The 230,686-nt window shown below is 39.9% G+C and carries 206 protein-coding genes, 6 tRNA genes, 2 pseudogenes and 1 riboswitch (1 of these 215 cut by a window edge); of the genes and pseudogenes, 99 read left to right on the top strand and 115 right to left on the bottom strand.

Features of this window, described 5'->3' with window-relative positions; genetic code table 11:
- The 3 genes from AW165_RS06305 to edd all read right to left on the bottom strand — a co-directional run.
- Positions 1-200 carry the start of a gluconate:H+ symporter gene (locus AW165_RS06305; RefSeq protein WP_002115035.1) on the bottom strand. 1,159 nt of this gene lie to the left of the window's left edge, so the window shows 200 of its 1,359 coding nt (coding positions 1-200); it begins with the start codon at positions 198-200; its stop codon lies off the left edge, out of view.
- A gap of 185 nt (positions 201-385) precedes the next feature.
- Positions 386-1,015 carry a bifunctional 4-hydroxy-2-oxoglutarate aldolase/2-dehydro-3-deoxy-phosphogluconate aldolase gene (gene eda, locus AW165_RS06300; RefSeq protein WP_044101251.1) on the bottom strand — a complete coding sequence of 210 codons (630 nt, stop codon included), beginning with the start codon at positions 1,013-1,015 and terminating at the stop codon, positions 386-388.
- A gap of 20 nt (positions 1,016-1,035) precedes the next feature.
- Positions 1,036-2,889, bottom strand: a complete 1,854-nt coding sequence (gene edd, locus AW165_RS06295) for a phosphogluconate dehydratase (protein ID WP_060465260.1) — start codon at positions 2,887-2,889, stop codon at positions 1,036-1,038.
- Between the two features lie 658 nt (positions 2,890-3,547).
- Here edd and AW165_RS19075 point away from each other — a divergent pair.
- The 5 genes and pseudogenes from AW165_RS19075 to AW165_RS06275 all read left to right on the top strand — a co-directional run bounded on the left by AW165_RS19075 (position 3,548) and on the right by AW165_RS06275 (position 9,492).
- A pseudogene (locus AW165_RS19075) lies at positions 3,548-3,667 on the top strand (hypothetical protein).
- Positions 3,649-4,851 carry an acetate/propionate family kinase gene (locus tag AW165_RS06290; protein WP_032005610.1) on the top strand — a complete coding sequence of 401 codons (1,203 nt, stop codon included), beginning with the start codon at positions 3,649-3,651 and terminating at the stop codon, positions 4,849-4,851. Before AW165_RS19075 ends, AW165_RS06290 begins: the two are co-directional and overlap by 19 nt.
- Positions 4,852-4,896: 45 nt before the next feature.
- Positions 4,897-7,041 carry a phosphate acetyltransferase gene (gene pta / locus AW165_RS06285; RefSeq protein WP_039764427.1) on the top strand — a complete coding sequence of 715 codons (2,145 nt, stop codon included), beginning with the start codon at positions 4,897-4,899 and terminating at the stop codon, positions 7,039-7,041.
- A gap of 227 nt (positions 7,042-7,268) precedes the next feature.
- Entirely contained in the window at positions 7,269-8,795 is a 1,527-nt protein-coding gene (locus AW165_RS06280; RefSeq protein ID WP_002115045.1) for a fumarate hydratase, read from the top strand.
- Positions 8,796-8,937: 142 nt separating this feature from the next.
- Positions 8,938-9,492: a DUF2059 domain-containing protein gene (locus AW165_RS06275; RefSeq protein ID WP_060465259.1), complete on the top strand. Its 555-nt coding sequence runs from the start codon at positions 8,938-8,940 to the stop codon at positions 9,490-9,492.
- A 24-nt stretch (positions 9,493-9,516) separates the two neighbouring features.
- Here the strand turns inward: AW165_RS06275 and AW165_RS06270 are convergent, their stop codons facing one another.
- The 4 genes from AW165_RS06270 to tig form a co-directional block, all read right to left on the bottom strand.
- On the bottom strand, positions 9,517-10,233 hold the full coding sequence (locus AW165_RS06270; protein ID WP_060465258.1) for a DUF2846 domain-containing protein: 717 nt from the start codon (positions 10,231-10,233) through the stop codon (positions 9,517-9,519).
- 152 nt (positions 10,234-10,385) lie between these two features.
- Entirely contained in the window at positions 10,386-11,699 is a 1,314-nt protein-coding gene (gene clpX, locus AW165_RS06265) for an ATP-dependent Clp protease ATP-binding subunit ClpX (protein ID WP_002114726.1), read from the bottom strand.
- A gap of 105 nt (positions 11,700-11,804) precedes the next feature.
- A complete protein-coding gene (clpP, locus tag AW165_RS06260) occupies positions 11,805-12,410 on the bottom strand; it encodes an ATP-dependent Clp endopeptidase proteolytic subunit ClpP (protein WP_002114870.1) in 606 nt (201 codons plus the stop codon).
- Between the two features lie 193 nt (positions 12,411-12,603).
- Complete coding sequence (tig, locus tag AW165_RS06255) at positions 12,604-13,938, bottom strand: trigger factor (protein ID WP_060465257.1); 1,335 nt, start codon at positions 13,936-13,938, stop codon at positions 12,604-12,606.
- 414 nt (positions 13,939-14,352) lie between these two features.
- Here tig and AW165_RS06250 point away from each other — a divergent pair, with 414 nt between their 5' ends.
- The 7 genes from AW165_RS06250 to rdgB all read left to right on the top strand — a co-directional run bounded on the left by AW165_RS06250 (position 14,353) and on the right by rdgB (position 22,823).
- The gene (locus AW165_RS06250) at positions 14,353-16,653 is read left to right on the top strand and encodes a TonB-dependent receptor (protein WP_060465256.1); all 2,301 of its coding nucleotides are present in this window, start codon (positions 14,353-14,355) and stop codon (positions 16,651-16,653) included.
- Between the two features lie 106 nt (positions 16,654-16,759).
- The gene (locus AW165_RS06245; RefSeq protein ID WP_032054373.1) at positions 16,760-17,443 is read left to right on the top strand and encodes a Fe2+-dependent dioxygenase; all 684 of its coding nucleotides are present in this window, start codon (positions 16,760-16,762) and stop codon (positions 17,441-17,443) included.
- 460 nt (positions 17,444-17,903) lie between these two features.
- Positions 17,904-19,601, top strand: coding sequence for a 2-isopropylmalate synthase (gene leuA, locus AW165_RS06240; protein WP_005066113.1), 1,698 nt, complete (start codon positions 17,904-17,906; stop codon positions 19,599-19,601).
- 83 nt (positions 19,602-19,684) lie between these two features.
- A complete protein-coding gene (gene metX / locus AW165_RS06235) occupies positions 19,685-20,845 on the top strand; it encodes a homoserine O-succinyltransferase MetX (RefSeq protein ID WP_060465255.1) in 1,161 nt (386 codons plus the stop codon).
- Positions 20,845-21,438, top strand: a complete 594-nt coding sequence (gene metW, locus AW165_RS06230) for a methionine biosynthesis protein MetW (RefSeq protein ID WP_001217230.1) — start codon at positions 20,845-20,847, stop codon at positions 21,436-21,438. The genes metX and metW overlap by 1 nt, the downstream gene beginning before the upstream one ends.
- Positions 21,435-22,022 (top strand): tetratricopeptide repeat protein, encoded by a 588-nt coding sequence (locus tag AW165_RS06225; protein WP_005804213.1) that lies wholly within the window; start codon positions 21,435-21,437, stop codon positions 22,020-22,022. The genes metW and AW165_RS06225 overlap by 4 nt, the downstream gene beginning before the upstream one ends.
- Positions 22,023-22,196: 174 nt before the next feature.
- Complete coding sequence (gene rdgB, locus AW165_RS06220; protein ID WP_060465254.1) at positions 22,197-22,823, top strand: RdgB/HAM1 family non-canonical purine NTP pyrophosphatase; 627 nt, start codon at positions 22,197-22,199, stop codon at positions 22,821-22,823.
- 192 nt (positions 22,824-23,015) lie between these two features.
- Here rdgB and AW165_RS06215 read toward each other — a convergent pair whose 3' ends face one another.
- Positions 23,016-23,891, bottom strand: a complete 876-nt coding sequence (locus AW165_RS06215; RefSeq protein WP_060465253.1) for an AEC family transporter — start codon at positions 23,889-23,891, stop codon at positions 23,016-23,018.
- Positions 23,892-24,143: 252 nt separating this feature from the next.
- On the opposite strand from AW165_RS06215, the gene AW165_RS06210 reads away from it, so the two are divergent.
- From AW165_RS06210 to AW165_RS06190, 5 genes are all read left to right on the top strand, one after another.
- The gene (locus AW165_RS06210; protein ID WP_002114991.1) at positions 24,144-24,362 is read left to right on the top strand and encodes a Sec-independent protein translocase subunit TatA; all 219 of its coding nucleotides are present in this window, start codon (positions 24,144-24,146) and stop codon (positions 24,360-24,362) included.
- 12 nt (positions 24,363-24,374) lie between these two features.
- Positions 24,375-24,812: a Sec-independent protein translocase protein TatB gene (gene tatB / locus AW165_RS06205; RefSeq protein WP_060465252.1), complete on the top strand. Its 438-nt coding sequence runs from the start codon at positions 24,375-24,377 to the stop codon at positions 24,810-24,812.
- Positions 24,809-25,579, top strand: coding sequence for a twin-arginine translocase subunit TatC (gene tatC / locus AW165_RS06200; protein WP_002114673.1), 771 nt, complete (start codon positions 24,809-24,811; stop codon positions 25,577-25,579). The genes tatB and tatC overlap by 4 nt, the downstream gene beginning before the upstream one ends.
- A 175-nt stretch (positions 25,580-25,754) precedes the next feature.
- On the top strand, positions 25,755-27,707 hold the full coding sequence (locus AW165_RS06195; protein ID WP_060465251.1) for a PhoX family protein: 1,953 nt from the start codon (positions 25,755-25,757) through the stop codon (positions 27,705-27,707).
- Positions 27,708-27,912: 205 nt separating this feature from the next.
- On the top strand, positions 27,913-30,105 hold the full coding sequence (locus AW165_RS06190) for a PhoX family protein (RefSeq protein WP_060465250.1): 2,193 nt from the start codon (positions 27,913-27,915) through the stop codon (positions 30,103-30,105).
- Positions 30,106-30,154: 49 nt separating this feature from the next.
- On the opposite strand, the gene AW165_RS06185 is transcribed toward AW165_RS06190, so the two are convergent.
- Positions 30,155-30,934 carry an NRDE family protein gene (locus AW165_RS06185; RefSeq protein ID WP_060465249.1) on the bottom strand — a complete coding sequence of 260 codons (780 nt, stop codon included), beginning with the start codon at positions 30,932-30,934 and terminating at the stop codon, positions 30,155-30,157.
- 93 nt (positions 30,935-31,027) lie between these two features.
- On the opposite strand from AW165_RS06185, the gene lgt reads away from it, so the two are divergent.
- The 7 genes and pseudogenes from lgt (at position 31,028) to msrA (ending at position 35,918) form a co-directional block, all read left to right on the top strand.
- Complete coding sequence (gene lgt, locus AW165_RS06180) at positions 31,028-31,846, top strand: prolipoprotein diacylglyceryl transferase (protein ID WP_005066098.1); 819 nt, start codon at positions 31,028-31,030, stop codon at positions 31,844-31,846.
- Positions 31,847-31,926: 80 nt separating this feature from the next.
- Positions 31,927-32,286, top strand: a complete 360-nt coding sequence (locus tag AW165_RS06175; protein WP_002115133.1) for a hypothetical protein — start codon at positions 31,927-31,929, stop codon at positions 32,284-32,286.
- A 9-nt stretch (positions 32,287-32,295) separates the two neighbouring features.
- Positions 32,296-32,683, top strand: a pseudogene (locus AW165_RS06170) (hypothetical protein); the annotation flags it as partial.
- 143 nt (positions 32,684-32,826) lie between these two features.
- Positions 32,827-33,669, top strand: a complete 843-nt coding sequence (gene thyA / locus AW165_RS06165; protein ID WP_017398793.1) for a thymidylate synthase — start codon at positions 32,827-32,829, stop codon at positions 33,667-33,669.
- Positions 33,670-33,713: 44 nt separating this feature from the next.
- The gene (locus AW165_RS06160; RefSeq protein ID WP_002114723.1) at positions 33,714-34,223 is read left to right on the top strand and encodes a dihydrofolate reductase; all 510 of its coding nucleotides are present in this window, start codon (positions 33,714-33,716) and stop codon (positions 34,221-34,223) included.
- Between the two features lie 14 nt (positions 34,224-34,237).
- Entirely contained in the window at positions 34,238-35,293 is a 1,056-nt protein-coding gene (locus AW165_RS06155; protein WP_060465247.1) for a DUF4105 domain-containing protein, read from the top strand.
- A 100-nt stretch (positions 35,294-35,393) separates the two neighbouring features.
- Positions 35,394-35,918 carry a peptide-methionine (S)-S-oxide reductase MsrA gene (gene msrA, locus AW165_RS06150; protein WP_004794799.1) on the top strand — a complete coding sequence of 175 codons (525 nt, stop codon included), beginning with the start codon at positions 35,394-35,396 and terminating at the stop codon, positions 35,916-35,918.
- A 57-nt stretch (positions 35,919-35,975) separates the two neighbouring features.
- Here msrA and AW165_RS06145 read toward each other — a convergent pair whose 3' ends face one another.
- The 5 genes from AW165_RS06145 to AW165_RS06125 form a co-directional block, all read right to left on the bottom strand.
- Complete coding sequence (locus AW165_RS06145) at positions 35,976-36,380, bottom strand: ExbD/TolR family protein (protein WP_000885432.1); 405 nt, start codon at positions 36,378-36,380, stop codon at positions 35,976-35,978.
- The gene (locus tag AW165_RS06140; protein WP_001011664.1) at positions 36,380-37,000 is read right to left on the bottom strand and encodes a MotA/TolQ/ExbB proton channel family protein; all 621 of its coding nucleotides are present in this window, start codon (positions 36,998-37,000) and stop codon (positions 36,380-36,382) included. Before AW165_RS06140 ends, AW165_RS06145 begins: the two co-directional genes overlap by 1 nt.
- Positions 37,001-37,043: 43 nt before the next feature.
- Positions 37,044-37,793, bottom strand: a complete 750-nt coding sequence (locus AW165_RS06135) for an energy transducer TonB (RefSeq protein ID WP_002114938.1) — start codon at positions 37,791-37,793, stop codon at positions 37,044-37,046.
- A 380-nt stretch (positions 37,794-38,173) separates the two neighbouring features.
- Positions 38,174-39,037, bottom strand: a complete 864-nt coding sequence (gene purU, locus AW165_RS06130) for a formyltetrahydrofolate deformylase (RefSeq protein ID WP_005066088.1) — start codon at positions 39,035-39,037, stop codon at positions 38,174-38,176.
- 74 nt (positions 39,038-39,111) lie between these two features.
- Positions 39,112-39,804 (bottom strand): TetR/AcrR family transcriptional regulator, encoded by a 693-nt coding sequence (locus AW165_RS06125; protein WP_046811436.1) that lies wholly within the window; start codon positions 39,802-39,804, stop codon positions 39,112-39,114.
- Positions 39,805-39,916: 112 nt separating this feature from the next.
- Between AW165_RS06125 and AW165_RS06120 the strand changes: the two genes are divergently transcribed.
- The 4 genes from AW165_RS06120 to AW165_RS06105 all read left to right on the top strand — a co-directional run bounded on the left by AW165_RS06120 (position 39,917) and on the right by AW165_RS06105 (position 43,794).
- Positions 39,917-41,365: a coniferyl aldehyde dehydrogenase gene (locus AW165_RS06120; protein WP_060465246.1), complete on the top strand. Its 1,449-nt coding sequence runs from the start codon at positions 39,917-39,919 to the stop codon at positions 41,363-41,365.
- 167 nt (positions 41,366-41,532) lie between these two features.
- Entirely contained in the window at positions 41,533-41,769 is a 237-nt protein-coding gene (gene rpmB, locus AW165_RS06115) for a 50S ribosomal protein L28 (protein WP_000048256.1), read from the top strand.
- 12 nt (positions 41,770-41,781) lie between these two features.
- The gene (rpmG, locus tag AW165_RS06110) at positions 41,782-41,937 is read left to right on the top strand and encodes a 50S ribosomal protein L33 (protein WP_001205031.1); all 156 of its coding nucleotides are present in this window, start codon (positions 41,782-41,784) and stop codon (positions 41,935-41,937) included.
- A 147-nt stretch (positions 41,938-42,084) separates the two neighbouring features.
- Positions 42,085-43,794 (top strand): cation:proton antiporter, encoded by a 1,710-nt coding sequence (locus AW165_RS06105; protein ID WP_005066082.1) that lies wholly within the window; start codon positions 42,085-42,087, stop codon positions 43,792-43,794.
- A gap of 35 nt (positions 43,795-43,829) precedes the next feature.
- Here the strand turns inward: AW165_RS06105 and AW165_RS06100 are convergent, their stop codons facing one another.
- From AW165_RS06100 to AW165_RS06055, 10 genes are all read right to left on the bottom strand, one after another.
- On the bottom strand, positions 43,830-44,108 hold the full coding sequence (locus AW165_RS06100) for a hypothetical protein (protein ID WP_002114792.1): 279 nt from the start codon (positions 44,106-44,108) through the stop codon (positions 43,830-43,832).
- A gap of 112 nt (positions 44,109-44,220) precedes the next feature.
- Entirely contained in the window at positions 44,221-44,724 is a 504-nt protein-coding gene (locus AW165_RS06095) for a DUF6586 family protein (protein ID WP_060465347.1), read from the bottom strand.
- A gap of 80 nt (positions 44,725-44,804) precedes the next feature.
- Positions 44,805-45,167 (bottom strand): ASCH domain-containing protein, encoded by a 363-nt coding sequence (locus AW165_RS06090; protein WP_060465245.1) that lies wholly within the window; start codon positions 45,165-45,167, stop codon positions 44,805-44,807.
- Positions 45,168-45,176: 9 nt separating this feature from the next.
- Positions 45,177-45,416 (bottom strand): RNA recognition motif domain-containing protein, encoded by a 240-nt coding sequence (locus AW165_RS06085; protein WP_002115113.1) that lies wholly within the window; start codon positions 45,414-45,416, stop codon positions 45,177-45,179.
- A gap of 73 nt (positions 45,417-45,489) precedes the next feature.
- A complete protein-coding gene (locus AW165_RS06080; RefSeq protein ID WP_060465244.1) occupies positions 45,490-47,469 on the bottom strand; it encodes an ATP-dependent helicase in 1,980 nt (659 codons plus the stop codon).
- Between the two features lie 114 nt (positions 47,470-47,583).
- Positions 47,584-48,165: an HdeD family acid-resistance protein gene (locus AW165_RS06075; protein WP_014208303.1), complete on the bottom strand. Its 582-nt coding sequence runs from the start codon at positions 48,163-48,165 to the stop codon at positions 47,584-47,586.
- A gap of 126 nt (positions 48,166-48,291) precedes the next feature.
- Entirely contained in the window at positions 48,292-49,050 is a 759-nt protein-coding gene (locus AW165_RS06070; RefSeq protein WP_057070034.1) for a hypothetical protein, read from the bottom strand.
- Positions 49,051-49,138: 88 nt separating this feature from the next.
- Complete coding sequence (gene topA, locus AW165_RS06065; protein ID WP_002115027.1) at positions 49,139-51,775, bottom strand: type I DNA topoisomerase; 2,637 nt, start codon at positions 51,773-51,775, stop codon at positions 49,139-49,141.
- Positions 51,776-51,810: 35 nt separating this feature from the next.
- Positions 51,811-52,260, bottom strand: coding sequence for a hypothetical protein (locus tag AW165_RS06060; protein ID WP_004842579.1), 450 nt, complete (start codon positions 52,258-52,260; stop codon positions 51,811-51,813).
- A gap of 148 nt (positions 52,261-52,408) precedes the next feature.
- Positions 52,409-52,786 (bottom strand): winged helix-turn-helix transcriptional regulator, encoded by a 378-nt coding sequence (locus AW165_RS06055; protein WP_017482014.1) that lies wholly within the window; start codon positions 52,784-52,786, stop codon positions 52,409-52,411.
- 99 nt (positions 52,787-52,885) lie between these two features.
- Between AW165_RS06055 and AW165_RS06050 the strand changes: the two genes are divergently transcribed.
- Positions 52,886-53,896 (top strand): zinc-binding alcohol dehydrogenase family protein, encoded by a 1,011-nt coding sequence (locus AW165_RS06050; protein WP_060465243.1) that lies wholly within the window; start codon positions 52,886-52,888, stop codon positions 53,894-53,896.
- A gap of 54 nt (positions 53,897-53,950) precedes the next feature.
- Here the strand turns inward: AW165_RS06050 and AW165_RS06045 are convergent, their stop codons facing one another.
- A complete protein-coding gene (locus AW165_RS06045; RefSeq protein ID WP_002115104.1) occupies positions 53,951-54,196 on the bottom strand; it encodes a SlyX family protein in 246 nt (81 codons plus the stop codon).
- 32 nt (positions 54,197-54,228) lie between these two features.
- Between AW165_RS06045 and AW165_RS06040 the strand changes: the two genes are divergently transcribed.
- The 4 genes from AW165_RS06040 (at position 54,229) to AW165_RS06025 (ending at position 59,408) form a co-directional block, all read left to right on the top strand.
- A complete protein-coding gene (locus AW165_RS06040) occupies positions 54,229-56,139 on the top strand; it encodes an ATP-binding cassette domain-containing protein (protein ID WP_060465242.1) in 1,911 nt (636 codons plus the stop codon).
- A 224-nt stretch (positions 56,140-56,363) separates the two neighbouring features.
- Positions 56,364-56,996: a LysE family translocator gene (locus AW165_RS06035; RefSeq protein WP_005079191.1), complete on the top strand. Its 633-nt coding sequence runs from the start codon at positions 56,364-56,366 to the stop codon at positions 56,994-56,996.
- A gap of 110 nt (positions 56,997-57,106) precedes the next feature.
- Entirely contained in the window at positions 57,107-58,042 is a 936-nt protein-coding gene (lpxL, locus tag AW165_RS06030; protein ID WP_060465241.1) for an LpxL/LpxP family Kdo(2)-lipid IV(A) lauroyl/palmitoleoyl acyltransferase, read from the top strand.
- A 265-nt stretch (positions 58,043-58,307) separates the two neighbouring features.
- Complete coding sequence (locus tag AW165_RS06025) at positions 58,308-59,408, top strand: glycosyltransferase family 4 protein (protein WP_014208294.1); 1,101 nt, start codon at positions 58,308-58,310, stop codon at positions 59,406-59,408.
- Positions 59,409-59,463: 55 nt separating this feature from the next.
- Here the strand turns inward: AW165_RS06025 and gltP are convergent, their stop codons facing one another.
- Both gltP and AW165_RS06015 read right to left on the bottom strand, forming a co-directional pair.
- Entirely contained in the window at positions 59,464-60,750 is a 1,287-nt protein-coding gene (gltP, locus tag AW165_RS06020; RefSeq protein WP_060465240.1) for a glutamate/aspartate:proton symporter GltP, read from the bottom strand.
- A gap of 698 nt (positions 60,751-61,448) precedes the next feature.
- A complete protein-coding gene (locus AW165_RS06015) occupies positions 61,449-62,558 on the bottom strand; it encodes an endonuclease/exonuclease/phosphatase family protein (RefSeq protein ID WP_060465239.1) in 1,110 nt (369 codons plus the stop codon).
- A gap of 187 nt (positions 62,559-62,745) precedes the next feature.
- Here AW165_RS06015 and asd point away from each other — a divergent pair, with 187 nt between their 5' ends.
- From asd to truA, 5 genes are all read left to right on the top strand, one after another.
- A complete protein-coding gene (gene asd / locus AW165_RS06010) occupies positions 62,746-63,864 on the top strand; it encodes an aspartate-semialdehyde dehydrogenase (RefSeq protein WP_005066045.1) in 1,119 nt (372 codons plus the stop codon).
- A 148-nt stretch (positions 63,865-64,012) separates the two neighbouring features.
- Positions 64,013-65,362, top strand: a complete 1,350-nt coding sequence (locus AW165_RS06005; RefSeq protein ID WP_060465238.1) for a FimV family protein — start codon at positions 64,013-64,015, stop codon at positions 65,360-65,362.
- A gap of 59 nt (positions 65,363-65,421) precedes the next feature.
- Positions 65,422-66,684 (top strand): hypothetical protein, encoded by a 1,263-nt coding sequence (locus AW165_RS06000; protein ID WP_060465237.1) that lies wholly within the window; start codon positions 65,422-65,424, stop codon positions 66,682-66,684.
- A gap of 58 nt (positions 66,685-66,742) precedes the next feature.
- Positions 66,743-67,714 (top strand): asparaginase, encoded by a 972-nt coding sequence (locus tag AW165_RS05995; RefSeq protein ID WP_060465236.1) that lies wholly within the window; start codon positions 66,743-66,745, stop codon positions 67,712-67,714.
- Between the two features lie 14 nt (positions 67,715-67,728).
- Positions 67,729-68,526 carry a tRNA pseudouridine(38-40) synthase TruA gene (gene truA / locus AW165_RS05990; protein WP_017385691.1) on the top strand — a complete coding sequence of 266 codons (798 nt, stop codon included), beginning with the start codon at positions 67,729-67,731 and terminating at the stop codon, positions 68,524-68,526.
- Between the two features lie 242 nt (positions 68,527-68,768).
- Here truA and AW165_RS05985 read toward each other — a convergent pair whose 3' ends face one another.
- The gene (locus tag AW165_RS05985; RefSeq protein ID WP_005066032.1) at positions 68,769-69,779 is read right to left on the bottom strand and encodes an AraC family transcriptional regulator; all 1,011 of its coding nucleotides are present in this window, start codon (positions 69,777-69,779) and stop codon (positions 68,769-68,771) included.
- 263 nt (positions 69,780-70,042) lie between these two features.
- Here AW165_RS05985 and infA point away from each other — a divergent pair, with 263 nt between their 5' ends.
- Complete coding sequence (gene infA / locus AW165_RS05980) at positions 70,043-70,264, top strand: translation initiation factor IF-1 (protein ID WP_001284370.1); 222 nt, start codon at positions 70,043-70,045, stop codon at positions 70,262-70,264.
- Positions 70,265-70,315: 51 nt separating this feature from the next.
- On the opposite strand, the gene AW165_RS05975 is transcribed toward infA, so the two are convergent.
- Complete coding sequence (locus tag AW165_RS05975; RefSeq protein ID WP_060465235.1) at positions 70,316-70,687, bottom strand: lysozyme inhibitor LprI family protein; 372 nt, start codon at positions 70,685-70,687, stop codon at positions 70,316-70,318.
- A 175-nt stretch (positions 70,688-70,862) separates the two neighbouring features.
- On the opposite strand from AW165_RS05975, the gene AW165_RS05970 reads away from it, so the two are divergent.
- Positions 70,863-71,270 (top strand): hypothetical protein, encoded by a 408-nt coding sequence (locus tag AW165_RS05970; RefSeq protein ID WP_060465234.1) that lies wholly within the window; start codon positions 70,863-70,865, stop codon positions 71,268-71,270.
- A 53-nt stretch (positions 71,271-71,323) separates the two neighbouring features.
- On the opposite strand, the gene leuB is transcribed toward AW165_RS05970, so the two are convergent.
- From leuB to leuC, 4 genes are all read right to left on the bottom strand, one after another.
- The gene (leuB, locus tag AW165_RS05965) at positions 71,324-72,403 is read right to left on the bottom strand and encodes a 3-isopropylmalate dehydrogenase (RefSeq protein WP_002114882.1); all 1,080 of its coding nucleotides are present in this window, start codon (positions 72,401-72,403) and stop codon (positions 71,324-71,326) included.
- A gap of 39 nt (positions 72,404-72,442) precedes the next feature.
- Entirely contained in the window at positions 72,443-73,027 is a 585-nt protein-coding gene (locus AW165_RS05960; RefSeq protein WP_005066026.1) for a hypothetical protein, read from the bottom strand.
- A 112-nt stretch (positions 73,028-73,139) separates the two neighbouring features.
- Positions 73,140-73,787, bottom strand: a complete 648-nt coding sequence (leuD, locus tag AW165_RS05955; protein WP_002114814.1) for a 3-isopropylmalate dehydratase small subunit — start codon at positions 73,785-73,787, stop codon at positions 73,140-73,142.
- 18 nt (positions 73,788-73,805) lie between these two features.
- Positions 73,806-75,224 (bottom strand): 3-isopropylmalate dehydratase large subunit, encoded by a 1,419-nt coding sequence (gene leuC, locus AW165_RS05950; protein WP_002115007.1) that lies wholly within the window; start codon positions 75,222-75,224, stop codon positions 73,806-73,808.
- Positions 75,225-75,461: 237 nt separating this feature from the next.
- On the opposite strand from leuC, the gene AW165_RS05945 reads away from it, so the two are divergent.
- Together AW165_RS05945 and AW165_RS05940 are read left to right on the top strand one after the other, a co-directional pair.
- Positions 75,462-75,716, top strand: a complete 255-nt coding sequence (locus tag AW165_RS05945) for a DUF2061 domain-containing protein (RefSeq protein ID WP_005804193.1) — start codon at positions 75,462-75,464, stop codon at positions 75,714-75,716.
- A 115-nt stretch (positions 75,717-75,831) separates the two neighbouring features.
- The gene (locus AW165_RS05940; RefSeq protein WP_005066023.1) at positions 75,832-76,695 is read left to right on the top strand and encodes a LysR family transcriptional regulator; all 864 of its coding nucleotides are present in this window, start codon (positions 75,832-75,834) and stop codon (positions 76,693-76,695) included.
- A gap of 34 nt (positions 76,696-76,729) precedes the next feature.
- Here the strand turns inward: AW165_RS05940 and AW165_RS05935 are convergent, their stop codons facing one another.
- The 3 genes from AW165_RS05935 to AW165_RS05925 form a co-directional block, all read right to left on the bottom strand.
- On the bottom strand, positions 76,730-77,476 hold the full coding sequence (locus AW165_RS05935; RefSeq protein WP_002115100.1) for a sporulation protein: 747 nt from the start codon (positions 77,474-77,476) through the stop codon (positions 76,730-76,732).
- Between the two features lie 54 nt (positions 77,477-77,530).
- On the bottom strand, positions 77,531-78,970 hold the full coding sequence (locus AW165_RS05930) for a DUF2252 domain-containing protein (RefSeq protein WP_060465233.1): 1,440 nt from the start codon (positions 78,968-78,970) through the stop codon (positions 77,531-77,533).
- Between the two features lie 189 nt (positions 78,971-79,159).
- On the bottom strand, positions 79,160-79,810 hold the full coding sequence (locus AW165_RS05925; protein ID WP_002115098.1) for an HAD family hydrolase: 651 nt from the start codon (positions 79,808-79,810) through the stop codon (positions 79,160-79,162).
- Positions 79,811-79,992: 182 nt separating this feature from the next.
- On the opposite strand from AW165_RS05925, the gene AW165_RS05920 reads away from it, so the two are divergent.
- The 3 genes from AW165_RS05920 (at position 79,993) to katG (ending at position 85,543) form a co-directional block, all read left to right on the top strand.
- On the top strand, positions 79,993-80,478 hold the full coding sequence (locus tag AW165_RS05920) for an RNA pyrophosphohydrolase (protein WP_000567255.1): 486 nt from the start codon (positions 79,993-79,995) through the stop codon (positions 80,476-80,478).
- A gap of 85 nt (positions 80,479-80,563) precedes the next feature.
- Positions 80,564-82,858, top strand: coding sequence for a phosphoenolpyruvate--protein phosphotransferase (ptsP, locus tag AW165_RS05915; RefSeq protein WP_005066019.1), 2,295 nt, complete (start codon positions 80,564-80,566; stop codon positions 82,856-82,858).
- Positions 82,859-83,386: 528 nt separating this feature from the next.
- Positions 83,387-85,543 carry a catalase/peroxidase HPI gene (katG, locus tag AW165_RS05910; protein WP_060465232.1) on the top strand — a complete coding sequence of 719 codons (2,157 nt, stop codon included), beginning with the start codon at positions 83,387-83,389 and terminating at the stop codon, positions 85,541-85,543.
- A gap of 66 nt (positions 85,544-85,609) precedes the next feature.
- Here katG and AW165_RS05905 read toward each other — a convergent pair whose 3' ends face one another.
- Positions 85,610-86,662: an MBL fold metallo-hydrolase gene (locus AW165_RS05905; protein WP_014208279.1), complete on the bottom strand. Its 1,053-nt coding sequence runs from the start codon at positions 86,660-86,662 to the stop codon at positions 85,610-85,612.
- A gap of 653 nt (positions 86,663-87,315) precedes the next feature.
- Here AW165_RS05905 and hcaR point away from each other — a divergent pair.
- Positions 87,316-88,221 carry a DNA-binding transcriptional regulator HcaR gene (hcaR, locus tag AW165_RS05900; protein WP_002115024.1) on the top strand — a complete coding sequence of 302 codons (906 nt, stop codon included), beginning with the start codon at positions 87,316-87,318 and terminating at the stop codon, positions 88,219-88,221.
- 266 nt (positions 88,222-88,487) lie between these two features.
- A complete protein-coding gene (locus tag AW165_RS05895; protein ID WP_005066012.1) occupies positions 88,488-89,165 on the top strand; it encodes a DUF1345 domain-containing protein in 678 nt (225 codons plus the stop codon).
- A gap of 58 nt (positions 89,166-89,223) precedes the next feature.
- Here the strand turns inward: AW165_RS05895 and AW165_RS05890 are convergent, their stop codons facing one another.
- From AW165_RS05890 to AW165_RS05875, 4 genes are all read right to left on the bottom strand, one after another.
- Complete coding sequence (locus tag AW165_RS05890; protein ID WP_005079230.1) at positions 89,224-89,829, bottom strand: glutathione S-transferase family protein; 606 nt, start codon at positions 89,827-89,829, stop codon at positions 89,224-89,226.
- A 49-nt stretch (positions 89,830-89,878) separates the two neighbouring features.
- Positions 89,879-90,571: a helix-turn-helix transcriptional regulator gene (locus AW165_RS05885; RefSeq protein ID WP_060465231.1), complete on the bottom strand. Its 693-nt coding sequence runs from the start codon at positions 90,569-90,571 to the stop codon at positions 89,879-89,881.
- A gap of 74 nt (positions 90,572-90,645) precedes the next feature.
- Positions 90,646-91,320 (bottom strand): HAD-IA family hydrolase, encoded by a 675-nt coding sequence (locus tag AW165_RS05880; protein WP_060465230.1) that lies wholly within the window; start codon positions 91,318-91,320, stop codon positions 90,646-90,648.
- Complete coding sequence (locus tag AW165_RS05875) at positions 91,317-92,249, bottom strand: RluA family pseudouridine synthase (RefSeq protein WP_060465229.1); 933 nt, start codon at positions 92,247-92,249, stop codon at positions 91,317-91,319. The genes AW165_RS05880 and AW165_RS05875 overlap by 4 nt, the downstream gene beginning before the upstream one ends.
- 721 nt (positions 92,250-92,970) lie before the next feature.
- Between AW165_RS05875 and AW165_RS05870 the strand changes: the two genes are divergently transcribed.
- From AW165_RS05870 to AW165_RS05855, 4 genes are all read left to right on the top strand, one after another.
- Positions 92,971-96,294, top strand: coding sequence for an Rne/Rng family ribonuclease (locus AW165_RS05870; protein WP_060465228.1), 3,324 nt, complete (start codon positions 92,971-92,973; stop codon positions 96,292-96,294).
- Between the two features lie 191 nt (positions 96,295-96,485).
- Positions 96,486-98,327, top strand: a complete 1,842-nt coding sequence (locus AW165_RS05865; RefSeq protein ID WP_032056264.1) for a long-chain-acyl-CoA synthetase — start codon at positions 96,486-96,488, stop codon at positions 98,325-98,327.
- A 184-nt stretch (positions 98,328-98,511) separates the two neighbouring features.
- Positions 98,512-98,587: transfer RNA gene (locus tag AW165_RS05860), tRNA-Lys, on the top strand.
- Positions 98,588-98,609: 22 nt separating this feature from the next.
- Positions 98,610-98,685 (top strand) — tRNA-Lys (locus AW165_RS05855).
- Between the two features lie 63 nt (positions 98,686-98,748).
- On the opposite strand, the gene AW165_RS05850 is transcribed toward AW165_RS05855, so the two are convergent.
- Complete coding sequence (locus tag AW165_RS05850) at positions 98,749-99,645, bottom strand: LysR family transcriptional regulator (RefSeq protein ID WP_060465227.1); 897 nt, start codon at positions 99,643-99,645, stop codon at positions 98,749-98,751.
- A 112-nt stretch (positions 99,646-99,757) separates the two neighbouring features.
- On the opposite strand from AW165_RS05850, the gene AW165_RS05845 reads away from it, so the two are divergent.
- Positions 99,758-100,513 carry an SDR family oxidoreductase gene (locus AW165_RS05845; RefSeq protein ID WP_060465226.1) on the top strand — a complete coding sequence of 252 codons (756 nt, stop codon included), beginning with the start codon at positions 99,758-99,760 and terminating at the stop codon, positions 100,511-100,513.
- Positions 100,514-100,558: 45 nt separating this feature from the next.
- On the opposite strand, the gene hemW is transcribed toward AW165_RS05845, so the two are convergent.
- Positions 100,559-101,713, bottom strand: a complete 1,155-nt coding sequence (gene hemW, locus AW165_RS05840) for a radical SAM family heme chaperone HemW (RefSeq protein WP_060465225.1) — start codon at positions 101,711-101,713, stop codon at positions 100,559-100,561.
- Between the two features lie 116 nt (positions 101,714-101,829).
- On the opposite strand from hemW, the gene AW165_RS05835 reads away from it, so the two are divergent.
- Entirely contained in the window at positions 101,830-102,291 is a 462-nt protein-coding gene (locus tag AW165_RS05835) for a DMT family transporter (RefSeq protein WP_060465224.1), read from the top strand.
- Positions 102,292-102,323: 32 nt separating this feature from the next.
- A complete protein-coding gene (gene abeM, locus AW165_RS05830; RefSeq protein ID WP_060465223.1) occupies positions 102,324-103,670 on the top strand; it encodes a multidrug efflux MATE transporter AbeM in 1,347 nt (448 codons plus the stop codon).
- Positions 103,671-103,703: 33 nt separating this feature from the next.
- On the opposite strand, the gene AW165_RS05825 is transcribed toward abeM, so the two are convergent.
- Together AW165_RS05825 and AW165_RS05820 are read right to left on the bottom strand one after the other, a co-directional pair.
- Entirely contained in the window at positions 103,704-104,954 is a 1,251-nt protein-coding gene (locus tag AW165_RS05825) for an acyl-CoA dehydrogenase family protein (protein WP_060465222.1), read from the bottom strand.
- Between the two features lie 32 nt (positions 104,955-104,986).
- Positions 104,987-106,234: an SfnB family sulfur acquisition oxidoreductase gene (locus AW165_RS05820; protein WP_060465221.1), complete on the bottom strand. Its 1,248-nt coding sequence runs from the start codon at positions 106,232-106,234 to the stop codon at positions 104,987-104,989.
- 257 nt (positions 106,235-106,491) lie between these two features.
- Between AW165_RS05820 and AW165_RS05815 the strand changes: the two genes are divergently transcribed.
- The 3 genes from AW165_RS05815 (at position 106,492) to AW165_RS05805 (ending at position 108,732) form a co-directional block, all read left to right on the top strand.
- Positions 106,492-107,790: an ABC1 kinase family protein gene (locus AW165_RS05815; RefSeq protein WP_060465220.1), complete on the top strand. Its 1,299-nt coding sequence runs from the start codon at positions 106,492-106,494 to the stop codon at positions 107,788-107,790.
- Between the two features lie 101 nt (positions 107,791-107,891).
- Positions 107,892-108,146 carry a type B 50S ribosomal protein L31 gene (locus tag AW165_RS05810; protein ID WP_060465219.1) on the top strand — a complete coding sequence of 85 codons (255 nt, stop codon included), beginning with the start codon at positions 107,892-107,894 and terminating at the stop codon, positions 108,144-108,146.
- 250 nt (positions 108,147-108,396) lie between these two features.
- Complete coding sequence (locus AW165_RS05805; RefSeq protein ID WP_060465218.1) at positions 108,397-108,732, top strand: HopJ type III effector protein; 336 nt, start codon at positions 108,397-108,399, stop codon at positions 108,730-108,732.
- A 465-nt stretch (positions 108,733-109,197) separates the two neighbouring features.
- Here AW165_RS05805 and crcB read toward each other — a convergent pair whose 3' ends face one another.
- The 4 genes from crcB to AW165_RS05785 form a co-directional block, all read right to left on the bottom strand.
- Entirely contained in the window at positions 109,198-109,578 is a 381-nt protein-coding gene (gene crcB / locus AW165_RS05800) for a fluoride efflux transporter CrcB (protein WP_060465217.1), read from the bottom strand.
- 124 nt (positions 109,579-109,702) lie between these two features.
- Positions 109,703-109,769, bottom strand: a riboswitch (Fluoride riboswitch).
- Positions 109,770-109,814: 45 nt separating this feature from the next.
- Positions 109,815-110,225, bottom strand: coding sequence for a GFA family protein (locus tag AW165_RS05795; protein ID WP_060465216.1), 411 nt, complete (start codon positions 110,223-110,225; stop codon positions 109,815-109,817).
- A gap of 77 nt (positions 110,226-110,302) precedes the next feature.
- Positions 110,303-111,508, bottom strand: coding sequence for a TIGR03862 family flavoprotein (locus AW165_RS05790; RefSeq protein WP_060465215.1), 1,206 nt, complete (start codon positions 111,506-111,508; stop codon positions 110,303-110,305).
- On the bottom strand, positions 111,498-112,136 hold the full coding sequence (locus AW165_RS05785; protein ID WP_081410558.1) for an SAM-dependent methyltransferase: 639 nt from the start codon (positions 112,134-112,136) through the stop codon (positions 111,498-111,500). Before AW165_RS05785 ends, AW165_RS05790 begins: the two co-directional genes overlap by 11 nt.
- A gap of 87 nt (positions 112,137-112,223) precedes the next feature.
- Here AW165_RS05785 and AW165_RS05780 point away from each other — a divergent pair, with 87 nt between their 5' ends.
- A complete protein-coding gene (locus tag AW165_RS05780) occupies positions 112,224-112,418 on the top strand; it encodes a DNA gyrase inhibitor YacG (protein WP_002114956.1) in 195 nt (64 codons plus the stop codon).
- Here AW165_RS05780 and AW165_RS05775 read toward each other — a convergent pair.
- From AW165_RS05775 to AW165_RS05755, 5 genes are all read right to left on the bottom strand, one after another.
- Positions 112,415-113,059 (bottom strand): MBL fold metallo-hydrolase, encoded by a 645-nt coding sequence (locus AW165_RS05775; RefSeq protein WP_005065967.1) that lies wholly within the window; start codon positions 113,057-113,059, stop codon positions 112,415-112,417. The two genes, AW165_RS05780 and AW165_RS05775, sit on opposite strands and share 4 nt — an antisense overlap.
- A 23-nt stretch (positions 113,060-113,082) precedes the next feature.
- Complete coding sequence (gene hemH, locus AW165_RS05770) at positions 113,083-114,099, bottom strand: ferrochelatase (RefSeq protein ID WP_060465213.1); 1,017 nt, start codon at positions 114,097-114,099, stop codon at positions 113,083-113,085.
- 73 nt (positions 114,100-114,172) lie between these two features.
- Positions 114,173-115,177 carry a DUF4062 domain-containing protein gene (locus AW165_RS05765; protein WP_060465212.1) on the bottom strand — a complete coding sequence of 335 codons (1,005 nt, stop codon included), beginning with the start codon at positions 115,175-115,177 and terminating at the stop codon, positions 114,173-114,175.
- 116 nt (positions 115,178-115,293) lie between these two features.
- The gene (gene murI / locus AW165_RS05760; protein WP_025469760.1) at positions 115,294-116,160 is read right to left on the bottom strand and encodes a glutamate racemase; all 867 of its coding nucleotides are present in this window, start codon (positions 116,158-116,160) and stop codon (positions 115,294-115,296) included.
- A gap of 46 nt (positions 116,161-116,206) precedes the next feature.
- Positions 116,207-116,818 carry a DUF1285 domain-containing protein gene (locus AW165_RS05755; protein ID WP_060465211.1) on the bottom strand — a complete coding sequence of 204 codons (612 nt, stop codon included), beginning with the start codon at positions 116,816-116,818 and terminating at the stop codon, positions 116,207-116,209.
- A 187-nt stretch (positions 116,819-117,005) separates the two neighbouring features.
- On the opposite strand from AW165_RS05755, the gene AW165_RS05750 reads away from it, so the two are divergent.
- Complete coding sequence (locus tag AW165_RS05750; protein ID WP_005804177.1) at positions 117,006-118,718, top strand: electron transfer flavoprotein-ubiquinone oxidoreductase; 1,713 nt, start codon at positions 117,006-117,008, stop codon at positions 118,716-118,718.
- An 86-nt stretch (positions 118,719-118,804) separates the two neighbouring features.
- On the opposite strand, the gene AW165_RS19925 is transcribed toward AW165_RS05750, so the two are convergent.
- Together AW165_RS19925 and tusA are read right to left on the bottom strand one after the other, a co-directional pair.
- A complete protein-coding gene (locus AW165_RS19925) occupies positions 118,805-119,185 on the bottom strand; it encodes a hypothetical protein (protein ID WP_060465210.1) in 381 nt (126 codons plus the stop codon).
- Between the two features lie 135 nt (positions 119,186-119,320).
- A complete protein-coding gene (tusA, locus tag AW165_RS05740; RefSeq protein ID WP_060465209.1) occupies positions 119,321-119,578 on the bottom strand; it encodes a sulfurtransferase TusA in 258 nt (85 codons plus the stop codon).
- 184 nt (positions 119,579-119,762) lie between these two features.
- Between tusA and AW165_RS05735 the strand changes: the two genes are divergently transcribed.
- Together AW165_RS05735 and lnt are read left to right on the top strand one after the other, a co-directional pair.
- Positions 119,763-120,602 carry an HlyC/CorC family transporter gene (locus AW165_RS05735; protein ID WP_002114976.1) on the top strand — a complete coding sequence of 280 codons (840 nt, stop codon included), beginning with the start codon at positions 119,763-119,765 and terminating at the stop codon, positions 120,600-120,602.
- Positions 120,599-122,158 (top strand): apolipoprotein N-acyltransferase, encoded by a 1,560-nt coding sequence (gene lnt, locus AW165_RS05730; protein WP_060465208.1) that lies wholly within the window; start codon positions 120,599-120,601, stop codon positions 122,156-122,158. Before AW165_RS05735 ends, lnt begins: the two co-directional genes overlap by 4 nt.
- A gap of 1 nt (position 122,159) precedes the next feature.
- Here the strand turns inward: lnt and AW165_RS05725 are convergent, their stop codons facing one another.
- The 4 genes from AW165_RS05725 to gspF form a co-directional block, all read right to left on the bottom strand.
- On the bottom strand, positions 122,160-122,498 hold the full coding sequence (locus tag AW165_RS05725; RefSeq protein ID WP_005079284.1) for a tRNA-binding protein: 339 nt from the start codon (positions 122,496-122,498) through the stop codon (positions 122,160-122,162).
- A 145-nt stretch (positions 122,499-122,643) separates the two neighbouring features.
- A complete protein-coding gene (locus tag AW165_RS05720) occupies positions 122,644-122,988 on the bottom strand; it encodes a hypothetical protein (RefSeq protein ID WP_017398750.1) in 345 nt (114 codons plus the stop codon).
- A gap of 267 nt (positions 122,989-123,255) precedes the next feature.
- Entirely contained in the window at positions 123,256-123,771 is a 516-nt protein-coding gene (gspG, locus tag AW165_RS05715; RefSeq protein ID WP_017385392.1) for a type II secretion system major pseudopilin GspG, read from the bottom strand.
- A gap of 23 nt (positions 123,772-123,794) precedes the next feature.
- Positions 123,795-125,000, bottom strand: coding sequence for a type II secretion system inner membrane protein GspF (gspF, locus tag AW165_RS05710; protein WP_060465206.1), 1,206 nt, complete (start codon positions 124,998-125,000; stop codon positions 123,795-123,797).
- 148 nt (positions 125,001-125,148) lie between these two features.
- Here gspF and AW165_RS05705 point away from each other — a divergent pair, with 148 nt between their 5' ends.
- The 6 genes from AW165_RS05705 (at position 125,149) to AW165_RS05680 (ending at position 132,530) form a co-directional block, all read left to right on the top strand.
- On the top strand, positions 125,149-127,377 hold the full coding sequence (locus tag AW165_RS05705; protein WP_060465205.1) for a primosomal protein N': 2,229 nt from the start codon (positions 125,149-125,151) through the stop codon (positions 127,375-127,377).
- A gap of 76 nt (positions 127,378-127,453) precedes the next feature.
- Positions 127,454-129,298, top strand: a complete 1,845-nt coding sequence (locus tag AW165_RS05700; RefSeq protein WP_060465204.1) for a monovalent cation:proton antiporter-2 (CPA2) family protein — start codon at positions 127,454-127,456, stop codon at positions 129,296-129,298.
- 163 nt (positions 129,299-129,461) lie between these two features.
- Positions 129,462-130,337: an Hsp33 family molecular chaperone HslO gene (locus AW165_RS05695; RefSeq protein ID WP_017481969.1), complete on the top strand. Its 876-nt coding sequence runs from the start codon at positions 129,462-129,464 to the stop codon at positions 130,335-130,337.
- A gap of 137 nt (positions 130,338-130,474) precedes the next feature.
- Entirely contained in the window at positions 130,475-131,086 is a 612-nt protein-coding gene (locus AW165_RS05690; protein ID WP_060465203.1) for a LysE family translocator, read from the top strand.
- 146 nt (positions 131,087-131,232) lie between these two features.
- Positions 131,233-132,189, top strand: a complete 957-nt coding sequence (locus AW165_RS05685; protein WP_060465202.1) for a DnaJ C-terminal domain-containing protein — start codon at positions 131,233-131,235, stop codon at positions 132,187-132,189.
- Positions 132,190-132,200: 11 nt separating this feature from the next.
- A complete protein-coding gene (locus AW165_RS05680; RefSeq protein ID WP_060465201.1) occupies positions 132,201-132,530 on the top strand; it encodes a chaperone modulator CbpM in 330 nt (109 codons plus the stop codon).
- A gap of 233 nt (positions 132,531-132,763) precedes the next feature.
- On the opposite strand, the gene AW165_RS05675 is transcribed toward AW165_RS05680, so the two are convergent.
- From AW165_RS05675 to rpsO, 3 genes are all read right to left on the bottom strand, one after another.
- A complete protein-coding gene (locus tag AW165_RS05675; protein ID WP_060465200.1) occupies positions 132,764-133,975 on the bottom strand; it encodes a magnesium transporter CorA family protein in 1,212 nt (403 codons plus the stop codon).
- A gap of 85 nt (positions 133,976-134,060) precedes the next feature.
- A complete protein-coding gene (gene pnp, locus AW165_RS05670) occupies positions 134,061-136,148 on the bottom strand; it encodes a polyribonucleotide nucleotidyltransferase (protein WP_170814194.1) in 2,088 nt (695 codons plus the stop codon).
- 257 nt (positions 136,149-136,405) lie between these two features.
- Entirely contained in the window at positions 136,406-136,675 is a 270-nt protein-coding gene (gene rpsO / locus AW165_RS05665) for a 30S ribosomal protein S15 (RefSeq protein ID WP_002114951.1), read from the bottom strand.
- Positions 136,676-136,885: 210 nt separating this feature from the next.
- Here rpsO and AW165_RS05660 point away from each other — a divergent pair, with 210 nt between their 5' ends.
- Positions 136,886-138,184: a serine hydrolase domain-containing protein gene (locus AW165_RS05660; protein WP_060465199.1), complete on the top strand. Its 1,299-nt coding sequence runs from the start codon at positions 136,886-136,888 to the stop codon at positions 138,182-138,184.
- A gap of 701 nt (positions 138,185-138,885) precedes the next feature.
- Here the strand turns inward: AW165_RS05660 and recD are convergent.
- The 3 genes from recD to AW165_RS05645 all read right to left on the bottom strand — a co-directional run bounded on the left by recD (position 138,886) and on the right by AW165_RS05645 (position 148,083).
- A complete protein-coding gene (gene recD / locus AW165_RS05655) occupies positions 138,886-140,637 on the bottom strand; it encodes an exodeoxyribonuclease V subunit alpha (protein WP_060465346.1) in 1,752 nt (583 codons plus the stop codon).
- A gap of 108 nt (positions 140,638-140,745) precedes the next feature.
- Positions 140,746-144,444 (bottom strand): UvrD-helicase domain-containing protein, encoded by a 3,699-nt coding sequence (locus AW165_RS05650; protein ID WP_060465198.1) that lies wholly within the window; start codon positions 144,442-144,444, stop codon positions 140,746-140,748.
- A 3-nt stretch (positions 144,445-144,447) separates the two neighbouring features.
- Complete coding sequence (locus tag AW165_RS05645; RefSeq protein ID WP_060465197.1) at positions 144,448-148,083, bottom strand: exodeoxyribonuclease V subunit gamma; 3,636 nt, start codon at positions 148,081-148,083, stop codon at positions 144,448-144,450.
- Positions 148,084-148,251: 168 nt separating this feature from the next.
- Here AW165_RS05645 and AW165_RS05640 point away from each other — a divergent pair, with 168 nt between their 5' ends.
- A complete protein-coding gene (locus AW165_RS05640; protein WP_016142355.1) occupies positions 148,252-148,758 on the top strand; it encodes a hypothetical protein in 507 nt (168 codons plus the stop codon).
- A gap of 22 nt (positions 148,759-148,780) precedes the next feature.
- Here AW165_RS05640 and AW165_RS05635 read toward each other — a convergent pair whose 3' ends face one another.
- Positions 148,781-150,199, bottom strand: a complete 1,419-nt coding sequence (locus AW165_RS05635) for a phosphate--AMP phosphotransferase (protein ID WP_060465196.1) — start codon at positions 150,197-150,199, stop codon at positions 148,781-148,783.
- A gap of 209 nt (positions 150,200-150,408) precedes the next feature.
- On the opposite strand from AW165_RS05635, the gene AW165_RS05630 reads away from it, so the two are divergent.
- The 15 genes from AW165_RS05630 to AW165_RS05560 all read left to right on the top strand — a co-directional run bounded on the left by AW165_RS05630 (position 150,409) and on the right by AW165_RS05560 (position 166,786).
- Entirely contained in the window at positions 150,409-151,116 is a 708-nt protein-coding gene (locus AW165_RS05630) for an FFLEELY motif protein (protein ID WP_060465195.1), read from the top strand.
- Positions 151,117-151,263: 147 nt separating this feature from the next.
- Positions 151,264-152,211, top strand: a complete 948-nt coding sequence (gene ubiE, locus AW165_RS05625; RefSeq protein WP_002114829.1) for a bifunctional demethylmenaquinone methyltransferase/2-methoxy-6-polyprenyl-1,4-benzoquinol methylase UbiE — start codon at positions 151,264-151,266, stop codon at positions 152,209-152,211.
- A gap of 11 nt (positions 152,212-152,222) precedes the next feature.
- Positions 152,223-152,891 carry a ubiquinone biosynthesis accessory factor UbiJ gene (locus tag AW165_RS05620; RefSeq protein ID WP_017481961.1) on the top strand — a complete coding sequence of 223 codons (669 nt, stop codon included), beginning with the start codon at positions 152,223-152,225 and terminating at the stop codon, positions 152,889-152,891.
- A gap of 12 nt (positions 152,892-152,903) precedes the next feature.
- Positions 152,904-154,523, top strand: a complete 1,620-nt coding sequence (locus tag AW165_RS05615) for an ABC1 kinase family protein (protein ID WP_060465194.1) — start codon at positions 152,904-152,906, stop codon at positions 154,521-154,523.
- A gap of 124 nt (positions 154,524-154,647) precedes the next feature.
- Positions 154,648-155,961, top strand: coding sequence for an FAD-dependent oxidoreductase (locus AW165_RS05610; protein ID WP_060465193.1), 1,314 nt, complete (start codon positions 154,648-154,650; stop codon positions 155,959-155,961).
- 26 nt (positions 155,962-155,987) lie between these two features.
- Positions 155,988-156,374 (top strand): VOC family protein, encoded by a 387-nt coding sequence (locus AW165_RS05605; protein WP_044101780.1) that lies wholly within the window; start codon positions 155,988-155,990, stop codon positions 156,372-156,374.
- A gap of 173 nt (positions 156,375-156,547) precedes the next feature.
- Positions 156,548-157,321, top strand: a complete 774-nt coding sequence (gene hisIE / locus AW165_RS05600; RefSeq protein WP_060465192.1) for a bifunctional phosphoribosyl-AMP cyclohydrolase/phosphoribosyl-ATP diphosphatase HisIE — start codon at positions 156,548-156,550, stop codon at positions 157,319-157,321.
- 9 nt (positions 157,322-157,330) lie between these two features.
- Entirely contained in the window at positions 157,331-158,833 is a 1,503-nt protein-coding gene (locus AW165_RS05595) for a UvrD-helicase domain-containing protein (protein WP_005065896.1), read from the top strand.
- Between the two features lie 23 nt (positions 158,834-158,856).
- Positions 158,857-160,248: an AAA family ATPase gene (locus AW165_RS05590; RefSeq protein ID WP_060465191.1), complete on the top strand. Its 1,392-nt coding sequence runs from the start codon at positions 158,857-158,859 to the stop codon at positions 160,246-160,248.
- Between the two features lie 294 nt (positions 160,249-160,542).
- Positions 160,543-163,392 (top strand): monovalent cation/H+ antiporter subunit A, encoded by a 2,850-nt coding sequence (locus tag AW165_RS05585; RefSeq protein ID WP_060465190.1) that lies wholly within the window; start codon positions 160,543-160,545, stop codon positions 163,390-163,392.
- Positions 163,389-163,757 carry a Na+/H+ antiporter subunit C gene (locus AW165_RS05580; RefSeq protein ID WP_002115033.1) on the top strand — a complete coding sequence of 123 codons (369 nt, stop codon included), beginning with the start codon at positions 163,389-163,391 and terminating at the stop codon, positions 163,755-163,757. Before AW165_RS05585 ends, AW165_RS05580 begins: the two co-directional genes overlap by 4 nt.
- Positions 163,757-165,568: a monovalent cation/H+ antiporter subunit D gene (locus tag AW165_RS05575; protein WP_060465189.1), complete on the top strand. Its 1,812-nt coding sequence runs from the start codon at positions 163,757-163,759 to the stop codon at positions 165,566-165,568. Before AW165_RS05580 ends, AW165_RS05575 begins: the two co-directional genes overlap by 1 nt.
- 2 nt (positions 165,569-165,570) lie before the next feature.
- Positions 165,571-166,098, top strand: a complete 528-nt coding sequence (locus tag AW165_RS05570; RefSeq protein ID WP_014208230.1) for a Na+/H+ antiporter subunit E — start codon at positions 165,571-165,573, stop codon at positions 166,096-166,098.
- On the top strand, positions 166,095-166,370 hold the full coding sequence (locus tag AW165_RS05565; RefSeq protein WP_005065886.1) for a monovalent cation/H+ antiporter subunit F: 276 nt from the start codon (positions 166,095-166,097) through the stop codon (positions 166,368-166,370). Before AW165_RS05570 ends, AW165_RS05565 begins: the two co-directional genes overlap by 4 nt.
- An 11-nt stretch (positions 166,371-166,381) precedes the next feature.
- Positions 166,382-166,786 carry a Na+/H+ antiporter subunit G gene (locus AW165_RS05560; RefSeq protein WP_060465188.1) on the top strand — a complete coding sequence of 135 codons (405 nt, stop codon included), beginning with the start codon at positions 166,382-166,384 and terminating at the stop codon, positions 166,784-166,786.
- A gap of 56 nt (positions 166,787-166,842) precedes the next feature.
- Here AW165_RS05560 and AW165_RS05555 read toward each other — a convergent pair whose 3' ends face one another.
- The 9 genes from AW165_RS05555 to tpiA form a co-directional block, all read right to left on the bottom strand.
- Positions 166,843-167,244 carry a ribosome-binding factor A gene (locus AW165_RS05555; protein ID WP_002114836.1) on the bottom strand — a complete coding sequence of 134 codons (402 nt, stop codon included), beginning with the start codon at positions 167,242-167,244 and terminating at the stop codon, positions 166,843-166,845.
- Positions 167,244-169,943 carry a translation initiation factor IF-2 gene (gene infB, locus AW165_RS05550; protein ID WP_002114697.1) on the bottom strand — a complete coding sequence of 900 codons (2,700 nt, stop codon included), beginning with the start codon at positions 169,941-169,943 and terminating at the stop codon, positions 167,244-167,246. The genes AW165_RS05555 and infB overlap by 1 nt, the downstream gene beginning before the upstream one ends.
- A 10-nt stretch (positions 169,944-169,953) precedes the next feature.
- The gene (nusA, locus tag AW165_RS05545; protein WP_002115134.1) at positions 169,954-171,438 is read right to left on the bottom strand and encodes a transcription termination factor NusA; all 1,485 of its coding nucleotides are present in this window, start codon (positions 171,436-171,438) and stop codon (positions 169,954-169,956) included.
- Positions 171,439-171,475: 37 nt separating this feature from the next.
- Positions 171,476-172,000 (bottom strand): ribosome maturation factor RimP, encoded by a 525-nt coding sequence (gene rimP / locus AW165_RS05540; RefSeq protein ID WP_002114922.1) that lies wholly within the window; start codon positions 171,998-172,000, stop codon positions 171,476-171,478.
- A gap of 215 nt (positions 172,001-172,215) precedes the next feature.
- A tRNA-Met gene (locus tag AW165_RS05535) sits at positions 172,216-172,292 on the bottom strand.
- A gap of 89 nt (positions 172,293-172,381) precedes the next feature.
- A tRNA-Met gene (locus AW165_RS05530) sits at positions 172,382-172,458 on the bottom strand.
- A gap of 38 nt (positions 172,459-172,496) precedes the next feature.
- Positions 172,497-172,581 (bottom strand) — tRNA-Leu (locus AW165_RS05525).
- A 56-nt stretch (positions 172,582-172,637) separates the two neighbouring features.
- Complete coding sequence (secG, locus tag AW165_RS05520; protein ID WP_002115012.1) at positions 172,638-172,967, bottom strand: preprotein translocase subunit SecG; 330 nt, start codon at positions 172,965-172,967, stop codon at positions 172,638-172,640.
- A 12-nt stretch (positions 172,968-172,979) separates the two neighbouring features.
- Entirely contained in the window at positions 172,980-173,774 is a 795-nt protein-coding gene (gene tpiA, locus AW165_RS05515) for a triose-phosphate isomerase (protein WP_017402589.1), read from the bottom strand.
- Between the two features lie 291 nt (positions 173,775-174,065).
- Between tpiA and pilB the strand changes: the two genes are divergently transcribed.
- The 4 genes from pilB to coaE are packed head-to-tail and all read left to right on the top strand — an operon-like array spanning position 174,066 to position 178,489.
- Entirely contained in the window at positions 174,066-175,778 is a 1,713-nt protein-coding gene (gene pilB / locus AW165_RS05510; protein WP_032038056.1) for a type IV-A pilus assembly ATPase PilB, read from the top strand.
- 26 nt (positions 175,779-175,804) lie between these two features.
- Positions 175,805-177,031, top strand: coding sequence for a type II secretion system F family protein (locus AW165_RS05505; RefSeq protein WP_002114869.1), 1,227 nt, complete (start codon positions 175,805-175,807; stop codon positions 177,029-177,031).
- On the top strand, positions 177,031-177,891 hold the full coding sequence (locus AW165_RS05500) for a prepilin peptidase (RefSeq protein WP_060465187.1): 861 nt from the start codon (positions 177,031-177,033) through the stop codon (positions 177,889-177,891). The genes AW165_RS05505 and AW165_RS05500 overlap by 1 nt, the downstream gene beginning before the upstream one ends.
- 1 nt (position 177,892) lies before the next feature.
- Positions 177,893-178,489 (top strand): dephospho-CoA kinase, encoded by a 597-nt coding sequence (gene coaE / locus AW165_RS05495; protein ID WP_060465186.1) that lies wholly within the window; start codon positions 177,893-177,895, stop codon positions 178,487-178,489.
- On the opposite strand, the gene AW165_RS05490 is transcribed toward coaE, so the two are convergent.
- The 4 genes from AW165_RS05490 to AW165_RS05475 form a co-directional block, all read right to left on the bottom strand.
- Positions 178,486-179,400 carry a DMT family transporter gene (locus AW165_RS05490; RefSeq protein WP_014208224.1) on the bottom strand — a complete coding sequence of 305 codons (915 nt, stop codon included), beginning with the start codon at positions 179,398-179,400 and terminating at the stop codon, positions 178,486-178,488. The genes coaE and AW165_RS05490 overlap by 4 nt on opposite strands.
- 35 nt (positions 179,401-179,435) lie before the next feature.
- Entirely contained in the window at positions 179,436-180,185 is a 750-nt protein-coding gene (gene rlmB / locus AW165_RS05485; RefSeq protein WP_005079348.1) for a 23S rRNA (guanosine(2251)-2'-O)-methyltransferase RlmB, read from the bottom strand.
- Between the two features lie 102 nt (positions 180,186-180,287).
- Positions 180,288-180,614, bottom strand: coding sequence for a pyrimidine/purine nucleoside phosphorylase (locus AW165_RS05480; protein WP_002115102.1), 327 nt, complete (start codon positions 180,612-180,614; stop codon positions 180,288-180,290).
- A gap of 76 nt (positions 180,615-180,690) precedes the next feature.
- Entirely contained in the window at positions 180,691-182,001 is a 1,311-nt protein-coding gene (locus AW165_RS05475) for a tetratricopeptide repeat protein (RefSeq protein WP_060465185.1), read from the bottom strand.
- 114 nt (positions 182,002-182,115) lie between these two features.
- Here AW165_RS05475 and recN point away from each other — a divergent pair, with 114 nt between their 5' ends.
- The 3 genes from recN to ruvX all read left to right on the top strand — a co-directional run bounded on the left by recN (position 182,116) and on the right by ruvX (position 184,901).
- Complete coding sequence (gene recN, locus AW165_RS05470; protein WP_017398724.1) at positions 182,116-183,783, top strand: DNA repair protein RecN; 1,668 nt, start codon at positions 182,116-182,118, stop codon at positions 183,781-183,783.
- Between the two features lie 123 nt (positions 183,784-183,906).
- Positions 183,907-184,461, top strand: a complete 555-nt coding sequence (locus tag AW165_RS05465) for a YqgE/AlgH family protein (RefSeq protein WP_002114753.1) — start codon at positions 183,907-183,909, stop codon at positions 184,459-184,461.
- A complete protein-coding gene (gene ruvX / locus AW165_RS05460) occupies positions 184,461-184,901 on the top strand; it encodes a Holliday junction resolvase RuvX (RefSeq protein ID WP_002115066.1) in 441 nt (146 codons plus the stop codon). The genes AW165_RS05465 and ruvX overlap by 1 nt, the downstream gene beginning before the upstream one ends.
- A 43-nt stretch (positions 184,902-184,944) precedes the next feature.
- Here ruvX and AW165_RS05455 read toward each other — a convergent pair whose 3' ends face one another.
- Genes AW165_RS05455 through AW165_RS19060 form a run of 4 tightly spaced genes read right to left on the bottom strand, consistent with a single transcriptional unit; the run spans position 184,945 to position 188,406 of the window.
- The gene (locus AW165_RS05455) at positions 184,945-185,946 is read right to left on the bottom strand and encodes an HlyD family secretion protein (protein ID WP_002114928.1); all 1,002 of its coding nucleotides are present in this window, start codon (positions 185,944-185,946) and stop codon (positions 184,945-184,947) included.
- Positions 185,947-185,985: 39 nt separating this feature from the next.
- Positions 185,986-186,192, bottom strand: coding sequence for a DUF1656 domain-containing protein (locus AW165_RS05450; RefSeq protein ID WP_032005689.1), 207 nt, complete (start codon positions 186,190-186,192; stop codon positions 185,986-185,988).
- Positions 186,185-188,284, bottom strand: coding sequence for an FUSC family protein (locus AW165_RS05445; protein WP_057089885.1), 2,100 nt, complete (start codon positions 188,282-188,284; stop codon positions 186,185-186,187). Before AW165_RS05445 ends, AW165_RS05450 begins: the two co-directional genes overlap by 8 nt.
- Positions 188,275-188,406 (bottom strand): hypothetical protein, encoded by a 132-nt coding sequence (locus AW165_RS19060; protein WP_014208220.1) that lies wholly within the window; start codon positions 188,404-188,406, stop codon positions 188,275-188,277. Before AW165_RS19060 ends, AW165_RS05445 begins: the two co-directional genes overlap by 10 nt.
- Positions 188,407-188,774: 368 nt before the next feature.
- Here AW165_RS19060 and AW165_RS05440 point away from each other — a divergent pair, with 368 nt between their 5' ends.
- Positions 188,775-189,548 (top strand): IclR family transcriptional regulator, encoded by a 774-nt coding sequence (locus tag AW165_RS05440; RefSeq protein ID WP_002114686.1) that lies wholly within the window; start codon positions 188,775-188,777, stop codon positions 189,546-189,548.
- A 194-nt stretch (positions 189,549-189,742) separates the two neighbouring features.
- Here the strand turns inward: AW165_RS05440 and AW165_RS05435 are convergent, their stop codons facing one another.
- The 10 genes from AW165_RS05435 to AW165_RS05395 all read right to left on the bottom strand — a co-directional run bounded on the left by AW165_RS05435 (position 189,743) and on the right by AW165_RS05395 (position 199,070).
- Positions 189,743-190,354, bottom strand: a complete 612-nt coding sequence (locus AW165_RS05435; protein ID WP_017385363.1) for an alpha-ketoglutarate-dependent dioxygenase AlkB family protein — start codon at positions 190,352-190,354, stop codon at positions 189,743-189,745.
- Positions 190,351-191,205: a methylated-DNA--[protein]-cysteine S-methyltransferase gene (locus tag AW165_RS05430; protein WP_060465184.1), complete on the bottom strand. Its 855-nt coding sequence runs from the start codon at positions 191,203-191,205 to the stop codon at positions 190,351-190,353. The genes AW165_RS05435 and AW165_RS05430 overlap by 4 nt, the downstream gene beginning before the upstream one ends.
- Positions 191,206-191,332: 127 nt before the next feature.
- Positions 191,333-191,920 carry a CDP-diacylglycerol--glycerol-3-phosphate 3-phosphatidyltransferase gene (gene pgsA, locus AW165_RS05425; protein ID WP_002114808.1) on the bottom strand — a complete coding sequence of 196 codons (588 nt, stop codon included), beginning with the start codon at positions 191,918-191,920 and terminating at the stop codon, positions 191,333-191,335.
- A gap of 118 nt (positions 191,921-192,038) precedes the next feature.
- The gene (locus tag AW165_RS05420) at positions 192,039-192,833 is read right to left on the bottom strand and encodes a thioesterase family protein (RefSeq protein ID WP_060465183.1); all 795 of its coding nucleotides are present in this window, start codon (positions 192,831-192,833) and stop codon (positions 192,039-192,041) included.
- Between the two features lie 119 nt (positions 192,834-192,952).
- Positions 192,953-194,752 carry an excinuclease ABC subunit UvrC gene (uvrC, locus tag AW165_RS05415; protein WP_002114749.1) on the bottom strand — a complete coding sequence of 600 codons (1,800 nt, stop codon included), beginning with the start codon at positions 194,750-194,752 and terminating at the stop codon, positions 192,953-192,955.
- Positions 194,753-194,885: 133 nt separating this feature from the next.
- Positions 194,886-195,416 (bottom strand): peptidoglycan hydrolase, encoded by a 531-nt coding sequence (locus tag AW165_RS05410; protein ID WP_060465182.1) that lies wholly within the window; start codon positions 195,414-195,416, stop codon positions 194,886-194,888.
- Between the two features lie 308 nt (positions 195,417-195,724).
- Positions 195,725-196,768 carry a DUF1311 domain-containing protein gene (locus AW165_RS05405; RefSeq protein WP_081410557.1) on the bottom strand — a complete coding sequence of 348 codons (1,044 nt, stop codon included), beginning with the start codon at positions 196,766-196,768 and terminating at the stop codon, positions 195,725-195,727.
- Positions 196,765-196,890 (bottom strand): hypothetical protein, encoded by a 126-nt coding sequence (locus AW165_RS19055; protein WP_014208213.1) that lies wholly within the window; start codon positions 196,888-196,890, stop codon positions 196,765-196,767. The genes AW165_RS05405 and AW165_RS19055 overlap by 4 nt, the downstream gene beginning before the upstream one ends.
- An 83-nt stretch (positions 196,891-196,973) precedes the next feature.
- A complete protein-coding gene (gene lpxO, locus AW165_RS05400; RefSeq protein WP_000598899.1) occupies positions 196,974-197,888 on the bottom strand; it encodes a lipid A hydroxylase LpxO in 915 nt (304 codons plus the stop codon).
- A gap of 174 nt (positions 197,889-198,062) precedes the next feature.
- Positions 198,063-199,070 carry a hypothetical protein gene (locus AW165_RS05395; protein WP_171071985.1) on the bottom strand — a complete coding sequence of 336 codons (1,008 nt, stop codon included), beginning with the start codon at positions 199,068-199,070 and terminating at the stop codon, positions 198,063-198,065.
- Between the two features lie 389 nt (positions 199,071-199,459).
- On the opposite strand from AW165_RS05395, the gene fadB reads away from it, so the two are divergent.
- Positions 199,460-201,613 (top strand): fatty acid oxidation complex subunit alpha FadB, encoded by a 2,154-nt coding sequence (fadB, locus tag AW165_RS05390; protein WP_060465181.1) that lies wholly within the window; start codon positions 199,460-199,462, stop codon positions 201,611-201,613.
- A gap of 12 nt (positions 201,614-201,625) precedes the next feature.
- The gene (fadA, locus tag AW165_RS05385) at positions 201,626-202,798 is read left to right on the top strand and encodes an acetyl-CoA C-acyltransferase FadA (protein WP_005065826.1); all 1,173 of its coding nucleotides are present in this window, start codon (positions 201,626-201,628) and stop codon (positions 202,796-202,798) included.
- A 43-nt stretch (positions 202,799-202,841) separates the two neighbouring features.
- On the opposite strand, the gene AW165_RS05380 is transcribed toward fadA, so the two are convergent.
- From AW165_RS05380 to AW165_RS05365, 4 genes are all read right to left on the bottom strand, one after another.
- Entirely contained in the window at positions 202,842-203,843 is a 1,002-nt protein-coding gene (locus AW165_RS05380; protein WP_265733002.1) for an SIR2 family protein, read from the bottom strand.
- Positions 203,843-204,400, bottom strand: a complete 558-nt coding sequence (locus AW165_RS05375; protein WP_060465179.1) for a hypothetical protein — start codon at positions 204,398-204,400, stop codon at positions 203,843-203,845. The genes AW165_RS05380 and AW165_RS05375 overlap by 1 nt, the downstream gene beginning before the upstream one ends.
- A gap of 176 nt (positions 204,401-204,576) precedes the next feature.
- Positions 204,577-205,068, bottom strand: a complete 492-nt coding sequence (locus AW165_RS05370) for a hypothetical protein (protein WP_060465178.1) — start codon at positions 205,066-205,068, stop codon at positions 204,577-204,579.
- 244 nt (positions 205,069-205,312) lie between these two features.
- Positions 205,313-205,960 (bottom strand): RBBP9/YdeN family alpha/beta hydrolase, encoded by a 648-nt coding sequence (locus AW165_RS05365; RefSeq protein WP_060465177.1) that lies wholly within the window; start codon positions 205,958-205,960, stop codon positions 205,313-205,315.
- Positions 205,961-206,031: 71 nt separating this feature from the next.
- Here AW165_RS05365 and AW165_RS05360 point away from each other — a divergent pair, with 71 nt between their 5' ends.
- Positions 206,032-206,397 carry a MerR family transcriptional regulator gene (locus AW165_RS05360; RefSeq protein ID WP_060465176.1) on the top strand — a complete coding sequence of 122 codons (366 nt, stop codon included), beginning with the start codon at positions 206,032-206,034 and terminating at the stop codon, positions 206,395-206,397.
- A gap of 21 nt (positions 206,398-206,418) precedes the next feature.
- On the opposite strand, the gene AW165_RS05355 is transcribed toward AW165_RS05360, so the two are convergent.
- Positions 206,419-207,177, bottom strand: a complete 759-nt coding sequence (locus AW165_RS05355; protein ID WP_060465175.1) for a hypothetical protein — start codon at positions 207,175-207,177, stop codon at positions 206,419-206,421.
- A 177-nt stretch (positions 207,178-207,354) separates the two neighbouring features.
- Between AW165_RS05355 and AW165_RS05350 the strand changes: the two genes are divergently transcribed.
- From AW165_RS05350 to AW165_RS05340, 3 genes are all read left to right on the top strand, one after another.
- Positions 207,355-208,056, top strand: a complete 702-nt coding sequence (locus AW165_RS05350; protein WP_060465174.1) for a DsbA family oxidoreductase — start codon at positions 207,355-207,357, stop codon at positions 208,054-208,056.
- Between the two features lie 359 nt (positions 208,057-208,415).
- Entirely contained in the window at positions 208,416-209,558 is a 1,143-nt protein-coding gene (locus AW165_RS05345; protein ID WP_060465173.1) for a hypothetical protein, read from the top strand.
- Between the two features lie 124 nt (positions 209,559-209,682).
- The gene (locus AW165_RS05340; RefSeq protein ID WP_060465172.1) at positions 209,683-210,576 is read left to right on the top strand and encodes a hypothetical protein; all 894 of its coding nucleotides are present in this window, start codon (positions 209,683-209,685) and stop codon (positions 210,574-210,576) included.
- An 86-nt stretch (positions 210,577-210,662) separates the two neighbouring features.
- Here AW165_RS05340 and htpG read toward each other — a convergent pair whose 3' ends face one another.
- The 5 genes from htpG to AW165_RS05315 form a co-directional block, all read right to left on the bottom strand.
- Positions 210,663-212,582 carry a molecular chaperone HtpG gene (gene htpG / locus AW165_RS05335; protein ID WP_060465171.1) on the bottom strand — a complete coding sequence of 640 codons (1,920 nt, stop codon included), beginning with the start codon at positions 212,580-212,582 and terminating at the stop codon, positions 210,663-210,665.
- A gap of 101 nt (positions 212,583-212,683) precedes the next feature.
- The gene (locus tag AW165_RS05330; protein WP_060465170.1) at positions 212,684-213,037 is read right to left on the bottom strand and encodes a lysozyme inhibitor LprI family protein; all 354 of its coding nucleotides are present in this window, start codon (positions 213,035-213,037) and stop codon (positions 212,684-212,686) included.
- 186 nt (positions 213,038-213,223) lie between these two features.
- On the bottom strand, positions 213,224-213,808 hold the full coding sequence (locus AW165_RS05325) for an OmpW/AlkL family protein (RefSeq protein WP_060465344.1): 585 nt from the start codon (positions 213,806-213,808) through the stop codon (positions 213,224-213,226).
- Positions 213,809-214,137: 329 nt separating this feature from the next.
- Positions 214,138-215,562 carry a Na+/H+ antiporter family protein gene (locus tag AW165_RS05320; RefSeq protein ID WP_032005724.1) on the bottom strand — a complete coding sequence of 475 codons (1,425 nt, stop codon included), beginning with the start codon at positions 215,560-215,562 and terminating at the stop codon, positions 214,138-214,140.
- Positions 215,563-215,663: 101 nt separating this feature from the next.
- Positions 215,664-216,542, bottom strand: a complete 879-nt coding sequence (locus tag AW165_RS05315; RefSeq protein ID WP_081410554.1) for an alpha/beta fold hydrolase — start codon at positions 216,540-216,542, stop codon at positions 215,664-215,666.
- A 117-nt stretch (positions 216,543-216,659) separates the two neighbouring features.
- Between AW165_RS05315 and AW165_RS05310 the strand changes: the two genes are divergently transcribed.
- A complete protein-coding gene (locus AW165_RS05310) occupies positions 216,660-217,145 on the top strand; it encodes a DUF4442 domain-containing protein (protein WP_005079397.1) in 486 nt (161 codons plus the stop codon).
- A 43-nt stretch (positions 217,146-217,188) separates the two neighbouring features.
- Here AW165_RS05310 and AW165_RS05305 read toward each other — a convergent pair whose 3' ends face one another.
- The 11 genes from AW165_RS05305 to AW165_RS05255 all read right to left on the bottom strand — a co-directional run bounded on the left by AW165_RS05305 (position 217,189) and on the right by AW165_RS05255 (position 230,571).
- Entirely contained in the window at positions 217,189-217,545 is a 357-nt protein-coding gene (locus tag AW165_RS05305) for a hypothetical protein (protein ID WP_002115127.1), read from the bottom strand.
- Positions 217,546-217,751: 206 nt separating this feature from the next.
- Positions 217,752-218,117 carry a hypothetical protein gene (locus AW165_RS05300; protein ID WP_005065793.1) on the bottom strand — a complete coding sequence of 122 codons (366 nt, stop codon included), beginning with the start codon at positions 218,115-218,117 and terminating at the stop codon, positions 217,752-217,754.
- 180 nt (positions 218,118-218,297) lie between these two features.
- Positions 218,298-222,491, bottom strand: coding sequence for a DNA-directed RNA polymerase subunit beta' (gene rpoC / locus AW165_RS05295; protein WP_002114988.1), 4,194 nt, complete (start codon positions 222,489-222,491; stop codon positions 218,298-218,300).
- 86 nt (positions 222,492-222,577) lie between these two features.
- Positions 222,578-226,666 carry a DNA-directed RNA polymerase subunit beta gene (rpoB, locus tag AW165_RS05290; RefSeq protein ID WP_002114857.1) on the bottom strand — a complete coding sequence of 1,363 codons (4,089 nt, stop codon included), beginning with the start codon at positions 226,664-226,666 and terminating at the stop codon, positions 222,578-222,580.
- A 304-nt stretch (positions 226,667-226,970) separates the two neighbouring features.
- Positions 226,971-227,342, bottom strand: a complete 372-nt coding sequence (gene rplL, locus AW165_RS05285) for a 50S ribosomal protein L7/L12 (RefSeq protein ID WP_001229360.1) — start codon at positions 227,340-227,342, stop codon at positions 226,971-226,973.
- 42 nt (positions 227,343-227,384) lie between these two features.
- Positions 227,385-227,891: a 50S ribosomal protein L10 gene (gene rplJ / locus AW165_RS05280; RefSeq protein WP_002115099.1), complete on the bottom strand. Its 507-nt coding sequence runs from the start codon at positions 227,889-227,891 to the stop codon at positions 227,385-227,387.
- Between the two features lie 310 nt (positions 227,892-228,201).
- Complete coding sequence (gene rplA, locus AW165_RS05275) at positions 228,202-228,897, bottom strand: 50S ribosomal protein L1 (protein WP_005065788.1); 696 nt, start codon at positions 228,895-228,897, stop codon at positions 228,202-228,204.
- Positions 228,898-228,900: 3 nt separating this feature from the next.
- The gene (gene rplK / locus AW165_RS05270; protein WP_001074682.1) at positions 228,901-229,329 is read right to left on the bottom strand and encodes a 50S ribosomal protein L11; all 429 of its coding nucleotides are present in this window, start codon (positions 229,327-229,329) and stop codon (positions 228,901-228,903) included.
- A gap of 109 nt (positions 229,330-229,438) precedes the next feature.
- Positions 229,439-229,972 carry a transcription termination/antitermination protein NusG gene (nusG, locus tag AW165_RS05265; RefSeq protein WP_002115092.1) on the bottom strand — a complete coding sequence of 178 codons (534 nt, stop codon included), beginning with the start codon at positions 229,970-229,972 and terminating at the stop codon, positions 229,439-229,441.
- A gap of 7 nt (positions 229,973-229,979) precedes the next feature.
- The gene (gene secE, locus AW165_RS05260; protein ID WP_002114837.1) at positions 229,980-230,420 is read right to left on the bottom strand and encodes a preprotein translocase subunit SecE; all 441 of its coding nucleotides are present in this window, start codon (positions 230,418-230,420) and stop codon (positions 229,980-229,982) included.
- 75 nt (positions 230,421-230,495) lie between these two features.
- Positions 230,496-230,571, bottom strand: a tRNA-Trp gene (locus AW165_RS05255).
- Positions 230,572-230,686: the final 115 nt, after the last annotated feature.

Here is a 230,686-nt window from a genome sequence, read left to right as displayed (position 1 = left end):
TGACCTAAGGTTTTACCTGTACCGGCTTCATAAGACTTAACAATATCACCCATTGGCATGCCAACAGCCAAGGCTAAACCGAGTGAAACAATAATGAGAACTAAAAATGGATAAATTCTAAACTTCGCGATCATGACCACTAAAGCAATAATCGCGATTACAGTGTAGATCAGTAACATGCCACCCTGAACCGTCTCCATGGGACACTTCTCCTTGGAATAATTATTTAGGCACACTGCCTAAACAAGGGTCTTCAACCACAGTAATTCCTACTGTTAAGACATTAAATTTTTATATTTAGGTGTGACCAGCAAAAACTGGTCACATCAATACAGCCTTTAAAGCACATAAAATGCACTTCATTTTTTATAAATATTGTCTACATTTACAAAGCTCTCAACTGACTCGCAATTTGTGCCAAGCGAGTAATTTCAGACCAGTCTTGGGCAGCTACTGTAGCTTTAGGTGTTAACCATGAACCACCTACACAAACCACGTTAGGTTGTTTTAAGAAATCTGGCGCTGACTCTGCCGTAATTCCACCAGTCGGACAAAAGCGCAAGTTTGGAAATGGACCATAAAATGCTTTTAGCATCTCAACACCACCTGCCTGTTGAGCTGGAAAGAACTTCACAATGTCATAACCCAATTCAATCGCTTGAATTAGGTCACTTGGTGTCATCACACCCGGCAATAGAGGTAAGCCAGCATCTTGCGCAGCCAAATGCAGATCTTTAGTCAAACCAGGAGATACCCCAAATTGAGCACCTGCTTTTTTGGCTTGAGCACAGTGTTCTGGTTTGGTAATCGTACCTACACCCACCACAATGTCATCGGCCAACTGGCTAGCACGCTCAATAGCAGCAAGACCAGCAGCGGTACGTAACGTAATCTCAAGAACTTTTACGCCACCTGCATGTAAAGCACGTGATACATCTTCACCTTGCTCAGCAGAATCAAATGCCAATACAGGGATAACTGGACCTAATTTGACGATATCTTCAATTTTAATCATTATTTTTCAGTTCCTTTGATTCAAATCTGCTCTGGTGAATTTTCACCAACCAATGCACCAAATACAGATGCTCCATGTTCAGCTGGCGCAGCAGCAGCACGGAAAACACCAAATAATTCACGGCCAAAGCCAACTTCGTTTTCTGCCTGATGTTCAGGCTGTGCAACAGGGCGTGACTGCCATACATCTTCATCTATTTCAACATCAAGTACGCCAGCCTCAGCATCAATGATTAACATATCGCCTGTTTGCACTTTAGCAATCGGCCCATTTAGTAAGGCCTCTGGAGATAAATGAATCACCGCAGGAACTTTACCTGAAGCACCAGACATACGCCCATCAGTGACTAAAGCAACGTGGAAACCTTGATCTTGTAAAACACCCAACACAGGCGTTAAACGATGCAATTCGGGCATACCATTCGCACGCGCACCTTGGAAACGAACAACTGCAATAAAGTCTCGGTGTAATTCACCACGATCAAATGCAGCTTGCACTGCTTCTTGCGAATCAAACACAATTGCTGGAGCTTTAACTTTACGGTGTTCTGGCGCAACAGCAGAAATCTTGATTACGCCACGGCCAAGGCGACCCTGCATTAAACGCAAGCCACCATCTGGTTGAAACGGCGCATCAATGCTACGTAAAACTTTGTCATCAAGGCTTTGAACCACACCATCAACCCAAGTGAGCTTACCGTCAATCAATTTCGGTTCTTTGGTGTAGTGCTGTAAACCTTTACCAGCCACAGTCGTTACGTCGTTATGCAACAAACCAGCTTCAAGTAGATTACGAATGAGGAAAGCGACCCCACCTGCAGCTTGGAAATGGTTTACATCAGCTTTACCATTTGGATAGATTTTTGCGAGTAATGGAACAACAGCTGACAACTCATCGAAGTCATCCCAGTCAATCAAGATGCCAGCGGCACGAGCAATCGCAATCAAATGCAAAGTATGGTTGGTTGAACCACCAGTCGCGAGTAAAGCCACAATACCGTTTATAATTGCTTTTTCATCGACCACATGACCAATCGGCGTGTAGTTTCCACGCTCAACTGTTAAATCAAGTACACGAATCGCTGCTTCTGCGGTGAGTGCATCACGTAATGGTGTATGAGGATGAACAAATGCGGCACTTGGCAAATGCAAGCCCATGACTTCCATCAGCATCTGATTACTGTTGGCTGTACCATAAAAAGTACAAGTCCCTTGCCCATGATAAGCAGCTGACTCAGCTTCTAACAAAGCATCTCGGCCAACCTGACCCGTTGCAAATTGCTGACGAATTTTGGCTTTCTCATCGTTAGATAGACCACTGGTCATTGGACCAGCTGGCACAAAAATAGTAGGTAAATAGCCAAACTGCAAAGCACCAATGAGCAAGCCCGGCACGATCTTGTCACAAACACCAAGACATAAAGCTGCGTCAAACATGTTATGAGACAATGCAATCGCTGTACTCATCGCAATGGTTTCACGAGAAAACAATGACAGTTCCATGCCAGCATTACCTTGGGTAATACCGTCACACATCGCAGGTACACCACCTGCAAACTGCGCTACCCCCCCATTTTCGCGAGCGGCATTTTTAATTAAATCTGGAAATGTTTTATACGGTGCGTGAGCCGACAGCATTTCGTTATATGAAGATACGATGCCAATATTTGGTTCACGGCCTACTTTAATAATTAATTTTTCATTATCGTCCATACTGGCAAAACCATGAGCCAGATTGGCACATGAAAGTGCTCCACGAGCAGGAAATTTGCCTTGCGCATGTTCAATACGTTGTAAATATGCAGAACGAGTTTTTTGACTACGTGCGATTACACGCTCGGTCACTTTTGCCAATACTGGATTCGGCAAGTCCATGCTGGACGCTCCTGTACAACCGGATAAGCCGGAACATAAAAATAGACCAAATGATATATTTGATAATCATTTGGTAAGGGGGAGGAACAATATTATTAAGGCAAAAAGCGACATGCAAGCCCTAGTCAACTTTACGGGAATACCCAAGCATAGGTATTAAAGACAAATAATGTTTAAGTTATAAACAAGTGAAGGGTTTTATTTTGGACTATATTTACAGGTATATTACACTCTAAAAACTATGAGAAAATTCTCATAATATCAATGCAATGAAATATCTTTATAAATGTACAGATACCGACTTTTTATACTGAGTTTTATATTAAAAATGTTTATGATTTATTCTTTTTAACTTATATATAAGCGATTAAAACTTAATTCTAGTTACGTATATTATTTGTAATATACCCATAGGGTTTGATTAAAATAACAGCAATTCTTTTACTTTAAAAAATTTATACCGAATATTTGAAAATTACATCAATTCAAAATTTACCTTTCATAAATATATACAAAAAACTGTTTAATTCTTCTACAAAAAAACAAGGAATACAGTGGTTAAGCTTTATACTGGACAGATATTAGTTGCAAATAATTTGATGGTCGATAGTTCTTAAGTCTAATGGGCTAAAGTCTATCTTGGACAGAAAAACAACACATGCTAAAACATGACAACCCGTTCAATCTGTATCAAAAAATAATACATCTTGAATAGGAAGTTAGGAAAACTATTTTAAATCAGGACTTGGGTATTTCAACGTGGCTACATCAGTATTAGTTATCAATTGCGGCTCTTCATCTATTAAATACGCACTGGTTTCAGAGCGTCGTGAAGATCGTATTTACGGTTTAGCAGAAAACTTGGGGGCAGCTGATGCTCGTATTAAGGGAATTACAGTAGGTGGTGAACCACTTGAACTTTCAATCCCTTATGCTGACCATGCCAAAGCTTTAGAAACTTTACTTGCACGTCTTGCCAACTACAAACCGCAGGCAATCGGACATCGTGTTGTACACGGTGGCAGTTTAACCAAAGCAGAATTACTCACTCCTGAAATTATTGAACGTATTCGTGCTGCGACACCTTTAGCCCCACTTCATAACCCAGCACATTTAATTGGTATTGATGCAACCGTACGTCTATTCCCTGAATTACCTCAAGTTGCCGTATTCGACACTGCCTTCCACCAAACCATGCCACCACATGCATACCGTTATGCAATTCCTAAGTTTTTATATACTGACCACAACGTCCGCCGTTATGGTTTCCATGGTACAAGCCATGCTTATGTATCTGACAAAGCGAGTGAGCTAGCAGGTAACCTGAAAAAGGGTGGATGGTTAACAGCGCACCTAGGAAACGGCAGTTCAACTTGCGCAGTATGGAATGGACAAAGTGTTGATACTTCTATGGGTCTTACTCCACTTGAAGGTGTAGTGATGGGAACACGTAGTGGTGACGTTGATCCAAGCTTACATAGCTTCCTTGCGAAAAACCTCGGTTGGGATTTAGCAAAAATTGATAAAGTTTTAAATAACGAAAGTGGCTTACTAGGTTTATCTCAACTGTCTAACGACATGCGTACAGTCATTGAAGCTGCTGAAAATGGTAATGAAGATGCTTGCCTTGCAATTGAAGTCTTTAGCTATCGCCTTGCAAAATCACTTGCTGCATTAAGCTGTGGTTTACCAACATTGGACGGCTTAATCTTCACAGGTGGTATTGGCGAGAACTCAGCCTATATTCGTGAAAAAACCTTAGCTTATTTACCTCATTTTGGTTTGCAGCTTGATAAAGATCAAAACAACAACCTAAAACGTGGCACTGAAGGGCGAATCGACAACGGAAATGGTCCACAAATTTGGGTCATTCCTACAGACGAAGAAGGCCGTATTGCCAAAGAAACTCGTCAAGTTGTTGAAGCGGCAGAAAATACAGCATCTGTAGCAAGCCTTGCTTAATTAGAGCTTAGCGAAAACTCGATATTCGTTTATTTATAGGTTTATATGAATACAATTTTATTGATTCCTACAGGCGAAGGGGTTGGCTTAACCTCTGCCTGCTTAGGCATGATTTACGCACTTGATTGTAACGGCATTAAAGCAGGCTTTTTAAAACCATTTTCTCAAGAAGACCAAGAGCATCTTGACCGAACCACTTCATTATTTGGTCATTTATTTCAAAGTAAAACCGTTCAATCTATTTCGCATGAAAAATTAACTCAGCTTATTGCCGCTGGGGAAGTAGATGAATTACTTGAAGAAGCGGTTAGCCTTCATCGTAGTGTTGCAGCAGACCATGATGTCATTATTGTGGAAGGTTTATTACCAAACGGACAAGACCACTTCGCCAGTGAGCTCAACGCAAGTCTTGCACAAGCGCTTGATGCAGAAGTTGTATTAGTTAGTACAGCAGATATTCAAAACCCGAAAAAAGCCGCAGAAAAAGTAGATGCTCATTTACGCCAGTTTGGTGGAGCAACATCAAATCGTACTGCTGGTGTACTGTTTATGCGTACCCGTGGATTAACCGAAGAAACAGCTCAAATTCCTGTTGCGTTTGATCCATCGTTACGACCGACTGAAGAAATCGCAAAATTTACGACTGAACTGCAAAAATATAATCGTTATTTTGGTTCTAGTGATTTACCGATTATTGGGCTGGTTCCATTTAGCAACACGTTAAGCGTACCAAGAACACTTGATATTGCAAATGTCATTGATGGGCAATGGGTACATCAAGGTGAAGCTAAAACACGTCGTATTTTGCATTCGAGTTTAATTGCTTCAAGCATTGAATATGAACTGAATAAATTCATTGCAGGCGAATTAATTATTAGCGCATCTGAGCGTACCGATGTTTTACTTGCAAGTAGTTTGGCAACCAGCAATGGTATTCCTCTGGCGGGTTTAGTTCTTACCGAAAGAGAAGCGCCAGCACCTGAGCTTTTAGAGTTTTGCCAAAGTGCAATTAAACAAGGGTTACCGATTTTACATACCCGTTTAAATACACTTGAAACTGCTCAGCGTTTATCTAATTTTGGCAATGAAATTCCAATTGACGATACTGAACGTGCTGAGCAAGTGACTCGATTTGTTTCAAGTCATATTGATGTTGAATGGCTTAAACAGCATAGCAATAATGCCGCTACTCCTCGCCTGTCGCCATCGGCTTTCCGTCATGAACTGGTGCAAAAATCGATTGCAGCGAAAAAACGGATTGTGCTACCTGAAGGTGATGAACCGCGCACCATTCAAGCTGCGGCAATTTGTCAGGCACGTGGTATTGCTGACTGTATTTTGTTAGCTAAACCAGATGCTGTGCACGATGTTGCAAAAGCACGCGGTATTGAATTACCTGCTGAATTGGCAATTGTTGATCCTGATAGTATTCGTGATCAATACGTTGCACCAATGGTTGAGCTACGTAAAGGCAAACTCAACGAGCTGCAAGCGAAAGAACAGCTTCAAGATACCGTAGTGCTTGGCACCATGATGTTAGCCTTAGATCAAGTCGATGGCTTAGTTTCAGGTGCGGTACACACCACAGCGAATACGGTCCGCCCAGCATTCCAGCTCATCAAGACAGCACCTGAATATTCACTGGTTTCATCAATATTCTTTATGCTTTTGCCAGATGAAGTTTATGTATATGGCGACTGTGCGATTAATCCAGATCCAACCGCAGAACAACTTGCTGAAATTGCAATTCAGTCTGCTGACTCAGCGAAAGCTTTTGGAATTGATCCGCGTATTGCCATGATCAGCTACTCAACTGGTACTTCCGGAACAGGCGCTGATGTTGAAAAAGTACAGCAAGCAACTCAAATTGCTCAGCAACGTCGTCCTGATTTACTAATTGATGGTCCACTTCAATACGACGCAGCTTCAGTTGAAAGTGTAGGGCGTCAAAAGGCCCCTGACTCACGTGTTGCTGGTCGTGCCAATGTATTTATTTTCCCAGACTTAAATACGGGCAATACAACTTATAAGGCAGTACAACGTGCTGCAAATGTTGTAAGTGTAGGTCCAATGCTGCAAGGCCTCAACAAACCAGTCAATGACTTGTCTCGAGGAGCATTGGTAGATGACATCGTCTTTACCATTGCATTAACAGCAATTCAGGCAGAACAGCAAGCCGCTGCCAAATAATTAATAAATTCACCTTTACTACCTCTCGCCATTTGATATCCGCTCAAATGGCTTTTTTTATTTTAGTCATTCAAAAATAAATAATTTTCCGATTTCTCTCTTTTAAATCACATCAATATGTTCTTATGCGACTTTCGGTCAAAAGATCAACCAATCTCCCACAACACTGTCTTTTTGTCATATAATTTAGCCCGCTAGCTAACAGCCCGCTCAAGAGATTTTCTGGTATGACAACGATTATCAAACAAGATGACTTGATTACATCGATCAAGGACGCCCTACAGTTTATTTCGTACTATCACCCGCAAGACTTTATCCAAGCGATGAGCCGTGCTTATGATCGCGAAGAAAACAAAGCCGCAAAGGATGCAATTGCACAGATTCTAATTAACTCTCGCATGTGTGCGGAAGGTCATCGTCCAATTTGCCAAGATACTGGTATTGTTAACGTTTTCCTTGAAGTGGGCTTAGATGTTAAATTTGATTTAACGATGAGCTTAGACGATGCAGTAAATGAAGGTGTTCGCCAAGGTTACCTTGAAAACAGCAACGTTCTTCGTGCATCTGTACTTGCTGACCCTGCATTTGGTCGTAAAAACACAAAAGATAATACCCCTGCTGTAATTCACTACAAACTCGTTCCGGGTAACAAAGTAGATATTACTGTTGCTGCCAAAGGTGGCGGTTCAGAAAACAAATCTAAACTTGCGATGCTTAACCCATCTGACTCGATTGTTGACTGGGTTCTTAAAACTGTTCCAACTATGGGTGCAGGTTGGTGTCCTCCTGGTATGCTCGGTATCGGTATTGGTGGTACTGCTGAAAAAGCCATGATGCTTGCTAAAGAAGCGCTCATGGAAGAAATCAACATGGACGAATTACTTCGCCGTGGACCAGAAAACAAAATCGAAGAACTTCGTATCGAAATCTTTGAAAAAGTAAACGCACTTGGTATTGGTGCACAAGGTCTTGGTGGTTTAACGACTGTTCTTGATATTAAAATTAAAGATTACCCATGTCACGCTGCTGGTAAACCAGTAGGTATGATTCCTAACTGTGCTGCTACTCGTCATGCTCACTTCCAGCTTGATGGTACAGGTGTAGCTCATATTCAAGCACCAAAACTTGAAGACTACCCATCTGTAACTTGGGACTCTTCACAGTCTAAACGTGTAAACCTTGATACCATTACTCAAGAAGAAATGGACTCTTGGAAACCAGGTGACACATTACTTCTTAGCGGAACAATGTACACAGGTCGTGATGCTGCGCACAAACGTATGGTTGAAATGATCGACAATGGTGAAGAATTACCAGTTGATCTTAAAGGTAAATTTATTTACTACGTTGGCCCTGTTGATCCAGTGGGTGATGAAGTCGTTGGTCCTGCTGGCCCTACAACTGCAACACGTATGGATAAATTCACACGTAAAGTATTAGAACATACTGGTCTATTCGGTATGATCGGTAAAGCTGATCGTGGTCCTACAGCAATTGAAGCAATCAAAGACAACAAAGCAACTTACTTAATGGCAGTTGGTGGTGCGGCTTACCTCGTATCTAAAGCTGTTCGTGAAGCTGAAGTTGTTGCATTTGCAGACTTAGGTATGGAAGCCATCTACAAATTCGTAGTTGAAGATATGCCTGTTTCTGTTGCAGTTGATGTAAATGGTACTTCAATTCACGCAGTAGCTCCAAAAATCTGGCAAGCGAAAATTGGAAAAATTCCAGTAGTCGATGCAGCAGCTGGCTAATCAAAAAAAGCACCGAATTCGGTGCTTTTTTTATGCATTCTTTTTTTATTTTAAAATCTGAAAAGAATTGTAACAATTACTTCGTCAATCTGTGCTATTAATGAAAGCACCCTCTCGCCATATATTGAATATAGGTCATTTCATGACTATTCGCCCTATTCTTAAAAATCTCTCAATCAGCCTCTGCCTAAGCTGTATTACCACAAGCTTATTTGCCTCTCCTGCCAAGCTAAGTTCAGTTAAAGAACTCATGCAAATGAGCCAAATTGATTACCTGCTTAAAGAGTCAATTAATGAATTAACACCTTACTATGATCAACAGGCAGAACAGATCGTTAGTAATATCACGGGCATTAAAACTTTAGGCCCAAAAGAAAAAGAGGCCGCGAAGAAGTTAGGTTCACTCTTAAAAGATTCGAGCAATCAGCTCATTAGCAACCCAAAAACAGCTCAAGCCTTACAGGATATTTACCTAAAGACTTATACTGAAGAGGAAATTCAGGCGAATCTGAAATTTTTAAAAACCCCAGAAGGCCAATCAATTACGCGCAAAAACGTACAGATTATGGGGCAAATTTCAGAATATATGATGGAGTTGGGACAGCAAACATTTAATGATCCTAAAGCACGAGATCATATGCAAGAAGAGATGCTTAAAATTATTGCACCGTTGATGAAAGATAAAGAAAAGTCTTAACTTTTCTTTATCTTTTGCAGCTCATTACCAAGTTAAAGGATTCCATAATTTAAATGGCTTAATCAGGTGTACATCTGATTTTTCGTCATATTTGGCTGGCTTTAATTCTTGTGGTTTATGGCGGATCTTTCCTGAAGCATCTTCAGCCACAAAATTATAGCTAGAAGATTTAAGCTCAGTAAACGCTATCTCTCTACGTCCAATATTGTCTTGCATTAACATAAATGGACCAGTATGTTCACTTCGGTCCATTTTATTTTCTTCATCATATTTCAAATAATAAGATGTTCCCGCCTCAACAGTGATATCAATATATTTTGGTTCTTGAAAATGGATACCAAGTAAAGGGCGACTCGCAGAAAGACGATACGTTCCTGCTGGTAACTCAATCCAGTAATAATGATTATGTAATAGACTCGGAATGCGCTTACCATTCACAAAGAGATTAATCGCTGCAATTTCCTGACGATTCCATTTTGTGTCTGGTCGATATAGATAAACTACAGCAGCCTGTCCATTTTGTGGTTTAATTGGAGCAAAAGTCTGACCCAATTTTTGGTTGACCCACCCTCCCACAGTAAAACCGCCTAAATGATATTGATCTAATAAACCAGGTTCTTTTTCAACATCAACTTTAGGTAGAGTCGCGGTCAATTCACTCGGATTTTTTTCTAAATGAGATGAACTTTGACAGCCCACAAATAGTCCGGCACAGCACAAAGATACGATTAAATAACGCATGGCATCCCTCAAAGCGTTTTGTTTTTGATTTATTTTTTACACCGCAAAACTATGCGTATTTTGTATTTTTAAGATTAACACTACCCATATAAATTGAAAACAAAAAAAGCATGAATCACTAACGCGATTCATGCTTTTTAGATGAATGAAATCTATGCAGACTTCGAATCAATAACCTTTAAATCTGCCTTAGCAACACTTTCATGCGTTGCAGCTTCTTTAGGTTGGCGTTCAGCCTGATAAACAGGTTCTGCTTCACCATTAATGACTGCTTCATTAATAATGACTGTTCCAACATCTGTACGACTTGGTAAATCATACATAGTTTCAAGCAGTACGTTTTCCATAATAGAACGTAGACCACGCGCACCCGTATTACGTTCAAGCGCTTTTTTAGCAACAGCACGTAATGCAGAATCTTCAAAGATCAGATCAACATTTTCCATAGTGAAAAGATATTGATACTGGCGTGTTAATGCATTTTTTGGCTCAGTCAAAATTTGCATTAAAGCTTCTTCGTCTAGCTCTTCAAGTGTCGCAATCACTGGTAAACGACCAATGAATTCTGGAATTAAACCAAATTTCACTAAGTCAGTTGGCTCAACCTGACGGAACAATTCAGCAAGCTTTTTGGTTTCATCTTTGTTTTTAACGTCAGCTGTAAAACCAATACCGCCTTTCTCTTGACGCTGTTGTACAATTTTTTCCAAACCAGAAAATGCACCACCACAAATAAATAAGATATTTGAGGTGTCAATTTGGATAAACTCTTGCTGTGGATGCTTACGACCACCTTGAGGTGGAATCGAAGCAACTGTACCTTCAATCATTTTCAATAATGCTTGTTGTACACCTTCACCAGACACATCACGCGTAATTGATGGATTTTCAGATTTACGAGTAATCTTATCAATCTCATCAATATAGATAATGCCCTTCTGAGCCTTCTCTACATCGTAGTCTGCTTTTTGCAAAAGCTTTTGCACAATATTTTCAACATCTTCACCCACATAACCCGCTTCGGTTAATGTTGTTGCATCTGCCATCGCAAATGGAACATCTAAAAGGCGAGCCAATGTTTGTGCAAGTAAAGTTTTACCTGAACCAGTAGGTCCAATCAGTAGAATGTTACTTTTAGCAATTTCTACTTCTTTAGACACATGGCCATTATGACCAACTTTCAAGCGTTTATAATGGTTATAAACTGCAACAGAGAGTGTCTTTTTGGCAAGATCTTGACCAATAACATATTGATCAAGCGCAGCACGTATTTCATGTGGTTTTGGCAATGCCTTGCTCGCCCAGTCACCTGCTTCAACCTGTTGGCTGGTTTGTACAAGGTCTAAGCAGACATCCACACATTCATTACAAATATATGCGTCCTCACCCGCAATCAGTTTCCCGACTTCAGACTGCGTTTTACCGCAAAATGAACAATGTTTTTGTCCTTGAGGATGTTCGGACATATTCACTCCACAAATAGAATCTTAAATATTAGGGCAAGATGCACTGCATAAATAACTAAATGGAGATCTTTTTCAACATCTCAAGTTATTTATATAAGAAGGTCCTTATGGACGCTTACTTAACACCTGATCAACCAGACCATATTCTTTAGCAGCTTGGGCTGTCATAAAGTTATCGCGGTCAGTATCACGAGCAACGGTTTCATAGTCTTGACCACTGTGCTCTGCCATTAAGCGGTTCAAGCGCTCTTTAATAAAGAGAATTTCACGCGCATGGATTTCAATATCCGATGCTTGACCACGGAAACCACCCAATGGTTGATGAATCATGACACGGGCATTTTCTAAACAATAGCGTTTGCCTTTAGCGCCCGCATTTAATAAAAATGCACCCATTGAAGCAGCTTGACCCATACAATATGTCACGACATCAGGCTTAATAAACTGCATCGTGTCATAAATGGCCATGCCCGCTGTCACAGATCCACCTGGAGAGTTGATATAAAGGTGGATATCTTTATCAGGATTTTCAGCTTCTAAAAACAACATTTGGGCAACAATCAGATTTGCCATGTTATCTTCAACTTCACCTGTCAAAAAAATGACGCGCTCACGTAAAAGTCGTGAATAAATATCAAAAGAACGTTCGCCGCGAGAAGATTGTTCAACCACAACAGGAACTAAAGCATTTTCAATTGTTGGAACATACATACGTTATTTATTCCTAAATTTTTTGTGACTTAACCTATGGCAACAATATGCGGGATAATTTCTCAAATTGCAAAAGGTTCGCACTGAAATATTATATTATTTATACCTAAGTACTTAATGCCGCACTCAAATTGACCACATAAAGAAAAACAAAAAAGGCGCCTAAGGCGCCTTTTTCTGACTTCTTAAAAGATTAGCCCATACGGCGAGCTTGTTGTTCTTTCAATAAGTCATCATAAGATACAGCTTTGTCAGTCACTTTAGCACCAGCTAAGATGTGATCAACAACTTGATCTTCTAATACAACTGCTTCGATTTGAGCACGTTGTTGAGCATCATTTTTGAAGTATTCAATCACTTCAGTTGGATCTTCGTAAGAAGAAGCCATGTCGTCAATGTAAGCATCAACGCGAGCTTGGTCAACTTCAAGTTTAGCATCAGCTAAAACTTTGCTTACCAATACGCCAAGCTTAACAGAACGTTCTGCTTGTTCTTTAAACAATTCGTCAGGAAGCATGCTCTTGTCAAAAGATTGCGCGCCTGCACCACCAAATTGTTGAGTGAACTGTTGAACCATTTGTTGACGTTGACGGTCAATTTCTTGAGCAACCATTGCAGTTGGAACTTCAACTTCGTTCGCAGCAACAAGAGCATCAAAAGCAGCTTGTTTAACTTGGTTACGTAAACCATTGCGAACTTCACGTTCCATATTCTTACGAACGTCAGCTTTTAACTTCTCAACGCCCTCTTCTTCAGTTACACCGAAGATTTTTAAGAATTCAGCATCAATTTCTGGAAGTTTAGATTTTTCAACTTGCTTCACAGTGATTTTGAACTGAGCTGGTTTACCAGCCAAGTTTTCAGCTTGGTAATCTTCAGGGAAAGTAACATCAATTACTTTCTCTTCACCAGCTTTCATGCCAATGATGCCATCTTCGAAGCCAGGGATCATACGACCTGAACCTAACACAAGTTTAAAGTCTTCAGCAGAACCGCCTTCAAACTTCTCACCATCGATAGTGCCTTCAAAGTCAAAAGTCACTTGCATGTCTTTTTTCGCCATCCCCTTGGTTACAGCCCAAGTTTGACGTTGTTTTTGCAAGTTTTCGATCATAGCGTCAACGTCAGCGTCTTTGATTTCAGCTGATTTACGTTCAACTTCTAAGCCGTCAAATGCTTTTACTTCAACTTCTGGATAAACTTCTACAGTTGCTTCAAAAACTAAAGCGTCTTCTTTATGTTCAACTTTCTCAATGTTCGGCATACCTACCGCATTGATTTTTTCTTGTTGAATTGCTTCAAAAACGCTATCACGAATGATGTCATTTACAACTTCTTGATAAATGCTTGCACCGTATTCGCGACGAACAACGTTTTCAGGTACTTTACCTGGACGGAAGCCGTTGATCTTCACAGTTTTGGCAGTGCGCTTCAAACGAGCTTCAAATTGCTCGTTAATACGGCTCGTCGGTACAGACACATTTAAACGACGGGCAACGCCCGAAACCGCTTCAGTCGTTACTTGCATGGCTTCCTCGATAAAAATTAGTTAGTAGGAACAGTTTTTAAAAAAGTGCTGTATTATATGACAACTTTCAAGATATACAAAATTAACCGATCACTTCATGTAAGTGAAGAACATTATTCTAGTAAATTTCACAGTAATTTTATGATTCTTTAAATATTTTTCATAAGCACTTAAGTAAAACTAATTTTTTAGTTATTCTTTATAAATCTAAAATTACAATTAAACTTTGAATTTAATCGCTTTAACAAACAATTACCAATAATCAGTAGATTAGCTACATAAAAGCACAATTTTCCATTCAATCATTCACTTTTCCTTCATAATTCGATTGGCAAATCCAATTAACACAAACTGTACATATAAATAAGAATTATTATTATTCGCATAACCTTTTAGTTTTAGAGTCCTGAAGTTATGTCTTTGATTAGAACACGTAAAAAAATTGTTTCTTCTGCAATAGCTTCATCGCTATCAATGATTGTAACAACAGCCATGGCGCAAGAAGCAGTTTCACAATTACCAACAATTCATACTAAAGCGACTCAAGAAGAATCTTTAAAAGTAGATCAGTCTGCAAACTCTAAATTCGTAGCTCCTCTCAAAGACACACCAAAATCAGTCTCTATTCTTTCTCAAAAATTAATTAAAGATACAAACTCTAATACCCTACTCGAAGCGTTACGCTATGAACCTGGTATTACATTAGGTGCTGGTGAAGGCGGCACACCGTTTACAGACATGCCTTACATTCGTGGTTATAGCGGTCAATCTTCTATTTATGTTGATGGTGTTCGCAATACAACTTCACAAAGCCGCGATATGTTTGCTATCGAACAAGTTGAAGTCATTAAAGGCTCTTCTTCTGCTCTTGGTGGTGGCGGTAGCGTGGGTGGAAGTATTAACTTAATCCCTAAAGTAGCTCATGAAGGTGACGTTTACCAAGGTAGCGTTCAAGGTGGTACTGACAACTATCGTCATATCCAACTTGATGCCAACAAAGACTTTGGTAACGGAGTTGCTGGTCGTGTAGTTATCATGGGTCACGAAAATGAAAAAGCTGGCCAAAGTAACGGTGCAGAATATGCCCGTGTCGGTATTGCCTCAAGTCTTGCATTTGGTTTAGATACGGCAACTCGCGGAACACTGAGCTACTACTATTTACGTAGTAATGATGAACCTGATGCAGGTATTCCGTTCAACAATCCAAATATTCCAGATTATGCGCCAGCTGGTGCTGAAAAGGGGGATGGTAAACCTGTTAATGTAAAAGCAGGAACTTACTATGGTTGGAAAGCACGTGATTTTGATAAACGCGAAAACCACATTGGTACATTTAAGTTGGAGCACGACTTTAATGAAAATCTTACCTTGTCGAATGTAGCGACTTACAACAAATCTAAATCTGATTATGTTTATACGAATGCTGATGACTCTAAGGGTAATATTTACAGAGGCACAATCGCTCGCCGTGCGTTAAGCCGTATTTTAGATAGCGATGCTTATAGCGATCAGCTTTCTTTAAGAGGTAAATTCAACACAGGTAGCCTAAAGCATTCTTTTAATGTCGGCACTGAATGGAGCTTCCAGGAAACCGACCAAGGTATGTATACTTTTACTAATGCGGAAGGGAAAACGACTTCTACAATTTTACAAGATAATATTAACAACTGTACTTCAGCTGCTGCTGTGGCAAATGGCTGGTGTACGAGTTTAAATAATCCTGGAAATGGTGCCTTCACAGATAAGCGTGGATCTATCACAGCACAATCGACCACTCGTAGTCACAATGTAAGCATTTATGCTTTAGACAGTATTGAATTTAATCCACAATGGTTACTTAACTTAGGTGTGCGTTGGGATAAATTTGAAACTGAGAAAAAATATAATAAGGATGTTTATGCAACTAACAAAGGTGCTTATGACTATTCAAAAGTTGCTACTCCAGAAGGTACAAAGTATGAAAGTGATTCCGACTATTTTTCATATCAAGCTGGTCTAGTCTATAAACCAACTGAAAATGGCAGTATTTATGCAAGCTTTGCAACTTCTGCTAACCCTGTTGGTGTACTTGCTGAAGGTGATAATAGCGATAATGCTCTCGGTACTACTGATGTTATTAATGCACTTAAACCAGAAAAAGCTCGTACTTTTGAAGTAGGAACAAAATGGGACTTGTTTAATAACCGTGCGAACTTAACAGCGGCAGTTTTCCGTACTGAAAAGCAAAATACACGTATCCAAATCGACCCTACTACGACTGCCAATGCAGGTAAAAGTAAAGTCGATGGATTTGAAGTTAGTTTGAATGGGAAAATTACCGACAAATGGGATGTTTCTACAGGCTATAGCTATTTAGATAGTGAAATTACCGAAGCAGCATATAATTTAGTTGCTCAAGAAGGTAAACCATTACCATTTGTAGCGAAGAACAGCGCCACTCTATGGTCTACTTACCGAGTAATGCCTCAATTGACTCTAGGTGCTGGTGTTGAATATCGCGATCAAGTTTTTGTAAACACAACTGCTCCGAAATACTTGCCAACCTACACTATTTACAATGCTATGGCTAAATACGACGTGAACAAGAACGTAAACTTACAGCTTAACATCAACAATATCTCTGATAAGCGTTATTTCACTAGTGCACATGCAGCTCACTACGCATTTGAAGGCAATGGTCGTAACGCTGTCTTAGCGATTAACTTTAAGTACTAAGGTTAAATTCCATAATTTATTTATGGAATTAGTTGAATTTCATATAAAATAGCCTCGTCATGAGGCTATTTTTACAAATGAAGTATCTATTTAAAAGGTGTTTGCTGTGATTCATCATATTCCCAATGTTTTAAGCAAAGAGCAAGTTGCCGAGTTTCGTAAGCTCATGGAAGACGCCAATTGGGTAGGTGGGAAAGTGACTGCCGGCACCTTGTCTGCTTCGGTGAAAAGAAATCAGCAACTCTCAGAACAAGATCCCCTTACTCATCATTTAAGTGATCTTGTCATCAAAGCAATTTGGCAAAATCCAGTGTTTCAGGCTGCTGCCCTACCCCACAAAATTATTCCACCGCTTTTTAATCGTTATGATGAACATGAAAGCTTTGGTTTCCATGTAGATAACTCAATTCGCCTTATCCGTGGAACTTCTGAACAGCTCCGCACTGATTTATCTTGTACATTATTTTTAAGTGAACCCGATGAATATGAAGGTGGTGACCTAGTGATTGAAGATACTTATGGTTATCACGAAGTTAAATTACCAGCAGGTGATGTCGTGCTCTACCCGTCTACTAGCCTGCACGAAGTCAGTAGCATTACCTCAGGTACTCGTTTTGCTTCTTTTTTCTGGGTACAAAGTTTGGTCCGTGACGATAGTAAACGCCATCTTTTATTTAATCTTGATGAGAGCATTCGAGAACTACGTAAATCACACGGTGATAACTATCCAGAAGTCATGAAGCTGACCAACATTTATCATAATTTAATTCGTATGTGGTCAGAACTGTAACTATATTTATTTTTGCCTTTTTAAGACCAGATAATCTTTTTTACCTTAATAAGGCAAAAATATGAAAATTATTTCCCACAAAAAACAAAACAGCGCAAAATTAGAAAATTATTTTCTAAACAACTTAACTAAAATTATGATAAGAATTTTGCACAAGGTGTAATCATTGTTTAGATGTGATATATCTAAATAACAAGATTACCTGCAAACCACCAAACTTATTATTTCACGGTCTAGAGATGAAAACGAATTACTTGTTTGCCCCGCCTACTCAAGCAAGACATCATCTGCAACTCCTGATGCTGCGCCAAGCGCGCGTATAAAAATTTTGTCTGCTTTTTAAAGCAGCACTTTGAAATTCCCTTTAATTTTTTTGAATTAGATACCATATATATTAAGTAGAGATGTTGCCTTTTAAATATATCCAGAGCAACCGCGCTACGAGACAAGGAGTTTTCTCATGATGTTGGCTGACCCTAGCAAAAAATACCGCCGTATGTACCAGCGTGTGGATTTACCAGATCGCCAATGGCCAAATAACGAAATTACAAAAGCGCCAATCTGGATGAGTACGGATTTACGTGACGGTAACCAAGCAATTTTTGAACCGATGAACATGGAACAAAAATTTAAAATGTTCAAAATGCTTGTGAAAATCGGTTTTAAACATATTGAAATCGGTTTCCCTTCTGCATCTCAAATTGACTTCGATTTTACTCGTATGTTGATCGAAGAAAATCATATTCCTGATGACGTATACATTGAAGTTTTGGTTCAAGCACGTGACCATTTAATTGAACGTACTTTTGAATCTTTGGCAGGTGCTAAACGAGCGATTGTACATATTTATAACTCCAACTCTCCAACCTTCCGTCAAAAGGTGTTGAATGTAGATGTTGATGGCGCAAAACAATTAGCAATTAATGCTGCTCAAAAAGTTAAAGAGTATGCAGCTCAATATCCTCAAACAGACTGGATTTTCCAATACAGCCCAGAATGTTTCTCTGCAACTGAATTGGAAGTGGCTAAAGATGTCTGTGATGCCGTCACAGAAATCTGGGATGCACGTCCAGATCATAAAGTTATTTTAAACTTGCCAGCGACTGTCGAGGTTTCTACACCAAATGTTTATGCAGACCAAATTGAATGGATGCATCGTAATTTGGCACGTCGTGATGGTGTAATTATTTCTGTTCACTGCCACAATGACCGCGGCTGTGGTATTGCTGCATCAGAACTTGCCATTATGGCAGGTGCTGACCGTGTTGAAGGCTGTGTGTTCGGTAATGGTGAACGTACAGGTAACGTTGACGTTGCAGCAATTGCATTGAACATGTATACCCAAGGTGTAGCACCAGAGTTAGATTTTTCTAATATTAATGAAGTGATTGCAACGGTTGAAGAATGTACTGGTTTACCTGTACACCCTCGTCATCCATATGCAGGTGACTTGGTATTTACTGCATTCTCTGGTTCACATCAGGATGCGATTAAAAAAGGCTTCGAGTACCAGAAAAACGAAGAAATCTGGGATATGCCTTACTTACCAATCGACCCGAAAGATTTGGGCCGTGACTACGATGCTGTAATTCGTGTAAATAGTCAGTCTGGTAAAGGTGGTATCGCTTATTTATTAGAATCAAACTACAACGTTGTGTTGCCACGTCGTTTGCAAATCGAATTCAGTCAGGTTGTTCAACAATATGCTGATGAGAACGGTACAGAAATTAACGCTAAAGAAATCTGGACGTTATTTAAAGACGCGTATGTTGATGTGAAGAATCATCACTACACAGTCAAACACTACAAGTTATCTGACATTAATGGCACTCAAATTATCGAACTTGATATTGATGTCGAAGGTGAAACGCAACAACTTCGTGGTGAAGGTAATGGACCAATTTCTGCATTCTTAAATGCTCTTCAATTACCAATTGACGTATTGAACTATGAAGAACGTAGTATTAGTTCAGGTGCAAATGCGAAAGCATTAACCTTAATTGAACTTCAAGTAAAAGGTACAGGTAAAGGTTCGTTTGGTGCCGGTGTCCATGACAATACAGTCACCTCATCAATTGAAGCAATTATTGCGTGTACCAACCGTTTGATTGATCAAGGTGTTTTAAGTACAGATCAGGTTGTTGCCGCCGCTGTTTAATTAAAAAAAAGACTTTGGAAAGGATACCTAGCTTGGTATCCTTTCTTTTTATTCCTGAAAGATTTAAAAGGCGAAATGTTCCCGTGTCTTTTCCAGCTGATTCAGTGGGGTTAGTCACTCCGCAAAAGTTCCAATTTGAAGAACCATTACACCTTGAATGTGATCGTGTTTTGCCACGTTTTGAACTAATGGTCGAAACTTACGGCACTTTAAATGCTGATAAATCAAATGCAATTTTAATCTGTCATGCTCTTTCCGGACATCATCATGCAGCGGGTTATCACCACGAAGATGATAAAAAAGCTGGATGGTGGGATAGTTGTATTGGCCCGGGTAAGGCAATCGATACAAATAAGTTTTTTGTAGTTTCGCTCAATAATATTGGTGGCTGTAATGGCTCAACTGGCCCGACCTCACCAAATCCTGAAAATGACAATCGCCCTTATGGACCTGATTTCCCATTAGTAACGGTACGCGACTGGGTTAAAACTCAGGCCATGCTTTCTGACCGTTTGGGTGTAGATGTCTGGTATGCAGTGGTCGGTGGATCATTAGGAGGCATGCAAGCACTACAATGGTCCGTAGACTACCCTGACCGCCTACAAAAATGTGTGATTATTGCCAGTGCACCAAAGCTTTCAGCACAGAATATCGCATTTAATGAGGTTGCTCGTCAGTCAATCTTGTCTGATCCAGATTTCCATCGTGGCCGTTATTTAGAAAATGATAGTTATCCGAAACGCGGACTAATTTTGGCTCGCATGGTCGGTCATATCACCTATCTTTCAGAAGAAGCCATGAAACAAAAATTTGGCCGTGATTTAAAATCTGGCAAATTTATGTACGGTTTTGATGTCGAGTTTCAAGTCGAAAGCTATTTACGTTATCAAGGTGAACAGTTCAGCCGTAACTTTGATGCCAATACCTATCTCATCATGACTAAAGCTTTAGATTATTTTGATCCATCACGTGAGTATGGTCATTCTTTAACTGAAGCGATGGGTAAAACTAAATGCCAGTTCCTTATTGTCTCGTTCACAACTGACTGGCGTTTTGCACCAAGCCGCTCACAAGAAATTGTAGATGCACTTATTACCAATCATAAGCCAGTAAGTTATCTTGATATTGATGCTGAACAAGGCCATGACTCGTTCTTATTCCCGATTCCACTGTATGTCAAAACCATGCGCGCTTTCTTAGGCGGTGAAGAACACTTAAAATCGACATCACTGGAGGCAAGCTAATGCGTATTGATCAACAACTGGCAGAAAAGTGGATTAAACCCGGCTCAAGCGTACTCGATTTAGGGTGTGGTGACGGTGAATTACTCGCTCATATGAGCCAAAAGCATCAAATTCGTGCTTATGGTTTAGAAATTGATCAAGAAAAGATTGCAATTGCCGTCAGTCGCGGGTTAAATATTATTCAACAAGATTTGAATCTCGGCTTAAGCCGCTTTGCAGACCAGTCCTTTGACTATGTGGTTATGGCACAAGCTTTGCAAGCCGTAGATGCACCCGATGTTTTATTAAGAGACATGGTGCGTGTGGGTAAACAGGCAATTATTACTTTTCCAAACTTTGCACATTGGAAGACTCGCTCTTTTCTTGCATTAAAAGGAATGATGCCTGTATCGGATGCTCTACCATATATGTGGTATAACACTCCCAACATTCATTTATGTACATTTAAAGATTTCGAAGCACTATGTGCTGAAAATCAGATACAAATTATTAATCGACTCGCCGTCAATGGAAATCAGCAGGGAAGCCTGTTAAGCAAACATGTTCCGAATTTGTTTGGTGAAGTCGCTATTTATCGAGTGAGTGCACTATGAAAAAGACATTATTTAGCACACTATTTGCAGGACTGCTAAGTATGCAGGCTCATGCAGATTATATCGCCCAGCCACAATCGGTTGCGAGTCAGGCTGCACGTTTTTCAACAATGGGGATTAACGATCTTCAGAAAGCAGCAAAAGCTGGTCAAGCAGGCGCACAGTTTTATCTTGGTACACACTATCAATATGGTAAAGATGTAGCAAAAGATGACAAACAGGCTTTCGCATGGTTTAAAGCAGCAGCGGATCAAGGTTTATCGCCAGCACAATTAAACGTAGGCCGCATGTATGCCGACGGTATTGGTGTTAAAAAAGATGAGTCTATGGCTCGTAAATACTTTGAAAAAGCAGCAAGCAATGGTGATAACCGTGCAAGCTATAACCTCGCGATGATGGAAGAGCAAAAGAAAAACTACGTTGGTGCTTACCAATGGTATGAGCTTTCAACTCGTGATGGCATGCTCGACAATAAAGTGATTAGCTTATCTGAAGGTAAGAAAACTGCTCTAGCAGCAAACTTAACTCAAGAACAAATCCGTACAGCACGTGACCGTGCGGACAAATGGATTCAAGCACAATAATAACGGTTCATCCGTAAAAAACCTTACTCGACTAAAGCCACCTTGTATGCTCTACAAGGTGGCTTTAGTTTAGGTTGTCCCATTTTATATTCTATTTATTTCCCTCTATATCCCCTCTTAAAAAACACGTAACATAACTCACGTTCGATATTAGCTATAAAGTTTGGTTTTATTATGTCTACCCCACATTGGTTTGATCAGGGCAGTTTAGTTCTTGCCAGCAATAACAAAGGTAAAGTCGCAGAGTTTGAAAAACTTTTTGAACAGCTTAAGTTACCAGTAGAAATTATTCCTCAAGGTCGCCTTAATATTCCTGATGCAATTGAAGATGGTTTAAGCTTTATTGAAAATGCCATTATCAAAGCTCGTCATGCCTCTAAAATTTCAGGTAAACCTGCTATGGCTGACGACTCTGGTATTTGTGTTCCTGTCTTAGGCGGTGCACCTGGCATTTATTCAGCACGCTATGCTGGAGAACATGGTGACGATGCAGCGAACAATGCCAAATTATTAAATGACCTTTTACCCTACCGTAAAAATGGTGAAGTAATTGAAGGTATGTTTGTATGCGTACTTGCTTTAGTGACGCATGCTGAAGATCCTTTACCACAAATTTTCCAAGGAATCTGGCACGGCGAAATTTTAGAAGCTGCACGTGGTGAAAATGGCTTTGGTTATGACCCATTGTTCTGGTTGCCTGAGCTACAAGTGTCTAGCGCTGAATTGTCTAAAGAAGACAAGAATAAGATTAGTCATCGTGGACAAGCGATGCGGTTATTTAAAGAGAGCTTACAGAAGTAAGCTGATCACATGGCCACAATATGCAGCGTTAGAATATATTAAACTTTGTATAGGCAGACCTTACTTTTCAAAGATGAAAAGTAAGCAAAAATCTTTTGTTAGACTGATGGTACGTTCATGTACCACAGTCTAACTGGCGGCATCCATGCCGCCTTCGCACAAGCAGATGTAGGGGAAAAATTTTTAAATTAATTATAGTGGGAAATGCAAAAATACCGCATAAATCGCAATAAAAATACAACTCACAATCGTCCCTGAGGCAATATAAGCCGCTGATCTTCCGGTCCCTTGATAATGTGTTTCTAGCGCTACGATATTGGCTGCTGGCGGCAGACAGAACATTAAAAACATCACTCCAATTTGCTGGTTTATATTTGGAATGGGTAAAAATCTATAAGCTAAGCCACAAAGAATAAACCCGCACACTACTTTAAATGCTTGAGCTTTTGTACTGTAAATTAAGTCTTTTAAATGCACTCGGGTACGGCGTAGCCACATTCCCAGCACACACATACCAGCAAAAGTCATGACAAACTTGGCAACTTCATATACCCAATGTATAGCAGGATGCTCGATATGTTGAGCACCTAACGACCTAAGTAAAAGTGCACAAAATATTGAAATACACGGTGGAGAAGTTAAAACCTTTTTTAATATGTTGAGCTTACTTTGTGGTGCAGTGGTGACTGCCGTAACAGCCCATGCATTTCCAAAAAGAGACATACCAATATATAAAGCCACAATAGGAGCCGTAGCATCAGGGCCAAATAAAGCCATGGCAAAGGGAAAGCCAAGCCACCCCATATTGGTATAACTCACGCATAGCGCTAATAATCTGTCTTTAAATAAAGCTAAATAGGCAAAGAAAATAAGAAATGCTGAACCGAAACTAAACAGCATTAAACTCAAACTACCTGGCTGATAAAATACCATGTTGTAAATAATAACAATTGGTATTAGTAAGCGGGCAAGCCAAGCTGAAAGAATAGGTTTTATGGTTTCTGCAATGGAAGTCTGAGCAAGTAGAAGTCCTGTGATAAATGCCAATATAGGCAGTAGTAGCGCCACGCTCTCTCCTCTTGCTCATCAAAACCAGCTTGCTATGCTACACCTTTTCAAAATGAAATGTACTCTCCATTTCAAGTAATTTAAGTGACTCTTTTCAAACTATGTATAAATAAAAAAAGAAGATATTCAGTTTATAAAATGAACTTTTTAGGTTTTGACAGCCATTCATTGTCTTAAAAATGACATATAAATGTCACATTCCTGTCATGTCAACCTGTTGATATAAAGCAAACTGAAAAGAGGTATAAGATCATGGCCGGTTTATCTATTTGGCATGTCGTTATTTTTGCAATTGTCGTTATTTTATTATTCGGTACGTCGAAATTAAAAAATATCGGTAAAGACGTAGGCGGTGCAGTAAAAGATTTTAAAAAATCAGTTCGTGAAGAAGATGAGACTACTGCTCTTAATACTCCACGTACAATTGATGCCCAAGTCAAAACACCTGACAGCACATCAGTAAAAAGCTAAAGGTTTTCGACTATGCTTGATGTAGGAATGACAGAGCTACTCTGTTTTGCAATTATTGCAATTTTAGTTTTAGGCCCGGATAAACTTCCAGAAGCTGCACGCTTTGCTGGTCGTTGGTATGTTCGTCTAAAACGTTATATTACCAATTTGCAAAATGAGATTGATCAAGAGTTGCGTCTTTCTGAGTTTCGAAAAGAAATGCAAGAAGAACTCAACCGCATTGAAGCACTAGAACGTAAAGTACAACAACAGCTTGAAGAAATTCAAAAGCAGAATATTTCTGAAAATATAGATAAGGCTGAGACAACCAAATCAGTGCCCCAACCTATTCGGATATGTCTTCCTATATCAGGCCATTATAAAGTCCCATACATTAGAAAATTTATGCCTTTAGCATCATCAACTGATATTTCAGAGACATCACCTGTTAAATTGAAGATTGCCGTATGAACCAACTGCCTTCAACCACTGTAAATAATCAGGAAAATTTAGACCAAATGCCAATCATGAGCCATTTGGTCGTTTTACGACGTCATTTATTTAGGATTGTCGGAGTAACCTTATTTTTATTTTTTTGCTTATTACCTTTTAGAAATAATACTTACCAATTACTATCCGAACCTTTGAGGCTGCAACTTCCAACCTCCTCGTCAATGATTGCAACCGATGTCACTGCAACATTCATGGCGCCTTTTAAACTCAATTTATTTGTCGCACTTGTGCTGGCAATGCCATTTATTCTGTATGAAATCTGGTCATTTGTTCGTCCAGCGCTGTATCAAAAAGAACGTCATTTAGCACTACCATTACTCATCGGTAGTATTGTCTTGTTTTATGCGGGTGTTGCTTTTGCATATTACATTACTCTTCCGGCAATTTTACATTTCTTTATTAGTGTATCGCCTGAAACTGTTGCACCGATGACGGATATTAATAGCTACCTAAGCTTCTGCTTAAAGTTATTTTTAGTATTTGGACTGACTTTTGAAATTCCAATCGCGACGCTTCTCCTTATTTTAATCGGTGTGGTAAATACAAAAAGCCTTGCTGAAAAAAGACGTTTTATTATTGTTGGATGTTTTTTTGTAGCGATGTTTATTACACCGCCAGATGCAATTTCAATGGTGATGTTAGCAATTCCAATGTGGTTGCTTTTTGAGCTCGGCCTGCTCTTTGGTAAAATTCTTGAGAAAAGAAAAAACCATTCTGCTGAATAAAATGATTTCTAAGAAAAAGCCTGAGCCTACAAGTTCAGGCTTTTTTATGTAGAGCACTTTTTAATCTACAAAGCGATAAACTGTCTTCAAAGTGACTTAAAAATGTAAGAAAAGTGTCATTTTCAGTCCATAGAATCAACTCAACAAATATACCCACAAAATTTACGGATTTCTTATGACAACTGCTTCTACTCAACCAACGCGTCGCGAAATTTTAAAATGGTTTTCGGGGATTCCTTTTCTACCATTAGGAGCGATGGCTACGGCAGCAACATTAGCAGGTTGTAATGATAGTGATGACAGCTCAGTAGTCACTCCAACACCACAACCAAGCAAATTTAAAAATGCAAAATTCACAGCAATGCCAGCGCCAACAACTGCAGCTGATCGTGCAACAACTGTAGTGAATTCTAAATTAAAAATTGATTGGGAAAATTCAACCAGTACTGAATACCAACTCGCTTATAAACCTTTCTTTAAAACTGGTGATAGCGTACCAAAACTTGGTGGTGGGACGATTATCGCGGGTGGTTATTTTGATGTTAACGGCAATCCAATTATGGATAAGTCAGTTGCTGGTAAAGAGCGTCAGTTCTTTTCAGACTGTCCAGATGGTTCATCTCTAATTCAATTAGAAGGTGCGAAAGTTGAAGGCGTAGCAAACCCAGTGTTCCATGTCGTTCAATTTGAATACAACTCTAAAGACCAAGCAGGTGGTGATACTTACGGTCAATTACCTTCACCAATCGCAATTTTAACTTTAGATCAAGACCAAAAAACAGGTCACCTAGAACTAAAAAAATACTTCAATGTTGATACTGCACCAGTACACGGTTTATGGATTACTTGCGGTGCTAGCTTATCACCTTGGAACACTCACTTATCAAGTGAAGAATACGAGCCAGATGCATTCAATCAAGGTATTGGCGGTACAGATCCAAAATATCTTGGTAAATACTTCTTTGGTGATGAAACCAAAGCAAACCCATATAACTACGGTCATTTGCCAGAAGTAACGGTTAACCTTGATGGTACAGGTAGCATTAAAAAGCACTATTGTTTGGGTCGTATTTCTCACGAACTTATCCATGTTATGCCAGACAACCGTACAGCACTTATGGGAGATGACTACACCAACGGTGGCTTCTTCATGTTCGTTGCAGATAAAGAAAAAGATTTATCTGCAGGGACACTATATGTTGCTAAATACATTAATACCCTAACTGAAATCTCAACTGCTAGCATTCAATGGATCAAACTTGGCCATGCGACTAGTAAAGAAATTGAGGATTTAGTTGCTGGTGGGATTAAGTCAACTGACATCATGGAAAGTTTAACAACCAATCCAAATGATGCCAGCTATACTGAAATCACTTTGGCAAAGAAACAGCTTTGGGTCAAACTTAAACCAGGCATGGAAAAAGCAGCAGCTTTCTTGGAAACACATCGTTATGCAGCACTAAAAGGTGCAAGTATGGCGTTCACCAAGATGGAAGGTACTAACGTAAATATTAAAGATAAAGTTGCTTACTCTGCTTTAGCTAATATTCAAGATTCAATGGTCATTGGCGGTAAAGGTTATGTCGCTGGACATAATGTCGCGTTCTCTAAAAAGATTACTGCTGGTGGCGTGCTTGCACACAAGTTAGGTAATAGCTTTACAGACAACGAAGGTAGCGCAATCAATAGCGAGTGGGTTCCTCTTTACTCATATATGCTACTCATGGGTGAAGATCTTGCTGCGAAAGATAGTTTAGGTAATACAGCGAACCCAGACAAAATTGCTAGCCCAGACAATCTGAAGTTCTCTGAAACTTTACGTACATTATTCATTGGTGAAGACTCAGGTAACCACGTGAACAACTTCTTGTGGGCATACAATGTAGATACCAAAGAGTTAACACGTTTACTTTCTACACCGGCAGGTGCAGAGTCAACAGGTTTACATGCGGTAGATTCAATCAACGGTTGGACTTACATCATGAGCAACTTCCAACATCCAGGCGATAGTAGTAGTGTACCTGAGGATGTTAAGGCATTAATTAACCAAAATTACAACAATGGTTATAGTGCTAACGTCGGCTATATTACAGCAGACCCAATTGCCCCTTCAGTCACAACTAAATAATTTTTCATAACCTCTCTAAATATTAAAGCTGGCTAAGGTCAGCTTTAATATTTTTACATTCAACTTTTACTTTTTATGAAAATTAAATGAAAAATTACAGAACTTTTCATTAACTTATCATCAAAACGTCAACGCCTCGTCACATTCACAAACTAAGCTCATGAAGAATTTTAGAACAATCTCTTTATTTATTTAGGAATTTCCCATGACAGAGCTGACGCCATATCATGAAGACCAAGAATTGAACAACAATACTTCTGACAATATCCACTTTCGTGACATTTTAGAACAACACATCAGTCGCCGTAGTTTAATTACTAAAGCAGCAAGTGGTGCTGTAGCTTTAACCTTAGCCTCTACTTTAACAGGCTGTAATGATAGTAATGATGACTCAGGTTCTAACAACGGTGGAATCCCACCTGTAGATCCAAATAAAAAACCAGAGAAATTAACTTTTACAGCAGTGGCAAAAAACCACAACGATATCGTGACTGTACCAGAAGGCTATGAAGCCAATGTTATTTACGCTTTAGGGGATTCAATCAATCCAAAAGTTGGAGATTGGGATGACAATAAAATTCCACTTGGTCCAAGTTTCCAGTTTCGCTCTGGCGACTGCCATGACGGCATGCATTTCTTTGGCTTAAATACTTCAACAAACCGATTTGACGAGAGTGTTTCAGCGCAAGGTTTGTTAGTCATGAATCACGAATATATCAACCAGACCTTCCTTCACCCAAAAGGTCCAACAAGAGTTGATGGACGCCGCCCTGAAGATGAAGTCATTCGTGAAACCAATGCGCATGGCGTATCTATTGTTCACATTAAAAAAGATCCAACAACTCAACAAGTAACAATTGATAAAAGTTCTGCTTTTAACCGTCGTATTACAGCATCAACAGAGATGGATTTTGAAGGTGCTGCTGCTGGGTCTAGTTTGCTTGCAACTCGTTTCTCACCTGCTGGTCGTCAAACTCGTGGCACCCATAATAACTGCGGTAATGGTTATACGCCTTGGGGCACATACTTAACTACCGAAGAAAACTTTATTGGTTACTTTGCTCGTAGTACGACTGATGACGCGTTACGTACTCCAGAAGAAATTATTGCACTGAAACGCTATGGCTTAAAGGCAGGATCTGGTTCACGCTACGGCTGGGAAACAGCAATTGGTCAAGTTGAATCACAAGACTTGTATGATCGCTGGAATGCCGATGTAAAAGCCGTACAGCCGACACAGGACTACCGTAATGGGCCAAATACATTCGGCTGGATGGTCGAGATTGATCCTTTTGATAACCGCCTAAACCCAGTTAAACGTACCTCATTGGGTCGTTTTGCACATGAAGATAGTGCTTGCCGCGCTGTAGCAGGTCAGCCATTAGCGTTTTATATGGGTGATGACTCTCGCGGTGAATACATCTATAAATTTGTCTCGACCGCTGTGTGGGATACCAAAGATGTAAATGGTGGCTATACAGCTGGCGACAAATATATGAACGCGGGTAAATTGTATGTTGCCAAATTTAATAATGATGGTTCAGGTCAATGGATTGAACTTGCCTACGGCAAAAATGGCTTAAATGAAAGCAACACTACATACCCTTTCAAATCTCAGGCAGACGTTGTCACATTTGCACGTTTGGCAGGTGATGCAGTCGGTGCTACAAAAATGGACCGCCCAGAATGGTGTACGGTTAATCCAGTAAACGGCGAGGTCTATGTCACCCTAACCAACAACTCAAATCGTGGTAAAGATTACGCGACCGATGCTGCAAACCCACGTAACTACACAGACCTCTACAACGGCACTAAAGAGCAAAAGGGTAACGTTAACGGTCATATTATCCGTTTTAAAGAAACTGATGACAAAACCACTGCCGAAACCTTCAAGTGGGATATTTATCTGTTTGGTGCAGAAGCATCGATGGCTTCAAACATCAACTTATCAGGTTTAACAGACAACAATGATTTGTCATCTCCAGACGGGATGTGGTTTGACCCACGTGGCGTACTTTGGATTCAAACAGATGATGGTGCTTATACCGATGTTACTAACTGTATGATGCTTGCAGCGCTACCGGGTCAAATTGGTGATGGTACTACTGCCACTACGTCAAATGGCCAACAAACGCTAGTCGGTGCTAAAGTTACAGACTCAACACTACGCCGTTTCTTGGTTGGACCAAAGCAATGTGAAATTACAGGTATTGCCATGACACCTGATCACAAAGCTATTTTTATTAATGTTCAACACCCTGGTGAAGACTCGAAAAGTTACGCAACACCAGACAGTAACTGGCCAGCAACTCAAAAAGACCCAAGCAATAAAACAGCACGTCCACGTTCAGCAACTGTTGTGATTACGCGTAAAGATGGCGGTGTGATCGCAGGCTAATTCGTTTATGCCAATAAAAATGCCGGTCAATTGATCGGCATTTTTATTGCTATCGATTTAAAGGAATTTGTTGCTGCACAATTTGACCGCTGTGCTCACCTTGTTGGATCTTTTCAAACCAAAGCCATTCATTATTGGTCATTCTTAGAAAATTCGAACAGCGTGTGCCATACACAGGACTTTGAATAAAGGTAGATGACAATAACTCTTCCAGCTCTGCTTGAATGCCAGTATTGGGTAATAAAGCAGTTGTGACTTTGCGCTCATCTTCCAAAATATCCCACGCCGCATGTTGCAAAGTTAACTCTTCTGTCTGATGCTGAAGCATAGGTAAAAACTCTTGCGTAAAACGTGTTCGTAAATGTTTAGTTTTTTCCCAATGTTCAGACATCAAGCCATTCGAAACCACATATACACCGTTAGCCAATACTTGCGGAGCTTCACCACGGTTACTCATATAAACCGCTTGATCAGCATTTCCCATAAATAAGTTAAAGCCAGCAAAATTCTGTTGCTGCTGTTCTAATTGTTGAGCAAATCGAATCGGCAATAAATCAGATTCTAAAAAAGCCTGCACCAAATGCCCCCGAGAAGTCTCATAAGACTTTTGATCCCGTCCATCACGGAAGTTGGTTAAAACAGCCCATCGACCTTGAGGCGTAACGCCCATCCACGTGCCACCCGACTGCAAATCTTGTCCTGCAACAATGGGGGTATGTTCCCACTGATGCAACAAAGCTGTTGGACGATGATAAAACTCATCCCGATTTGACATAAGACACAAGGGCATATCATCCAGAACATGCCATGCTAAAGTCACAATACACATCTTTTCTTATTCCCTATCTTTACACATTGAATGTACAACATTTTTCACATCATTCCGCTACAATCTGTCAAAACGTAAGATCAAGGAGCAGCAATGCTGACCTATCCTAATATCGATCCGGTCGCAATACATCTAGGACCTCTTCAAGTCCATTGGTATGGACTCATGTATTTATTGGCATTTTTATGTGCTTGGGGGCTTGCTTCCTACCGTGCCAAACAGCGTGATGGCTGGACATCAGAAATGGTTTCCGATCTGGTGTTTTACGGTGCTTTAGGTGTCGTTCTGGGCGGTCGTGTCGGCTACGTCCTTTTCTATGAGTTTGATAAATTCCTTGAAAATCCGATTTGGTTATTCCAAGTCTGGACAGGTGGTATGAGTTTCCACGGCGGCTTTTTAGGCGTCATGATTGCGATGTTATTTTGGTGTAAAAAATATCAAAAAACATGGTTCCAAACCCTCGACTTTATTGCCCCATGTGTACCGACTGGCTTAATGTTTGGGCGCTTTGGTAACTTCATTGGTGGAGAGTTATATGGTCGTGCAGTAACTGACCCAAATTATCCATTTGGTATGATCTTCCCAACTGATCCATTACAACTGGTACGCCATCCATCACAAATTTATCAAGCAATTTGTGAAGGCTTAATCCTATTTATTGTCTTGTGGTGGTTTAGTTCAAAACCACGTCCACGTATGGCAGTTTCTGCTCTATTCTTAATGGGTTATGGCGTTGCACGCTTTGTGATGGAATTCTTCCGTCAACCAGATGCCGACCAAGGTTTTATTTTGTTTGGCTGGATGACTAAAGGTCAGATCCTCACCGTTCCAATGCTATTAATTGGCCTTTGGATGATGTGGTATGCCTACCAAAAGAAAATTTATGACTGGGGCCCACAAAAGAACAGTTAATATGATAAATCAGAGGAGTTTCGGCTCCTCTTTTCTTTTTTATGCTACAGTTTTTACTCTCCTAAAAATGAAGATACGACATGCTGGAATTCTGGTTTAACACTCAAGTCCCGACATTTAAAAAATTAGTAATTTTAATTATTACACTGTTGATTTGTATCGGATTATATCAATACCAACCATTGCCTTTAGATACCATTTTAATGTTTACAGGAACTGGGGTTATTTTTTTAATATGTCGCTATTTTAAATTGCATTTTGCTCAAAAAAATCCAACTGGCCTACTTTACCGCCTGCTGACTTGGATCCCTATCGCTCTTTTATTTGCACTTATTTTTGTTAAAACAATGCCGAACTTGCTGATCTGGGGCGTTCAAGGAATCGCTTTTATGGCTCTTGCTGCTTTTATTTTTTCACCTCAATCACTTTTTAATAAATAGGCTCAATATATGTTGGCTTATTGGTACAACGCACCACGTCACATCAAACTTATCTTCATTATTGTTGTTTGTGTTGCAGTTTATGCTGCTAATCAAGTTCAGCCCTTACCTCCTATTTATACAATACTCAGCCTTATTTTTGGGTTTGGTTTACATATTGGGCATTACTTGAATACCAAACTTTCAAACAACACATCAGGCAAATCGAGCTTGGGCGTTTTAATCAAAATCTATCCTATTTTGATCATTATTATTTTGATGTATTTGCTCCCTTTTCAGCATAAATGGATTCATCTCATACAAGCTTTAGGCTTTGTACTGGTTGGCTTTTTCCTTGTCTCGATTTATCAAAATCGCGCTAAAAGATTTAACTAAACACATTCAGCAAAAATATCTTAGAACTAATTTTAGATTTTCATCTTGAGCTACAACAGGTATCATCTTCAGTGGTTCATGATGAAGCAGCTCTATTGAGTAATTATTTATCTTGTGAGCTATCTCCCTTCTATTTTATGGAATTAATCCGAACTCGAGAGTGTTATGCGTGCATATTTAGACCTACTACAACATATCCTTGATAATGGCGGTGACAAAGGCGACCGTACAGGCACAGGAACCCGTTCTGTATTTGGTCATCAAATGCGTTTTGATCTCTCTAAAGGTTTTCCTTTACTCACCACAAAAAAAGTTCATTTCCGCTCGATTGTGATTGAGTTACTTTGGTTTTTAAAAGGCGACACCAACGTCCAATACCTAAAAGACAATAAAGTTTCAATTTGGGATGAATGGGCAACAGCAGAACAAACTGCTCGCTTTGGCCGTCCAGAGCATGAACTTGGACCAGTCTATGGTCATCAATGGCGTAATTTCGGCGCAACTAAAAATGCTGACGGTACTTATAATCAAGATGGTTTTGACCAGATTAAATGGTTAATTAACGAAATTAAGACCAATCCAAACTCGCGCCGTTTAATTATTTCTGGCTGGAACCCAAATGAAGCTGGACAAGTTGCCTTACCGCCTTGCCATACGCTCTTCCAATTTTTCGTACAAGACAACAAATTGTCATGCCAGCTTTATCAACGTAGTGCTGACGTATTCTTAGGCGTGCCTTTTAATATCGCGAGTTATGCTCTACTCACCCATATGATTGCTCAAGTGTGCGGTTTAGGTGTAGGTGATTTTGTCTGGACTGGTGGTGATACACATCTTTATGTAAACCATTTTGAACAAGCTAAACTTCAATTGACACGTGAGCCTTTACCGCTATGCCAATTGAAACTAAATCCAGAAATAACTGATTTGTTTGATTTCAAATTTGAAGATATCGAGATTGTAGGTTACGAGTCACATCCTGCAATTAAAGCACCAGTTGCAGTATAAAGACGGCTTAAATTTCATTAGATTACGGTTTAGAGAATAAGATTATGGCATGGCAAAATGTAGAAGTTGTCCACGTTGTGGCAATGGACAAAAACCACTGTATTGGTAAAGGCAATGCGTTGCCATGGCATATTTCTGCCGACTTAAAACATTTTAAAGAAATCACACAAGGTGGCGTGGTCGTGATGGGTCGTAAAACCCTTGAGTCTATGGGCCGTGCTCTACCAAACCGTGTGAACTGGGTGATTACCCGTGACATTAACTGGCAATTTGATGGCGTTAAAGTTGCGTATTCAATTGAAGATGCCTTAAATGCAGCTTTAGAAGATGTAAAGAATACCGAAAAACAAGCGTTGTTCATTATTGGTGGTGGTGAAATCTTTAAGCAAACCTTATCGATTGCAGACCGTCTTGAGCTCACTCATGTTGACTTAGATGTACAAGGTGATGCACATTATCCAACAATACCGAGTGAGTTTCATAAAACCGCAAGTGAACAGCATGTTGATGAAAAATCAGGAACTTCATTCGAGTTTGCCACTTATAAAAAATAATTTTATGGATGCCTATGCACAATATCGGAACACGTGAATTTATTACTGCTCTACTTTTTGGGCTATTACATAGTTTATTCACGCTGTTTATTGTGTTCTCTAGCATTTGGGTATGCGTAGCGCTTTGGGTTCAACAACCTTTTGGCTGGTTAGGCAGCCGCATACTCATTGGCATCTGGATTGCTTTTGCACTCAGCATGGCTGGCTTATATGTTGAAGGCCATATTGTTAGCAGACGCACCGACATTCTGATCTATCTTCTTGCATTTGCTTGTTCACTAGTCTGGTATTTTTCGATTACTGCACGTCAAGATCGAGACTGGAACCCTGAAGTTGCTAATATACTGAGTTACGAAAAGCACGGCGATGTGATCACTTTGCACAATGTTCGTAACTTCAACTGGCATCCTGACGGAACCTATGATGTACGATGGGAAACCCGAACATTTGATCTTAAGCAATTAAATGGCATAAACATCATTGCCTCTTACTGGATGGGACCACAAATTGCTCATACGCTGGTAAGCTTCGAATTTAAGAATCAGCAACCTTTGGTCTTCTCAATCGAGATTCGTAAAGAAAAGACTGAAGAGTTTTCGGCAATTGGCGGTTTTTTTAGAAAATATGAACTTAGCTTAATTGCTTCTGATGAAAAGGATATTGTCTATACACGTAGCAACATCCGTAAAGAGCAAGTTTATAATTTTCCAGTCAATATGCCGCGTAGCGAGCAAAAAGCGCTATTTTTAGAATATCTTAAGAAATCGGATGAGCTGCGCAACAAGCCTGAGTGGTACAACACACTTACGAGTAACTGTACAACTTTAATTTTTGATATGGTTCAAGCAATTAACCCCTATGAACTTCCTAAAGATTATCGTCTAATCGCTTCCGGTTACTTACCTAATTATTTATATGACCTTAAAGCACTTAATCAAAATATCAGTTTAAAACAGTGGTATCAAATTGCGCATATCAACCCAAGAACTGAAAATTTTGAACAGCTCTCAGATCAGAGTAGTCAACACTTCTCTCAAATCGTTCGACAAGGTTTACCTAAAGCTAAATGAAATAAGTAATGCACTTTTCTTTACTTTTTTATACATGCTTTACTTTGTATTTTAAATACATAAACCCTATTGTAATAGGCAGGAAATAGAGGGAAAAACAATGCAACAGGCATTATTTGGCGGCGGCTGTTTTTGGTGCGTCGAAGCTGTATTTTTACAAATACGCGGTGTAGAAAAAGTAACGAGTGGTTATGCAGGTGGACACACCACTAACCCTACCTACGAGCAAGTATGTCAAGGAGACACCCAGCACGCTGAGGTGATTTTAGTCGACTTTGATGAAGAGCAAGTAACTTACTCCCAGTTACTCGACGTGTTCTTTGCGACTCATGATCCAACGACTTTAAATCGCCAAGGTAATGATATTGGCACGCAATACCGCTCTGTTATTTACTATTATAATGAAGAGCAAAAGCAGGCAGCGGAACACACGATTCAGACTCTAAAAAATGACGATCTTGATATTGTGACTGAGCTGTCTCCTGTTCCGACATTCTATCCGGCAGAAGAATATCATCAGAATTACTATGCAAAGAATCCTTCACAAGGTTATTGCAACTTTGCGATTCCACCAAAGCTGCTCAAGCTATATAGTAAATTCCAGCATCTGATGAAAGATCAATAAATCAGAGCAATAAAAAAGCAACCAAATTGGTTGCTTTTTTATTGAGTAAACTAAATTTTAGTTTTCACTTACAAAGGCAATATCGCTCAGTCCGGCTTCACTGGCGCGAGACATTACCTGAGCAACAGTATCGTACTTCGACTCTTTATCAGCACGAAGTTGAACTGTTGGTTTAACATCGCCTTGACCTGCTTCTTGAAAACGTTTTTGAAGCTCATCTAGGCTAATTACTTGAGTATCCCAAGCCACTTCACCATTTGCATTGATACTAATCGTAATTGCTTTTGGTGGTGGATCAATAATTTCAGCAGTTGTTTTAGGAAGCGTTAATGGAATCGATGGGTTGGCAACTGTTGCTGTGACCAAAAAGATGATCATTAACACCAACATAATGTCGATTAGCGGAATGAGATTCATCTCATTCATGCCACTATCGTGGTCTTCACCCAATTGAAAAGCCATTAAGCTTGACCTCCAACGTAACTTTGCTGTGCAGTTTTAACATCAGACTTTACAGTTGAGTCTTGCTGCAACATTGTGTCAATTAACAAGCTGTGCGCTTGATCTTGTAAGTCATGAGCAAGACCACGGTTTGCACGTACACAAATGTTATAAGCCAATACCGCTGGAATCGCAACTGCAAGACCAAGACCAGTCATAATAAGTGCTTCACCTACTGGTGTAGCCACTTGAGCCAAACCTGCTTGTCCGCTTTTACCTACGGCAACCAGCGCATGGAAAATACCCCAAACAGTACCAAACAAACCTACGAATGGTGCAATTGAAGCAATCGTTCCTAAAACAGAAATACCTTTATCAGCATTGGCCTTTTCAGCAGAAATCTGACGAAGTAATGCCTGCTCTGCAACCGCTTTACGCTGTTCAAAACTCAAAGGTTGTAACTTTGCTTTTAGCGAAGTGATAGCCTGAGAAAGTTGAGCATAAGCTTGTTGTTTTAGCTGGCGAGTCCCCATCAAACGTAAGATGAAAACTGTCCAGGTAGCAATCGACATTGCCAATAAGATGAAATACAGGGTCTTACTCACTGCATCTGCATGTTGCCAATAGATTGAAAAGTTCATATTGAACTCCTGATTAAGGTTAGCCGTTGGGACTCAAATTCATTTAAGGGGTTAAATCAAAGGGTTGCTCTGCTTTAATTGGATAAGCAACACCATTTTCCATATAAGGTTTAAATTTCGCACCGCGAACAGCACGTACAACTTTGTCATCTAGACTTGAAATACCACTACTTCTAGTCACTCGTACATTAATAATTTTGCCTTTTTCATCGGCTTCAATAAGTACCATGACAGAGCGTGCTTCGCCTTGTAAATCTTTTGAAGAAACTGTTAAACGTGGTGAGCGGCTCCACTGTACACCCGAACCACCAATTGAAACGCGTTTCGGTGATGGGTCTGGGGCAGGTTGAGCTTTAGGCGCTTCTTGTACCACTGGTTTTGGTTTTTCAATAACTTTTTCAGTAACAGTTGTCGTTACCACTTTGGTTTCAACTTTAGGTTCTGTCTTTACTGTTTCTTTTGGTGTTTCAGCTTTTTTCACCTGTTGAATTTTTTCCACTTTTTTAGGTGGTGTCACAGGTTTTTCAACAACTTTAACTTCTTTTACCTCTTTTTTAGGTTCCGGCTTTTTAGGCGGTTCCTTTGGCTTAGGAGGTAGGGGTTTTGGTTGCTCTTGAATTTTTACGAAACGTACCTGTAAAGGCTTCTTCTCGATTGGCTTTAATTCAGCAGGCTTAATATGGCTGACCGCCCATAAGACCCCGATATGACCAATTGCAACCGCAATTAGTGCCGTGATGACTTTCTTTTTCATCGGATTGGGAGAGTTTAAGGCTGCGGAAGATTGACTCATAAGAATCTAATTACCTAATGGATGATGATTTCAGATTTCTATTTGTAGAAACGATTTCAAACATCGGATAGAACAATAAAGTGCCACAATAATAAATGAGAAGTGTTTTCATTTGCAACTATTTTTTGAGAAAAACATTTGCTCAATATCACTAATTTGTATCAGTTGAGTGTCTTTGCTTTTGTTTTCTCATAGTTACATGAACGCGTATCTCTTGTTCACAAAGTGTTTAATCTAACTTATATAGTTAGGCTAATTTCACTATGAAGAGATCGAATCCTACCATAAATTCATTCAATATTGTTACGTTATATCATTTCAATAATTTTTTTGATATAAAAAAACACGCATGAAGCGTGCTTTTTTAAAATAAGCGTTATTTAAAAAACAACCGTCTTGTTACCATCAACAATAATACGGTCTTCTAAATGCCATTTTACTGCACGAGCCAATACATTACGCTCAACATCTTCACCTAGCTCACGAAGTTGCTCAACATTATAGTCATGGCTTACACGCTCAACGTCTTGCTCAATAATTGGACCTTGGTCTAGATCAGCCGTCACATAGTGAGCTGTCGCACCAATCAACTTTACACCTTTTTCATAAGCTTGCTTGTATGGGTTAGCACCCACGAAAGCTGGCAAGAAAGAATGGTGGATATTGATGATTTTCATTTCCCATTTCGCAACAAAATCTTCGCTTAAAATCTGCATGTAGCGTGCAAGAACTAATAAGTCATTGCCCTGCATCATTTCATCAATTTGTGCATAAGCTTCAGCTTTATTGTCTTTAGTTACTTTAATTACAGTAAATGGAATACCGAAGTTCTCAACAGATTCACGTAAATCTTCGTGGTTAGAAATCACGTGTGTAATTTCACAAGGTAACGACCCACGTGCATGACGCCACAATAACTCAAGTAAAGCATGGTCGACTTTAGAAACTAAAATACCAACCTTTTTAATTTCGTTTACGAAAGCAAGACGCCATTGCATGCCATAACGCTCAGCAACGTTGGCAGCAAATGTTTGAATTAATGCATCTTTACGTGACTGTAAATGGTCAAGTTCAAACTCAACACGCATGAAATAACGTCCACCCTGAGCTTCCGTCGCATACTGATCAAGCGCGGTAATGTTTGCACCTTGGTGGTACAAAAAGCTCGATACAGCCTGTACGATCCCAGGCTTGTCTTCACAAGTAATCAGTAAACGGGCTGTATTGGCAGTGGTCATATTCATTTGGTTAATATCACTTAATTGAGTCAAATTTTTAATAAGCCGAGTATTCTAGCGCTCTAAATAGGCAAGTACAACTATTCATCTTTTAACGACGACAAGCTGGCGAATAGATCAGAAGGCCCCAGTGAATCAAGCAACTGCTCGTAAGTTGCTCGGCTTTCCCCCATAAGATAAGGACCTTCAAGGAAAACCATTTGACGTAATGCCTGCCAAACCCATTTTTCTTCTAAATGGTTATTGTCACTAATGTGACCAGACATATATAAAAAGTTTGTCCAGTTTGTTAATACAATCCATAAGTTAATAATGAGCGCTTCAATTTCAGATGATGTCATTTTCATAAGGCCGGCATCGACAAAGGCTTGATAAATCTTTTGCCCTTGCTGCATGACCTGCCCCGCAAAACGCGGATAAATCTTTTTAAAGTCTTCATTACTTTCAACTAAATGATAGACATCACGATGGATAAAACGGTAACTCCAGAGTTGACCACTTAATACTTGAAAATAGTTAATTTTATCATTGGTCGTTAGTGGTCTGTCTTCAGGTAAAGAAAGCATTTCCAAAGTCTCAACCTGATATTGGTACATTAATTCTTTAATAATTTCATGCTTATTCCGGAAATGGTAATACAAGTTTCCAGGGCTAATACCTAACTCCGCAGCAATATGATTGGTTGTAACCGACCGTTCACCTCGCTCGTTAAAAAGCTGCAAACTGATTTGTAAAATCCGGTCTTTTGTCTTCAGAGCTTTAGGTAGAGACATTTTAATAACCTTTAATAATTCACATGGTTAAGACTTAAACACATAAACCGACTTGACTATTTAGAGTATTTACTCTAAAAAATAAGTATATCAGTATATTTGGTAAGTACCGATGAACAGTCAAACAAAAACAAATCCAGAGACTCAGCTTCCTTATGATGTTAAGCATTTACATGACTTGCTTGAACAACAAAAGCTCGCTTATTTACGTCATCCGGTACCCACTGCTAAAGAGCGTATTGATCGTTTAGCTCGTCTTAAAAGAGTCTTGGTAAAATATCAAGATCAGATTGCCGAAGCAATTAACCTTGATTATGGCAATCGTGCAGTTATGGAAACAAAAATTGGTGAGTTACTAACTAGTTTGGAACAAATCAAGTATTACAGTAAACATCTGACTGCATGGATGAAACCATCAAAACGCCACATCAGTGTATTACACCAGCCAGCAAAAGGTTGGGTACAATATCAACCTATGGGTGTGATTGGTATTATTACACCATGGAATTACCCATTATTACTCTCAGTTGGACCTCTGATCTGTGCACTCGCCGCGGGCAACCATGCCATGATCAAAATTTCTAGTGCCTCTCCAAATTTTGGACGTGTCCTTGAAAGTGCATTAGCAGAAGCATTCCCACAAGAATTAGTTGCTGTGGTAAATGGTGGTGGCTTTATTTCAGATGCGTTTAGTCATTTGCCTTTCGACAAAATGATTTTCACAGGCTCAACTTCTGTGGGTAAAACAGTGATGGCAGCCGCAGCTCAAAACCTTGTTCCTGTGATTCTTGAGTTAGGCGGAAAGTCTCCTGCCCTTGTGCATGCATCTATGGATATGAAAGATGTGGCTCAACGTATTGCTGTAGGTAAATTGTGGAATGCAGGACAAACTTGTGTTGCACCTGATCATATTTTCTTACCACGCGGCAAAACTGCCGAGTTCATCGAAAACTTTAAATTGATTGTAGCTGGAATGTATCCTCATTTCCGAAATAACCAAGACTACACTTCTATTATTAATGATAAACAGTACAACCGCATTCAGGGTTATCTCGAAAATGCCCGTGATCAAGGCGCACGTATTGTTGAAATTAATCCGCAAAATGAAATTTTAGATGATGTCCGTAAAATTGCACCGACTTTAGTCACTGGCGTGACGACCGCAATGGATATTATGCAAAATGAAATCTTTGGGCCTATTTTACCGATTTTAGAATATGACCAAATAGAAGAAGTCATCGAATTCATTAATAGTCGTCCACGTCCTTTAGCGATGTATTATTTTGACTATGATCAAGCGCGTGCTGACTATATTGCACAGCACACCCATTCAGGGCATTTTGGAATTAACATGGTGATTACTCATGTTGCACAAGATGATTTACCATTTGGCGGAATTGGCGCATCAGGTATGGGTAAATATCACGGACCAGAGGGCTTTTTTAGCCTTTCTCATGAGCGTTCGGTGATGTCAAATCCAAAACTTTATAGCCTTAAATACATTCTTCCACCGTTCAATAAGTCGATTCATCGATTCATTTCGAAAACCTTGTTGCGCTAACTGATCAAGGCATGATCTGTTATACTAAATCATGCCTCGTTTTTACCAATTTCGCTTGTCTTTTAATCGTATTTTTGGTATAAAACGCCCCTTGAATGAATTCATCCGTTTACATTTAGTATGACTGGCCACAGATTTGCTGTTGGCTGAATCAATGGAGTTACACCATGTCTAAGGTTTGCCAAGTTACCGGCAAGCGTCCAGTCGTTGGTAACAACGTCTCACACGCCAACAACAAAACCAAGCGCCGGTTCGAGCCGAACCTGCACCACCACCGTTTCTGGTTAGAAAGCGAAAAACGTTTTGTACGTCTTCGTTTAACCACTAAAGGTATGCGTATTATTGACAAATTGGGTATCGAAAAGGTTGTTGCAGACCTTCGTGCTCAAGGTCAAAAGATCTAAGGAGTCTGAGCAATGCGTGATAAGATTCGCCTCGTTTCTTCAGCTGGTACAGGTTACTTCTATACCACGACTAAAAACAAACGTACTATGCCGGAAAAAATGGAAATCAAAAAATTTGATCCAAAAATCCGTCAACACGTGATTTTCAAAGAAGCTAAAATCAAATAATTTTAGCCTCGAAAAAAACGACTTCTTTATGAAGTCGTTTTTTTTTGCATTTTTTTTATACCTACCTTTTTGTTAAACTTTCTCTACATTCCGCCTTGGCATTTTTTATGCTTGTTTTTAGCCTAACTCACGTAAAAGGAGTTTTTAGTGCCGCATGACGTAGATTTAATTATTTTACTTGCTGTTGGTTTCGGCGTTGCCCTCATTTTTGGCTATATTGCAGCCCGATTACGACTCCCCCCTCTTATCGGCTATTTAATTGCCGGAATTATTATTAGCCCAAATACACCTGGTATAGAAGCAGATATCCACCTCGCCAACCAGCTTGCAGAACTCGGGGTCATGTTCCTGATGTTTGGTGTAGGGATGCACTTTTCATTAAAAGACTTATTACTGGTTCGTCGTATTGCCTTGCCTGGCGCAATTTTACAAATCGCTGTTGCAACCTTACTTGGTATTGGCGTTTCAATGCTATGGGGATGGAGTTTCGGGTCTGCACTCGTTTTTGGCTTAAGTCTATCGTGTGCGAGTACAGTTGTATTATTAAAAGCATTAGGAGACCGAGGTCTTTTAGACTCAGTTAACGGCAAAATTGCTGTGGGTTGGTTGTTAGTCGAAGATTTAGTGATGGTACTGGTTTTAGTACTTCTTCCGGCTACAGCTGTTTTACTCGGTGGAAAAGCACCAGCAGGTGCAGACGGTAATATCTGGTTAACCCTTGGAATCACCTTATTAAAGGTGATTGGCTTTATTGCCTTTATGCTCATTGTAGGCAAACGCGTTGTGCCTATTATTATGCAATTTGTTGCTCGTTTAGGGTCACGAGAGCTATTTACGCTGACTGTCGTCGCTGCTGCAGTTTCGATTGCCTACGGTTCTTATGCCATTTTTGGGGTTTCAATGGCTTTAGGGGCATTCTTTGCGGGTATGGTCGTTAAAGAATCAGACTTTAGCCATCGTGCAGAGGAAGAGACTCTTCCACTACGTGAAATTTTCTCGATTTTATTTTTCGTTTCTGTGGGTATGCTGTTTGATCCACATATTCTTGTTGAGAGTCCGCTCCATATTTTAGCTGTTATCGCGATTATTATGGTGGGTAAGACACTTGCTGCAATGGCATTGGTTTTATTCTTCCGCTATCCAATCAATACAGCTTTAACAGTCGGGGCAAGCCTTGCACAGATTGGTGAGTTTTCATTTATTCTGGCGACACTTGGTGTTTCTTTAGGCCTATTAAGCTTAGAAGCTCAAAATCTAATTCTAGCGGGCGCTTTATTTTCAATTACGCTTAACTCTTTCATCTTCTCAGCGATTGAACCTGTACAACGCTGGATTCGTGAACGTTCTCACTTAGCCCGACTGCTTGAACGTAGCGGTGACCCATTGGCAATGTTACCCGATGAAGTTGATCAAGCTTATTTACGTGATCAGGTCGTGATTGTGGGATATGGCGGTGTAGGACGACGTATTACTGAAAATTTAATTAATGAGAATATTAAGGTCGTTATTGCTGAAGAGAATCGTGAAATCGTAGAAAAACTACGTAATGCAAATATTGCTGCTGTGAGTGGTGTTGCTACTGAACCGAGTGTTTTAATTCAAGCACATATCATGCATGCACGTCTCTTAGTAATCTCACCTATGGATATTTTAGATATCCACCGTATTGTGACCATTGCCAAGCAATTAAATCCTCAGATTCAGGTATTAATTTGTGCAGAAAGTAAAGAAGAAGCAGCGGTTATCCGTGACGAAAATATTGGCGAAGTGTTTTATGCAAAAGAAGAAATGGCAAAGAATATGAGTCACCACATCTTAAATCAGATCGAGCTTGCTCATCAGTCAACAATTCATTAACCCATATAAAAAGCGTACTCAAGAGTACGCTTTTTTTAACTCAAGAATTTAGGCTGTTCGTCTAATACCTCAGCCTGCCACTCGTTTACCTGCTTTTCCAGCAGTCCAAACAATGCAGCCTGAATCATATGCTGAGCAACAACTGGAGTCTGCTCACCCAAGATTGCTTTGACTTCATCGCTAAATTGAATTTTAACCAAGGGTTCATTCTCAGAACCTGCATTACGCAAGGCGAGTTCACCACCTTCGAGTTGAACTAATTCCAACACTGCTTCTTGATTTCCAAATAACTCTTTCAATTGCTGTATAGACATATACTTCCTCCATGTTTCAACATGGTGGCAAAGCACCCTTGCACTTTGCATCTCTTGTCTTATTTATATAGGCACACCTAGTCGAAATTTCAAGCATCTAGGCAGTTTAATTTTAGAACTCGACCATTTCGTTACGAAAACCATCAATTAAATGACTTAATTCTCGGTGCCATTCACGCAAGATTTTAACATCTGGCAACCAAGACTGAGGCCCTTGTGTCACTTTAATAATAAGGTTAGAAGAAGTTTCTTCTTCAGGAGTCGGTTCTTTTGGTTCTGGGGCGTATTGGCACATACGATAAGCTCGTTTTAACTCTGCAACAAAACCATCTTTTGCCAATTGCTGCAAAACGGACACTTCAGGGGAAACCTGTCCTTTTGCCGCCATATGTTCCTCAATAGATTTTAAGGTGGGTTGCAAATCATTTAAACGGTAATAACGTACCAATTCTTGTAAGAACGCTAACATTGCGCCATGTAAATGAAATACAGCTGCTTCACGGTAAGCTTGTACCTGCTGCACATGATCGGTCTGCTCTGCCTGTTGACACGCTAGACGTGTAAAATAGAGCTTCTGATTGGTACGATCGGCATGATAACGAGCAACACGTGACATAACTAAACTTTCCTGTTCTAAAATCGCCATTGCAATAGCTATTCTTAGCTTAACGACTCCATTGATAAAATCAACGTTATTTATGGTAAATCCAGCTCAACTTGATAAATTTTACGTTTAGCTAAAATTTTCACTGGCTGTTTTATAGGACGAACATTACTTAAGACCCAAGCAAAATACCCTTCACTCCAAGCAGATGCACAGGCTAAATTGACCTCGTCATTTCGCCAAGTATGAACTGAGTCGACATCAACTAAAGCGACAGCAACTCCCTCCTCTTCATCAGTATATTTAACCAGAAAGTTCTGGTTTTCGACAATTAATAGATCTTTCACTGGTAACTGTGTAGGCACCCATGAACGTACTTCAAGTGTTTTTATACCTTTAGCAATACGAGTACCATTCGGCGTTACAATCGAGAGAGCTAAAAATTGTCTTTTCATCAGAAAAACTTATTCTTCGGCTGCTTTAACTCGAATTCCATAGCCTTTAACTTTAAGCGTATTTAAGCCTTTAATTGCCTTAATCGCTTCACGGGGATTAGGCATTTCAACAAAACCAAAGCCCTTCGATTTACCTGTATCTTTATCAGTCACCAGAACACATGTATCAACTTTACCATATGCCTTGAATAACTCTAAAACTTCAGCTTCACTTACAGCACGATCTAAATTACGAACTAATATCTTCATTTTCTAACCTTAATTGGCAATAAAAGGGAGGGCCAATATACATTTAAGTAATCACAGCGTCTTATACAGTAGTTTAGTCCAGATCGATACCAAAACCTAAATTTACTGCAGGAGATCTGTTCCATTGTTTTTTAGTAAATTGCTGAGGTACTTGCCTATGAATTTTTGCTTGAACCAAGTGTGCAGGCAGATCATTTAAGAAATAACTCTCGACTTTACGACCTTGCTCGTCATACGTGTCTTGCGACCACGTATTAAGATTTTGCTTCGTCAAGATTAATTCATTTTCAGCACGCGTTAAGGCGACATACAGCACACGGCGCTCTTCCTCAACATCATCAAAATCACCCTGTGCTCTTGCATAAGGATATTGATTTGGCGATACGTGAGGTACATAACAAACTTTCTGTTCGGCACCCTTAGCTGAATGAATCGTAATTAAAGTTACCAAATCTTGATCAGCAGCTTTTTCAATTTCAGAAACTGAAATCGGCTCAAGTACATATTCTTCAAGGAATTCACCTAACGACGCATGTTTGCGTGCAAGTTGCTTAACCAAATCAAAGTCTTTTAAACGGCGTGACCAATCTTTAGTTTTATAATTTTGCTCTAGCTGTTCACCTAAAGCATCGAGGGCCAAGCCAATACTTGCCTCGACATGCTGCTGTAATACATCTAGTTGTTTTAAAATTAAAATCGCTTGTAGAGGTACCTTGCCATGACGTTCAAGTCGCTGACAGCGCTCCTCGACATCAACAATTCCCATCAGCTCTTGGGCTAACTTACTAGCACCAACATCACCAATCCCATCCCACAAAGTTAAAAAGCGCATCCATGCCAAATCATCGTGAGGGTTACTCACAATACGTAAGAGACTGAGCACATCCTTTACATGGGCCGACTCAAGAAGCTTTACCCCACCAATAAAACGATAAGGTATTTCAGCCGCAATAAAAGCCCCTTCTAGGTATCGGGCACTATAGCCAGAACGAACTAACACCATATGGTCATGCCAGTTTGCACCTTGTTGATGGCGCGTTATTAAATCTTGTGCAATCCAGTTTGCTTCTTCAAACTCATTACCAAACAAATGTAGCTGTGGCTTTTGCCCTTGGCCACGATGCGCTTGTAGCTGTTTTTGATAATCGATTGGGCTATGTGCCAACAGCCAGTTCGATAAATCTAAGATTTCTTGGGTCGAGCGATAATTTAAAGCCAGTGTAAGTACTTCTGCATCAGGTATTCGTTCTTTAAAAGAATGAATATTTTCAAAGTCTGCACCACGAAAGCCATAAATGGACTGAGCGTCATCACCCACGCAAAACAACTTCACTTTACCAATTAAGGGCTGCAACAAAGCCCATTGTAAAGGGTTTGTATCTTGCATTTCATCAACTAGCAATGCCTGACAAAAACCTGCAACCCAATTGGTCAACGCTTCTGAGTTTTGTAAATGAACAGCCACAATCGACAAGATATCGTCGTAATCTAAAAAATTACGCTCTCTTTTGCGTTGCTCATAAGTTTTCATCAACTCAGCAATTTGAGTTTTATGCTCATATGCATCTGGAAGCTGTTTGATTAATGCTTCAGAAAGCTTTGTTTGAGTATTTCTTGCATAGGAATATAGATCACACAGCTCTGCCGCTTTAGGTAAAACATTATCTTTGTCTTTACCTCTTAATAAACGGAACATCAGCAACTGATCATCACGATCAATAATACTAAATTGATTTAAGCCAAAAGCTTGTGGATTACGGCGCAGTAAATACATACAAAAAGTATGAAAAGTTGAAGCTCTTAGACCCTTTGCCTGTGCTCCTACATGCTGCTCTACTCTTGCAACAATTTCACTCGCAGCACGTCGAGTAAACGTTAAAATCTGAATTTGGTTTGCTGGTAAGCCTTGATCAATTAAATAGGCAGCACGGGCAACAATCGTCTTAGTCTTGCCACAGCCAGCACCTGCTAAAACTAAACAGTTCTGCGCAGACGTCGTGGCTGCTTTTTTTTGCTGAGCATTTAGTTCATTAATTAATTTTGCAAGACTCATAACACATATCGCTAAAACACCAAGACATAGTTTAACAGACCCAACCCCAGATGCGTCTGCCCGTCCTAAAAACAAAAAGAGCACCTAAAGTGCTCTTTGATTCAACAATATTATTTAAGATACTGTTTTTGAACTAGATGGCAGATGCTTAATCGCAGAAGCCAAACCTAGAAAATTAATTCCTTGGAATAAGATATCTATGGCAAGGAACATGCCTAATACCCAAAAAGGTGAATCTTTAGAAACCAAGATCAAAATACCTGTAGCGAGTGTTAATAATCCTGAAAATAAGGTCCAACCCCACCCAGTAATTGGTTTAAGTAAAATCGCGTTTACTGTACGTATAGCTCCGGCAATAATCAGTGCTATTGATAATAAACTCGTCAAAACTACCGCTGTTGTTACGGGAGTAGAGAAAGCATAGTAGCCCGCCATTAGATAAAGCACGCCAAAGAGTGCCCATAACCAGCGGCTTGCACCTTTAAATACACTAATGGCCGCGACAAGATGTAAAACACCTCCGACCATCATGAGTATTCCAAATAAAAAAACCACAGAAAAGGTCGCAAATGGTAATGAACTAAACAAAATCAGACCGAAGCCAATAAGCACAAAGCCTAATATCAAATACCACTTACGATCAGCATGTAACTGATTACGCACCAAATCATTACCGACAGTTTTCATCATGGCCACTCTTATTATCAGGTATTAGAATTTCATCTACCTAATAATAGTGATCCACTTCACATTTTTTGTCTGTATAAGATCTGCATCGTTTCTTATCAATTAATGTGGATAAAGCAGTATTTATCCACAATTTTATTTCACCCAACCAATTTCTTGAGCTGTAGGTAAACCTATTATTGTTTCATGTAAACCATTCGGCATTTTACTGCTCTGCTCAGATAATGGTGTTTGACCACCCATGATTTCAGCGTCAGTTTGCGGATATAAAGGCACTTTTTCAGGGTGCGCGTAACCTAAAGGATAAAGCGGTTGACCAGTTTTTAAATCATATTTGTCTTGTGCCCCAAAGCCATGTAATAGCTCATGAACAATCACAACCTGATTTTGGGAAGCTTGTGTTTTGGTCGCAAATAAATTCACACTACCAATACGACCTTTTTCCAAAGCAGTCGAATGAATCAAAACTTTTTGATAATTGGGATCATAATAATTTAAATAAAGTTTAAGTGATGCCCCATTGTCTTCAGATTGTTGATGTCGCCATGCATAAAAACGGAACTTTAAACTCCACCACATCACATGAAAGATATTGGCATTTTGAGGAACCTCAGGAGGTCGTTGCTGTAATGGCTGACCTAAACGAATTACAAAGTTTCCTGATTGACCACGATAGTGTTGCGACCATTCTCCCAAATAATTTCTTATTCTCTCAAAATCAGTGTATTTTAACTGATGGATATAGCTCTGCGTTGTCTGCAAACCATCTGCATCAATAGGATGTAAAACGACAACAATAGGTTGATTCCAATCTTGGTTTTGATCTCGCCATGCCTGAACAGCAACAATCAATAAAATAATTAACAAACATAAAACTCGAATGTTTTTCCACATTCTTTTTCCCCATACATTTAAAATTTTCTTTTATTGTTTTAGATATAAAAAATGCTAGCTGAGCTAGCATTTTTTATTGTGGACTTAATTAGCCCTCAACCCATTTACCATTTTGATAAATTAGGCTCCATTTGGTTTGTTTACCTTCTGGAGTTTCCGAGCCTACATATTGTGATTGATTCTTACGACTGAATTTCACAACTGTCGGATTACCTTCAGGGTCCACATCTGGTGCTTGTAAAATAAATTGATATTTAGGATCAAGCTGAGCAGCAACACTACGCAATTCCGCAACTTTTGGCGCACGTGTTTCACGAATTTTCGGGAATTTACTTGCAGCCAAGAATAAACCAGCAGCACCATCACGCAACACGAAATAGTCATCATGCTTTGTTGAGCGCAAATGTTCCATCTTGATCGGTTCTACACGTGGAGGTGCAGGCTGACCACTTTTCAAGACTTTACGAGTATTGTCACAGCTTGTACAAGCGAAATACGGACCAAAACGACCAGTCTTAAGCTGCATTTCACCATCACATTTATCACACGGAATGGTTGGGCCATCGTAGCCTTTAATCTTGAACTCACCTTCTTCAAGCTCAAAACCGTCACAGTCAGGGTTGTTACCACATACGTGCAGTTTACGACCACCATCAATCACGTAGCTATCCATGGCTGTGCCACATTTTGCACAACGATGTTTTGACATCAAATCTGCGGTTTCAGCACCATCATCATCAGAAAGAGCAGCTAAGGACTCAACAGGCGTTAAGTTCAAAGTACCTTTACAACGCTCTTTAGGCGGTAAGTTGTAGCCAGAACAACCTAAGAATACGCCTGTTGTACCTGTACGAATCTGCATTGGACGTGAACATTCAGGACAATGTACCGCTGGCACTTCAACCGGCTGGTTGCGGCGCATGCCGTGCTCGCCTTGAGCATTGGTAAGACGTTTCTTGAAGTCACCATAGAAAGTATCAAGTAACTCTTTCCAGTTACGCTCGCCTGTTGCAACTTTATCGAGCTGCCCTTCAAGGTCTGCTGTAAAGGCATAGTTCATCAAGTTATTGAAACTTTCATCAAGTCGATCTGTCACGATTTCACCCATTTTTTCGGCGAAAAGACGACGGTTTTCCAACTTAACGTAGCCACGTTCTTGAATTGTAGAAATAATCGCTGCATAAGTCGAAGGACGACCAATACTACGTTTTTCGAGTTCTTTAACTAAAGAAGCTTCAGTAAAACGTGCAGGTGGTTTAGTAAAGTGCTGACTTGGGTCTAACTTCTCTAATTTTAAAATTTCACCTACTTTAATTGCAGGCAAAATAATATCGTCATCAGACTTGTTAGCACCACGCACTCGTGTAAAACCATCAAATACAAGCGTACGGCCTTTTGCCTTCAATTCAACATTTGCAGCTTCAACCGTTAAAGTTGAAGATAAATATTCTGCTGGAGTCATTTGACATGCAACAAACTGACGCCAGATCAAATCATATAAACGCTGAGCATCACGCTCTACACCCGCAAGTTGATCACCTGTAAGTGCAACATTTGAAGGACGAATCGCTTCATGGGCTTCTTGAGCACCCGCTTTGTTCCCATAGCGGTTTGGCTTCGCCGGTAAATATTTCTCACCAAATTGGCTTTCAATATGAGCACGTACCATGCTTACTGCATCATCACTCAAGAACGTTGAGTCAGTACGCATATAGGTAATAAAACCTGCTTCATATAGACGCTGTGCCAGCATCATGGTTTTCTTTACAGAAAAACCTAAACGTGTACTTGCAGCTTGTTGCAGCGTTGAAGTGATATACGGTGCACTTGGATTTACCTTAGTCGGTTTATCTTCACGCTGTGCAACTTTATATTCAGCACCTTTTAAAACATCCAATAAAGCATCAGTTTCAGCTTTATTTTTCAGTTTAAGGGTTTTACCAGCTTGCTTAACTGCTTCAAGACGAATGTCATCTTTCTTGGCTTGCGTGTCTGCAAAAACTTGCCAGTATTCTTCCGGAATAAAAGCACGAATTTCTCTTTCACGCTCTACAACCAGCTTCACCGCTACAGACTGTACACGACCTGCCGATAAACCACGGGCAATCTTTTCCCAAAGTAATGGTGAAACCATAAAGCCAACAACACGGTCTAAGAAACGGCGTGCTTGCTGAGCATTAACTCGGTTTAAATCTAGGCGCGTAGGTTGTTTAAATGCTTCTTGAATGGCATTTTTAGTAATTTCGTTAAATACCACGCGATGATAACGACTGTCATCACCACCAATAACTTCTCTTAGGTGCCAAGCAATGGCTTCCCCTTCTCTATCCAAGTCCGTTGCGAGATAGATTGCATCGGCATCTTTGGCGAGTTTTTTTAGTTCAGCAACAACATTTTCCTTACCTGGCAGAACTTCGTAATGAGCTTCCCAACCATGTTCAGGATCAACCCCCATACGATTAACTAAAGCCTGACTGGCTTTTTGTTCTTTTTCTGCTTCAGTGAGTTTCGTCCGGGCAGCCGGCTTTTTCTCAGTTGATTTACTGCCACCTGTTGGCAAATCACGCACGTGACCTACAGAAGACTTTACAATGTATTGCGAACCCAGATATTTATTGATGGTTTTCGCTTTGGCAGGCGACTCCACAATCACTAAGGCACGTTTATGTGCAGCAGGTGCAGTAGATGCTGTGCTTTGAGATGCAGAGCGCGAGGTATTCGCCATATAAAATGTTATTCCTATACCAATAAATTTAAAAATCAGGCTTTAGCCAAGTTCAACAGATAAGCCTTCATCTCATCTAATTGTGTTGCTCTCAGGTCTGATTCCTCATCCCAATAAAGCCCTACACAGTTTGCCTGCATATCAATAGCATAAATCCCTTTTAATGCAATGGGAGAATCATTAAATTTCTCATCACCCTGAACCACTTTTAATTTGCCGTCTATAACGCGAGCACGCATTAAAGATAAACGGGCATCGGGAATCAATACACTATAATAAGCAACCATGCTGGCACGCTTTTCAGTCGCCATTGGGACATGTGTCCATTCAGGTGCAACGATTACACGTGGGTGTAAACCCATTTTACGAGCTTTATCACGCATAATACCAAGTGCCTTTTCACGTGGGCTCACTCTTAAACCAAAAATGGAGCCTAGTACGAAAAGAACAATGATAACGGTAACCCAAATTCCCATATTGTCCATAGCAAAACCTATTAATCTCTTTTATTAGAGTTGCATAAGCTGACCAGAAAACGCAAGTTTCATCATAAAAATAATGCCCGATACAGGGGCAAGCTTCAAAATAGTCAGATTTCACAGTGCAAATTGCGATGAGCTGACACAAATATCATTAAGGATTCGAATGGCCATCAACAAGTGTCAGCTTTCCAAACTGGTCAATATGAGCATCCCCCCACTGTTTTAAAGCAAACAGAATTTTTTCAAGACTTTGCCCCAAATCAGTCAGGCAGTATTCTACTTTAGGTGGTACCTGAGGATAGACTTCCCGATGAATAATTCCATCTTGTTCCAATTCACGTAGCTGATTTGTCAGCATTCTTTGGGTAATACTCGGAACACGCTTTCGAATTTCGTTAAACCTCAAGGTGCCTTCATTAAATAAATGCCAAAGAATGACGCATTTCCATTTCCCATCAATCAAGCTAATCGCTGCCTCCACTGAACAACCCGGAGAGCAATCAAAACTTGAGTGTCTTGCTTTTGCCATTTTACAGTATCCTTTTTGACACTATGAGCGTTATTTGTCTGTAGTCACTTATTTTAAGCTTACGTTATGATCAAACTCTCAACAAGAGGAATGATAATTATGAAAGCTGTGGCATATCAAAAAGCTGGTCCCATTACATCGCCAGAAGCACTCGTTGATATTGAACTCGATGCTCCTATTGCTGAAGGACACGATTTACTTGTTCGTGTACAAGCTGTCTCAGTAAATCCGGTAGATACTAAAATTCGAAAGAATGTAAGCCCTGAGAATAATCAGTGGAAAACGCTTGGCTGGGATGCAGTAGGTGTAGTTGAAGCGATTGGAGATAAAGTTTCACAATTTAAGATTGGCGATATTGTTTGGTATGCGGGTGCTCTTAATCGTCAAGGTAGTAATAGCGAATTACAACTCGTTGATGAACGCATTGTTGGCCATAAACCAAAAACTTTAGAAGCAACTGAGGCTGCAGCTCTCCCTTTAACTGCAATCACGGCTTGGGAGATGTTATTCGATCGCCTGCAAGTTCCAAAGAACGCGCCAGAAAACACAACAATATTAGTGATTGGTGGAGCTGGTGGTGTTGGCTCAATCACCATTCAACTTCTTAAACAGCTGACTAACCTAACAATTATTGCAACAGCTTCACGAGCAGAAACTCAAGACTGGGTTAAGCAACTTGGAGCAGATTATGTGTTAGATCATCGTCAACCTTTAACAGCCCAAATCAAGCAATTAGGTTTAACGGCACCTTTATATGTGTTCTCGACTACTCAAACAGATCAGCATTTAGCAGATATTGTAGAGTTGATTGCACCGCAAGGCCGTTTCGGACTTATTGATGATCCTGAACAGTTAGATATCAAACCGTTTAAATCAAAGTCTGTATCTGTACATTGGGAATTTATGTTTACACGTTCAATGTTCCAGACCGAAGATATGGCAAAACAAAGTGAACTATTAAATGAAGTCAGCAAGCTGGTTGATGAAGGAAAAATCAAAACAACTGTGACAGAAGTTATAAGTCCAATTAATGCTGAAAATTTAAAACGAGTTCATCAGCAAATTGAAAGTGGTACAACAAAAGGTAAGATCGTCTTACAAGGTTTTTAAACAAAATTGAAAATATTCCCAAATAAAAAGGCAAGTATCGAACTTGCCTTTTTATTAATAGTGGGGAGGTTTATTCGTTAGTGGATCAAAAGGTGCAATGCCTTCTGATAAATCCGAAGATTCCACACGTTGATAAAGAAATTGCATTTGTTTTTTCAAATCAGCTATTTCTTGAGTTTGAATAGCGAGTTGTTGATTTAATTGTTCAACTAAATCATCCAAAAATGTAATTCGCACTTGCAAATCTTCAATGGGTGCGGAAAATGACGCTTGATCATCATGATATGGTGGTTTAGTCATTTAAATCCTCATTTGAGATTCTGGAAAACATTATGGCCTATATTACCCTAAGGGATGTCCAACTTGCTTTTGGCGGACCTGCCCTGCTCGATGGCGCGAACTTTAATCTAGAACGTGGCGAACGAGTCTGTTTAATTGGTCGTAATGGTGAAGGTAAGTCTACTTTACTTAAACTGATCGAGGGAAGCCTATTACCGGATTCTGGTGAAGTTTCTATTCAAAATGGTTTAACTGTTTCAATGTTAGCCCAAGACGTTCCAATGGATTCTGGTAAGGTTGCTGACATTGTGGCTGATGGCGCAGGCGAAGCTGCCGAAGTACTCAGAGCTTATCATGAAGCAACTGATGCTTGTATGCTTGGAGATATGGAAGCTTGTGACCGTATGGGTAACCTACAGCATAAGCTCGACCAACTAGACGGCTGGGCACTCGAAAACAAGGTCAATGCTCTGTTAAGTAAAATGGGACTCGACCCAAATGCAGATTTGGCAGACCTTTCAGGTGGACGTAAACGCCGTGTTTTACTCGCTCGTGCTCTTTTAACGCAGCCAGACGTACTACTTCTAGACGAACCAACGAACCATTTAGATGTTGAAAGTATTGAGTGGCTAGAAAAATTTCTACTCGATCAAAATAATTTAACACTTCTATTTATTTCGCATGACCGCTCTTTTGTAGATAGCATTGCGACTCGAATTGTTGAACTTGACCGCGGTATTTTACGTGGCTACGAAGGTAACTATTCACGCTATTTAGAGCTTAAAGCTCAGCAAATGGAAGCAGAAGAGAAACAAAATGCTTTATTTGATAAAAAGTTAGCTGAAGAAGAAGCTTGGATTCGTCAAGGGATTAAAGCACGTCGTACGCGTAATGAAGGTCGTGTTCGCGCCTTAAAAGCTTTACGTGAAGAATCGAAAGCTCGCCGTTCACAACAAGGCAAAGTGAGCATGGCGACTCAAGAAGCAAATCGCTCTGGTAAATTAGTATTTGATATTGAGCACTTAAGCGTATCTTATGACGACAAACCACTGATTAAAGATTTCTCTACACTAGTCATGCGTGGTGACCGTATTGGCCTAGTCGGTGATAACGGTGTCGGTAAAACAACCTTAATTAAAGCTATTTTAGGTGAAATCGAGCACGGTGGTTCTGTTAAGACAGGTACACAGTTAGAAGTTGCTTATTTTGATCAATTACGTAATGCCTTAGACCTTGAAAAAACAGTAATGGCAAACGTTTCAGAAGGCTCTGACTTCGTTGATGTAAATGGCAACCGCCGTCATATCTACAGCTATTTACAAGATTTCTTGTTTTCACCTGAACGCGCACGTACACCTGTAAAAGCCCTTTCTGGCGGTGAGCGTAACCGTATTTTGCTTGCTAAATTACTGCTTAAACCATCGAACCTAATTGTGATGGACGAACCAACCAATGACTTGGATATGGTGACTCTTGAGCTACTTGAAGAGATGCTTTCTGAATACAAAGGTACCCTATTACTCATTTCGCATGACCGTGCATTTATGGACAACGTTGTAACATCGACTTGGGTCTTTGATGGTAAAGGCAATATTGCAGAGTACATTGGTGGCTACCAAGACTATTTGCTGCAGCGTCCAGATGATAAAGTTGTAGACCAAAAGTCTGACGTTAAAAAAGCTCAGGCAAAAGCCGAAGCTGAAAAAGCCGCAGCTCAAAGTAACGTGAAAAAGGTCAAACTAAGCTATAAAGACCAACGTGAACTTGAACAACTGCCTGCCGAAATCGAGAAACTGGAAGTTGAACAAGCAGAGCTTTCTGACAAACTTGCAGATGGTTCATGGTTTGTCAGTAATGCCGATGAAGCAACTAAAGCAAGTCAGCGTCTCGCAGATATTGAAGAGGTATTACTTGAAAAATTAGAACGCTGGGATGAACTTGAACAAATGAGCAAAGGAAATTAATTCACTTTTATTTCCTTTAAAGTAAGTAAAAAAGCCTCCTTAAATTAAGGGGGCTTTTTTCAGAATATCTATAAATTTTTAAAGCAAAAAATCTATAAAAAGTACATGATAAGTGATTAAGTTTAATTAGGCTTAATAGTTTTAAATAACACTCTGATTGAATATAAGACTTATAAAAATAATTATGTTATATCTACCAATATAATAATATTCGAGTATTTTTCATGCTAGATCTTTCTCAAATTTTAGCATTCGGATTAATCTGTTTGGCAATGGTGCTCACCCCTGGCCCAAACATGATTTATCTTATTTCTCGTTCAATTTGCCAAGGAAAAATGGCGGGATTTATTTCACTCGCTGGCGTTGGCGTTGGCTTCGTATTTTATATGCTTTGCGCTTCTTTTGGGATTACAGCCCTTATTGTCGCAGTCCCTTATGCTTACGACACCATACGTATTGCAGGAGCAATTTATTTACTCTGGCTAGCATGGAAAGCGCTACGTCCCAATGCATCCCCAATTTTTGATGTAAAACAATTATCAGTAGACTCTCCAGCTAAACTATTTTTAATGGGTTTTGCTACAAATCTACTTAATCCTAAAATTGCGATTATGTATTTATCGTTATTGCCACAGTTTATTCACCCACAACAAGGCAGTATTTTATGGCAATCCATTCAGCTCGGTACTATTCAAATTTTTGTTAGCGTCTCGGTAAATGCGCTGATTGTGCTTTCTGCGGGTAGCATTGCCCTTTTTCTTCAACAAAAGCCTCTTTGGGCAAATATACAACGTTGGCTTATGGGCACAGTGCTAGCTGGGCTTGCTGTTCGTATTCTTTTAGAAAATCGTCGATAACCACGTTTTACTTCCTTATCCTAACCGCTCAATTCAACAGTGTATTACGACGATAAATTCAGTTCGTGATACACTTTTGCCAGTTTTAATTTCGAATTCTTTATATCGCTATGAGCCAAAAGCAGACTTATACGCCCGGTGAATTTCAATGGTCCTTTTTATTGCCTAAATATTGGGGTATTTGGATTGCCATTGTTTTTTTAATGCTTTTGGCTATTTTGCCATGGGCAATTCAATGGCGTCTGGCTCATGGCTTAGCAAATCTTGCTTGGAGATATTTAAAATCTCGCCGAAAAACGACTATTCGTAATTTAGAAGTCTGCTTTCCCGAATGGTCAGCCGAAAAAGTACAGCAACAAGCTAAACAAGTTTTTGTGGATATGATGCTTGGTATTTTTGAGACATTAAACGCATGGTATAAACCTTACTGGTTTAAAAACCGTGTCACCATTGAAGGCTTAGAACACATTACCAATGCTCAGGCTCAGGGCAAAGGTGTTTTATTACTGGGGACTCACAGCACGCTTCTTGATGCTGGCGGCTATGTTTGTGCTCAGTATTTTGAACCAGATGTTGTCTATCGACCTCAAAATAACCCATTGCTCGATATGCTCATTTATCGTTGCCGTGGCACCATTTATAAAGCACAAATTGACCATGATGATATGCGGGGTTTAATTCGCCACCTTAAAGATGGTGATGCAATTTGGTATAGCCCCGATCAAGACTTCGGACTCAAGCAAGGCGTTATGGCACCATTCTTTGGCGTGCCAGCAGCCACAGTAACTGCTCACCGTCGTTTATTAAAAATCTCAAAAGCAGTTGCCGTTCCTTTATATTTCTATCGCCATGGAGATATTAAGAACCCGAAATATCATGTTCTGATTGAACCTGCGGTCAAAAATATGCCAAGTGAAGATGAAGTCGATGATGCAACTCGAGTTAATAAAATTATTGAAAATCAGCTTCGCATCGCACCAACTCAATATATGTGGTTCCATCGTCGTTTTAAGACACGTCCTGAGGGATATGAAGAGATCTATTAAGATAAAGCTGTGATAATTTTAAATTTATGACAGACACAGCCTTAATTTAAAGTGAAATTCAAATACTATCGAATAGGCAGACCTTACTTTTTAAGGATAAAAAGTAAGCAAAAATCCTTTGTTCCGCTGATGTTACTTCCGTATAACACAGCGAAACAGCGACATCCATGTCGCTAGCACGATAGTAAATTCCGGATAATGATTTAGTTTGAAATGATGTATCTATAGATGGTCCATCTTTTATGAATGTATAAGGCAAAAAACAATGAAAGTGATGCAACTTCTCCCAGAACTTAATAGCGGTGGCGTAGAACGCGGCACACTAGAAATTGCACGTGCACTTGTTGCACAGGGCCATCAATCTCTGGTTGTGTCTAATGGCGGACGATTAGTGTCTCAACTTGAAGCTGAAGGTTCTATTCACTTAACGCTGCCTATTCATAAAAAATCACTTTCAAGCTTGTGGCAAATTCGTCCTTTACGCCGGCTGATTGAACAGCATCAACCTGATATTGTTCATGTGCGCTCTCGTGTACCAGCTTGGCTTACTCACTTTGCCTTAAGAAAAATACCTGCAAACAAACGCCCTCACCTCATTAGCACTGTACATGGTTTCTATTCAGTTAATCGTTATAGTGCGATTATGACTCAAGCTGAAAAAGTGATTGCTGTTTCTGACAGCGTGGTTAAATATATCACTGACCATTATAAAAACTGTCCACCGCAAGATATTGTGCGAATTTATCGGGGCATTGACCCTGCCGCTTTTCCACATAATTACCAGCCCTCAGCACAGTGGTTTAACCAAGTTTTTAATGACTTTCCTGAGCTTGAAAATAAGTTTTTACTTTGCTTACCTGGTCGTATTACACGCTTAAAGGGGCATGAAAGTTTAATTGAACTGATGCAGCAACTTCAGACGCAGTATCCTCAGCTACATGTGGTTGTTGTCGGCGGTGCTGATGCCAAAAAGCAAGCCTACTTAAGTGAATTACAAAGTACCATTCAAAGCAAAGGACTCACAGATAAAATTACCTTCGTAGGACATCGCTCAGATATTCGGGAATGGCTCGCTTTTAGCGATATTGTGCTCTCTCTATCCAATCAAGCAGAAACATTCGGTAGAACAGCCTTAGAAGCGCTTTCAGTGGGTACACCAGTCATTGGCTGGAACCGTGGCGGTGTTGCCGAGATTTTATCGAATGTATACCCCCAAGGTCTTGTTGAAGCAGAAAATGAAAAAGCCTTAATCGAGACTGTAAAAAATCATATTGAACAACCTCAAATCGTTGCTCCTGTCACTATGTTTAGCTTAAAAGATATGTGTGATCAAACACTAGAACTATACCAACGCGTTTTGAAATAACCCAATAAAAAACCCGCAATATTCGCGGGTTTTTTACAACTAAAAGAAAGCCATCTTATTTAAATGTTGCTTCATAAGCGGCAGCTTTTTCAGAGTCGTATTGTTTTTCCCATTTACTGATTACAAGTACAGCAAGTGCGTTACCAACAACGTTCAACGCAGTACGAGCCATATCCATAATACGGTCAACACCAGCAATAAATGCTAAGCCTTCTACAGGAATACCAACACTACCTAATGTCGCTAATAACACAACAAATGATACGCCAGGAACACCAGCAATACCCTTAGAAGTAATCATTAATGTTACAACCAAAATAACTTGTTGGCTGATTGACATTTCAATACCGTAAAGCTGTGCAATAAAGATTGCAGCGATACTTTGGTAAAGCGTAGAACCATCAAGGTTAAATGAATAACCAGTTGGAATCACAAAGCTGGAAATTGCTTTTGGCGCACCGTAAGCTTCCATTTTTTGCATAATACGCGGTAATACTGTTTCCGAGCTTGCCGTTGAAAATGCCAAAATCAATTCATCTTTTAAAATCTTAAATAAGATAAAAATATTGATTCCAAACATTTTTGCAGTCAAACCAAGCACAACAAATGCAAAGAAGAAGATTGCACCGTAAACTAATACAACTAATTTACCTAATGGAATGAGTGAAGCAAAACCGAAGTTTGCAACAGTTACAGCGATTAAACCAAATACACCCACTGGTGCATATTTCATGATGATGTGCGTTACGCGGAACATCGTTTCTGAAACTGCATGAAACACATTTAACAATGGGTCTTTAGTGGTTGCTGGTAAAGAAGATAAACCAATACCAAATAGCACAGCAAAGAAAATCACAGGTAACATTTCGCCATGCGCCATTGAACTAATAATGTTCGTTGGGATAAGCGATAATATTGTTTGAATTAAACCATGTGACTGAGACTGAACTTCTTCAGTTGTATGCTTATATTGAGAAATATCCGACTGCACCAACTGAGACATATCAATGCCTGAGCCTGGGTGGAAAATATTTGCTGCAACCAAGCCAACCAAAATAGCAATAGTCGTAATAATTTCAAAATAGAGAATGGTTTTAAAACCAAGTCGCCCTAAACTTTTCGTACTGCCAACACCTGCAATACCTAAAATCAAGGTAGAGAAAACGATTGGAATAACAATCATTTTAATCAGGCTAATAAAGATCTTACCAAGTGGGGTAAGAACATTATTCACAATACTGTCTCTGATTTCAGGCTGGTTATGTAAAACAGCCCCGACAACTATCCCTAGGATTAAAGCAATTAAAATTTGCCAAGCAAGGCTAAATTTAAAATTCTTCATAAGACAATCCTTATGCACCGCAAAGTATCAAATATGAGAGGGAGAAGAACACTAACTAAGAGTGAAACCTCAACATGTACAGTAATTTCCAAACAGAAATTTAAATGTACAAACAAATCACAACCCGCCGATCCGGCGAAGTAAAAAACAATGCCTGTTGACGATCCAACATGTCAACGATCGGCACATTCTATTGAGATTTATTAATTAAACAACCCCAATTTATCTTTAAATAAATTAAAGCCTATATTTATTCATCAATAATCTATAAAAACAAAAACTTAGATAAAAAAAATTTTGTATCTTTTTTCATTAAAAATTGCGCACATGTACATGAAAATTTATGAAGGCTTAACGCGAATTAAATAGATTTTAAAAATAAGATAATCTTGGAAATATTTATTTGATTTACAATAAATTTAATAAGGTATATAAAAATATCAACCCGAGTTCTGCGTCCTGCAAAACTCGGGTAAATGAGGTTGTGCTTTCAGGTTAATAATTATTTTTATCGTTTCCGTTCCAACATCTGATCCGTGATGCTATTCCATATCAGCTTTATGTATCCTTACGTGGGATTATCCATTCCCGGTTCCGTGTGCCGATGAATGTAGAATAAGGTTTTTAGAACCCTATGCCTATTCGCCCTAGACTCAAATCTTTGTACGATATTGCTTACATCACTTTTTATATTCTTTTTATTTATAAGGCTGTGCAATTTTATCAGTTACTACTTTTTCTTCAGCTTCAGCCTTTGCAATTCCTTCTTGGATAGCTCTTTGTGCCTCTTCTTCATCATCTTGAGTTTGTTCCAATTCCTCTTGAATATGCTCAAATATTCGACCAGTCTGCAAAACCACATAGACAGGAAAATGATCAGATCCGATATGAGGTAAACGCTGCATCTTCACTAAACCGAAATCTGTACTATGGAAAATATGGTCTAAAGACCAGCGCAATAAAGGATAGTCCGCATGAAAAGTATTAATAAAATGTCGCCCAACACGCGGATCCAGTAATCCACTAATTCGTTGAAATAACCGTGTAGTACGTGACCACGCTACATCGTTTAAATCACCCATCACAATACAGCTTTCATCTAGATCTTTAATTTGGTCGCCCACAATTAAAAGTTCAGCATCGCGTAAAGTCGAATCCTTCGCCTCAGTTGGACTAGGTGGCTTCGGATGCAAACAATAGAGTTGAACTGGCATACCAGACCGTAAAGTCACAGTTGTATGAATGGAGGGAATTTCATCACTGAGAATAAATTTAACTTCAGTATTTGATAAAGGTAGACGGCTATATAAATGCATGCCGTAGAGATTATCTAAAGGTACAGGAACACGATAAGGATAGTCACCTTCGATCTCCCTTAAAGCATTTTCCCATGTCGCATCGCTTTCTAATGTAAGTAGTAAATCTGGTTTTAATGTCCTGATCTGTTCAAGCAATAAATGATACTTATCATTAGGAGTAAGGACATTCGATACGATTAATGAAATCTGCTTTTGTGGATCTAATTGAGACTTTTTCACCTGTTTAACCTGTTTTTTCCAAAACAAGGTATAGGGCAAAATCATTTTAAGCTGATAGGCAATGGCAGCAATGAGCGCAGCCAGCACTACTTCACGCCAAAGATTCCATTCGTCGGGCCAAAACAGCATTCCTATAAAAGCTAAAAGACCAACAAATAGAATCTGCAACCGAGGAAAGTCGGCACCACGAAACCACCACTCATCGCGGGGAATAAGTGACCAGAAACTTAACCAAATCACCAGACCAGCTAGAACTTCGATATAAATCATTGAATTTTCTCTTTTAAGATGATTTGTTTTTTAAAGTTTTTGTCATCTTTATCAATTTTGTATGTAACATAAACAAGATATTCTACTCAATAAAGATGGTGTTTTGTTTCTGTAACGCTTGCAGTTGTGGACACTTTTGATACACTCAACTCCCCCTAACAATTTTAACGCACCGAGGCAAAATGACATGAAAGTAGGTCTGGTCGGTTGGCGCGGGATGGTCGGTTCCGTCCTTATGCAACGTATGGTTGAAGAGAATGATTTTGCTCATATTGAGCCATTTTATTTCTCTACCAGTAATGCAGGTGGTGAAGCTCCTTCATTTGGTGGTAAGACTGCCCCAGCACTTATGGAAGCTACAGACATTAATAGTCTGAAGCAAATGGATGTCATTATTACCTGTCAAGGTGGTGACTATACGTCTGAAGTTTTCCCACAGTTAAAAGCGACTGGTTGGGATGGCTACTGGATTGATGCAGCCTCTACTTTACGTATGTCAGATGATGCGATCATCGTTCTTGACCCAGTAAACCTTAACGTTATTAAAGACGGCTTGGTTAACGGCACCAAAACTTTCGTAGGCGGTAACTGTACAGTATCGCTTATGTTAATGGGTGTAGGTTCACTTTTCCAAAACAATTTGGTGGAGTGGATGACTGCTATGACTTATCAAGCAGCATCAGGCGCTGGCGCACAAAACATGCGTGAGCTACTAACTGGTATGGGCTACTTATACAACAATACTAAAACATTGTTAGATGATCCTAAATCTGCAATTTTGGATATTGATCGTCAAGTTGCCGAGTTACAACGTGGTGAAGGTTTCCCATCTGCTAACTTTGGTGTGCCATTAGCTGGTTCATTAATTCCTTATATTGATAAACAGCTCGAAAGCGGTCAGTCAAAAGAAGAGTGGAAAGGTCAGGTTGAAACCAACAAGATCTTGGGTAACTCACAAATTGTTCCTATCGACGGCCACTGTGTCCGTATTGGTGCGATGCGTTGCCACTCTCAGGCGCTTACTATCAAGTTGAAAAAAGATGTGCCGCTTGATGAAATCGAAGATATGATTCGTACTTCAAGCCAATGGGCGAAAGTTGTACCAAACACTCGTGAAGCGTCTATGACTGACCTTACACCTGTTGCTGTAACTGGTACTTTAACTGTGCCTGTAGGTCGTCTACGTAAACTCAACATGGGTAAAGAATATCTGGGTGCATTTACAGTGGGTGATCAGTTACTTTGGGGTGCTGCAGAGCCTTTACGTCGCATGTTACGTATTTTAGTTGAATACAAAAGCTCATAGTTTGATTTGAATTATTCAGTCAAAATAAAAAGCCGATCACATTAGATCGGCTTTTTCGTAACTGGTTTGTGAAAATTTTACAATTTATTTACATTTCATTATTGTATAATTTTGAATGACTTTACGACTTATTAGGTCATGGATTGAGATGACTGTTTATAACAAATTAAAAATTGCCATTTTCACCATTATGTCTTCGCCTTCTATTTATGCGATTACATTAGACCCTATACAAATTCAGTCCGCACCTGGCGATTTGTTATATGCCGAAATGAATTTTCAACAAGCTGACCCCAACGCTACTCTACAAGTAAGTCTAGCGACTCCTGAAGATTTAAGCGCTTTAGGCGTAACTCATCAGCCGCCCGGAAATCTTAATTTTTATACACGCCAAAACGGTCAAGGCTCAGGGGTTATTGTGATTACCTCATCTCGCCCTGTGATTGATCCTGAACTAAATATTGTAGTAAAAATTAGTGAAGGTTCTGCCACACGTTTGCAGCATATCAAAACCGTAATTAAGCCTTCTTCTATAAAAAAGACTGAAAATAACGAAAGTACTTTGTCACCTCAGTTTATTGTCAATGAAAAAGACATTGCTCTAAATCTGCCAGAAAGTACTCGATATGCATCACCAACTTCGGCCTCAACTACAAATAATTCGAATGGTGAACACAGTCTTAATATTAACGTTGGAACAGCTCCAGCAATAAACACAAATTCATCCAATACACTTAGTGCAAATTCTTCTACTCAACTTGCTCAACAAGTTACAGCAGCTACTACCCCAGATCAGACAGAAATTAAACCAACCAGCGCTAAGACACCTACAAATAATTCACCAAAAACTCCGGTCAAAAATTTAACAGCGCAAAAGAAATCTGTACCTCAAAAAGCGCTTAACCAAAATCCTGCGAAGAAACAATCGTTACGTTCCTACAAAGGACCAACATCATCAGGTAAATATGTGGTACAGCGAAATGAGTCTTTATGGAGCATTGCTAATCGTATTGCCGCGAAAACAAAACAACCTGTTGCGAAAGTCATGCATGATATTCAAACACAAAACCGACATGCTTTTATTCAAGGTGATGTAAATCGTTTGCGTCAGGGAATCGCACTTAACCTAGCTCACTCTCCTGCTGCTAAACCTCAGCAAAACAAGTCAAAAACAGATATCGCACATACTGCAAAATCAACTTCTGGCAAAGCAAAATACCGTTTACAACAAGCCGAAATGAGTATTGTGGCTGAAAACAGTCAAAATACTACGCATGGAAGTGCTAAAAAGAGCACACAACAAAGTCAAAACAATACTGAGTTAGCAGTAAAAGTTATGACAACAAGAGAAAAAACCGTTACATTACAAAGGAATGTAACCAAACTAAATCAAACTTTACGTTTAAAAGACCAACGTATTCAACTTCTGAATGCACGTTTGGCAGAGTTACAACAGCAGTTACAAGCACAGCAACAGACTCATAAGCAAAAGCATTAAGTTAAAACCAGAGTCAGCTCGCTTTATATTGCAAATATTTATTTTTTAAGGGGAAAGTAATGTTATATGTGATTCCATTCATCATATTGCTCGTGGTCGCTGTCATTTTAAAAAAACGCGAAAATAGCCAGAAGCAAGAGTCGAATTCCCCTAAAACAATAAATAGAAAAACCAATAAAAAAGCGAACTCTAAACCAAGTAAAAACTCGCGTGAAAAAACTAAAGTAAATGTAGTTGAAGAATCTATTCCCTCTACTCCACAAAGCAGTCCTGTTCCAGACACTGTTCGTCAGAAGATTCAGCTACTTATTCAAGAAAAACAATTCTCAGCCGCTGAAGCTCAAGTCAATCAAGCGCTAAAAAAAGATAATACGCAACACGAACTTTATTTATTGCTACTTGAGATTCATATTGCACAAAAAGATGAGTTTGCAATAACTCAACTGATTAGCCATATTCGTAGCTTAGCGCTCAATGAAATAGCCATTCAAGCAGAAGCCAGACAAAAAGAATATGAGTCATCAAGACAACCAGATGCGATCGATTTCCCTCACGCTCAAACATACCAAGAGCCAAAAAATATATCTGATGCAACAGCTCAGTTTGACCAATTAACAACAAGTTCTTCTGAAACTTCTTTTGATGAATTGCAGCAAGACTATACCCCTGTAAAGCAAGAACCTGCTGTTGAAGTTGAACCTTTAGAGTTTAACTTTTCATTTGAGCAAACCACGACTACCGAAAGTACCAGCCAACCAACACAGAAATCAGAGTTATCGCCATCTCAACAAACAAATGAGCTAACTGACCTAGAGTTTTCTTTTGACTTGGCACCTCTGCATGAATCTGAGGAAAAAAACCAGACAGTAGCGGCACCAGCAGCTCAAGAGAACACCAATGCTTTGGATTTTAATCTTGAATTAACCCATGAAAATCCAGAAGTAAAACCTAATGAACAGATCTCATCATTAGATGAGCTTCAACTCGTAGAACAAGCTCCATTAGAGTCGAATTCAATAGCACCTCTTGAGTTTTCGCTAGACGAGCCTGTATTAGTTACAGCACCAGAGATTGAAACTCAAAACCTTGTAGACCTAGTAGGCGAAGAAACTACCCCAGATCAAACTAAAGATCCCCTTGTAGAAGCTTTTCCAGAATTAAAACAGTTAGATGAAAATGAACTTGATTTAAAACTAGCTGAGCAATACATCAAGTTAGGAGCCTACCCAGCAGCTCAAGCCTTATTGGCAAGCAATGAGCAAAAATTCAACACAGAACAACAACAACGCGCGAAAAACTTACTTAATCGCATAGCTTCTTAGAACTGTTCGATTTACCATAAGCAGTCAGAGATGACTGCTTTTTTATGCCTGCAAAAATATGAAAAAAATAGCCTTATTTTATATGGGTGGTACTTTTGGTTGCATTGGTGAACCTCTAGCTCCTATGCCTTATGAGCAATTCTTGCCTCAACTTGAAAAAGTGATTCCCCCACACTTAACAGTTGACTGCTTTGCTGCACCCAATATTGTTGATAGCAGTGCATGCACGGCACCTGATTGGTTACGCCTGATTCAACGTATACAACAACTACAACTTGAAGGTTATCAGCATTTCGTTGTTATTCATGGTACAGACACGCTCAGTTACGCGGCTGCAACCCTAGCCCGCTTTTTAGGCCAAAGCTGTCATATTGTGATTACCGGTAGTCAATATCCGCTACTCAATATTCAAGGCGATAATACCCGTGAATTTACTGATGCAATTGAGAACTTATATCTTGCACTAGAACAAGTGATTGCTTTACCTGTGGGTGCTTATCTCGCATTCCACCATCAAGTATTCCACGCGCAGACTGCATTAAAAACGCATACGACTGAACTCGATGCATTTTCAGGGTTAAGTAGTGAAGCTGAGTTTACGCCTCAGCAAAATGAATTGATCGTACAAGATGCCCAAATTGAACGAGCTGCTTCCTTCCAGATTTTAAACTGGATGATGCAACCCATTGCAACACAGCACTTAGTACAACAATTACGCCACTTACTTTCAGCCCCACCACACTTTTTAGTGTTACAAGGTTTTGGTACTGGCAATATTGCAGTAAACCAAGAATTACTTGCAACATTAGATGAGCTTTACACACGTGGCTGTGTTCCGATTCTTACCACTCAGGTAACATTCGGTGGTATTGATCAACGTTATGCGATTAGTGCATGGGCCAAAACTGCAAAAATTGTCATCAGTGATGCACATAGCCATGCAGATCTCTATGCAAAAGCACTTCAAATCTATTTAAAATACCCAACCCCAGAACAATGGCTCAGCCATTGGAACGAAAATTTGCATTAAACAGAGGTAAAGCCATGCAACGTTATGCAGTCGGTATTGAATTTAGCGGAGTTCAATACCGAGGTTGGCAAACACAACAGCCAGGCGTTGCCAGCGTTCAGGAAACGATCGAGCGTGTACTGAGTAAAATTGCAGATGAGCCCATTGCACTTCACGGTGCGGGTCGTACTGATGCGGGAGTACATGCAACAAATATGGTGGCGCACTTTGACACGAACGCTATTCGTCCAGAAACGGGGTGGTTAAGAGGGGCAAATAGTCAACTACCTAAAGATATTTCCATTCAGTGGATTAAACTGATGGATGAAAATTTTCATGCCCGCTTTAAAGCGACTGCTCGACGTTACCGCTATATCATCTATAACGCACCGCATCGCCCAGCACTATTACATAAGCAAGTTACGCACATTTACCAAAAGCTAGACGTGCAAAAGATGATTAAAGCTGCTAGTAAGTTCGAAGGAACGCATAACTTTGAAACTTTCCGCGCAGCAGCATGCCAATCAAACCAGCCTGTTCGACATGTAAAACATTGTCGTTTATTTGAACATGGACGCTATTTAGTTTTAGATATTCAAGCAGATGGTTTTTTACATCATATGGTGCGTAATATTGTCGGTTGCTTACTCGAAATTGGTCAAGGTATGTATGAAATTGATCATATCGATGCAATGTTTGCAGCGCAGGATCGTAAGGCAGCTGGGGTAACCGCCCCACCCGATGGCCTTTATTTTATTCAGTGTAATTATCCTGAACAGTTTGATTTGCCGCAGCCACCACTTGGACCACATTGGCTAAACTTACCAGATTAAAATATTTAAAACTCAGTATCAAAATTAAGCATTAAATAAGATACGCGACAAAGTCATACGCAACCTGCCCTAAATATATAATTATATGTTTTTGCGATGCATTAGATATTGATAATTATCTAACAGGTTTTGCGTATGACAATGGTTTTGGTTACTTTTCCCGAAAGAAAAGTAACTCTAGCTGAAAGCCAATCCAATTATTAAAGCCTCAATGGCACGACTCCGTCATGACATAGAATAAATTAACGGTGTTGTTTACGCTTACGGTATTCCACAGGTGTTTCATTCGTCCAACGCTTAAATGCACGATAGAACGTACTTGGTTCAGAGAAACCAGTTAAATATACAATACGCTCAACACTCTCGTTGGTATTTGCCAAAAGCTTTTTAGCCAAACGGCAACGATAGTCAGAAAGTATTTGTTGAAAACTGGTATTTGCCTCACTGAGCTGAGTACGTAAACGACGCGGCGTAATATTCAACTGAGCAGCAACGGTCTCTAAAGTTGTTTCTCCACTTTCAAGTGTCGAACCAATCGCACGACGAACCTCACCCACCAAATCATAACGGGCCAGTTCCTGCAATTTTTCAATTGCGAGCTGCTCATGCAATTGCAATAACTCAGGCTCTGCTTGCCAAAGCTGGAAATCTAAAATAGCTGGGTCAAAATATAAACGTGTCTCTTTCTGACCTAGGCTAACTGGGCAGCCAAATACACGGAAATATTCATCCTCAGAAGCTCCTTCGCTAAAATTAAAATCGATGAAGATAGGATGAAATTGTCCTTCAGTAATGAACTTAAAAAATCTAAGCACGCCCGAAATTGCACATTCAGAGAAATGACGATTGACGAGATTGTCAGCACCAATCTGTTCACCATTGGTTAAATAACAACGCCCTTCTTCAACGACTAGTTTTGCATCAAATGCATCACTAATCAGTCGTTGATAAGCTAAGGCTCGTTTTAATCCTTCACCAAAGGTTTCACTACTAATAAATAGATGTTCAATCACCTGCCCTCGATACAAAGGCAAATGTTCACCTAAATGCAGACCGATGTCTGGATCTTTACTGACTTCCTGAGCGGCAGTCCAAAAGGCATACTGTGCACTTAACGGTGTACGTGCATTGGTATCGACCTGATTTAAAGCAACTCCCGCTTTGGTTAATATTTCTTCTGTTGGCAAACCCGCACGACGAATCGCTTGGTAGCCAAAGCGTAATACAACTGATGCATCTGTTAGCTGACCCACGCAGTGCCCTTCCATGTAGATACTTCATTGATATTTAGGGCTGTTGACCTTTATGCAATTAACAGTCCCTAATAACTATGATTTTAGATTAGCGTTGATTGACCAAACTGACAACAGAATTACACTTCTTTTGTGAAAAAAATTACATCTTTTTTTATTAGTCATACTTTAACCAGATGCTTTAGCAGAAGTGTGTCTATCTTGTTTTTTTTAAAAAAATTGACTATAATTTGCGCCTTTCCAATTTGATCATCAGGTAGGCTATGGCCAATAAAGAGGAACTCATTGAGTTCGAAGGCGTTGTCACCGAAACGCTTCCTAATACGATGTTCCGTGTACGTCTTGAAAACGGTCACGAAGTTATTGCACACATTTCTGGTAAAATGCGTAAACACTATATTCGTATTCTTACTGGCGACAGTGTAAAAGTCGAAATGACTCCATATGACTTAACTAAAGGTCGTATTACGTACCGTGCTCGCTAATTAGTGAATGCAAAAAAGCCACTTTATGATGTGGCTTTTTTATTGCGTTATTTATTCACTTAAGCGACTGGTTTTACATCCTACCGTTTGGCATTCACGCAATCTTTCTTGCAGCCAATGGTTTCTTTCTTGCGTTGTCTGTAAACGACATTGCACGTCTACACTATTCCTATTTGAATCTGTACACTCGGCGTCACGTTGACGTATCCATGCAAGCTGAGACTTCTTAAGAATATTTTTCTGCGCAGTGTTTAACTTTACTCGCAGTGCTTGATAATTCTTATTCAGATCAGCATCAGCACTCGCATAAATTTTATTTGTACAGTAAATATCATCGTAAGTATTGCGGGCACTATCACAGTTATCTGCATAGACCACAGTCATGCCAAAGCTGCATAAAAAAGCAAAAACTATTTTTCCCATACTTTTCTTCCTTAAGTTTTCTATGAAATTATTATTAAAGTGATTCGGATGTAATTGATAAATCGAAAGACAAATTTACCCTCCATTTATCATAATCCTCCTTTTTTGCTTTACAAGCTTGTAAATACAACCTATTGTTCTTTAATAATAAATATAATTTTATATAGTGAGAAAAATGAACATATATACCCAATGCCAAATTGGCTTATTATCTTTCATCATTATTTGTCTTAACGGTTGTGCTAGTCACCCACGTCAATCCATAGATTTACAGGAATATTTAAAAGGCTTTTTAGGTAAATCCTCGGCGGCCATTCAACAAGATATCAATCTACGTAGTCTTGGTTTTCAAGTCGCCAATACACCGCAAAAAACCGCCAATCAACTCATCTATACGATTTTGCGTCCTTTAAGCATTCCTATTCCGATGGTGAGTAATGTTGATATGAGAGGAAGCTCTATTCCTGTCCAATCAGGAAATCTGAGCGGCAATTCTTATGATATTAATTTCAATTGCAAAGTGATTTTCCAGCTTAAAAATGACATTGCCGAGTCAATTCAATATGAAGGTAAAGCCTGTTAAAACATAGGCATAAAAAAACGCAGCTCAACGCTGCGTTTTTTTATAATAAGCTTTTAAGCAAGAGCAGCTACAACAGCCTCACCCATTTCAGCCGTACCTACTTTTGTCATACCTTCAGACATAATATCTGCTGTACGCAAACCTTGATCAAGCACTTGACCTACTGCATCTTCAATTGCTTTTGCAGCAGCTTCTTCACGGAATGTGTAGCGAAGCATCATTGCAACTGAAAGAATAGTTGCTAATGGGTTTGCCACATTTTGACCCGCGATATCAGGTGCAGAACCATGGCAAGGCTCATACATACCTTTGCCATTTTCATCTAACGAAGCCGATGGCAACATGCCGATTGAACCTGTAAGCATTGCTGCTTCATCAGATAAGATGTCGCCAAACAAGTTACCCGTTACGATCACGTCAAACTGTTTCGGTGCACGTACAAGTTGCATTGCAGCGTTATCAACATACATATGTGAAAGCTGAATATTTGAATAATTTGCTTGCTGTAAATCAGTAACTGTTTGCTTCCAAAGCTCTGTAACTTCCAAAACGTTAGCTTTATCTACAGAACAAACCTTTCCACCACGTAAGCCTGCAAGTTCAAAAGCTACTTTTGCAATACGCTTAATTTCGCTTTCAGAGTAAACGTCAGTGTTATACCCTTGCTTTTCACCGTTTTCGAGTTCACGGATACCACGTGGCTGACCGAAATAGATACCGCCAGTCAATTCACGAACAATTAAAATATCTAAGCCAGCAACAATTTCAGGCTTCAAACTAGAAGCATCTGCTAATTGCGGATATAAAATCGCTGGGCGCAAGTTAGCAAACAAGTTAAGTTCACTACGAATTTTTAAAAGACCACGTTCAGGGCGAATAGAGCGCTCAATAGTGTCCCATTTTGGTCCGCCTACCGCACCTAATAAAATTGCATCAGCTTTTTTTGCTTGTTCACTTGTTACTGCTGGGTACGGTTCACCATGCGCATCAATTGCCGCGCCGCCTAATAAGCCATGTTCCCAAGTTAACGATAAATTAAATTTTTCATTTACTGTATTTAATACTTTTTCTGCTGCCCCAACAATTTCAGGACCAATACCATCACCAGCTAAAATTAAAATCTGTTTAGACATGAACTTTTTTCCATTTTCCAAAGACAAGCAGTGCTACAACTACCGCGGTGTTAGTTTTTTCTGCTCAAGGAATTCACCTAGTCCTGTTGTAACATCAAATGGTCGACAAAAACGGCGAATGACATGCCCATCTTGTTCTAAATCGACACATAATGGATCTGGTACAGAAACATTCAGCAAACTACCCGAACGGTTAGATTTGTCTCGGTACATTTTAAATGTATAGCGATGGTTAGCATTAAACTGGTGAATCACATGAAATGTTTCTGCACGATCCGGAGAGATCGGATAGAAACGGATCACCACTTCATATTGTTTAGCAGGTACAGATAAATATAAGCTGTTAGTTTGGCTAAGCACTGAACCTTGTAATCTCACAATCCCTTGATGAATTGCCTGATTACTAATTCTTCGTGTTTGCGCATCCACTACAGTAATATCATTTAGTCGTTCAAATTCACAACTCTTCGCGCCCGAACAATATATTGCTGCATTCTGCCCCAAATTTTCTTGTTCAGCCTGCTTAATGCGGACAGTATCCACTACATTGTAAGTGCTTTGACAAGCACTGAGTGTTATTGCGCACAGGCTCAACAAAAAGCTATGAGTAACGTTCCTCTTCATTGTTCAAGCCCAATCCTCATCTAGTGCATAATTCTAAGGTGTTTTTATGCTTTAGCATGTTAGCAAGAGTTTGAACGCTACGCCATGGCTATGTTTAAAATGTACCGAAAGGTTAATTCAACTCTTGGAATACCCAAGGACGAACTTGTTTAGTTTTTTCTTCATAAGCGCGAATTGCGTCCGCATTTTGAAGCGTTAAACCAATATCATCCAATCCATTTAACAAGCAGTGCTTACGAAATGGATCAACTTCAAATTTAAACGCTTCACCTGTTGGCGTACGTACTTCTTGAGCCGCTAAATCAATTGTTAATTGATATCCTTCATTAGCAGCACATTCTTTAAATAACTGCTCAACTGTTTCTTCAGGCAAAATGACAGGTAACATGCCATTTTTGAAACAGTTATTAAAGAAAATATCAGCAAAGCTTGGTGCAATAACCGTACGGAATCCATATTCATTTAATGCCCAAGGTGCATGCTCACGGCTTGAACCACAACCAAAGTTAGTACGAGCAATTAAAACAGTTGCTCCTTGATAACGAGGCTGGTTTAAAACGAAATCCGGATTTTTTGGACGTACTGAATTGTCTTGTCCTGGATAACCTTCATCTAAATAACGAAGCTCATCAAATAAATTGTCGCCAAAACCAGTGCGCTTAATCGACTTTAAAAACTGTTTTGGAATAATTAAATCTGTATCAACATTGGCACGATCTAATGGTGCAACGATACCTTGTTCAACTGTATAAGCTTTCATGGTTTGCTCCAGACCGAATTAAAATGAACGAACATCAACAAAGTGACCAGCGATTGCAGCCGCTGCCGCCATTGCCGGGCTCACCAAGTGAGTACGACCACCATTGCCTTGACGGCCTTCAAAGTTACGATTAGACGTCGATGCACAGTGTTCACCTGGTTGTAACTTGTCTGCATTCATTGCTAAACACATTGAACAACCCGGCTCACGCCATTCAAAGCCAGCTTCCAAGAAGATTTTATCCAAACCTTCTTTTTCAGCCTGTTGCTTAACTAAACCAGAACCCGGAACAATCATGGCTTGTTTAATGGTAGATGCCACTTTACGACCCTTAACCACCTCAGCAGCAGCACGGATGTCTTCAATACGTGAGTTAGTACAAGAACCAATAAACACACGATCAAGCTGAATATCAGCTAATGCTTGACCTGCATTTAAACCCATATATTGATAAGCACGTGTCCAGTCATTACGTTGAACGTCATCTTTCGCTTGTTCTAAAGTTGGCACAGCTTCAGTAACAGGAATAACCATTTCTGGTGAAGTTCCCCAAGACACTTGTGGTTCGATTTCTGCGCCATTTAACTCAACTACAGCATCAAACACAGCATCTTCATCTGAATGCAAGGTGTTCCAGTAAGCAACTGCTTGTTCCCATTGCTCGCCTTTTGGTGCGTAGCTACGGCCTTTCACGTATTCAATGGTTTTGTCATCAACTGCAACCATACCGACACGAGCACCTGCTTCAATCGCCATGTTACATACCGTCATACGCCCTTCAATCGACATATCACGGAAAACTTGGCCGCCGAATTCGATTGCATAGCCTGTACCACCAGCAGTACCAATTTTACCGATAATCGCCAACACAACATCTTTTGGTGTTACGCCTTTACCCAATACGCCATCTACACGAACTAACATGTTTTTAGATTTTTTCTGGATCAAACATTGTGTTGCTAACACATGTTCAACTTCAGATGTTCCAATACCATGCGCCAAGCAACCGAAAGCACCATGAGTTGCTGTATGTGAATCGCCACATACCACCGTCATGCCCGGCAAAGTTAAGCCCTGTTCAGGTCCAACTACATGCACAATCCCCTGACGAATATCATTAATACTAAATTCAACAATATTAAAGGCTTTACAGTTGTCGTCTAAGGTTTGAACTTGAATACGAGACGTATCATCTTCAATACCAGCGATGCCTTGGTCACGTTCCTTTTTAGACGTTGGAACATTGTGGTCCGGTGTAGCAACGTTTGCACTTAAACGCCATGGTTGACGATCCGCAAGTTGCAACCCTTCAAATGCTTGTGGACTTGTCACTTCATGCAATAAATGACGGTCAATGTATAGTAAACATGAGCCATCATCACGCTGTGAAACAACGTGGTCATCCCACAATTTGTCATATAAAGTTTTGCCTGCCATGTCGTCTTGCTCCATTGGACTGGGTAATTCTGATCTTTCTTCGATTATAGCCAGAGTTTCACATAAATCTAATTTATCATTTTTATAAATTAGAAAACTTTTTGGAATAAATTATAATTTCCATAAGGTACATCAAATTTAATAAATCGTTTTTGTTAATGATTATCATTTGCATAATCAATTTTTAATCTTATACTCTAATGCCTATACTAAAAATATCTAAAGTGGCTAAAGAGAATGATCATGGCTAATATCCAAAAATTCGTTATAAATAATCAACGTACCTTAAAGAAAACCTTAAGCTATTACATTATGCATATTACTGTCGCAATGCTAGTCGCATACTTTGTAACAGGTAATATCTGGATGGCTTTAACATTAAGTATGCTTGAACCAACCGTACAAGCTTTTGCTTTTTTCTTCCATGAAAAAGTTTGGGCTGCTAAAGATCGCCGCATATCAGCCTTAGCTGAAAAAGAAACAACGGCTTAGGCTAAGATTAGTGCGGTAATTCACAACTTTCTCACTCGTTTTGCTGCAAGCATGATACGATTTTGGCTCGGCAACTTTAGCCCCTCGATTTTTCTATTCCAAGTTGAGTTGTATTATGAATCTTGCAGCCTTTGAAGCTTTTGTAAAAGTTATGGAAACAGGGTCTATCTCTGTGGCAGCAGATCAGTTATTTATTACTCAACCTGCTGTTACCAAACGAATTCACAGTTTAGAAGAATATTTTGGCGTAAAACTATTTGAATCTGCAGGCCGAGGTGTTCAGGCAACTCATGCTGCACATTCATTACTACCTAAAGTTAAAAACTGGTTAAATGAGCTGGGTGATATTCACCATACGCTTAGCCATGAACAAACTCAGGTACAAGGCCGCTTAAAAGTCGGTACGAGTCACCATATTGGTTTACATCATTTACCTGCACCACTTAAGCATTTTGTTCAGCAATTTCCGCAGGTTACCTTAGATGTGCATTTTGTTGATTCAGAGCAAGCCCATGAACAAGTATTAGCTGGTGATCTAGAACTAGCATTTTTAACGCTTCCTCCTTCAGGAGATGAGCGTCTTAACTACATTACAATTTGGAATGATCCTTTAGTTTTTGTTGCTGCCCCTTTTCATCCGCTGGCACAAAAGAAGAATCTTACCTTACAAGATTTAATTGAATATCCAAGCTTATTACCCGCTGCACAAACTTATACTGCTCAAATCACTTTGGCTGAGTTTGAAAAACAAGGCCTTAAACCCAAAATTACCATGAGCAATAACCCTCTTGAGTCTATTCGTATGTTGGTGTCGATTGGTTTGGGTTGGTCAGTTTTACCAAAAACTCTGTTGAATCAGGATATGCAGCAGCTTGATTTAAATGTTGAGATGAATCGTCAATTAGGTATGGTTTGGCATCCTGCACGCACTCAATCTAGAGCCATGCAGGAGTTGATTAAAATGATGCAGGATGCATAAAAGACTCCCATCTAAGCATCTACTCGAATTTAATTTATCCAAGCTTTAAGAGGCTTCGAATTTGTTGCACCATTTGGTTTTCATCAAGCATATGATGTGGAATCGTCATCGTTAATAGCTGATCTGATCGAAAATGGCGGTCTACTTCAAGCATAACGTGAGTTTGGTTAGGTTCAGCAACGAAAGAAACTTCAACCTCATTAAATCCGCTAAACATATGTGAAGAGACAAATTCAAGCTCTTGGTAACAACCAATCGTTGATCTAAAATTTCGCGCAGTAAGCTGCCCTTTTTCTACATCTACTGTCGATAAAACAAAGCCACATCGCTGCATAGCCTGTAGAAACATTTGCATGGCTGGAGTTGGCAGAACCTTTAGATAATCACGATCAGTTGCATCTAATCCCCAATCAACATCCATATGGGTTTGAATCCAAACACGTGCACCATTTCTTCGACAAGCAACCTCTGTAATCGGTGTCTCAAATGGTAGTTGAATACTAAAAGGGAAAGAATGTGCTTGATGTGCCGGCAAGAGGAATCGAGAGTTCACTAACCACTCTTGTAAAACTAAAGGTTGGTTAAACTCATGATCACCAGATTCGACTTCTGCCATCGTTACCAATTGCAAATAAAGACCATTAATCTCTTTATCAGATGATCCGCCTTTAAAGCTAATTTCTCCATGCAATGTGCTGCCTGCTTGCAAGCTTGGGTTCTGTAAAACAGTTTCTACCGTCACACCTTGAAGACCCAAACCAGACATAATTTTACTAAACATTTTTTCTCTAACCTTTCGAATTATTTCCTGTCATCTGTAGCAGCATACTTATTATTAAAGTGCATCATCTCCAGCCAGCTGAATCTTACCATCTGCAACTTCATTCATAAATTGGTCATAGTCATTTAGATTACGTTCTGCATATTCTTCTGCATACGTTTGTAATACTTCTACTATCGTATTACCTTCGCCAAGATATCCCATAAGTACATCTGCATTTCCAGATTTAGCGTGGGCATGAGCTAAGGCTAAACCACAACTTTCGGCATACTCATAGAAATACTCATCATCCATGTCACTAAGATCAACCGAGATTTTCATATCACGTAACTGACGTACATGAAAATGTTGATTTGATATTGAAGAGAATCCAAGAAATATATCACTTGCAGCCTGCATAAGCTGCTGACCATGCACTACACGCTCACCTTCGTGATTTACCTTGTCTATAAATAACGGGCTAAGAATTGATGGATTCGCTTCTTTCATTTGTAAAATTAACGGTTCCCGATCTGCATCCTGAAATAATGCAATCGCTGATCGTGTACCAACACTTCCGACACCCACCACTTTCAAAGCTACATCTGTACGTTGATAACGATCAAAAAGCACTTGGCGATCATATTTCAAAGAATTACGGTATTGTTGAAAGAATACATCAACATCTTTACCAAATGGCTCATTTGCACTTGGATGCCATAATAACGGCGCATCATCCACAAAATGACGAAATCCTGTATCTTGATCTTGCTGGGTAAGCTTCGGCAAAACAGAGTACGCCGTTCTTTTCTGTGCTGAATCAAGATGCTTCTCGCGTTTCTTTCTTAGTTTTCGACACTCAGTATTTTCTAATAACGTACTGGCATCAACTTTTTCATACCAAACTTGGAGTGGTGAAAGTTCTGTAATTTCTAATAAGTGCTGACGATAACTACTCAGCATTATTTTAATTGCTTTTAACCCGACTTTCTCTGCAAGATGAATATCACGCGCCGCGATTACAAAACTGGTTGCTAAACGCTTTACATCCCATTCAAACGGGGCAACTAAAGTTTCGTCAAAATCATTAATTCCAAATAACAAATTACGTTCTGGACTTGCAAAACCACCAAAATTACTTAAATGACAATCCCCACAAATCTGTTGAAATAAGCCTGAATTTGCCTGCTCCCACGCTTGGTCAAATAGCATCAAAGAAGGCATGCCACGATAAAATGTAAATGGAGAAACACTCATCCGTTTTGCACGAATCGGCTTGAGCTTTTCTAAACGCCCTTGGTTACTCCAATCATAGACCGTTAAGGCAGTTGTACCTTTTGATCGTTCAGAAAGCTTTGATAGCTGTTCACGTGGAACTTTTTTACGTTGAGCCTTACCTAATTTGAAGCCTTCGCTTTTATTTAGTAATTTCCCCTGATAGCTATGACGTGTTAAATCAATACTTTCATCATACCAAAGTTGTTTTGGTAATTTAATTTGTGCTGTTTTTGACATTATTTCCTCATTTTTAAATTAAATTTTTTTATATTCTGAAATCTTTGCCAAGATAGAATTTATTTTATTAATCATAGCAATATCTTTTTTTAGCTAAGATTTATAAGAAATATTAAAAAATGATTTTAAATATAGTTAAGAGTTGGAAGACCTCAAAACTTTTTAAACTGTTCTTCCAACTCCATAATATTAAATCGACCAGTCCTGAATGTCCCAATTGTGTTCTTGGGCCAGCTTTTCAAGACGATCATCAGGGTTTACTGCAATCGCATGAGTTGCATATTCAAGTAAAAAACGGTCATTAATTGAATCGGAATACGCCCAAGACTCAGACACGTTACGACCTTCTAACCATGCATCTAGACGTGCAAGTTTGCCTTTTTGATAACACGCTAAACCAGCAACTTTACCTGTATATTTTCCATCAGCCACTTCAGCATTGGTTGCTAAAATTTCGGTAATCCCAAATTCACGAAAAATCGGTGCAGTAATAAAATCACTTGTTGCCGTAATACCCACAATGGTATGGCCTAAATCTTGATGTTTTTTGATTGCGTCAAAACCTTTTGGACGCATTTGCGGACGAATGACTTTTTGCATGAACAATTGGTGGAGCTCAGTTAAGTAGTCATTGTCATGCTGCGTTAAAAATCCGAAAACAAATTCATTATAAGCATATGGGTCAAGTTGCCCTGCTTTGTAATCTTCATAAAATTTATCATTCATCTGACGATGATGAACCGGATCAACCAAACCTTCATTGACTAAAAATTCACCCCAAGAATGGTCTGAATCGGTATTTAACAAGGTATGGTCTAAATCAAACAACGCCAGTTTCATGAAAATTCTCGTTTAAACTGAAATTTAAGAAAAAAAATGTAAATCTATCTCCGCTAGTCGATAGAAATTCGTTAAGATCGTAGCAATTTAAACATTTTACTTTGATCTTTTCGAGCTGGACATAAAAAAGTGTTTGTCCCCGCGATTAAAGTCAACGATATAGACAATATTTAGGTAGCCAAATGATCGACTCAGAAGGTTTCCGACCGAATGTCGGGATCATTTTGGCAAACGATGATGGACAGGTTTTATGGGCAAAGCGCATTGGTCACAATGCTTGGCAATTTCCACAAGGAGGCATCCAGTTTGGAGAAACCCCTGAACAGGCACTTTTTCGAGAACTGAGAGAAGAAATCGGCTTATTGCCCGAACATGTCCAGATTATTGCGCAAACCAAAGGATGGCTGCGTTATCGTTTGCCACATCGGTACATTCGGTCAGACTCTGACCCCGTATGTATCGGACAGAAACAAAAATGGTTTTTACTGAAGTTAACTGCGCCTGCAAAAAATATTCAGTTAAACCTTTCCGACCCGCCCGAATTCGATGAATGGCAGTGGGTTAGCTATTGGTATCCTCTTGGACAAGTGGTGAACTTCAAGCGTGATGTTTATCGTAAAGCCATGGTGGAGTTGTGTACACAGTTGCCGATGCAACAATTACCCTAAAAATCATTTATCTAGCAAATGATTTTTATTAAAAGTGCTGTTATAAATACATTCATAGTCTAAAAAAATACTGGAGTATACATCCATGTCAAACATGCAACTCGACACTCTACGGCGCATTGTCCAAGAGGTTAATGCGTCCGTCAGTTTGCATGAATCATTAGACATCATGGTTAATCAGGTTGCTGAGGCCATGAAAGTGGATGTTTGCTCTATTTATTTACTCGATGAACGCAATCAGCGCTATGTATTAATGGCCTCTAAAGGCTTAAATCCAGAATCTGTAGGCCATGTTTCTTTGCAACTCGGTGAAGGCTTGGTTGGTCTGGTCGGGCAACGCGAAGAAATCGTTAACCTTGACAATGCGCCAAAACATGAGCGTTTCTTGTATTTACCTGAAACAGGCGAAGAAATTTATAACTCTTTCCTCGGCGTACCGGTCATGTATCGTCGTAAGGTTATGGGCGTTTTGGTTGTCCAAAATAAACTTCCTCAAGATTTTAGTGAAGCTGCCGAGTCCTTTTTAGTTACGCTGTGTGCTCAGCTTTCTGGCGTTATTGCTCATGCTCATGCAGTAGGTAATATTGACGTATTTCGTAAGCCGAGTAATGGACCTGCCTACAAAACCTTTCAAGGCGCTTCAGGTGCAGGCGGTGTTGCCTTAGGTCGCGCTATTATTTTATATCCACCTGCCGATTTGGGTTCTGTGCCTGATCGTGAAGCAGAAGATATTAGCGATGAACTTCGAATTTTAGATCAAGCCATTTCATCAGTACGTTCAGAGATTCGTTCTCTGGATGAAAAAATGCATGATTCACTCATGGCCGAAGAGCGCGCTTTATTTAGTGTTTTCTTAAGAATGCTAGATGAAAATGCATTGCCAGCAGAAATTAAAGAACTCATTCGTGATGGACATTGGGCACAAGGTGCAGTACGTCGTGTCATTGAAAAACACACTGCCCTTTTTGCACAAATGGAAGACGACTATCTTCGTGAGCGAGTTTCTGATCTTAAAGATTTAGGGCGACGTATTTTAGCTTCTTTGCAAGAAGAAGACTCTAGCCATCGTGACCTGAGTCCAGACAGTATTTTAATTGGTGAAGAAATTAGTACTGCTGCTCTCGTTGAGTTGCCAGTAGACAATATTGCAGCGATTGTGACATCCGAAGGTGCAGCCAACTCACATATGGTGATTGTGGCTCGTGCATTAGGTATTCCCACTGTAGTTGGTGTAACTGAACTGCCAGTTAACACACTTGATGATGCAGAAATGATTGTGGATGCCTATCAAGGCCGTGTTTTTGTAAACCCTCCACGTCGTTTACGTCAACGCTATAAAGAAATCCAAAAAGAAGATGAACAAATCGCAAAAGATCTCAAACAATACGAGACCAAAGAAGCGATTACTCCAGATGGTGTGTCTGTTCAGCTCTATGTGAATACAGGCCTCATGATTGACGTAGTACGCGGAGTACAACGTGGCGCTCAAGGCGTAGGTCTATACCGAAGTGAAATTCCGTTCATGTTACGGGAACGTTTCCCGGGTGAAGAAGAACAACGCGCAATCTACCGTCAACAGTTGAGCCATTTCGCCAACAAACCTGTGGTGATGCGAACTCTGGATATTGGTGCTGATAAAGACTTGCCGTATTTCAGTATTGAAGAAGAAAACTCGGCATTAGGCTGGCGAGGTATTCGTTTCACGCTTGATCATCCCGAGATTTTTTCTTCACAAATTCGCGCCATGCTCAAAGCCAGTATTGGTTTAAATAATTTGCATATTTTATTGCCAATGGTCACTACAGTCAGTGAAGTCGAAGAAGTACTTTATTTACTTGAGCGTGACTGGATTGCAGTGCAAGAAGAAGAGCAAGTTAAAATTACCAAACCAAAAATTGGAATTATGGTTGAGGTGCCGAGCGTACTGCTACAAATTGATGAGTTTGCCGAACTCGTCGATTTCTTCTCGGTCGGTTCAAATGACTTAACCCAGTATTTACTTGCAGTTGACCGTAATAATCCACATGTAGCAAACGTTTACTCACACTTTCACCCATCCATTCTACGTGCGCTAACCCGCTTAGTTAAAGAATGTCATGAATACAAAAAACCTATCAGTATTTGTGGTGAAATGGCAGGTGATCCATTATCAGCAATTCTGCTCATGGCAATGGGCTTTAATACCCTTTCGATGAGTTCGAGTAACATTTTGCGAGTAAGAAAAGCAATTTGTCATGTCCCTATGACAGATGCACAAAAATTGCTGGATGATGTCATGAAAATGAATAATCCACTCATCGTGAAAAGTTGGCTTGAGTACTATTTTAAAACCCACGGTTTAGCTGATATGGTGAAATCGAATCGAATCGTAAACGTTTAATATATAAACAATAAAGGAGAGCAATGCTCTCCTTTATTCCTTTGAGCTCGCTTCTAATACAATTAAATATAAAAATTTCATCTCACCATTGCTCCCCCATCTTAATCTTTTAAATAAACATACAATCGGTTTTTTAAATCAATATTGACAGTTTAATCCATTTGAAAAATAAGACTCCTACTCCTAGTATATTTACAGAGCGTTATTAAAAGATCTTACGTTGTTCCAACAATTGAAGAGGTAATTCTATGCATCGTTATTTACAAGTTTCATCTTATTTTTCCTCTTGTTTTTTAACCTTCATGCAGTAAATTGGAGGAATAACAAGTAAAGGAATCTGATGCATTATTAAATAAAAAAATAATGGGCCGACATCTCAGTGAAAAGACTTTTAAACGGTTTCTCTCACCATTTGTTCTCTCATTTCTTTATTTAATAAACATGAGTTTTTAAACCAGAAGTCCAGGAAAATGAGCCCTAACATTTTTACGAAGAGCTCAATAATTATTACCCAGAGAGAATATAACCATGTCAGACGAATCAAAATGCCCTTTTTCAGGCCATAAATCAAAACCAGAGGTAACGGTCGGTGGTGGCACGCCTAGTTTACACTGGTGGCCAAAACAACTACGCGTCGACCTACTCAACCAACATTCAGAACGCTCTAATCCACTCGGTAAAGAATTTAATTACCGTCAAGAATTTAAAAAACTCGACTACTACACCCTCAAAGCTGATATCAAAAATGTATTAACCGATTCTCAAGATTGGTGGCCAGCCGATTGGGGAAATTATACAGGCTTGTTTATTCGATTAGCATGGCATGCTGCCGGTACGTATCGTATGGGCGATGGCCGTGGCGGTGCTGGTCGTGGTCAGCAACGTTTTGCGCCATTAAATAGTTGGCCTGACAATGCAAGCTTAGATAAAGCACGCCGCTTGCTATGGCCAGTTAAGCAAAAATATGGTCAAAAAATATCATGGGCAGATTTATTTATTCTTGCTGGAAACATCGCACTTGAATCTTCAGGTTTCCGCACATTCGGTTTTGGTGCAGGTCGTGAAGATGTTTGGGAACCAGACAACGATGTAAACTGGGGCGATGAAAAAGAATGGTTAGCTCATCGCAACTCTGAAGCATTGGAAGGCAGCAATCTCGCTGCAACCGAAATGGGTCTAATTTATGTAAACCCTGAAGGCCCACAAGCCAGCGGTGACCCTAAATCAGCTGCACCATTTATTCGCGCGACTTTCGGCAATATGGCAATGGATGATGAAGAAATTGTTGCCTTAATCGCGGGCGGTCATACTTTAGGTAAAACTCACGGCGCTGCCTCTGCTGACCATGTTCAGGCTGATCCTGAGGGAGCATCAATTGAACAAATGGGCTTTGGCTGGTCAAACAGTTTTGGCACTGGTGTTGGTAAAGATGCAATCACTTCAGGTTTAGAAGTAATTTGGTCGCAAACACCAACACAATGGAGCAACTACTTCTTTGAAAACCTATTCAAATACGAGTGGGTACAAGAGCGCTCACCTGCTGGTGCAATTCAATGGGTAGCAGCAGATGCTGAGGCGATCATTCCAGATCCATTCGACCCATCGGTTAAACGTAAGCCAACAATGCTTACTACAGATTTGACCTTACGTTTTGATCCTGAGTTTGAAAAGATCTCTCGTCGTTTCCTTAACGATCCACAAGCCTTTGCCAATACCTTTGCCCGTGCATGGTTCAAATTAACTCACCGTGATATGGGACCAAAAGCACGTTATTTAGGTCCTGAAGTTCCGGCTGAAGATTTAATTTGGCAAGACCCATTACCTGCTGCCAGCGCTATACCGTCTGCTGCTAGCATAGATGATGCAAAAGCAAAAATTGTTGCATTAGGACTATCTGCTGGTGAGCTAGTTTCCCTTGGTTGGGCTTCGGCATCCACGTTCCGTGGTGGAGACAAGCGTGGCGGTGCAAACGGCGCACGTATTGCGTTATCGCCACAACGCGAATGGGACGTAAATAAAAAAGCAGTTGAGACTTTAACTAAAATTGAAGAACTCAAAGCCTCAACTCAACTGTCATTAGCTGACTTAATCGTGCTTGCAGGTAACGTTGGTGTAGAGCAAGCTGCTCAAGCGGCTGGTTTCAATATTAGCGTTCCATTTGCTCCTGGTCGTGTTGATGCATTACAAAGTCAAACTGATGTCGAATCTTTCCAATTACTCCTTGGCCTTGCCGATGGTTTTAGAAACTGGAAAAAAGAGGGTGTCAGCGCAACAACTGAGGCATTATTAATTGATAAAGCACAACAACTGACTTTGACTGCACCAGAGTTAACTGCATTGATTGGTGGCTTACGTGTACTGGGCACCAACTGGGATGGCTCACAACACGGTGTATTTACTCAGCAAGTTGGTGTACTTAGCACAGACTTCTTTACGAACTTACTCGACATGTCTACTGTATGGGCACCTGTTGACTCAACAAGCGAAGTATTTGAAGGTAAAGATCGTAAAACAGGCGCAGTAAAATTTACCGCAACACGTAATGATTTAGTCTTCGGTTCAAACTCAATCTTACGTGCATTAGCCGAAGTTTATGCTCAGGTAGATGGTAAAGAAAAATTTGTTCAAGACTTTGTTGCTGCATGGACTAAAGTCATGAATCTTGACCGTTTTGACTTAGCTTAATTTAAGTCAAAATAGTAAAAAGCCAGTTCAATTTGAACTGGCTTTTTTAATATCAAGCATCGTTTTTTAAACAGTCAGTTTGTGTCCTTCCCGAATGCAATAAAAAGGATTTGCAAGCTTTGAAGAAGCTTTAATTGCCTGCGCTAGAGCATGCTCTGGGTCTTCTCGGTCTTCATCAGTCAACTGGAAAGTTCGATAATGAATCGCAATAGAACGATGAGCCTGTAAATCGAAGTGCGCATGTAGCGCATCTTGCGGGTTCATATGAACATAGCTCATCAGTTCACGTGGCTCATACGCACCTATTGGAAGTAAGGCAACTCGCGGTGCGCCATAACGGGCATGTATTTGCTTAAAATGACCCGCATAACCGGTATCACCCGCAAAGAAACAATGACCTGTTTTAGCCACGACCGAAAAGCCGCCCCAAAGTGCCTTATTCTGGTCGCGTAAACCACGACCTGAACCATGCTGTGCAGGTGTATAGATTATTCTTAATTCGTGATAGGGAATTTCTTGCCACCAATTCATCTCAATGACATGAAACTCTTTAGGTAGATAAAAACCATTCCCGAGTCCAGTGTAAATTGGCATTGCGAATTTTTTATGTAGCCATTCAAGTGTCGCCAAGTCCATATGATCATAATGATTATGGCTGAGCAAAACTCCATGAATCGTCGGTAATTGTTCTAGTGCAAAACCTGCCGGGCATACACGGCGTGGGCCACGCCCTTGTGAAGGACTTGCATAATCACACCACACTGGGTCGGTAATAAAGTTATAAGGGCCAATCTGAACCAATACCGTTGCATGCCCAACGAACCAGACTTGCCAATCATCCAGATCTGCCTGAGGTCGATTTTGCGGCAAAGCTACAGCCGTATTTACACGAGTTTCATATTCATTTTGAATATCCACTTTCCATGTAAAAGACTCACGCGTAACTAACCAACGCAATAACTCTTTTGAGCCACGAGCAGGTGACTTAGGCTGTTGATTATAAAAACGTGTATCCGTTTCATGCCCAGACTCGGGATGACAAAAAGGAGGTTTTATCCATGTATGCGTCCAACAGGACTGAGTCGGCAATTGATATGTTAATGTCGGCTTGTCTTTCATGGGCTTTTCTATGTTTTAGCATCAGCAGAATGGATGTGATCAGGTTTCTATCTTAACGATTAAAACAAATTAAGCTATGGCACTTACACTTATTTATCATATAAATATCCATTTTATCGTGGTCATAGCCAACCTAAGTTAAATTAGAGTGCCATAAAAAGCACTTAGATGTGTTGAGTTTATGCGTCAGTAATTACCATTCTTGCTAAGACTTCTTGTATAACATAACAATTAGAAGATGCCGAAAGCCGCTATAGAACCTATCTATTTCATCTTTGTCGCCTATAATTTTTACGTTAGGATTCTTTTGTGCAATGAAAACAATATATTTAGTAACAATTAGATTTGAGTAGATCTTAGCGACCTATAGGTTATAAATTTATTTTATTATTCTAGTTTTTGCATAATATGAGAATTTCTTAAATGAATATTTAAATCCTTTAGAAAATTCTTTGATTAATTATAAATAATGTATTTATTATTTAATTATTAATATATTTTATGAATTATTTGAGCTTATATTCCCATATTAAATCTTTAATGAAAATTAAAATTCCATTTATTTTATAAATACCTAAATCACCTTCACGCTATATCTATTTATGCTTTATACTTCACTTAAATCATAGTAAGACATTTTTTGGATTAGTCTTATGGAACTACGCCATCTCCGATATTTCATTACCGTTGCTGAAGAATTAAATTTTAGTAAAGCCGCTCTTAAACTTTTTACCGCACAGCCCTCTCTTAGCCAACAAATTAAAGATTTAGAAGAAGACGTTGGTGTACGACTTTTAAACCGCACAAAACGCAAAGTTGAGTTAACAGAAGAAGGCGAAGTATTTTTAGAACATGCTCGACTCACTCTCGCTCAGGCTGAAAAAGCGGTCGCTATGGCACGACAAGTTTCTAAGGCTAAACAGCAATTGTTACGTATCGGTTTCGTTCCCATCGCAGAAATGAAAATTTTCCCTTATGTACTTCCTAATCTGCGACTACAACACCCCGACCTTACTATTGAACTATCTAATTTAAACAATACTGAACAGCTTAAAGCCTTAAAAAAAGGAGAGCTGGACATTACGTTTACTCGTGAAAATACAGATAGTGATGAAATACAAAGCCAATTTGTTTTAACTGAACCCCTGATTTTCTTACTTCCTAAAAATCATCCACTTGCTCAATATGATCGAATCCCAGTCCATGCCTTACAAGGTATTGACTTTATTATCCCGGCAGCCGAGCAATCACAAACCTTACATAACACTATTTTAGATTTCGCTAAAACTCATAACATTGAACTGAATATTGTTCAAAGAGCAGACAGTATATTATTCAATATTAACTCTCTTGGTTCTGGATTAGGCTGTACAATTTTACCTGCCTACGTTGCGCCTTTAGGCATCAAAAACACGATAGTTCGTCCACTTGATGTCGACTTACCAACACTTGATTTATTCGTAAACTATCGTAAAAACTCACAGTCTTTAGGCGTTCAAAAATTCATTGACCAGCTCACTAAAGTATTTCATTTAGATAAAAACTTAAACCACGCTTAATTATTACGAATAATTTTATTATTAAGCGCATGATTAATAAGATCATCTTTATAAAAAAGTATAAATAAATATTCCTTTTATTTATTTTATACTTTTTATAAACAGTTTAATCCGCGGTAATATCCTATTTTATCTAATAGGTAAAATTAAATATCTCATGAATATAAATGAAAAGAATTGAAATAAAATCCATATAAAACCATATATTATTTTCACCATTTAATAAAAAATAATATATTTCCCGTGTAATAAAGGAGACTAGGAAAATGGTTGGCGTATTTCAACATCTAGGACGTAGTGTACAAAACCGCCCGCATTTCTTTATTGCTTTATTCATAGGTATTGTCACAGCTGGTATTTTGACATGGTTAACATCATGGAAGTGGTCAACTATTTTATTAGTCAGCTGGAATGCTTCCGTTAGCATATATTTACTACATGTTTGGCAACTCATGAAAAGTGCCGACCATTCACAAATGCAACAGCAAGCTAAAAAACAAGATGAAAGCAAATGGGTCATTATGCTGATTGTTTTATTAGCATTAATCATGTGTTTGGTTGCTATTCTAATTCAACTGTCACAACTCCCTTCCGACAGTTCTGCAAAGTTAGGTCATGTGGCTTTAGCTTTACTCACCATTGTGTCTGCATGGCTTTTTATGCATACCGTTTTTGCTCTACATTATGCTCATGATTTTTATATAGCTTTATCTAGAAATGAAGAAAATGGAGGGTTAGATTTCCCTGGCACAAAGCAGCCAACTTATCCTGATTTTCTATATTTTAGTTATATTATTGGTACTTCTGCTCAAACTGCGGATGTGTCAATTACCACCAAGCACATGCGTCTTTTAAACTTATTTCACGCTGTGTTGTCTTTTGGATTTAATACCACCATTTTAGCGATCTGCATTAACGTTGCTGCTGGTTTTCTTACCAATTAAAACCTTTATTTGAAAACAAAAAAGCCACCCCTTTGGGTGACTTTTAAGAATATTAGGTTTACAGCAGTTGCCCCATAGTACTTTGTTTTAAGCCTTCACGCTGTTTGATCGTTTCAACATAACGGGTAATAGCAGGATGTGACTCAATCGCATTCATTTTTAACTGCCATAAAAGCATTGCTCCAACACTTACATCTGCTGCGGTAAATTGCTCACCACATACATACGGATTCGCTTCACTCAATCCCTGAACTAAAGCTTGATAAGCATCGTTGTAATCGCCATAGCCAACAAACATTTTTTGCTCAGGTGATACTTCTATTCCTAAAGCTTTATCAACACCCGCAGCTTCCCAAGGGCCCGCCATCACAAATAACCAACGGTAGTACAAACCACGTTTCGGATCATTCAAGGCTGGTGCCAAACCTTTATCACTAAACTTGTCGGCTAGATATGCACAGATTGCACCCAACTCATAAATAACCACATCGCCATCTACCAATACCGGTACTTTTCCAAAAGGATTAAGTTTTAGATATTCAGGCGACTTCATCTCGGTCTTATATGCGACTTCAATTCGTTCACATTCAACACCCAACTCGACCAAAAGCCAGTCAATAACTACACCACGTGACTCTTTGTTAGTATAAAGTTTAAGGCTCATTCTTATTGCTCCTTGTTTATCGTAGTTCCTAGTTTACAAATAACTTTTGTCAGTTTTTGTCAGTAATCTTCGATTCCTGTGCCCACCATTGCTGAAATAGTTGTTGCTTAAATGATGGGTATAATTCTTGAGTTAAACTCAACTGTTGAATGCGATCGATTCTAAAATGTCGAAAGTCTTGTCTTAGCTCACACCATGCAGCCAACACAATTTTGTCATTAAAATATCCCAAGGCAAAAGGCCACAAAGTTCGAACACTACTTCGTTGCTGCTCATCATGATAATGCAACGAAATTTTGACTTGCTGCCGAATCGCTAAGCGCACTTGTTCGACTTGATTTTCATCCACAGGTAGCCATGTGTTAAAAGCTCTTAGAGTCGTTTGCTGTAACAAATATTGGCGATGTTCAGGCAAAACCGAATTCAATTTAGCTAAGATCGATGTAGATGCCGATTGTAAGGATTGATCAGGCACACTCTTTAACCAATACAATGCCAGAAAAATAGCTTCAACTTCATTTTCATTGAGTGTCATTGGCGGCAATACAATGTCTTCTTTAAGCTGAAAACCTAAGCCTGCTGAGGCATCAATTCTTACACCTTGCTCACGTAAGCTATCAATATCTCGATAGACACTTCGAACACTAATATTTAGGCTTTCAGCCAAGACTTGTGCTGTGATTGGGTAACGGGCTTCACGGAGCTGTTGTAAAAGATTTAATAGACGAATTGAACGGCTCATTTTTCTCTTCTTATTGTTTTGTTATTCAGCTTAAAAAAAGAGGGAACGTATTCCCTCTTTAATACTATTTCAATTTAAGCGACATCTACAGTAGGTAACTGAGCATACCCTCTCAAAAAGCTGTGAAGCTCTTGTACATTTTTAGCAATCGTTAAAGGTTGGAACTTTTGTAGAACTTCAACCGAATGTACGCCATAGCCTACTCCGATACGCGGCATCCCTAAACGCTGTGCCATCTCAAGATCATAGCTGCTGTCACCAATCATGACTGCTTGCTCAACATTCACACCAGTGACTGTTAAGATTTCTTGCAGCATGAGCGGATCTGGTTTTGAACGCGTCTCGTTGGCTGCCCGAGTTACATCAAAAAGATGAGTACTCTGTGTTTTTGCGATTACACGGTCTAACCCACGACGGTTTTTACCCGTCGCTACGGCAAGTTTTAAACCTTGGGCTTTTAAATCATGGAGTAGTTCAGAAATACCCTCAAACCATGCATCACTAGTCGAGTTCGCGATATAGTGATCACCATATGCCTTTAAGATCGAGTCATGCAATTCTGGCACTTCTGGAAATAAGGTCTGCATCACCTCAGGCAAGCCTAAACCGATAATACTTTTTGCAGCTTCATCGCTTAGAGGCAGTTCATGTTGCTCTGCTGCATGTTGTAAGCTCGCAACAATCTGGCCAACAGAGTTATATAAAGTTCCATCCCAATCAAAAATTACTAATTCGGTTTTCAGACTCATTTTGCTACTCTCAAAGTCTTTAATAACTGGGTCATGTCTTCTGGTAACGGCGCTTCAATCGGTGGATAACCCGGAATATCTAAACGCATCGCGTGTAAACATAAACGTCGTGCCTGCGGACCTGCGTACTCAGTGGTGTGTCCATATTTATCATCACCCAACAACGGATGTCCAATACTTAAACCATGGACACGAATTTGATGAGTACGGCCTGATAGCGGCGATGCATGCACCAAAGTGGCATTTTTAAAACGCTCTGCAACCACCCATTCGGTTTTACTTGGCTTACCTTCTTTAGATACACGTACACGACGCTCGCCATTGGCTAACTCATAACGAAATAAAGGAGCATCAATGAGTTGTTTATCGAGACTCACCTGACCTTTTACAATTGCCGCATAAGTCTTACGAATTTTGTGCTCACGCAACATATCTTGTAGCAGCTTTAAAGTACTACGTTTCTTGCTAATCATGACCAGCCCAGAGGTATCACGGTCAATGCGGTGAATCAGTTCTAAATATTTTTTACCTGTCGCGGCGCGTAAAGCCTCAATCAAACCATACGCCACACCACTACCACCATGTACAGCAATACCTGATGGTTTATTGATGACTAACAGTCCTTCATCTTCATAGACCACACGGCTGAGTAGGCTCTGTGCTACACTGTCACTTACAGGAGCAGCGGTTTCATCCTTTTGTTCATAGCGAATAGGTGCAACACGAATCTGATCTCCAATCTCTAATTTGGTCTCAGCTTTAATACGTTTTTTGTTTATTCGAACCTGACCTTCACGAATCAAACGATAAATACGACTCTTAGGTACACCCTTTAAACGCGAAAACAGGAAATTATCAATTCGCTGTCCTGCTTGATGTTCATCCACCTCAAACCAAGTGACACTTTGCCATTGCTGTGTAGAATTCATACTAATATTTAAACCTGAAATTTTGCTAAATTTGATTAATAAATGACCGATTAGCTTAGTTTTTTCACAAGAAATCTAAGCTTAGCCCATAGGCAGATGCTGCAAGGTTTGATATAGTCAGCGCACGGATACCGCCGTAAGTGAACATCTAATAGGGAATTTCCCTGATTGAAACCTCAATCAAAATGATGCTTTCATCACCAGCTCGGATTGGTCCTAAAGAATTATGCCGACGCCGAAGGCTTATTATATCGGCAAAATGACAAACTGTTGCGTTTAATTCAGTTTGTTCAAAAAAATATGTTACCAACTCTAGTTGGTTATGGAACGTAAACTGATACACATCAGACAAATCGCTCCTTAATGTTGCCTTCAGGCTAAAGCGTTGATGCATTGGAACTGCCGAAAGCACCGATACGATGAGCATTCCGTATCAAACTTCCAAAAAGAAGTCACTTCGCGCCCAATGACAGTGAAAGTCATTAACCAATGCACCGCTCACCCGCCAGTGAAGCACTAAGGAAGTCCGATTTAAAGGTTGAAGCAGTATTGCCTACATCACAGACGAGAATCGAAGCTAAGGCTAAATGTAGCCGGTAACAGATGACTCAGACCACAAATATTTTGAGATCTGGGAAATGATCCGTCATGTTCGATGTTCGTTCAGAACCTTTAAGTTTGTGCGATATGTTTGTGTGGGTCACTATTAGGTGTCACACCCATGAAACGTATGTTGATTAATGCAACTCACGCAGAAGAAGTCCGCGTTGCACTTATCACTGGTAATCGTCTTTACGATTTTGATTTAGAGAATCGTACCCGAGAACAGAAAAAATCCAATATCTATAAAGGCCATGTAACCCGCGTAGAACCCTCTTTAGAAGCTGTTTTTGTTGAATACGGCGCAGGCCGTCAAGGCTTCTTGTCTATGCGCGAAATTGCTAACAGTTATTTCCAAGCAGACCCACGACAAACTTCAAATATTCGTGAACTTATCACTGAAGGTACCGAATTACTTGTTCAAGTCGAAAAAGAAGAACGTGGCAATAAAGGTGCAGCCCTTTCTACATTTATTTCACTTGCAGGACGTTATTTGGTTCTTATGCCAAACAACCCGAAAGGTGGCGGTATTAGTCGTCAAATTTCAGGTTCTGTACGTGAAGAGTTAAAAGAAATTCTAGCTTCTTTAAATTTACCGCGTGGTATGAGCGTTATTGTACGTACCGCTGGTATTGGCCGTACCCAAGAAGAATTACAGTTAGACTTACAGCATTTGCTTGACCTTTGGGCACAAATCCAAGGCACAGCGAGCTCTGGTCCTTCTCCAATGCTGGTTCATCAAGAAGCTGGTGTTGTTACTCGTGCTATCCGTGATTATTTACGTGATGATGTTGCAGAAATTTTAATTGATAGCGAACAGGCTTATAACGAAGCTTATAACTTTGTTAAAGCAGTGATGCCTCGTCAATTAGACAAACTTAAAACTTATACTTTAAACGAGCCATTGTTTGCTCATTTTGGTATTGAAAGTCAAATTCAAACTGCTTATGAACGTGAAGTAAAACTTCCTTCTGGCGGTTCAATTGTGATTGACCAGACTGAAGCTTTAGTTTCAATCGATATTAACTCTGCGAAATCGACTCGTGGACATGACGTTGAAGAAACTGCGCTGAATACTAACTTAGAAGCAGCAGAAGAAATTGCTCGCCAACTTCGTCTTCGTGACATTGGTGGTTTAGTTGTAATCGACTTCATCGATATGACTAAAGAGCGCAACCAACGCATGGTTGAGGCAAAACTTCGTGAAGCAACTCAAAGCGATCGCGCACGTATTCAGTTTGGCCAACTTTCTCGTTTTGGCTTAATGGAAATGAGCCGTCAACGCTTACGTCCATCTCTTGAAGAAGCAACAGGTTATGTGTGCCCACGCTGTCATGGTACAGGCATGGTTCGTGACTTACGCTCACTTTCGCTTTCTATTATGCGTAAAGTAGAAGAGATCGCGCTTCGTGAACGTCATGGTGAAGTACAAGTAGAAGTACCTGTTGAAATTGCAGCATTCTTGCTCAATGAAAAACGTCATAGTCTTGTTTATTTAGAACAAACTTCTAGTGTTCGTGTGACTGTTTTACCTCACCCGCACTTAGAAACCCCTCACTATGAAATTCAGTACAATCCAGATGGATTTGCACCATCTAGCTACGAACGTACTGAAGCAACTCGTTCAAGTGAAAAAGAGTTAGGTTATGAATCTTCTGAATGGCATTTAGAAGAAGCCGATCATGGCCATACTCATGCTGCTCCTGCTGCCAATAACGCAGCTAATCAAAAGAAAGCAAATCAAGCGGCTCAACCTGCTGCTCAGGCAAGCGCTCAAAAAGCAGCAAGCCCATGTGCATGGTTAGAAAACCTTTTTGTGCAAAAACAAGCTCAAACGGTTGATCAATCTCGCTCAGCACAAAATGCTGCTGCCGCAATTGAACAAATGGTGAATACTGGCGCTGTTAGCCGTGGGCAGTTTGGACAAGTTGTAGCACCAGCAGTTGCTGAAGTTACTTCAGCTCCATCTAACAATGCTTATATTTCTCAATCTCCTGTTAAGCAGGAAGCACGTGAGAATGTTGAAAAAGACGATAAAGTACAACAGCAACGTCCAAACAACAAAAAACGTAAGCACAAAGAGCAACGTGAACAACATCAACATCACCACAATCAAGAACCACAGCAACAACAGGTTCATGAAGAGGTTGTACAGTTATCACGCCAAGAGCAACGTGAATTAAAACGTCAACAAAAGCGTCAACAACAAGATCAGCCGCATGCGCAACATCAAAATGATGGGCAACAAGCTGAACATGCTGTACCACGTCGTGACCGTAATAATCAACAACGTCCAAACCGCCCGAATCGCCACCGCGATCCAAGCGTATTAAATGAAAATCAAAATACGCCGGCACCAGCAGTTGTTGATGAAAAACAAGTTAAGGTTGATTTGATTGATGCTCCACAGCATGAAGTCATGAATACAGCCTTAGTCATCAATGTTGATCAAGCACAAAGCGAAATTATTGCTTTAACGCCTGAGCAACCTGTTGAACGCACTGAAAAAGCACCTGTTGTTGAAGCTACTCAAGAATCAGTTCCAGCACCAGTTGTGGCAGTGGAAGAGACGGTAACTGCTGAAGCAGAAGCTCCTCAACCAAAAGCTGAGAAAACTCAACCGCAAGTTCAACGTGCAAGTAATGATCCTCGTATGCGTCGCCGTGAACAACGCAATGCAAAACGTGCTAAAGCTGCTGCACCATCAATTGCCCCATCGCAAATTCCAACGTTGGCGCAATATACAATTGGTAGCTTGATCCGTCATGTTTACGGTGAAGACTGCACAGTACTGATTGAACAGTTTGGTTTAGTCCCAACATTCAATCGTGCATTGCAAAAATTTGCAGAGCAATACGCAAGTACTCTAGTGACTGAAGTCGCAACTGAAGCTGAAGACAAAAAGCCTGTTACTCGTGATGCCGAGCTTCCAAGCAATAAGCCTTCACAAGAAGCAGATCCTGCGCCAGTACTTCCGTTGACGCCACCAAAAGAAGCGACACCACGTGTTGCTAATGATCCGCGTGAACGCCGTCGTTTAGCGAAACTTGCAGCTGAACAAGCTTTTGAGCAAGTTAAACAACAACATTCTGCACCAGAAGAAGCTGCCCCTGTAGCTGAGACTGTGGAAGAAGCCGTTGTTGCTCCTACTACTGAAACACAAGCACCTGTTGAATCAAAACAACAACCGCTTGAGCTTGATCAGCAAGTTGAAGTAGCAGCTAATGTAGAAGAGACACCAGCTGAACCTGCAGTAGAAGCTCCGGTTGCAAAACAGCCAAAAGCAGCTGCAAAAGCCAAAGCAGCTACAGAACAAGCTGTAGAGCCAACTGAAGCCCCTGCCGAGAGTGAATCAGAAGATTCTAAAGCGGATAAGGACAAACCAAGTCGTCCTCGTCGCCCTCGCGGTCGTCCACCAAAGAAAGCAAATCCTGTAGCTGAGTAAATCATTTGCTCAATTGCAGCTAATTTAAACAAACCTAGTCATTTCGATGACTAGGTTTTTTTTGTTATTTTTAGCCAATTAGGTTGATTGCACTAGAAGAAAAGTTTTAAAAGCATGGTGAACCATGAAAAATACTGTACTTTTGCCAACGCAACCTTTTTTGGATTGATCGAAAAATAAATAGGATTGATATGAGCCAGACAACACAGACCGATATCATTACGCTTGGGGATGTTGCCACCAGACTTCCTAGCTTCATTCCCAAAGTACCCCATATCCTGAATGGTCTTAAACAGGCTTATTTAAGAACAGCAAATACACCAACTGGATTAGGTGTAGCTTTTGAGAAAGCTGTTAAGCGGAATCCGAAAGGTATTGCTTTATTATTTGAAGATCAAAGTTACTCATACGAAGCTTTAAATGAATGGGCTAACCAGATTTCTCACTATTATTTATCTCTCGGCGCACGTAAAGGCGATGTGATTGCCGTAATGGTTGAGAACCGTTCTGAGCTTATTGCCACTATTGTGGGCTTAGCTAAAATTGGGGTAACTATTGCGCTTGTAAATACATCTCAAGTCGGTAAAGTTCTCGCTCATAGCATCAATCTTGTAAAACCAATTGCAGTCATTGCAGGTGAAGAAGTTCGTGCTGCAATTGATGAAATTCGTCAAGACTTAAACGTTCCTAAAGACCGTTTCCACTGGTTTGCAGATCAGGCTACTCGTCAAGATGCAGGAACAGCACCTCAAGGTTATGCCAATCTTGCAATAGAAATTGATCAATTCCCGAAATTCAATCCATCGACCACACATTCCGTTCATGGTAATGATGGTCTGTTTTATATTTATACTTCGGGTACAACGGGCTTACCAAAAGCAGTTATTTTTAAACATAGCCGCTGGACACTTGCCTACGGCACTTACGGCCACATTTTAAATCTTGGTCCAGATGATGTGATGTATGTCACTTTGCCGCTATACCATGCAACAGGTGTGGTGGTTTGCTGGTGTGGTGTGATTGCAGGAAGCTCTACCCTTGCTATTCGACGTAAATATTCAACCAGTGCATTCTGGAAAGATGTTCAGAAGTTTAATGCGTCTGCAATCGGTTATGTAGGCGAACTTTGCCGTTACTTGATGGATGCTCCAACTACAGAGCTTGACCGTGCTCACCGTGTAACCAAAATGATTGGTAACGGCATGCGTCCAAACATCTGGGATAAATTCAAACAGCGTTTTGGTGTTGAAGAAGTTCTAGAGCTTTATGCTTCAAGTGAAGGCAATGTCGGCTTTAGTAATATTTTCAACTTTGACAACACCGTAGGCTTCTCCCCTATGCCGTATGCAGTCATTCAATTTGATAAAGAAAAGAATGAGCCTGTACGCGATAAAAATGGCTGGTGCAAAAAAGTTAAAGCAGGCGAAGTCGGTTTATTGGTAGGTAAAATTACCAGTCGCTCTCCATTTGATGGCTATACTGACCCAGAAAAGAACAAATCTGTGATTATGCAAGATGTCTTTAAAAAAGGTGACTCATATTTCAACACAGGTGATCTTGTTCGTAATATTGGTTTCCGTCACGCTCAGTTTGTTGACCGCTTAGGTGATACCTTCCGCTGGAAAGGCGAAAATGTATCTACCACCGAAGTTGAAAACATGGTGTGTGAATATGACAAGATCGCTGAAGCTGTGGTTTATGGTGTAGAAATTCCAAATACTAATGGTCGTGCAGGTATGGCAGCAATCACGCTTGCTGATGGTGCTGAATTAAATGACACTGACTTAACAGAAATGGTGACTGTATTTAAAAAATGCTTACCTGCTTATGCGGTACCAGTGTTTTTACGTATACAAGCTAAAGTTGAAACTACAGGTACTTTTAAGTACCAAAAGAATAAATTGAAGGAAGATGCGTTTAATCCAAGCAAAACTTCTGAACGTTTACTCGCTTTATTGCCTGGTGCAAGCAGTTACTGTGACATCACAACTGAAATTTTTGACAACATTCAGGCATATAAATACCGTTTTTAGTTCATTTTTTAGCTAAACAAGAGGAAATCGTGCTTTTTATAGGCAATCATGCAAATGTTTTTAAATTTCCTCTTGTGTTAGTTGAATAACTTGCTAAAATACGCGACATCAAAACAAAGGTGGTGTTAGAAAACTTTTAGTTATCTTGCACTTCACATTCAAATGATATTTGAATGTTTGTTCAGGGTCGTTAGCTCAGTTGGTAGAGCAGCGGACTTTTAATCCGTTGGTCCCGCGTTCGAGTCGCGGACGACCCACCACTTATCTGTTTTGAACCTATTTGGGTCGTTAGCTCAGTTGGTAGAGCAGCGGACTTTTAATCCGTTGGTCCCGCGTTCGAGTCGCGGACGACCCACCAAATTCTAAAAAGCCTCTCAGTTCGAGAGGCTTTTTTTATTGTTAATGTATTTTAGTTTTATGACTAAAAGATGACGATGCACTTCTTATATAGAACATCCCTAGCCCATTCCATAAAGATTTCCAAACGTTTAGGAATATAACTTCTATTCGGATATAAAATATTAAGTGGAAGTGATTGAGCGGTATAGGCACTTAGTACTTCAACTAAAGTTCCCTGCTCGATTTTATCCTGAACATCGTAGTATGGAAGTTGAATAATTCCCAAACCTGCAATAGCCGCTGCAATATAGGCTTCCGTATTATTTACGCTTAAAGCACTATCCATCATCACAGCTCCATCTTGATATAAAAATACGCCCTGTTTTTCTCCTACGGCTCCCGCATAGTTAATGAGTTTGTGTTGAGATAGATCTTCTAATTGTTCAGGAATACCGTACTGTTCTAAATAGTCAGCACTTGCACAGTTCACCATAATCAAGTTACCAACGAACTTCGCAATTAAACTACTATTATCTAGCTGCCCCACCCGAACAACACAATCGATTCCTTTCTCGATTAAGTCAGTGATGTCATCAGAGCTATGAAGTTGTAAATGGATATCTGGATAGCGACTATAAAAATCGGGAAGTTCAGGAATAATCACTTGGTGTACGATTCGGCTGGGCATTGAAATTTTTAGCGTGCCACGGTAATGCTGTTTTTGTGCCTGTATAAGCTGTTCGAGCTGTTCATAATCAAATAATAGATTTTGACATTCAGGTAATATTCGTTGTCCATCTTGGGTAAGACTGACTTTACGCGTAGTACGATGAAATAAGCGTACCCCATAGTGAGTTTCTAGCTGTTGAATTGCGCTCGTTACTGTCGAGCGAGGTAAATCAAGCTGATTTGCCACTTCACTAAAGCTTTGTCGCTTAGCGACTTCTGTAAAAATAAAAAATTGCTGAAACCGATCCATTTAATTGTTCGTATTTTTTGAATAGTTAAACCAAACTAGCATAATTGATCAAAAATTACCGCCAATCTAGACTAAAAACACATTAAAACAAGTCATCATAGGAACAACCATCATGGCAGCTCATACTCTTAAAGATAAAGTTGTATTGATTACAGGCGGCGCAAAAAACTTAGGTGGACTGATTAGCCGTAAATTTGCAGAACAAGGCGCAAAAATCGCGATTCACTACAATAGCGCTGAAACTCAAGCAGATGCTGAACAGACGCTCGCAGATGTAAGAGCATTCGGTGTAGATGCCGTTTTAATTCAGGCAGACCTAACGGATATTGATAATATCGAAAAGCTGTTCTTAGATACTAAACAGCATTTTGGCGGAATTGATATTGCGATCAATACAGTTGGAAAGGTTTTAAAGAAATCTTTTTTAGAGACCACAGAGCAAGAGTTTGATAGCATGAGCGATATCAACTCAAAAATTGCCTATTTCTTTATTCAATCGGCGGGTCGTCATTTAAATGATAGTGGAAAGATTTGTTCAATCGTGACTTCTCTTCTTGCAGCCTATACTGGACTCTATTCAACCTATGAAGGTTTAAAAGCACCTGTTGAACATTACACTCGCGCTGCATCAAAAGAATTTGGTAATCGGCAGATTTCTGTGACTGCTGTTGCACCTGGCCCAATGGATACACCTTTCTTTTATGGTCAGGAATCTGCCGAAGCAGTCGCTTACCATAAATCAGCTTCAGCTTTAGGTGGACTCACCAAAATTGAAGATATTGAGCCATTAGTTCGCTTTTTGGTGACCGATGGTTGGTGGATTACTGGTCAAACTATTTTTGCAAATGGCGGCTATACCACTCGCTAAAATAAAAAAAGCCGCATCTGATGACGCGGCTTTTAGTTTGTTTAATTATAAAAACTCTTCAAGCACTGAGTTTAAGAAAATATGGCCTTGCTCCGTACAGGCTAAACGGGAAACATCATCTACCAGTAGTTTTCTAGCTCGTAGAGAAGTGAGTGCTTCATTTAAGTGATCCAGGCTTAAACCTGTACGCTGCTCATATAACTCAGCTTTTACACCATCATTTAGACGTAAAGTATTCATCATAAACTCAAAAGGTAACTCTTCTGCCTCAATCTTTTTCATTTGCAAATGTTCGGCTGGAACCTTAGCCAAATAGTCTTTCGGTAAGCGAGTTTTTTGGAAACGGTACACACCATCTGGTTGTGTAACTTTGCCATGTGCCCCTGCACCAATCGCAAGGTAATCACCAAATTCCCAATAATTTAAATTATGCGCTGAAGGCTGCTCTTTACGCCAAGCCGACACTTCATAATTTATAAAACCATTGGCTTTTAGATAAGCCTCTCCCTGCTCTTGAATATCTTCTAGCACTTCATCTTGAGGTAAAACGGGTTGAGTACGGAAGAATACGGTGTTTGGCTCAATAGTAAGTTGATACCAACTGATATGTGTCGCGCCATGCTCTACAGCAACCTTTAAATCATAAAGCGCTTGTTCTAGCGTTTGCTCAGGTAGACCATGCATTAAATCGACATTAACTCGCTTAAAGCCTGCTTGTCGTGCCTGCTCAATTGCATCCATAGCATTGTTGGCTGAATGAATACGCCCAAGCTTTTGCAAGTGCTCTGTATTAAAAGTCTGCACACCAATCGATAAACGGTTAATACCTGCGTCTAAATAGCCTGCAAACGGATCATGTTCTAGTGTTCCGGGATTTGCCTCTAGGGTGATTTCACAGCCATCTTCAAATTTGAGTAATGACTTAAGCTGTTCAAACAGCCACGCATAGCCTTTGGCAGAAATAAGTGAAGGCGTTCCACCACCAATAAATACGCTGTGAATTGAACGTCCCTGAGCCATCTCAACTTGAGTTTCAAAGTCGGCCACCAATGCTTTTAAATAGGTTTGCTCGAGTTCTGCCGAAAGCGCTCCATCTGGTACAGCATGCGAGTTAAAGTCACAATATGGACATTTACGTACGCACCAAGGCATATGGATATATAAAGATAAAGGAACAGAAGCAGGATTTAATACGGCCAAGGAGCAGGTCCAATTTACACAATATTTCTATTTTAACATGACTGCATCAATGGGCTTATGAAAACATACCTTAATTGCTTTAGACTGTTTTTAAACATACTTAAATATTGATAAAAATGATGAAATTCTCTAGTCAACTTTTCCTGATCTTACCTCTAGCTATGGGAATCGGTGTTGCCATGGCTTTTCAGACTGCAATCAATGCTCAACTGCGCGAGCAACTACACTCACCCTTGCAGGCAGCTTTATTATCATTTTTCATAGGTACTATTGTTTTAGCCGTTATGGTTTTCTTTCAAAGTGCCGAGAAGCCCACTTTAAGTGAAATATCAAATATTCCATGGCTTCTTTGGACAGGAGGATTTCTTGGGGTTTATGCAATTAGCATGAGCATTTATACTGCACCTAAACTTGGTTTTTTAACCTTTACAGGGCTAGTCGTTTTTGGGCAATTGGTCATTTCAATGTTGCTTGATCATTTTGGTTGGTTGGGTACAGAAAAGACACCTGTTACATGGCAACGGTTTCTTGGTGGCGTGATCATCTTTGTCGGTGTGTTACTCACTTTGCAACGTTAGCTTCATTTTTATATTTAAAAAGAGTACCTTTTGTGTCGAATGTCACATCTTTTCGGTCTGAATTAAAACAACTCTTCCACTTAATGCTACCGATTTTAATTACCCAGTTTGCTCAAGCGGGATTTGGATTAATTGACACTATTATGGCTGGACATTTATCTGCAACCGATTTAGCAGCAATTGCGGTAGGTGTGGGCTTATGGATCCCAGTCATGCTCCTGTTCAGTGGCATTATGATCGCAACTACACCTTTGGTCGCTGAAGCAAAGGGCGCAAGAAATACAGAACAAATTCCTGTCATTGTTCGTCAATCCTTATGGGTCGCCATCATTTTAGGCGTAATGGCTATGCTCATTTTGCAGCTTATGCCGTTTTTCTTGCATGTGTTTGGCGTACCAGAGAGCTTACAGCCTAAAGCAAGTTTGTTCTTACATGCGATTGGTTTAGGTATGCCAGCTGTGACCATGTACGCAGCCCTACGCGGTTATTCTGAGGCTTTAGGCCACCCACGTCCTGTAACGGTCATTAGCTTACTGGCCTTAGTGGTTTTAATCCCTCTAAACATGATCTTTATGTATGGCTTAGGACCAATTCCTGCCTTGGGTAGCGCAGGCTGTGGCTTTGCAACCTCCATTTTACAGTGGCTCATGCTAATTACATTAGCTGGCTATATTTATAAAGCTTCGGCTTATCGAAACACGTCTATTTTTAGCAGATTCGATAAAATTAACCTGACTTGGGTAAAAAGAATTTTACAGCTTGGCCTACCAATCGGTTTAGCCGTGTTCTTTGAGGTGAGTATTTTCAGTACAGGTGCCTTGGTCCTTAGCCCACTAGGTGAAGTCTTTATTGCCGCGCATCAAGTTGCAATTTCAGTCACCTCTGTGCTGTTTATGATTCCGCTTTCACTTGCGATTGCCTTAACCATTCGTGTGGGAACGTATTATGGTGAAAAGAATTGGGCTTCAATGTACCAAGTCCAAAAGATTGGTCTGAGCACAGCAATATTTTTTGCCTTATTGACCATGTCTTTTATTGCTCTAGGTCGTGAACAAATTGTTTCAGTTTATACTCAAGATATAGATGTAGTTCCTGTTGCCATGTATTTACTCTGGTTTGCAATGGGTTATCAGTTGATGGATGCATTGCAAGTGAGTGCCGCAGGCTGTTTAAGAGGTATGCAAGATACTCAAGCACCGATGTGGATTACACTCATGGCGTATTGGGTGATTGCGTTCCCTATCGGACTTTATTTAGCACGTTATACCCATTGGGGTGTAGCTGGCGTGTGGTTAGGCTTAATTATTGGTTTAAGCATTGCTTGTGTTTTATTACTTTCAAGGCTTTATTTAAATACCAAACGTTTAAGTCAAACCTAATAAAAAAGCCGATGAAACATCGGCTTTTTTATTTTATGCAGACTTTGCCCGCGGGCTTGCTCCAATTTGCCAGACAAAAGGTAAATCTGTACGGTTAACTTCCCAATCTCCAATCACCTTTTCTTTATAGATGAGCGGATTATGTGAAGACACCGTTCGTGCATTACGCCAGAAACGGTCGAGTTGTTTGACCTGACTACTTGCCGATGCGCCTAAAGCATTAAATAATTGACTGGTTAAATCGAGTACCAAATTAGAAATCACCACCTGCCCTTGCGCCGACTCAAGCTCTGCATCTACGTTAAACTGATGTTCTTTCACCTCTAACTCACTAAAGTGACTTTCATAAGCCTTTTGTAATGCTTCAGCTGTTTTAATCGTAATTGCTAGACTTGCATAGGCTTGAGCAGAGGCTTTACCCACCACCTGTAAAACTTGTGGATCGTGACGAACAAGATCGCCATTACCATGACTAAAAATACGTTTTCGCTCACGTATCTCCTGACTAAAAGTTTCTACTGCCGCATGTGCAATACCCGTTAAAGTTGCAAGGTGGACAACCTGATAAAAAGCAGTTTGATATTTAAAACGCTGGTCAAATGGAATAAGGTGCGAGGCTGGCAAATGCACCTGATGTACTTTTAAAGTACCACTGCCCGTTGTCTTTTGACCAAAGCCATCCCAATCATCAATCACACTTACCCCAGCTTCATGGCGATAAATAGCAGCGATCACATGACGGTCATTCACTTCATCGTAAGCAAATAAATCGATCCAGTCTGCAAAGATACTTCCCGTTGAATAGTATTTTTCACCATTCACTACCAAGTTACCCGAAGCATCTTTGGTTACTCGTGTAACGACATCACCGATTTGCACATTTCCAACTTCGGTCCATGCATTCCCAACTAAATCACCCTGTACAAAACGCTGAAACCAGACCTCTTGTGAGTGCTCTTTATGGGCAACTAAGCGGTCTTCGACAAAAGCGAAGTGTCCACGCAAAGCTTGCACAATATTCGAGTCTGCTTGTGCCAATTCTGCTAAAAGCTGGAAAAGTTGCGGTAATGACACCCCATCTCCACCATATTTAACCGGAACACGTACCGCACCTAACTTGAGTTCTTTTAACCACTGAATCGGTTCAAAAGGCAAGATTCGTTCTTTTTCTCGCTGAATTGCACCTTGGGCAATTTTTTCAAAAACTGGGCGAAATCTACTTGCGACCTTTTCATAATCGGCGCCTACAGACAGTTCTTCTAATTCAATTTGGGTAATCGTCATCTTTTTTCTCCTAATCTTATTTTTTATTCACTTTAGCTCCATGCATGACGAGGTGGATGGATGCCATTGAGGTAGTAATTACCGACAATGTGATATTTCCAACGCACTGGATCATGCAAAGTGTGAGTGCGAGCATTACGCCAATGACGGTCCAAATTAAGCTCAGACAAGGTCGATCGTGTTCCCGACAATTCAAAAAGCTTATTCGCTGCTAAAATTGCAACTTCTGTAGTGAGTACTTTTGCTTCAGCAACCAGTAATGTCGCTTGGTTTACATGCTCTTCTGTCGTGTCAGCAATTGCTTGATCGATCGCATCTCCTGCTAAATCTAATACCGCTTCTGCTGCACGCAGCTTAATTTTTAAATCACCAATATTTGCAATCGTATATGGATCATCACTCGCTTTTTCCAAACCTGAGTCGACCCATGCGCGGCTATAATTTTTGACATAGTGAATTGTTTCTTCAATTGCACCACGTGCAATACCAGCATCGACAGCAGCTTGAATAAATTGTGAAATTGCACCTGCTGGAGTAGGACGTTCGAAAGCCTGATAAATCGGAATTAGATATTCTTCACGTACTGGAACCTGATTAAGTTCAACGGTACCACTGGCTGTGGTTCTTTGTCCGAAACCAGACCAGTCATTAATAATATTAACCCCTGAAGTTTCCCGAGGAACTAGCGCCGCATAAGGCTGCCCCTGTTCATTTACAGCGACAATTGGAACCCAATGTGCCAGTAATGCGCCAGTTGCAAAAAACTTCTTCCCATTAATTTCATAACCATGCTCGGTCTTTTTTAATGTGGTAGTGAGGTCAGCCACCGTTTTGCTATGTTTTTCCGAAAAAGCATTGCCAAAACGAATTCCTCTCAACACTAAATTAAAGAAGAACTGTTGTTGTTCTGGGCCTGCATCAAGACGTAAATGTTCAATAAAAGCCAAGTGATTTTGAGGAAGCTGTGCAAGAGATGGGTCAACACTCGCAATTGTTTTGATGACCTCAGCTAAGGTTCGATATTTAACTTGGGCACCACCAAATTGCTTGGGAACCGTAATAGCCCATAAGCCACTTTGTGAGAACTGTTGAATTTCGTTTAGAGGTAAACGGCGCTCTTTGTCTCGCTCAGATGCTTCTTGTGCAAACTCTTGAGCAAGTTGTTTGGCAAGCTCAATTGCCTCTTCATCAGAACGAATAATATGCGCATCTTTTGACTGCTCAAACACAGATAAAGGAACCGCCTGAGACCGCCCATGGGCTGAACTTAAACTTGTCATAACTTTTATTGTCTCTATTTCTTATTTAACCTGCCATTCACATTACCACCAAAAAAACAGGCACTTTATAGATATTAAAGCTTTGTTTATGAAATGGATTTTCACAAGCTTTTCATATTTTTTACTATAAAAATAACATTTTGTTTTTCGAAAATTTTCTTACATGAGATAAACAATTTCATATAGGCTTTTTAAGCTTTGTCACCTATGATCAAAACTAGGCAATATTATGTTGTAGTCAATGAGGTATCGAAGATATGGCAAAGAATGCAAGTTCACCCGGCAAACGATTTATGAAACTTGCAGGAATGACCGCGAGCATTGCAACGAAAACCGTTTCTAACTCGATTCGAAACTTGACCGCAGACGAAGAGCAAAAGCTGGCTTCAAAAACCAAGTTATTTCAGGATATTGGTTTGCAAATTGCCGATACCTTAGGTGAAATGAAAGGTGCCGTCATGAAAGTCGGCCAAATTGCTTCGCAATATAAAGATATTTTTCCACCCGAGGTCGCTAAAGCAATTTCTAAGTTACAGCGCCAAGCTCCACCTATGCCCTTTGCTGCTATTCAACAACAAGTTGAACGTGAGCTTGGAAAGCCGCTGAATGTTGCCTTTAAATCTTTTGATCAAGAACCTTTTGCAGCTGCTTCAATTGGTCAAGTTCACAAAGCTGTCTTGCCAAGTGGTGAACAAGTCGTGGTTAAGGTGCAATATCCGGGTGTTGATGAAGCCTGTGAAAGTGACTTAAAACAAGTACGTTTGGCACTTCGTTTAATGGGCGTACTTAAAATTGATAAAAAGCTACAAGATCAGCTTTTTGCAGAGATTCAAGATAGTCTGTCAGCAGAGCTTAACTATGAAATCGAAGCTCAAAACCTTGAAGTTTTCAAAACATTCCATAGTCAGTTAGATGACAAAATTATCATCCCGACCGTTTATAAAGATTACTCTTCAAGACGTATTTTAACCTTGAGTCTCGAACAAGGTGACAGCATTGAAACTGCTAGCGCTTGGCCTATTGAAATTCGAAATACGATTGGACGCCGCTTGATTCGTGCTTTAGGTCAGGAAATGTTCTTTTTAAAACGTTTTCACTGTGACCCTCATCCGGGTAACTTTGCTTTTCGCCAAGATGGCAGTGTCATTATTTATGACTATGGCAGTGTTAAAACGCTCTCAAATGAAATCGTGCAGCACTTTAAACGCTTAGTAAATGCAGCTCGCCATGAAAATATTGAGCTAATCGAAACAGAATTATTTGAACTACATTCACTTGCTGAAAAAGGCAAATTCCCGAGTGATCTATATAAACTCTGGATTGAAGTATTATTACGTCCGCTTACCACCACTTGTAATTTTGCAGAGAACTCATCACATCATGATGGCATGTTACTTGTGAAAAAATCTTTGAAGTATTGGGATGTTTTCAAACCATCACCAGATACTTTAATGGTCAACAGAACCATTTCAGGACATTACTGGAACCTGATTCACTTAAAAGTTCATGACAATCTAAACGATCTATTTGAAGAGCTTGTTCCACCTTCTAACTAACTTAATTTACTGATCAGTGTAGCCTTTTATGGGTTACATTGACTTTTTAATTGTTATGTTATAACATTTCTTTAATCAAAAATAATTTAGGACAATCTCTCATGCGTAAAGATATTCATCCTGCTTATCAACAAGTGTTATTTCATGACACCAATGCAGACGTATACTTCTTAATTGGTAGTACTGTTCAGTCTAAACAAACCAAAGAATATCAAGGGAAAGTCTACCCTTATGTCACTCTTGATATTTCAAGTGCATCACACCCTTTCTACACAGGTGAAGTACGTCAAGCAAGTAACGAAGGCCGTGTAGCGAGCTTCAATAAACGCTTCGCTCGCTTTAATCGTAAGAGTTAATCTTGCGTTAAGATTTGACCAATACACTTAAATCATTGGAAGCCTAAGACTATCTCCTCCACTTAGGCTTCTTTTTTTATGTGTATTTTTTCATCATTTTTAAACTGTGTATAAAAGAAAACTTATCCACAAGTTGTCTAAAAACTCTTCTGATTTTTTTCAATAACTCCTCAATTTTTATAATTGCCAAGCTTTCAAAGCATGTATTCAATGCTATGCTTAAGCCCCATTTGATAGGAAGTTTAAAATTATGGCACAAGAGTTACTTGCCCAATTACAAGCAGGCACAGCAAAATTTTCAGACGTTTTAGCTCATATTGAGGCACGTTACCAACATACTCCAACGGCTTTTCAAAATGGTGCACAGCATAACGCTGCTACTGAAAATCAAGGCAGTGCAAAAGTTTTCTCTTTTGCCAAGCTACAAGGTTTAGACCAAGCACAAACTTTGAGTTTATTTGCAGAACACTACGCATCTGTATTAGCTACCCCAGAAGGAACTGATCATCAAAATATTCGTCAGTTTATGCAAAATGGTTGGGATGGTGTGAAGTTTGAAGGTCAGGCTTTAACTAAAAAAGCTTAATCATTTTTTTAGCACAGCCTCAAATTATGAGATTTTCTAAAGCCTATTAATAGGCAATGCCTCACTTTTGAGGGCAAAAGTGACAAAACCCTTTGTTACGCTGATGCTACATCCATGTAGCACAGCGAAACGACGGCATCCATGCCGTCTGTCACGATAGTAAATGCCTTATTTTTCTTAATTAGTTTATTAGCCTCTTACATTCGATACGCGATAACGTCATTCGCAGCCTGCGTGGTGTCAATAAAAGATCGTTTTTGCAAAGCATAAGATAAATGGATTCAGTGAACAGGTTCTGCGAATGACAGATGCCTTTGGTTACTTTGGGCAAAACCAAAGTAACTTAATTAGCTGCTTCCATTAGATAACTCAACGATAAGACTCCGTCGTGAAACTCCTACCCAACACTCAACTTCGATGAGCTCTCACAACTTGAAATCATGGTCAATTCTTAAATATAAAAAATCAATGTCCTGCCACCCAATGATAAGTCGCCAAACCCAAACACGTAAAAATTAACGACCCAATTAAATGGATGGAAATCCCCAACATGGCCATTCCCAACTTACCGCTTTGTAATAAAGTGACGATCTCAATCGAGAACGTTGAAAAGGTAGTTAAAGCTCCACAAAAACCAGTAATCATAAAAAGCTTATAGTTCGGACTTAAATCACTTTGAGCAAAATAGGCAATTGCAAAACCAATAATAAAGCCGCCCACTAAATTAACAGTCACTGTACCCAGTGGAATTTGCGGGTAAATCGGGTTGAGTTTTAAACCTAAAAACCAACGCAACCATGCCCCTAGAACTGAGCCTAAAGCAATTGAAAGTAGAGAGTAATACATAGGACCACCCCTTTAGATAGACGCTAAAAGAGCAAAAAATAATGAAGGGAAATATGACACAGCGTACTCCAAAAATAAGCAGAGTACGCAATAACCTACGTACCCAGCGATATAAATACATGAGGGTAACGTAGGCATCATTAGCCAATATGGCGGTTTTTCAAGGGAGGAATGCCATCTCCCTGTTTTAAGTATATTAGATCATCTTGAATTTGATTTAAACATACTTTTTAAAATCATGGACGTTCAGCAAATTGTGGTAAATCATCCTGAATACATTCCCATTCCGCCTTAGAAGCAGCAAAAATATGCATTGTCGGCTTTTGGTCTAGTGGTGTATCAAGTGTCCCAATTCTTAAGCGATATAATTCAGGCTGCGCATCACGAGAACTAATAAGCGGTGAACCACATTCGCTACAGAACCAACGATATACACCGTTCACAGCAAATTTTTTGACAAGGTTTTCACCTTGGGTAATTTTAAAATCTGCACTGTTGATAGGAGCATTCGTTGCAAATGCTGTTCCATTGGCTTTTCGGCATCTTTGACAGTGACACTGAATAATATCTCCGATATCGCCCTTAATTTCATAGCGAATCTCCTGACATAAACAACTTCCCTGATAGACTGGTGATGCTTGAGACATGTTATTCCGGCTCCTATTATTATTGATCGCTCAAAAATAGCACTTTTCACATATCAAACATAGCACCCAATAAGCTGTTATTTCTTTAAAAATGAATGCACACCTTCGCCAGCTGCTCGCCCTGTAGCAAAGCATGCCGTAAGCAAATAACCGCCTGTAGGCGCATCCCAATCCAGCATTTCACCGCAGCAAAATACACCTGACATTTGTTTGAGATTTAAACTTTCGGATAGCGCTTCTTGCTTAATGCCTCCCGCACAACTAATCGCTTCTTCGATGGGTCTAAAGCCATCTAACTTAATTTGAAGTGCTTTAATTTGCTGAGCCATAGCCTCTGGTTGGTTCCATAGTGCTTTATCGACCACTTCTCGAATTAAGTTAATCTTGGCTGTGTCTAAGCCTGCTTTACGCCAGATATTGGTGAGCGATTGTTTTTTGCTAACTTGTAATTTTTTAACTAACTGTGACAACTCTACATCAGGCAATAAATCTAAAAATAAATTTAAGCTTTGCCCTTGTTTTTGCTGCTCTCGTAAAGCACGTCCGAGTTTATAAATAACACCACTTTCTAAACCATAGTGAGTAATCACAATATCGCCATGAGTAATCTGGCTAGGATCAACCCATGCATTGATACGTTTTAAAGGTTCACCAAAACAGCTTTCCATAAAAGCTGACCAAGTGTGAAGTACACCTGCATTACTTGGCTGGAAAGGTTCAATATTGGATTGATCCATCCATTGCTGCCATGCACCATCACTACCTAATTGTGACCAAGACACAGCCCCACAAGCCAACACGACCGCATCGTATTGCTGAGTAAAGGTTTCAGTGCTTTGATTATTTTGGTTTTCTAAAGTTACCGTTGTGCCTTGTAAATTAATACAACGATGACGATAAAAGAATTTAACCTGCTGTTCTGCCAAGCGTTTTAGCCAAGCACGGAGTAAAGGAGCCGCTTTCATTTCGACAGGAAAAATACGACCTGAGGTCCCCACATAAGATTCAATTCCAAGACTTTTCATCCAGCTTTGAATCCAGACTGCATCCCATTTTTCCACCCACGGTTTGAGCCATTCTGCATGGTCATAGCGCTCAATAAACTGCACTAAAGGTTCAGCATGCGAGATATTTAACCCTGTTTTACCTGCCATCAGAAACTTACGCGCAGCTGAAGGTTTCTGCTCGTATACATCAATATCATAAGCATACTGGCTCAACACCTCAGCTGCCATTAAACCAGCCGGACCCGCGCCAATAATGGCAACCCGCTTATTCGCCATGCACTTGACCTTGTAATGGGGCAAACTCATCAAAACGTGTGCTGTAACCTTCAGGTTTAGTGATCACAAACTGTTGGCAAAGTTCTCCGCGTTCTAAATACTTAATTTCAAAATGAGTACGCGCAGATGTTTGAGCAATTTTTTCTTTTTGGTAAGGCAGCTTCCAGACATTAATTAATTGTTGTTCAGCTTCTTCAATATATTCAGGAATATTACTTGCCAAAGTAATGGTTCCACCTGTTTGCAGGCGAGAGATTAAGAACTCAAAAAATGGCATATTCAACCAGCGCTGTGCTGGATTATGGGGTTCTGGGTTTGGATAGAGAATAAAGAAATGTTCAACTTGAGCAGGATGTAGTGCATGTACCACCCACGGTAAAGCATCTGCATGTACAGGAATTAAATTATCTCTTGGTTCCAGACCGTGCTGTTTTTGCATTGCCAAGAATTTTTCTCGGGTTCGTTCAATTGCATACAATGTGTGCTGCGGCTGTTGCCCGCTAAAAAGCAAAGCATGTTTACCCTTGCCCGCTCCAATTTCTACACAAATTGGGGTATTTTCAATTGGGGTAAAATCGCGAGGCGCTTGCATACGTTGTGCTTGAAATTGACGAATCGACATAATCACATCAAACTAAATAAAAATCGGCATAAGTCTAACAAGTCACCTGACTTTTGCCTAATCTATTTCTCTTCACTTTGAGGATATCGCTTTATGCCACGTACATTTCCCTGCCCACGTTGTGGTGAACCAAGTGTTTGGGAAGGTAACGAATTTCGTCCATTTTGCTCTGAACGCTGTAAATTAATTGATTTAGGTGCGTGGGCAAATGATGAATATAGACTGCCTACCCAAGATGCGCCTCAGCATAACAAGGGTAGTCAAAATGAAGATGATTACGAAGATTAACCTGCTTTACCCGCGACAAAAGGGTTAAATTGTTTTTCATAGCCAATGGTACTCATCGGACCATGTCCAGAAATAAACTGAGTATCATCTGGCAGACTAAAACATTCACGTTTAATCGATTCAATCAACTGATCGTGATTACCACGCGGGAAATCTGTTCTGCCAATTGAGCCTTTAAACAAGACATCACCTGTCCACAGCAATCCATGATTTTTATTATAGAAAATAACATGCCCTGGTGTATGACCCGGCGCAAAACGTACCTCAAACTCATCTTCACCCAGTTTTAGCACTTCACCGCCTTCAAGCCATTGATCGACTTTAACAGGCTGTGGAATTGGAAAGCCATAACGTGCTGAAACTTCCTGAATCATATCTAGCCAAAACTGATCTTCTTTATGTGGCCCAATAACTGGAACGTTCCATTCTTTGGCAAGCTCACCCACCGCTCCTGCATGATCTAAATGCCCATGAGTGAGCCAAAGAGCCTTCACTTTTAAACCTAAGGCTTCTACTTCTTTTTTCAAAACCGAAGCGTCACCACCCGCATCAATCAAAACTGCTTCTTTGGTTTCACTGTCCCAAACAAGAGAACAATTTTGGGCAAATGCAGTAACTGGAACAATTTTGACTTGCAGCATAAGAACCTCTGGCTAAAACGCAATTAACGGTGGGCTAAGGTATAGGTAAGGGCATCAAGATTAGCCTGAACTAACCCTGCAAGCAAATCAATATGAGCTTGATCGCTATTTAAAGCAGGAATATAAGCATAGCTACCACCACCCGCCTCTTGAAACAACTCAGCATTTTGTATGGCCAACTCTTCAAGTGTTTCCAAGCAATCAGCAGAAAAAGCTGGGCTTAATACCTGTACTGACTTAACGCCTTGCTTCGCCCAATCTTGTAAAAGTTGGTCTGTATAAGGCTTAACCCACTCTTGTTTCCCAAAACGTGACTGGAAGCTAATTGCCCATTCATCATCTTTTAAATGCAAAGCTTCAGCGACTAACTTTGCAGTAATGCGACAACGGTCTGCATACGGATCGCCTTTGTCTGCATACGGCTGTGGAATACCGTGAAATGACATCAACAGTTTTTCAGGTTTCCCATGCTGCTCTTGGTAGGCTAAAACACTTTCTGCTAATGCCTGAATAAACATTGGATGTTGATAATAATCTTTAATAATTGTTAGACCCGGCAAGTTTCGCTGGGCTGGAATCCACTTGGCAAATGCATCGTATAATGGTGCTGTAGAAGTGGCTGAATATTGAGGAAATAAAGGCAATAGAATGACATGCTCTTGCGGGTTAGCTGCCAGTTTTTCTAAAACTGCATCAATGCCTGGATTACCATAGGTCATCGCCGGTATCACGGTTAAATCAAACTGATTATTTTCTCGCTGCAAATAAGCCTGAATACGTTGAGTTTGCTCAAACACAATTTCACGCATGGGCGAATCTTTTGACCATACCGAAGCATAGGCATGTGCTACCCTTTTTGGGCGAAAAGGTAAAACAAACAGATTTAAAATAATCCACCAAATGAATTTCGGTATTTCAATTACACGTGAATCAGATAAAAACTGCTTTAGAAAACGGCGAACCGCCGAAACAGTGGCCTCATCCGGTGTACCTAAATTCGCTAAAATGACTGTGACTTTCGGTTTTTGTTCAAACGACATGTGTAAATGCCTTTCAATTCATCTTATGTCACTAATGTAACAGCTTTTATTGTCATATATAAATTGAATCGCTCTAAGCTTTTAATCGAATGCCCCGATGATTCCATTTATAGCTAAGTAATAACTTTTGAGCTTTAGCTGTGACTTTCCATAAGCTATAGGATTGTTCAGTATGAGTTGGAACAATCCAGCCCTGTGACTGCATTTGCTTTTTTATCCGAAACAATGCCTTATGGTTAATCTGAGCGCAGGCAACAGCATGAGCACGAGGTAACTCCTGACGAGCATCTTCTAAGCCAGCCTGATTCAAATATTCATTTAAACATGTCCCAAAATTCTCTTCTGGTGTCGCTGTTTCAAACTGCTTTGCCAATATGCTTAACAACTGCGACCAAGTCATTTGTCGTTGTCGTTTAAGCTCTTTAAAATTCCCATCCTGAAATGCTTGAATTTGATATTCAAATGCAAAAACGTCTTGGGGAGCAACTTCGTTTACTTGAGCTGATGATTCTGCTAATTGTTGTTCTAACTGTAAAATTTTACTTTTTAATAACTTAATTTCATCTTCTAAGTAATGAGCCTGATGAGCAGGAACCCAACCTTGTCCTATATGCTGTTCAACCATTAAAGGCATATTTAAACGGACAGCCAGCTCTAGTTCACGTGGAGTTTTAAAGTAAAAAATATGATTTACATCAAGTAGTAACTTTTTTCTAAATGCGAGAAATTTATCTTTAAGCTGTGGATGTGTTTCTTGTAAACGTATTTCACGACTTTCGGGCTGCTCATGCATGAACACAATAATAGGTTTAGCCTGACTTAACGCATATTCATACTCTAAAGATAAATAACTCACACCAGAAATCGACTGCTCTCCATACTGGCTGCCTAAAAGTAGGATTACATAATCACATTCATCAATTTGTCGACGTGCAAGCGTAGTGGTTAGGGGTGTTCGTTGTTCTAATCCCCAAGCGAAGAAACCCATCCCTACCAAGGTTTGAGACAGAACCATCCGCTCTGGCTGCATATCGCGGCCGGATGTTGAAATAAAAATCTGATAGCGTGTATCGAGCATAACAATACCCTTTCGCCCCATGATCTGTCCGTGACTTAATATCAGCCAAGATCATGAACCGCCCCAAATAAAATAATAAATCTAAAAAACACTAGTTTCTAAATGATGCTAAAAGATCAGTTCAGATTATGAAGTGTCCAAGTTAACTCTTGTGGAATCAAATGTTGTAAAACAGGTTGCAGTGCCTCAGCATTATTACCGCTGACATAACATTCAATACGTGCAACATTCTGACCTATTTGGTCACATAATAACTCATTTTTTATTAAAATACGGGCTGTTTGTCGGGCAACTGCCAATCCAGAATCAACCAGTGTGAATTGGTTATCAAAAAGATGATGAATTGCTTGATTTAAGAAAGGATAATGCGTGCAACCGAGCACTAAATAGTCGGCACCTTGCTCAGCAGCGGGCTGTAAAACTTCTTTTAATGCCTTTAAACATGCCTCACCCATTTGCTGACCGGCCTCTACACAAGGAACGAGTTCAAGGCTAGTTAAAGTCATCACCTTAACGCCTGCTGGAACAGCAAACTTCTCGACTACATCTTTAATAAGCTGGCCGCGAAAAGTAGCAGGCGTTGCCAAGACGGCAACTACTTTAGAACGTGTCTGTAATACGGCAGGTTTTAATGCTGGAACCAATCCAACAATTGGAAAGTGTTCACCATAATGCTCACGCAAATGATCAAGGCTAAATGCAGAAGCCGTATTACAGGCTACGACTGCAATTTTACAACCTTGACGATATAGCCAATCAACAGCACGCGCAGTCAGTTCCCTAATTTCTTCATCAGAACGTGGACCATAAGGCACGTAGGCAGTATCGGCATAATACACAATACGTTCATTTGGTAAATATTTGGCAATTTCTGCTGCAACTGACATCCCTCCAATTCCCGAATCAAAAATACCAATTGGGGCATCTGCTGATGCTTTAGGCATAGGTTCTAACTCGGAAAATAAAGGTTGTATGGCGGTCATAGCTGTACTGAAGTGTCAGAAAATTTCACTTCCTAAAGCTTAAACCTCAAGTGCCTAATTGCAAGAGCAAATTACCACTTTTTAGCTCTAAAATGGTTTCACCTTTATCGTTTTCAATCAGTGTTCCATAGTTCACCAAATGATAGAAAGCCTGACGTTGAATCAGCGCATTAATCCCAAAACGGACATGCACATAAGGACGCAACTCTCCTGCATATTCACGCATAAAAATAGGATGTTCTGCATCAACCAAAATTACATCTTGATTGGTGGTGGTCAGTTGTAAAAACTGCTCACCTGAAATTTCGACCTGATCTGCCTGATTGACTAATAAAGGTTCATCTTCAACTTCGATTTCAATTTGTTCTACAGGGGTTTTCAGGTAGAATTTGCCTTCTTCTTTCCATAGGACTTTGGTAAACAGATCTAATAGAGCTTGGCGCCTGATTAATTGACCTTCGTGCCACCATTCTCCATTGGATTTCACTGTCAAATCCATTTTGCCGCAATGCTTTGGATGCCACTGCTCTAAAGGTGGAATTGACCTTTTGTGACTTTGCTGTACACCTTTTAAGTATTGTGCAATGTTCATTAAGTTTTTATCATCAGATAACGGTATTTTTCCCATATCCGATGGTGAATTATTTTGATTTACCATAGTTTATGCCTTGCTGACGAAAAAATGTTACGACTCAGCCAATTGGCTAGATCATGGTTTAAAACTATACTAGCCCAAACGATAAAAGGCACAATAGCATATTTGCGCCTATGGATTAAAACACTCACGGCAGCACCGAATTATCTGAATATGACGGTTGCCACCTTTAAGTATTGAGGAGTCCTACATGGAACACATCGAACGTGAATCGATGGAGTTTGACGTTGTCATCGTAGGTGCAGGACCTGCAGGTCTATCTGCTGCGATTAAGATCCGTCAATTAGCGATTGAAAAAAACTTACCCGATCTTTCTGTTTGTGTAGTTGAAAAAGGCTCTGAAGTAGGTGCGCATATCTTGTCTGGTGCTGTGCTTGAGCCACGTGCCATCAATGAACTTTTCCCGAACTGGAAAGATGAAGGCGCGCCTCTTAATGTCCCTGTAACTGAAGACAAAACATTCTTCTTACTTTCAGACACCACTTCTAAAGAAGTACCTCACTGGATGGTTCCTAAAACCATGCATAACGATGGTAACTATGTTATTTCGTTAGGTAACGTTGTTCGCTGGTTAGGTCAAAAAGCTGAAGAGCTAGAAGTTTCTATCTTCCCTGGCTTTGCTGCATCTGAAGTGCTTTATCATGAAGACGGTACTGTAAAAGGGATTCAAACTGGTGACATGGGTATTGGTAAAGACGGCGAACCAACGCATAACTTTACTCCAGGCTATGAGCTTCACGCTAAATATACCCTCTTTGCTGAAGGTTGCCGTGGTCACTTAGGTAAACGCCTAATTGCGAAATACAACCTCGATAAAGATGCTGATCCACAGCACTACGGTATCGGGATTAAAGAGCTTTGGGAAATTGACCCAGCAAAACATAAACCGGGCTTAGTTATGCACGGTGCAGGTTGGCCTTTAGCTGAAACAGCTTCTTCAGGTGGCTGGTGGTTATACCACGCTGAAAACAACCAAGTGACTTTGGGCATGATCGTGGACTTGTCTTATGAAAATCCACACATGTATCCATTTATGGAAATGCAGCGCTGGAAAACTCACCCACTGATTAAACAGTATTTAGAAGGTGGTAAGCGTATTTCTTACGGCGCACGTGCTGTAGTGAAAGGCGGCTTCAACTCATTGCCTAAATTGACTTTCCCAGGTGGTTGCTTAATTGGTGATGATGCAGGTTTCTTAAACTTTGCAAAAATCAAAGGCTCACACACTGCCATGAAATCAGGCATGTTATGTGGTGAAGCTGTATTTGAAGCGATTGCTGCGGGTGTAGAAAAAGGCGGTGATCTTGCGATTGCACGTGTTACTGAAGGCGAAGATTTATTCGTTAAAGAATTGACTTCATACACTGACAAATTTAACAACAGCTGGTTAAAAGAAGAGCTTTATAACTCTCGTAACTTTGGTCCAGCAATGCATAAATTTGGTCAATGGATGGGTGGTGCATTTAACTTTATCGACCAGAATGTCTTTAAAGTGCCATTCACTTTACATGACTTGAAGCAAGACTTTGCTGCATTGAAAACTGTTGATGCAACAAGCTTTAAACCAAACTATCCAAAACCAGATGGCAAGCTTACATTTGACCGTCTGTCTTCTGTGTTTATCTCAAACACTGTACATGAAGAAAACCAGCCAGCTCACTTGAAGCTTACTGACCCTTCAATTCCAGTGAATGTGAACTTACCAAAATGGGATGAGCCTGCACAGCGCTACTGCCCAGCTGGTGTTTACGAAATCATGGAAAATGATGATGGTTCTAAACGCTTCCAGATTAACGCAGCGAACTGTGTTCACTGTAAGACCTGTGATATTAAAGACCCATCTCAAAATATCACATGGGTAACGCCTGAAGGCGGCGGTGGTCCGAATTACCCTAACATGTAATTCCTTGCGCCGCTTTAGCCGCGGCTCATATCCTAATATGTAATAAAAAAGCCCCGATTATTCGGGGCTTTTTTATTAGTATCCACTTATTGAAAAGGCGGTATTTTTGCTACGTTTAAATTAAAATTCTTTTTATAGAAAATAAATGTACCTAATAAAAATAAGCCAAGAAAACCAAAGTTTCGTGCTAAATCGAAGTACCAAACTGACTTCCCAAACAATAAATCAACAACTAACATAAGCCCCATAAAACCTGTATGTAAAATCAGACTCATCTTTATCTTTGGTTCAGGAGCAAAAGATGTATTTCTATAACCGAGGAGAATAGAACCTAAAATAATAAGAATAGATATAATAATGATAGCGACAGTTTCAGATAACCAAGAGATCTCTAAATGTAATAACCCAGCAATTGAGAAAAACCAAAGAAAAATAAATAAACTTCGTTTCACAAAATAATCATTCATTTTCATACGTCATTTATATACTTAATTTTATAAATTATATAACGATTCTTATTTGTAAAAAATTATCATTTCAAATTAAAATTGAATTATTCATGGCTTCTAATCGTCGTTATTAGAAGCCTTATTATTATTCTATTAACCTTTCTTCACTAAGTAATGAAATTCTTTATGACCATTTTCATCTAAGCATTCTTCTTGCAACAACAACTCATGCCCTAAATGCATACAAAATTTAGGAATATCCCAAGAAGTTGACGGATCGGTTGCCAATACCTCAACAACATCTCCTGATTTTGCCTTACGAATCGCTTTATGTAGCATCATGATAGGTTCAGGACAGCGTAAACCACGTGTATTAAGTTGCACAGTAGGTGATATAGATTGTTCTGACATGACAAACTCGAACAAATAGAATTTTCACATTTTAGCATAAACAAATTACTGAGCTGTTAACTGTAACTGGCTTTTACATAACAATATACGTTTTGTCTTTTAGCTTGTTTTATAGATGCATAAGCATCTTTTCTTCGGTATGATCTGTGTATTCATTTGATACATTGAGTCTTTAGGAAAGATCATGCAAGAGGAACCAAGTCCGTCGTGGGGAATGCGAGGCTTACGAAAATGGTTAGGTACAGCGCCAGAAACCCGTGATGAATTATTAAAATTAGTCCAAAATTCACGCCGCTTTTTAGAACCAGATACCGTTGCTATGCTTGAAGGCGTTCTTGACCTTCCGGCTACAAAAATTCGTGAAGTCATGACGCCACGAACAGCAATGATCAGTTTGCAAGAAGATGATCAATTACTTGATATTCTTGATGTACTGGTTGAGTCTGCTCACTCACGCTTTCCAGTCTTCTCTGCCGATCAGCCTGACAATGTTGTCGGGATTTTGCTCGCAAAAGATTTGTTGCCGTTTCTAACTGAACCGAATACCAAAGTTGATATTCGAGTTCTTATGCGCCAACCTTTATTTGTTCCTGAAAGTGCACGTTCCGATCAGGTCCTACGTATGTTGAAACATACTCAGACTCACATTGCGATTGTGATTGATGAATATGGTTCAACAGCAGGTCTTGTTACACTTGAAGATATTCTTGAAGAGATCGTTGGCGAAATTGAAGATGAGCACGACACGGTTGATGAAGATGCTCAGTACATTGTTCCTGACAATGACCATACGGTAGCAAATGCATGGATGGTGCAAGCACTTACACCAATCGAACATTTCAATACTGTTTTAGATGCTGATTTTTCTGACGATGAAGTAGAAACTGTCGGCGGTTTATTGCTTCAAGAGATTGGTCTGGTAAGTGATTTACAAGGTCAAACTGTTGAGCTTGGAAATTGGTTATTTACAATCGTTGAAGCAGATGCCCGCACTATCCATCTGATTCGAGCTGTACGTCAATGAGAGCATACTTTGAAAAGCTGTTAGATTCTTCGCAACAACAAAAACAGCTTCCTTTAATTTTTCCTTTACTCATTGCTTTATTTTCAGGTGCCGTATTCAGTTTTTCACTGGCACCTTATTATTGGTGGTGGTTGGCAATTTTATCTCCGGCCCTACTCTATGCAACACTACATAAGCGCTCAGCTAAACAAGCCTTTGCTATTGGTTGGAGCTATGGCTTTGGCTTATGGTTTGTAGGCGCTTTCTGGCTCTATACTTCGATCCATGTATATGGCGATACCAACGCTTTTCTAAGCGTGTGTATGATTGCTGTTATGGCCCTTGTGATGGGCTTATTTACGGCATTTCAGACCTGGATTTACCGACGATTCTTCCCTGAAACACCACTGACTTTTGCCCCACTCTGGATTGTTTTCGAGTGGGCAAAAACTTGGGTGTTTACAGGTTTCCCATGGCTGTTTGTAGGTTATGCTTTTACCGAGCGTTTACTCGATGGTTATGCACCGCTATTTGGTATTTATGCAATTTCCTTCGTGGTCATTGTATTAGCATGTGCTTTAGTTGAAGTTCTACGCAAGCGTGTTTTCTGGATTATCCCTTCTGCCCTATTGGTTTTGGGTGCTTGGGGAGCATCGTATATTCAGTTTGTAAAACCTAAAGCTGCTAAACCACTTAGCGTTTCGCTCATTCAAGGTAACATTCCACAAGATTTAAAATGGCTAACCGAATATCAAGTTAGAACATTAGAAATTTATGCTGGTTTGACACAATCTGAATGGGGCCGTGATCTGATTGTATGGCCTGAGTCTTCAATTCCGCTTTTCCAAACTGATATTGAACCGTTTTTGGATGCAATGGATGCACAAGCTAAAAAGAACCATACTGCATGGGTAACCGGAATTCCCTACTGGGATGTTGCAAAATCACATCAAGTTGGTAGCCCGCTGTATTACAACAGTATTATGGCTTCTGGCAGTGATTCAAGTGGACTCTATAAAAAGCAGCGTCTTGTTCCATTTGGTGAATACATCCCTCTTTCAGGTTTACTCTCTTGGGTGTTACCAGCCATGCAAAATGATATTAGCATGAGCGGTTTTACACGTGGTGAGAGTGACCAGAAACCCCTCTTAATTAAAGGGCATGCACTTGCTGCTGCAATTTGTTATGAAGTGGCTTACCCGAACCTGACAAGGCGTAATGCAGAAGACAGCGACTTTTTGGTGACTGTATCGAATGATGCTTGGTTTACGGGCACTGCTGGGCCTTGGCAACATTTACAAATGGTGCAGATGCGCGCGAAAGAAAATGGCCGCTGGTTTATTCGTGCAACCAACACAGGTGTAACAGCGTTTATTGATCAAAATGGTCATATCACTGAACAAGCACCAATCGATAAAGAGTTTGTCTTGAGAGGCGATTTACCTGCTATGCAAGGCCAAACTCTTTATAACCGTTTAGGTGATTATCCAATTTTAGGATTCGCGGTCTTACTGCTGATTTTAGGTTGGGTTTATCGTCCGCGTAAAGTTGACGTTTCTTTTAAATCCCGCCGCTAAATCACAATAACTTTGTACCCAGAGGTACTTCAAACTCTGGGATACAAAGTGCAACGTCACCATCTGCATTATGAAATCCTGTCACTAAACATTCCGACTGGATAGGCCCTATTTGTTTTTTAGGGAAATTCACTACGGCAACGACTAATTTACCCACCAAATCTTGTGGCTGATAAAGCTTGGTAATTTGTGCACTTGATTTACGCACACCCAATTCTTCACCAAAATCTACATGCAAAATATAAGCAGGTTTACGCGCCTTTTCAAAAACCTCGGCTTGAATAATTTTACCAACACGCAGCTCTACTTTTAAAAAATCATTCCAATCGATTTGTTCCATTTCATATTTCTCATTTTCTTAAATTGCTGATTTGAAGCATATAATATGTACAAATGAAGAAACATCCTGTTTTTAAGTCCAGTTAAAAAATAAAACGTAGATGTTGAGTCTACGTTTTATCTAAAAATTTGTTTTTAAAATATTATTAAAAAGTGATCGATAATTGCAAAGATAAATAAGCAACTAAACTCGATAAAAAAACCATGGGTACATAACGGTAAGCTTTAAAAAGAAATTGCTCATATTGAGTAGAGATTTGTTTAGCTTGCCAGACGCTCGCTTTTAATGCAGTAAAGAAGCTCACCATTAACCATGCGCTCACAATACTTAATGCGAAGAAACCAATCATGATTTGGCTACTTCCCTCTGTACTCAGCCATAACTTTAATGAAACCTCAGCAATCGGCAATAAACCCAAAATCAATAGGACAGACTTGAGCATTACCCAATGAAACTGAGTCAGTTCATCTAATATGAGAAATGCTTTCATTTAATCTCTCCTTTTAATTGAATAAAGTGCTTTTTAGTTATTATGCAAAGCTTTCATTTAAATATATAGCTTATTTTTCTCTACATTTTAACTTTCTTGTAACTATTAAATATGGGAATAATTCTTATTATAAATCTCAAATATTTATATTAACTTTAATTTATATTTTTCAGTTAGTTATTATATTTTTCTGATTGAGAGAGATTATCAATTCGTATTTAACATTTTAACTGTTTAACTGAATTGATAATCTCCATTACATTTTAATTAAGGTTGATAATAAATATCTGCATCATTACCTTCACCGCCTTCTTTGCCATCTGCTCCAAATGAGTACAAATCAAAAGCTCGCCCATCTGCCCCAGGAATGACATATTGAATATCATTTTTCCAGCTGTCTTTAGGATAACCACCTTTTACATAACCACCTGGCATCCAGTTTTTCGCTGTAGCTGGCTGGTTAACCAAAGCATCTAGCCCACCTTCTTGCATGGTTGGGAAATGGCCATTATCGAGCTTGTACTGATCTAAAGCACCCGCCACACCCTTTAATGCAATTTGAGTCGTATCAATTTTAGCTTTTTCACTACGCCCCATGACATTTGGTACGATTAAAGCTGCTAACACACCTAAAATTACAATCACGACCATGACTTCAATGAGGGTAAAGCCTGAGGCACGCTTCATTCGAGCACCGCTCGAACGTGCCGCAAGTCCGAAAGCTACGCTTGAGGTTTTTTGAGCATCCTTAACGTGCTCTTTTTGTTTCATGACCATCTTCATCATTATCTCTAATATCAAAGTTATTAAATCATATTGTTCATATTTACGATTGGCAGCATAACCGCGATTACAATAACCAGTACAATGCTTGCCATTAAAACCAGCATAAGCGGTTCAAGTAATGCCAGTAAGGTTGAAATAAATGTCGTCACCTCACGGTCTTGCATGGTCGATGCTCGTTCTAACATCCTGTCAAGCTCGCCTGATGCCTCTCCACTTCGAATCATTTGTACCATCATTGGTGGGAAATAACCACTGCGCTCCAGTTGCGTACCCAAGTTACCGCCCTCTGTCACTCGCTCAGCCGCATGAGCAATTGAATCTCGGATAACCCAGTTGTTGGTCACTGCTGCACCAATTTTTAAGGCATCCACCAAAGGAACACCTGAACGGGTCAAAATAGATAAGGTACTGGCAAATCGTGCAGCATTAATACCACGTGATAGTTTACCGAATAATGGCAATTTGAGTGTTAATCGATCAAAAGCATAATGTCCAGCAGTGGTTTTTAAAAACCGTACGAATGCAATAACACCCACCACTGCAAAAAGAATAATGAACACCCACGCGTGACGAATAAAATCACTGGCTTTCATTAAAGCGACTGTAATCCACGGTAAAGCATCTTTATTTTGATCAAAAGTTTTTACAATCTCTGGCACAACATAAGTCATTAAGCCCATCACAATACCAAAAGACATCAGCATTAAAATGATTGGATAAATCATGGCGCCCTGAACTTTCTTTTGCATGGCAAAGCGGTTTTCAGTGTAATCCGAAAGCTGATCTAAAATGAGATCTAAATGTCCCGAGCGCTCGCCAGCAGCCACCGTTGCAATATAAAGGTCAGGGAAACGTCCAGACTGCTGCATACCTTGTGCAAGTGAATGCCCTTCTAAGACTCGAGAACGAACAGATAATAAAAGATTTTGTACATGTGTTTTTTCACTTTGCCTACTCACGGCGCGTAAAGCTTCTTCAAGTGGAATAGCAGCGGCAACCAAGACCGAAAGTTGTCTAGTCATGAGTGCCAAATCGTAAGCACTGAACTTTTTTTGGAATACCCCCTGACTCTGATGTTTATCTTTTTGTTCAACAGGGTCAACGCTAATTGGTGTCCATGCTTTATCGCGTAATTGTTGGCGAATCTGGCGCGCTGAGTCTCCCTCAAGCACCCCTTTTTGCTGCTTCCCTGAAGCATCAATGGCAGTAAATTGATATGCAGGCATGGTAATGTTCTAATTTTCCAAAAATAATAGTCGCTGCTGTTGCATCTATGCTACGCAATCATTCATATTCGTTCTATAGCCTGTGTAGAATACCCAAGTCCTCTTCACGACGCTATGCCGTTTTTTAAAATTGACGAAATGAGCCTCTATGACCATAACGCCAAAGCCTGATTCAGTTGTTTATCGTGTGCGTGTAGCCGTACCTGTACATCTGTACGACACTTTTGACTATACACTCACCCAAGCACAATATGAACGGGCTCATGTAGGCTCACGCGTCGCTATTTCATTTGGGCGCCAAAACCTGATTGGCATCATTACTGAAAAAGTTAATCCAAGTGAATCATTTACAGGCACCTTTCAGCTTAAAGCCATTTCTGACCTTTTAGACGAACAGCCTATTTTAGATGAACAAGTTTTAAGTTTATTGACATGGTCGGCTCAGTATTACCAATTTCCAATTGGCGAGGTCATGCAAACCGCCCTACCCGCATTATTGCGTCAGGGCAAACCAATGGATGTTTTGTTCCATCTTTGGAAAATCACACCATGTGATAATGTTGAAGCACTTCTTAAACGCTCTGTTAAGCAACAAGACGCATATCAAATTTTAAAGTTACACCCTGCCGGAACTACAGAGAATATTCTTAATTTAAGTGGTGTAGAAACGGCTACGCTTAAAGCACTTCAAAAGAAAGGACTGGTTGACTGTACGCTTGAACCACACGATTTTAGCCCATCGCCTGTTCAATTGGCACAAATGCCGCTTACACTCAATGAAGACCAAAAGAAAGCAACCCAGCACGTCGTAAACGCACAGCATCAATACCAAGCCTTTTTATTAGATGGTTTAACAGGAAGTGGTAAAACTGAAGTTTATCTGCACATCATGCACGAGGTTCTAAAGCAAGGTAAACAAGTACTGGTGTTAGTTCCAGAAATTGGTTTAACCCCTCAAACGATTTCTCGTTTTAAGTCTCGTTTTAACTGTGATATTGCTCTATTACACTCAGGCTTAAATGACTCCAAACGCCTACAAGCATGGCAACAGGCCCAGACTGGTAAAGCATCTATTATTTTAGGAACACGCTCTGCGATCTATACGCCACTGCCACGTTTAGGCTTAATCATTTTAGATGAAGAACATGACCTCTCTTATAAACAGCAAGAAGGTTTCCGTTACCATGCACGTGATGTCGCACTGTACCGAGGTCACTTACAAAACTGTCCAGTTATTTTAGGTTCAGCAACACCGAGCATCGATAGTTATTATTTGGTCGAAACTGGTAAATTAACTTCACTGCAACTTAACCAACGTGCAGGCCATGCGCTTTTGCCTAAAATGCATTTGATTGACCTTAAAATTGTCAAAAAGCAACATGGAATTAGCCAACCTCTTATTGAGCAAATCAAGCATACGTTAGCAAGAAAAGAACAGGTTTTAATCTTTTTAAACCGTCGTGGCTATGCACCTGTACTGGTCTGTGAAAGTTGTGGGTGGCAAGCAAATTGTCCACATTGTGATGCACATTTTACGTTGCACACTCAGCCTTATTCTTATTTACACTGCCACCACTGCGGTACTGTTCATCGCTTACCCGATCAATGCCCTGAATGCCAGCAAAAAAGCCTAAAAACCCTAGGTGCTGGAACAGCTAAGGTTGAAGAGCACTTACAAGAACTATTTCCAGACTATGATGTGATTCGGGTTGACCGTGACAGCACCAGTCGTGTCGGTAGCTGGCAAAAAATCTATGATCGGATTCATCAAAACAAACCAACAATTTTGCTTGGTACTCAAATGTTGGCAAAAGGTCACCATTTCCCACACGTGACTTTGGTTGCTATTTTAGATATTGATGCTGGGTTATTGAGTGTCGACATTCGTGCGCCAGAACGTACTGCACAGTTAATTGTACAAGTCGCGGGTCGTGCAGGCCGTGGTGAACATAAAGGCCATGTTTATTTACAAACCCTAAGACCAGATCACCCTTTACTGACCACGCTCATCGAAAAAGATTATCGGGCGGTTGCCAAACAGACTCTTGCGGAACGTAAAGTTGCTTTGCTGCCACCTTACCGTTATGCAGTACTGATACGTGCGGAATCCAAAGATCGTGACTATACCTTGCAATTTTTAAATGAAGCGGCAGAACATTTACGCCAAATTGCGGGTGAAATTGTTGATATTTGGGGGCCAATTCCAGCCCCTATGGAGCGTAAAGCTGGACGCTACCGCGCCCACATGGTGATTTTATCTGCTGACCGTGCTCGCCTCCATTTTTACTTAAGACAATGGTGGTCACAATTGGTTCATGCACCTCGGCAGCATCAACTTCGACTCTCAATTGATGTTGATCCGCAAGAATTTAATTAGATGGCTTGAATATCATGGTGTGAAGAAGCCTTTTTGGCTTTACACTTAAAAGAGACTAATACATTCGAGGCAATGAATGTCATTCTTACTGCAAGCAACAATTTTTCTTGGAGCTTCTCTGATTTTAGTCCCTCTTGGCAAACGCCTAGGGATAGCAACAGTTTTAGGCTATTTATTTACAGGAATACTTCTAGGTCCTAGTGTTTTAAATATTGCACATGACCCTGAAGCGATTATGGAACTTGCCGAATTTGGCGTTATCTTATTAATGTTCCTGATTGGTTTAGAGTTGCGCCCACAACGTTTATGGGAAATGCGTAACTCTATTTTTGTAATGGGAAGTCTGCAAGTCCTCATTAGTGGGGCCATTCTTATGCTGATCGTACTGTTACTCTTTCAACAGCAGCTTTCTGTCAGCTTTGTGATTGGTTTTGCCCTTGCGCTGTCTTCCACCGCTTTTGTATTACAACTTCTGACTGAAAAGCAGCAACTCAATACGACTTATGGTCAGCAGTCTTTTTCCATTTTACTTTTCCAAGATATAGCGGCTATCCCCTTACTTGCCATTATTCCACTCTTGGCAGGAACAGAATCAACCCATCATGGGGTGGCTTATTTTGCGGCTATCATTGCAACCTTTACTGGTCTGTTTCTGTTTAGTCGCTATGTGATGCGTCCATTCTTCCGCTTTGTTGCCAAAAGTGGAGCGACTGAACTTATTACAGCAGTAGGATTATTTATTATTCTTGCTGTTGTCTTGCTTATGGATACTTTAGGAATTAGCACCACATTAGGTGCATTCCTTACAGGTGTATTATTAGCAGATTCAGAATTTCGCCATGAAGTTGAAGCGAGTATTGCACCGTTTAAAGGTTTATTGCTTGGCTTATTCTTTATGACCGTCGGCATGACTACACAGCTGTCACTGCTCATTGAAATGCCTTTGCTTATTATTGGTGGTGCGGTCGGCTTATTGCTCATCAAAACGCTGATATTGACCGCCATCGCCCGCTATAAAAAATACAGTTGGAATAACAGCTTGCTTTTAGGTACTTGCTTGGCCCAAGGCGGAGAATTTGCTTTTGTAATTTTGAGCCTTGCAAAAAGTGAGAAGATTTTAACTCAAGCTCTATTAGAGCCAGTGACGCTGATCGTAACGTTGTCGATGGTACTTACTCCAGTAATTTACTGGATTATGGCAACTCAGATCATTCCTCTGTTTAATAAAGAACGTCCACCTGAGTATGACGAAATTCCTCAGCAGGATAATCCGATTATCATTGCTGGTTTTGGCCGATTTGGACAAATTATCGCGCGTATTGCCCGCCTACAACATTTAGGCTTTACTGCAATCGACAACAATCTTCATCAAGTAGACTTTGTTCGTCGCTACGGCGGTAAACTCTATTATGGCGATGTAACCCAGCCCGATTTACTGCGTTCTGCCGGTATTGAAAAAGCTAAAGTATTTATTTTAGCGATTGATGATGTTGAAGACTCCATGAATGTTGCTCGTCATCTTAGATTAAATTATCCAAACTTAAAGCTATTAGCCCGTGCTCGCGACCGTCACCATGTCCATCTTTTAAGAGATTTAGGCGTGGAATATATTTGGCGTGAAACGTACTTATCTTCATTAGGAATGGCTTATCGCGCTTTACGAGAACTTGGAATCTCTGATGAACAAGCCTATAACAATATCGAAATCTTTCGGGATTATGATGAGAAATTGCTCATACAGCAGCAAAGTATTTATACTGATGAACAGAAGATTTTTGAAACACATCGTAATGCCTTAGCCGAGCTTGAACATTTGTTTGAAAGTGATGCGCAGCAACAGGCTACATCAAAACATGATGTTAATTTAAAGCGTCATTTACAACCAAATCGCATCGACATTACAAGAGATCATCTAGAATAACTTGAGATTTCAGAAAATGGCTATATTAAGGACTTATTCACATTGCCTAAATAATTGGACAATGGGCACAAAGCTGCCCCTGTCCGGCTTGCGGCTTAGCTGCATTTCCTGAGCTTGATTAAAACGAAATAGTTATACTCTGCTTAGGGCCCTGGAGAATATTATGTCTGATTTACGCCAACGCTTTTATATAGAGAACTTTCCAGTACGTGGAGAAGTAGTTCATCTAGAAGAAGCCCTACAAACTATCTTAGCTCAACGTGACTATATGCCTGCGGTTAAAATTCTGCTAGGTGAAATGTTGAGTGCGACTGCATTACTTGCAAGTACACTAAAAATCAAAGGCCGTATCAGCTTGCAAATCCAGGCTAGCGGCACCTTCAAATGGGCGATGGCTGAATGTAACCATTTAGGAGAGGTTCGTGCTTTAGCGGACTATGAAACCGACCCTCGCTTTGTTGAAGCAACAGACAGCAGCACAGTTCTTGGTGCCTTAGTTAATCCGGTTTTATTTATTAATATTGAACCGGAATTTGGCGAACGTTATCAAGGGATCGTGCCGCTTGATCAAGTGACTTTAGCAGGTTGCTTGATGCAGTATTATGATTTATCTGCTCAAATTCCAACTCGTATTGTGTTGGCAAGTACAGATAAGCGTTCTGGTGGTTTACTGATTCAACTCTTACCACGTCATGATGAAGAAGAGCAAAACTTGGTCGATGAAGATTTATGGCCACGTTTGACGATGTTGACCGAAACATTAAAAGCTGAAGAGCTTACCAATTTAGATGCAAACGAAATCTTATATCGTTTATATAATGAAGAAGAAGTTCGTTTACCAGAAATTGAAGCATTAAAATTTGGCTGTACATGTTCAAAAGAACGCTGTGCAAATGCCCTGATTCAAATTGGTGTAGACGCTGTTCACGAAACCCTAGAACATCAGAACCCGATTCGTATGGACTGTCAGTTCTGTAATACGCAATATACCTTTACCGCTGAAGAAGCTTTAGCATTATTTGGTGAACATTTAAGTTAATATTTTAATTTTATAAAAAGGCGGTTATACCGCCTTTTTATTTACCTGTATTTTTTGATGATAATTTTCAACATGTTAATTTAAATAGGATAATATAAGGCTACTTTATAGCCTAATAAATAAGATGCCTAAATACCATGGATTATTTTGATTATTTTCTCTTTATTTTTAGTGTAGTTATTATGATTGCGACCCCTGGCCCTGTCATGATTTTAGTTGCAAGCGCTGGACTTAAAGGAGGCTATAAAAAAGCACTTGAAACCATTTTTGGTACAAACCTAGCATCCCTTGTTTTAATTTTTATTTCAGTACTGGTTTTAAAAGGAGTACTGAGTGTTAATGATAGTTACCTCAATATCATTCGTATTTTAGGCTGCCTATATATTGGTTATTTGGGTTTGAGTATTCTCAAAGAAGTTATTCAAGCTCCTCACCCAGAAGCAATACAAACAGTTTCAGCACAAAATGGTGGCTTTAAAAAAGGTTTTCTCGTCGGTATTTCAAACCCAAAAGATATTATCTTTTTCTCGGCTTTCTTTCCGCAATTTGTCTCTATTACACCTCAGTTAAATTTAAGTCTAACCCTACTTACGCTGACATGGATTGTTTTAGATTTCCTCACACTATCTTTGGTTTATATCTTTTTCCGCCGCCTTGCTAACAGTCATTTATATCCCAAAATATTAGGCCTATGCGGTTTATTACTTCTACTTATTGCCCTGTATGGCTTATATCAAAGTTTCATCTAATTCATTAGAGGTATAGTCTAATTTTTCTATACCTCTTTACGTTCCTCTGTATTTCGTAATAGAACAACTCTTATACAATCTAGCTTATTGAAAACTCTAAAAATCGTTTCATAATGAAATAAACAACACCATCGTGATAAAACATTATGGCAAAAAATTATTATGAAGAATTAGGGGTTACACGCAAAGCCTCTGCTGATGAAATTAAAAAAGCTTATCGAAAATTAGCCCGTAAATATCATCCCGACATCAGCAAAGAAAAAGATGCAGAAGAAAAAATGCAGGCCATTAATGTTGCCTACGACACATTAAGCAATGCGGATAAAAAAGCCGAATATGACCAAATGTTAGATCATCCTCAAGGTTTTAATAACTTTGGTCAAGGTGCTGCACAAGGGGGCTTTGATGGAGCACAGTTTTATCGTCAAGGTTTTACAGGCGGTGAACAAGCAGACTTTAGCGGTTTTGAAGATTTATTTGGTCGCTTTGGTGCAGGCTTTGGCGGTGGCCAACAACAATATCAAAGACAACAACGTAGTTATCGCGGTGAAGATCAACATGCCAGCATAGAGGTTGATCTTGATATTGCCTATCATGGTTCAACACAGCAAATTACTTTGCAAATTCCAACCATAAACGCTTATGGCGAACCTGAAGTTCAACGCAAAACTTTACAGGTAAAAATACCAAAAGGCATGAAAGAAGGTCAGCAAATCCGCTTAAGTGGGCAAGGCCAAAGTGGGATTAATGGTGGTGCTAACGGCGATCTTTATATTGAAATCCAGTATAAAGATACAGACCGTGTTCATGTCGAAGGCAGTGACGTATATTTGACTGTAGATGTAACCCCATGGGAAGCGGCATTAGGTCAAGGTATTGAAGTGAAAACACCAGCAGGATCTTTACATGTAAATTTACCTAAAAATGCAAAACAAGGACAACAGCTACGTTTAAAAGACAAAGGGATACCAAATAAAACGCCAGGGCATCTGTATTTAATTTTAAATATTGTATTCCCGCCTGCAAATTCTGAAAAAGAAAAAGAAGCGTATCAGCAATTGGCAGAAGCCTTTGCTTCATTCGAACCTCGTTCATCTCATTAGGGAGCAAGATCATGACAACCATTCACTATCGAGAAATTGTATATGACGGCCATACCTTTAGTGCAGAGGTCGTTGATGAACAATCGACATTTGATTTACAACAATTTGCCCAAGCTTGTGGCCAAAGTCCTGACTGGATTCTTCAGCTCATTGAATATGACATTTTATCAGTCGAAAATAAACCTGAAGCACACCAGTTTATGGGCGAAGATGTCGCACGTGCACGTAAAGCGTATCGTCTACAACGTGACTTTGACGCAAGTTTGGCGGCAGTTGCTGTGATGTTAGATTTGATTGATGAAGTACAGCAATTAAGGAAAGAGTTGAAGCATTTTCATTAGATTAGATAGTCACGACGGAGTCCTACTGGCACTCACTATCTATTCCGTCAGCTAATTACGTTACTTTTGTTTTGGCAAAAGTAACCAAAACCATTGTCATCCACAAAACCTGTTCACTATATTCATTTAAAGCATTATCTTGCAAAAACAATAATTTTTTAAATTATGGGCAGGTTGTGGATGACGCTTAGCTCAAGCAAATTTGGAACAAAATTCAATAAAAAAATGAAGAACTATTTCAACCGAGTAATCTTCTCCACTTCCTTCAAAGTCTGCTTAATCGGTTCATATTCCAAAAACCAAAATAAATTCATCCGATCTTGACGATGTTGCTGGGCCAATAAATCAATGACACTTCGTTCACCACGTCCAACTAAATGCTGTCGATAAAAATAGTACAACAGTACAATAGTGCTCAGCAGCATGACCCCGAGCATAATCCAGAAACCAACTGGCGATTTAAGACCAGGAATAAACTCAAAGTTCATTCCATAAATACCCGTTAAAAGAGTAAGCGGTGCAAATACGGCAGTAATAATGGCAAGAATACGCATATTTTCATTGGTCTGGTTTGCAATTGCCGAGAAATGCAAATCAATCGCCGACTGAATAGCGCTACGTAAACGTAAAGTATGTTTTTGAATACGTTCGACATGACTCATTAAATCATTCAAACGAACCAACAAAAGATCTTGAGAACTATGCGTCTTCTCACCAATAACATGATGATAGTTTTCTACAATTTCATCTCGAAACTCTTGTAAGGTTTCGATTTGCTCTTCGCATAAATTTTCAACTTGCTGAAAGGCCATGTTTTCATGAAACAGCTGATGCCATTGTTTAAAACGGCGATTACCTTGCAGCAATTGCTGTTGCCAATGCTCAACCCTTCTAGTCAAAGGTGAACGGATATCAAGGTAGCCATCCACCATACTATTGAGCAGTCGTAAACATAAATCTACAGGTGAATTAGGCAGCTTACGGGTTTTGTTTTGTTCTTCCAAAGTTTTACATAAAATATTTTCGAGACGTTGAATATAGTTTTCAATCGACTTATTGCCCTGCTCACGAACACTAATCAGAACTTTAGGAGTAAAAATAAAGCTAATCGGCGTGGTTGCTAGGCCAAATACACTCTCATGGGATTCCCCATTTTTAATTTCGTCATCAGGTGTAACGAGCTTTCTAAAAATAAGCAAATCATATTCTTCAAGCGTATCAAATGCACAAGGATGCTCAATATTGGCAATATCCCGCATATGAAATTCATTAATAACCACACCTGAAAGCTGTTGAATCTTTTGTTGCCATTCTTCGTTATGGTTCACCACATCAGCTCTGACACTATCAATCCAGAAAAACTCCAGAATGTGTTCATTATGCTGTTCACGGCTTAAAAAGACATAGCCATCAGCTTGATGGCGATAAAAGTAATAAACCTGCATACCACAATGATCTGTTTTTGTATTACTTGCATCATGCCATAAAAAAAGTCCGCATCAAGCGGACTTTTTCATGTCACCAGAACAATTATGCTTGTTCAATGTCTTTCATAGTCAATTTAATACGACCACGATTATCAACATCAGCAACTTGTACTTTCACTTCCTGACCTTCTTTAAGAACATCAGTTACGTTCGCAATACGTTCATTTGAAATTTGCGAAATGTGAAGAAGACCATCAGTACCCGGCATGATGTTTACAAACGCACCGAATTCTACGATACGGATTACTTTACCGTCATAGATCTTACCTGGTTCAACTTCAGCAGTAATTGCTTGAATCTTAGCAATTGCAGCTTTAGCAGCAGCTTTAGTTTCACCAAATACGCGAACTGTACCATTGTCTTCGATATCAATTGCAGCTTTAGTTTCTTCAGTAATTTGACGGATAGTTGCACCGCCTTTACCAATAACATCACGGATCTTGTCTGGGTTAATGTTAATCACTTCAAACGTCGGTGCATGAGCACTGATTTCAGCACGAGCACGTGAAATGACTTTATTCATTTCGTTTAGGATGTGCATACGACCAGCAAATGCTTGGTTTAATGCAACTTCCATGATTTCTTCAGTAATACCTTCAATTTTGATGTCCATTTGAAGCGCAGTAATACCGTTTGCAGAACCTGCTACTTTAAAGTCCATATCACCTAAGTGATCTTCATCACCCAAGATGTCAGAAAGTACTGCGAAACGCTCGCCTTCTTTCACTAAGCCCATTGCGATACCCGCAACTGGAGCTTTAAGCGGAACACCTGCATCCATAAGTGATAATGAAGCACCACATACAGAAGCCATTGAAGACGAACCGTTTGATTCAGTAATGTCAGATACAATACGAATTACATACGGGAAGCGGTCAGCAGCAGGAAGAACTGCTTGAACACCACGACGTGCTAAACGACCGTGACCAATTTCACGACGCTTAGGACCAGATTCACGGCCTGTTTCACCTACAGAGTATGCAGGGAAGTTGTAGTGCAACATGAAGTTGTCAGTTTTAGTACCAGCAAGGGTATCAACCATTAACGCATCACGAGTATTACCCAAAGTTGTTGTTACCAACGCCTGAGTTTCACCACGTGTAAACAATGCAGAACCGTGTGCACGATCTAATACGCCAACTTGAACGTCGATAGCACGAACAGTTTTAGTATCACGACCATCAATACGTGGCTTACCTGACAAGATGTTGTCACGTACTGTACGGTATTTAAGGTCTTCGAATAATTCGTTTACTTCATCAGCAATACCAGTTTCGTCATTTTCTGGAACGAACTGAGCTACAGCTTCTGCATAAAGTGCATCAAGTGCTGCATAACGATCTTGTTTAACCGCAATCGTATATGCTTCAGAGATTTTCGCTTCGAAAGCTGCTTTTAATTGCTCAAGAAGAGCTTCGTTTTTAGTTGGAGCAACCCAAGTTGATTCAACAGCACCAGCAGCGGCAGCAAATTCTTTAATCGCTTGAATTGCAATTTGCATTTCGTCATGACCGAAAAGCACAGCACCAAGCATTTGGTCTTCTGAAAGTTCTTTCGCTTCAGATTCAACCATCAATACAGCAGATTCTGTACCTGCAACCACAAGGTCAAGGTCACTTTCTTTCAACTGTTCGAAGTTCGGGTTAAGAACATATTCACCGTTGATTAAACCAACACGTGCGCCACCAATTGGACCACGGAAAGGAGTACCAGCAATAGACAATGCTGCTGATGTACCAAGCATTGCTGCAATGTCAGCATCCATAGTTTTGTCAGAAGAAACAACAGTTGCTGTTACTTGGATTTCGTTGAAGTAACCTTCTGGGAACAACGGACGAATTGGACGGTCAATAAGACGTGAAATTAAAGTTTCAGCTTCAGAAGCACGACCTTCACGCTTACCGTAACCACCAGGGATACGACCAGCTGCATATTGTTTTTCTTGATAGTTAACTGTTAACGGGAAGAAGTCTTGACCCGCTTTTGCTTTAGGTTGAGCAACAACTGCAACTAAAACAGTTACGCCACCCATAGTGATTAAAACTGTGTTTGCTTGACGTGCAACGCGACCCGTTTCTAAAACGACTTGATGTTGACCGAATTGGAATTCTTTACGAACGATATTAAACATTGACATGTATTGTATTTTCCTAATTTTATTCTAGTGAGACCCCTAAGGTTTGGCATTCAGACTACACCGATTGGTAGATAAATGACAAAGCTTAGAAGCCATCACACTAGATCAATTATTTAAAATAAGTTAAACGCAAAGAAGGAGCGCACAAGCGCCCCTTCTAAAAATCACTTAACCTAACATTAAGTGAAACTCTCTTTTCAGCGATAAAGCATTGCGACATGCGAAATAGCGAAAACAAAGTAAAAATCGAATTAACGACGTAAACCTAAAGCACCGATCAAAGCAGTGTAACGACCGTGGTCTTTACCATTTAAGTAGTCAAGCAATTTACGACGTTGGTTAACCATACGGATCAAACCACGACGGCTGTGGTGGTCGTGTTTGTGAGCTTTGAAGTGACCTTGTAAATCATTGATTTGAGCAGTCAATAAAGCTACTTGTACTTCTGGTGAACCAGTGTCATTTTCAGCGCGAGCAAATTTAGCAATGATCTCTGCGCGGTCTGCATTAGTTAAAGCCATTCGATTTCTCCGAGATGCTTAAAAAAGTAAACGATATGAATCAGTTGAGGCAACTGACTGCCGTGCATCACTACAGCAAGTCGCCTATTTTAAGGTATCTATAGGTGGATTGCAAAATAGTTTTCAGTAACTTGTCATTTTAGACACTGACATGAGGACCTTAACCCTGCACACTAGCCTCGAATAAAAAGAAAGAAGCGCGAGGGACGTGTGAAAATTTTTTCAACCAACACTTGTCCAGTACCGGACAATATTGAGCAAGTCATTCGACAAAAAGATGAAGTTGCTGCTGAACAGGGTGGAATGAGTGATCACCAGATTCAAAAAATCTGGAAAAGTATAGAAGCACTATATAAAACCGGAAACTATCCACTCATTACCTTTTGTTTACGCAGGCAAGGTAAAATTTTGCTAAATAGAAGCATTGGATATGCCCAAGGAAACTCTCCGGCAGGCCTTCAAGAAAATGCCCTGATTGCAACACCTGACACACCTGTTTGCCTATTTTCAGCATCAAAGATGATCACAGCCATGTTGATTCATCTATTAGATGAAAAAGGCGAAATCAATTTGCTTGATCCTGTGAGCTATTATGTTCCTGAATATGGTGTCAACGGTAAGCGTCGTGCAACGATCTTTCATTTATTAGCACATCGTGGTGGCATTCCTTATATTGATGGCGATGTCACACCAGATTTATTATTTGATAAAGACGAAATTTTAAAACGTTTATATGCTGCCCGACCTGTGTCTCCTGCTGGTAATCACCTTGCCTATCATGCTGTTACGGCAGGTTATATTTTAGGAGAAGTTATTGAACGGGTGACTGGGCAGGATTTACGTGAGTTTGTACATCAAACTATCGAAAAACCAATGGGGATGCCTTATTTCAATTATGGTTTAAAACCAGAATATCGTTCAGAAGTCGCCTTAAACTGTTCAACAGGTCTGCACCCACGCCTTGGTACCGATCACTACCTGAATCATGTGTTAGGTGGCGGTTTACAACTTGCAGTTGATGTGACTAACGATAGTCGTTTTATGGACACCATTTGCCCAGCTGGAAACATCTATACCAGTGCAGAACAAGCCGGCCGCTTCTTTGAAATGCTTTTAAGTGGAGGAAGCTACGGCGGTCAGCAAATCTTTAGTGAGAAAACAATTTTCAGAGCAACACTGCCAACCACAGGCGTTAACATTGACCGTACTTTGCTGATTCCAATGCGCTATGCTTTAGGACCAATGTTAGGTAGCAATCCTATAGGTCTTTTTGGCCCAATGACAGGACAAGCATTTGGTCATTTAGGATTCTCTAACATTTTATGTTGGGCCGACCCTGAAAGAGATATCAGTGTTTCCTTATTAACAACTGGTAAATCTGTAGTGGGTACTCACCTACCTGCTTTAGCTAAAGTGCTCTATCAAATCTCAACCCAATGTCCACGTATACCGAGAGATCAACGCCGTTCGTTATTCGGTAGTGATTCTCATGAAACTGACTTAGTGTAGAAACAAATAAAAAACCCAAGCATTTCTGCTTGGGTTTTTTGCGCTGTAGTTTTTGTTTATCGTGTTATTACTGTTTTTATTGTCGTTGGTGAGATGCTAGTCACATCCTTCTTGTTGTTTTAACTCACTTCCGATGTTTTTGTTTCTATTTCCTTATGTGATGTATTGTGACATATCCAATTATGAAGAAAAGTAGTATTTTTCTTATCATCATGTAAGTGAAAACGTACAGGTCTGTATAATATTTGGTAAATAGCCATTTTTTACCTTTAACGTACAGTTCTGTATAACATATAACTTAACAATTCACAGGAAAAATGCCTGTTTTGAAATCATATTATAGATAAATATATTGATATTATTGATTTAAATCTTTAGACAAAAACAGAGTGAAGATAGTGCTAAAAACGAAATGTTGTAATGCTTTTTTAAACATAGTGAAAAGTAGAATATAAAAAAGCCCTGTAGTCTCTCCCAAAACTACAAGGCTTAGCGGCTGTAAGTTTCCTCTTTATACACCTACTTCATTGTAAGTTCGCAGTCTCTCGACTTAAGTTATTATTATTGTGCGATTTTGCCCGACATTCCGTGCCAAGCTCGTTGTGCGTTTATAATCTCAAAAACACGGGGTGTACTCTAGCAGCAAATATCTCGAATCTATGTAAGCTTTTTCTTACAAGGGTAAAAATATTAAGTTTGTCTTAACGAACTAACCGATTAACTTTTTGAACTAAACCGCTTTTTCGTGTAGTACGAACTGTAAATGCTTGTAATAAAGCCTCTTGATGCACTAAAAGACTGACTACTTTCTTAGCTCGTGTAATCGCAGTGTAAATAAGCTCTTGGCTTAATAAGTTCTTGGCAGCCTGATCTAAAACGACAGCAGTATGGGTAAATTCAGACCCTTGCGATTTATGAATTGTTAAGGCGAATGCACTTTGAATACTTTTAGGTAATCGATTTGCAGCAACCCATTTGTTCAAACTTGGAAAATATACTTCAAACTTCTGTGGCTGAGTTCTGTGCTCAAAACACAAACCAATATCGCCATTTGAAATACCGAGCTGATAATCGTTATAGGTCATCATTACAGGACGACCGACATACCATCCTCCAAGAGTCACGATTGAAAGTTGCTGCTGCAACCAACGCTGCGCATATTGGTTTAACTGCTGCAATCCAAACGGACCATGACGAACCGCGGTTAAAATCCGGTAGTCATCAAATGCTTTTACTACGTTTTGGACCTGTTCAATCGAGCGTTCTTCTTTTAAATAATTTTTTAGGCTTTTTACATATCCTTGGAAACCTAGCATGAGCTTCTGATAATAAATTTCGACTTCTGCGTGATTTCCTTCTGGTAAATACTCAAGCTGAACCACATCTGGCATGTCACTTTGTAAAACTATAGGCTTTAATTCTGAAACCTCAACAATATCAATTTCAAACTGCTGCAAAACAGCTGCATGATCCTGTTGATAGGTTTGTGCCTGAATAAATTTGGCCACTTGTCCAATCAATGCCCCTTCAGCAAAACGACGACTGGTTTGTAATTGTACTCGGTTATCAGCCAATGCCTGTATTTGCTGCAAATCTGCAAGAACCGCGCCGACATCGACAGAAGCAAGCTGATTTGCATCTCCTAATAAAATAATTCGACAAGACTCAGGCACAGCTTCAAATAAAAGAGTAGCCAGATTTAAATCCAGCATGGAAGCTTCATCGACGACAATCACGTCATAAGGCAAAGGCTGTTTTTGATTAAACCGTGGTGTCTGGCTATGTCCCATCCCCAACAAACGGTGAATCGTTTGTGTTCCCTGATTTCTGAGCTCTTCGCTAACTAATCCGGACTCAAGCAATTTAGGATCGTTAAATGAGTTCTGTAAAGCCTCTTGCATTCGCTGTGCTGCCTTACCAGTTGGAGCAGCCATCGCCACACGAATATGCGGAATTGCTTGACTCAGCACAGCAATAATACGTGCCAGCGTATAAGTCTTACCTGTACCCGGCCCACCCGTAATAATACTCAGGCTCTGCCGAGCAACCATTTGTAAAGCTGCCTGTTGATGAGGATCGGTAAGCAGGTCTAAATAGTCATCACAAGAGACTGGTTGAATTAATTGTTGCTTTAATCGACAAATTTGTTCTGCAAGTCGTTGCTCTAGGTGCCAATATCGGTATAATGCCAACCCCTGCTCATCGTAGACGCACGGCGCAACTTTTGAGGTTGCTTGATCGGCAGATATAGCAAGCTGACCAAGTGCTGCAATTTGCTCTGAACTGATATCAATACAACTATCGCCTTGTAAGCTCGCTTCAATAAGCTGCTGCAAGTAAGAAGTAGCTTCTGACACTTGCGATTGTTCAGTAAATGGAGCCTGATTTAAGAAGTTACTCCACGTTGTTAACCAGCTTAAATCGGCTTGTTCAGGGCTGTTTAGATTGTCCACACACTTATCCACCTAGTTTTCCACACGCTTGTCCACATGGTTATAGACAGGCTTATCCACATGCCAAGTATTTATTAATCTTCAAATTACGCATTTTATCAGCATTTTTCATGCTATTTTATCCTCAGCAAAATACCCCAAAATGGCATCAAGACGCAGAATAAACTCAATGCTAGGCTGCCAGTAATAATAGCCCTGCTCTGCTTCACCATTCATGCCACGTAAATAAAGATAAGTTGCCCCACCTAAGTGTTGCTCAATCTGGTAATCCTGCATTTTGACTTGCAAATAGCGATGTAACGCAACGAGATATAAACCTGCTTGTAGCCAGTAACTTGCCAAAGACATGCTTTGAGCAATGCTATCGCTACGATAGTCTGCAAGATCATCACCTAAGTAATTACTTTTATAATCGGCAATGTGGTAACGCTGCCCATCAAAATAAACCAAATCGATAGAACCATTAAGGTAACGCGCTGAACGAGCCTCAAGTAACTCCGGCATATTCAATCCATACTCAGCGAAGAGCTGCTGAATACGTGTCATCGCTAGAACCCGATCTGACAGTGCCAAATAAAAAGGAAACTCTGACAAATACTGATCTTGTTGGAGCTGGTTTAGTCGAAAGCCTTGAGAAAGCGGTGTTCGCAAAATATCTTTTAACCACTCTGCAACTGACTGGTAAAGCAAATTTTCGGTATCTTCTTGCTCTGGGAAACTCTCGTTATATTTATTAAGTAAATCTTGCCAAAGACTACTATAGTCATTTTTAAAACGACGACGTATTTCTATGACCCAGTCATCTGAACATTGAAAATCAATATGTTCAAATATTTCATGTAAGAAATTACCGGCAAGCGTTCCTCGAGGGAAGTTACTCTTTATCCAGTCAATCGGCTGAGCACTGCTTGCTTCAGCAGTGTTGATTAAGTCCAACTCATCTTCTGCTAATACAGCATCATTGCTCTGGCTGGCCAATAAATCCGTGCCAGCCTTATGTTTTAAATGCTGTGCCAAATAACTGAAACTGGTTTTACCTCTCGAATAAAAACGTTGTTCAGGAAACCGTTGCGCTTGTATTTCAATAATACTTGTTTGTTTGGCTAAATGAATTGCCTGTGGAATCTGCTCCAAAACCATTTCATCCGTACAGCAACGGTGTTGAAAAGGCTCAGTCCTATTTTTCCAAAACGCGAGACCTGATACTGACTTGCCATCAAGATCTTGTAGAACAGCATAGACGCGGTGGCTTGCTCGCGTTAAAGCGACATACCAAAGACGATTCTGTTCAGCGAGCGCTCGTTCTTCGTGCTGCTTAAGTTCTATTTCATTCAAATAAGTCTTGTCAGCAATCGCAACGACACGTTGAGTCAAAGTCTGGTTTGAGTCCGGTTTGACAATGTCTTGGGTCGAAAAATTCAGAGTTTTGTTATTTTCTCGAAAGGGCTTGTCTGCACCTAGTAAAAATACAATCTTAAATTCCAGCCCTTTTGACTGGTGAATGGTCATGAGCTGAACACCAGCTTCACTCGACAATTTACGTTCTAACTCCCAATCACGGTCAAGAGGAGAACGCAACTGTTTGAGATACCAGTGATAAAGGTTCTGAGCACCTGAGTATTTTTCACTGTGCTGACTCAGAATTTCAGTTAAATGACGCAAGTTCACCACAACCCGTTCATTATCTTTACTTTGAGCTGCAACCAAATTTTGCCATATATCAAACTGGATGAGGCATTGTTGCCATGCCACTAAAAAGCCTTGAGCGGACCACAACTCTCTAATCGTGTCAAAACCAGTCATAAACTGGCTTAACCCTTCGGCTGTCTGCTCAAGTTGCAAGAGTTGTTTTAAATCCATGGCAAATAGACGGCTAATTAAAGCTCGCTTCACTTTTGCCTCATCGTAAGGATGAAGTATGGCAGTCAACAAAGCACCCACGTCTTGAGCAATCGAGCAATCAAAAACACTTCGTTTTGATGGCCTATTAACCCGAATTCCTAAACGTTCTAGCTCAAATTGAACTTTATCCAGCCCATCATGATTACGAGACAATACCGCAATATCATCTTCGTTTAAGGTTTGAGTCTGAGCATCTTTTTGAAAATATAGTTGTCCAGCATGTGACTGGTTGAGTAGATCTCGAATCTTCCAAGCAACTTGCTGAGCCTCTGTTTCTTTATCTTTGAGCATTAACCAGCGCAAAGGGTGAGGATTATGATTGTTCTGCTCAATCAGTACAGGATGAGGCCGAGTGCCTGCTCGAATTGGGTCATATTGAACTTCTTCACCAAAATCAATTTGTCGTTGAAATAAGGCATCGACCACTTCAACCAGATCAGCAACAGAACGATGGTTATGAATTAACTTATATTCACGACCATGTTTGGCTTGAATATCTTTATAGGCATTTAAGAAGGTGAGCATATCCCCACCGCGGAAACCGTAAATCGCCTGTTTACGGTCGCCCACCATAATCATGCAACCTTTTTTGTAGCGCTCTGGATGGCGCCAAATGCTCGCCAGCATATCGTCTTGATCTTGGTTGGTATCCTGAAATTCATCAACCAAAATTAAGGGATATCGAGCCTGCACAAACACAGCAAAACGTTGCCCCTGCTCACCTTTTAAAGCTTCAGAAAGTGTACGAATTTGCTGAGAAAAAGTAGTCTCACCTTTATTTTGCAAAACCTGCGGTAAACGTTTTTTCACCTCTACACATAAATAGGCTTTTAAATAAATATGAAGCTGGTCGAACTGCTCGGCGTAGTTTTTCAGCACACCAAATAGCTTCTGAATTTGCTGAATACAGGAATGTTGATAAAAACCATCTGAAATTTCAGCAGGACATTTCTTGAAAACTTTCTGATCGGCAAGTTGACCTAAAAATTTGAAAACGAGTTCACGTTGTGCAGTCAAAGACCCATCAAAAACCAAAATGCTGTCGCTTTGCGTTAGAACTTGCAGAAGCTGTGGCAAACATTCACTAAATAATTTGTTAAACGCCCCATTACGAAATACCGTCCCGCTCACATGCTTATAGTGTTCGCCATCAAGCTGGTAATACGGCTTTAAAAGGCTTAAGTCAATTTCTGTTGCTAACTGTTTGAGCTGTGCAAGTTGTTCAAATTGAATGGTTGGTTTTTCGGGAAGTTTAAAATGAGCAGAACTAAAGTTAAGTGAGTCTTCAACAAGTTTGACAAAACTATCGACACTTTTTAACTCACCTGCCAGATACAACGCATCAATCACGGTCTGAGGTTGAGACTGTATCCATTCACGCAGTACATCATGAATCAATTGTCGACTATAGGTTTTGGCATCATCGGTAATTTGAGCACGTTCAATTTTGCCACTCTCAAAGGCAAACTCTCGTAATAGTTTTTGACTAAAGCTATCGAGTGTCCCGACAAATAACTCGTCTAACTGATCGATGACTAATTTTAAACGTTCACACGCATAGGCAATACGCGTCGCAAAGCTTTTTAAAATATGTTGGAGTAATAAGTCAGATTCTTGCTCGGCCTGCGTAAGTAGCTCTTGTTCTGTAAAGCTACGCTTGGCATCTAAATAACGATAAGTTTCGACCAAACGTGCACGAATACGGCTTTTTAACTCGGCAGCGGCAGCCCGGGTAAACGTGGTCGCAATGACTTGTCTAGGCAGGTATTTTTCAAGAAAGATACGGACCATCAAACTTGATAAAGTATAAGTTTTTCCTGTACCTGCCGAAGCTTCAATTAAGTGTAAGCCACTAAATTCAATATCAATAATAGGTTGATAAGACACCTGTACTCTTGAGTTCATGCCTTACTCCGAATGTTGAAATTGAAAAACCGGATGATACAAATCATATGCAAACTCATCACAAGCATGTTGAAGCAAAGCCTGTGCATCTTGTTCTTGTAAAATAAAGCTCCAGTCTTGGTGCAACTTACAAGCTTCATTTTGAGTCATATCCATCGTGGTAAATGACCCTGTTTCATTCCAGTATTTTAGCAGCTCGGCATAGCTCTTCTCATCCAGTTTTGCTTTTTCTGTCTGATTTGTGGTTTCCCACTGATATGCTTTAGCTTTTTCTAACGGCTTTAATAATAAGGCTGCTGGTAGAACCAAAGGTTGTTGCTGTGCATGGCGCCAGATTTTAAACCATGGTTGTAAATATTGCCGAGCTTGCTCAGAACTAATCCCACTACAAATCACAGTTTGATCGCTAAAAACCACAATACGGCGCTTTTCAGCTCCTGCACTACCCTCATTCAAATAAGCTAACCAGAGCAGATATTCTAACCAGACTTTAGCGCGTCTTTTTGCGCGAGCGCTTGAAGGCTCCATACTCACCCAGTCCCGAGTTTCAGACTTCGGAACCGTAATATTCATATGCAGCTGTTTAGCAATTCGCCAAATACGCTGAGTTGTTTGTGTCACTGCTGGTGCATAATGGTGAAGGCGTTCAAGTAAACATTCTTGCTCAAAAACACCTTGTTGCCATGCGCTATATTTGACTTTACCGACAGGCAACTGATCAATTAATACTTCAGGTTGTGCTTGCTGTTCAGATTGTTGTAAAAAATGTCGAATCGCATAGCGCCCTAAACCATCTAATAATAAAGGTTCATTTTGGTCGAGTACTCCGACACTTCCTAAGTTTTCTACACCTAAAGTTTTCAAATATAACCGTGCAGGGAACGTCACATCCTGTATCCACTGCTGACTTTCTAAAACCAGCATGTCAGGCGCTTGTAGCGGATAGGTCGTATTCGCCCAAGGTTGACGGCTTCCTGAAACTTGCTGAATTTGTGAAGCGACCTTAAACCAATGATCTTGGTAGCGAATAACACTTTTTTCAACAGTAAAACCTTTCGGATCGAAGGGCTGTAAATCATGTAAGTGATAGAGTTGTTTTAACTGTGATGGAATTTCAATCCCTTCAATAACGACACTTTCAGATACACCATCTTCAGCTTTCACAATCAAGGCAAGATGTTCACGAAACTCTTGAAGAATACTGGAAGGTTCGCGCACCTCGCCATCGTTCACATCAAAGCCGTTATAAAACAGCCATAAATTTTCTTGGGCTAATAATAAAGCATCTAAAAAAGCACCTTGATCATCTTCAAGTCGAGAACGATCACCTAACTGTTGGCGCAGTGCATCCATCAAATCAAATGGAACGTGTGTATCACGGTTTGGAAATTGTCCTGCATCAAGATTTAGCATGACCATTAAACGATAAGGTAACGGTCGAATGTGTCCAATTTGGGCAAAGGTAATTTGCCCTGTCGGTTCAGCTTGTGCACTTTGGCTTTCTAATGTCCGTTGAATTTCTTCAATAATATAAGGCAGAGGCAAGGTAATTTTGCGCAAAGTTCCTGTTTCTGTCTCGGCGTAATAGCTTGCGAGCGTCAACATTCGCTCTTGTTTTTTAACAATTTCACGCACAGCTTTTAGAGCAGCAACACCAACCTGCTCAAATTCAACAATATCTTTGCCTAGTACCTGAAGCCAATATTCAACCGTATAGACTTTTCCTTGTTCATGCAGAGTCAGCCAATCACGGCGCTCATTCAAATCTTGATAAATCTGAATGAGTGTACCAATCAGCTCGAAATCACCCGGTTGAACTTTGGCGTAACTCAACACCTGATTAAAGGTCGCATGTACAGGCACAGCAATACCAAGAGCCAATCGCTCTAAGGCAAATTTAAAGCTATATCGATAATCATCATCACCGTCACACAAACTGCGCTTGAGATGCTCTGCATCAAGCCCTCGTTTAAAGCCTGCATCGGCAAGCAAATTTAAAATCCGCTCGACCTGAACATACTCAAGTTCGTAACGTTGCTGGGTAGCATGCAAGCTTAACCAATCAGCAAAATCATCAAAGCTAAAACGGCCCTGCATCAGTTGAATACGCCCAATTACGGCACGCCAAGCATTAAGTGCATCAAGTGATGCAACACCTGCAATTTTCACTGGCAAATGTACACCTTGCTCAGTGGCAGTAGCGGGAAATACACTTCGAATTAAAGGTTCTATGTCGGCCAAATTAGGAACTAAAACTAAAATATCGTTTGGTCGGCGCGGCTGCTCATGTGGTTTAGCCAACCAACAGATTAATTGCTCTTTTAGAACTTCAAGCTGACGTAAAGTCGAATGACAAACATGAATCTGAATCGAGTCATCGTCTGGGGCAAGCTCATATTGCTTAGCTTGAGGTTCAACTAAATGCAAAATATCTGACTGAACTTTACCGAGTAAACTTTCAGGAAAATCATCCACAAAAGCATCAACCCACTTACCTTCTTCACCCGTAGATAAATTCGATAATAAAGAAAAGTGGTCGCGGGCTTGTTTACCCAATCTGGTTAAAAGCGGATGTCTAGACTCACGCGCTTCAGCATTAAAATTGAGTGTGAATTTATTAAAGAAATCACTAATTTCAGCATCAGTAGCCTTTGGATTTTTCGCAATAAAACGCTCTTTTACCCCTAAGTCATAACGCTGTTTCCAGAGTGGATCGACACTATCGGCCCAATATTCTTGTGAAGGGTTATAGTGCAAAATCAAGACATCAATATATTGGCCTAAACGGCGCAAGAACTGTAACTGACTTGGCGGCAAATCTAATAACGTAAAAATCACTACTTGATTAGGTAATCTTGAAATAGCACGCTTACCACGGTCTGGATGATCTAACTCTTGCCAAAACAACGCGTCAATTTGCTGCATTTGCACAAAATCATCATGAAAATGTTGCTGCCACAACCAACGCTGCCAACGCTCTAGCTCCTCAGTTTGATGTAATGCAAAAGCAGTCACTTCTTCATCTTTCTGCACAATATATTTTTCAATATCGAGTGCTCGGCCCTGTCCCCAAGCAGACAACCAGTTTTCCGGACAGGTACAACTATTTTCACAACCACGCTGGCACTGTCCACGATAAATCATATAGTTGCTAAATAGATCGGCAACCTGCTCAGCGACCCAATACAGCATTTTTTGTTTTTTTAATTGTTTATCTATGCCTTGTTCGAGTCGATCTGCACTGTCATAAATACGCTGAACAATAGAATGTAAAGGATGCGACGTATCGATGCTCATCGTGTCAGGTTGAATAAATTCGTGTAGAGCCTGATGCACCCGCCATTTAAAAATCAAACGCGGGATGTTCGCTTTACGGACCTGTTCTTTATGCGCAGTTAAAACTTGCTGATAGGCAAACCATTGGAAACCTCGTACCCGTTGGTGAAACTGGTAATTGGCACTCATGCCTTGCTGTTCTGCAAGTTTTTGTATCAGCCACTGCTCGACCGCAGGACTTGGAACAATAAAATGTTGGGTTTTCAAAACCTGTAATGGATGCGTTGAAGCTTGAGATGTAGACGCCAATACACCTTGCAACAACACATCAATACGTTGACTTTGAATAACATGGATCCCCATTTATTTCATTTCCTGCTTGCATAATTTATGCACAAAATCATAAACATTCATTACTATACAACTGAATCTGACTATGTCACGTTGGTTTAAACACAGCATAATTTAACTTAAGGTGTCACTTACACTTGGTTTGAATGACGCCATCAAGAACTTATACAGGTAGACATTATGAAAATTGACAAGATTCCTGACTATATTGATCCTAGCCTAAATCTGGAACAAATTCGCGATGAGTGCCATGATCTCATCAAAAAAAGAGCTTACGTCTCAGCCGGAGCGGCAATTGTACCGATTCCTTTTTTTGACGTGGCGGTAGATTTGGGAATTTTGTCGCACCTGATTCCAGATATCAATTCCCGTTTTGGTTTAGCACCTGAGCACGTGAGCGTTTACGACCCAAAAACTAAAACTATTCATTGGGATGAGTTACGTAAACGCGGTTTTGAATTTTCAGGTTTTGTAGTCGCACGTACTACCGTTAAAAAAACATTTAACGGCTTTTTAGGCAAAATCGTAACAAAACAGGTGACTAAATTTATACCGCTAGGCGGACAAATTGTAGCAGCAAGTTTAGGCTATTTCATGATGAAAAAAATAGCAGAAACTCATCTGAATGACAGTTATAACCTTGCAAAACGTATTCAGCAAAAAAGCCGTGGCACTATTGTAAATTAATGTTTGCCTTGTAGCTGAGAGCTTAGTCTGCTCTCAGCTGTTTTAAAATGGCCTTCAATACTTCCAGACGTGCCGTATATTTATCATCAGTTGCGACGATATACCACGGTGCATATTCAGTACTGGTTCGCTCAAACATATCGGCTGCTGCTTTTAAATAATCGTCCCACTTATCACGATTACGCCAATCTTCTGCTGTGATTTTAAAACGTTTATGCGGTGTTTCTTCTCTGGCCTTAAAACGCTGCTCTTGCTCATCTTTACTAATCGCTAGCCAAATTTTTACTACAATCGTTTGACTATCAAATAAATCTTTTTCAAAGCGGTTTATTTCATCATAGGCACGCTGCCATTCTAAAGGTGAAGCAAAACCTTCGACACGTTCAACGAGTACACGTCCATACCATGTCCGATCAAAAATCGTGATTTTTTCAGCTTCATTAATGCGGTTCCAAAAGCGCCATAAGTAAGGATGTCGAGCTTCAAAGCGTTCAGGTGCACCAATACAATGAATATCATATTCACGTGGGTCTAAGTTTTTAACAATTCGCTTAATGGCCCCGCCTTTACCAGCAGCATCCATACCTTCAAAAGCAATGACGACATTGCGTTTATCAAAACGCATGGCATCGGCAATTTTCTTACTCAGCTTATCCAGCTCTTTTTTATATTCAGCTTTTTCAAGTGGTTCATTAGAAGGTTTTAATAAACTCTCTGGAATTTTAGCTTGCTGCCATTTTCCTTTAACTTCAGTTTCATGCTCTGGAAGTTGACGCATGTGTTGTAAAAGGTATTGAGCAAAAAATTGATCACGCTGCTTTTCATCTTCGCCATCAATAATGTACCAATCATCGGTAAAACGACGGCGTAACTTTTGCAAAGTGTCATATTGTTTTTTATTACGCCAGTCTAGGCCGTGGAGCTTATGCCAGTGTTGCTCTGACGGGTCAATTTTGTCTAAACGTTTTTGTAGTGATTTCCATGAAAGATCAAACCAGACTTTAACCACATCGACATAGTTATTTTTTAAATCTTGCTCAAATGCCCGCATATTTTCAACGTATTCATCAAAGCGCGAATCATCTAAAGGCTCGGAAACATGCGTTGCTGTGACGAGCAAATCGCTATACCAGTTGCCGAACATCACCACAATTTGTCCTTCAGTCGGAATAAACTCCGAATAAGATTGCCAAAATGCTTCTGTATCTGTCAGCACACGTGGCGCGTCTGCTTTGACTCGTAAATATCGTGGATCTAGCCACTCACGAAGCTGCTTAACGGCCTCGCCTTTTCCAGCCAGTTCAATACCACTCATTAAAATGAGTGTGCTTTTAGCGTTAGGTTTTCCCCGACTTTCTTTTAACTCATATTGTGCTTCAATCAAATCAACTGAAAGCTGTTCTTCATCACGAATCTCAAATTTTGGTTGTTGTTCACTCATAGTCCACGGCTCTAATCTTTTATTGTTTAATTTCGATGATCTTTAACTTATGCGGTTAATTGGTGAATTGCTATACAAATTATGTCATTGCGACAAAATTCTGTTTAAAAATTGACGCATGAATCATTTTTTTTACATCTACTCGCCATAGTACAAGGTTACAATGCCTTTTATGATTTTTTGCAAATAGCCCAATATTAGAGCCTTAAATGTCTAAACTCGCTGCTTTTGATGATCTTTTACAACAATATAAAACGTTTAATTATCACGATAATCCAGTGCTTGCCCAGCGTTTGCAAGATGTACAAACATGGCTAAAAGAGCGGATGAAAGATACGCATCATGACTTTTTTAATCTGCCAACACACAAGCTCATGTCAGAGTACTTTTTAAATCGTTTATATGGTGGCCCAGAGTTTGATGCTCTTGCAGCTCAAATTGAACGCCTATTAAAATATGCGCATAAAGCCGAAAAAGTCTTACCTGAAAATGCAATTAAAACGGGTACTAAATCGGTAAGTTTGGCTGTACTTGCAACCCAACTTGATGAGCAAGTAGCAATGCAACTTCTTGAGGACTATCCTGCAGATACAGTACTCACTGATGAAATTATGCGTTTAACCTTACTCAAGCTTGATCAGGCCGAAGCTCGTTATCAACAACTTGCTCTTCTTGACGATTTAGGTGCAGCACTCGATAAATACATGCGCTCATTTATGATGTTTACTGCTTTTAAAATGTGTAAAGGTATTGCCCAAAAATATCACTTCGAATTGATGTATGATTTCATTCAAGATGGTTTTAGTGCGATGAAACCGTTAAAATCAGCCGAGACCTTTATTAAGACTTTTACTGAAAAAGAACGCCAGATTATTGAAAATGTACATTCAGGGCATCCGAATCCGTTTAGAGTGTGATAAGGTCGGCACATAGAAAAACTCAACCTCACGAAGTTGAGATTTTATTCATTATATTTGCATGATGATGCCTGTAAAAATAGACAAAATCTGTCATCATGCAGAACTTATTCCGTTTCACTTGAGTTTGAGTCTAGGAGAGACAATATGTCTAACGAAAACCAAAAGCCAACATCTCCAACTGAGCAGGCACAAAGTTCAGACAAAGTTAGCCCATTCCTAAGCTCACCTTTACCTCAAGGTACTCCTCAAGGGCAACAACAAACTTTACAGCAAACCTTAACAGACACACCTGTGAATGGTTCTGTACCTAAATACAATTTACCTCGTGGTGCTGGCAATACTGGCAACGTTGGTGAAACCACACACTTTGGTTACTCAACTGTTAGAACTGAAGATAAAGCACAAAAAGTTGCAGAAGTTTTCCATTCAGTTGCAAGCAAATATGACTTGATGAATGACTTGATGTCATTTGGTATTCACCGTTTGTGGAAGCGTTTCGCAATTAACATGTCTGGTGTCCGCCGCGGTCAACACGTGTTAGACATTGCTGGCGGTACAGGCGACTTAGCAAAAGTATTTAGCCGTGAAGTTGGTCCGCAAGGTCATGTTGTACTTTCAGACATTAACGAATCTATGCTCAATGTTGGTCGTGACCGTCTAATTGATGCAGGCTGTACCAATGTTGACTTCGTTCTTGCCAATGCAGAAACATTAGAACCTTTTGCAGACAACAGCTTTGACCTTGTAACAATCAGCTTTGGTTTACGTAACGTGACAGATAAAGACGCAGCACTTGCATCTATGTTCCGTGTGTTAAAACCAGGTGGCCGTTTACTGATTCTTGAATTTTCTAAACCTGTATTTGAGCCATTCTCGAAACTTTATGACCTCTATTCATTCACCGCTTTACCGATCATGGGTAAATTGGTTGCGAATGACTCAGAAAGCTATAAGTATTTGGCTGAATCAATCCGTATGCACCCAGACCAACGTACTTTAAAAGGTATGATGGAAAATGCTGGCTTCCAGAACTGTGACTATCACAACCTTACTGCAGGTATCGTTGCTGTTCACCGTGGCTTTAAACTGTAAGGGATAACGATATGTGGTCGATTCTGGCACTCGGTGCAGTCGAACGTATCATTCATCATCTGATCGATCTGGATGCGGTTACACGCATTCAGCTTAATCAGTTACAGGGCAAAATGTTGCGTGTTGTGATTGATAGCCCGCAGCTTTCTGTCGATGTATTCTTTGACCAAGAAAAAGTACGTCTTGAACCTACCGTAACAGGTCATAGTGAAAAGCCTTCTATTTTTGAACAGCGTCCTTTTGATGCCCAATTCAAAATTTCTGAAGCAACTGCAACTTTGCATGTTAAAGATGTCGTCGAACTGATTAAATTATTGGTCAGCGATCCAGATCAGATTGGTAATATCCCGCTCCAAGGTGATTACCACCTGCTACAGGATATTCAAAAAATTATGCAGCAAGCTGAACCTGATTTAGCTGCGCATTTATCAAGATGGGTGGGTCCTCAACTCGCCCATGAAATTGGCAAGATTCAACTTGCACCAAAACATTTAAAACGCTCCGTGCAAAGCCATCTATTTTTCGCAGAAGACGCATTAAAAGAAGATAGCGGCCTATTTGCCCCTCGCTGGGAAATGGATGACTTAACTCAAGCAACTCGCAAGCTTAATCAAGACATTGACCGTCTTGAAGCAAGATTGCAGCAACTCAACGCACAACTACAACCCTCTCAAGACTAGGTAAGACTGTATATGATTCCGCACGTTTCACGTTTACTCGAACTTTGGCGTATTGCAGCGCACTATAGACTCGATACGTTGTTCCCTGCGGATGAATTACCAGTTAAAGCTCAGCATGCATTAAATATTATTAAAATGCATCCAGCTGCATGGTCGAGTCGTGAACGTAAAAATCCTTTAAAGCTCAAAGAAGCTTTAGAAGATATGGGACCACTTGCAATCAAGCTTGGTCAATTACTCTCTACTCGCCGTGACCTGATTCCACCTGAGGTGCTCGCTCAACTGGTTTTACTTCAAGATCAAGTAAAACCTTTTGATGGAGATGTTGCCAAACAACGTATTCAAGATTCGTTAAAAGCTGACGTTAATACATTGTTTGCACGATTTGATGACCAGCCATTAGCTGCTGCATCAATTGCCCAAGTGCATACTGCTGCATTGCATGATGGTCGCGAAGTTGTTGTTAAGGTCACTCGTCCTGATATTCGCAATCAAATCTTACAAGACTTTGAAATTTTGGCATGGTTAGGCAATACGCTAGAAAGCCGCCTTGAAGCTGCTCGTGCGTTGCATCTCACTGAAATTATTCAAGACTACCGCCAGATCATTTTAAATGAACTGGACTTGAGTATTGAGGCAGATAACACCCGTCGTATGCGCCATTACTTTACTGGCTCAACCATGATGTATGTGCCAGAAGTGTACATGGACACCAAAGATGTCATGGTGGCTGAGCGCATTACTGGTGTGCCTATTTCAGATACAGCAACCTTTGACCGTTTAGGCATGGACCGCGCACAACTTGCAGAAAAGGGTTTAACCATTTTCTTTACGCAAGTCTTCCGCGATAACTTTTTCCATGCCGACATGCATCCCGGTAATGTCTTTGTAGAAACCATTAATCCAAGCAATCCACGCTTTATTGCACTGGACTGTGCGATTATGGGTGAGCTTTCTAAGCACGACCAGATGACAGTTGCCCGTATGTTGCTTGCTGTGATGAACAGCAACTTTATGCAGCTTATTCAAATTGTGCATCAAGCTGGCTGGATTCCACCGGGTACAGATCAAGACGCGTTAGCACGTGAAATGCGTCGCACTGTTGGGCCAATGGTGTCTAAACCAATGGATCAACTTGATTTTGCGGGTATCTTAATTCAAGTCATGGATATTGCTCGACGCTTCCATCTTGAGATACCACCACAACTCATGCTGCTACTAAAAACTTTAGTGCATGTAGAAGGCTTAGGTACTGATCTTTATCCGCAGCTCGACATCTGGAAATTGGCAAAACCAATTTTGACAGAATGGGTCAAATCCAATATGAACCCAGTCAAAAATGTAAAAGAGCTCGGCCAGCAATTACCTGACCTGCTTTTAGGTGCTCAAGATTTCCCAAGTTTAATTATTGACAGCCTAAATGGTTTAAAAAATCAGTCTGCTTGGCAAGACCGTCAGTTACGTGAAATTCAGCAACTTCGTTTGCAAATGGAACACCAACAACGCCGTAGCTGGATATTCGGCAGTACTATGCTGATTTTACTAACTATTGCGATTATTAGTCCTTGGTTTGTCTCGATTATTCTGATTGTGCTGAGTAGTTTATTAGCACTTTGGCGCATATTGAAATAAGTTCAAAATCCCTTGCCAGTGCAAGGGATTTTTTTATGGAAAAACTTTAATTTTAAAAAAATTTATAGCTCAACTATTCGTTCATTGCTAAATTGAACCTATAAATGCTTCAAAAGAACAAACAATGAAAACACCTCATTTTGCCATTATCGGTGCCGGCACTGCAGGTTTAGCCACAGCGATTTTACTCGCCCGCCAAGGCAATAACGTTACTATTTTTGAACAAGTTGATGAGTTATCTCCAGTAGGTGCCGGTTTATTACTACAACCTGCGGGCTTAGCTGTATTTGAACACTTAGGTGTGCTCGACAAAGCTTTAACATTAGGTGCAAGAGTCACAGGTCTAGAAGGACAACTTCCAGACAAGCGTCTTTTAGTTAACAGTCACTATCACGAAGCATCAGCACATCTCTATGGTTTAGGTATACACCGAGCTACTTTATGTCATGTGCTCACTCAAAAGCTTAGTGAATATTCAAGCCAAATTACTTGGCGTATGAACCACTCTGTTGAAAGCTTCGAAGAACATAACAATGAAGTTCAGCTATTCAGCATACATAAAAACCAAAAGGTTGATGCTCGCTTTGATGCCGTACTTATTGCCAATGGTGCTCGTAGTCAATTAAGACCTAAAGCATGGGTAAAGGTTGACCAAGCTTACCCTTGGGGTGCGGCGTGGAGTATCGTGCCTGAGTGCCCAGTGCTCGACTCTGAAATTCTGCATCAATTTTATGATCGCTCGAAAATTATGATGGGAATTCTTCCTACAGGAGCCATTCCAACAGAACCTCAACAGCGCCTTTCAAGTGTATTTTGGAGCTTACCTAAGCCACAATTACAAAGCTTTTTGCAAGATGAGCAGGCTAAACAAGCTTGGTTAAAGCAAGTCTCTGAGCGTTGGCCCACAGTTGCAGAATGGCTGAAAGAAATTTTGTATAACAGTCAAACTCAGCCCAAATGGTTATCTGCAAACTACCGTGATGTCGTTATGACTCAATTTGGTCAAGGTCGAATTGGGGTGATTGGCGATGCCGCTCACGCGATGAGTCCGCAGTTAGGTCAAGGCGCAAATATGGAATTATTGGATGCTTGGGCTTTCTCTCAATCATTGCAACATGCTCAAAAAAACAAGAATATTGATTGGTCCCTGCTCTGGCAGCACTACCACCAGCTTCGCCGTTCATCTACTCAGTTTTATCAGTTCCTCAGTCGCTTATTAACACCACTTTATCAATCTGATCATTGGTGGGCTGGAGGTTTAAGAGATCTAGTTTTTCCGTGGATGTATCAAATCCCTTATTTTCGAAAAGAAATGGCAATCACAATTTCAGGCTTAAAAACAGGGCCATTCAAGCAACTTGATTATGATCAGGTTGCTCAATTGCCTAAAGAAAACAGTGCGTTTCATTTAGAAAGCGAATCTCTGTCTGACTATTAACCCCACCAAATAATAGTGATTAACACATGAAAATCAGCCATCTTGATCATCTTGTTTTAACTGTCTCAAATATTGAATCTACCTGTCATTTCTATCAAACCGTATTGGGGTTTGAAGTCATCACGTTTAAAGGTGATAGAAAGTCTCTAAAGTTTGGAAATCAAAAGATAAATTTACACCAGCAAGGCAACGAGTTTGAACCGAAGGCATTACAGCCGACTCCCGGATCTGCCGACTTGTGTTTTATTTCAGACACTCCCATTTCAGAAGTGGTTGCACACCTTAATCAATTAAATATTCAAATTGAAGAAGGTCCGATTGAGCGTACTGGTGCAATGCATCCTATTCTTTCAGTTTATATTCGCGATCCAGATCAAAATTTGATTGAGATTTCAAATATCCTCACGCCTTAGTCATTTGAATAAGATACAGATTGGTAAGTGTTACAACCTATTCATTACGCTGACAAAGACAAAAAGGACAAAGAATTTTTCCGCAAAGCGACGTTGATGCCGTACACTATACAAGCTATTTTTAGCATCTGATTGAAATCAATTTATAGTTCATATTTCTTTGGTGATTCCTCATGAATAACACGCAATGGCTCGATGAAGTAAAATTTAACGAACAAGGTCTTATCCCTGCCATTGCTCAACATCATCAAACCGGACGTATTTTGATGGTGGCGTGGATGAACCGTGAAGCACTCGCACTTACAGCAGAAAAAAATCAGGCTGTTTATTTCTCTCGCTCTCGCCAAAAACTTTGGCACAAGGGTGAAGAATCAGGCCATTTCCAAACGGTTTATGAAATTCGTCTGGACTGCGATGGTGATGTAATCGTATTACAAGTTGAGCAACACGGCGGTATTGCATGCCATACAGGTCGTGAGTCTTGTTTCTACCGTAAACTTACCCCACAGGGCTGGGAAATTGTCGATGCACAATTAAAAGACCCTACTGCAATTTATGGTGACAAAGCCAAAACTGAAGGCCACGATCATGCTCACACCGCTGAACAAGTGGATGTACTTGCTCACTTAGGGCAATTGATGCAAGAGCGTAAGCAAGCTGAAGCGGACACTTCATATGTTGCAAGCCTCTACAAAAAAGGCATCAATAAAATCTTGGAAAAAGTCGGCGAAGAAAGCGTAGAAACTATTATTGCTGCGAAAGACTACGCTGCTCAAAATACAGAAAGCAATTTAAATGACTTGATTTATGAAACTACCGATTTGTGGTTCCATAGCATTGTCATGTTGGGTTATTTCGATCTTAATCCACAACTTATTATTGACGAATTAGCTCGTCGTCAGGGTTTATCTGGTTTAGTTGAAAAAGCTAACCGCAACAAGGTTTAAAATCACTCAGTGTCGAATATCGAAAAACCTAAAGCCACCTATGAACAAGCAATTGCCATAGATAACGCACGTCTTGGGCAATCATTTAAAGTGATTGCCTATGCGGGTACAGGTAAAACTACTACGTTACAAATGATTAGTGATGCCATGCCTGAACGGCGCGGTATGTATTTGGCTTTTAACAAAGCAATTGCTGGTGAAGCTCAGAACAAATTTCATCGTAATGTAGACTGCCGGACTTTTCACTCACTCGCGTTTCGCAGTGTGCCACGCGGTGTGACTGATAAATTACGCTTGCCTCGCTTAAGCCCAAGCTTTATTGCAAAAGAATATCGACTAGAACCAATTACCTTACGACGCATGATGGGTGGACGTTATGAAAAATATGTCTTAATGCCAAGTCGTCTGGCTAGTCTTGTTGCCAATGCTGTCAGCTATTTCTGTTCAACCAGTTCTCAATATCCAGCTCCTCGACATATTCAGGCACCCAACTGGTTACATCCGGATGATATTACTGAGCTACAAACTCACCTTTACCCTGCTGTAGAGCGCCGTTGGTTAGAGTCCATCGACCCAAATCATCAGGCAGGAATTGGTCACGATATTTACCTCAAACTTTGGGCATTGTCTGAACCTAACATTCCAGCCGATTATGTACTATTTGATGAAGCACAAGATGCTGATCCTTTAATGCTGGGTATTTTACTTCGCCAAAAAAGTACGCAGGTCATCTATGTAGGCGATGCACATCAGCAAATCTATGCGTGGCGTGGTGCAATTAATGCAATGCAACAATTACCCTTGCCAGAGTCTCGCCTCACCACTTCTTTTCGTTTTGGTGAAACGATTGCGGATGTTGCCAATGCATTGCTGGGCGGATTAAATGAAACTGTTCCTTTGCTTGGTAATCCAAATCAAAAATCAAGTGTCGTAAATAAACCGCATACCAAAATGCGTGATGCGATTTTATGCCGTACCAATGCTCGGGCTATGGAACTTCTATTAGCAGGTTTAGTTCACGGCGATAAAGTGAGTTTGCAAGCTGATCATCAAAAACTAAACCGTTTTGTAGATGCCGCAAGTCTCTTAAAACAAGGAAAACGGGTTACTGATGTGCCTGAATTAGCATGGTTCAATTCATGGCATGATGTCCATGAATACTGTGAAACCAATGAAGGTAGTGATATTAAACCATTGGTTAAATTGGTGGATGATCACGGCACTGACCCACTAAAAAAAGCGCTTGCAAAGATTACACCACTTGAGCAAGCGGACTATGTCATCTCTACAGCCCATAAAGCGAAAGGCTTAGAATGGAACCGTGTTCATATTGAAGATGACTATCAATTTAAAATTAATGGGTTAGAACACAAGATTACTGATGAAGAGTTAAGACTACTGTACGTTGCCTGTACTCGTGCTAAAGTAAGTCTAAATATCCATCATCTTTATGATCTGATACAACAATTAAAACTAAGGGCGCCTTTAAGTCTTCGTCAATCGGTTGGTTGAAGCGCTCATATTTAGGTGAGCCTATGAAACTTGAATCTGTCCAATTTAAACATATTGCTCTGTTTCACGACCTTAAAATACACTTTCATTATGAAAAACAGCCAATCACCTTAATTTTAGGTGAACAAGCAACTGGTAAAAGTATGTTACTCAAACATACTTACCATGCTTTAACTTGGCTCCCTGCTCGCCTTAAAGATTTGCGTAGCCCCGGTATTGTCATGCCTGATCAAGACATTACTCAGTCACGCCTACAATCAAAAATTGAAGTGACCATTCAAGTTCCTTCAGAAATTGGTCACTTGCCAGAAAGTACCTCTGCTCAGCAGCTAGACTCTTCGCTGTGTAGCTGGAAACTTTTTAAAACCTTAAATGCAAGTGGGATTGGAGTGAGCCAAGTTGAAACTCAGCAACTTGACCAAACCATGGCTCTTTATCAACAAGTCATAAAAAAAGATCCATTACAGGGGCTTCCCTTAATCGCTTACTACCCAGCCGAGCGATTTGTAAATGATATTAATCTGCTTAATAAAAATTTACCCGGCATTACTCAAGCCATTTCAGCCTATGACATTAGCCCACTACCGTTTACAACTTTTACACGCTTTTTTGAATGGCTACGAGAAATTAGTGATATCGAAAATGCTCAAGCTGCATATCTAGTTCAACGGATTAAATCGAAACAATCAGATCAGCAAGATCAAACAGAATTATTAAATGAACTTCAAAAAGAGTTATCAGGGCAACCTAAACAGCTTACTTCACCCAATCTCTACGCCCTCAAGAATGCATTAAATATAGTTCTGCCTGAGCTTAAAGATCTATATCTACAATATCAGCCTCGACTGCAACTTATGGTCGACTATGAAGATCAAACCTTACCTTTTCAGCAGCTTTCAAATACAACCAAAACTTGGATTGCTTTAGTAGGCGATATAGTCCGCAGACTCTGTTTACTCAATCCATTAAGTTTAAACCCTTGCCTTGAAGGAGACGGCGTTTTACTCATTGACCAGATTGATGCACAGCTCGACTCAACACATTGCTCCGAGATCTTAAATCGACTTCATCAAGCATTCCCACGCCTACAAATTATTGCAACAGGAAGTCGCGAAGAGTTACTTGAACATGCCTCGACCTATCAATGTCTAAAATTAGAGCACGGTAAAGTTAGCCATCTTGATTTAAACACCACCAAACAACAGCTTGAACATATCTATACCTTACTTCAAAGAAGCGAACCTTTAACACCATCTATAGAAGCACAGCCTCTGAGTTTAATAGATCCGACGCCAACACCAGCACAGATTGAGGTTTTATTTCAGCAGATTCAGGGTTTAACTGAACAACAAAAAAATGAATTATTAAGGATGATTCATGCGGGAGACACACCAGAAGAAAGCCCTTCGGTTTGAGTTTTATAATCAAAAAACCACACTCACAAAATATATGGTGGAGTACGGTTTTTTAGGCACTAAAATAACTAGATGTTGTTACTACATGTAATAACATCAGATTTTCAATGCTTTTTTAGTGTACAATAAATTTCATTTTGCGTTTTTATTCTTCAAGTTGCGCAATACAACTTGTTTCTCGCTTTATTTTCTAATTTGGTTGGGTTTTCGGAATAATAAGCTTTGGAACTCTCTTTGAATTCCTATCTATTCTGAAATTAAAATTTCACCTTTAGGTTTCGGCCTAAATCACATATGGATACGAGTGTGCTACCGATAATTATCTTATTACCGTTAATATTAGGCACCACCCTTGTTTCATTGCTTCAACGGTTCTCGCGTGGAGTAACGGCTTTAGGGGCAATTGGAGTCAGTTTAACCAGTTTTGGTTTATTACTGACTCAAGCTAAAACTGTGCTTGGTGGTGCAAGCATTCAACAAAGCTGGGATTGGTTACCTCAATTAGGGATCAATCTGAGCTTTAGACTTGATGCTCTTGGTTTATTATTTTCTCTTCTTATTACCGGTATCGGTACACTCATTTATATATACGCCTATTATTATTTAGGCCCTAAAAACTCATTAAGTAAACTCTATACGTTACTCATGCTGTTTATGGCAGCAATGCTGGGTATTTCGCTCTCTAATAATCTTATTATTTTATTAGTCTTTTGGGAGCTCACCAGTATTTCATCTTTCTTGTTAGTGGGTTATTGGAGTCATTATGAAGCTGCTCAACGTGGCTCTCGGATGGCACTCACCATTACAGGAATGGGCGGTTTAGCAATGCTAGGTGGATTTGTTCTCTTGGGACAAATCACTGGGACCTATGAAATTAGCGAAATCATGGGCATGAAAGATGCGATCCAAGCCCACGCTCTTTTTATTCCAATGTTATTGCTTGTTTTGCTTGGCGCATTTACAAAGAGTGCTCAGTTCCCATTTCATTTTTGGTTACCTAATGCAATGGCAGCACCAACACCAGTGTCTGCTTACCTACACTCTGCGACCATGGTAAAAGCCGGGATTTTTCTACTTGCCCGCTTACTTCCAATTTTTATAGGCGCTGCGATTTATCATAATATCGTTACGTTTGTCGGCCTATTTACGCTCTGTATGGCAGCGTGTTTTGCCATTTTCAAAGAAGATTTAAAAGGACTGTTAGCCTATTCAACCATTAGTCATTTAGGACTTATTGTTTGTTTACTCGGGATCGGTTCTCCTTTAGCGGTTGCCGCTGCTATTTTCCATATTATTAATCATGCAACATTTAAAGCAGCGCTGTTTATGCTTGCAGGGATTATTGATCATGAAACCGGCACACGTGATCTTCGAAAACTCAGTGGTATTTGGCAATTACTTCCTTTCACTGCCACACTCACCATGATTACCGCTGCCTCTATGGCAGGTGTACCACTTACCAACGGCTTTATTTCAAAAGAGATGTTCTTTACCGAGCTATTGGCAAATCTTTCAGGCTCAACGGTTATCTTTGCCAGCATCATTGCAACTCTGGCTGGTATCTTCGCAGTAAGTTATTCAATCCGCTTAGTGCATGGTGTTTTCTTTGACGGCCCAATTGGTAAACAAGTTCCAAATAAAGATGCACATGAACCACCACTCGGGATGCGTGCTCCCGCCCTTCTTCTTGCTGTGCTCTGTATCTTAGTCGGCGTTCTGCCTTCGTTATTGGTAGAACCACTGGTCAATAGCGTCACTAGAGCAAGCTTGATGCAACCAGAATTTGCGGGTACACACCTTGCAATTTGGCATGGTTTCAACGCTCCTCTTGTGATGAGTATTATTGCTTTAGTTGGTGGTACGCTGTTCTACTTTGCTTTAGCAAAAGACGGCATGATTCGTAAAATTGACCTTGACCCACGTCTAGGCAGATTACAAGGCCGCATCTTATTTGATTTATTTTTAAAACATCTGCTGCTTACAAGCCGAAAAATCAAACAAAAAACTGAAAATGGTTCATTGCAAAGTTATTTGTTCTGGATCATTGCTTTTAGCGTCATCATGGTCACCATGCCTTTACTCAATCAAGGGTTGAGCACTGGTACACGCGAACTCACCCATGCTCCATGGATTGCTGTGGTTCTTTGGCTGACGTTGTTCTCAGGCTGTTGGATGATGCTCTGGTTCCACCATGAGCGTATTAAAGCAGTACTTATTAGTGGTGCAATTGGTCTAGTGGTAACGATGGTCTTCGTCACCATGTCAGCACCAGATTTAGCACTGACTCAAATTACAGTAGACGTTGTAACGACCGTTCTTTTATTAATGAGCTTATCGTTACTTCCACAGCTCACACCGTATGAGTCTCGTCGTTCTAGACGTTTGAGAGATGCTGCCTTAGCAATTATTGGAGGTTTAGGAATTGGCTGGATTACTTGGCTCATTTTAACCCGTGATCATAATTCAATTTCTTGGTTCTTTGCCCAACAGTCTTTACCACTTGGTGGTGGCTCAAATATTGTAAATGTCATTTTAGTTGACTTCCGTGGCTTCGATACCTTCGGTGAAATTACGGTATTAGGAATCGCTGCGATTGGTGCACTATGTTTAATGGATGGTATGCGTGTACACGGCACCACCATGACGCAAGGTCTCACCTATCGTTTCAATCCATCTCCGCTTATGTTCCGTATTACGGCCTCTTGGGTATTACCGTTAGCGCTTGTCGTCAGTGTTTATATCTTTTTGCGAGGACATAACTATCCAGGCGGTGGCTTCATTGCAGGTCTAATCACCTCAATGGCGCTAATCATTCAATATATTGCACTAGGTCAAGATCAAGCAGAACAGCTGTTAAAAGCGAAGTCTGGCCGCCTTTACGAAGTCTGGATTGGCACAGGATTAACGATTGCAGGCCTGACTGGTATAGCAGCATGGTTCTGGTTACGTCCGTTCCTCACGAGTGCTCATGTCTATGTTGAATTACCAATTCTAGGAAAACTACATCTAGCTTCAGCTGCAAGTTTTGACTTGGGTGTTTATATCACCGTTGTAGGCGCGACAATGTTGCTCATCTCTGTATTAGGCGACTCTCGTCATTCGAGTATGTCCGGTCCTGTACCACATCGGGAGGAATCATCATGATCAGTTTAGAATTCTTACTGGCTTCTGCTATTGGTTTACTTGTTGCCACAGGTATTTATCTGATTTTACGTGCTCGTACTTTCCCTGTTGTGCTCGGATTGGCTGTAATCGGTTATGCAGTAAACCTATTTTTATTTGCTATGGGTCGATTACAAATCAGCTCACCGGCAATTTTAACTGAAACGACAAAAATAACTGATCCACTCCCTCAGGCGTTGGTGTTAACCGCCATCGTGATCGGTTTTGCAACTACAGCGTTTATTGTACAACTTGCGCTACGTAGCCGTTATGAATCAGGTAGTGATCATGTTGATGCTAAAGAAGATGCTTCCCCAACATACGACCCACGTGAGGATGAGCCGTGATGTTTGATTTTTTATCTTTTTGGCAAAAACACACGCCTATTTTTAGCATTCTCATCCCAGCATTTACTGCTTTTATCTTATTACTGTTAGGCAACCCCGGGGCAGGAGCTTTAAAAGATGACTGGCGTCAGCCTTGGCGTCGTGGCATTAGCCTCGTCTCAGCAATTGCCGGATTAATTACCGCTATTGTTTATCTTAGTTACGCCAGCACGGGTCAAATTACTGTTTACCAATTAAGTGAGTGGTCAGCACCATTTGGTATTGTGCTTGTACTCGATCGCCTTTCAGCTTTTATGCTGGCACTGACTTACGCATTAGCAGTACCAGTTTTATGGTATGCAAGTGATAATTGGGACACGCGTGGCCGCTATTTCCATGCCATGGTACATTTCCTATTAATGGGAATCTGTGGAGCATTTCTAACAGGCGACTTATTTAACCTTTTCGTCTTTTTTGAAATCCTATTGATGGCTTCGTATGTATTGCTCTTACATGGACAAGGCAAACCTCGTTTTCAGCTTGGCGTTCACTATGTCATTATCAATCTTTTAGCCTCTGCTCTCTTCTTAATTGGGCTTGGTATGATTTATGGCAGTGTGGGTAGCCTCAACATGGCGGATGTCTCACGTCTTATACCGACACTTGAAGCAGATCAACACAAATTAGCAGTCGCTGGTTCGTTACTTCTCTTTGTCGTTTTCGGTATTAAAGCAGCAATGCTTCCTGTCGGTTTTTGGCTACCAAAAACCTATGCTGTTGCAAGTACGCCTGTAGCTGCAATTTTCACTATTATGACTAAAGTCGGGATCTATTCTATTTTACGTGTAAATGGAACAGTATTTGACGATGCGCTTAGTCAAGAAATCTTAAAAAACTGGTTATTGCCTATTGGCTTAATTACTTCTCTTTATGGGGTGATTGCAGCAATTGGAGCAGATCGTTTACGTCGATTTGTCGGCTTTATGGTCCTTTCTTCAATTGGTACCTTGCTTACAGCAATTGCCATGTCTAATACGCAGGCATGGTCTGGTGCTTTATATTACTTAGTGCACAGTACATTGATTGGTGCAGCTTTTTATCTATTTTGTGGATGGATCACTTCACAACGTGGAGATTTTAAAGATCATTTAAAAGTTGCCCCAAGAATCAAACAAGAAAAAGCGGCGATGCTGACTTATTTCTTGATTGCCATGATGCTTGCAGGTTTGCCACCTTTTAGTGGTTTTCTTGGAAAAGTATTCATTTTACAAGCGACAGTTGAAGCTAGCTATCAAGGCTGGATTATTGGTGTTGTGCTTGTTGTGAGCCTATTAAGTATTATTGCACTCACACGTGTTGGTTTTATCTTATTCTGGCGCGCATCCCCTCCAGAAGAAGATCCAATCCATCCAGCTTATATTCTTTATCGTGCTTTGCCGGAACGCGCACCACCACGTAACGATCAAGTCATTTATCTATTACTGGCTGGTTTAATCGCTTATGTTGTCTTTGCTGCACCAATTCAGCATTACACATTAAGCACCGCACAACAGATTCAGGACCATGCACTTTACCAACACTCTATTCTTAAAGTAGATCAAAACGGTGAAGTCATCAGTGTGCAACCATATGACCCAGCTTACTTACCAGAAACCAAGTACGGCGGTGAAGTTGAAGATCATAATGCTTATCTTGTTCCAGATATTATTTCGAAAGATACGCTCAATGGCGAACATATTTCTGAATATAAACAACGACAAATTCAGCAACAGGATAAACTCCAAACACCTACCATTGTTGATGAAAGTCAATTGAAACCTATGGAGCCATAACAATGCAGTTATCTCATTTGCTTGAACGCTGGTTTCCACATCCATTTGTTTCGGTTCTCATCGTTTTATTTTGGTTGATGCTGGCGCATAGTCTTGATGCGAGTGATCTTTTGACTGCGATGCTTTTGGGCTTAATCATCCCTCGTTTAGTCAAACCGTTTATTACCCGTACACCGCATATTCACTGGAAACCTGCGGTTAAACTATGTTTTGTGGTTCTTTGGGATATTATTATTTCTAACTTTAAGGTCGCAAAACTTGTTTTGGGACCTACTAAAAAATTACATCCTAAATGGTATCGTGTACCTTTAGAGACAGAACATGAGCAGGTCAACACCTTACTGGCAATGATCATTACCACAACACCAGGTACGGTTTCTGCGGGTATTGATCAGGAACGCGGGGATATTCTGGTTCACGCTTTAAGCACAGATAATACCGAATCTGATATTCAAGACATCAAAGAACGTTATGAAATTCCTCTTATGGAAATTTTTGATGTGAAAAGTAAAACGGAGGCAAGTGCATGACAATCCTACCCTATGCTCTAGGTATTAGCTTGATTGCCGTTACAATCTCGATGCTACTTTGCCTTTTCAGACTAGTTATGGGCCCATCAATTGTAGACCGCCTTTTAGCGCTCGATACACTTTTCCTCAATGCAACTTGCCTCATTGTTGTGTTAGGCATTTATTGGATGACGACTTCTCTATTTGAAGGAGCACTATTGGTTGCGATGTTAGGTTTCGTATCTACAGCCGCCTTAGCACGTTACTTCACAACCGGTCATGTTATCGATTAAGGAGAGGTCAAATGCAATTTACAATGGAAATTATTGTTTCGGTCTTTCTGGTTTTTGGCGCCTTCTTCATGTTAGTTGGCTCAATCGGTATGGTCCGTTTACCCGACTTATTCATGCGCTTACATGCGCCAACTAAGTCGAGTACGCTCGGCTTAGGAAGCTTTCTGATCGCTTCCATGATCTTTTTTGCTTTCCAAGGTCGCTTTGGTTTTGCCGAATTACTTATTACCCTTTTAGCTTTTATTACCGCGCCTGTTTCGGCTAATTTGATTGCACAAGCTGCGCTACATTTACGTTTACGCTCACTGAGTTGTGAAGTACCTGAAGCCATTGAACGCCCGCTCCCTTGGGACCGGTACAAAATTGGTCAACGCTTTTCACAAAACAAACCACCAATGGAACCTCCTAAAGAATAAGAAATTGAATCAATAAAAAAGCCACCCGAAGGTGGCTTTTTTATTTTGAGTTTTAATTACTCTTGGTCATCTGACTTACGTTCTGGCAAATCTTGTACCGCTTTTTCGATTAGACCAAACATATAGTTACCATATGCATTCGTCTTATCGTAATGGAAACGTAAGCGAGGCGTAATACGAGTCTTAATGCGACGGCTCAATTCATGACGCAAGAAACCAGAAGCTTTATTTAATACATCTAAAGTTTCTTTATTTGCTGCTTCACTTTGCTCATCGCCGAGTTCACGTCCCATAACAGTGACATAAACTTCAGCATAACCCATATCCGCACTAACTTTCACCGCAGAGATGGTCACTAGACCACCTAAGCGAGGATCTTTAAGCTCTTGACGGATTAGCTCAGACAACTCACGTTGTACTGAATCCGCCATGCGCTTTAAGCGTTGGCTACCCGCCATTAAAGACTCCGTTTAATCAATTGAACATCATACACTTCGATCTTATCTTGTGGTTTGATGTCTTTATAACCTTTCACCGCAAGGCCACATTCCATACCTGCACGAACTTCATCAACAACGTCTTTATAACGACGAAGAGATTCAAGCTCACCTTGGAAAATTACAACATCATCACGTAATACGCGAATCGGTTTATTACGATGTAATGTGCCTTCAAGTACCATACAGCCTGCTGCTGCACCAAACTTACTTGAGTGGAATACTTCACGTACTTCCGCAACACCCAAGATTGTTTCACGATGTTCAGGAGCAAGTTTACCGCTCATGGCATCTTTCACATCATCAATTAATTCATAAATGATGCTGTAGTAACGAATATCAATACCGTCTTGGTCACTTCGTTGACGAGCAGTCGTATCGGCACGGACGTTAAAGCCTAACAATACAGCTTCTGAAGATTCAGCAAGAATTACATCAGACTCAGTAATCGCACCAACACCTGAGCTAATTACACGAACTTTTACTTCGTCAGTAGATAATTCATGTAGAGCAGCATTCAATGCTTCTAAAGTACCACGTACGTCTGTTTTCAAAACAACGTTCACTGTAGGAACATCTTTTTTGCCCATTGACGACATGATATTTTCAAGACGCATAGCACTTTGACGATCAATACGTTTTTGACGCTCACGGTCAGCACGAGCATCGGCAACTTCACGCGCTTTCTTCTCGTCATTTACAACAAGAACTTCATCACCCGCCATTGGAGCATCTGGAAGACCCAGAATTTCTACTGGAATAGATGGTCCTGCTGATTTAATCGGCTTACCGTTTTCATCAGACATTGCACGGACACGACCATAAGATGAACCTGCAAGAACAAGGTCACCAATGTTTAATGTACCGTTTTGAACAAGAATCGAAGTTACTGCACCACGGCCTTTATCAACACGTGCTTCAATAACAACACCTTGCGCAGCACCTTCAGCAGATGCTTTTAATTCCATCAATTCTGATTGAATAAGAATTAAATCAAGGAGTTCATCAATACCTTGTCCGCTGTGTGCAGAAACTTTAGCAATCGGAACATCACCACCCCATTCTTCTGGAACGATTTGTTTCGTTGTTAATTCATTTAACACACGGTCTGGATCAGCAGATTCTTTATCCATTTTGTTGATTGCAACAATAATTGGAGTACCTGCTGCACGAGCATGGTCAATTGCTTCTGCAGTTTGTGGCATTACACCATCATCTGCAGCAACAACTAATACAACGATATCCGTTGCTTTAGCACCACGTGCACGCATTGAAGTAAATGCCGCATGTCCCGGTGTATCAAGGAATGTAATAATTCCTTTGTCTGTTTCAACGTGATATGCACCAATATGCTGAGTAATACCACCTGCTTCTCCAGCCGCCACTTTCGAACGACGGATACGGTCAAGCAATGATGTTTTACCATGGTCAACGTGACCCATAATGGTAACAACTGGCGGACGAGTTGTTTGCTCACCACGAGCTTCTTCAGCTGCTTCAAGCAAGTTATCTTCCGCTTGTGTATCAGAAACTAAAACAGGATTGTGGCCCATTTCTTCTACAACAAGTGCCGCTGTGTCTTGATCAATAGCTTGATCTTGATTAACCAATTCACCCATTTTCATAAGTGTTTTGATAACTTCACGTACTTTAATCGCCATTTTTTGAGCAAGATCGGCAACAACAATGCTTGAACCGATTTCTACATCATAAACTTGCTTTTTAACTGGCTTTTCAAATCCATGCTTATTCGCTTGGCTTGATTTTAAACCACGTTTGTTATGGTTAACAAAGCTTTGCTCTTCTTGACCACGACGACCACCTTTCTTCCCAGCACGTGGGTTAGTGGTTGCGCCACCGCGTTTAATTTCACGGTCTTCTTGCTTAAATGAATCTTCATAAGCTTGGCCAACTAGACCTGAAGCAAGTGGAGAATCATCAATCACACGAATTGTCGTAGTAGCATCGTCATTTGAATACTTAGACGCCATTTTGCGCATTTGTTCAAGTGTACGTTGCTGAGCTTCTTCAGCTGCTTTACGACGTGCAGCTTCTTCAGTTGCTTTTAACTGAGCTGACTGCTCTTCACGAGCTCTTTTCTGTTCTGGAGTTTCAGCTGGTTTTGGTGCAGGTTTTACTGTACCACCACCACGCTTTTTCACTACAACAGCAGCTTTTGGGGCTGTCTGTGCAGCACTATCTTGTTGATGAGCAGCACGCATAGCATCTAAAGTTGCTTTTGCTTTTTGCTCTGTTTGAAGACGCGCTTTTTGCTCGGCAGTTTCACGCGTTTGCTGTTCTACACGTGCTTTCGCTTCTGCTTCTGCACGTGCTTTAGCTTCTGCTGCAATTTGTTCAGGGTTTGGTTTAGCAAAAACCTGCTTTTTACGTACTTCTACGTTAATTGTTTTTGCTTTACCTGAAGTACTTGCAACTTTAGCGGTACTGGTTGTTTTACGTTTCAACGCAATTTTTCCTGTGTTACCACTTTCCTGACCATGAACTTTTTTCAAATGATTGACCAAAGTATCCTGTTGTTCAGTGGTAATAATGTCGTCTGCTGTACGTTGAGGCAAACCTGCTTCACGAGCCTGTTCTAGGAGCTTCTCAACAGGACGTCCTACACTGAGAGCTAACTCTTTAATCGACTTGTCCGTCATATTTCATCTCCTAGTTAAACCATGATTCGCGAGCTTTCATGATCAATTGACCTGCTTTTTCATGACCAAGTCCTTCAATATCAGAGATATCGTCAGTAGCTTGATCTGCCAAATCGTCGACAGTAATAATACCGCGAGCGGCAAGCGAGTAAGCGATCTCAGAAGTCATGCCTTCCATAGTGAGAAGGTCTGCGCTCGGTTCTTGAATATTTTCTTGCTGTTTCAAAGCATCAGTAAGGGCTGCTTCTTTTGCACGACTTTGCAATAACTCAACCAATTCAGCATCAAGCTCAATTTCGTCAAAAGTTTCAGCAGGAACATAAGCAATCTCTTCTAAAGAAGTGAAGCCCATTTCCACCAATGCCATTGCTAAATCTTCTTCAATATCGAGACGTGATACAAACATATCAAGATATTGCTGAGCTTCATTTTGCTGACGAGCACGATACTCTTCTTCAAGCATCATGTCGAGTTTGTAGCCAGTTAAATCAGAAGCTAAACGAACGTTTTGACCTTGAGAGCCAATCGCACGAGCTAATTGATCGCTGGTTGCAAAAATAATGTCGGCACTTCTTGCATCTTCATCAAGCACGATGCCTGAAACATCAGCTGGTTCTAATGCACTAGCAATGTATTGAGCCGGATCATCAGACCAGACCACTACATCAATACGCTCACCATTTAACTCTTGCTGTACAGCTTGAATACGCGTACCACGCATACCAATACATGCACCCACAGGGTCAATACGGTGATCATTTGTTTTCACTGCAATTTTAGCACGAACGCCCGGTTGACGTGCCGCTGCTTTAATTTCAATAATTTCTTCAGAAATTTCAGGAATTTCTTTTTTCATTAAAGCAATTAACATTTCAGGCTTAGCACGTGATAACAACAACTGAGCGCCACGACCTTCACGGTTAACATTATATAAAATAGCGTTTACACGTTGTTTTGGACGAAGAATTTCTTTTGGAATCATCTCTTCGCGTGCAAGATAAGCTTCTGCGTTGTCGCCTAAGTCGATAATGAAGCCATCTTTGGTTTGTTTTTTCACTTCACCGTAAATTAACTCACCAACTTTAGACTCGTATGCATCAGCAACTAAAGCACGCTCAGCTTCACGAATTTTTTGTACGATAACTTGTTTTGCAATTTGTGCAGCAATACGACCAAACTCAATAGATTCTACTTCGAGTTCACGCACGTCACCAATTGACCATTTAGCTGGATCAACGTCAGAAATTGCATCTTGGCAAGCTGGCATTTCGTGATCTTCATCTGCCACAACAGTCCATTGACGGAACGTACGGTAATCACCAGTTTTACGATCAATTTCTACACGAAGCTGAGCTTCTTCAGCATGCGTACCTTCGTAAAATCTTTTCTTCGTTGCAGCAACTAGAGCTTGTTCTAAAGCTTCGAAGATCGCTTCACGACTAACACCTTTTTCATTACTAACCGTTTCAACAACGGTAAGAATTTCGCGGCCCATAAGTCACCTACCGATTTCTTATAAAATTTAAATAAATTTAATCTTGATAGATCAAGTTTGCTTTATCGATATTGTTGCTGTCGATCACAAGCACATGCTTCCCATCAACTTCAACCTGAATTTCTTCATTTTCAAGGTCTACTGCGATAAGTTTTGCTTGAAATTTACGACGGTTTTCTACTGCTGCAATTAAACGCAAAGCAATTTGTTGTCCGATGTAGCCTTGTAACTGTTCTAGTTGAAAAAATGGACGGTCCCAACCTGGTGAAGAAACTTCTAATGAATACTCACCTGAGATTGGATCATGAACATCCAACATTGCGCCAACTTGTTGTGTTACACGCACACAATCTTGTACACCAATACCACGGCCTAGTTCTACTTCACCATCTTCATTAATTACAGGCTCAGCATCTTCACTTACCGCTTTATCGATATAAATACGCAATAATGAACGTTTACCTTGTGGGAGAAACTCGATCCCCCAAAGGTCGACACCACATGCTTCCACTGCAGGAACAATTAAGTCATGCAATGCTTGGGATTTATTTGATAATTTCATTTACTCTCGTCATTCTCGTGCGATTCAATCGGTTGTTTTAACCGACACAGACCTACTATAGTGAAGCATGACTATTTGACCAATTGATGTCGACACTACACGATAGCGATACGATAACCAATAAAAAAGGGCGTTAATCGCCCCTATTTAGCACAGAAAACAATAGTCCACTGTGCAAAAAGGCCCACCTGTCTGTGAGCCTCTTTTAAGAAACTTGGTAGCGGGAGCTGGATTTGAACCAACGACCTTCGGGTTATGAGCCCGACGAGCTACCAGACTGCTCCATCCCGCATCAACGTGCAAAAATTATATACAAATATCGAAAAAAGTCAATGTAAACTTATCCAATATTCGCTTGATTAAGTTGCACCTTAATCAAATTGGTAGCGGGAGCTGGATTTGAACCAACGACCTTCGGGTTATGAGCCCGACGAGCTACCAGACTGCTCCATCCCGCATCAAAAAACTGCTTGCACTCAACTTTCTGGTTCAAAGTTGGTGCGGAAGGGGGGACTTGAACCCCCACGCCCGAAGGCACTACCACCTCAAGGTAGCGTGTCTACCAATTCCACCACCACCGCAGCTTGTGGGACGCATTCTAGTCCTTCCCACTACAAAAGGAAAGCCCTATTTCGAATTATTGACTCGATTTTGGTGCATTTGGTGAAGTTTCAGGCGATGTCGTTTGAACAGGCGCTGTAGTTTGTACAGTTTTCAAACTATATGCATCAGTAGTCTGCTTTTTCGCAAAAACAGCTAGAGTTAAACTCGTCACAAAAAACAACGCTGTTAAGATAGCAGTAAGTCGAGTAAGGAAGTTACCTGAACCTGATGCACCGAATACAGTTGCTGCTCCGCCACCACCGAAAGAAGCACCGGCATCAGCACCTTTACCGTGTTGCACTAGAATTAAGGCAATCATCAGTACCGCTAAAATAATATGTACGATCAGTACAAAAGAGTGCATACCCTATCCTCGTTATTTACTTTGTGCAAAGGCTTGTACGATTTGATAAAAAGATGCTGCATTTAATGAAGCACCGCCTACCAACGCACCATTAATATCTGGACATGCCGCCAATTCGACCGCATTTTCAGCTTTTACACTACCGCCATATAAAATCGCAATGTCTGAACCCGCTGGGGTAATCTGACTTAAACCTTCACGAATCTTAGCATGCATTGCCTGTGCATCTTGTGGAGAAGCAGTTTTACCTGTCCCAATTGCCCAGATTGGCTCATAGGCAACTACAATTTGCTTTTGCCATTGCTCAGCAGTCACTACAGGAGCAATATCACAAATTTGTTGCAATACAACTTGCTCTGCCAAACCTTGTTCACGTTGTTCGAGGCTTTCACCAACACAATAAATGACAGTCAAGCCCGCATTTAATGCATTTTGGAGTTTAGCTTTCAAAATTTCAACGTTATCGCCAAAAATATCACGGCGCTCAGAATGCCCAACCAGTACAAAATTAATTTGGCTATCTTTTAATAATTCTGCGCTGACTTCGCCAGTATACGCACCCGTACCCGCTACACGTGATACATCTTGTGCAACTGTATATACTGTTCTTGCAGCATCTTGCAATTGTGTTTGTACCATTGCAAGCGCAATAGAAACCGGAGCAACCCCTACATGACAGCTTTCATCTGCAATTTGGTTTTGTTGCAATAGTTGTTTAAATTCTTCTATAAGTTGTTTGGCATTGGCACGCATTGGGTTCATTTTCCAGTTGCCAACTACCCAAGGCGTAATCGTCGAACCCGACATACGGCTCACCTTTCATCAAAAATGCAGCACATTCTACACGCATTTATACAAATTTCAGATACTTTTCTTTAACGGCTTTGCCCATATCTTTTCTACTAATTGAAAACAGTTATAAAACTTTATCGAGTCTAAAGAATCGTCTTTTAAAAATTAATGAATAAAAACTTCGACTAGTTCAAGCTTTGGCGAGTGGATCAAGACCAGAGCATCATTTTCTCAGGTAGTAATTTTAGATAACAAAAGTATAATTTTTTATATACCAATTATAAACATATGAGCACAGGTAGGCAGATGTCAGTCATACATACATCTCCAAAATTTTCGGGGTTTTTTCGACGATTAGTCGAAGAAAAACATGTGTCGGCAGCGACCATGCAAACAGCATTAGATGCAGCAAAGAGAGCTAAACGGGATACAGTTGCGTACCTGATTGAAGAGGTTCATCTCTCCCCTTCTTTATTAGCTGAAACAATTTCTATTGAATTTGCTGAACCATATTTTGATCTGGATGTTTACGATACAAGCCAAATTCCCAAGGATTTGGTCGATCAGAAACTGGTTTTAAAACATCGGGTCTTACCTCTCATACAAAGAGGACAGATTTTATATGTCGCGACCAGCAACCCGAGTAATATTGAAGCGATTGATGCCATTCGCTTTAATAGCAAGCTCATGGTTGAACCAGTCATTGTCGAGCACCATAAGCTTGAGAAAATTCTGGCGCAGCAATTTACCGAAGAAAGCAGCTTCGAATTTAGTGATGAAGAGTTTGATCTTGATGTAGACCTTGAAGCTCCACCCTCACAAGAGGATGAGGAAGAAACGCCTCAAGGTGATGAAGCACCTATTGTTAAATATATTAATAAATTACTCATCGATGCAATTCGTATGGGGGCTTCAGACTTACATTTTGAACCCTATGAGAAATCATATCGGGTCCGTTATCGAGTCGACGGCGTGTTACGTCAGATTGCAAATCCACCTTTGCAATTGGCTAACCGTTTGGCTTCACGTTTAAAAGTTATGTCTCAAATGGATATTTCCGAAAAGCGGGTACCTCAAGATGGCCGTATCAAGCTGAAGTTATCAAAAACTAAAGCAATCGATTTTCGTGTGAACTCACTTCCAACGTTGTTTGGTGAAAAACTGGTTCTGCGTATTCTCGATCCATCTAGCGCGATGCTCGGAATTGATGCTTTAGGATATGAAGAAGATCAGAAAGCTCTTTTTTTAGAAGCACTCGATAAACCACAAGGTATGCTTTTAATTACAGGTCCTACCGGTTCTGGTAAAACGGTATCTTTATATACTGGCTTAAATATTTTAAATACTGAAAGCTCTAATATTTCCACTGCCGAAGATCCAGTCGAAATCAACCTTGAAGGCATTAATCAGGTTAACGTTAACCCAAAAGTAGGTCTTACTTTTTCGGCCGCACTGAAATCATTTTTACGTCAAGACCCTGACATTATTATGGTCGGTGAGATTCGTGACTTAGAAACGGCTGAAATTGCGATTAAAGCTGCACAAACCGGTCACATGGTAATGTCCACACTGCATACCAATAGTGCGCCAGAAACACTTACTCGCCTACGTAATATGGGTGTTCCATCCTTTAATATCGCAACGTCTGTCAATCTGGTGATTGCTCAACGTTTGGCGCGTCGGTTATGCCCACAGTGTAAAACACCTGCCGACATTCCTAAACAGAGCCTATTAGAAATGGGCTTTACCGATCAAGATTTAACCCATCCCGATTTTCAAGTTTTTCAACCTGTAGGTTGTACTGAGTGTCGTGAAGGCTACAAAGGTCGAGTAGGTATTTACGAGGTGATGAAAGTTACACCTGAAATTTCCAAGATTATTATGGAAGATGGCAATGCTTTAGAAATCGCTGCTGCTTCTGAAAAACTGGGGTTTAATAATCTGCGTCGTTCAGGGTTAAAGAAAGTCATGCAAGGTGTAACTTCCTTACAAGAAGTTAACCGCGTGACCAGTGAATAAAAGACAATTTAAAATAAGGATAATTCATGACTGTCAAAAAGGCACAAATGATGCCGACTTTTGCTTATGAAGGGGTTGACCGTAAGGGCATAAAAATTAAGGGCGAACTTCCAGCTAAGAATATGGCCTTAGCCAAAGTCACCCTACGCAAACAAGGTGTAACTGTCCGTAATATTCGGGAAAAGCGTAAAAATATTCTTGAGGGTTTGTTCAAGAAGAAAGTATCAACGCTCGATATCACAATTTTTACTAGGCAACTTGCAACCATGATGAAAGCTGGTGTCCCACTGGTACAAGGCTTTGAAATTGTAGCGGAGGGTCTAGAAAACCCAGCCATGCGCGAGGTGGTACTCGGGATTAAAGGTGAAGTTGAAGGCGGTAGTACCTTTGCTTCAGCTTTAAGGAAGTATCCTCAACACTTCGATAACTTGTTTTGTTCTCTTGTAGAGTCTGGCGAACAATCTGGTGCGCTTGAAACCATGTTGGACCGTGTGGCAATTTACAAAGAAAAAAGTGAATTACTTAAGCAGAAAATTAAGAAGGCTATGAAATATCCAGCAACGGTTATTGTAGTTGCTGTGGTTGTTACCATTATTTTGATGGTTAAAGTAGTGCCTGTTTTCCAAGACCTGTTTTCTTCTTTTGGTGCAGATTTACCTGCATTTACCCAAATGGTCGTGAATATGTCGAAATGGATGCAGGAATACTGGTTCATTATGATTATTGTGATTGGAGCAGTGATTGCTGCCTTTCTGGAAGCCAAGAAGCGTAGTAAGAAATTTCGTGATGGTTTAGACAAACTCACCCTGAAACTACCTATCTTTGGTGATTTGGTTTATAAGGCGATTATTGCCCGTTATAGCCGTACTTTAGCCACTACGTTTGCGGCTGGTGTTCCACTCATTGATGCCCTTGAATCAACTGCTGGTGCAACCAACAATGTCATTTATGAAGAAGCCGTCATGAAAATTCGTGAAGATGTTGCTACTGGTCAACAACTCCAATTTGCAATGCGTGTTTCAAATCGTTTTCCATCTATGGCTATACAAATGGTCGCAATTGGTGAAGAATCTGGTGCGCTAGACAGCATGCTCGATAAAGTTGCTACTTATTATGAAAATGAAGTTGATAATGCCGTTGATGGTTTAACTTCAATGATGGAACCTTTAATCATGGCAATTTTAGGGGTGCTCGTAGGTGGTCTAGTGATTGCTATGTATCTTCCAATTTTCCAAATGGGCTCAGTCATATAATGCAAGAAATTATTGCTTATTTTATTCAAAACTTAACTGCACTTTATATTGCAGTCGCACTATTGAGCCTATGTATTGGTAGCTTTTTGAATGTGGTAATTTATCGCACCCCCAAAATGATGGAACAAGATTGGCAGCAGGAATGTCAAATGTTGCTTAATCCCGAACTACCCATCATTGAGCATGAAAAGCTGACATTAAGTAAACCTGCTTCATCATGTCCTGCATGTCAGCAACCGATCCGTTGGTATCAAAATATTCCAGTTATAAGCTGGTTAATGTTAAGAGGAAAATGTGGCCATTGCCAACATCCTATTAGCATGCGTTATCCAGCGATTGAATTACTCACGATGCTATGTTCATTAGTCATCGTCATGGTTTTTGGTCCAACCCTACAAATGCTTTGGGGGCTAGTGCTCACTTGGATTTTGATTGCTTTAACATTTATAGACTTTGATACTCAGCTACTACCTGACCGTTTCACCCTACCTTTGGCTGCGCTCGGCTTAGGTATTAATACCTTTAATATTTACACCTCGCCTAACTCAGCCATTTGGGGATATTTAATCGGCTTTTTATGTCTTTGGATTGTGTATTACTTATTTAAAGTGATTACAGGCAAAGAAGGTATGGGTTACGGCGACTTTAAATTGCTTGCCGCATTAGGCGCGTGGATGGGACCATTGATGCTGCCATTAATTGTGCTATTGTCATCTTTACTCGGTGCAATTATTGGCATCATTTTACTAAAATTACGTAATGATAATCAGCCCTTTGCGTTTGGGCCATATATTGCCATTGCGGGTTGGGTTGCCTTCTTATGGGGTGACCAAATTATGAAAATTTATCTGGGAGGTTAAGATGGCTTTTATTCTGGGAGTCACAGGTGGTATTGGCAGTGGGAAATCTGCTGCAACACAATGGTTTGAATCCCAAGGAATCCAAGTCGTCGATGCTGATATTGTTGCTCGCGAAGTGGTTGAAAAAGGCCGACCTACCCTCCAAAAAATCCAACAAACTTTTGGAGATTGGGTACTTCAACCCGACGGCAATCTAGATCGTCGTGCACTACGTGAATATATTTTTCAAAACCCTGAAGCAAGACAAACACTTGAGAAAATCACGCATCCAGCCATTCGCCAATCTATTATTCAGCAGCTACAAAACCCAAAAAGTCCTTATGTGATTTTAGTTTCACCCCTGCTTTTTGAAACCAACCAGCATGAATTGGTTAATCACACGCTATTAATTGATGCGAGTGAACAAACTCAAATTCAGCGTGCAAGCCAGCGAGATGGGCAAAACCAAGAACAAATCCAGAAAATTATTGCAGCACAAATGCCACGCGAGCGTAAACGTGAACTTGCCAATGACATTGTGTTTAATGACGGATTACTCGAACATTTATATCAGCAATTAGAGCCTTTACATCAAAGCTATTTGAAGCGCGCCAACTAATCCTGCTTATTTTGCTGCTGAATCTTTTGTGCCAAGCTATCTTGTCGAAACCAGCGCCAAGGTTGTAAGGCACCGATTCCCATTCCCACCAAGCCCACAACAATTGATGGACTTAATGACTCACCAAGTAAAGGTACAGCTAAAATGGCGGCAATAAACGGCGCCAAAGTAACAATACTTCCCGTTTTAAAAGCACCAAGTCTTTGGATAGCCGCAACATAGGTTAATGTCGCAATAATCACGACAAACACACCATGGAAAATACCTTGTATCGCTAGATGAACAGGACTGACTTCCATGAAATGTTTAGGTAAGAATAAAGCATAGATGGGTAAGTAAATAATTGCAGACCAAATCGCAACACTCGCCATAGAGTGCCATGCGGAAAGTTTCCACTGTTTAAGTAATACAGTGAAAATGCCCCACCAAATCGCACTAATAAAAAGAAGTAAATCCCCCACGCCAAAAGCAGAAGCATTACCTCGCAACATCAACACACTCATGAGAGCCAAGGCAGTGATCATAATTGCCAGACTCACCCATGTATGCTTATCAAATGGTTGTCTAAATAAAATGTATGCTGCAATTGCAGTACAAATTGGGATACAACCATTTAAAAAAATGGCAGCATGTGCAGCGGGAGCATAGAGAAATGCGGTGTAGACGGTAAGACAATAAATGACTCCGCCAATGAGCGCCAAAATAACAGCGTGCTTACTCCATAAAAAAGCGAGATCTTTCTTATAGATCAAAATCGGCATCAAAATCAGGAAGGCGATAGCAAAGCGCAGTGCAGCGATGTCCCAAGCACTGATGTGCCACTGTGCATTTAAACGGGCAAAAAGTGTAAACCCGCCCCAAATGCACATGGTCACCAATACAAAAAAATAACCTTGCTTACGGGGAGACATATCAAGACTGCTTACAAACTAGAAAGGCAGCTAGATTATACCTCAGAACGCTGACGACAAGCCTCATAAAGTGCCATACCCGTTGCCACGCTCACATTTAGACTCTGTAAATTTCCAGACATCGGAATATAAACTTTATGATCACACTGTGCCTGTGTAATTGGACGTAAACCTGTATCTTCGGCTCCCATTACGATCACGACTGGGCCAGAGAAATCACATTTTTGAATTGGCATTGCACTTTCATCAAGCATAGTGCCAATCACACGTGTATGAGTCGTCTCTTTGAGATGGGCTAATGTACGAGCCAAATTTGTTACTTGAATGAATTTAACTTTTTCAGCTCCACCCGCTGCAACTTTACGAGCTGTTGGGGTTAAACTTGCCGAACGATCACGAGGTACAATCACTGCTTGCACGCCCATTGCAGCCGCGGTACGGATGCAAGCCCCTAAGTTATGCGGGTCTGTCACCTGATCTAATGCCAGCAATAAAGCATCTGGGGTTTCAGCCAAGATCTGATCTAGATCTTTTTCATTTAAAGTCGGATGCGGACGTACTGCTGCAACCACGCCTTGATGAAACGGTAGACCTGCAAGCTTTTCGAGACTATCACGGCTTGCTTTTTGTACACTAATTCCAAAAGGCTCTGCCAATTGCAAAATCTTTTGCAAACGCTGGTCATCCCGTCCTTTTAAAGTAAACAGGGTTAGCACACGTTCCGGCTCAAGTTCTAACAATGACTCCACTGAATGAACGCCATAATAATATTCCGGTTTTGCCATGCATGACCTCTAACAACGTTTGAGCAAAAAAATAAAAATCCTGCAAAGCCAACTTCACAGGATTTCTTTGGGCATAGTGTACCCGATTTGAATAGGAATTTCTTAGCCTTCTAAATGGCACACGTAATCGAGCACTTCATCAGTTTCAATTTTAAAAAGACTATTACCAGGCACATAAAATGATTGGCCTGCACGGAACAACTCACTTTCATTACTATCCGCAATTGTTACGCGGCATTCACCTGAAATAATTTCCATACGCTCAGGAACATGGGTTTCAAAAGTTAAAGCTTGCTCAGTCGGCAAAATAACACCTAGTGTTTTTTTTGTTCCATCTTCAAATTGCACGGTATGGCTGATACATGCTCCACCAAAATAAACGTTTGATTTTTTGATGACCGTTACATGATCAAATTGGGTTGAACTCATGCACACTCTCCAGATAATGCCGTATTTATATAAATTATGATGAATGTAGTTTAATTGTGCCTAAATAACTAATCAATCAGTTTTCATACGGATAGACTTGTAATTTCCACTGCTGTGCCTGAATTTTTTTGGCAAAAGCATAAGGTAAGTTAATCTCAATATTTCGACTATTCGACACAATTGCATCGTATCTGCAAACTTCGACCTGATTTTCATCTAGAAGTACCCAACACACTCTCTGTGCAGTTGGATGGGCAACTGCTGTAGCAACTACCGATGAACCGTCATTCATTCCTACATGAAAATTTTCGCTGTCGTTTTGCATTAACGCCAGATCATAAGCTGGAAAATCGATGGCATCTGAATCGAATTGCTGGCTATCGTGTATAAGCACACTTTGTTTTAAAGTCGGCCAAATACAGTAGCGCAAATAATGCTGATCCATCACCCGATTATCCAGATAACGTCCGGTGGCAACATAATCCCTGATATGTGCTTCAATATTATGAAAAATCCCCGTACATCCACCCCACATTCCCGCCAAAATTAACTCGGTATGAGAATAATTGTCTCGCATTAAGTGAAACCATTTATCACTCTTGAGCCAAGCATCTACAGCTGCTTTTTCGCGGTGCGAGACAATGGAGTCGGCATCACGTATCAGAAAACGCTTAATTGTCGGATCATCCATCACCAAAAAGCGCCAAAACAAACCAGATAGCTGTTTTTGAGAATCTGTAACCTGAATAACTTGCGCGCCCTTCTCTTTTAAACGCTGTTGCACCAGTACTGGCACAGTATCATCGACATAAAAGCGACACGTCCATTCAGGATAAATTTGTTTGGCTAACTGAATATTTAAAATAGAGGTTTCACAATAGCGAGGGTTTGCCCCAAACAATGAAAAAGCAATAATATTTTCTTGAGGATTTGCACTAAATGCTGGTGGTGCATGATTGGGAATTGCCAAAACAGGTTCGCTCTTCACTAATTCTTTTTTGGTTGCAATTGCCAAGCGTCCAAATTTGATTGTTTCTTCTTTTTTCTTTAAGTGATGACAAACTTCTGTGAGTCCATCATATAAGTTTGTATTTACGTTAGCTCCACTTGCTTGAATCGCTTGTAAATAATGTTGATAGGCATCGTTATAACGGCCTAAGCGCAATTCGGTATAAGCTAAATCTGATAAGGCACCAGCATGCTTGGGAACCAAATTAACAGCTTGTTTAACATGTTGATAAGCTTTGGCATAATCCCCTTGTGCTGCTGCCTGTTTAAATGCATTAAAATGCTGATTTAGAATTTTATTCATTTCCGCAGGATTGTTTTTTTTATGGCGGTTGATCATCCCTATTGGTGGTTTCGGTAAGCTTAATGTTTTTTTCATTGTAAATATCCGCAATCTTGCTGTTCTATAATTTCAGTTAGAATAATAGATCACTTGTAGCAAATTCAAAACTTCTCTATCTTTAACCCATAATTTGGCGCGTTGGATGCGTTTATGCTCACACATTTAACTTTAATTAATTTTGCATTAGCTGATCATTTGGCTATTGATATAGAACAAGGATTTAATGTTCTAACAGGCGAAACAGGTGCCGGAAAATCATTATTACTGGATGCACTCTCTGCCTGCCTAGGGGAACGTACAGATACAAATTATGTCCGTTATGGTTCGGACAAAGCGGATATTACCGCTGTTTTTACCTATCAAAATAATAGTCCTGAAGCAAAATGGCTCCAAGACCACGAGCTAGATGATGATTCTGGGGAAATTCATTTACGTCGTGTGATTTTTGCAACTGGCCGTAGTAAAGCATGGGTCAATGGACGCCCAAGTAGTCTATCTGAACTCAAAGAATTAGGCCGTTTGCTGGTTCAGCTCTATAGTCAGCACAGCCAGCAGCAGCTGCTTGAACCACCTTATCCAAAGCATTGGTTAGATCGTTATAACAATTTTTATGCTGAAGCAAATGATGTACGTGAAGCCTATAGCACATGGCAACGTACCATTCGTTTGCATCAGGCAGCCTTAGATGCGCAAGCAACCCGCCTACAACGCATTGGTACTTTAGAGCATCAAATTGAAGAGCTCGAAGAGGTCATTCAAACTGACTATAAAGAAATTGAGCAAGAGTTCGATCGCCTCAGTCATCATGAACATATCATGCAAGATTGTAGCTACAGCCTAAATGTGCTTGATGAAGCTGAGCAAAACATTACTCAAGAAATGTCTTCGATTATTCGCAGATTAGAATCCCACGCGGGCCGTAGCGAACAACTTTCCGAGATTTATAATTCTCTACTGAATGCTCAAAGTGAAATAGATGATGCAACGGCAAACTTGCGTCAATTTATTGACCGTCAAAGTTTTGATCCAGAGCGAATGGAAGAACTAAATTCCAAGTTGGAAGTTTTCCACCGTCTGGCACGTAAATACCGCACTCAACCAGAAACACTTAAAGAAGAATATGAAGCTTGGCAAAGTGAGCTTGAGCAATTGCATCAACTTGAAGACCCAGAAACATTGGCAGAACAAGTTGAAAAGTCGCATGAGGAGTTCTTAGAAAAAGCTCAGCATTTAGACAATATTCGTCGTGAAGCTGCCGCTCCTCTTGCGAAGCAATTAACTGAACAAGTGAAGCCTTTAGCGCTACCAGAAGCACACTTTGAGTTTAAGTTTGAACCACTAGAGCAACCTACCGCTGAAGGTTTGAGTTTTATTCAACTATTATTTACTGCCAATAAGGGTATTCCTCCTCAACCATTAGCACGAGTAGCTTCAGGTGGTGAACTTTCACGTATTGCACTTGTCATGCAAGTCATGAACGCTGAAAAAACCGAAGCAGAAGTTTTAGTGTTTGATGAAATTGATGTTGGTATTAGTGGTGGTACAGCAGAAGTTGTGGGACGTTTACTTGCTGACTTAGCCCAACATGTTCAACTTTTATGTATTACTCACCAAGCACAAGTTGCTGCTCAGTCAGATCAGCATTTATTAGTGAAGAAACAGCAAACTGATCCAGCAAGCAGTACCATTGTACAACTTGATGAAAATCAAATTATTTCTGAGTTAGCACGCATGTCAGGCGGTGTTGAAATTAATGAAACAACCTTGCAACACGCAAAACAATTACGCCAACTTAAATTTCAGGCTTCTTCAAATTAATAAAAAATGAGAGAAAAAGATTGGCGAAATCCGATTAACTCTTGTATGTTGATAAAAAGAACCTATATAGATAAAAGGGTCGAGAGACCCTCTAGTGACATTTTTTGAGGGAGAACCGCTTAGGTGACCAAACAATATCTGACTCACCGTTGTCTGATTGCCCCGCCAGAAATGGCAGATGACTTTTTCGCAAACACTGTAATTTATCTTGCCCGTCATGATGAAGAAGGTGCTCAAGGCATTATTATTAACCGCCCTTCCGGCATTCAAATTAAAGAATTACTCAATGATCTCGACATTGAAGCAGACAATGTAAATCCACATGTGGTTTTACAAGGTGGCCCATTACGTCCCGAGGCTGGATTCGTTCTTCATACTGGACAACCGACATGGCATTCATCTATCGCTGTAGGTGAAAATGTTTGTATTACCACCAGTAAAGATATTCTTGATGCGATTGCCCACAATGAAGGTGTTGGTCGATATCAAATTGCTTTAGGTTATGCGAGCTGGGGTAAAAACCAGCTAGAAGATGAAATTACACGCGGTGACTGGCTCATTTGTGATGCCGATATGGACCTAATTTTTAACCTGCCTTATGACGATCGTTGGGATGCAGCTTATAAAAAAATCGGTGTAGATCGTGCTTGGTTAGCATCTGAAATCGGACATGCTTAATGACCGAAACACAATCAAAATCGATTATGGCTTTTGACTTTGGCACTCAAAAAATGGGAATGGCAATTGGTCAGTCTTCAATTGAAAGTGCCAATCCTCTCCCCCTATTTGTGATGAAAGATGGAATTCCAAACTGGGATCAACTCTTAAAAATCGTGAAAGAATGGCAACCTGATCTATTTTTGGTTGGTTTGCCTTTGAATATGGATGATAGCGAGTCAGAACTTTCTACACGTGCTCGCAAATTTGCGAGACGTTTACGCCATCAAACCAATATTGAAACATTAATGGTAGATGAGCGTTTAACTACACGTGAAGCACGAGAAGAACTCGGTTTCTACCAAGAGCAAGGTCGAGCAAAAAAACTTTCTGCAGATAGTTTTGCAGCCGCCTTACTCATTCAGAGTTGGTATCGAAATCCAGTCGGTCTAACCCCGTAATATAAAAAAGGAAGGCTAAAGCCTTCCTTTTTAATTTCTTGTTTTATTTCTCGATAATATGCACAGTTGCCGTACGTCCAGAGACGAAAGCAAGCTGGTTCTTTGGTGTTTCATCCAATACGATTTTCACAGGCACACGCTGCGCTAAACGAACCCAACTGAACGTTGGATTTACATTGGCAAGAAGTTTAGAACTGCTTGAGCGTTCACGATCTTCGATACCCGATGCAATACCTTGTACATGGCCTTTAATTTTCTGGCTATCCCCCATTAACTGTACACTGGCCTGATCGCCGACATGAATACGGTTTAACTTCGTCTCTTCAAAATAGCCCACAACATAGAGTTGTTTACGGTCAAGTAGTGCCGCAACAGCCTGACCAACTTGAACATAGTTACCTGGGCGCATATCAAAGTTAGATAAAGTACCATCAGCTGGAGCAATCACCGCAGCACGATGCATATTAAGCTCGGCCAAATGCAAGTTGCTCGTTGCCGCCTCAATCAGAGCCTGTTGTTGCTTAACAGTTGCTTCCGCTTGTTGAATAGCAGCTTGGAGTTGCTCATGTTCAGCATGAGATTGATCACGTGTTGCGAAAACTTGATCTTGTTCTTGTTTAGAGATAGCGCCATCCATAAGATTTGAGTAGCGGCTTGCGTTTTTCTCGGCTAACTTAATATTCGTATCCGATTTAATCAGGTTCGCTTTTGCTTGTGCTAAACCCGCCTGCGCTTGGGCAAAGGCTGCATTTGCTTTTGCTAAATCAGATTTTGCCTGCTCTACATCTAAAGCTCGGCGGGAAACATCAATTTTAAAGAGCACCTGACCTTTTTTCACAGTCTGGTTATCTTGAACCAATACTTCTGTCACAAGCCCCGCGACATCCGAAGATACTTGAATAACGTCACCACGAACTCGACCATCACGCGTCCACGGCGCTGCATTATAGTAATTCCATAAATGCACAATGGTATAGACCGCCACCATTAATGCGACAATCAAAATTACTGGACGGATGACTTTTTTCAAATCCACCTGATTCATTTCACTCACCTAACTCAATCTTTAATTTCGCAAACATCTCTACGCACCGACCCCAACAAAAATTTGATGTATTACCAAAAGTAATAAGAGGTAAAAACACAAATTAAAAATACTAGGTAATGCAATCCAGCCTTGTGCAATCAACTTATTTGTTAAAGGACTTAACCCACGGAAACAGAAATATGCCAAGAGTGCTTGAACGAGCAAAGAAGGCACATAAATACCATAAACATTAAACTCACCCATTTGCTGTGGCTCCTCTCAGGGTGCTATTTTCATTCATTTGCTCTGATGAAACGTGGCACATGCTATAAGCAATATTGTTCAGTGAAATGAGTAGTCTTTGTCGCATAGTCATATCTTCAACATTTGAAGCAAGCTGTTTTAATTCAAATAACGCTCGGTAGATCCGCTCTACTAAAGCAGTCATATCATTTTCATCGTTTTCTTTAGCTCTAAACAGCTCATCCAGATTTTGTTGCAAATCGCCAATATGCTGAGTGAGTTCAGATGCTTGAGGAAACTGATTGGCTAACTCTTGCAATCGGCTTAAATCAACAATACTACTCGACTCAATCAGGGCCTGATGAATTGAAGTTTTAATCTCGTCTGATTGCACCATTTTGCTGTTTAGAATCCCAATCCGATCTAGCATACTGCGTAGATGAACTTTAAAATCAAGACCATATGGCAGATAGATCGCTTGTCGCATGGCACGGTAATGCAAGGCTAAAATACGGCTTGCACTCGTGTCTGGTGACATGGCGCGAACAACATCAATGACAATCAAAGACACTAAAACACCTAAGATCATGGCAAATGAACTATCAAGATAAGACACTGCATCCATGCTATAAGCATTGTGCAGGTTTAATCCCATCATTGTATTAATACCCAAAACCATTCCTACCGGCATCAGCATCTGGTTAGCCATCATAGACACTGCGAATAAGAACATCGGTAATAAAACCAGTCCAAGTTCCCAGAAAGTGGTGACATGCGGGAAAATACCAAATGCATAAACGAAGACTAAAACTGCTGAAGCTATACTGCCCCAGATAAAAATACGCAGAACCGGAACCGGGTTATCTAAGGCCGTTAAAATACAGGCGGTTACTGCGCCCATCTGTGCCATCATAAATCCAGCTTTCCACCCCGAAACAATCCAGACTCCAGTCACAATAAATGTAATAAGGACTGCACTGATACCGCCTCGTATCGCTACACCATGGTCACGGTGCAAACTTGGATATTTGGTCGTCATTGGGGTAATGTTGTCAGGAATTTCTTTATTACCTTGCTGAATTCGCTGCCACAAAACTTTAACCGCTAAAACATTGCTAATGAAATGACGCACATCCATTTTCATGGCTGCAACTAAAACTTGTTGATGTGTAGAAGCCGACTCCATCAAACTTGCAAAATCGCTTTCAAACTCATCAGGCAACTGCAAAATATTTTCATCAACGATTAGATCTTTTTGCTCTAAAAACTGTACAACATGAGCTGAAAGCTGTTGCAGTTTTTCTGCATGAGTCTCGATAAACCGAAGTTCTTTAAGCTGCTTAATACGCTCAGATAAAGCGACTAGATTAGCCACCACCATTGAGATTTGATGAAGCATTTCCTGCAAGGGTTTGGTCATACCATGCAGTTCGCCCTTTTCATAGCTCAAATGTACTGCCAAGGCATGGATGTCTGTTGTGTCGCGAGTAATGGCAGCCAAAAGCTGGGTATTGTTCTGCTGCAAATCTGTATTTAATAAATTAGCAAACAGATTCTCTGTATCTTTTAGGGTTTTTATCACCCGCTGTTTAATTGCCGAGCCAATATGCATTGGAAGAATCGTGGCAGAAACCACTGCACTTGAAATCACGCCAATCGAAATTTCTATAACCCGAGCTAAAGCAATATCGAATATATTGTATTGATCAATATAGGTAATCGCATTGAAGACGATCATAGCTGTCGAGTAACCGGCCAGCATAAAAGCATAACTACGTGGAGTACGATCGAGTAACGACACATAAAGCGCAAAACCCACCCACAACGACAACACCACGGTAAATATCCAAGGTGTATTAATTAAATGTGGTGTTAGAGTTAAGGCAATCACAGCTCCGCCAATTGTCCCTACCACTCGATAGACACATTTAGAGGACACCATTCCTGAATATGGATTGGCAATAATCAGGACCGTACCAATCGACCACATCGGGTTAATCAGATCTAATTCAAACGAAACAAATAGTGCCAACATTCCGGCAATAAATGTTTTTAAGGCAAAGATCAGATCAAGCCTACTCGGGCGGAACGCCAGTATTTGCTTTAATAACATGAACTCATCTCAAATACAGATTTGAACTGATGAGCATGCCCTTCAATATTTGATCGTCTTTCTAAAGACAACACAACTTTGCCATTTGCCTCAAAGCAAATGATATGAGGAGCATCCTTCAATACAATGATTTTTCCACATCTCGCCTGATTGGCAGAGATGATTTCAGTTTGGGCGCCATTTAAACGGCCAAGCTTTGGAAAGAAGAGGTATCAAGAAATCAATCTAGAACCGACCAATTTCTCGATTAGATATTTTGTTTGGCAATTTTTTCAAAATAAAGCGATTTAGTCAACTAAAATATCTCTATTTGATAATTTGATATATTTTTTAATTATCGTATATGATGTATAAGCCGAGAGAAGTTTTCTCTTTGTCAGAGTAAAATACTCAAATCAGGCATTTATTTTAGAATTGAGACAAATCTTCTTTTTTTCTGTTATAAAAAACTCAAAGATGACTCGTTGTTAAAGGATACGAACAAGACATTATGGCAATTTCAAGTTTTGGCAAAATTTTAACCGTACTGGACCTATTTTCAGTTTCGCGTCCAATCATTAATGTCGATATTATTTGCGAAGAACTTGGCTTGTCCAAACCAACGAGTTACCGTTACCTCAAAGAGCTAGTATCAGCTGATCTATTAAAACGCATTAATGGAACCTCTGGCGATTATACCTTAGGCTCAAAAATTGCAGTTCTTGACTATATATCTAGAACAACCGACCCACTGGTTCAAATCAGCACGCCATTTATGCGAAATATTGTAGAGCGTACCGAACTGTGCTGTTTGCTTACCTATTTGAATGATGATTATTGCATTGACATACATCATGAAATATTTAAAGACACTGAGCTACTTTCATATGGCCGAGGCTGCCCAAGACCGATTTACGTTGGATCATCTCCAAAAACAATGGTTTCGCATTTAAGTAAACAACGCATGCAAGACTACTACCACCGTTACCAGCAAGAATTAAAACAATCAGGTTTTGCTGAAGATGAACCGAGCTTTATTCAGCGTATGCGTAAAATTAAAAAACAAGGGTTCTATTTCTCACAAGGTGAGATTGACCCAAATGTTTCAGGTCTAGCTGTTCCTGTTCGTTTTTCAAACAAAGAAGTACCTTTAGCTTTAACTCTAGTTGCCTCTAAAAATCGTTTTGATTTTTTAAACGTTGAAAAGCTCATCGAAATTTTGCAAGAAAATGCAGCACTTATTGAACAACGTTTTATGGAATTATCTGAAAAAGGTGAAATCTAAAACTCCACCTTATGATAATTTAAACTTTTCTTACACTTTAAAACATTGAATATATCACAATATTCTCATATTATGATTTTAGCTCCTATTGATGATTCTTTTCATCAGCAGCTCATCAGTAGAAGCATCCCCCTCAGAGGAATAAGCTCATGCTGCCATCATGGGCTTTTTTCTTGCCCGCTTTTTAATGAAGGTTATAAAAACTTAAATTGCCGAAAAGTAAGATTAATACGTGGTTGTAAAATCTTTGTTGAGCGATTTAAACGGTGTTGCCAATATTGTTGAGTCTCACCACGCATCACAATGAGTTGGCCTGGCTGTAGCCACAATTCAACTTTCTCTTTACTTTGAATATGTCTAAAAGAAAATTTACGAGTAGCACCAAAGCTTAAAGAGGCGATTGTTGTCGTTCTTGCCAAAGATACATCCGAGTCACTGTGCCAAGCCATACCTTGAGTTCCATCTTCATAAAGATTTGCCAAACAAGAATTAAATTTTTCTGAAAGTATTCGCTCTACCTGTTGTTTTAGTTTGGCGAGTGCTTTGTCCCACGGCAAAGAATCACGTGCGACACCCGAATATTTATATTGATAGTAGTCATCTCCATACCATGCAACTTTTCGAGCTGTAATAAAGTGCTTGCCATACAACTTAGCCTCGTCATGTTTCCATGCGAGGTGTTGGTAAAGATAATCAAAATATTGTTCAGCTTCTTCAGGGCTTAAAATACAACCATAGTCCTGAACTTCACCATCGTAGGGTAATAAATTCTCACAAGGCTCTGGAGAAAATAAATCCAAGGTCATACGGTCTCTCCATGTTGCTTTGACATCTCCCAAGCTAACAATGCCAATTTACGCCCCTTTTGCCAATGATATTCTCCGACCATCCCTGTGGCACGGATCACTCGATGGCAAGGAATCAGATATGCAATCGGATTTTGTCCAATTGCAGTAGCAACGGCTCTGACTGCTTTAGGCTTCCCAATTTGCTCTGCAATGTCTTGATAAGTACGCAATTGGCCTTCTGGAATGGTGAGCAAGGCTTCCCATACTTGTAGCTGAAATGGGGTTCCAGCCAAATTAAGAGGAAGTTTCTGCTGTAAGTGTTCTGAAAAATCCTGTTCAAACCACTTTGCAATTTGTTGATGCCAAATCGGTGACTGATTTTTCAATTGAGCTTTCGGAAAGTACTGTTTAATTAGTTGTTCAATATTGTCGTGAGTTTCGATAAACCGTATAGAACATATTCCTTTTTCACTACTGACCACCAACAACTCACCGAAGGGACTTGTCTCAACCGAATAATTAAGAATAACGCCTTCGCCTTTTTGTTTATATTCCCCAGGCGTCATCCCTTCAAGCTGAATAAACAGATCGTGTAAACGTCCTGTGCCAGATAAACCCGTATTTAAAGCAGTTTCCAATAAACTCCGCTGTTGCATCAGATAATATTTAGCCTGTTGCAAACTCATATATTGCACAAATTTTTTCGGGCTAATCCCTACCCATTCCTGAAACTGGCGTTGAATATAACCTGAACTTAAATTCATATGGCTCGCAACATCGTCTAAACTGGGTTGCTGATCTAGATGTTCATATAAATATTCAATCACAGTGGCAATTACAGCAAATTGCCGAGAAGAAAGCATTTGCATGTGTCACCTCCTTAGTACTTATATCTTACATTAAAGTAGCCAAAGCCCTATGACGACCCGATTCTTGCACTCTTTAAAAATAAAAAAAGCCTTTCATTGTAGAAAGGCTTAATCTTTCAATATGCACTTAAGGCTGCTTTAAATAAGGCCAAGCTGCTTTGAGGTAAATAAACATTGACCATAGAGTTAAAATGACCGCTGTATATAACAAAGCATAGGCAAGCATTTCTAAAGGCTGCCAATTAAGTAAGAACACACTAATGGCAATCATCTGAAAGGCTGTTTTATATTTACCTACAGTCGATACTGCCACACTGGTACGTGCGCCAAGTTCTGCCATCCATTCACGTAAAGCAGAAACTGTAATTTCCCGTGAAATAATCACAATTGCCGCAAAAGCCATTGAAATGGTTGGATTCCACTGCACTAAAACAATCAGTGCAGCCGCCACCATGAGCTTATCTGCAACTGGATCTAAAAAACGGCCAAATGCTGAAGTTTGGTTTAAAGTTCGTGCTAAATAGCCATCAAACCAATCGGTAATAGCAGCAAACACAAAAATAGCCGTCAAGATAATATGACGACTCATACTACCTTCATGCTCACCAATACCCATTGCAGGCGGCCAATACGCGATCACCAAAAATACAGGAATAAGCGCGATACGCGCTAATGTTAGGATATTTGGGATATTCAGGATTCGCCCTGTGGTCATAAACACCGCCAATTAAGTCTTCATGCATCTTGTAACAGACAAAAATACTTTCTTCAATATTGTATCTATCTGTAACAGCCACTTTATACGAAATATATGAATCGAGGAAGTGGACTGCTTAGGTAAATACCGTAACAGTTTGCCGTAAAATTGCAATTAAATGATCATTTTGGTCCCAAAGATGGGCATATTCTGTGGAATAACCTTCACCTGCATATTCAGTTATCACTTTATATTTAAACCAGTCACACAATTGATGTTGGAACGGATGGACATAGGTAATGTGCCAAGTTAAAGAACTTGCAGGAGCAACTTGCTTAAACATCGGCAATACACCAGGTGGCCAAATATCCATCAAGACAATTAAATCTGGCAAAGTCATTTGACGATTTTCATGCTTATCGGGATTAAACCTTGACCATCCTCCAAAGTCAGCATACTGACTTCCTGTAACAGGATAATGACCTTCCGCCCAGCATACATCAAAATGTTGATAGCATTCTGGCATTTGTCTAGCAAAAGGAATAGGTTGTAACTCTTCAGGTTGCCTATAAACTGGAACGTTAGGCTCATGTCGCACTTCAATATTCGACGCACGCGGCACACCAAAGCTTGCGACCAAAATCGTTTGTACCGCGCCATCTTGCCATAAACGGGTTTCAAGCGTAGTGACCGACTTCCCTTCTCTTAAAATTTCAATAGTCAATTGAGCAGGTCCCTGCTGTACAGGCCCCACAAAAGTAATACTACAGCTTAATAATCTTTTATTTGGATCTTGAATATTGCAGCAGGCCTTTTGCATAAGTAATCCAGCGACAAGACCGCCAAAAACAGTTCGCCCCTGCAACCACCCTTCAGGTATTTCAATCCATTCCTTTTGTTTTATTTCTTCAAATAATTGCAATAATGACATTCCTTCCCTAAAGCACTCTGACTTTTGATGAAACATCTTTCATCATTTTGAAGGGAAAGTGAATGATCATTCTTGTACTTATATGCCAACTATTTGGTCACTCAGCATAGAAACATGCTCTATTCATGCAGAATTTTATAAATCGTTCTTGCCATCATTTCACCAAAACCGGGCACAAGAGTAAGCTCTTTTTCAGATGCTTTTAAAACACCTTGAATCCCACCAAAATGGGTTAATAAATCTCGACGGCGCTTTGGTCCTAATCCTGGAATTGCTTCCAAAACTGAGGTACTACGGCGTTTATCACGTTTAGCACGATGTTTGGTAATCGCAAAACGATGGGCCTCATCACGCACCTGCTGAATCAAATGCAATGCCTTATGGTCTTCCGGCAATTGGATTTTTGTGCCGTCAGTAAAATGCAGGGTTTCAAGTCCGGGTTTACGCCCTTCACCTTTAGATACACCCACCATAAAAGCGTCTAGGCCCAGCTCTTGCATGACCTCCATCGCCATATGAAGTTGGCCTTTACCACCATCAATCAACAGTAAATCAGGCAATATGGCCTTTTTATAACGACGTGTTAAGGCTTGCCGCATAGCAGCATAGTCATCGCCTGCTGTGATGTCTTGAATCGCAAATTGACGGTAGTCACGCTTACGAGCCCCGCCTTGGTCAAACACGACACAAGAGGCAATTGGAGCTTCACCCATGGTGTGACTAATATCAAAACATTCAATCCGATCGACAGGTCTTCCCACCACTTGCTCTAACTGATGGAAACGTTCATTAAGTTCTAAATGATTACTCAACTGCCCCTTAATGGCATGTTGAACGTTCATTTCGGCTAGCTCCAGCCACTCGGCACGAGTTTCTCGAACATTACTCTTAATCTGAACCTTTTTGCCAAACTGCTGTGCCAACGCTTCTTCTAATTCTTTACAGTCAGGCAAAGCAATATTTACGATAAGCTCATTGGGAACTTCATCTGCAACCTGAAAGTAAAAGTTCGCCATAAAGTCACTGAGCATTTGCCCAAGATCATCACCCAGCATGTCTGGGAAATAACTTTTTCCACCCAGCATTCGCCCATTGCGTACATACATAATTTGCACGCATGTCACACCTGCCTGATATGCAATTGCCAGAATATCCGCTTCGCCTTTGACTTTAAACACGGCTTGTTGCGCTTGAACTTCACGCAGTAAAGACAATCGATCACGGTAAAAAACAGCTTTTTCAAATTCAAGCTCAGCCGCTGCTTGTTCCATTTTGGCAATGAGCTCTTGATTAAGCTCTTTGGTATCACCTTGCAAAAAGCGAATACTATTATTAACGTCTTCTTTATAATCTTCGGGTGAAATCAGACCTACGCACGGAGCTGAACACCGCTTGATCTGGTATTGCAAACATGGACGCTTGCGCTGTGAGAAATAACTATTTTCGCACTGACGCACATTAAAAAGTTTTTGCAAAACCAGTAACGTATCACGTGCACTATAGGCACTTGGGTACGGGCCAAAAAACTTACCAATTTGGTGCTTACCTTTACCACGCCCACTGGCAAGCCGAGGATAAGGCTTATCAGCCGAAACAAAAATATAGACGTAAGACTTATCGTCCCGCAGCATAATATTATAAGGCGGACGATGTTGTTTAATTAAATTTTGTTCTAAGAGTAAAGCTTCAGTTTCTGAACGAGTAACCAAAGTTTCAATATCATAAATTCGTGCAACTAAAGCTTGTGTTTTAGGATGCTCAATCGTTTTAACAAAATAACTCGACACCCGATTTTTTAGGTTTTTTGCTTTGCCGACATATAACAATTCACCCTCCTTCCCTAGCATTTTATAAACACCTGGAAGTTGGGTCATGTTGGCTAAAATTTTTTCAATATGGGGACGAGCGTTTTGATTCACTATTGGCATGCATGGCTTAATACTGAATACCTAATGTGATGTTTTCATCCTTACTTTTCAAGTGCTTTACTGTGCCAGAACATAAATTTGGAAAGGGATTTAGATATGACCCGACAGACTGTGTCGTACTTGCTTAAGAATCTAGACGATAGTAACTATATTTAACGTCTTTTTCTTTGTAGACCGCATAGGTTTTTTGACGAAAATCCGAGAACCAACCATTGCCCGTATAGCCTGCAATATGACCATAGGTGTGACCACTTGTTCGCTCAATAATGTAAATGTCACCTTCTTGTGGACGGTTAAAAGCAGGTTTAATTTTCTTATAACCATTCTTTTCTAGCGTTTGCCCCCAATCAGAAGCAGCTACAGGATGCTTTGACACATCTGCTCCAGCCGCTTGTAGAGCAATGCGAATATTTTTGGCACATTTCTCTTTACTATGGTTGGCAGAGATACTTTCGAGCTTACTTGAGAACTTATGCAAATTAATATTTTGGTCTTCAGTTTTATGATTTTTAGTTCTAGATCGATTAGATTTTTCAGTCTTCGAAGCTGCTTGTCTTAACATCACTTTTGTTTTTAAATCGCCTTGAGAACTTTCTTCTTTTCTCTCTTCGATATGATGAACATGTGTATGAGCTGCGTGATGAGCATGAGCCATTTTAAACCTACTTCCGCTGACCAGTCTTCGAAAAAACCGCGCCATTGTAGAATCAAAATTACCTATTGGCTCTTAATAGTTGTAACAAATTACCAGCACTGTGAAATAGGTCACAAAATCTATTAGATACTTTATGTCATAAAAAAACGCCCTTTCGGGCGCTTTAATATTTGTATAAATATACATTACAAATGAAATTCAATTACTGAGCTTAAACCCCTACTTGTAAAAGTAGAGTATTTGCCCGTAATTGGTTAATCGCATTCCTTTCAATACGACTGGCTAAGCATTTATAAAGAGTTTTAGGATTAATTTAAATTATTTAAATAAACCGTTCGCTCTATCGTTTTTTGAGTAAAGCACTGTGTATATTGCATGTCTTGGTTTTGCTTACGCATGTCAGCAGTCCAATAATCGGATTGCTTTTGGTAAGTTTCTAAGTCTTTTTCAGGAATTTCATCTACAGTCTTTTGTGCCAGCACCTTACATTCAACATCACGTTTTTTAAACCAATCCGATTGATCTTGTTTAAATTGAATTTTTTTCTCAGCACTCAATTTGTCCCAAGTCTGATTTAAGCGTTCCACTTGCTTCGCTTTGTCACTATCCAATTCTTTTTTACGAACATCCATGGCTTCCTGAGCCAAAGCAGTCTGCTCTTCATTATTTTGTTCAGATATTTGCTGATTTTCTTCAATATTTTCTTCAATCAACTCATTTTCTTTAACATAAGCTGCATATTGCACAGCTTTAGTGGCAACAAAAACCAATCCTTCAATCACACTATTTTGAGTTGGCAAGTCAAACACCAAACCCTCTTTATCTGTTTTTGTGATGTTATAGAAAAAGTCACCTTTCAATTGGTCATTTTCAAGAGTCAAAGATGATTCATTATCCGAAAAATAGTCATTGAGCGTCTGCGATTCTTCATCAGAATGACGCAGCTCTTCAATATATGCTTTTTCCGCACGTTTTTGTAAACCTTTCGGCAGTGAAATGACCAATTGGCTTTCACAACTTAATTGTGTATTTTTTTGGCTTTCGTCTTCTAATGGTAAAGTGCGGATATTTTTAATTTCAAACTTCAAACCTTGATTAATTTTATTAAGAATATCTGCATCAACCTGATATTGACTTTGTCTTAAGCTACGCTCAATTTGCTTCAAATATTCTTTTTTCAAAGAAGTTTGAATCTGATTTAAATTCTCAGGGTGTGTACAACTCCAATCCGAAACTACCTCAACTTTTTCTGTTTTTGATTTTGGCTCTGGCTTAGATTTACCACATCCAGTCAATATTACTGCTGCACTGAATGTAGTTATTACTAAAGCTTGTTTCATCACCGTATTCATTTATATTCCACGCAAATTTTTAAATTTATTAAGTACAAGAAAGGTATATATTTACCAGTTGTATTATCATCCCAATAATTAATATAAAATTCACCTAAAATCTTAAATAAAGTACTATTCATGCCAATAATCTTTTTTAAATGCATAAAATAAATGCAAATTATTTAAATAATCAAAATAAAAAACGCCCTTTCGGGCGCTTTAATTAAAATACATATGGTCGAACAAAAATCAGGAAGAAAATCCCAAGCATGAGGAACCATTTTAAGAAGTAATACAACTTACGGTTTTTAGCTTTTAATGCTTTAGCTTTAATACGAATTTGATAGACATAACCAAAAGCTTTATTTAGGCCACCTGTTTGGTCGCCTGTTTCATTCGGTGAGCTTGCCGCAGTCATCACATTACGACCAAACCAATGGTTGAAACGCTCCATCCATTTTACTTTCATTGGACGTTCAACGTCTGCAAAGAAAATAATACGGTTTTGATCAGTCTTATTTTCAGCATAGTGAATATAAGTTTCATCAAACACAACACTTTGACCATCACGCCAAGAATATCTTTCGCCATCGACGTCAATAAAACAACGATCATCATTTGGTGTAATTAGACCTAAGTGATAACGCAAAGAACCTGCATATGGATCACGGTGTCTTACCAAACGGCTGTCAGGTGCAAGCTCGGTAAACATTGCTGCTTTAATTGTCGGCAATGTTTTAAGAAGTGCTGTAGTTTTTGGGCAAAGCTCAGCAGCAGATGGATGACTCGATTCATACCATTTGAGGTAAAAACGCTTCCAACCTGTTTTAAAGAATGAGTTAAAACCTAAGTCGTTATAGGTACTTGAAGCTTTAATTCCGCCTTGGTCATATAAAGCTTTCGCTTCATCTCGAATCATTTCCCAATTTTCATCCAGCACTTTTAAATCTTTAAAATGCTGTGTGTCGATATAAGGCTGATTCGGCACCTTTGAAAAGATGTACATTAAAAAGTTAATCGGTGCGAGCAAGGTTGAATGGTCAAAAAATTGACGATAAAACGAGTGACGCACTTTGCCGCGATGTTGGATATACAATGCTGATATCACAAAAATCGCTAATATGATCCACTTAATCATATAGTTACTCGCATTTAAGCATCTTTAAAGATACTTCGAAGGAATTTGAAATTGAGGGAATAATAACAAAGTCTCGAAGAAAATTCAGACCTAGATCAGCAAGTATTATTTTTTGGCTAAATAGAAATCTCAAAAATAACCATTTTTGAGATTTCTCAAACTCAACTTCCAAAGTTAGTCTTGATATGGTTTCCAATCTAATCCAGTCAGAGAAACAAGTGCTTTTGCAGCGGTTTCATTGTAGGCATAACAACCAGATTTCAATTGAGCAATTGTTAATTGGGCAAAACGGAGCTCTTCAGGATCATCTGTATTTTTTAAATATATTTCCCAATGCTTAATCTCTTGATCAGCAGTCCAAGCAATGTTACTCGTATAATTTGCTTTATAGAGCTTACCTTGATATTGCACCGCAACACCATCACCAATAGCAAAACCTAAAGTAGTATCATAAATCGTTGTCCATAGAACATTTTGCCATGATCCCTTAACTGCTTTATAAGTAAAACCAAATGGATTTGTTTGATTCAAATAATTAAGATAAGGACCATTTTCAGCATCAAACTGATCAAAACTTTGATTAATTTCATAGTTTTGATCAATATTAAATGCAAATGTTTCTTGATTAGATTTTTTTGAAACTAAACGATAACAGCTACTCCCTTGAGGGAATTTATTCTGTCCATAGGTAGTAAGAAATAGACGCCCATTAGTCGTACTTTCATCACTCACTGAAAAGCCTAATGCTCGATATCCTGGCAAGACAGTATCAAACATATTCTTATCAGATAAATCAACTCTTTGAAATTTCCAATCCTCTTTAACATCTCCAATGATGTCTAATCTCCAATCTGTCATTGAATTAAAATTCATGACATTGAGTGCTTTATCAGTAGGGAAATAGAGTTTTTTCTCTGTTAATAAATACTCATTTAAAGCTTGATTAGAGGAGCCATCTATTGATTTTTTATTAAAAATTTCAAAATAAGCATTATTTAGCTCATCTGTTTTTTCATTAGCATTGTAATCCATAAAATAATAACGCGTACCATCCGCAATAGAATCTTGTGATGTACCACTTTGGTTGTTATTTGCAGAATTATTATCACTAGAACCACCGCCTCCACATGCACTCAACATAAAAGGAAGGATAGCCAAAATCATAAATTTATTTTTTAACATAATAGATACTTTATTGAACATTTTTATAACACAAAGTTTATCCAAAGATAAAAAAATAGACAATACTGTCTGTCTAATAATTCACACAAAATATTAATTTTTATTACTAGACCAAAAATAATTTATTAATTGTCTACTACATTTCCCAGCTTTATCTTACCCCCTCTTAACAAGAAGCTTTTACAATTAAAAATATATTTTTCATAAATATAGATTAAAAAAATTATTTAAAAATAATTGATGACCCTTGCGTCACGGCTTGATACAACTTGTCAGGTTTTTTTTAGATATAGTTATCGTAAGATTAGCGAAGCATAAATGTGTACCTAAGATGTGCACACGCTTCATAACATCAACTTAGAAGTCCTCCAAAACTAAGGAGATCAGGCATGATCCACGCTGGCAATGCCATTACCGTCCAAATGCTTTCGGACGGAATTGCAGAATTCCGCTTTGACTTACAAGGTGAGTCGGTCAATAAATTTAACCGTGCAACAATTGAAGATTTCCAAGCTGCTATTGCTGCGGTAAAAGCAAATAATGATATTAAAGGCTTAGTTGTTACCTCAGGCAAATCGACATTTATTGTTGGGGCAGACATTACCGAGTTTGGTGAAAACTTCGCACAAGGCGAAAAAGCGATTGTTGACTGGCTTATGCCTGTTCACGAAATCTTCAATAGTTTTGAAGATTTAGAGATTCCAAAAGTAGTTGCTATTAACGGTATGGCGTTAGGTGGCGGTTTTGAAATGTGTTTAGTTTGTGACTATCGTGTGATGTCAGAAGCTGCACAAGTGGGCTTACCGGAAATTAAACTTGGTATCTACCCAGGTTTCGGTGGTAGCGTACGTTTAAGCCGTCTGATCGGTATCGACAACGCGGTTGAATGGATGGCAATGGCTACTCCTAAAAAACCGGCTGCTGCTCTAAAAGATGGCGCTGTAGATGCAGTTGTAGCTGCTGATAAATTACTTGAAGCTGCAACTGACTTGGTTAAGCAAGCAATTTCTGGTCGTTTAAACTGGAAAGCAAAACGTCAAGAAAAGCTTGAAGCTGTAAAATTGAACCCGCTTGAACAAATGATGGCGTTCAATACTGCAAAAGGTGCCGTACTTGCTAAAGCAAACCCTGCTCAATACCCTGCTCCAAAATTATTACTTGATTCATTACAAGCGGGTGCAAGCCTTGCGCGTGACGAAGCATTAAAAGCTGAAGCTGAAGGTTTTGCAAAAGCTGCGATTACACCACAAGCTGGTGCATTGATTGGTTTATTCCTCAATGACCAAGTTGTTAAGAAAACTGCTAAAAAATATGAAAAAGGTGCACACCCTGTAAACCAAGCAGCTGTACTTGGCGCTGGTATCATGGGTGGTGGTATTGCTTACCAAGCGGCAAGCAAAGGCACACCAATTATTATGAAAGATATTGGTAACCCACAACTTGCTCTAGGTATGAAAGAAGCGAACAGCTTGTTAACTAAACAAGTTGAACGCAAGAAAATGAAACCTGCGCAAATGGGTGAAACGCTTGCACGTATCCGTCCTACTTTAAGCTACGATGAGTTTAAAGAAGTTGATATCGTGATCGAAGCAGTTACAGAAAATCCAAAAGTAAAAGAAATCGTTCTTGCAGACACTGAAAAGAATGTTCGTGAAAATACGATTATTGCTTCTAATACTTCTACGATTTCAATCACGCGTTTAGCAAAAGCATTACAACGTCCTGAAAACTTCGTTGGTATGCACTTCTTCAACCCAGTTCACATGATGCCGCTTGTAGAAGTGATTCGTGGTGAAAAGACTTCTGAAGAAGCGATTGCAACTACTGTTGTTCTTGCTCAAAAAATGGGTAAAACACCAATCGTTGTAAACGACTGCCCAGGGTTCTTGGTTAACCGTGTATTGTTCCCTTACTTCGGTGCGTTCGACCTTCTTGTAAAAGACGGCGCAGACTTCCAGCAAGTTGACAATGTAATGTCGAAATTTGGCTGGCCAATGGGTCCTGCTTACCTTATCGACGTTGTAGGTATCGACACAGGTGTGCATGGTGCAGAAGTCATGGCTGAAGGTTTCCCAGACCGTATGAAGCCAGACTACAAAGGTTCAATCCAAGCAATGTACGAAGCTAAACGTCTTGGCCAAAAGAATGACGTTGGTTTCTACAAATACGAACTCGATAAGAAAGGCAAAAAAACAAAAACTGTTGATCCAACAGCATATGAAATCATTGCTCCTTTCGTCACTGGTGAAAAACGCGAGTTTGATAACCAAGAAATCATTGACCGCATGATGCTTGCTTTCTGTAACGAAACAGTTCGTTGCTTAGAAGACAACATTGTTGCAACTGCTGCTGAAGCAGACATGGCAATGATTATGGGTGTAGGTTTCCCTCCATTCCGTGGTGGTCCATGTCGTTATATCGACCAAACAGGTGTTGCTGAATACGTTGCACTTTGCGACAAATATGCACACTTAGGTAAGGCTTATGAAGCGCCACAAATGTTGCGTGACATGGCTGCTAACAACAAAAAATTCTACGGTTAAGGAGCAACGTGAATGGCTACTTTAAATCCACGTGACGTTGTCATCGTTGATGGCGTACGTTCTGCAATGGGTAAAACCAAAAACGGTATGTTCCGTAATGTACGTGCTGACAGCTTATCTGCTGAATTGGTTCGTGCACTCGTTGCTCGTAACCAGTTTGATGTAAACGAAGTTGAAGACCTGATCTGGGGTTGTGTAAACCAGACTCTAGAACAAGGTATGAATATTGGCCGTAACATCGGCCTATTGGCTGACTTACCAAAAACTGTTGCTGGTCAAACAGTAAACCGTCTTTGTGGTTCTTCTATGCAAGCGCTTCATACTGCTGCTGCACAGATTGCAACAAACCAAGGTGATATTTTCATTATTGGTGGTGTAGAGCACATGGGTCACGTAGGTATGATGCACGGCATCGACTTAAACCCAGAAGCATCTAAACACTATGCAAAAGCATCTAATATGATGGGCTTAACTGCTGAAATGTTAGGTCGCATGAATGGTATTAGCCGTGAAGAGCAAGACGCTTTTGGTGTTGAATCTCACCGCCGTGCTTGGGCTGCAACTCAAGAAGGTCGTTTCAAAAACGAAATCGTTGGTGTTGAAGGCCATGATGCGAATGGCTTTAAAATCCTTTGCGACATCGATGAAGTAATTCGTCCAGATGCAAACCTTGAAGCGTTCAAAGCATTACGTCCTGTATTTGACCCGAAAGGCGGTACTGTAACTGCGGCTACATCTTCAGCTTTATCTGATGGTGCTTCTGCAATGTTACTTATGTCTGCTGAACGCGCACAAGCATTAGGTTTAAAACCACGCGCTGTAATTCGCTCTATGGCAGTTGCAGGTTGTGACGCAGCAATCATGGGTTACGGTCCAGTTCCAGCAACTCAAAAAGCCCTTAAACGTGCTGGTTTAACGATGGCTGATATTCAAACTATCGAGTTAAACGAAGCATTTGCTGCTCAAGGCTTATCAGTAATGAAAGGCTTAGGTATTTACGACAAGCAAGACATCATTAACTTAAATGGTGGTGCGATTGCCTTGGGTCACCCACTAGGTTGTTCTGGTGCGCGTATTACCACTACGTTGTTGAACGTAATGGAACAACAAGATACTCAAATCGGTCTTGCGACCATGTGTATCGGCCTTGGTCAAGGTATTGCAACAGTGATCGAACGTGTTTAATTAACACCAAGATAAAAAAATCCCCGCTCAATGCGGGGATTTTTTATTTATTAACTAGACAATCATAAATACAAACTAAACGTTTATAATTTGAATTATTCCAATATTCTTCAAAATTTTCTTTCAAATAACCTTCTAAAATTTTTAAATTTTTTGGTGAGTTATTATCAACTATATACTGCCCTAAGTAATCTGCACGGATAGGTTCACTATATTGGCGGTTTTCAATAATCTCTACAATATCAACAGAAATAAGATTTTTCGTTTTATAAGAATTTCTATAACCTTTAGCTATCTTAGATACAAATGTTTTCTCATTAAAATTAAATAAATTTTTAAAGTTCGTAGGCGCATTTTTCAATGGCTTAAAATTAGGATCCGCTTTAATGAATCTCTGAATAGGAACATATACTGTTGGCTTACAGATATCTGAAAGAGTATTATTTAGAATTTGTGCTCTATCAAACTCAATGTCCCCATATATGGCATCTGATAGTATCATTTTAAAATCAACTCCTCTTAACCCAACTTTACCATATCTTTCCTTTGCAACCCCGAATCCTGCTACAAACTCTATTTCTTTACCTGATTGAATAATTTCATCAATATCTGTAGGGCAGTATAATTTATTTTCTGGTTCTTCCCCTTGGACAATTTCATAAAATTGTTCTCTAAAAATACGTAAAATATATGCAGGAATTTTACGTTCATTACCTTGTAAAGCTAAAAAAATTTTTGAAAAATCGTCAGTTTTTATTTCTGTTATAGGTATACTTTTACTTTCACTAAAATTTAAATGCGTTTTAGAAATCGAATCAATACCATCTTTTTCCCAATTGATGAAAATTAAATTATTAGCCAATTTTGCTCTATGCTCTTCATTTGACATCATTTCTGAAATAGAACATAAAATTGATCTTATATTTTCATCATGTAAAGAATACCCCATGAATATAATAGGATGCTCTATAAATATTGATAAAAGTTTTGCAGCTAAATAAGGATTTTTCTTGTGAAAATCATCATAATCTTTTTTAGTTAGCACTAAAGATTTTGGGTCTGTACAGCAACCATGTATTTTATATATTTCTGCAATTTTTGAGGATTAGAAAATAATAAGCTTCCCTGTCCTACATAAACTTTATAATTATCCTTAGCAAAAAGATTTTCTAAAAGTAAATCCCAATTTGTTGTAATAATTCCATCAATAATTGTTTTACTTGAGGTGAGTATTTTTAGCTCGTTCTCTAATCCTCTATTATCCATATCACAAGATTTTAGATATTCACATATATCGTATCGTAATGGTGAAGAGATATGAGTATGCCACTCAGGTTTATTAGCTATTTCTTCTGATTCTGGTAGTGACCACCAATATTCAGAATAAGGGTCTGACATCTTTTCTGCTGCAAGAGCAAGATCACCATTACTTTCACTAACGTAACGTATGAAACCAGAAGGCAATTTAGAACCAAATCTACTTAATAATCCTTTCCAATCCTCTAAACCTAAATAACGTCTAGAAAAACCTGAACCAATAAAAAGGAAGGGAGCAGTTGGACTAGCTTTAATTATTTCTTTTAAACTTTCTGTTATTTCCACAGTGCCCTCTAAATATTATAAAATTCAATATAGTAGCTATATTAAACTTACAATATTTAAATTTCTACTTATCTAAGAAGAATTCTCTCAGTCTATTTCAACATCCAAATAAATATATTTTTTATTTTTAGATAAGTAGTAAATAAACATCCTATGAATATACAAAATAAATTAACTTATCGACCAGCTAATCCATTTTCGATTTTCTTCTGTAAATCTATAATGTCATTAATATTCACTTTCATTGTCCCATCACGAAAAGCATCGACATTACTTCGGTCAATTTTCAGAGGCTCTAACATTTTAAAAATACCGTTGGTCGGGTCAGAGGACTGTATTCCTCCTGCTACCGCTAAAATGTATTGTTGTAAGAATGGAGAAAGTTGAGACAAATCAGGTTGTGCCATAACTGGCTGATAATCTACAGTAGTCATGCCTTCAGGGACTAAAGCATTTTGTATATCGTAGTGAGTTTTATACTCATGATGTTGCAGAGCTTGACGCACTTTTTTATCTTCTTGGAAGGGTACAAATCCCACCTCTTCACGTAGCTCAGATTCAGCCATAACGCGAATTGTTGGTAAAGTAGCCACCTCTTCTGCTTGAACAGTCGGTAAACCCATAAAAGCAAATACAGCAATGAAGGCTGATTGTTTTAGAAAGTTCATAACTTGCTCCAAAAATCAGTCACCCTATTCAAATTAAAAAGATGATGATTAAATTAAAAGTATCTATGAATAGGCTACAACAAAGTCGAATTTGATTCAGTAATGCTCAGATAAACGGTAAATATAATTAAATTTTTTAATGTAATAGTACGGTTCTTCTATTTATTAAAACTGCATCCTATAAAGCACTCTATAACTGAGACAAAAGTGTCCAGATTATAGAATGCGATTTATTTTATAAATTTTATTTGCTCTCTAACATCTCTTTTAAAGAATTCACAACTTGTGGAAACGTCGTATAACCTTCCCTTCCTAAAAAGTGCCCGCCATTAGGCACTGTAATGTACGGCGCATCAATTTCTTTAGCGAATTGAATCGTAAGTTTTGGTGGAACCAAATCATCATTATCAGACAAATACACAAGTTTTTTCTTTATGCGATGAAAGTAACTCGTATCGACTTTGCTTTTTGTTATATAAGCATCGAGTGGAGAAAAATCTGAAATTGGACCAGAAAATCCAGATACTAAAATCATTCCACCAACATTCTGGTAATCATGTCTTTGCAAAAAGTGTAGCAAAGTAATAACACCTAAACTGTGAGCAACGAAATACGTATTTTCATCCACAGTAGGGATATGTTGATCTAAAACTTTCTGCCATGCTTCCACATCCGGATGTTCAGAATCTGGAAATGGAATTAAGGTAACGATTGTATGTTCGTCTTCTATCTGATGTTTTAGGTCTAAAAACCAGTGATCATCTATAGAGGCTGAATAACCATGAAGTACAAATATTTGACGCATGTTGTTCTCCTGAAGTTCAATTGTTTTGGCATTTGCAACAAATGACATTAAGCCGAATAACACCAATAAAATGAGTTTTCTGATCATTGAACAAGTACCATTTTGAAAGATATAAACATGCTAAACTATGACACTACTGTTAAGGTCAACCCTATTTTATGAACCTTGCCAAAGTTGCCGAACTCACAAAAGTAAGCCCTCGTATGCTGCGTTATTATGAGAGTTTAGGGCTTATACAGCCTCATCGGGCGAGTAATAACTATCGAAGTTACACGCAAAAAGATATTGAAAATATTAAGAAAATTAAAATATTAAATGATGCAGGAATGAATCTAAAAGACATTCAGGTCTTGTTGCCTTGTTTTGATTTAGATGAACGCGTATTTACGTTGTGCTCAGTGGTTCAAGAAAAACTGCAAACTGAACTCATGCATGTGTCTGAGCAGTTAAACAAACTACAAACTTCTCAAAGTTTATTACAATCTTTTTTAAATAAAGGAAAAGCCGAAAGCACCAAATCATAATATTTGATGCTCATACTTCGCTTATTCTTTTAAATCTCCTTCGAGTGCAGCCACATTTTTTTTCTTAATTTTTTCAATTTTTGCATTTAGCTTTAGAACATCTTGATAAAGCCCATTAAACTTTTTGACCTGAGCATTTTCATGAAAAAGAATCATCTGATCTTTCTTTTGCCATTCATAATTTTTTAGAAGCTTAAACATTTGTTCAGCTTTATCTAAAATTTGTAGCTCAATCATAAAAATTGCATGGTCTTGATCTGCTTTTTGCTGAGTTCCCAATTTCATTTCAAGAAGTTGCCTCATCTCTGCATCAACCGATAGTTCTTGAACCTTTGCTAAGAAAGTTTTATGAATCTTTTCATATTCAGTCTGGTACTGATCTGACGCTTTACGGACATCGGCTAGCATCTTTTCGGTTTCTGCAAATTTTTGTTTTTTATCAATATCTAAACGGTCCACATTTAAGAAAGTATCCCATTTGGCTGCTTTGAGTTCTCTTAAGTATGCATTACGTGCATTAATATTTTGAATCCAATAACTTAAAAGAAATTCTGAAATTTGCTTATAGTGTCCTGCCAAACGCTTATCGTGAATATCAAGCTCGACGGGTTTAGACCAGTCTTGTGCTTGGTCATAAAGCTGATTCATTTTTTCAGTCATGACGACATCAAACATTTGACTACTGTCTTTGGCTTGCTGCTGTTTGATATGCTGATAGGTAAAAAAAATAATGCTTGTGATAACAATCAGACTTGCAATCGCAATCAAAACTCGGCGCATACACACCTCCTATTTCCCTTCTTATAGTTTTGCTCTTTATAGTTATAAAATAGAGCTTATTCTTCTTTATATGCCATTTATTTCACAATACGCAACACTGTATTCGCTACTCAAAGCTTTAAATCCTTATCCATCATCCCTATTATGATGGGTAATTAAAATTTATGAGATTCTCCCATGCGTGTTGATGTCTGGTCTGATGTAGTTTGCCCTTTTTGTTATATCGGCAAAAAACGCCTTGAACATGTAGCTGCTGAAGCAGGTATTGATCTTGAAATTCACTGGCATAGTTTTGAATTAGATCCCGATGCGCCAGCAAAACATGACACTTCGAATACTGAGCGCTTAGCTAAAAAATATGGCCGTACCTATGAAGAGATGGAAGAAATGGAGCGCAATATTGCGGCCATGGCTGCCTCTGAAGGTATTGATTTCCAATGGCAAAAGGCGAACTCAGGCAATAGTTTCAATGCACACCGTATTATTCACCTTGCGCAAAGCAAAGGTTTAGGTAATGAAGCTAAAGAAGCTTTTTTCCATGCTTATATGACCGAAGGTCTCGCAATTGGCGAACGTGAAGTTGTAGAAGAAATTGCGTCTCGTATTGGCCTTGATAATGCCGAAGTTGAATATGTCCTAGATACCAACGAACTATCTGACTTTGTCCGCCATGATGAAAAAATTGCACGTGAGCAGCTTAATGTAACTGGCGTGCCATTTTTTGTATTCGACCAAAGAATCGCTCTTGCTGGCGCTCAACCTCGTGAAGTCTTTTTACAAGTTTTGGAAAAAGCACAAATCAAAGCAGATAGTGAAGAAGTCGAGCAAGATGATGCAGCTGTTTGTACCGATGAAACTTGCGATATTCCAAAGAAATAAATGAACACAATTAAAATGTGATCAAATCGTATGTTTTATCATCATTTTAGCAATAGAGCGTTCTAAAAAAAGAACTATCTAATTGCTAAAAATCAGTTTATTATTGCCGCTTAGAATATTCGCGCTGTAATGTTCTGTTTTTTATGTGTTTAATGATCGGAATTTGAAGTTTCCTTGATCTATCATCCCCCTTCACTGGGGGATTTTTTTTGGCTAAAAATAATCGCTAATAGCTTAAACTTTTTCATTTATTTCAAATATGTAAAAAAAGTTAAATTTACTTAACTTTTGTGTCTCCCTCTTGATTTTATTAGAAAAATCAACAAAAGTGGAAACAACAACAAAACATAAAGATAGATATGAAAACATTTCATGTAATGCCGTACCGGCAGCTTTTTGCACTTTTAACGATTGGATTTGGTTCAGTATGCATCGCTCATGCAGAGACCGCCTCTTCTTCTGCAAACCAACAAGTAGGAAGTACATCATCTGGAGTACAAACTGAAGTCACCACAGACGAAAATCTCTTAGATCAAATTCCGCGCTGGGTGGATGCAACCCCAACCATTTTTCCAGAGCAGTCTAATGAGCCTATTGTTCCGCCTACCGAACAAACCGAAGATCAAACCTGGGTTGATCGTAAGCAAAAGAAAATTCGTAATTGGGCCGATCGTACTTCTGAAAAAATTGATAATTGGTTTGGTGAAGTTGATCCACAAAAACCTGCAACAGCAACCATTCGCGTCATGGTGGATAACTATTGGAATGAATACGACAACTTTGAAATTAAGCCCAGAATTCGCGGTAAGATTAAGCTCCCTACGCTAGAAAAACGTTTAAGCGTGGTATTTGGTGATGACTCTTTAGATAATGAATTTAATAACAGCCCAGCCAATATTAACCAAAACCCAAATCAAGACTCTAATAAGAAGTTAGATGGTAAGCAAACTCGAGATGACAACAGCTCAATTGCTTTACGTTGGTCAAATTTCTCGAAAAAACTGCCTTTTGAAACCGATGCAGACTTAGGTATTCGTTCTGGAGACGATATTTATGTTCGTTTAAAAGCATCGAGAGATTGGCAACTTCGTAATGATTTTAAGTTTTATGCTGAACAAATTTATCGTTACGGCATAGACAGCGAAAACTACTTACGTACGAATCTTGAACTTACTCATGCTAGACCGAATCAACCGTTTTTATCGAATCAGTTCAGCCTGACCTATGCAGATGATCAAGACGATGATTTAGCTTGGGAAAACAGAACTTTCCGCGAACACAGTTTCTTTGCAAACAACCGTTTTAACTATGGTATTTATACAGGTGGTTATTACAACAACAATGACTTGCGTTTAAACAGTTGGGGACCGTTTGTTTCATGGCGCCAACCTGTTTTACGTGAATGGTTCTTTGTACAAGGCGATGTAAATTACTTGAATGATCACCGCGAAGACCGTAATCATTTTGTCAGCACCTTCTTGCGTTTAGAAGCACTTTTCTAAGCTAGCAAACATCACCTTGGACCTCATCCAAGGTGATGGATAATAAAATACTTTTAAATAAAATTTTAAGCTTAGCCTTTTAAAGTATTGTTCTAATTTTATTTTTGATTCCTTATCTTTTAAAATGAATCAATTTTCTTCTCCATTTCAAAATAAATCGACAGTCTTCATTTGTATTTATAGTTTAGGTGTATTAGCTTTACTTCCACATACTCAATTTTTTTATAACTCTTTAAAACACCAACGGTCACGGCGTTATCCCTATTCTTCTACGAGTTTCACTAAAGTAAAAACACAATCACTTTCACGCTCACCTTGTGAAGTAGAAGCAAACAATGCTTTAGCTGATACTGGTTTAATTCAAGAGCTTATGGCTGTATTTGGAAATGATACGTTATGGAAACGTGCGACTCAGCCTGAACAAACTTATAAAGCCTTTGGTAAGAAAAAAAAGAAGACCTCATCGGCACAGATTTCGGCTACTAATCCACTGAGTGCAAGCTGGGCCACCATTTCAACTTGGATGCCTTTTGAAAATGACCTTGATTTAGGCTCTAACTCTGAGAATGATGTGTATGTCCAGTTTCTGGCAAAAAAGAAATGGAATTTGAGACATAACATTAGCTTTGATACAGAGCAGATATTTCGCTACGGCTCTACTAGCCGAAACTACACTGAAACCACGTTAAACCTAACGCAAAAAATGCAAGATAACACATTATTTTCTAATAAATTTAATGTAAACAAGAGCGAAAATGAAGATTACAACTGGGGCAATTGGACTTTTCAACAATTTGAGTTTGTAAAAGATAATAGTCTGACTTACGGTATTTATAGCGGTGGCGTATATACCAAAAATGATATTCGACTAAATAGCTGGGGTCCTTATATTTCATGGCGCCAACCGATATGGAGAGATTGGATTTTTATGCAAAATGATCTTAATTTTTTTAACCATATTGATGATGATCCGAAACACCAGCTCAGCGTTCAAATAAATCTAGAAGCTAATTTTTAATCATAAATTCCCAAATTGTGGATAACTCTTTCTTTATCCACAAAAAAAAGCCCCTGATAGTCCAGAGGCTTTTTTATATCAAAAAATTATTTCAACAATAAGCTATTAATACGTTTCACATAAGCTGCTGGGTCTTCTGGTAAACCACCTTCTGCAATCACAGCCTGATCGAAAATCACGTTTGCCAAGTCATCAAACTGCTCTGAGCCTTCAAGTTTTTTCACTAAAGGATGTTCAGGGTTAATTTCTAAAATCGGTTTGATTTCTGGCACTGCTTGTCCAGCTTGTTTTAGCATGCGAATAAGTTGCGGAGACAACTCCCCTTCACTTGTTACTAAACACGCTGGAGAATCAACTAGACGTGTAGTTACACGTACTTCTTTAGTTTTAGCCTTTAATGAGTCACTTAGTTTCTCAACAACAGGCTTAAACTGTTCAGCTGCTTGCTCAAGTGCTTTCTTCTCTTCAGCATCTTGCAAATCGCCTAAATCAACCGCGCCTTTAGACACATTCTTTAATGGCGTACCGTCAAACTCTTGAACAAAATTCATTGCCCATTCGTCAACACGCTCTGCCATTAATAATACTTCAATGCCTTTCTTCTTAAACAACTCAAGCTGCGGCGAGTTTTTCGCTGCTGCTAGACTGTCAGCAGTCACATAATAGATGGCTTTTTGGCCCTCTTTCATACGCGCCTTATAGTCAGCAAAAGAAGTCGTTACCTCATCATTTGTTGAAGTCGCATAACGTAATAATTTTAAAATACGTTCACGGTTACCAAAGTCTTCGCCCAAGCCTTCTTTAAGTACTGAACCAAACTCACTGTAGAAGGTCTTGAATTTTTCTTGGTCTTTTTCATCTTCCGATTTAGCCAAACCATCAAGTACAGTTAATACACGGCGTGCATTACCTTCACGAATCGTTTTGACATCACGGCTTTCTTGCAACAACTCACGGCTAACATTAAGTGGTAAATCAGCACTATCCACTACACCTTGAACAAAGCGTAAATAGTTCGGAATTAAATTATCCGCATCATCCATAATAAAGACGCGTTTTACATATAGTTTAATTCCCGCTTTTGCTTCACGAGTAAAAATGTCATGTGGAGCTTTACTTGGAATATAGAGTAATTGGGTATATTCCGTACTACCTTCAACACGGTTATGTGCCCAAGCCAGTGGTGCTTCAAAGTCATGAGTTAAGTTTTTATAAAACTCAATATATTGCTCTTCAGTCACTTCACTCTTGTTACGTGTCCATAAAGCACTTGCCGAGTTAATCGCTTCCCACTCGTCAGTTTTGACCATTCGGCCGCCTTTAGGCTCTTCACCTTCAGCAACCTCTTCTTCCTGCCAAACTTCTTTTTGCATTTCAATTGGCAAGCTAATATGGTCAGAGTATTTATTAACGATTTGCTTAACTTTATAAGATTCTAAATAATCAAGCGCATCATCGCGTAAGTGAAGAATAATGTCGGTACCACGTGAAGTTTTATCAATTTGCTGAACTTCAAACTCGCCTGTACCACCACTAATCCAGCGCACCCCTTCAGATGCATCTAAGCCTGCACGGCGTGATTCAACCGTAATTTTGTCGGCAACAATAAAACCAGAATAAAAACCCACGCCGAATTGACCAATCAACTGAGCATCTGCTTTTTGATCGCCAGTCAATTTTGACATGAAATCTTTAGTGCCTGATTTTGCAATGGTACCCAAGTTATCAATCGCTTCTTGTTGGCTTAAACCAATACCGTTATCAGAAATTGTTAAGGTTTTATCTTCTTTATTTAAGCTGATTCGTACATGTAAGTCCGGATCATTTTCATAATATTCAGGATGATTAATTCCTTCAAAACGTAATTTATCACATGCATCTGATGCATTAGAGATAAGCTCACGTAAGAAAATCTCAGGGTTAGAATAGAGAGAATGCGTCACTAAATGTAAAAGCTGGGCAACTTCTGCTTGGAAACTATAATTTTGTGATGCTTGTTCACTCATAAATCACTCCTTAAATTTTGAAGCTGTTTGTTCTCGAATGCTTTATGAATGGAGTACTTCTAGAATTTTTCAATCCTGAATATTAAAAATTTTTACTCTAATTAAAATGGGCCGTGGCTTAATACTCTATCTTGCAATATCGTGTCTAACTGTTTTTGGCGTTGTTGATAAGCTTTGCTGATACAACTTACGCTAGCCGCACAAGCATTTCGCTTTTTCAGCCATTGATATTGAGCATCTTTCTGACTATCACGTCCACCCATAGGTAAAGCATTCAGGACAATTTGATACGTTGTTGCCATTTTTACATCAGCATCATTTAAAGAACGATTTTTACAAATACTTTTTTCCGTTTTCGTTTTTGCAGCATCACACGAAAAACTCGCAGCTTGTGAACTTTGTGTAAAAGCAATACCGCTCAGAAGTGCAAAACAAATCGCTAATTTGTTATTCATGTTTTTCTTCCCATGTTTGTAATGAATAGAAGTTAGTTTAGAAAAAAACTTGCAGAAAATATGTATAAAACTGTCTGTTTTATGATTTTTTAGTGCAAATAAATTCCATAAAAAAACCTCACATAAAATATATGTGAGGTGCCTGAGTCTAGGTTTATTATTATATTTTTCTATTTATTATTATGCTTAAAATTTATAGCTATAACCCAAAGTGTAAACAAAAGGGTTAATATCTAGATCAAATTTAGTCCCATCATTTAAAGTAACTTCTGGGCTTAAATCAGCATAACGAACATCTACAAATACTCCCCAGTTTTTAGCATCCGCGGGTTGGAAATTAAAACCAACTTGTCCTGCCACACCAAAATCTTCTTTCACATCTTTTACAATGCCATCTTCATCCCAAGCAATAAATGCTGTTGCACCAACACCAATATATGGCGTAAAACGAGTCGAATTTTTAAAATGATATTTAGCAGTAATCGTTGGTGGTAACTGTTTAAGACTCGCTACCTTATTTCCATTTAACAACACATCATGGTTAACAGGTGCTGCTAATAATAACTCTGCCGAAAATGGAGATTGGCCAAAAAAATATTCTACAGATGGTGTAAATGCATACTCATGATCTGCTTCAACTACAGTGTTTGAAGAAAGATTTGTATCTTCAGATGGAGCAATAACACTACCACCAAATTTCACTTGCCAGTTACCAGCAAAAGTAAAAGAAGACATCCCCATTAATGCAATAACCAAAGCTTTTTTGAACACTTTAATATCTCCAACCTTATTTATATTTATAATAAACATTTATTTTAAAACCATGCAATACTCATTATAAAATTATTTTATAGTTTATTTTTAAACTACTGTTTTAAATAAAATTATATATTATCCAACTATTTTAATAGGTTTTTATTCCAACCTCATTAATCAAGATTATTTTATATTACCAACTATTTTAATATGCTTTCAAATTCCGAGCATTTTAATATAATTTATTTTAAATACATGTTTTATTTAGATAATAAAAAACCTTCTTAATTTAAATCTAAAGATCGTTATTAAGAAGGTTCACACTTTAATATTTTATAAAAACTTTATAAAACCATTGCAGCGATCCAGCCAAAAATTAATAGCGGAATATTAAAGTGAATAAAGGTAGGTACGACTGTATCCCAAATATGATCGTGTTGCCCATCCACACCTAAACCAGCTGTTGGCCCTAAGGTTGAATCAGAGGCTGGCGATCCAGCATCACCTAATGCTGCTGCTGTACCAATAAGTGCAATCGTTGCTAATGGTGAGAAACCAAACTGCACACATAAAGGCACATAAATAACAGCTAATACAGGAACACTTGAGAAAGATGAACCAATACCAATTGTCACAAATAAGCCAATACAAAGCATTAGGAAAGCAGCAAGCGCGCGGTTATCTCCAATAATCTCGACTACACCATTTACTAGCTGATTAATATCACCAGTATGAGTCATTACTGAGGCGAAACCGGCAGCAGAAATCATGATGAAGCCTACTAAAGCCATCATTCGCATGCCTTGTACAAAGACATCATCTGCATCTTGCCATTTAAAAATTCCGGCGGTAGATAGAACAGCAAAACCGACTAAACCACCCAAAATCATCGAACCTGAATATAGCTGCGCAGCAAGCGTCAAGCCAATTGCGAGCAATGCCATCAAGATCGTTTTCTTTGCAATAACTGGTGCTTGCTCTGCTTCATGCTTTAACTCTTCAGCATCTGCTTTTAAGTCAGCTGTTTCATCCTGGGTTGTTGCGCGAAGAGGTTTATCTAGATCAATCGTGGTCACAGGTGTAATCGCACGATCAGCATAAATTCTTGGTTTACGGTAGCTAATAAATACAGCAACCAAGGTGCCTAACACCATACCTAAAACAGGAATGGCCATGCCAATTGGCATCATTGCCCGATCAACATGCAAGCCATACGCTGCCCCAATTTTGTTGATATTTCCCATCAGAATCTGTTCAAGGAAAATTGCACCAAATCCAACCGGAAGAAAAATATAAGTACCAACCAAACCTAACGTAAGTACACAGGCTGCGGCGCGGCGGTCTAATTTTAAATGGTTCATTACCCGTAACAGTGGCGGAACCAGTACAGGAATAAAGGCAATATGAACTGGAATAAGGTTTTGAGAGAAAATAGCAGAAATTAATAAAATACCTAAGAGGAGATATTTCACTTTAGTCTGACGGCTTTTTCCAGCTTCCATTCCCAATAGACCAATCAGCTTATGGGCAAGTAAATCAGGCAATCCAGATTTTGAAAGTGCCAGAGCAAATGCCCCTAACACTGCATAGGCAAGTGCAACTTCAGCACCATCGCCAAGACCAGCGTTAAAAGCTTCAACGGTTTGGGAAAGGCTTAAACCTGCTACGAGGCCGCCCACAATGGCAGAAACCACTAAAGTCAGTACGACAGAAACGCGCGCCAGTGATAATAAGAACATCACTGCAATCGCAATAACGACAGCATTCATGAATAAGTTCAGAGCAAAACAAAAGGCAATATTCTAGCAGATTCATATCTATGAAGCCGAAAATATCGCCGAATTAACAGTTTTATGCAGTTATTTCACTGTTACGCTTGAGCTTTAATAAACTCACGAATATGAGTTGCTATTTTCTCTGGCTCACTCAGAATGGCCCAGTGATTTGCGTTAAGCTCTACATATTCAAATTTTTCAACCCACTTTGGCATAGCCTCAGTGATATATTCAGGGCTCACAAAAGTATCATATTTTAAAATAACCGCTTTTACTGGACACTGCGCATAACGTTGACGTGGGCCAGTTAAGCGAGGAATAAAATTGGCACGATATAAATTAATGCCATATTTACCATCAGCATTAATATTATTATTTAAAGGTAAATTACTTTTCCTTTCCAACTGAGTAAGAACTTTACCCCATTTTTCAGGACTAAATAGAGACCATACAGTTGGTGCTAATAACGGAAGATGAAATGCCCCGATATACCAAGATTTGGTTAATATTTTTAAGATTTGAGCTGGTGAAGATTTAAATTTATCACGTAAAAATAAAGCGGCATGATCAAGACATGGTCCAGAAATGGTGGTGTATGATAATAAACGACCTTTGAAATTAGGCTCAGTGACCGACTCCCAAGACTGAATCGAACCCCAATCATGTGCAGCCATATGGAATTGACGATTTGGCAATAACTCATCAACAACTTCTTGGAGATCTAGAGATAAACGCTCTAAACGGTAATCACGTATACGTTTTGGTATAGATGACAAACCCGCCCCACGTACATCATAGGTGACAATGTAGAAGTCATTAATCAAATGCTCAATGATTGATTCCCATACTTCTTGATTGTCAGGATAACCATGTACTAAAACCAACGGTGTATTTTTTTCGTCGCCCCATGTCTTGGCACAAAGCGTTTGTTGGTCACTTGTTGTTACTGTATGAACTTTTGGCTGCATAATCATTTCCTATCTTGTTTTTCAATCGATCATGTCGTTAGTCGGATAGAGCATTGCCATCAATATAAAAAAGATGATACTTATCTAGTATGAATACTGTTGCAATAAAAAAAATTGACTATTATGGCTATTTTAAGAAGACTTCAGAACAATCCTACGATTTCAAAATTTCTATTTAATCACTATCCCCCTTATCGTGGCGCAGGGATTTATATTGAAATCATGAATTTAGAACTTTGCCATGTGCGTGTAAAGATGCCGCTGACTTGGAAAAACCAAAATTTAGTCGGTACACATTTTGGTGGAAGCCTTTATTCAATGGTTGACCCATTTTATATGATGATTCTTATGCATCATCTCGGATCAAAATATATTGTTTGGGACAAAGCTGCCGAAATCAATTTTCTTTCCCCAGGGCGCAGTACTGTACATGCAGATATTCGAGTTGATTTAGCTGAAATAGAACAAATTCGTGAACTTGCCGAGAACTATGAACCTGTTTTAAGAACTTATCATCTAAACATTTTTGATGAATCTGGGGTAAGAATTGCAGAGGTTCAAAAAACGCTTTATATCAGACGTAAAAAGGCGAAACCTTTTCCTCAATAAAAAATAAGCGCTAAAAGCGCTTATTTTTTTATTTGTTAATTTTTTATCTTTTCTCTTCAATCGCAGCACCAGCACCACCACCGATCGCACCGCCAATTGCAGCACCAGAGTCACCACCAATCAGTGCTTTACCTACGACTGAACCGATACCAGCACCAATCGCACTCTTAGTCGTTGTCTGTTTACTGCCGCCTTGGGTATTAGAGCCTACGCCTGCACCTACCGCTGCGCCTAAGCCTGCACCAATACCTCCACCTACATGGTTACCTAAACCACCACCAAGTGCTCCACCTGCTGCTGCTGCACCAATACGTTGGTCAGATGGGCTCATATTTTGGCAGCCTGTGAACATAAGTGTAGACAACATTAAAGCAGAAACTAATCCAATTGTTTTTTTCATGACCGTTCTCACAATGATCTGTTCTAGAGAAAAGAATAATCCCCTTTTATGAGGAATTTGATCAGATTGTGTTATCCGTCTGTCCTAATCGATTGATATTTTGTAAAGCTCTGCCTTTTATATTTATTAAGCCAAATTTTAATTATAAAAAAGAAGTCTTTAATCACATAAAGACTTCTATAGTTTAACAATTATTAAGGATATTTTTAGTACTTCCCTTTCTTCTCTTCATAGGCTGCACCGGCACTACCACCCAATGCTCCACCTGTAGCAGCACCAGCATCGCCACCAATAATTGCTCCACCTAATACAGCGCCGACACCAGCACCAATTGCACTATTACGTACGGTTTTACTGCTAGACCCTTTTGCATTAGCCGCAACACCTGCACCCAGTGCCGCTCCTAGACCTGCACCTATATTACCGCCCACGTGTTTTCCTACTGCACCACCTGCACCACCACCAATAGCAGCTGAACCAATACGTTGACTTTCTGGGCTTGCATTCTGACAACCAACAAACAAAGTTGTAGACATCAGGCCAACACTAACAATCATCATCATTTTTTTCATTAGATTTACTCCAGTCTTCATAAGCAGGTAGCCTAGTGTGTTTTTGTGGAGTATTTATCCCGCTTAAGTAATAAAATAATGGCTCTTTAATATGTTTATGTAATTACAATTTAAAATTGTTATAAATAAATATAAATAAAAAAGGCACCCTAAGGTGCCTTTTTTAGTGCCGGTCTAAACTTAGAATTGTTCAGAGTTTAATGCTTGGCTAAATGCTTGGTCTACTTCGCTGAAGTCATTATGAAGCTCATGCTCTGCAGCTTCTGCTTCTTGACGACGACGCTCTAAGTGGTACGCAAGACCAGTACCTGCTGGAATCAAACGACCTACTACAACGTTTTCTTTCAAGCCACGTAAATCATCTTCTTTACCTGTTACAGCCGCTTCAGTTAACACACGAGTTGTTTCCTGGAACGATGCAGCAGAGATGAACGAGTCAGTAGAAAGCGATGCTTTCGTAATACCCATCAATTGACGTTCAAACTTCGCAGGGAACTTGTTCTGAGCCAAGACAGCTTGGTTCTCTTGAACAACGCGGATGTAATCCACTTGCTCGCCTTTAATGAAGCTTGTATCACCGCCATCAGTGATATCAACTTTACGCAACATTTGACGCACGATAACTTCAATGTGCTTATCGTTGATTTTTACACCTTGGAGACGGTAAACGTCTTGAACTTCGTTCACGATGTAGTTAGTTAATGCAACTTCACCTTTCAAACGCAAGATGTCATGTGGGTTTTGTGGACCATCAGAAATAGTCTCACCACGGTTCACATGCTCGCCTTCGAATACGTTGATTTGACGCCATTTTGGAATCAATTCTTCGTAAATCTCAGAACCATCATCAGGAGTAATTACCAAACGGTTTTTACCCTTAGTCTCTTTACCGAAGCTTACAACACCTGATACTTCAGCAAGAATTGCATGCTCTTTTGGCTTACGCGCTTCGAACAAGTCAGCTACACGCGGAAGACCACCGGTAATATCACGAGTACGTGATGTTTCTTGTGGTACACGACCAATAACGTCACCCACACCAATCGTTTCGCCATCACGGACAGTTACGATTGTATTTTGTGGCAAGAAGTAGAACTGTTCGCCGCCATCTGTTGTATCCAACACGATTGCAGGACGTAAATCTTTACCAGAAGCAGGACGAGCTGTTACAGGCAAGATTTCAACAGTAGTCATACCAGTTGCATCATCAGTTTTCGATGTTGCAGTTACGCCATCAGCGATTTGGCTGAAGCGCGCTTTACCAGCAACTTCTGTTACCAATGGATGTGTATGCGGATCCCAAGTCGCTACGATACCGCCAGCTTCTACAGCTTCACCATCTTTCAACAAGATGCTTGCACCGTAAGGAAGTTTATAACGCTCGCGCTCACGACCTAAATCATCGGCAATACCAATTTCACCTGAACGTGAAACTGAAACCAAGTGGCCTTTTGCATGTTGTACAGTTTTCACGTTATGGAAACGTACAGTACCTTTATTACGTACTTGAACACTGTTCGCAGCAGAAGTTCGGCTCGCAGCACCACCAACGTGGAACGTACGCATTGTTAACTGTGTACCCGGCTCACCGATTGACTGTGCAGCCATTACACCGACTGATTCACCTGGGTTCACCAAGTGACCACGTGCAAGGTCACGACCATAACAACGAGCACATACACCGAATGTTGATTCACATGCGATTACTGAACGTACTTTAACTTCATCGACACCAGCTTCTTCAAGCTGAGCTGCGATTTTCTCGTCAATTAACGTACCACGAGGTAATACAACTTCATCATCAGATGCACGACGTACGTCTTCAGCAGTTACACGACCTAATACGCGGTCACGTAATGGCTCGATGACATCACCACCCTGAATGAATGGAGTCATTACTAAACCACCCGCTGTACCACAATCAGGTTCAGTAATTACCAAGTCTTGCGCTACGTCTACAAGACGACGAGTCAAGTAACCAGAGTTCGCAGTTTTCAATGCTGTATCGGCCAAACCTTTACGCGCACCGTGTGTTGAAATAAAGTACTGAAGTACTGTTAAACCTTCACGGAAGTTCGCTTTAATCGGAGTCTCAATAATCGAGCCATCCGGTTTTGCCATCAAACCACGCATACCAGCAAGCTGACGAATCTGCGCCGCACTACCACGGGCACCCGAGTCAGACATCATATAGATGCTGTTGAATGATTTTTGTTTCTCGTCTTCACCTTGTTTGTTTTTAACAAGTGTATAAGACAAGTTATCCATCATTGCTTTAGCAACTTGGTCGTTTGTACGCGCCCAGATATCGACAACTTTGTTATAACGCTCACCAGCAGTTACGAAACCTTGTTCGAACTGTTGTTCGATTTCACGAACTTCTGTTTCTGCTTTATCAATAATTGTGTGCTTAGTAGGTGGAATGAGCATGTCTTCCATACCTACAGATACACCTGAACGAGTCGCTTGACGGAAGCCCAAGTACATTAATTGGTCAGCAAAGATAACTGTATCTTTCAAACCAAGTTTACGGTAGCAAGAGTTGATCAATTTAGAGATGTTCTTTTTAGTCATCTCAAGGTTGATCATGTCAAAGCTTAAGCCTTGTGGAACAATTTCCCAAAGCAAACAACGACCAGGTGTTGTATCAACAATAATAGTTTGGTGTTCACGTTCACCATTTTCATTGATAACAGTTTGGTGTACACGTACTTTAACACGCGCATGGATCGCAACCTGACCAGTAGCAAGTGCACGGTTTACTTCATGAGTATCCGCGAACACCATGCCTTCACCTTTGGCATTTACAGCATCACGTGTGATGTAGTAAAGACCCAAGACAACGTCCTGAGAAGGAACGATGATTGGCTCACCGTTTGCTGGTGACAAGATGTTGTTTGTTGACATCATCAATGCACGAGCTTCTAACTGTGCTTCAAGTGTCAATGGAACGTGTACCGCCATTTGGTCACCATCGAAGTCGGCGTTAAACGCAGCACAAACGAGTGGGTGAAGACGGATTGCCTTACCTTCAATAAGAATAGGTTCAAATGCTTGAAGACCTAAACGGTGAAGTGTTGGCGCACGGTTCAACATTACTGGGTGTTGACGAATTACAGAAGCAAGAACGTCCCAAACTTCCGGAGTCTCACGCTCAACCATTTTCTTCGCAGCTTTAATGGTAGTTGCCTGACCTGAAGCTTGTAGTTTCGCGAAAATGAATGGCTTGAATAATTCAAGTGCCATTTTCTTCGGAAGACCACATTGGTGAAGACGTAAAGTAGGACCTACAGTAATTACCGAACGACCAGAATAGTCAACACGCTTACCTAATAAGTTCTGACGGAAACGACCTTGTTTACCTTTGATCATATCTGCCAAAGATTTTAATGGACGCTTGTTAGAACCAGTAATTGCACGACCACGACGACCGTTATCAAGCAATGCATCTACAGACTCTTGTAACATACGTTTTTCGTTACGTACGATGATATCTGGAGCAGCAAGGTCAAGAAGACGCTTCAAACGGTTGTTACGGTTAATGACACGACGGTATAAATCGTTCAAGTCAGAAGTCGCGAAACGACCACCTTCAAGTGGAACTAATGGACGTAAATCAGGTGGAAGTACCGGAAGTACATTCATCACCATCCATTCTGGCTTGTTGTTTGAATCTTTGAATGCTTCCATCAATTTCAAGCGTTTAGACGCTTTTTTCAACTTCGTTTCAGAAGTTGTTTGAGGAATTTCTTCACGTAAACGTGCGATTTCAGCTTCAAGATCGATATCTTTCAACAAGTCCTGAACCGCTTCTGCACCCATTTTCGCAGTGAATTCATCACCGTGTTCTTCAAGTGCATTGAAGTATTCTTCGTCTGTTAAAAGTTGATACTTTTCAAACGGAGTCATACCTGGGTCAGTTACAACGTATGATTCGAAATACAATACACGTTCGATATCACGAAGTGTCATATCTAATAATAAACCGATACGGCTCGGTAACGATTTTAAGAACCAGATATGTGCAACTGGAGAAGCAAGTTCAATGTGACCCATACGTTCACGACGAACTTTCGCTGTAGTTACTTCAACGCCACATTTTTCGCAAATGACGCCTTTGTATTTCATACGCTTGTATTTACCACACAAGCATTCGTAATCTTTTACTGGACCAAAAATTTTGGCACAAAACAAACCGTCACGTTCAGGTTTAAAAGTACGGTAGTTAATTGTCTCAGGTTTTTTAACTTCACCATGAGACCATGACTTAATCATTTCTGGTGACGCAAGACCAATACGGATACGGTCAAACTCAATTGGTGCATGACCATCTGAGTCCGTTTTCTTACGCATGATATCGAGCAAGTCTTTCAATTTTTTTCTCCGTGTGTCGGGAAGCAACGCTTACCCGACTGGGTCACAAATATTGTTTTTACCTAAAAAATCGTGAGTCTTACGACTTAATCACCATTTTTCAGTTCAATGTTGATACCTAAAGAACGGATCTCTTTGGTCAATACGTTGAACGATTCAGGCATACCCGGATCCATATAATGGTTACCATCTACAATATTCTTATAGATGCGTGTACGACCTTCAACGTCATCCGACTTAACAGTTAACATCTCTTGGAGAGTATATGCTGCGCCGTAAGCTTCGAGTGCCCAGACCTCCATCTCACCGAAACGCTGACCACCGAATTGTGCTTTACCACCAAGCGGTTGCTGTGTAACAAGAGAGTAAGAACCTGTTGAACGCGCATGCATCTTGTCATCAACCAAGTGGTTCAATTTGAGCATGTACATGTAACCCACAGTTACAGGACGATCAAACTGCTCACCAGTACGGCCATCAAACAATACTGTTTGACCTGTACGAGAGATACCAGCTAACTCAAGCAAGTCTTTAATTTGGCTTTCTTCAGCACCATCGAATACAGGAGTAGCTAAAGGTACACCTGCACGTAAGTTCCCTGAAAGTGCCAAGACTTCAGCATCAGTTAAGCTATCAAGATCTTCTTGCTCACCACCGACTTTGTTATAAATCTTGTCTAAGAATTCACGCAGTTCTAAAACTGTACGCTGTTCTTTCAACATTTTCTCGATTTTATCACCAAGCCCTTTAGCAGCCATACCTAAGTGAGTCTCAAGAATCTGACCCACGTTCATACGAGATGGTACGCCCAACGGGTTCAATACGATATCTACTGGTACACCGTTAGCATCGTGTGGCATGTCTTCAACAGGTAAGATGTTAGATACAACACCCTTGTTACCGTGACGACCAGCCATCTTATCACCAGGCTGAATACGACGTTTAACAGCTAAGTAAACTTTAACAACTTTCAACACGCCAGTTGTTAATTCATCACCTGTTGCAAGCTTACGTTTCTTCTCAGCGAATTTCTCATCAATTTCTGCGCTCTTTTCTTTTAAGAACACTTGAATTTGAGTTAAACGCTCAGCGATTGCTTCATCTGCCGGTTGAATTTCAAGTAAATCAACAAGCTCTAAACCAGATAACACTTCTTCAACAAGTTTGTCACCACGTTTAGTTGAACCACCGCCATTAGACTCTTGGCCTTTAAGCAAACGAATTACACGCTCACGAGCTGCTTCTTCAAAGATCTTGTATTCTTCTTTCAAGTCTTTACGGTAAGCATCAAGTTGTGCTTTTTCGATCGCCAATGCACGGTCATCTTTCTCTAAGCCATCACGAGTGAAGACTTGAACATCGATAACTGTACCTTTTGTACCAGATGGAACACGTAAAGATGAATCTTTAACGTCAGCTGCTTTCTCACCAAAGATTGCACGAAGCAATTTTTCTTCAGGAGTTAACTGAGTTTCACCTTTAGGCGTTACTTTACCAACAAGGATGTCACCTGCTGTAACTTCAGCACCGATATAAACGATACCTGATTCATCAAGTTTAGAAAGTGCAGCTTCACCAACGTTAGGAATATCGGCAGTAATTTCTTCTGCACCTAACTTAGTATCACGCGCTACACAAGATAATTCTTGAATATGAATAGAAGTTAAACGGTCTTCTTGAAGTACGCGCTCAGATAATAAGATCGAGTCTTCATAGTTGTAACCATTCCAAGTCATGAACGCAACGCGCATGTTTTGACCAAGCGCAAGCTCACCCATATCTGTAGACGGACCGTCTGCCAAGATATCACCGCGAGCAACTTTGTCGCCCAAATTCACGATAATATTTTGGTTGATACAAGTGTTCTGGTTAGAACGCGTATATTTAATGAGGTTGTAGATATCTACACCAGCCTCACCAGCGATCATTTCATCTTCGTTTACACGAATAACGATACGAGAAGCATCTACGTATTCAATTGCACCACCACGGTTTGCGATTACACACACACCTGAGTCACGTGCAACGTTCGCTTCCATACCTGTACCTACAAGCGGTTTATCCGCACGTAGAGTAGGAACTGCCTGACGTTGCATGTTTGAACCCATAAGCGCACGGTTCGCGTCATCGTGTTCAAGGAATGGAATAAGTGATGCAGCAACAGATACAACCTGCTGAGCAGAAACGTCCATATGCGTCACTTTTTCTGGCGGCATACGTACGAATTCACCTTGGTGACGAACAGAAACAAATTCTTCTGTTAAGTTGCCATCTTTATCTACTGCAGAATCGGCCTGTGCAATAACAGTACCTACTTCTTCAATCGCAGAAAGGTATTCAACTGCATCAGTTACTCGACCATCTACCACTTTACGGTAAGGTGTTTCCAAGAAACCAAAGTCATTTGCTTTTGCATATACTGAAAGCGAGTTGATCAAACCAATGTTTGGACCTTCCGGCGTTTCAATTGGACATACACGACCATAGTGAGTTTGATGTACGTCACGCACTTCAAAGCCCGCACGTTCACGTGTTAAACCACCAGGCCCAAGCGCAGATACACGACGCTTATGCGTAATCTCAGATAATGGGTTGTTTTGGTCCATGAACTGAGATAATTGGCTTGAACCAAAGAATTCTTTGATTGCAGCTGCAACTGGTTTAGCGTTAATTAGATCTTGTGGAGACAAGTTATCTGTTTCTGCTTGGCTTAAACGTTCTTTAACTGCACGTTCAACACGAACTAAACCAACACGGAATTGGTTTTCAGTCATTTCACCAACAGAACGTACACGACGGTTACCCAAGTGATCGATATCGTCGACTTCACCTTTACCGTTACGGATTTCAACTAATGTACGTAATACATCAATGATATCTTCGTGCGATAAAATACCTTCTACTTCACGTGACTTCTGGTCAGTACCAACTTCGTATGGACGACCCAAACGACGGTTGAACTTCATACGACCTACTGGAGATAAGTCATAACGCTCAGAAGAGAAGAATAAGTTATTGAATAAGTTTTCAGCAGCTTCTTTTGTTGGCGGCTCGCCTGGACGCATTACTTTATAAATTTCAACTAATGCTTCTTCACGACCAGCCGTTGTATCTGCACGTAAAGTGTCAGCAACAAACGAACCACGGTCAATATCGTTCGTAAACAAGATATTGAACTGTTTAACACCACCTTCTGCCAACTTCACCATAACTTCATGGCTTAACAAAGTATTCGCAGCAATTACCTCACCATCACGCAAAGTAATATTTTCAGCAGTGATACGCTCATATAAGTATTCATCAGGAACTGAAAGTTTTGTTAAACCAGCAGCTTCCATTTGACGTACGTGACGAGCATTAATACGTTTACCTTGCTCAACAATAACTTTGCCGTCATTGTCAGCAATATCAAATTGAGCCATTTCCCCACGTAAACGTTCAGGTACTAGGTCAATCTGGTAGCTACCCATATCAAGATACACAGGTACTTTTTCATAGAACAAATTCAAGATTTGTTCGTTGTTATAACCTAGTGCACGTAACACAACAGTAGCAAGTAATTTACGACGACGGTCAATACGTACGTAAACTAAGTCTTTTGCATCAAATTCAAAGTCTAACCATGAACCACGGTAAGGAATGATACGTGCTGAATACAACACTTTACCACTTGAGTGGGTTTTACCTTTATCGTGATCAAAGAAAACGCCTGGTGAACGATGTAATTGAGATACGATTACACGCTCAGTACCATTAATGACGAATGTACCGTTTTCAGTCATGAGTGGAATTTCACCCATATAGACTTCTTGTTCTCTTACGTCTTTAATTGATTTAGTTTCGCGATCTTTAATAATCAAACGAATTTTAACGCGCATTGGTGCCGCATAAGTCGAACCACGAAGAATACATTCGCGTACATCGAACTCAGGTTTACCAAGGCTATACTCAACAAATTCTAAAGCAGCATTGCCAGAATAACTTTCGATAGGAAAAACTGAACGAAATGCGGCTTGGAGACCGATATCTTCGCGGTTTTTTGGAGTTTTGCCATCTTGCAAGAATGTTCTGTACGAATCGACCTGAATCGATAGTAAGTACGGTGCATCCATTACTTGGGGCAATTTACCAAAATTCTTACGGATCCGTTTCTTTTCGGTATATGAGTATGCCATCTGGAGTCCTCGGAAAGTAAACCAAGCCCGCCTGCAGAACGGGCTCAGAAGGAATTACGCAGGCCGATATGGCCACCACTGTTTACAAATGCTGCAATTTTTAGTGGTATAAAAACGCTTAACAATATTTTTAAAAAAGAAAAATATTGGTAAACATTTGAAATTACTTGTTTTATTTGAATTTTTCTAAAAAACAAACAAAACTAACAAAAATCGAGCCGATTATTGTAACGCAAAAAGGCTGATGACCCAAGAGCCATCAGCCATTTTATGGAGCCGATTTAAAAACCGACTCCTTTTACAATTACTTAAGTGTAACTGTAGCACCAGCTTCTTCAAGTTTCTTCTTAAGTTCTTCGCCTTCTTCTTTAGAAACGCCTTCTTTAAGAACTTGAGGAGCACCTTCAACTAGGTCTTTAGCTTCTTTAAGACCAAGGCCAGTTGCTTCACGAACTGCTTTAATTACAGCTACTTTGTTAGCACCGAAAGAAGTCAACTCAACGTTGAATTCAGATTGTTCTTCAGCAGCAGCAGCAGCGCCACCAGCTGGAGCAGCAACAGCAACAGCTGCAGCTGAAACGTTGAATTTCTCTTCGAAAGCAGAAATTAATTCAACAAGTTCAAGAACAGTTTTTTCAGCAACTGCGTTTAAGATTTCTTCGTTAGTTAAAGCCATGAGAATAACTCCAAATGGATATTGAATGGTGTGTAAAATTGATTAAGCAGCTTCTGACTCGTTTTTCTCTTTGAGCGCTGTAATAAGGCGACCCAATTTCGAAATAGGAGCTTGAAGGACAGAGGCAAGCATAGTAAGAGCTTTCTCTTGGTTCGGAAGGTTTGCAATTACGCTAACGTCAGCACCTTGATAAACTTTGCCGTCAAATGCAGCAGCTTTTAACTCAAATGCTTTGTTAGTTTTAGCAAAATCTTCGAACAAACGTGCAGCTGCACCCATGTCATCTTCAGAAGTTGAAAAACCTAGAATTGTTGGACCAACAAGGTTGTCGTTCAAGATATTGAATTGAGTATCTTGAAGTGCGCGTTTAGCCAAAGTGTTACGTACAATACGTGTAGAAACACCTAACTTACGAGCTTCAACACGAAGTGTTGTTAATTGCTCTACGCTTAAGCCTTGGTAGTCAGCAACAACGGCTGCAAACGCCTTAGAAGCAACTTCACTTACTTCCGCAACGATCTGTTTTTTGTCTTCAATAAGAAGAGCCATTGTAAAACCTCCTAAGGTGATTTATGTACCCAACGGGCACACTCCCAATTCGTAAGCCTTTCGACTTACACGCGGAGGAGGAACAAATCACACCACCGCGTCTACGCAGGCTGGTTTATTAAGAAAAGTGCTATTCGAAAATGACATCTTTTCGCCTGAGGTCTTTGACGCTGATAAATTCTCATTTATCAATTCAAAGTCCGCCTGACGGGTAAGGGATAGAGCTTTGCTCCACCCAACCAAATAGAAAACATTTCTATTTAAGTTCTTTCCCCAATCAGGACTTTAAAATTCTTTACTAAGTCTAAACTTAGTTAGAAACGTTGTTTACATCAACTGTAAGACCAGGACCCATAGTTGAGCTCAAAGTGATCTTTTTGATGTATACACCTTTAGAAGTTGCAGGTTTTAACTTTTTCAAGTCAGCAACTAAGGTTTCAACGTTTTGACGGATAGCAGCAGCATCAAAGCCTAATTGACCGATCGCAGCATGGATAATACCCGCTTTGTCTACACGGTAACGAGCCTGACCAGATTTAGCGTTTTTAACAGCATTCGCTACGTCAGGAGTTACAGTACCAACTTTAGGGTTTGGCATTAAACCACGTGGACCAAGAATTGTACCGAGCTTACCAACAACACGCATAGCGTCAGGAGCAGCGATTACAACATCAAAGTCAAGGTTTCCGCCTTGGATGCTTTCAGCAAGGTCATCAAAACCTACAACATCAGCACCAGCTTCTTTAGCAGCTTCTGCTTGCGCGCCTTGAGCAAATACAGCTACACGTACAGTTTTACCAGTACCTGCAGGTAATGTAGTTGCGCCACGAACAACCTGGTCAGATTTACGTGGGTCTACACCAAGATTTACAGCTACATCCAAAGATTCTTTGAACTTTGCAGCAGGTAGGCTGTTAAGAACTTGTACTGCTTCTTCCAAAGTGTAAACTTTGTTTGCTTCAACAGCAGCAGCAATGGCTTTTTGACGTTTAGTTAACTTTGCCATGTCTTATAGCTCCACTTCCAAGCCCATAGAACGTGCAGAACCAGCGATGGTACGAACACGTGCGTCTAAATCAGCACCAGTTAAATCCGGTTCTTTAGTAGTCGCAATTTCTTCTAACTGAGCACGAGTCAACTTACCAACTTTAGTTTTGTTTGGTACAGATGAACCCTTTTGAATACCAGCAGCTTTCTTAAGAAGAATAGAAGCTGGAGGAGTTTTCATGATAAATGTGAACGACTTGTCGTTGTACACAGTAATCACTACAGGAATTGGAAGACCTGGTTCAACTTTTTGTGTAGCAGCATTGAATTCTTTACAGAATGCCATGATGTTTACACCACGTTGACCTAATGCAGGACCAATTGGTGGAGATGGATTTGCTTTACCAGCTGGAACTTGCAGCTTGATATAGCCGTCAATCTTCTTAGCCATTTTAAAATACCTCTGGGTACAAACGCCGCTAGGCTCCCCAATCTTTACGCAACACTACTGTTACAACAACAATGCCCGATAAAATCGGGCGCTTTTCAACCAATTGAGATTAAATCGTTTTTTCGACTTGGCGAAACTCGAGTTCAACCTGAGTTGGTCGATTAAATACATTAATCGTCAACGTTAAACGTGACTTATCGTATTGAACTTCTTCCACCACACCTTTAAAGTCTGTGAATGGACCGTCAATAACAAGTAATTCTTCACCTGGCTCAAACATCGTTTTAGGACGTGGCGCTTCACCAGTATTACGTACACGCGCAAGAATCGCATCTGCTTCACGTTGAGTGATTGGTGCTGGTTTTTCAGGTGTACCACCGATAAAACCTAGAACCTTTGGACATTCTTTAACGATATGCCAAGTATCATCATTCATTTCCATTTCGACTAACACATAGCCAGGAAAGAATTTACGCTCAGATTTACGTTTCTTACCATCCTTCATTTCTACCACTTCTTCGGTAGGAACAAGGACATCACCAAAGCTATCGGCAACAGCGCTACGCTGGATTCGTTCTGTAAGTGAACGCATCACTTGTTTTTCATAGCCAGAGTAGGCATGAATAATGTACCAACGTTTCATAGCTCTTTTACCCGATAATCAACTTAATTAACCAACCCAAACCATAGTCAAAGCACCATAAAACCAATGATGCAACAACTACAACCAATAGAACCTGCCACGATGTAGTGACTGTTTCTTGTTTTGTTGGCCAAGTTACTCGACGCAATTCGACTCGTGCATCTTTTAGCAAGCGAACGAAGCCTTTACCTTGATGGGTGGCGTATAATAAACCTAAAGCCACAACGATACAAGCAAAAATTGCCCCAACGCGCACCCAAACATTATTTGCAGGTGCCCAATACGCTGGCAAATGCTGATTCACCATGGTAGCTAAAAGCAACAATGCTATTGCTATCACCCATAGAACAATATCTAAAGGCGAACCAGAACGAACAACTTCAGCAGAATTATTTCTTTGAGGAATTGGCGCGTCGCTCAATGCGTCACGCGATTTATCATTCGACATTTTTGTACTCGTCGTAGAACTCGCGACTTATTATATGAACAACTAAGCCAGCATCAAGCTTTTTATTTCAAAATATGGCAGGTCAGGAGGGACTCGAACCCCCAACATTCGGTTTTGGAGACCGACGCTCTACCAATTGAACTACTGACCTATAATGCAAGTTGAGAGCCAAAGCCCTCAACCTGAGACGTAATCCGTCACTATAATATGCTTATGCAGTTACTTTCGCAACAACACCAGCACCTACAGTACGACCACCTTCACGG

The organism is Acinetobacter sp. LMB-5 (genome assembly GCF_001541635.1).
In the GTDB taxonomy this organism is placed as follows: domain Bacteria; phylum Pseudomonadota; class Gammaproteobacteria; order Pseudomonadales; family Moraxellaceae; genus Acinetobacter; species Acinetobacter pittii.
Note: the sequence above shows the minus strand (reverse complement) of the source record. Positions and strands in the feature narration are given on the sequence as shown.

Excerpts from the sequence above, each read along its gene's own strand:
- pilB (WP_032038056.1), top strand. The coding sequence starts at position 174,066 with ATGTCAGTCATACATACATCTCCAAAATTTTCGGGGTTTTTTCGACGA.
- leuD (WP_002114814.1), bottom strand. The coding sequence starts at position 73,787 with ATGAAAGCTTATACAGTTGAACAAGGTATCGTTGCACCATTAGATCGT.
- AW165_RS06060 (WP_004842579.1), bottom strand. The coding sequence starts at position 52,260 with ATGGACAATATGGGAATTTGGGTTACCGTTATCATTGTTCTTTTCGTA.
- AW165_RS06155 (WP_060465247.1), top strand. The coding sequence starts at position 34,238 with ATGCACAATATCGGAACACGTGAATTTATTACTGCTCTACTTTTTGGG.
- AW165_RS05790 (WP_060465215.1), bottom strand. The coding sequence starts at position 111,508 with ATGGCGAATAAGCGGGTTGCCATTATTGGCGCGGGTCCGGCTGGTTTA.
- AW165_RS05605 (WP_044101780.1), top strand. The coding sequence starts at position 155,988 with ATGAAAATCAGCCATCTTGATCATCTTGTTTTAACTGTCTCAAATATT.
- AW165_RS05920 (WP_000567255.1), top strand. The coding sequence starts at position 79,993 with ATGATCGACTCAGAAGGTTTCCGACCGAATGTCGGGATCATTTTGGCA.
- AW165_RS05305 (WP_002115127.1), bottom strand. The coding sequence starts at position 217,545 with ATGAAAAAAACAATTGGATTAGTTTCTGCTTTAATGTTGTCTACACTT.
- thyA (WP_017398793.1), top strand. The coding sequence starts at position 32,827 with ATGCGTGCATATTTAGACCTACTACAACATATCCTTGATAATGGCGGT.
- AW165_RS05755 (WP_060465211.1), bottom strand. The coding sequence starts at position 116,818 with ATGGTAAATCAAAATAATTCACCATCGGATATGGGAAAAATACCGTTA.
- truA (WP_017385691.1), top strand. The coding sequence starts at position 67,729 with ATGCAACGTTATGCAGTCGGTATTGAATTTAGCGGAGTTCAATACCGA.
- AW165_RS05410 (WP_060465182.1), bottom strand. The coding sequence starts at position 195,416 with ATGGCTCATGCTCATCACGCAGCTCATACACATGTTCATCATATCGAA.
- AW165_RS05640 (WP_016142355.1), top strand. The coding sequence starts at position 148,252 with ATGAAAATTGACAAGATTCCTGACTATATTGATCCTAGCCTAAATCTG.
- murI (WP_025469760.1), bottom strand. The coding sequence starts at position 116,160 with ATGACCGCCATACAACCTTTATTTTCCGAGTTAGAACCTATGCCTAAA.
- AW165_RS05805 (WP_060465218.1), top strand. The coding sequence starts at position 108,397 with ATGGCACAAGAGTTACTTGCCCAATTACAAGCAGGCACAGCAAAATTT.
- AW165_RS06085 (WP_002115113.1), bottom strand. The coding sequence starts at position 45,416 with ATGAAGATATTAGTTCGTAATTTAGATCGTGCTGTAAGTGAAGCTGAA.
- rpmB (WP_000048256.1), top strand. The coding sequence starts at position 41,533 with ATGTCTAAGGTTTGCCAAGTTACCGGCAAGCGTCCAGTCGTTGGTAAC.
- asd (WP_005066045.1), top strand. The coding sequence starts at position 62,746 with ATGAAAGTAGGTCTGGTCGGTTGGCGCGGGATGGTCGGTTCCGTCCTT.
- AW165_RS06140 (WP_001011664.1), bottom strand. The coding sequence starts at position 37,000 with ATGAACTTTTCAATCTATTGGCAACATGCAGATGCAGTGAGTAAGACC.
- tig (WP_060465257.1), bottom strand. The coding sequence starts at position 13,938 with ATGCAAGTAACGACTGAAGCGGTTTCGGGCGTTGCCCGTCGTTTAAAT.
- AW165_RS06190 (WP_060465250.1), top strand. The coding sequence starts at position 27,913 with ATGACAGAGCTGACGCCATATCATGAAGACCAAGAATTGAACAACAAT.
- AW165_RS05735 (WP_002114976.1), top strand. The coding sequence starts at position 119,763 with ATGCAAGAGGAACCAAGTCCGTCGTGGGGAATGCGAGGCTTACGAAAA.
- AW165_RS06090 (WP_060465245.1), bottom strand. The coding sequence starts at position 45,167 with ATGAAAAGACAATTTTTAGCTCTCTCGATTGTAACGCCGAATGGTACT.
- hemH (WP_060465213.1), bottom strand. The coding sequence starts at position 114,099 with ATGTCGTTTGAACAAAAACCGAAAGTCACAGTCATTTTAGCGAATTTA.
- AW165_RS06040 (WP_060465242.1), top strand. The coding sequence starts at position 54,229 with ATGGCCTATATTACCCTAAGGGATGTCCAACTTGCTTTTGGCGGACCT.
- AW165_RS05875 (WP_060465229.1), bottom strand. The coding sequence starts at position 92,249 with ATGAATTCTACACAGCAATGGCAAAGTGTCACTTGGTTTGAGGTGGAT.
- AW165_RS05725 (WP_005079284.1), bottom strand. The coding sequence starts at position 122,498 with ATGGAACAAATCGATTGGAATGATTTTTTAAAAGTAGAGCTGCGTGTT.
- AW165_RS06095 (WP_060465347.1), bottom strand. The coding sequence starts at position 44,724 with ATGTCACGTGTTGCTCGTTATCATGCCGATCGTACCAATCAGAAGCTC.
- AW165_RS05945 (WP_005804193.1), top strand. The coding sequence starts at position 75,462 with ATGATCATGGCTAATATCCAAAAATTCGTTATAAATAATCAACGTACC.
- AW165_RS19925 (WP_060465210.1), bottom strand. The coding sequence starts at position 119,185 with ATGAATGATTATTTTGTGAAACGAAGTTTATTTATTTTTCTTTGGTTT.
- AW165_RS05435 (WP_017385363.1), bottom strand. The coding sequence starts at position 190,354 with ATGACCTTGGATTTATTTTCTCCAGAGCCTTGTGAGAATTTATTACCC.
- AW165_RS05405 (WP_081410557.1), bottom strand. The coding sequence starts at position 196,768 with ATGAATACGGTGATGAAACAAGCTTTAGTAATAACTACATTCAGTGCA.
- AW165_RS05700 (WP_060465204.1), top strand. The coding sequence starts at position 127,454 with ATGTCATTCTTACTGCAAGCAACAATTTTTCTTGGAGCTTCTCTGATT.
- clpP (WP_002114870.1), bottom strand. The coding sequence starts at position 12,410 with ATGTATGTTCCAACAATTGAAAATGCTTTAGTTCCTGTTGTGGTTGAA.
- AW165_RS06160 (WP_002114723.1), top strand. The coding sequence starts at position 33,714 with ATGGCATGGCAAAATGTAGAAGTTGTCCACGTTGTGGCAATGGACAAA.
- AW165_RS06135 (WP_002114938.1), bottom strand. The coding sequence starts at position 37,793 with ATGAGTCAATCTTCCGCAGCCTTAAACTCTCCCAATCCGATGAAAAAG.
- AW165_RS06120 (WP_060465246.1), top strand. The coding sequence starts at position 39,917 with ATGAACAGTCAAACAAAAACAAATCCAGAGACTCAGCTTCCTTATGAT.
- AW165_RS06125 (WP_046811436.1), bottom strand. The coding sequence starts at position 39,804 with ATGTCTCTACCTAAAGCTCTGAAGACAAAAGACCGGATTTTACAAATC.
- AW165_RS06145 (WP_000885432.1), bottom strand. The coding sequence starts at position 36,380 with ATGGCTTTTCAATTGGGTGAAGACCACGATAGTGGCATGAATGAGATG.
- AW165_RS05820 (WP_060465221.1), bottom strand. The coding sequence starts at position 106,234 with ATGACAAGTTTAAGTTCAGCCCATGGGCGGTCTCAGGCGGTTCCTTTA.
- AW165_RS06000 (WP_060465237.1), top strand. The coding sequence starts at position 65,422 with ATGTTATATGTGATTCCATTCATCATATTGCTCGTGGTCGCTGTCATT.
- topA (WP_002115027.1), bottom strand. The coding sequence starts at position 51,775 with ATGGCGAATACCTCGCGCTCTGCATCTCAAAGCACAGCATCTACTGCA.
- fadB (WP_060465181.1), top strand. The coding sequence starts at position 199,460 with ATGATCCACGCTGGCAATGCCATTACCGTCCAAATGCTTTCGGACGGA.
- purU (WP_005066088.1), bottom strand. The coding sequence starts at position 39,037 with ATGAATATGACCACTGCCAATACAGCCCGTTTACTGATTACTTGTGAA.
- AW165_RS05560 (WP_060465188.1), top strand. The coding sequence starts at position 166,382 with ATGCAATTTACAATGGAAATTATTGTTTCGGTCTTTCTGGTTTTTGGC.
- AW165_RS05365 (WP_060465177.1), bottom strand. The coding sequence starts at position 205,960 with ATGATCAGAAAACTCATTTTATTGGTGTTATTCGGCTTAATGTCATTT.
- ruvX (WP_002115066.1), top strand. The coding sequence starts at position 184,461 with ATGACCGAAACACAATCAAAATCGATTATGGCTTTTGACTTTGGCACT.
- AW165_RS06015 (WP_060465239.1), bottom strand. The coding sequence starts at position 62,558 with ATGATTTATATCGAAGTTCTAGCTGGTCTGGTGATTTGGTTAAGTTTC.
- rimP (WP_002114922.1), bottom strand. The coding sequence starts at position 172,000 with ATGAAATTATCAAATAAATCCCAAGCATTGCATGACTTAATTGTTCCT.
- AW165_RS05585 (WP_060465190.1), top strand. The coding sequence starts at position 160,543 with ATGGATACGAGTGTGCTACCGATAATTATCTTATTACCGTTAATATTA.
- ptsP (WP_005066019.1), top strand. The coding sequence starts at position 80,564 with ATGTCAAACATGCAACTCGACACTCTACGGCGCATTGTCCAAGAGGTT.
- infA (WP_001284370.1), top strand. The coding sequence starts at position 70,043 with ATGGCCAATAAAGAGGAACTCATTGAGTTCGAAGGCGTTGTCACCGAA.
- leuA (WP_005066113.1), top strand. The coding sequence starts at position 17,904 with ATGATGTTGGCTGACCCTAGCAAAAAATACCGCCGTATGTACCAGCGT.
- AW165_RS06280 (WP_002115045.1), top strand. The coding sequence starts at position 7,269 with ATGACAACGATTATCAAACAAGATGACTTGATTACATCGATCAAGGAC.
- AW165_RS05865 (WP_032056264.1), top strand. The coding sequence starts at position 96,486 with ATGAGCCAGACAACACAGACCGATATCATTACGCTTGGGGATGTTGCC.
- clpX (WP_002114726.1), bottom strand. The coding sequence starts at position 11,699 with ATGTCCGAACATCCTCAAGGACAAAAACATTGTTCATTTTGCGGTAAA.
- lpxO (WP_000598899.1), bottom strand. The coding sequence starts at position 197,888 with ATGATTAAGTGGATCATATTAGCGATTTTTGTGATATCAGCATTGTAT.
- AW165_RS06025 (WP_014208294.1), top strand. The coding sequence starts at position 58,308 with ATGAAAGTGATGCAACTTCTCCCAGAACTTAATAGCGGTGGCGTAGAA.
- AW165_RS05775 (WP_005065967.1), bottom strand. The coding sequence starts at position 113,059 with ATGCTGCAAGTCAAAATTGTTCCAGTTACTGCATTTGCCCAAAATTGT.
- rpmG (WP_001205031.1), top strand. The coding sequence starts at position 41,782 with ATGCGTGATAAGATTCGCCTCGTTTCTTCAGCTGGTACAGGTTACTTC.
- AW165_RS05445 (WP_057089885.1), bottom strand. The coding sequence starts at position 188,284 with ATGTTATTAAAGCAAATACTGGCGTTCCGCCCGAGTAGGCTTGATCTG.
- recN (WP_017398724.1), top strand. The coding sequence starts at position 182,116 with ATGCTCACACATTTAACTTTAATTAATTTTGCATTAGCTGATCATTTG.
- AW165_RS05455 (WP_002114928.1), bottom strand. The coding sequence starts at position 185,946 with ATGAATCAGGTGGATTTGAAAAAAGTCATCCGTCCAGTAATTTTGATT.
- rpsO (WP_002114951.1), bottom strand. The coding sequence starts at position 136,675 with ATGGCTTTAACTAATGCAGACCGCGCAGAGATCATTGCTAAATTTGCT.
- tusA (WP_060465209.1), bottom strand. The coding sequence starts at position 119,578 with ATGTCAGAACAATCTATATCACCTACTGTGCAACTTAATACACGTGGT.
- AW165_RS05575 (WP_060465189.1), top strand. The coding sequence starts at position 163,757 with ATGTTTGATTTTTTATCTTTTTGGCAAAAACACACGCCTATTTTTAGC.
- AW165_RS06070 (WP_057070034.1), bottom strand. The coding sequence starts at position 49,050 with ATGTGGAAAAACATTCGAGTTTTATGTTTGTTAATTATTTTATTGATT.
- htpG (WP_060465171.1), bottom strand. The coding sequence starts at position 212,582 with ATGAGTGAACAAGCATCACAAAATTATAGTTTCCAAGCAGAAGTTGCC.
- rplA (WP_005065788.1), bottom strand. The coding sequence starts at position 228,897 with ATGGCAAAGTTAACTAAACGTCAAAAAGCCATTGCTGCTGCTGTTGAA.
- leuC (WP_002115007.1), bottom strand. The coding sequence starts at position 75,224 with ATGGCAGGCAAAACTTTATATGACAAATTGTGGGATGACCACGTTGTT.
- gspF (WP_060465206.1), bottom strand. The coding sequence starts at position 125,000 with ATGCCTGCATATCAATTTACTGCCATTGATGCTTCAGGGAAGCAGCAA.
- AW165_RS05960 (WP_005066026.1), bottom strand. The coding sequence starts at position 73,027 with ATGAAGAGGAACGTTACTCATAGCTTTTTGTTGAGCCTGTGCGCAATA.
- AW165_RS06250 (WP_060465256.1), top strand. The coding sequence starts at position 14,353 with ATGTCTTTGATTAGAACACGTAAAAAAATTGTTTCTTCTGCAATAGCT.
- AW165_RS05370 (WP_060465178.1), bottom strand. The coding sequence starts at position 205,068 with ATGAACTTTCTAAAACAATCAGCCTTCATTGCTGTATTTGCTTTTATG.
- nusG (WP_002115092.1), bottom strand. The coding sequence starts at position 229,972 with ATGAAACGTTGGTACATTATTCATGCCTACTCTGGCTATGAAAAACAA.
- tatB (WP_060465252.1), top strand. The coding sequence starts at position 24,375 with ATGCTTGATGTAGGAATGACAGAGCTACTCTGTTTTGCAATTATTGCA.
- AW165_RS05350 (WP_060465174.1), top strand. The coding sequence starts at position 207,355 with ATGCGTGTTGATGTCTGGTCTGATGTAGTTTGCCCTTTTTGTTATATC.
- eda (WP_044101251.1), bottom strand. The coding sequence starts at position 1,015 with ATGATTAAAATTGAAGATATCGTCAAATTAGGTCCAGTTATCCCTGTA.
- AW165_RS05480 (WP_002115102.1), bottom strand. The coding sequence starts at position 180,614 with ATGAGTTCAACCCAATTTGATCATGTAACGGTCATCAAAAAATCAAAC.
- rplL (WP_001229360.1), bottom strand. The coding sequence starts at position 227,342 with ATGGCTTTAACTAACGAAGAAATCTTAAACGCAGTTGCTGAAAAAACT.
- secE (WP_002114837.1), bottom strand. The coding sequence starts at position 230,420 with ATGTCGAATGATAAATCGCGTGACGCATTGAGCGACGCGCCAATTCCT.
- AW165_RS05815 (WP_060465220.1), top strand. The coding sequence starts at position 106,492 with ATGGCAAAGAATGCAAGTTCACCCGGCAAACGATTTATGAAACTTGCA.
- AW165_RS05880 (WP_060465230.1), bottom strand. The coding sequence starts at position 91,320 with ATGAGTCTGAAAACCGAATTAGTAATTTTTGATTGGGATGGAACTTTA.
- AW165_RS05355 (WP_060465175.1), bottom strand. The coding sequence starts at position 207,177 with ATGCGCCGAGTTTTGATTGCGATTGCAAGTCTGATTGTTATCACAAGC.
- AW165_RS05315 (WP_081410554.1), bottom strand. The coding sequence starts at position 216,542 with ATGATTATGCAGCCAAAAGTTCATACAGTAACAACAAGTGACCAACAA.
- AW165_RS05825 (WP_060465222.1), bottom strand. The coding sequence starts at position 104,954 with ATGACGATTACCCAAATTGAATTAGAAGAACTGTCTGTAGGCGCCGAT.
- AW165_RS05695 (WP_017481969.1), top strand. The coding sequence starts at position 129,462 with ATGTCTGATTTACGCCAACGCTTTTATATAGAGAACTTTCCAGTACGT.
- AW165_RS06275 (WP_060465259.1), top strand. The coding sequence starts at position 8,938 with ATGACTATTCGCCCTATTCTTAAAAATCTCTCAATCAGCCTCTGCCTA.
- AW165_RS05995 (WP_060465236.1), top strand. The coding sequence starts at position 66,743 with ATGAAAAAAATAGCCTTATTTTATATGGGTGGTACTTTTGGTTGCATT.
- AW165_RS05310 (WP_005079397.1), top strand. The coding sequence starts at position 216,660 with ATGGCTATTTTAAGAAGACTTCAGAACAATCCTACGATTTCAAAATTT.
- AW165_RS05870 (WP_060465228.1), top strand. The coding sequence starts at position 92,971 with ATGAAACGTATGTTGATTAATGCAACTCACGCAGAAGAAGTCCGCGTT.
- AW165_RS05650 (WP_060465198.1), bottom strand. The coding sequence starts at position 144,444 with ATGAACTCAAGAGTACAGGTGTCTTATCAACCTATTATTGATATTGAA.
- AW165_RS19055 (WP_014208213.1), bottom strand. The coding sequence starts at position 196,890 with ATGAATAGTACTTTATTTAAGATTTTAGGTGAATTTTATATTAATTAT.
- AW165_RS05635 (WP_060465196.1), bottom strand. The coding sequence starts at position 150,199 with ATGAGTGAACAACAACCAAAATTTGAGATTCGTGATGAAGAACAGCTT.
- gltP (WP_060465240.1), bottom strand. The coding sequence starts at position 60,750 with ATGAAGAATTTTAAATTTAGCCTTGCTTGGCAAATTTTAATTGCTTTA.
- AW165_RS05680 (WP_060465201.1), top strand. The coding sequence starts at position 132,201 with ATGACAACCATTCACTATCGAGAAATTGTATATGACGGCCATACCTTT.
- AW165_RS05845 (WP_060465226.1), top strand. The coding sequence starts at position 99,758 with ATGGCAGCTCATACTCTTAAAGATAAAGTTGTATTGATTACAGGCGGC.
- AW165_RS05580 (WP_002115033.1), top strand. The coding sequence starts at position 163,389 with ATGATCAGTTTAGAATTCTTACTGGCTTCTGCTATTGGTTTACTTGTT.
- AW165_RS05675 (WP_060465200.1), bottom strand. The coding sequence starts at position 133,975 with ATGCAGGTTTATTACTTTTATCGCCATCAAGCTGATGGCTATGTCTTT.
- AW165_RS05940 (WP_005066023.1), top strand. The coding sequence starts at position 75,832 with ATGAATCTTGCAGCCTTTGAAGCTTTTGTAAAAGTTATGGAAACAGGG.
- coaE (WP_060465186.1), top strand. The coding sequence starts at position 177,893 with ATGGCTTTTATTCTGGGAGTCACAGGTGGTATTGGCAGTGGGAAATCT.
- crcB (WP_060465217.1), bottom strand. The coding sequence starts at position 109,578 with ATGTATTACTCTCTACTTTCAATTGCTTTAGGCTCAGTTCTAGGGGCA.
- AW165_RS05475 (WP_060465185.1), bottom strand. The coding sequence starts at position 182,001 with ATGAAAAAAACATTAAGCTTACCGAAACCACCAATAGGGATGATCAAC.
- AW165_RS05300 (WP_005065793.1), bottom strand. The coding sequence starts at position 218,117 with ATGAAAAAAATGATGATGATTGTTAGTGTTGGCCTGATGTCTACAACT.
- AW165_RS05850 (WP_060465227.1), bottom strand. The coding sequence starts at position 99,645 with ATGGATCGGTTTCAGCAATTTTTTATTTTTACAGAAGTCGCTAAGCGA.
- AW165_RS06175 (WP_002115133.1), top strand. The coding sequence starts at position 31,927 with ATGCTGGAATTCTGGTTTAACACTCAAGTCCCGACATTTAAAAAATTA.
- AW165_RS05630 (WP_060465195.1), top strand. The coding sequence starts at position 150,409 with ATGTCTAAACTCGCTGCTTTTGATGATCTTTTACAACAATATAAAACG.
- AW165_RS05895 (WP_005066012.1), top strand. The coding sequence starts at position 88,488 with ATGGTTGGCGTATTTCAACATCTAGGACGTAGTGTACAAAACCGCCCG.
- fadA (WP_005065826.1), top strand. The coding sequence starts at position 201,626 with ATGGCTACTTTAAATCCACGTGACGTTGTCATCGTTGATGGCGTACGT.
- rlmB (WP_005079348.1), bottom strand. The coding sequence starts at position 180,185 with ATGGCAAAACCGGAATATTATTATGGCGTTCATTCAGTGGAGTCATTG.
- AW165_RS05925 (WP_002115098.1), bottom strand. The coding sequence starts at position 79,810 with ATGAAACTGGCGTTGTTTGATTTAGACCATACCTTGTTAAATACCGAT.
- AW165_RS06080 (WP_060465244.1), bottom strand. The coding sequence starts at position 47,469 with ATGAGTCTTGCAAAATTAATTAATGAACTAAATGCTCAGCAAAAAAAA.
- AW165_RS05345 (WP_060465173.1), top strand. The coding sequence starts at position 208,416 with ATGAAAACATTTCATGTAATGCCGTACCGGCAGCTTTTTGCACTTTTA.
- pta (WP_039764427.1), top strand. The coding sequence starts at position 4,897 with ATGAATACAATTTTATTGATTCCTACAGGCGAAGGGGTTGGCTTAACC.
- AW165_RS05975 (WP_060465235.1), bottom strand. The coding sequence starts at position 70,687 with ATGGGAAAAATAGTTTTTGCTTTTTTATGCAGCTTTGGCATGACTGTG.
- AW165_RS05615 (WP_060465194.1), top strand. The coding sequence starts at position 152,904 with ATGATTCCGCACGTTTCACGTTTACTCGAACTTTGGCGTATTGCAGCG.
- AW165_RS05810 (WP_060465219.1), top strand. The coding sequence starts at position 107,892 with ATGCGTAAAGATATTCATCCTGCTTATCAACAAGTGTTATTTCATGAC.
- AW165_RS05330 (WP_060465170.1), bottom strand. The coding sequence starts at position 213,037 with ATGAATAACAAATTAGCGATTTGTTTTGCACTTCTGAGCGGTATTGCT.
- AW165_RS05765 (WP_060465212.1), bottom strand. The coding sequence starts at position 115,177 with ATGCTCGATACACGCTATCAGATTTTTATTTCAACATCCGGCCGCGAT.
- AW165_RS05890 (WP_005079230.1), bottom strand. The coding sequence starts at position 89,829 with ATGAGCCTTAAACTTTATACTAACAAAGAGTCACGTGGTGTAGTTATT.
- AW165_RS05440 (WP_002114686.1), top strand. The coding sequence starts at position 188,775 with ATGGCAATTTCAAGTTTTGGCAAAATTTTAACCGTACTGGACCTATTT.
- AW165_RS05565 (WP_005065886.1), top strand. The coding sequence starts at position 166,095 with ATGACAATCCTACCCTATGCTCTAGGTATTAGCTTGATTGCCGTTACA.
- AW165_RS05555 (WP_002114836.1), bottom strand. The coding sequence starts at position 167,244 with ATGGCGGGTAGCCAACGCTTAAAGCGCATGGCGGATTCAGTACAACGT.
- gspG (WP_017385392.1), bottom strand. The coding sequence starts at position 123,771 with ATGAAGATGGTCATGAAACAAAAAGAGCACGTTAAGGATGCTCAAAAA.
- AW165_RS06050 (WP_060465243.1), top strand. The coding sequence starts at position 52,886 with ATGAAAGCTGTGGCATATCAAAAAGCTGGTCCCATTACATCGCCAGAA.
- AW165_RS06035 (WP_005079191.1), top strand. The coding sequence starts at position 56,364 with ATGCTAGATCTTTCTCAAATTTTAGCATTCGGATTAATCTGTTTGGCA.
- msrA (WP_004794799.1), top strand. The coding sequence starts at position 35,394 with ATGCAACAGGCATTATTTGGCGGCGGCTGTTTTTGGTGCGTCGAAGCT.
- AW165_RS06005 (WP_060465238.1), top strand. The coding sequence starts at position 64,013 with ATGACTGTTTATAACAAATTAAAAATTGCCATTTTCACCATTATGTCT.
- AW165_RS05420 (WP_060465183.1), bottom strand. The coding sequence starts at position 192,833 with ATGTCATTATTGCAATTATTTGAAGAAATAAAACAAAAGGAATGGATT.
- lpxL (WP_060465241.1), top strand. The coding sequence starts at position 57,107 with ATGAGCCAAAAGCAGACTTATACGCCCGGTGAATTTCAATGGTCCTTT.
- AW165_RS05430 (WP_060465184.1), bottom strand. The coding sequence starts at position 191,205 with ATGCAAATGCTTTCTTCTCGGCAATTTGCTGTAATTGCCACTGTGATT.
- AW165_RS05885 (WP_060465231.1), bottom strand. The coding sequence starts at position 90,571 with ATGAGCCGTTCAATTCGTCTATTAAATCTTTTACAACAGCTCCGTGAA.
- AW165_RS05360 (WP_060465176.1), top strand. The coding sequence starts at position 206,032 with ATGAACCTTGCCAAAGTTGCCGAACTCACAAAAGTAAGCCCTCGTATG.
- AW165_RS05905 (WP_014208279.1), bottom strand. The coding sequence starts at position 86,662 with ATGAAAGACAAGCCGACATTAACATATCAATTGCCGACTCAGTCCTGT.
- secG (WP_002115012.1), bottom strand. The coding sequence starts at position 172,967 with ATGCACTCTTTTGTACTGATCGTACATATTATTTTAGCGGTACTGATG.
- rplK (WP_001074682.1), bottom strand. The coding sequence starts at position 229,329 with ATGGCTAAGAAGATTGACGGCTATATCAAGCTGCAAGTTCCAGCTGGT.
- pnp (WP_170814194.1), bottom strand. The coding sequence starts at position 136,148 with ATGTTTAATATCGTTCGTAAAGAATTCCAATTCGGTCAACATCAAGTC.
- AW165_RS05935 (WP_002115100.1), bottom strand. The coding sequence starts at position 77,476 with ATGTTTAGTAAAATTATGTCTGGTTTGGGTCTTCAAGGTGTGACGGTA.
- AW165_RS05970 (WP_060465234.1), top strand. The coding sequence starts at position 70,863 with ATGAACATATATACCCAATGCCAAATTGGCTTATTATCTTTCATCATT.
- AW165_RS05505 (WP_002114869.1), top strand. The coding sequence starts at position 175,805 with ATGACTGTCAAAAAGGCACAAATGATGCCGACTTTTGCTTATGAAGGG.
- AW165_RS06055 (WP_017482014.1), bottom strand. The coding sequence starts at position 52,786 with ATGGCAAAAGCAAGACACTCAAGTTTTGATTGCTCTCCGGGTTGTTCA.
- leuB (WP_002114882.1), bottom strand. The coding sequence starts at position 72,403 with ATGTCTAAACAGATTTTAATTTTAGCTGGTGATGGTATTGGTCCTGAA.
- AW165_RS06100 (WP_002114792.1), bottom strand. The coding sequence starts at position 44,108 with ATGTCTATACAGCAATTGAAAGAGTTATTTGGAAATCAAGAAGCAGTG.
- lnt (WP_060465208.1), top strand. The coding sequence starts at position 120,599 with ATGAGAGCATACTTTGAAAAGCTGTTAGATTCTTCGCAACAACAAAAA.
- AW165_RS06210 (WP_002114991.1), top strand. The coding sequence starts at position 24,144 with ATGGCCGGTTTATCTATTTGGCATGTCGTTATTTTTGCAATTGTCGTT.
- AW165_RS05720 (WP_017398750.1), bottom strand. The coding sequence starts at position 122,988 with ATGAAAGCATTTCTCATATTAGATGAACTGACTCAGTTTCATTGGGTA.
- infB (WP_002114697.1), bottom strand. The coding sequence starts at position 169,943 with ATGACGGACAAGTCGATTAAAGAGTTAGCTCTCAGTGTAGGACGTCCT.
- AW165_RS05835 (WP_060465224.1), top strand. The coding sequence starts at position 101,830 with ATGATGAAATTCTCTAGTCAACTTTTCCTGATCTTACCTCTAGCTATG.
- tpiA (WP_017402589.1), bottom strand. The coding sequence starts at position 173,774 with ATGTCGGGTTCGACGATTACGCCTTGGGTAGTTGGCAACTGGAAAATG.
- AW165_RS05450 (WP_032005689.1), bottom strand. The coding sequence starts at position 186,192 with ATGGGTGAGTTTAATGTTTATGGTATTTATGTGCCTTCTTTGCTCGTT.
- tatC (WP_002114673.1), top strand. The coding sequence starts at position 24,809 with ATGAACCAACTGCCTTCAACCACTGTAAATAATCAGGAAAATTTAGAC.
- AW165_RS05685 (WP_060465202.1), top strand. The coding sequence starts at position 131,233 with ATGGCAAAAAATTATTATGAAGAATTAGGGGTTACACGCAAAGCCTCT.
- AW165_RS05620 (WP_017481961.1), top strand. The coding sequence starts at position 152,223 with ATGTGGTCGATTCTGGCACTCGGTGCAGTCGAACGTATCATTCATCAT.
- hcaR (WP_002115024.1), top strand. The coding sequence starts at position 87,316 with ATGGAACTACGCCATCTCCGATATTTCATTACCGTTGCTGAAGAATTA.
- katG (WP_060465232.1), top strand. The coding sequence starts at position 83,387 with ATGTCAGACGAATCAAAATGCCCTTTTTCAGGCCATAAATCAAAACCA.
- AW165_RS05645 (WP_060465197.1), bottom strand. The coding sequence starts at position 148,083 with ATGGGGATCCATGTTATTCAAAGTCAACGTATTGATGTGTTGTTGCAA.
- rplJ (WP_002115099.1), bottom strand. The coding sequence starts at position 227,891 with ATGGCTCTTCTTATTGAAGACAAAAAACAGATCGTTGCGGAAGTAAGT.
- AW165_RS05930 (WP_060465233.1), bottom strand. The coding sequence starts at position 78,970 with ATGTCAAAAACAGCACAAATTAAATTACCAAAACAACTTTGGTATGAT.
- AW165_RS05320 (WP_032005724.1), bottom strand. The coding sequence starts at position 215,562 with ATGAATGCTGTCGTTATTGCGATTGCAGTGATGTTCTTATTATCACTG.
- ubiE (WP_002114829.1), top strand. The coding sequence starts at position 151,264 with ATGTCTAACGAAAACCAAAAGCCAACATCTCCAACTGAGCAGGCACAA.
- AW165_RS05395 (WP_171071985.1), bottom strand. The coding sequence starts at position 199,070 with ATGTTAAAAAATAAATTTATGATTTTGGCTATCCTTCCTTTTATGTTG.
- metW (WP_001217230.1), top strand. The coding sequence starts at position 20,845 with ATGCGTATTGATCAACAACTGGCAGAAAAGTGGATTAAACCCGGCTCA.
- pgsA (WP_002114808.1), bottom strand. The coding sequence starts at position 191,920 with ATGACCACAGGGCGAATCCTGAATATCCCAAATATCCTAACATTAGCG.
- edd (WP_060465260.1), bottom strand. The coding sequence starts at position 2,889 with ATGGACTTGCCGAATCCAGTATTGGCAAAAGTGACCGAGCGTGTAATC.
- rpoB (WP_002114857.1), bottom strand. The coding sequence starts at position 226,666 with ATGGCATACTCATATACCGAAAAGAAACGGATCCGTAAGAATTTTGGT.
- AW165_RS05570 (WP_014208230.1), top strand. The coding sequence starts at position 165,571 with ATGCAGTTATCTCATTTGCTTGAACGCTGGTTTCCACATCCATTTGTT.
- rdgB (WP_060465254.1), top strand. The coding sequence starts at position 22,197 with ATGTCTACCCCACATTGGTTTGATCAGGGCAGTTTAGTTCTTGCCAGC.
- AW165_RS06270 (WP_060465258.1), bottom strand. The coding sequence starts at position 10,233 with ATGCGTTATTTAATCGTATCTTTGTGCTGTGCCGGACTATTTGTGGGC.
- hisIE (WP_060465192.1), top strand. The coding sequence starts at position 156,548 with ATGAATAACACGCAATGGCTCGATGAAGTAAAATTTAACGAACAAGGT.
- AW165_RS06045 (WP_002115104.1), bottom strand. The coding sequence starts at position 54,196 with ATGACTAAACCACCATATCATGATGATCAAGCGTCATTTTCCGCACCC.
- AW165_RS05690 (WP_060465203.1), top strand. The coding sequence starts at position 130,475 with ATGGATTATTTTGATTATTTTCTCTTTATTTTTAGTGTAGTTATTATG.
- nusA (WP_002115134.1), bottom strand. The coding sequence starts at position 171,438 with ATGGGCCGCGAAATTCTTACCGTTGTTGAAACGGTTAGTAATGAAAAA.
- AW165_RS05610 (WP_060465193.1), top strand. The coding sequence starts at position 154,648 with ATGAAAACACCTCATTTTGCCATTATCGGTGCCGGCACTGCAGGTTTA.
- AW165_RS06225 (WP_005804213.1), top strand. The coding sequence starts at position 21,435 with ATGAAAAAGACATTATTTAGCACACTATTTGCAGGACTGCTAAGTATG.
- AW165_RS05705 (WP_060465205.1), top strand. The coding sequence starts at position 125,149 with ATGACCATAACGCCAAAGCCTGATTCAGTTGTTTATCGTGTGCGTGTA.
- AW165_RS05340 (WP_060465172.1), top strand. The coding sequence starts at position 209,683 with ATGAATCAATTTTCTTCTCCATTTCAAAATAAATCGACAGTCTTCATT.
- AW165_RS05780 (WP_002114956.1), top strand. The coding sequence starts at position 112,224 with ATGCCACGTACATTTCCCTGCCCACGTTGTGGTGAACCAAGTGTTTGG.
- AW165_RS05795 (WP_060465216.1), bottom strand. The coding sequence starts at position 110,225 with ATGTCTCAAGCATCACCAGTCTATCAGGGAAGTTGTTTATGTCAGGAG.
- AW165_RS06195 (WP_060465251.1), top strand. The coding sequence starts at position 25,755 with ATGACAACTGCTTCTACTCAACCAACGCGTCGCGAAATTTTAAAATGG.
- AW165_RS05500 (WP_060465187.1), top strand. The coding sequence starts at position 177,031 with ATGCAAGAAATTATTGCTTATTTTATTCAAAACTTAACTGCACTTTAT.
- AW165_RS05750 (WP_005804177.1), top strand. The coding sequence starts at position 117,006 with ATGGAACACATCGAACGTGAATCGATGGAGTTTGACGTTGTCATCGTA.
- AW165_RS05490 (WP_014208224.1), bottom strand. The coding sequence starts at position 179,400 with ATGTCTCCCCGTAAGCAAGGTTATTTTTTTGTATTGGTGACCATGTGC.
- AW165_RS06185 (WP_060465249.1), bottom strand. The coding sequence starts at position 30,934 with ATGTGTATTGTGACTTTAGCATGGCATGTTCTGGATGATATGCCCTTG.
- lgt (WP_005066098.1), top strand. The coding sequence starts at position 31,028 with ATGCTGACCTATCCTAATATCGATCCGGTCGCAATACATCTAGGACCT.
- AW165_RS05590 (WP_060465191.1), top strand. The coding sequence starts at position 158,857 with ATGAAACTTGAATCTGTCCAATTTAAACATATTGCTCTGTTTCACGAC.